This window comes from Pseudomonas sp. G.S.17, assembly GCF_038096165.1.
Classification (GTDB): Bacteria; Pseudomonadota; Gammaproteobacteria; order Pseudomonadales; family Pseudomonadaceae; genus Aquipseudomonas.
The window spans coordinates 1376363-1602849 of the sequence record NZ_CP151076.1 but is presented as its reverse complement, the minus strand read 5'-3'; the positions used below and the strand labels follow the sequence as shown (position 1 = coordinate 1602849).

The window sequence follows — 226487 nt, the reverse complement described above, 5'->3', positions numbered from 1 at the left end:
CATGGAAGGCTACGAAGTGGTCGCGACCTATCAGGATGCCGACGTCGTTGTCGTCAACACCTGTGGGTTCATCGACACCGCCAAGGCTGAGTCCCTGGAAGTGATCGGCGAAGCCCTTGCCGAAAACGGCAAAGTGATCGTGACCGGTTGCATGGGCGTCGATGAAAGTGTCATCCGCAACGTGCACCCCAGTGTTCTGGCCGTAACCGGGCCGCAGCAGTACGAGCAAGTGGTCAATGCCGTCCACGACGCCGCGCCGCCGAACCTCAATCACAACCCGCTGATCGACCTGGTGCCGCCGCAAGGCGTCAAGCTGACTCCGCGCCATTACGCCTACCTGAAGATTTCCGAAGGCTGCAACCACAGCTGCAGCTTCTGCATCATCCCGTCGATGCGCGGCAAACTGGTCAGCCGTCCGGTGGGTGATGTGCTTGATGAAGCGCAGCGTCTGGTCAAGGCTGGCGTCAAAGAGCTGCTGGTGATTTCCCAGGACACCAGCGCTTATGGCGTCGACGTCAAATACCGCACCGGTTTCTGGAACGGCGCGCCGGTCAAGACGCGCATGACTGAACTGTGCCAGGCCCTCAGTTCACTGGGCGTCTGGGTTCGCCTGCATTATGTGTACCCGTATCCGCACGTCGATGAACTGATTCCGCTGATGGCTGCCGGGAAAATCCTGCCGTATCTGGATATCCCGTTCCAGCATGCCAGCCCGAAAATCCTCAAGCTGATGAAACGCCCGGCCTTTGAAGACAAGACTCTGGCGCGCATCAAGAACTGGCGCGAACAGTGTCCGGACCTGATCATCCGTTCGACATTCATCGTCGGCTTCCCGGGTGAAACCGAAGAAGACTTCCAGTATCTGCTTGAATGGCTGACCGAAGCACAACTCGATCGCGTTGGCTGCTTCCAGTACTCCCCGGTCGAAGGCGCTCCGGCCAACCTGCTGGACGCACCGATTGTTCCGGACGAGATCAAACAGGATCGCTGGGATCGTTTCATGGCCCATCAACAAGCCATCAGCGCAGCGCGCCTGCAAATGAAGATCGGCAAGGAAATCGAAGTGCTGATCGATGAAGTCGACGAGCAAGGCGCGGTAGGCCGCTGCTTCTTCGATGCCCCGGAAATCGACGGTAATGTTTATATCGCCCTCGAAGCCGACAGCCAGGTCAAACCCGGCGACAAGATCATGTGCCGCGTGACCGACGCCGATGAATACGATCTGTGGGCGGACCTGCTCTGATCGCCTGTTCGTAGCCTGAAGTAAAATCAGCCCTGCCCTTCAAACGGCGGGGCTTTTTATAGGTCGAACAGGCTGGCGACTTTTCTTTGCTCAGCGGCCAGACGGAGCCAGGCTCATGCACTACCAGCACCACGAGATTTTCATCCCCAACAAGAACGAATATCCGAAACTGACGCAGGTTTGGGAAGACTCGGTCCGTGCCACCCACGACTTTCTTCCCGACTCGTATATCTCGATCCTCAAGAGCCTGCTGCTCTCGCGCTATCTGGACAGCGTTACGCTGTTCTGCTGTCGGGATGTACACATGAACATCACCGGTTTTGCCGGCGTCAGCAGGACCAAGCTGGAGATGCTTTTCATTGATCCCGCACATCGCGGCGAGGGCCTGGGAAAACGGCTGCTGGCCCATGCCATCGAACATTTCGGTATAGAAGAACTGGACGTCAACGAGCAGAACCCGCAGGCGCTGGGCTTCTATCTAAAGCATGGGTTCGAAGTGGTCAGCCGTACCGAGGTTGATGGACTGGGCCAGCCGTATCCGATGTTGCGCATGCGTTTGCGCAACGGGGGCAAACCGTAGGACCGGCTTTAGCCGGGAAGAGGCCGGTACATTCTCAGTAGTTGCGTCGTCAGACCTTCCGCCCTCCCGGCTAAAGCCGGTCCTACGGGTCCTGTGTGCTGGCCGACATCGCGATGTTCCCGAGACGTGGGTATGCCGCTTCGCGGGCAAGCCTCGCTCCAACAATCGAGCCGTCACCACTGATTCCAGCCCATTTGCAATGTTGCCGCGATTAACCGGGCGTGCACGGGTACAATAATCGCCTTTCTCTCAAGTAACGGCTCTTTGTCATGTCAGAACCCATCCGCCTCTCCAAACGTCTTATCGAGCTGATCGGCTGCTCCCGTCGGGAGGCTGAGCTGTATATCGAAGGCGGCTGGGTCACCGTGGATGGCGAAGTCATCGAAGAACCGCAGTTCAAGGTCGATACGCAAACCGTTGAACTCAGCCCGGCAGCCAAGGCCGATGCGCCGGAACCGGTAACGATCATCCTGCACAAACCCGCAGCGATGAGCGACGCCGATGCACTGGCGCTGATCACGCCGGGCACCCTGTCGGAAGAGCACAGCTTCGGCAAGCGTCCGCTCAAAGGGCACTTTCTGCGTCTTGAACCCATTTCGACCTTGCAGGCCAATGCCAGCGGCTTGATGGTGTTCAGCCAGGACTGGAAAATCCTGCGCAAGCTCACGGATGATCGCAGCAAGATCGAGCAGGAATACATCGTCGAAATTAGCGGCGACATGGTGGCTCACGGCTTGAACCGCCTGAATCACGGCCTGACCTACAAGGGCAAGGAATTGCCTGCGGTCAAAGCCAGCTGGCAGAACGAAAACCGCCTGCGCTTCGCCATGAAAAACCCGCAGCCGGGCATCATTGCTCAGTTGTGCGAAGCCGTTGGCGTGAAGATCGTTTCGGTGCGCCGCATCCGCATTGGCGGCGTGTCGATGGGCAAGTTGCCCGAAGGCCAGTGGCGCTACATGACCGTGAAAGAAAAGTTCTGACCCACGCACTCCTCATTCAGTGCTGCAGCGGCTCGCTTCTGTGGCGTGACACCCGCCTCACCAGGATTCGAACACACCATGATGAACAATGACGTACTGCGCAGCGTGCGCTACATGCTTGATATCAGCGACGGCAAGATCGTCGATATCGTCAAGCTGGCAGGCTTCGAAATTTCCAAGGCCGACGTGATCGCCTTCATGAAGAAAGAAGACGAAGAAGGTTATCTGGATTGCAGCGATGAAATCATGGCGCACTTCCTCGATGGCCTGGTGATCTTCAAGCGCGGCAAGGACGACAGCCGTGCGCCACAAGCGATTGAACTGCCGATCACCAACAACACGGTCCTGAAAAAACTGCGTGTGGCCTTCGAACTCAAGGAAGAAGACATGCACGCCATCCTCAAGGCCGCCGAGTTCCCGGTGTCCAAGCCGGAGCTGAGCGCCCTGTTCCGCAAGTTCGGCCACAGCAACTACCGCACCTGTGGCGACCAGTTGCTGCGCAACTTCCTCAAAGGCTTGACCTTGCGGGTTCGCGGCTGATCCAGACGGCATCCTTGATCCCAGACTTGTAGGACCGGCTTCAGCCTGGAGGGTATTCTCCCGGCTGAAGCCGGTCCTACGGATTGACATTCAATTGCGATGACTGGCCGGAACCCTCATGCCTGATTCCTACAACGTCTCCCCCATCGGCTACGTGCGCTCCTGCTTCAAGGAGAAGTTCGCCATCCCGCGTCAGCCTCAGCTCGCTCCGGCGGCTCGCGGCGTGCTGGAACTGGTGGCGCCGTTTGATCAGGGCGACGCCGTGCAGGGTCTGGAACAGGTCAGCCATGTCTGGCTATTGTTCCTGTTTCACCTGGCACTGGAAGACAAGCCGCGCCTGAAAGTGCGCCCGCCGCGTCTGGGCGGCAATCAATCCATGGGCGTGTTCGCCACTCGCGCGACTCATCGCCCCAATGGCATCGGCCAGTCAGTGGTCAAGCTGGACAAGGTTGAAGCCGGACGCCTGTGGTTGTCCGGCATCGACTTGCTGGACGGCACGCCGGTGCTGGACATCAAACCCTACGTGCCTTACGCCGACAGCGTGCCGACTGCGAGCAACACCATCGCCAGTGCCGCGCCTGAGCTGATCCCGGTTCAGTGGGCGGATGAGGCGCTGCGTCAGGCTCATGAACACGCGCTGCGTCTGGGTGAGCCATTGGTGGAGCTGATCGAGCAATGCCTGGCTCAAGACCCGAGACCGGCTTATCAAGTGCCGACGCCGGAGCGTCGCTACGGTGCGCAGCTGTGGGATCTGGATGTGCGCTGGCATTATCCGCAAGCCGGGCTGATTCGCGTGCTTGAGGTCATTCCGGCCACCAGCTGAGTCGCAGCCGCCCTACCAAACGTCGCCCACAAAAAAACCGCCTGGTCCGTGACCCCCAGGCGGTTTTTTCGTCACAAGCGCGATGTACCTTGCAGCACATCCCACGTTGTAATTCAGCTGCGCACGTCGCTTACTTCTCGACGAACGCACGCTCGATCAGGTAATCACCCGGCTCGCGCATACGCGGCGAAACGGTCAGGCCGAAGCTGTTGAGCACTTCGCTGGTTTCGTCGAGCATGCTCGGGCTACCGCACAACATCGCGCGATCATCCTGAGGATTGATCGGTGGCAGACCAATATCGCTGAACAGCTTGCCGCTGCGCATCAGATCGGTCAGACGGCCTTCGTTTTCGAAAGGCTCGCGGGTAACGGTCGGGTAGTAGATCAACTTGTCACGCAAGGCTTCACCGAAGAACTCGTTCTGCGGCAGATGCTCGGTGATGAATTCGCGGTAGGCCACTTCGTTCACATAACGAACGCCATGGCACAGGATGACCTTTTCGAAACGCTCGTAGGTTTCCGGGTCCTGGATGACGCTCATAAATGGCGCCAGGCCAGTACCGGTGCTCAGCAGATACAGATGCTTGCCCGGCTTGAGGTCGTCCAGCACCAGCGTACCCGTAGGTTTCTTGCTGATGATGATCTCGTCGCCTTCTTTCAAATGCTGCAGCTGCGACGTGAGGGGACCGTCCGGCACCTTGATGCTGAAAAACTCGAGATGCTCTTCCCAGTTCGGGCTGGCAATCGAATAAGCGCGCATGAGCGGGCGGCCATTGGGCTGCTGCAGACCGATCATGACGAACTGACCGTTCTCGAAACGCAGACCTGGGTCGCGGGTGCACTTGAAACTGAAGAGCGTGTCGTTCCAGTGATGGACGCTAAGGACACGCTCGTGGTTCATGTTGCTCATGTACGTAGGAACTCCTGAAATTTCACCCGCGCCGGGTAAGAGCGCTATTGCGCGATATTCTAGTGGCAGACACAATATCTGTTAACTGGATTATCAAGATATAGGTTATCGGTTATATAGATATGCGATTTACTCTGCGTCAACTCCAGGTCTTCGTCGCCGTCGCACAACAGGAAAGTGTTTCCCGTGCGGCCATCCTGCTGTCCCTGTCGCAATCAGCGGCGAGTACCTCCATAACCGAACTGGAACGCCAATCCAGCTGCCAGCTGTTCGACCGCGCTGGCAAACGCTTGAGCCTCAACGCCACCGGCCGCCAGTTACTGCCCCAGGCCGTGGCGCTGCTGGATCAGGCCAAGGAGATCGAGGACCTGCTCAACGGCAAATCCGGTTTCGGCTCACTGGCGGTCGGCGCGACGCTGACTATTGGTAACTATCTGGCAACCCTGCTGATCGGCAGTTTCATGCAGCGTCACCCGGAAAGTCAGGTCAAGCTGCACGTACAGAACACTGAGCATATCGTGCAACAAGTCGCTCACTACGAAATTGATCTAGGTCTGATTGAGGGCGATTGCACGCACCCGGACATCGAAGTGCAACGTTGGGTCGAAGACGAACTGGTGGTGTTCTGTGCGCCGCAGCATCCGCTGGCCAAGCGTGGCCATGCCAGTCTCGATCAGCTGACCGAGGAAGCCTGGATCTTGCGTGAGCAGGGCTCTGGCACTCGCCTGACCTTCGATCAAGCCATGCGCCATCACCGCAATGCACTCAATGTGCGACTGGAGCTGGAACACACCGAGGCGATCAAGCGTGCGGTGGAATCGGGATTGGGAATTGGCTGCATTTCCCGGCTGGCCCTGCGCGATGCTTTCCGGCGCGGCAGCCTGGTGGCCGTTGAAACGCCGGAGCTGGACCTGATCAGGCAGTTCTACTTCATCTGGCACAAGCAGAAGTATCAAACCTCCGCCATGCGCGAATTTCTCGATCTGTGCCGCTCATTCACCACGGGCATCCGCCGCAGCGATGAAATCGTCCTCCCGAGCATCTATCAGGCTGGCGCCTGAGCGCCCCGGACTGGCTAGGCTGCGCGTCAACCCAGCAGGATCAAACCCCAGACCACGGCAATCATGCCCAAGGCAATGAACTGCGCGGCGCTACCCATGTCTTTGGCATTCTTGGACAGCGGATGCAATTCCAGGGAAATCCGGTCGATCGCGGCCTCGACAGCCGAATTGAGCAATTCAACGATCAGCGCCAGAAGGCAGACAGCGATCAACAAGGCATGCTCGGCCTTACTGATGTGAAACAGGAACGACACGGGAATCAGGATCACGTTCAGCAATACCAACTGCCGAAAAGCAGCCTCGCCTTTGAAAGCGGCGGTCAGGCCGTCAAAGGAATAGCCGGTGGCATTGAAGATACGTTTGAGGCCGGTCTGGCCTTTGAAAGGAGACATAGATAGGCTGCTGCTTGAATAGAAAAGGCGAAGTTAATTCAGGACAAGTCAAAAAAGCGTGAACCCACGGCATTGCTCACGCAATCAGTTTGGCGAAATCGATTCCAGTTGTTGCAAAAGCAGCGCGGCCTGAGTGCGAGTGCGTACGCCCAGCTTGCGGAAAATCGCAGTCACATGCGCCTTGATGGTCGCTTCCGAGACGCTCAGTTCGTACGCGATCTGCTTGTTCAACAAGCCTTCGCAGACCATGGTCAGCACCCGGAACTGCTGTGGAGTCAGACTCGCAAGGCCAGCACTGGCCGCCTTTGCCTCAGCCGAAACACTCACGGGTTCGTTGACTTGCGATGGCCACCAGACGTCGCCTTCAAGAACCGTGCGTACCGCTTGCTGAATGGTTTCCAGGGAGCTGGATTTGGGGATGAAACCGCTGGCACCGAACTCCTTGGAGCGCACGACAATCGATGCTTCTTCCTGAGCGGAAACCATCACCACGGGAATCTGCGGGTACTGCCCGCGCAACAGCACCAACCCGGAAAATCCGTAGGCACCCGGCATGTTCAGATCCAGCAGAACCAGATCCCAGTCGGTCTTTTCACCCAAATGAGTTTCAAGCTGAGCAATGCTGTCGGCTTCTACCAACCGGACATCCGGGCCGAGGCCGAGGCTTAATGCCTGATGCAGCGCGCTGCGAAATAGCGGATGGTCATCGGCAATCAGGATTTCGTAGGTCATTGGGTGATCCTGTTTTTATAGGAGCAGCGATCCGATCGTTGCTCAGCAAGGCATTCGAAAATGCCAGCAAATGCTCGTTGGGCGACACAGCACATTCGACGCAAACCAACAAAAACAAGCGTCCAATCCTTTATGCGGCGCCAAGCATGCCCAGCGAAGCCGGGGTGGTCAAGCGCCATCCTTGGTGAAACGTTATTGCATATTGTGCACTTATCTTCAGCCGGTGGGCGCCGCAGATCAGCTATCTATATAAAAGCTTTCAAGTGAGTGTGGGCGGCGTCCTGCGCATCAATAGGGTTTTGAAACTTGGCCCCCAGATAATGCGCAGTGAACACGTCCAGATAAGCATCCAGAACGCCACTGGCGTGGGTATCGCCGGCCAGCTCCAGACACAGCGCCGCGACTTCAGCGGTACAGAAATGGTCGTCGCGCTTGGAGCGGCGCAGTCGGTAGCGCGACAGCAGCTCCGATTCCAGGGTCAGCACGGGAAAACGCTCCAGATAGGGGCTCTTGCGAAACATCTTGCGGGCCTCGGGCCAGGTCGCATCCAGCAAAATAAACAGCGGCCGCTTGCCGTGTTCGAGCCTGACTTCACTGACCACCCGCTCCTCAGCGACAAACTCACCGGGGAAAACGATGTACGGCTGCCACTGCGGATCGTCCAGTAATGCCAGCAGCTGCGGGTTGATCTCGACGCGCGACCAGCCAAATGCGTAGGTGTCTTTGATCACGTCGGCAATCAGCCAGCCGGTATTGGTCGGTTTCAACGGTTCAGTGTCGTACATCAACAGGCACATGCCCGACGTCGCCGGCACAGTCGGTTTCCAGGCGCACAGGCAATAATCGGAAATCACCCGACAGCCGGGGCAACGTGGGGCGCGTGATCCGCGGGCAATGAACGGCTTGGTACTCTGCGCCAGGCGTTGATCGCGCAGACGGGAAACGGCATGACTCATGGCTGAGTGCACCGATGAACAGAAGGCGTTGACACTGGGTTGCCCCGAGAAGGTAATAAGTTGCCGAAGTTTACCAGAGCCACGCGGTCTACCGCTGCGCTGTCCGGCCAGGAATCTGTTTTCGGCCTAGGAGCTGTATCGGCTAGTCCTCTATACTTCGCCCCCGCTGAAGCGTCTGCATCTGGCAGCCTGCTTAGTGAACGTACTTTTAAGTTTCCGGTCCAACGGCCAGTCACTGAATCAGGAGAGTTTAATGCTGCGCCTTATCGTTCCCACCCTTACGCTGTTGCTCGTTGCTCCGCTGTGCGCCAATGCGGCGTCCAAGCAGGAATTCGAACTGAGCAAAATGCTTGAAAAAGTCGCGAAGGAAAGCAGCGTCGGTACACCGCGGGCGATCAACGAAGACATTCTCGATCAGGGCTACACGGTTGAAGGCAACGCGCTGATCAACCACCTGAGTGTGCGCGAAGGGCAGGCACAACAGATGCGTGCCAATCCGGATGCCGTGCGCAATCAACTGGGTAACAGCGTTTGTCACAACAACGGCTATCGCCAGTTGATGACCAAAGGCGCGGTACTCAAGTATCAGTTCACCGAGTACAAGACCAATCGTCCGGTTACCACCCAGATGTTCAAGGCAACCGACTGCGCCGTGAAGAAGTAACTGATTCCTGCTAGTAACAGGCGGCGCGCAATGCTTGCTCAGCGGCGCGCCACCTGACAGAGTTCTCCCCCTGCAGACCATCGTGTTCTGTGCGCAACACATCCCCATAAATCATGATTGCGACGCAGACAATCGTTGCCAGCTTCAATGCTATAAGCACATCATCGAAAAGAGCCAGGCTTCCTGTTCGAACGATCAGCTTTGATCAGGATGATGATTCTGCGCATGGAGAAGCTTTGAATGCCTTACGTACCGAATGACCTTCTTTCAACACACTTTCAGGGCAACGGTGCCGACCTCGCCCGGCAAATTGAAGAACAGATCAAAGTCGTCGCCCCTGACAGCCCGAATCTTCCGCTTTACCGCGACATGATGTTGACCGTGCTGCGCATGGCTCAGGATGATCGCAGCCGCTGGAACGCGAAAATCACCCTGCAGACCCTGCGCGAGCTGGACAATGCCTTTCGGACCCTTGATCGATTCAAGGGGCGGCGCAAAGTGACGGTCTTCGGCTCCGCGCGAACGCCTGCCGAGCACCCGATGTACAACCTGGCCAGAGAACTTGGCCAGGTACTGGCGCAAGCCGACCTGATGGTCATCACCGGCGGTGGCGGCGGCATCATGGCGGCGGCCCATGAAGGTGCCGGTCGCGAGCACAGCCTGGGGTTCAACATCACCCTGCCCTTCGAGCAACATGCCAATCCGACGATAGAAGGCACCAGCAACCTGCTGCCGTTCCACTTCTTCTTCACCCGCAAGCTGTTTTTCGTCAAGGAAGCCGACGCGTTGGTTCTTTGCCCTGGCGGCTTCGGTACGCTGGATGAAGCACTGGAAGTCCTGACGCTGATCCAGACTGGCAAAAGTCCACTGGTGCCTATCGTGCTGCTTGATGCACCGGGCGGAGGCTTCTGGCAAGGCGCCCTGGATTTCATCAAGGCTCAACTGGAAGCCAATCATTACATCCTGCCCAACGATATGAAGCTGCTGCGACTGGTCTACAGCGCTGAAGACGCGGTCGAAGAAATCAACCAGTTCTACAACAACTTCCATTCAAGTCGCTGGTTGAAGAACAAGTTTGTCATCCGTATGCATCACTCCCTCAGCGAACCGGCGATGGAGCACATGCAGGAAGCCTTCGCCGACCTGCGCATGGCGGAAGGTTTCCACCAACACAGCTATGCAGGGGAAGAACATGACGAGGCTCAGTTCAGCCATCTGACCCGGCTTGCCTTTACCTTCACTGGCCGCAATTACGGCCGCTTGCGAGAGTTGGTCGACTATATCAACCAGCCGGAAAACTGGGTTGATACCGACAGTCACCCACGTCAGCAGCGTGCGTCGGTAAACGTTAGCTGATCAGTCGTCCCCGCCCCGGCCGCTGAGCAAGCGGCCGATCATATCCAGCGGGTAACCGCGATAACTCAGGAATCTGCCTTGTTTGGCACGTTCACGAGCATCGATCGGCAGGTGCCCGGCAAATTTGCGTTGCCAGGTTTCCTGAAGCATCTCTTGCCAATCCAAGCCGCATTCACGCAACGCCTGCTCGATATCCCCACGCTGCAAGCCGCGCTGGCCGAGTTCTTCACGAATGCGCAAAGGCCCGTAGCCCGAGCGCGCGCGATAGGAAACAAAGCTTTCAAGGTAACGGGATTCGGAGAGCAGCCCTTCTTCCGTCAGACGGTCCAGGGCCGGGTCGATCAATTCGGGAGGTGCGCCGCGCTGACGCAGTTTACGCGTCAGCTCGACACGACCGTGCTCGCGGCGCGCGAGCAGGTCCATTGCAGTTCGCCGGATGGCGGCGGGTGTATCCAGTATCGCGGACATGAACTATCAGATATCGACGTCAGCTTCAGCCATGTCAGCAGCCGGAGCGACAGCAGGACGTGAACCTTCGGCCTTGGTGTCAACGCCTGGAGTCAGCAGTTTATCGCGAATCATCTTCTCGAGTGCTGCACCGACTTCCGGGTTATCCGCCAGGTACTTGGCCGAGTTGGCTTTACCCTGACCGATCTTGCTGCCCTGATAGCTGTACCACGCGCCGGACTTCTCAACGAAGCCGTGCAGCACAGCCAGATCGATGATCTCGCCGTTCAGGTAAATACCCTTGCCGTAAAGAATCTGGAACTCGGCCTGACGGAACGGCGGAGCCACCTTGTTCTTCACAACCTTGACGCGGGTTTCGCTACCAACGACTTCGTCGCCTTCTTTTACGGCACCTGTACGACGGATATCCAGACGTACCGAAGCGTAGAACTTCAGCGCGTTACCACCCGTGGTGGTTTCCGGGCTACCGAACATCACACCGATTTTCATGCGGATCTGGTTGATGAAGATAACCAGGCAGTTGGCGTTCTTGATGTTACCGGTGATCTTGCGCAGCGCTTGAGACATCAGACGAGCCTGCAGACCCACGTGCATGTCGCCCATCTCGCCTTCGATTTCGGCCTTTGGCACCAGTGCTGCCACGGAGTCGACCACGATCACATCGATCGCATTCGAACGCACCAGCATGTCGGTGATTTCCAGGGCCTGCTCGCCGGTGTCCGGCTGGGAAACCAGCAGGTCATCGACGTTTACGCCCAGCTTGCCGGCGTATTCAGGATCGAGTGCGTGTTCCGCATCGACGAACGCGCAGGTTGCGCCCATTTTCTGGGCCTGAGCGATAACCGAAAGGGTCAGCGTGGTTTTACCGGAAGATTCCGGACCGTAGATTTCAACGATCCGGCCTTTAGGCAAGCCACCGATGCCTAGTGCGATATCCAGACCGAGCGAACCGGTAGAGATAGAAGGAATCGCCTGGCGGTCATGGTCGCCCATGCGCATTACGGCACCTTTACCGAATTGACGCTCGATCTGACCCAAGGCCGCAGCCAAGGCTTTCTTCTTGTTCTCGTCCATTGAAGTCCTCACGTAATCAAATTCAATTAGGGGCCTGACGGCCACAACACCTGTATAAGTAGACAGTATTATTCCACAGGGTTGAGCGCGCGCCTACCCCTGTGTTGGAATTTCTGTCCGGGCAAGCGCTATCAGCCCCTCTAGCGCGGCCTTTACCGTTTGTCGGCGTACATCATCGCGATTACCGTCGAACTGGCGCCGCTCGGAAATGAGCGTTCCGCCATTCCCCCAGGCCAGCCAGACCGTACCCACCGGCTTGTCGATCGAACCGCCATCAGGCCCCGCGACGCCGCTGACTGCCACGGCAAACTGCGCGCCGCTGTGGGCCTGTGCACCGCGGACCATGGCTTCGACAACTTCCCGGCTGACTGCGCCAACCGTCGAAAACAGTTCGTCCGGCACTTCGAGCTGCAAAAGCTTCTGCCGATTGGAATAAGTGACATAACCGGCCTCGAACCAGGCCGAGCTACCGGAAATCCGCGTAATGGCTTCGGCGATGCCGCCACCGGTGCAGGATTCAGCAGTGGTCACCTGTTCATCCAGCGCCTTGAGATGTTTGCCGAGGTTCGCGGCAAGCTGAGTGATCTCGTCCAACACATTTCTCCTTCATTGCTCGCGTCCAGAATGGGAACGGCTGCGCGGGCAACCGTTCCTTCATCATCCATCAAGATTCTTTCTTTTTCGGGCACGCTGGCTTTTTGATGGTTTCAACCGTGGTTTCCTTCGGTCGACGCTTGGCTTCCTCGACAGGAATGAAGCGCCCGCTACCTGAATCCCTTGCACGCTTGTTCGCCATATAAAATTCCTTTTCTATAAGAGCCGGCGCTCAATCGGCCGACGACGCAACGAAGTCTATACAGCGATTTCGTTTCTGTGATCGCCCCGAAACGCCAAGTCACTAATAAGCCGCCACGCAGCGGGCCTGCGTGGCCGAAGCACCCGTGGTAACCTTGCGCCCATCGCAAATACCCGGACTGACCGGCCCCACGTCCCCGACGGGGCTGCAGGTCATGCCCTTTAATTTGCCCCACCTTTTCTAACGAATTTGCCTAACTATCTGATGAATAAAGCAATTTCCGACTTGTCTGCACACACCCCGATGATGCAGCAATACTGGCGGCTGAAGAATCAGCATCCCGATCAGCTGATGTTCTATCGCATGGGCGACTTCTACGAAATCTTCTACGAGGATGCCAAGAAAGCGTCCAAGTTGCTGGATATTACCCTCACCGCACGCGGGCAATCGGCTGGCCAGGGCATCCCCATGTGCGGGATCCCGTACCACGCAGCCGAAGGTTATCTGGCCAAGCTGGTGAAGTTGGGCGAGTCGGTGGTGATCTGCGAGCAGATCGGCGACCCGGCAACCAGCAAAGGACCGGTCGACAGGCAAGTAGTGCGCATCATCACGCCGGGCACGGTCAGTGACGAAGCGCTGCTGGATGAGCGTCGCGACAACCTGATCGCCGCGGTGCTGGGCGATGAGCGTTTGTTTGGCCTCGCCGTGCTGGACATCACCAGTGGCAATTTCAGCGTGCTGGAAATCAAAGGCTGGGAAAACCTGCTGGCCGAGCTTGAGCGGATCAATCCGGTGGAGCTGTTGATCCCTGACGATTGGCCGCAGGGGTTGCCTGCGGAAAAACGCAAAGGCGCGCGACGTCGTGCCCCGTGGGATTTCGAACGCGATTCGGCGCTGAAAAGTTTGTGTCAGCAATTCTCCACTCAGGACCTGAAGGGCTTTGGTTGCGAGAACCTGACGCTGGCCATCGGCGCTGCCGGCTGCCTGCTGGGTTACGCCAAGGAAACCCAGCGCACGGCATTGCCGCACCTGCGTAGCCTGCGCCATGAACGGCTGGACGATACCGTGGTGCTCGACGGTGCCAGTCGGCGCAATCTTGAGCTGGACACCAATCTTGCCGGCGGTCGTGAAAACACCCTGCAATCGGTCATGGATCGCTGCCAGACCGCCATGGGCACGCGCTTGCTGACCCGTTGGCTGAACCGGCCGCTGCGTGACCTGAAGGTTCTTCAGGCGCGGCAAAGCTCGATCACCTGCCTGCTGGAGCGATACCGCTTCGAGAACTTGCAACCGCAACTCAAGGAAATCGGCGATATCGAGCGGATTCTCGCCCGTATCGGCCTGCGCAACGCCCGGCCGCGAGATCTGGCGCGTCTGCGCGATGCGCTGAGTGCGTTGCCTGAATTGCAAGTGGCGATGACGGATCTGGAAGCGCCGCACTTGCAACAGCTCGCGCAAACCGCCGGGACTTACCCGGAGCTGGCGCAACTGCTGCAGCGGGCAATCATCGACAACCCGCCAGCGGTCATTCGTGACGGCGGCGTGTTGAAGACTGGCTACGATGCTGAACTGGATGAATTGCAGTCGCTGAGTGAAAACGCCGGGCAGTTCCTGATCGATCTGGAAGCCCGGGAGAAAGCACGCACGGGTCTGGCCAACCTGAAAGTCGGCTACAACCGGATTCACGGCTATTTCATTGAGTTGCCGAGCAAGCAGGCGGAACAGGCGCCTGCGGATTACATTCGACGCCAGACCCTCAAGGGCGCCGAGCGCTTCATTACGCCAGAACTCAAGGAGTTCGAAGACAAGGCGCTGTCGGCGAAAAGCCGCGCGCTGGCCCGGGAAAAAATGCTTTATGAAGCGTTGCTGGAAGACCTGATCGGCCACCTCGCGCCGCTTCAGGACACCGCAGCGGCGCTGGCCGAGCTGGATGTCTTGAGCAACCTGGGCGAACGCGCACTGAACCTCGACCTGAACTGCCCACGGTTCGTCGAAGAGCCCTGCATGCGCATTGATCAGGGTCGCCATCCCGTCGTCGAGCAAGTCTTGTCCACGCCCTTCGTCGCCAACGACCTGGCGCTGGATGACAGCACGCGCATGCTGGTGATTACCGGTCCGAACATGGGCGGTAAATCCACCTACATGCGCCAGACAGCATTGATTGTGCTACTGGCCCACATCGGCAGCTTCGTGCCTGCGGCCAGTTGCGAGCTGTCCCTGGTGGACCGGATTTTCACCCGGATCGGTTCCAGTGATGACCTCGCTGGCGGTCGCTCGACCTTCATGGTGGAAATGAGCGAAACCGCCAACATCTTGCACAACGCTACCGACCGCAGCCTGGTGCTGATGGACGAAGTCGGTCGTGGCACGAGCACATTCGACGGTTTGTCGTTGGCCTGGGCTGCGGCAGAATGCCTCGCCCAATTGCGCGCCTACACCTTGTTCGCCACGCACTATTTCGAGCTGACAGTGCTGCCGGAAAGCGAGCCGCTGGTGGCCAACGTCCACCTCAATGCCACCGAGCATAACGAGCGGATTGTCTTCCTGCATCGGGTGCTGCCGGGGCCGGCCAGCCAGAGCTACGGCTTGGCAGTGGCCCAGCTGGCGGGGGTTCCAGCCAAGGTCATCGTGCGCGCCAAGGAACATTTGCAACGTCTGGAGACGACCAGCCTGCCCCACGAACAACCCCGCGCCAAACCTGGAAAATCCGCTGCACCGATGCAAAGCGATCTGTTCGCCAGTCTGCCGCACCCGGTACTGGATGAGCTTTCCAAGGTCAAAATCGACGATCTCACGCCGCGTCAGGCACTAGAGTTGTTGTATACCCTGCAAACACGCATCTGACGTGAACGGTTACAAGCTGGTAGAATCCCGCGCGGTTTGGGATGCTGCCAGCTTTTAGCCTGGCTTGAGCAGATAAGCCGAGCCGCGTGGAAACGTAGCGACCTGAAGTTGAACGAAGCGCGTGCAGCCAGCCTGCCAGTGAGTCGTTTGGCCAATGCATTGTTTTCACAAAGGCCGGGAAACTTCCCGAACCTGGCAACCCTGTCTGGAAGGGCTCTGCTACCGCCGCCTGAGGAGAGAATTAGAAATGACCTTCGTCGTCACCGACAACTGCATCAAGTGCAAGTACACCGACTGCGTAGAAGTGTGTCCGGTGGACTGCTTCTACGAAGGCCCGAATTTCCTGGTGATTCACCCGGATGAGTGCATCGATTGCGCACTTTGCGAGCCAGAATGCCCTGCCAACGCCATCTTCTCTGAAGACGAGGTTCCGGCCGGCATGGAGAACTTCATCGAGCTGAACGCTGAACTGGCAGATGTCTGGCCGAACATCACCGAGAAGAAAGACGGCATGCCCGATGCTGCAGAGTGGGATGGCAAACCAGGCAAGATCGCAGACCTGGAACGCTGATTTACCCAAGTACAAAAAGGCCCTGACAGGGCCTTTTTTGTTATCAGCCCGCGCACTTTCGGGCAGACGAAAAAAGGGGCGGTATGAACCGCCCCCCCTTTGTACTATTCCTTGCAATCCATTAATCATCATCCTGATGAATCGCATCCTGCGATGTCCTTTGACTGTCTTCCTTGACTGTCTGTGCCTGTCCGTTGGCACAGTTCTGATATTAGTGCTTTTTTCGTGCAGAACAACCCTCGAAAACCTTTCAAAAAATTCCACCCCTTGCGCCCGCCAAATATCAAACCCTTTAATTTCAATAAGTTACGATAAATCACTCCAGATAAAGGGGCATCTATTGCTTTATCCAACAACAATAACTTACACATCGCGTACGTAAAGGCTTACAGGGAAAGTACGCAAAAGCAGCACGTTCACGGGTGGACGGCTTAGATAATGAGAATCAAACCAGCAGGTATTTATATGTATTTACGATTAAAAAATGACAGAAAAAAAAACACCCCACAAGGAGGTGTTTTTGTTTAGCAGAAATAACAGCGTTTAATTAGCTAGCTAAGCAGAGTGTTGAGTTATTGAAACAATGACTCACTGGATAAACCATTTTTTTCAAGAATCTCCCGAAGACGCTTCAGGCCTTCAACCTGAATCTGGCGGACACGCTCGCGCGTAAGACCGATCTCCAGCCCGACATCTTCCAGCGTACTGCTCTCATGGCCGCGCAGGCCAAACCGACGGATGACGACTTCACGTTGCTTGTCGGTAAGCTCGGAAAGCCACTGATCGATGCTCTGGGAGAGATCGTCATCCTGCAACAGTTCGCACGGATCTGTCGGACGATCATCGGTCAGGGTATCAAGCAGGGTCTTGTCAGAGTCCGGCCCGAGTGACACGTCCACCGAGGAAACCCGCTCATTGAGACCCAGCATGCGCTTGACCTCGCCCACCGGCTTCTCGAGCAGGTTGGCGATTTCTTCCGGAGAGGGCTCGTGATCGAGTTTCTGGGTCAGCTCGCGAGCCGCCCGCAGGTAGACGTTGAGTTCTTTGACCACATGAATCGGCAACCGGATGGTCCGGGTCTGATTCATGATGGCGCGCTCGATGGTCTGACGAATCCACCATGTCGCGTAAGTCGAGAAACGAAAGCCTCGTTCCGGGTCGAATTTTTCGACTGCCCGGATCAAGCCCAGGTTGCCTTCCTCGATCAGGTCGAGCAATGACAGCCCGCGATTGACATAACGTCTGGCGATTTTCACCACCAGGCGCAGGTTGCTTTCGATCATGCGTTTGCGTCCCGCCGGATCACCACTTTGCGACAGACGCGCAAAATGGACTTCTTCTTCGGGGGACAACAGGGGAGAGAATCCGATTTCATTGAGGTACAGCTGGGTCGCATCGAGCGCCCGGGTGTAATCAATGTATTTGTGTTGCTTGAGCGATGTGGAGTTTCTTGCCTTGGCTCGAACCGAAGCTTTTGCAGCTTTGTGCTGCTTTTCGTCCGATTCGGATTCCAGGACGACACCGGCTTCCATAAGGAGAACCTCGTCGTCGATGTCAAACTCCGGCGCTTCTTTGCTGAGAGCCATTGTTATAGTCCTTTGGTGAGTTCGACCTCAAGCTCTAGCGACGCCTATTTCCATGGCAACGCTTGAGCCTGTCCCTCTACGTCAGGAACAGGCTGGCAACAATCAACGACGTGGCAAGAATTGCAGTGGATCTACAGGTTTTCCCTGGCGGCGAATCTCAAAATGCAGTTTCACTCGGTCGGTTCCCGTTGACCCCATTTCGGCAATTGTCTGCCCTGCCTTGACCTGCTGTCCCTCCCGAACCATCAACCTGCGGTTGTGACCGTAGGCGCTTACGTAGGTATCGCTGTGTTTGATGATGATCAATTCGCCGTAGCCCCGCAATCCACTCCCGGCGTATACAACTGAACCATCAGACGCAGCCAAAACAGGCTGTCCCAAATCACCAGCGATATCAATTCCTTTATTCAAACTACCGTTTGAAGAGAATTTCCCGATCAAAATACCACTGGAGGGCCACGTCCAGCCCGTCGGAGAAGGGCCGGCAGGCCCTGTTCTCACGTCTCCAGAAGGGGGAATAACCACCGGCACAACCGAAATCGGCTTGGAAATTACCGTGGTTTTGACCGAGCCTGAACTGCTCGTGGAGGTCGACGAACTGCTCTGCGCAACACCCGGCCGACCTGCTGTCGCGACCGCTGAGGCGCTGGAGCCAGAGCGCCCGTCAAAGCGAATCGTCTGACCCGGACGGATGGTGTAAGGCTCAGGGATCTGGTTGCGGGCGGCCAGCGCCTTGTAGTCCCAGCCATAACGGAAGGCAATGGAAAAAAGCGTGTCACCGCGCCGTACCACGTACTGCCCGGTGGTCACCGTAGGACGTTGGGGCGCGGCGTTATTGTTCCGGTCCACGACCCGAACGCCGCCCGATGGCGTACTGGAGCAGCCGACCAAAAGGACACTGAGAACGATGCCAGTCACCAGTCGCTGAAAACTTTTTGAAAACATACGCTGCCGAATGACTGTGCGACTCACCCGCCACTCCCTTTACTGGTGACTGAATTTAAGCTGCCTATTGTGCCGTAATAACGGCGGCAGCTACTGCTTAAACTTTTTGAAGCCTTTGCTGCACATCACGCCAGCTCGCCGGACCGCGCGGCTGCGACAGGTGATAGACCAACGGCGCTGATCAGAATTCAGTGGCCGGGCCAAAGGTTCTCAGGCCAACGGCCCATTGAGCAGCGGAACAAAGCGCACCGCCCCCAGAACATGCCGGGAAAAACCATTTTCTTCACGAATGATCAGCATCAACTGCTGGACTTCGCCTGAACCCACTGGAATGACCAGCCGCCCGCCCGGCGCCAGTTGATCGAGCAGCGCCTGGGGAACGTCCGTCGCCACTGCCGTGACGATGATGCCGTTATAGGGCGCGAGTGCCGGCCAGCCTTCCCAGCCATCCCCCCAGCGAAACACCACATTGCGCAGATTCAGTTCGACCAGGCGCTCTTTGGCGCGGTCCTGCAGCACCTTGATGCGTTCCACCGAGAACACGCGCTCCACCAGCTGCGCCAGTACGGCGGTCTGATAGCCCGAACCGGTGCCGATCTCCATCACCTTGTCCAGCGGACCCGCAGCGAGCAGCAGCTCGCTCATGCGCGCCACCATGTACGGCTGGGAAATGGTCTGGTTATGACCGATCGGCAATGCCGTGTCTTCATAGGCGCGATGGGCCAGGGCCTCATCGACAAACATATGCCGTGGCGTCTTGCGGATCACGTCCAGCACCTGCACGTTGGACAGACCTTCGTCATACAGACGCTGAATCAGTCGCTCGCGGGTACGCTGGGAAGTCATCCCGATTCCACGGCGTAACAGATCATCTTGTTCGCGCGACATCAGAGAAGGCCCTCCAGCCATTTGTTCAGGCTGCTGAACCCGTCCTGATAGGTACGATCGAGCTGCAACGGGGTAATCGACACATACCCCTGCATCACCGCATGAAAATCAGTCCCCGCGCCGCCATCTTCGGCGTCACCGGCCGCCGCAATCCAGTATCCCGAGCGACCACGTGGATCAACCACCTTGATCGGTGCCGCCGCACGGGCGCGATGGCCCAGGCGCGTCAGCTGGATGCCGCGGACATGCGCCAGCGGCAGATTGGGGATATTCACGTTCAGGACCGTGCGCGGTGGCAGGTCCAGTTGTTCGTGGGACTCGACCAGCAGGCGCGCGTAATGCGCTGCCGTGGCCAGGTTTTCCGGCTGCCGGGAGAGAAACGAAAAGGCAAACGACGGCCGCTGCAGAAACCGCCCTTCCAGAGCAGCCGCAACCGTGCCGGAGTACAGGACATCGTCACCGAGGTTGGCGCCCAGATTGATTCCGGACACCACCATGTCGGGCGGGGTATCCAGCAGGCCGTTGAGGCCCAGGTGAACGCAATCGGTTGGCGTGCCGTTGACGCTGATAAAGCCGTTCGACAAGGTGTGGGGATGCAAAGGACGGTCGAGCGTCAGCGAGCTGCTGGCGCCGCTTTTGTCCTGGTCGGGAGCGATTACCACGCACTCGCTGTAATCGGCCAGCGCCGCATACAGCGCCGCGAGACCGGGCGCAGTTACCCCATCATCGTTTGAAATCAGAATACGCATGAGCTGTCCGTCTGCCCTACCGGTACCAGATCGACGAGTTCGCGCACCAATACAGTGGCGAAGCATCCAGCCGGGAGGACGAATTCCAGTTGCAGAATGTCAGGCTCGGGATAATGCCACGTCAACCCGCCAATGGGCAGTCGCAGGATACGCCGTTCGTGTTCCATTCCGGCTCGAATCAACCAATCGCGCAATGCCGCTTCACGATTGGCGATGTCGTTCTCCAGCGTAGCAGTTGCGGCCGACGCCGGCGAAGGGCCTTCGCCCCATTGCGGGCCAGTCGGATGCAGATCGAGAATCGCCAGACGTGGATCGCTGCACTCGTCGATGCCGGCCGGGAAAAAACTGCGGCTGTCGGTAAAGGCCAGCAAGTCGCCAACCTGCGCCCGCTGCCAACTGCCATCGGTCACGCGCGCGGCCAACACCTGATTGAACAGGTAACTGCGTGCCGTGGAGAGCAGACGCGAGCGAACCGCGCGCTGCTCGGGCAAAGCCTGGCGCCCTGCGTAATCACGAGCTTCACCCAGGTTTCCGCCTTGATAACCGAAGCGTTGGCTGCCGAAATAATTGGGGATCCCGGCCTTGGCGATCTGCTCAAGACGCTGCTGTAACGCGTCCTTGTCGCCATTCAGTTGCGTCAGACGCAGGGTAAAACCGTTCGCCGCATGCGCGCCGCGCTGTAACTTGCGCTTGTGGCGGGTGGTTTTGAGGATCTTCAGCGTGTCGTCTTGTGCCGCTGCCAGATCAGGATCGGCCTTGCCTGGCAGCTGGATGCTGAACCACTGACGCGTCAGGGCCTGGCGGTCTTTGAGACCTGCGTAGCTCACGGTCCGGAGCGGCACGCCAGCGGCCTTGGCCAGTCGACGTGCGGCTTCTTCGGTATTGAGGCCGCGTTTCTCGACCCACAGCCAGAGGTGTTCGCCGTCGCCGGAAAGCGGGATGTCCAGCACTTCGTCGACCTGAAAATCTTCCGCCGTTGCCTTGAGCACAGCGCTGCCCAGCGACTCGCCATACGCGCGCGGGCCCAGCAGTTCCAGTTCCGTCATGCGGACAACAACAGGGCAACCGCGTGAACCGCGATGCCCTCTTCCCGACCCGTGAAGCCGAGTTTTTCGGTAGTGGTAGCCTTTACGTTCACTTGATCCAACTCAACCTGAAGATCCGCGGCAATCAGTGCGCGCATCGAATCGATATGCGGGGCCATTTTCGGCGCCTGGGCAACGATGGTGGCGTCGACATTGCCGACTTTCCAGCCCTTGCTCTGGACCAGCGACAGCACGTGGCGCAACAACGCCCGGCTGTCGGCACCCTTGAACTGTGGGTCGGTGTCAGGGAAATGCTTGCCGATGTCACCGAGCGCAGCTGCGCCCAGCAAGGCATCGCTCAGGGCATGCAACAGCACATCGCCATCGGAATGGGCCAGCAGCCCGAAACCGTGCGCAATCCGCACCCCGCCTAAGGTAATGAAATCGCCTTCAGCGAAACGGTGCACATCATAGCCATGGCCAATACGCATAAAAAAACGCCCTGAAAAAAGTCAGGGCGTGATTCTACCTACTTTGGCGAAGGTTAGCTGTTTAAGGCGTCGCCATGATGCCGCAGGTGGTCTTCGATGAAGCTGGCGATGAAGAAATAGCTGTGGTCGTAACCTGGCTGCATGCGCAGAGTCAGCGGATGACCGGCGGCTTTCGCAGCCTGCACCAGCGCTTCGGGCTTGAGTTGATTGGCCAGGAAATCATCACGGTCGCCTTGGTCCACAAGCATCGGCAACTGCTCCGACGCCTCGGCGATCAGCACGCTGGCATCCCATTCGCGCCAGCGGGCACGCTCTTCGCCCAGATAACGGGAAAACGCCTTCTGCCCCCACGGGCAATCCATCGGATTGCTGATCGGCGAAAACGCCGAGACCGACTTGTAGCGACCCGGATTACGCAAGGCGCACACCAGCGCGCCGTGGCCGCCCATGGAGTGACCGCTGATACCGCGCGCTTGCGAAGCCGGAAAATGCGCTTCGACCAGCGCGGGCAATTCTTTGACCACGTAATCATGCATCTGATAATGCCGCGCCCAAGGCTGCTGCGTGGCGTTCAGATAGAAACCGGCGCCGAGGCCGAAATCCCAGGCGCCGTCCGGATCACCCGGAACGTCCGCGCCACGGGGACTGGTGTCCGGCGCTACGATAATCAGGCCCAGCTCGGCGGCAATGCGCAGCGCGCCGGCCTTGTGCATGAAGTTCTCGTCGGTACAGGTCAGGCCCGACAACCAATACACAACCGGCAGCTTGCCGCCCTGCTCAGCCTGAGGCGGCAGGTAAACAGCGAAGACCATGTCGCAGCCAAGCACTTGGGAGTGGTGTTTATAGCGTTTATGCCAGCCACCGAAGCTTTTCTGGCAGGAAAGGTTTTCCAGGTTCAACGTCGTAACCTCCCGGCAGCTGTTTTCAGAAATGAATGACCGTACGAATGCTTTTGCCTTCGTGCATCAGGTCAAATGCCTTGTTGATATCTTCCAGGCCCATGGTGTGGGTGATGAAAGTATCCAGCGGGATTTCGCCTTTCTGAGCCTTTTCGACATAGCTCGGCAGCTCGGTACGGCCACGCACACCACCGAATGCCGAACCGCGCCAGACGCGACCGGTCACCAACTGGAATGGACGGGTGGAGATTTCCTGACCCGACGGGGCCACACCAATGATCACTGATTCGCCCCAGCCTTTGTGGCAGCATTCCAGCGCGGCACGCATCAGGTTCACGTTACCGATGCATTCGAAGCTGTAATCCACGCCGCCATCGGTCAGTTCAACGATCACGTCCTGGATTGGCTTTTCGTGATCTTTTGGATTGATGAAGTCGGTAGCACCCAACTCACGAGCCACGTCGAATTTCGACGGGTTGATGTCGATCGCGATAATGCGCGAGGCCTTGGCCATTTTCGCGCCGATGATCGCCGCCAGACCGATACCACCCAGACCGAAGATGGCAACAGTGGCACCCTCTTCCACTTTGGCGGTATTAAGCACGGCACCGATGCCGGTGGTGACACCGCAGCCCAGCAGACAGACTTTTTCCAGCGGGGCTTCTTTGGGAATCTTCGCCAGAGAAATTTCCGGCACCACGGTGTATTCGGAGAACGTCGAACAGCCCATGTAGTGATAGACCGGCTGGCCGTTGTAGCTGAACCGGGTGGTGCCATCAGGCATCAGGCCCTTGCCTTGGGTGGCGCGCACCTTCTGGCACAGGTTGGTCTTGCCGGACAGACAGAATTTGCACTCACGGCATTCAGCGGTGTAAAGCGGAATCACGTGGTCGCCCACTGCCAGGGAAGTAACGCCCTCACCAATCGCCTCGACTATCCCGCCGCCCTCATGACCCAGGATGCAGGGGAATACACCTTCGGAATCGGCGCCGGACAAGGTGTAGGCGTCGGTATGGCAAACGCCGGAGGCAACAGTGCGAATCAACACTTCACCGGCCTTTGGCGCTTCGACGTCGACCTCGACAATTTGCAGCGGTTGGTTAGGGGCAAAGGCAACAGCAGCGCGTGACTTGATCATCAATCTTCTCCAGCGAGGTAAAAACAAGCCGTTGAGTGTAAAGCAGTGCCGATTGGTTAATAATCCAGCCGAAAGCAAAACATTATTGCTGTACAGGGATAATCGATGTACGCCAACAGCTGGGAAGGTCTGGATGAGTTTGTTGCGGTGGCTGAATGCGGGCAGTTCACTGCGGCTGCGGAGCGCCTTGGGGTCTCCTCATCGCATATCAGCCGCCAGATCGCCCGCCTGGAAGAACGTCTGCAAACCCGTTTGCTGTATCGCAGCACCCGGCGGGTTGCGCTGACCGAAGCCGGAACGACATTTTTGCATCACTGTCAGCGTCTGCAGGATGGCCGCGAAGAGGCGTTGCGCGCGGTCGGCGATCTCACCAGCGAACCCAAGGGCTTGTTGCACATGACCTGCGCGGTGGCTTATGGCGAGCGCTTCATCACGCCGCTGGTGACGCGTTTCATCGATCTGTATCCGCAACTGCGGGTCGATATCGAACTGAGCAATCGCACCCTGGACATGGTTCATGAAGGCCTGGACCTGGCTATTCGGCTGGGGCGGCTGCAGGATTCCCGCTTGGTGGCCACACGCCTGGCGCCGCGCCGCATGTACCTGTGCGCGTCGCCGTCCTACCTCGAACGTTATGGTCGTCCGCATAGTTTGTCGGAACTGAGTCGGCATAATTGCCTGATCGGCAGCAGCGACACGTGGCTGCTGCAACAAAATGGACGGGAGTTTTCGCAACGGGTGCAGGGCAACTGGCGCTGCAACAGTGGCCAGGCGGTGTTGGACGCTGCGCTGCATGGCGTCGGCTTGTGCCAGCTGCCGGATTATTACGTGCTGGAGCATTTGCACAGCGGTGCGCTGATTTCCCTGCTCGAAACCCATCAACCGCCCAATACCGCCGTCTGGGCGCTGTACCCGCAGCAACGCCACCTGTCGCCGAAAGTGCGCAAGCTGGTGGATTTCCTCAAGGAGGGATTGGCGCTGCGGGATGAGTATCGGGAGTAGCAGCGGGATCAATCGTAGGACTGGCTTTAGCCGGGAGAGCGGCCTCCCGGCTAAAGCCAGTTACGGATAAGGTGTTACCGCCCGCGCCGCTGGCGCAGCCACTCCAGATCCTCGGGGCGAGTGACCTTGATGTTGTCGGCGCGGCCTTCGATGAGTCTTGGCGACTGCCCGGACCATTCGATGGCCGAAGCTTCGTCGGTGATGCTCACGTTCGAGACCAGGCCGTCGGCCAATGCCCGGTGCAGTGCGCCAAGGCGGAACATCTGCGGCGTATAGGCTTGCCAGATAAAACTGCGGTCCACGGTTTCAGTCACGCGGCCATGGCTGTCGGCGCGTTTGAGGGTGTCGCGCGCGGGCACTGCCAACAGACCGCCGACCGGATCATCAGCCAGTTCGCGCAGCAGGTTATCCAGATCCGAACGCGCCAGGTTTGGCCGTGCCGCATCGTGGACCAACACCCAATCGTCATCACCTGCGCCATGGGCATGCAGATGCAGCAAGGCGTTGAGTACTGAGTCGGCGCGCTCAGTGCCGCCGTCGACCCGCTCGATTCGCGAGTCCAGCGCACAGGGCAATGTCGGCCAGTAAGGATCATCCACAGCCAGGCTGATCACCAGACCCTTGAGTCGGGGGTGATCGAGAAAACAAAGCAGGCTGTGTTCAAGAATTGTGAGGCCGCCCAGTTGCAGGTATTGCTTGGGACGGTCCGCTGCCATACGAGCACCAACGCCCGCAGCAGGAATTACTGCCCAGAAGGCAGGAAGGGAGTCATTCATTGTGCCAACTGATAAAGCGTTTCGCCGTCCTTGACCATACCGAGTTCGTGACGGGCACGCTCTTCGACAGTCTCCATACCTTTTTTCAGCTCCAGCACTTCGGCATCCATCACGCGATTGCGCTCCAGCAAGCCTTCGTTTTCAGCATGCTGATCGGCGATTTGTTGAGTGAGGCTGGCCACCTGCGCCAGGCTCCCATTACCAACCCACAGGCGATATTGCAGGCCCGCAAGCATCAGGAGCAAGACAAGGAACAACCAGTTAGGACTGCGCATTGAATATCAGGACCCAGTAAAAAAAGACAGCAGAGCCAACAACGGAAATAAGCGACTGAGGGCATTGAGCCTGGCATCGCCAGGCTCAATCATCCCTACAAAAGCCAGGGATGTCCGCATCGGTGCTGCTCGATCATCCGGCAAAGCGGAATGTTCTTACAACACCGGCTGTCTTTTTACCATCTCAAAGTCAGCCGCGAAACTCGGCGCGACCACGATACGGGGCCTTCGCACCCAATTGCTCTTCGATACGCAGCAGTTGGTTGTACTTGGCAATACGGTCGGAACGGCTCAGCGAACCGGTCTTGATCTGGCCCGCAGACGTGCCCACGGCCAGGTCGGCAATGGTGGAGTCTTCGGTTTCGCCGGAGCGGTGCGAGATGACCGCGGTGTAACCGGCAGCCTGGGCCATCTGGATGGCTTCCAGGGTTTCGGTCAGGGTGCCGATCTGGTTGAACTTGATCAGGATCGAGTTGGCGATCTTTTTATCGATGCCTTCCTTGAGGATCTTGGTGTTGGTCACGAACAGGTCGTCGCCCACCAACTGCACTTTTTCGCCGATCTTGTCGGTCAGGATTTTCCAGCCAGCCCAATCGGACTCGTCCAGACCATCTTCGATGGAGATGATCGGGTGCTTGCTGACCAGATCCGCCAGGTAATCAGCGAAAGCGGCGGAATCGTAAACGCCCTCTTCGCCCAGGGTGTATTTGCCGTTCTCGTAGAACTCGCTCGCCGCGCAGTCCAGCGCCAGTGTCACGTCGGTGCCCAGGGTGTAACCGGCATTGGCGACGGCTTCGGCGATAGCGCTCAAGGCGTCTTCGTTGGAAGCCAGGTCAGGGGCGAAACCACCTTCATCACCGACGGCAGTGTTCAAGCCACGGGCTTTGAGTACGGCCTTGAGGTGATGGAAAATCTCGGTACCCCAGCGCAGGCCTTCAGCGAAGGTCTTGGCGCCGACCGGCTGAATCATGAATTCCTGGATATCGATGTTGTTATCAGCGTGCTCGCCACCGTTGATGATGTTCATCATTGGCACCGGCATCGAGTAAACACCCGGCGTGCCGTTGAGGTTGGCGATGTGCGCGTACAGCGGCAGATCCTGATCCTGGGCGGCAGCTTTGGCAGCGGCCAGGGAAACAGCGAGGATCGCGTTGGCGCCCAGGCTGGCTTTGTTTTCAGTACCGTCCAGAGCAATCATGGCGCGGTCCAGGGCTTGCTGATCAACAGGATCCTTGCCCAGCAACAGGTCACGGATCGGGCCATTGATGTTGGCTACGGCCTTGAGTACGCCTTTGCCCAGGTAACGGCTTTTGTCGCCATCACGCAGCTCAAGCGCCTCGCGCGAGCCGGTTGAAGCACCGGACGGTGCGCAAGCGCTACCGATGATGCCGTTGTCGAGGAGCACATCTGCTTCCACGGTGGGATTGCCACGGGAGTCGAGAACTTCACGACCTTTGATGTCGACGATTTTTGCCATTGTTGTAAACACTCCAAGATTGGACGAGAACGACGCAGCTGGAAAACATTCAGCGCGCTGAGGCTTTGATTGCAGGGCAGACCTCAGGGCGATAACCCCGATGAAACCATCGGGGAAAACGATCAAGCGGCACTTTACCGGAGGGTGTGTGCCCGGAGAAGCGGGATTTACGCGGTTTCTACGACTGGAAAGCTCTTCACCAGTTCATCCAGAGCCTTGAGCTGGGCCAGGAACGGCTCCAGCTTGTCCAGACGCAAGGCACAAGGGCCATCGCATTTGGCGTTATCCGGGTCCGGATGCGCTTCGAGAAACAGCCCGGCGAGGCTTTGACTGATGCCGGCCTTGGCCAGTTCCAATACCTGGGCACGACGACCACCCGCGGAGTCGGCGCGACCGCCCGGCATTTGCAGGGAATGGGTCACGTCGAAGAAAACCGGGTAGTCGAACTGCTTCATGATGCCGAAGCCGAGCATGTCCACCACGAGGTTGTTGTAGCCGAAACTGGAGCCACGCTCGCAGAGGATCAACTGATCATTACCGGCTTCTTCGCACTTGTTCAGGATGTGTTTCATTTCCTGAGGCGCGAGGAACTGGGCTTTCTTGATGTTGATGACCGCGCCGGTGCGGGCCATGGCCACGACCAGATCCGTCTGCCGCGAGAGAAATGCCGGCAGCTGGATGATGTCGCAGACTTCAGCCACGATTGCAGCCTGCTCAGGCTCGTGAACGTCAGTGATCAGCGGGACATTGAAGGTCTTCTTGATCTCTTCAAAAATCCGCATGCCCTCTTCCAGGCCGGGGCCACGGTAAGAGTGCATGGACGAACGGTTGGCCTTGTCGAAGCTGGCCTTGAACACGTAAGGGATGCCGAGTTTCTCGGTCACCCGCACGTATTCTTCGCAGACCTGCATGGCCATGTCCCGGGATTCGAGCACGTTCATGCCACCGAACAAGACCATTGGCTTGTCGTTGGCGATCTCTATCGAACCTGCACGGATTGTTTTCTGAGCCATGTTCTGGGTTTCCCGAATCAAGCGTTTTTCTGATGTTGAACCAGCGCCGCCTTGACGAAGCCAGTGAACAGCGGATGACCGTCGCGAGGCGTCGAGGTGAACTCAGGGTGGAACTGGCACGCCACGAACCACGGATGATCCGGCGCTTCAACCACTTCTACCAATGCGCCATCACCGGAACGACCCGAAACCTTCAGGCCCGCTTCCATCAGTTGTGGCAGCAGCTTGTTGTTCACTTCGTAGCGATGACGATGACGCTCGACGATGACATCCTTGGCATAGCAGTCATGAACCAGAGAACCTGGCTCAAGCTGGCAATCCTGCGCACCCAGACGCATGGTGCCGCCCAGATCGGAGGTCTCGGTACGCGTTTCGACGGCACCGGTCGCGTCTTCCCATTCGGTGATCAAACCCACCACGGAGTGCGCGCTGTTGCGGTCGAATTCAGTGGAGTTGGCGTCTTTCCAGCCCAGCACGTTACGTGCGAACTCGATGACCGCCACTTGCATGCCCAGGCAGATGCCCAGGTACGGCACCTTGTTTTCACGGGCGAACTGCACAGCGGTGATCTTGCCTTCCACGCCACGCAGGCCAAAACCACCCGGCACCAGAATCGCGTCGACACCTTCGAGCAGAGCGGTGCCCTGGTTCTCGATGTCTTCGGAGTCGATGTAGCGCAGATTGACCTTGGTGCGATTGGAGATGCCGGCGTGACTCATCGCTTCGATCAGCGACTTGTAGGCGTCGAGCAGTTCCATGTACTTGCCGACCATGGCGATGGTGACTTCATGCTCAGGGTTGAGCTTGGCGTCGACCACTTTTTCCCACTCGGACAGATCGGCGCCGCCGCACTGCAGACCGAAACGCTCGACGACAAAATCATCCAGGCCCTGGGAATGCAGGATGCCGGGGATCTTGTAGATGGTGTCGGCGTCTTCCAGGGCGATCACCGCACGTTCTTCAACGTTGGTGAACTGGGCAATCTTGCGCCGCGAGGAAATGTCGATCGGGTGATCGGAACGGCAGACCAGCACGTCGGGCTGCAAGCCGATGGAACGCAGCTCCTTCACCGAGTGCTGGGTTGGCTTGGTTTTGGTTTCGCCGGCAGTGGCGATGTACGGCACCAACGTCAAGTGCATCAGCATCGCGCGCTTGGCGCCGACTTCGAAACGCAATTGACGAATGGCTTCCAGAAACGGTTGCGACTCGATGTCACCCACGGTCCCGCCAATCTCGACCATCGCGACGTCGGCATCGCCAGCGCCCTTGATGATCCGGCGTTTGATTTCGTCGGTGATGTGCGGAATGACCTGAATGGTCGCGCCCAGATAATCACCACGGCGCTCTTTGCGCAGGACGTGTTCGTACACACGGCCAGTGGTGAAGTTGTTGTTCTGGGTCATGGTGGTGCGGATGAACCGCTCATAGTGGCCCAGGTCCAGGTCGGTTTCGGCGCCGTCGTGGGTGACGAACACTTCCCCGTGCTGGAATGGGCTCATGGTGCCCGGGTCCACGTTGATATAGGGGTCAAGCTTGAGCATGGTGACCTTAAGTCCCCGCGCCTCCAGGATGGCCGCCAATGAAGCCGAGGCAATGCCTTTCCCCAATGAAGAAACAACACCGCCCGTGACGAAGATGTAGCGCGTCATGAAAAACCCTAGAAGTCTGCGTTAAAGCGGTCAGAGCCGCCGGGGAAAGCGAAGGAAGGCCGAAGCCCCCGATTACCGACAAAATTCACGGTGTACTCCCGAACTGCTGCGTTGAAACGGACCGGCCTGAAGCCTGTCGATTGCGCGCCACATTTAAGAATTACCCAGCAAAAACGGGTTGGTAACCGGCAGCTACCGTCGATTAAAAAACAATCCACAGAAGCTGTATCAAGAAGGGAGCGTAGTCTACCGGAAATGGCCTTTCAGCTCAAACTTTGGTCATTCGTCGGCGCCTGCCATTGCAAACGCCAGTCGCCATGGGCATCGGCGTTGAGTTCCGGCAGGTTGGCGACGGCCAGCAACTGCCCGTTGCGGTACAGCAGCGGCAATCGGCCGCGGACAAACAGCGGAATGCCGCGCTCATTGAGCAAACGCTTGAGATCCCGATGACCGCGACCCGGCAAATGCAGGATTTCCCCGCCCTGGCGATAACGAACCTCGAACGATCCCGCCGGAATATTTCCTTCAATGCACAACTGGCCATTGCCGGGAAGGCGCAACGGCCGGGCAAGATTACCCCACGCTGAAACCGCCTTGAGCGGTTGCAGGAAATCGCCGCTAAGCCACCAGATACGGCCTTCGGCGCGATGCAATTCGCCGTCGGCCAGACGCCAGACCGGCCGCGCATCCTGCCCTGCATCGCGCAAATCTTCCCAACCGCGCCAATGGTCGCTGTCCGGCAAACGCGTCAAGGGCGCGAGCCAATGGCGCAGCGCATTACGTTGTCGCGCCGCCGACAAATCGACCAACGGTGCCAACGCCAGCGACGGGATGGCCACCCACGGCAACAGGCTGTCGGAACGCGCGGCAATAAGATCCTGTTCCGCCAGTTCGTTCAGCAACTGCTGCGCCTCATCCAGATGCGCGGCGGTGCGGGCCAGATTTGCCGCCGCTTGCGGCCAGCGTGAAGTCAGCGCAGGCATGACCTGATTGCGCAGGTAGTTGCGGGAGAATTGCACGTCGTTATTGCTGGGGTCTTCGATCCAGGCCAACTGATGCTCTCGGCCATACGCTTCAAGATCAGCACGCGAGATTCCCAGCAGTGGCCGCAACAGGCTGCCCTCGCCCAGCGCACGGCTGACAGGCATTGCCGCCAGCCCGCGCAATCCCGCGCCCCGCAGCAAGCGGAACAGCAGGGTTTCGGCCTGATCGTCCTGATGTTGCGCCGTCAGCAGCACCTCATCGGGTTTCAACGTCGCAGTGAATGCCGCATATCGGGCGTCCCGCGCTGCCTGCTCCAGGCTGGCTTCGGCCTTGACCTGCACGGCCATCACCTGCAACGACACGCCCAGCGCATCGCACACCTGCTGGCAATGTGCAGGCCAGGCATCGGCTGCAGCCTGAAGGCCGTGATGAACATGAATGGCGTTGATGGGCGGCAGCGTTTCGCGGCGGGCAAGATCAGCCAGCGCATGCAGCAGAACCGTGGAATCCAGGCCGCCGGAGAAACCGACGTGCCAGACGGGCGCGTGGCGCCAAGGGGCCAGGGCTTGGGCAAGCCTGGCGGGGAGATCGTGGGGGTGTTTGTGTGTGGTCATTGCAACAAATTTCAACTGTGGGACGGTATTCATCCGGGAAGAGGCCGATTAAGACGCTACTTCTATGGTGCCTGAAATAGCTTCTCGCGAATAAATTCGCTCCTACAGAGACACCGCGAACAGAGACACCGCGCGTCCCTGCAGGAGCGGATTTATCCGCGAAGGCTCGCGAACGAATCAGCTCCCACGGGGCATCCAGATTACAGACCGTAACTCATCAAACGCTCATAACGGCGGGCCAGCAGCGCGTCGTTGTCGAACTTCTTGAGCATCTGCAACTGATCGCTCAGTTCCTGACGAATCGACTCGGCAGCACCGGCAGGATCGCGATGGGCGCCACCCAGCGGTTCACCGATGACTTTATCAACGATGCCCAGGCCCTTGAGGCGATCAGCGGTGATGCCCATGGCTTCGGCAGCGTCCGGCGCCTTGTCAGCGGTTTTCCACAGGATCGATGCGCAACCTTCCGGGGAAATGACCGCGTAGGTCGAATACTGCAGCATGTTCAGCTGGTCGCAGACGCCAATGGCCAATGCGCCGCCGGAACCGCCTTCGCCAATAACGGTGGCGATGATCGGGGTTTTCAGACGCGCCATGACTCGCAAATTCCAGGCAATCGCTTCGCTCTGGTTGCGCTCTTCAGCGTCGATGCCAGGGTAAGCACCCGGCGTGTCGATGAAGGTCAGGATCGGCATCTTGAAGCGTTCGGCCATTTCCATCAGGCGGCAGGCTTTGCGATAGCCTTCTGGACGCGGCATGCCGAAGTTGCGGCGAACCTTTTCGCGGACTTCACGACCCTTCTGGTGGCCGATGACCATCACTGGTTGACCTTCCAGACGCGCGACGCCACCGACAATCGCGGCGTCGTCGGAAAAGTGACGGTCGCCGTGCAGTTCATCGAACTCGGTGAAAATGTGCTGAATGTAGTCCAGGGTGTACGGACGACGCGGATGACGCGCCATACGTGCGATCTGCCAGCTGGTCAGATTGCCGAAAATGCTTTCGGTCAGCGTGTTGCTCTTTTCCTGCAGACGCGAGATTTCGTCGCCGATATTCAGCGAGTTGTCATTACCCACCAAGCGCAATTCTTCGATCTTGGCTTGCAGGTCAGCGATCGGCTGTTCGAAATCAAGAAAATTCGGGTTCATAGGCATCCGTCTTGGGTCGACGGCCAAGAGGCCGGCCGGTTGATCCGTGAGCGCCATACCTTACGGGAACTGGCGCATTCAGGTCGAGATTAAAAATTCAGGGCTGAGTTCAGCGATACTGCAGGAAGACGTTCTCACGTCCGAACTGGTCACGCAGCGCTTGAATCAAGCTGTCTGCGGGATCGATTCGCCACGCTTCGCCAAACTGCAACAACGCCTTGGCATCCAGGCCGGTGTAATCCAGGGTGATTGGGCATGCGCCACGATGCTTTTTGCACAAATCGCCAAGCCAGCGCAGCCGGTCGCCCTTCAGCGCCTCGGCATGCACGGTCAGGCGCAGGCTTTCGGCAAGGTTGGTGCGCGCATCTTCGATACTCATGACGCGCTTGGCGCGCAGACGCAAACCGCCGGAGAAGTCGTCATTACTGACTTCGCCTTCGACCACCACCATTGCGTCGGTCTGCAACAGCGATTGCGCCGAGTGAAACGCTTCGGCAAACAACGAGGCTTCGATACGCCCGGAACGGTCGTCCAGGGTAATGAAACCCATCTTGTCGCCCTTTTTGTTCTTCATGACCCGCAACGCGATGATCAGGCCCGCGACGGTTTGAGTATCCCGCGCCGGCTTGAGATCGATGATCCGTTGCCGGGCAAAACGGCGAATTTCGCCTTCGTATTCGTCGATAGGGTGACCGGTCAGGTACAACCCCAACGTTTCTTTTTCGCCGCGCAGTCGATCCTTGAGCGTGCCTTCCTTGGTCTTGCGGTGGTTAGCATAGACGTCGGTGTCTTCTTCGACGAACAAACCGCCGAACAGGTCCGCGTGACCGCTGTCATGGCTGCGTGCGGTTTGCTCGGCGGCCTGAATGGCTTCGGCCAGAGCCGCGAGTAATACCGCGCGATTGCGGTCGATATTGGCTTGATAGGCTTTGGGTTCGCTTTCGAAATACGGCCCCAGGCGATCCAGCGCGCCGCTGCGGATCAAGCCGTCCAGCGTGCGTTTGTTGACGCGTTTGAGATCGACGCGGGCGCAGAAATCGAACAGGTCGGTGAAAGGACCTTCCTGACGCGCTTCGGTGATGGCTTCAACCGGGCTCTCGCCAACGCCTTTGATCGCGCCAAGGCCATACAGAATCCGGCCATCGTCGCTGACCGTGAACTTGAACTCCGAGGTGTTCACGTCCGGCGCATCGAGGCGCAGCTTCATGGTCCGCACTTCCTCGATCAAGGTCACGACCTTGTCGGTGTTGTGCATATCCGCAGAAAGCACCGCCGCCATGAACGGCGCCGGGTAGTGAGTCTTCAGCCAGGCAGTCTGGTACGACACCAGGCCATAGGCGGCCGAGTGAGACTTGTTGAAGCCGTAACCGGCGAATTTTTCCACCAGGTCGAAAATGTTACCGGCCAGGTCCGGGTCGATATTGTTGTTGGTGCAGCCATCAATAAAACCGCCGCGCTGCTTGGCCATTTCTTCGGGCTTTTTCTTGCCCATGGCCCGGCGCAGCATGTCCGCACCACCGAGGGTGTAACCGGCCATGACCTGGGCAATCTGCATCACCTGTTCCTGATACAGGATGATGCCGTAGGTCGGCGCGAGTACCGGCTTGAGGCCCTCGTACTGGTAATCGACGTGCGGGTACGAAAGCTCGGCGCGACCGTGCTTACGGTTGATGAAGTCGTCAACCATGCCTGATTGCAGCGGGCCCGGACGGAACAGGGCCACCAATGCGATCAAGTCTTCCAGGCAGTCGGGCTTGAGCTTTTTGATCAGCTCCTTCATGCCTCGGGATTCAAGCTGGAACACTGCCGTGGTTTCAGCCTTTTGCAGCAGCTGGTAGGTCGGCGCGTCATCCAGCGGGATGAAAGCGATATCCAGCGGCGGCTCATCGACCTTGGCGCGGTCGCGGTTGATCGTCTTCAGCGCCCAGTCGATGATGGTCAGGGTCCGCAGCCCGAGGAAGTCGAACTTCACCAGCCCGGCAGCCTCGACGTCGTCCTTGTCGAACTGGGTAACCAGACCGTCGCCCACTTCATCGCAATAGATCGGCGAGAAGTCAGTCAGTTTGGTCGGCGCGATAACCACGCCCCCGGCGTGCTTGCCGACGTTACGCACAATGCCTTCGAGCTTGCGCGCCATCTCCCAGATTTCAGCCGCCTCTTCATCGACCTTGAGGAAGTCACGGAGGATTTCTTCCTGCTCGTAGGCTTTTTCCAGGGTCATGCCGACTTCGAACGGGATCATCTTCGACAGGCGATCCGCCAGGCCGTAAGACTTGCCCTGCACCCGCGCCACGTCGCGGACCACAGCCTTGGCGGCCATGGAACCGAAGGTGATGATCTGACTTACCGCATTGCGCCCGTATTTCTCGGCCACGTAATCAATCACGCGGTCGCGGCCATCCATGCAGAAGTCGACGTCGAAGTCGGGCATGGAGACCCGTTCCGGGTTCAGGAAGCGTTCGAACAGCAGGTCATATTCCAGCGGATCGAGGTCGGTAATCTTCTGGACGTAGGCCACCAGCGAACCAGCACCCGATCCACGGCCGGGGCCAACCGGAACGCCGTTGCTCTTGGCCCACTGGATGAAGTCCATCACGATCAGGAAGTAACCGGGGAAACCCATCTGGATGATGATATCCAGCTCGAAATTCAGCCGATCGACATACACCTGGCGCTTGGCGTCGTAGTCTTCGGTAGTGTCCTTCGGCAGCAACACCGAGAGGCGATCTTCCAGACCGTCGAACGACACTTTGCGGAAATATTCATCGATGGTCATGCCATCGGGGATCGGGAAGTTGGGCAGAAAGTGCGTGCCCAGCTTGACCTCAATGTTGCAGCGCTTGGCGATTTCAACCGTGTTTTCCAGCGCCTCGGGCAAGTCACTGAACAGCTCGGCCATTTCCTCGGCGCTTTTCAGGTACTGCTGGTCGCTGTAATTGTGCGAGCGGCGCGGGTCGTCCAGAGCGCGACCTTCGCCGATGCACACACGGGTTTCGTGGGCCTCGAAATCTTCCTGCTTGATGAAGCGCACATCGTTGGTCGCAACCAATGGCGCGCCATGCCGATCGGCCAGGGCCACGGCAGCGTGCAAATGCTCTTCGTCGTTGGGACGGTTGGTGCGCTGCACCTCGACATAGTAACGGTCAGGAAAAACCGCCATCCATTCGCTGAGCAATTTGTCCGCTTCGTCGGGATTGTTGCCGAGCAAGGCCATGCCGATCTCGCCTTCTTTGGCGGCGGACAGCGCAATCAAGCCTTCGCTGGCCTGGGCAACCCATTCACGCTCGATGATCACCTGGCCGTTACGCTGGCCTTCGATGAATCCCCGGGAAATCAGTTCGGTCAGGTTGCGATAACCCTTGGCGTTCATCGCCAGCAGGCTGATACGGCTCAGCGCTGCGTCTTCGTCCTTGTTCGACAGCCACAGGTCCGCGCCGCAAATAGGCTTGATCCCCGCGCCCATGGAGGCTTTATAGAATTTGACCAACGAACACATGTTGTTCTGATCGGTCACCGCCACGGCGGGCATGTTCATGGCAGCCAGGGTCTTGACCAGTGGCTTGACCCGGACCAGGCCGTCGACCAGCGAATATTCGGTGTGCAGGCGTAGATGAACGAAAGAAGCCGGCATGGTGATCCTATAGCGCTAGAACAAAAAACGAAGGCCCGGATTGTACCGGGCCTTTGGCAAAACATCAGCCCACTGTCAGTCCAGCGGGAATACCGATAATGACGGCATGTTGCTCAACATCATCATCTCGCGGGCTGCATAGGCTGCACGTACCGGCGCAAAAGAACGCCGATGAATCGGTGTCGGGCCCAGTCGCGCCAAGGCTTCCAGATGGACGGGCGTCGGATAACCCTTATGCGCGCCCATGCCGTAGCCCGGATATATCAGTTCAAACGCGGCCATTTCCCGATCACGACTGACTTTGGCCAGAATCGACGCCGCGGCAATCGCCGGAACCTGGGCATCGCCCTGGATCACCGGCGCGCTGGGCACCGACAGCTGCGGGCAACGGTTGCCATCAATCAGTGCCAGCTTTGGCGTAATGATCAGACCTTCAACGGCGCGCTTCATGGCCAGCATCGTGGCATGCAGAATGTTCAGCTCGTCGATTTCCTCGACCTCAGCCCTGGCGATATACCAGCACAAGGCTTTCTCGCAAATTTCGTCGTAGAGCTTTTCGCGCTTGGCTTCGGTGAGCTTCTTCGAGTCATTCAGACCCAGAATCGGCCGACGTGGATCGAGGATCACGGCAGCGGTCACTACCGCGCCACACAGCGGGCCGCGACCCACCTCGTCGACGCCGGCAACCAGTTCTTCGACCAGATTGAAATCCAGACCCATTTGCATTGTTCGTGCACTCACAGTGAAGGCGAGCGACCGATCAGGCTCAATACCGCTTCGGCGGCCTGATTGGAGGCATCGCGACGCAAGGTCCGGTGTATTTCATCAAAGCCCGAAGTCTGTTCCTGGCCGCCTTCAAGCAGCGGCAGCAGCGTCTGCGCCAATGTTTCGGCGGTCGCCGCATCTTGCAGCAATTCCGGAACCAGCAGGCGCTGGGCCAGCAGGTTCGGCAGGGAGACGTACGGGCTTTTCACCAAACGCTTGAGTATCCAAAAGGTAATCGGTGCCATTCGATAGGCAACGACCATTGGTCGTTTGTACAACAAGGCTTCGAGGGTGGCGGTGCCGGACGCGATCAACACCGCGTCGCAGGCGGCGAGCGCCAGGTGCGAACCGCCGTCGAGAAGCGTCAGCGGCAACTCACGACCTTGCAGCAATTGTTCGATTTGCGCCCGGCGCTGCGGGCTGGCACACGGCAGTACGAAGCGCAGCCCAGGACGTTGAGCCAGCAGCAGCTGCGCAGCATCAAGAAACAGAGTGCCCAGACGGCCTACTTCGCCACCACGGCTACCCGGCATCAACGCGACAACGGGGCCATCGCCCAAGCCGAGCTCCACGCGGGCCGCAGCACGATCAGCCTCAAGCGGAATGGTGTCGGCCAAAGGATGCCCGACGAACTTGACCGGCACGCCCTTTTCTTCATAGAAACGTGCTTCGAAAGGCAGCAACGTGAGCATCAGATCGCAACCCTCACGAATCTTCAGCACCCGCTTTTGCCGCCAGGCCCAGACCGACGGGCTGACGTAATGCACGGTCTTGATGCCGGCACGGCGTAATTGAAGTTCGATGTTGAGGGTGAAATCCGGCGCATCGATGCCGATGAACAAGTCAGGCTTTTCATCGATCAGGGTCTGTACCAGCACTTTGCGTTTGGCGAGCAGTTCGCGCAAACGCCCCAGCACCTCGACCAGTCCCATGACCGACAGGCGTTCCATGGGGAAATAGGAAACCATGCCTTCGGCTTCCATCAGCGGACCGCCGACCCCAATGAATTGCGCATCAGGATGACGAGCCTTGATGGCGCGCATCAGTCCGGAACCGAGAATATCGCCGGAAGCCTCGCCAGCCACCAGCGCGATACGCAATACGCCAGTCATGGTTAGCGAGTAATGCCGCGAGTCGACGATTGAATGGACTCGAGGAACACAGCCACTTCAGGAAACAATGCGGCAGGCTCGGCGAGTTCGGCAATCGCCTGATCGACCGTCAGGCCTTGGCGATAAACCACTTTGTACGCTCGACGCAGCGCGTGGATGGCGTCTTCGGCAAAGCCGCGACGACGCATGCCTTCGAAGTTCATGCTGCGGGCCTCCGCGGGGTTGCCGAAGACCGTGACAAATGCAGGAACGTCCTTGCCAATTGCGGTGCCCATGCCTGAGAAGCTGTGGGCGCCGATGTGGCAGAACTGATGCACCAGCGTAAATCCGGACAGGATCGCCCAATCGTCAACGTGCACATGACCGGCCAACGCGGTGTTGTTGACCAGAATGCAGTTATTGCCGATGACGCTGTCATGGCCAATATGCGCGTAAGCCATGATCAGATTGTGATCACCCAGCGTGGTTTCGGCGCGATCCTGAATAGTGCCACGATGGATCGTCACACCTTCACGAATCACGTTGTGATCGCCGATCACCAGGCGCGTCTCTTCGCCTTTGTACTTGAGATCGGGTGTGTCTTCGCCTACCGAGGAAAACTGGTAGATGCGATTGTGTTTACCGATCCGCGTCGGGCCACGCAGGATCACGTGCGGCCCGATCACTGTACCCTCGCCAATTTCCACACCGGCTCCGACGATCGACCACGGGCCGACCTCTACATCGTCAGCCAGAATGGCTGTCGGATCGATGATTGCGCGAGAGTCAATCAAACTCATAGTTTACGTTCCGCACAGATGATTTCTGCGGAGCACACCGGCTTGCCGTCGACCGAGGCCTGGCATTCGAACTTCCAGATCTGACGTTTGCAACTGATGAACTTCGCTTCAAGAATCAGCTGGTCGCCCGGCAGCACTGGCTGGCGGAAACGCAGCTTGTCGGAGCCCACGAAGTAGTAAAGCGTGCCATCGGCAGGCTTCACGTCAAGCATTTTAAAACCAAGGATACCGGCTGCCTGGGCCATCGCTTCGATGATCAACACGCCCGGCATGATTGGATGCGCAGGGAAGTGACCGTTGAAGAACGGTTCATTGATGCTGACATTCTTGTAGGCACGAATGCTCTTGCTCTCAACATCCAGCTCAACTACACGGTCCACCAGCAGGAACGGGTAGCGGTGAGGCAGGTATTCGCGAATTTCGTTGATGTCCATCATTTCGTGGGGAAGCCTGTAGTAAAGATTGGGAGTGCGCGACGGGTGCGCAGCACTCCTCTGCAAATCAAGGAGGCAATTTATCGGCTGTGCACGCTTGATATGAAAAAGGTATCAGCCATCAGATGAAGCATTAACGCCTGAGGTCACGGCCTCGACCATCTTTTCCAGCTTTTGCAGCCTGCGCGCCATGTCATCGATCTTGCGAATGCGTGCTGCGCTTTTACGCCATTCAGCGGCCGGTTGCATCGCCGTACCCGAAGAATAGGCCCCTGGTTCGGTGATCGAGTGCGTCACCATGGTCATGCCGGTGATGAAAACGCCATCGCAGATTTCAATATGCCCCACCAGCCCGACACCGCCGGCAAGGGTGCAATGTTTACCAATCTTTGTGCTACCGGATATCCCCACGCAGGCGGCCATCGCGGTGTGATCGCCAATTTGCACGTTGTGGGCAATCTGGATCTGGTTGTCCAGCTTCACGCCATTGCCGATGCGGGTATCGGCCAGCGCGCCGCGGTCGATGGCGGTATTCACGCCAATTTCCACGTCGTCGCCTACCAGCACACCGCCAATCTGCGCGATTTTCTGCCAGATACCTTTGTCACTGGCGAAGCCAAACCCTTCACCGCCCAACACCGCGCCCGACTGAATCACCACGCGCTCGCCGATGCGTACATCGTGGTAAAGCGTTACCCGAGGAGCGAGCCAGCCGTCGGCACCGATTTCACAACGGGCACCGATGAAGCAGTGAGCACCGATGGTCACGCCGGCGGCAATCCGCGCACCGCTTTCAATGACGGCGAACGCGCCGACACTGGCAGCGGCATCGACGAACGCATCTGCCGCGACGATGGCCGTCGGATGCACACCGGGTGCAGCCTTGGGCTTGGGGTCGAACAGGTGAGAAATTCGTGCATAGGCCAGATAAGGGTCTGGCACCAGCAACGCATCCCCGACGAACAACTCGGCATCCGCAGGTTTAAGCAACACGGCAGACGCATGGGTATCGGCGAGAAATTTACGATATTGCGGATTTGCCAGGAAACTGACATGACCAGGGCCGGCCTCTTGTAAAGTGGCCAGCCCGGTTATCTCTTTATCCTCGGCGCCACGTAGGGTCGCGCCAAGGAACTCGGCCAATTGGCCGAGCTTGATGGATACAGTCATGACTTACTTCAGCTGATTCATGCGCTCGATGACCTGGCGAGTAACGTCGTACTGAGGCTTGACGTCAATCACAGCACCGCGCTCGAAGACCAGGTCAAATGCGCCTTTCTTGATCACTTCTTCTACAGCCTGATCCAGCTTCGGCTTGAGTTGCTTGAGCATTTCGCGGTCGGCAACGGCTTTGGCTTCGTTCAGCTCCTTGGACTGGAACTGGAAGTCACGAGCCTTCTGCTTGAATTCAAGCTCAAGACGCTCGCGCTCAGGCTGGGCCATTTTGTCGCCGCCACTTACCAGACGATCCTGGATGCCTTTGGCGCTGCTTTCCAGAGACTTCAGTTTGGTCAGTTGCGGACCGAACTTCTTCTCTGCGTCAACGGCATATCTCTTGGCCGCATCAGATTCCAGCAAAGCCATCTGATAGTTCAGGACAGCGATTTTCATTTCGGCAAACGCCGGGCTTGCAACGAGAACAGTTGCAAGCAGTACCAATTGAGTCAACTTACGCACGATCTACTCCTACGGAATTCGTTGTCATTAGCTAAGACCAGACCCTTAGAAGGTCTGACCAAGGGAGAACTGGAATACTTGAGTTTCGGTGTTGTCGTCCGGCTTCTTGATCGGCATCGCCAAGGCGAAGCTCAACGGGCCAAGCGCAGTGATCCACGTGACGCCTACACCGACGGAGCTTGCCAGACCGGAAAGGTCGACGTTATTGCACTCGACTTTCTTGTCAGTGGTGGTCCGTTTCGACGAGCCGCAATTGCTGTCGAATACGTTACCCACGTCCCAGAACAGCGAAGTACGCAGGGAACGTTGATCCTTGATGAATGGCAGAGGGAACATGACCTCTACGCCACCCTGGACCAATACGTTACCACCGAACGGCAGTGGATCCTGATCCGGGTCAGCCAGCGTACCTTTGTTACCGGTCACGTCAGCACCACGACTCGGCGTACTGCGTGGACCGAGGGTGCTGTCCTTGAAACCACGTACCGAGTTGAAGCCACCGGCATAGTAGTTCTCGTAGAACGGCAGACCGGAGGTCGAACCATAACCGTCGCCATAACCCAGCTCGGTGTGCAGACGCAGGGTGTAGTTGTCGGTGATCGGGTGGAAATACTGCGCGCGGTAATCAAGCTTGAAGAACGACAGGTCGCTGCCCGGCAAGGTGGTTTCCAGCACCAGGCTTTGCGAATGACCGCGAGTTGCCAGTACACCTTTGTTCAAGGTGGATTCGGACCAGCCGGCAGACGCCTTGAAGTTCAGGTATTTGTCGCCTTCCTGATTCACGAAATCGTAGATTTCATCAACGGTGTAAGTACCGGTCTTGATTTCATCCTGCTGAACGGTAAGGCCGAAGGTCAGACGCGAGGTCTCGTTGATCGGGTAGCCCATGCTGATGCCAGCACCCAGGCTGTCTACCGCATAGCTTGCCACGTCGACATCGAGGTCTTTGTAGTCGGTCGTGCGATAGAACGCGTTGTAACCCAGGCTCACGCCATCAGCAGTCCAGTACGGATCGACATAGCTGAAGTTGTAGCGGCTCTGGTATTCGCTGCGGGTCAGGCCGATGCTGACCTTGTTACCGGTACCGAGGAAGTTGTTCTGGCTGATCGAACCACCGAGGATCAGACCGGCGCTCTGGGCGAAACCGACGCTGGCGGTGATCGAACCGGAGGCTTGCTCTTCAACGGCGTAGTTGACGTCCACCTGATCGTCGGTACCCGGCACAGGCGGGGTTTCAACGTTCACTTCTTTAAAGAAGCCCAGGCGATCAAGACGGGTTTTCGACTGGTCGATCAGGTAGGTCGAAGCCCAGCCACCTTCCATCTGACGCATTTCGCGACGCAGCACTTCGTCCGCAGACTTGGTGTTGCCACGGAAGTTGATGCGGTTCACGTAGGCACGTTTGCCCGGATCCACCACGAAGGTGATATCAACCGTGTGGTCTTCGTCGTGCGGCGTTGGTACGCCGTTGACGTTGGCGAAGGTGTAACCCTCGTTACCCAGACGACGGGTGATCAGTTCGGAGGTGGTGGTCATGACCTTGCGGGAGAAGACCTGGCCCGGCTTGACCAGCAGCAGGGATTTGACCTGATCTTCCGGCACCTTGAGGTCGCCGCTCAGCTTGACCGACTTGACGCTGTATTTCTGGCCTTCGTTGACGTTGACCGTGATGTACACGTTCTTCTTGTCAGGCGTGATCGATACCTGGGTCGAAGCGATATCCATATTGATATAGCCGCGATCAAGGTAGTAGGAACGCAGACGTTCGAGGTCGCCGGAGAGTTTCTCACGGGCGTACTTGTCGTCGTTCTTGAAGAAGGAAAGCCAGTTGGTGGTCTTGAGCTCGAAAAGACCAATCAGGTCTTCATCAGGGAACACCGTGTTACCCACCACGTTGATGTGCTGGATAGCAGCGACGGTGCCTTCATTGATGTTGATCTTCAAGCCAACGCGGTTGCGCGGCTGAGGAACGACTTCGGTAGCCACCTCAGCGGAGTAACGACCTTGGGCAACGTACTGACGTTGCAGCTCGTTACGCACACCCTCAAGGGTTGCGCGCTGGAAGATCTCACCTTCAGCCAGACCTGACTGCTTGAGACCTTTCATCAGGTCTTCGGTAGAGATGGCCTTGTTGCCTTCGATCTCGATGCTCGCCACAGACGGGCGCTCGACGACACTGATAACCAGCACATTCCCGTCACGGCCCACCTGGATGTCCTGAAAGAACCCAGTCTTGAACAGCGCGCGAGTGGCATCGACCAGACGACCATCATCCGCTTGCTCGCCAACGTTCAGCGGCAGCGCACCAAATACACTGCCAGCGGAAACCCGCTGCAGGCCATTGACACGGATATCGGAGATGGTGAAGGACTCAGCGTGAACTTCGGCGATCATCAGTGCGGCAAGAACCGCAGTTAGCAGCAGACGTTTCATGAAGTCCTTTCTTATTCCAACTGGCAATAAACAAACTGCCGCAAAATGCGGCAGATTCGCAACTCAATGAAGCTTTACAGTCGACCCAGATCGTTGACCAGCGCGAGCAACATAACACCCACTACCAGACTTATACCGATCTGAACCCCCCAACCCTGAACCTTTTCCGAAAGGGGGCGACCACGCGCCCACTCGATCAGATAAAACAACAAATGCCCCCCGTCTAACACGGGAATAGGCAGCAAATTGAGAACACCCAGGCTAATGCTCAGATAAGCGAGGAAATTCAGGAAATCACCGATGCCCGACTGGGCCGAAGCGCCCGCCACTTTAGCAATGGTTATCGGTCCACTCAAGTTTTTTACAGATAGCTCGCCGAACAACATTTTCTTGAGGGAATCGAGGGTCAGCACACTCATGGTCCAGGTACGCTTCGCGCCCTCGCCCACAGCGGCCAACGGACCGTAACTGACTTCGCGCAACATCTCCGGTGGCCAGTCGATACCCTTGACTCCGGCACCCAGGTAACCGGCAGCGGCCTTGCCTTCGCCACGCGTGGCCAGGGTCAGCGGGACATCCATTTGCGTGCCATCACGCTCGACGCGCAGGGAAATCTTCGCGTCGGGACGTTCGCGGACCCGATCCACAACCTGCTGCCACTCGGTCAGCGGCTGACCATCCAGTGCCAGCAGCCGATCACCGGTCTTGAGACCTGCGGCCTGCGCCGGGCCTTTCGGATCCAGTTCGGCCAATACCGGCGGCAGCGCCGGACGCCATGGGCGAATCCCCAGGGATTTGATCGGATCAGGCTCGTCAGCGCCTTTGAGCCAGTTATCCAGCGCCAGCTGATGCGGCAAGTCGATGGTCGACCCCTGCTCGCGCACCTTGAGGGCAATGGTGCCGCTCTCACCCAGGCGACGCACCAGTTGCAGATTGACCGCTGACCAGCCGTTGGTGGGCTCGCCATCTACATCAACAATTTCCTGACCGGCAGTCAGCCCGGCTTTTTGCGCGATGCTGCCGGGCTCGACCGCACCGATAATCGGCCGCACCTGCTGGCTGCCCAACATTGCCAACGCCCAGAAAAACACAATGGCCAGCAGGAAATTGGCAACCGGACCGGCGATGACGATGGCGATACGCTGATAAACCGTCTTGCGGTTGAAGGATTGATCGGCAAGCTCAGGCGGGACATCGCCTTCGCGCTCGTCGAGCATCTTCACGTAACCACCCAGGGGAATCGCCGCAATCACATATTCGGTGCCCTTGCGGTCGTGCCACTTGACCAGCGGCATCCCGAAACCTACGGAGAAACGTAAAACCTTGACGCCACAACGCCGAGCCACCCAAAAGTGGCCAAATTCGTGAAAGGTCACCAGCACGCCCAGCGCAACCAGGGTGCCAACAATCATATAGAGCGCGCTCATCAATCTTCTCCAGTCACAGACTCAGCGGGCATTTTCGGTTGCCGTCGCCTGAGCCCGGGCTTTCTTTCTTGCGTGTGCTGTTATCGCTCGTTGCGGCTGAGCCATTGCTCGGCCAGAACGCGCGCTTTGGAGTCAACCTCAAATACTGCGGCCAGATCTTCGAGCGCAATAACCGGCTCAAGATTCAAAACCTCATCGATCATACTCGCGATCTCCGGATAGCGGATGCGCCGATCAAGAAATGCGGCTACCGCGACCTCGTTGGCAGCGTTGAGCATTGCCGGAGCGCTGTCGCCGGCCTCCGCCGCCTGTCGAGCCAGACGCAGGCAAGGGAAGCGATTTTCGTCCGGCGCCTGGAAATCCAGCCGCGCGATACTGAACAAGTCCAGAGGCGCGACGCCGGAGTCGATTCTTCCTGGCCACGCCAGGGCGTGGGCGATTGGCGTGCGCATGTCAGGATTGCCCAGCTGGGCGATCACCGAGCCATCGACGTAATCCACCATCGAATGAATCACGCTCTGCGGATGAATGACCACTTCGATCTGTTCAGGACGCGCATCAAACAGCCAGCACGCCTCGATCAATTCCAGACCCTTGTTCATCATGCTTGCCGAGTCTACGGAGATTTTACGCCCCATCGACCAATTCGGATGAGCGCACGCCTGCTCTGGGGAAACATCGTGCAACTCGGCCAGTGGCGTTTCGCGAAACGGGCCGCCCGAAGCTGTCAGCAGAATGCGCCGCACGCCTACCGGCCCAAGGCCACGAGCGTAATCCACCGGCAGACACTGGAAGATCGCATTGTGTTCGCTGTCGATGGGCAGCAGCACCGCGCCGCTGTGGCGCACAGCCTGCATGAACAGCGCACCGGACATCACCAGCGCTTCCTTGTTGGCCAGCAGGACTTTCTTGCCTGCCTCGACAGCCGCCAGCGTCGGCCGCAGCCCCGCCGCGCCGACAATCGCCGCCAGCACGGTATCGACCTGCGGATGCGCTGCCACTTCGCAGAGACCACGCTCGCCGACCAACACGCGAGTGTCCAGGCCAGCAGCCGCCAGATCATCCTGCAGCTTGCGAGCGATGTCCTGCGTCGGCAACACGGCAAAGCGCGGCGTATGCCGTAAGCACAACGCCAGCAATTCGCTCGTGCGACTGAAGCCGGTGAGCGCGAACACCTGATAACGATCAGGGTGCCGTGCGATGACGTCGAGGGTGCTCAGGCCGACCGATCCGGTCGCCCCAAGCACGGTAATCAGTTGCGGACCACTCACAGAACGCCCCACTCAGCAGCCCACAGCAGCGCCGCGAAAACAGGAATGGCAGCGGTCAGGCTGTCGATGCGATCAAGGACGCCGCCATGTCCGGGCAACAGATTACTGCTGTCCTTGATGCCGGATTGGCGCTTGAACATGCTTTCCGTCAAATCGCCCACCACGGAAATGAACACGACGATGGCTGCCCCAAGCAGTCCCAGCACGAACTGCGATACCGACCAGCCGCGAAACACGCCGACGATGGCGGTAATCACCAGACAGGTAAGCAAACCGCCATACACGCCTTCCCAGCTTTTGCCGGGACTGACTTTCGGCGCGAGCTTGCGCTTGCCGAACGCCTTGCCGGAAAAGTACGCGCCAATGTCAGCGCCCCAGACCAGAACCATCACCGCAAGGATCAGCCAATTGCCCAGTGGCCACTGCTTGATCAGCACCAGCCCCTGCCACGCAGGCAGCAGGATCAACAGGCCGATCGTCAGTTTGCAGGCGGCACTTGCCCAATGCGTACTGGACGCGGGATAGGTCAGCACCAGGTAAGTCGCCACTGCCCACCAGATCACAGCTGCGACCAATACCCACGGCGCAAGGCCGGGCACCAGATAGAGCACTAACAACAAGGCGGCCACGGCCACGGCATAGGCAATTCGTGCGGACTGGGCAGGGAAACCCGCCAGACGCGCCCATTCCCAGGCACCCAGCACCACCACCAGACCGATGAACAACGCGAAACCAGCGCCCTCAAGGAGGAAAAAGCCACATAGTGCAATTGGCAGCAGAATCAGTGCCGTGATGATCCGTTGTTTCAGCATTAAGCCCGGGCTCCAGCTTCTACCTGCTCGCTCGTTTTACCGAAGCGACGTTGGCGCGAAGCGAAATCGGCCAGCGCAGCGCGCATGGCATCGTGTTTGAAGTCCGGCCAGAACAGGTCGGAGAAGTACAGCTCGGCGTAAGCCAGCTGCCAAAGCAGAAAATTACTGATGCGGTGCTCGCCACCGGTGCGGATGCACAAGTCCGGCAGAGGCAGATCGCCGGTTGCCAGACAGGTTTGCAGCAACTCCGGCGTTATGTCTTCAGGTTGCAGATGCCCGGCCTGGACTTCACGGGCGAGACGCTGGGCAGCCTGGGCGATATCCCACTGACCGCCGTAGTTGGCAGCAATCTGCAGGACAAACCGATCATTGCCCGCCGTGCTCAATTCCGCTTCGCGCATGGCGGCCTGCAATTCAGGGTGGAATCGAGAGCGATCACCGATGATCCGCAAGCTGATGGCGTTGTCATTCAGACGTCGGGTCTCACGGCGCAGGGCCGTAAAAAACAGCTCCATCAGCGCGCCGACTTCTTCTGCCGGGCGCTGCCAGTTCTCACTGGAGAACGCAAAAAGGGTGAGCACTTCGACCTTGGCCTCGGCACACACCTCAATCACCGCACGAACAGCATCGACGCCTGCTTTATGACCGGCGACACCGGGCAGCAGGCGCTTCTTGGCCCAGCGATTGTTCCCATCCATGATGATCGCTACATGACGCGGCACCGATGAAGGCCCGGCCAGTTTTGTCTTTTCCATGAAAGCCCCGAACCTTATACAGCCATCAGGTCAGCTTCTTTCTGCTTCACGGCGACTTCAATTTCAGCGACGAATTTGTCGGTCAGTTTCTGAACGTCATCAGCACCGCGACGCTCTTCGTCTTCGCTGATTTCTTTTTCTTTGACCAGATCCTTGAGTTGGCTCAGGGCATCACGACGGATGTTACGCACGGCAACGCGAGCGTCTTCTGCTGCTTCGCGAGCCTGTTTGGTGAAGCCCTTGCGGGTTTCTTCAGTCAGGGCCGGCATGGAAATCAGCAGCAACTCACCCAGGTTGGTCGGGTTGAAACCCAGGCCGGAACTCTGGATCGCCTTGTCGACAGCCGCGAGCATGTTGCGCTCGAAAGCGACGACCTGCAGGGTACGCGAGTCTTTGACGGTGACATTGGCAACCTGGTTCAGCGGGGTGTCTGCGCCGTAATACGGCACCATCACACCACCCAGAATACTTGGGTGCGCCTGACCGGTACGAATCCGGCTGAACGCGTGCGCCAGGGATTCCAGGGATTTCTGCATGCGCTCTTGAGCGTCTTTCTTGATTTCGTTGATCATTGTTGGCCTTCCTCGATCAGGGTTCCCTCAGCGCCGCCATGGACGATATTCAGCAAGGCGCCGGGCTTGTTCATGTTAAAGACGCGCAATGGCATCTTGTGGTCGCGGCACAGGCAAATAGCCGTCAGATCCATCACGCCCAACTTGCGATCCAGCACTTCATCGTAAGTCAGATGATCGAACTTCTCTGCATGCGGGTCTTTGAACGGGTCTGCGGTGTAGACACCATCAACCTTGGTCGCTTTGAGCACGACGTCGGCATCGATTTCGATCGCACGCAAGCACGCGGCCGAATCGGTGGTGAAAAACGGATTGCCAGTACCGGCGGCAAAGATGACGACTTCCTTGGCATTCAGGTGACGCATGGCCTTGCGACGGTCGTAGTGGTCAGTCACGCCCACCATGGAAATCGCCGACATCACGATAGCCGAGATATTGGCGCGCTCCAGCGCATCGCGCATGGCCAAGGCATTCATCACAGTGGCCAGCATGCCCATGTGATCGCCGGTAACACGATCCATACCGGCAGCACTCAGCGCCGCACCGCGAAACAGATTGCCACCGCCAATCACCAGTCCGACCTGAACACCGATGCCGACCAGCTGGCCGACTTCCAGCGCCATTCGATCCAGAACCTTGGGATCGATGCCGAACTCTTCCGAGCCCATGAGGGCCTCGCCGCTAAGCTTGAGTAGAATGCGTTTATAGCGAGCCTGATAACCACTGCCCTGCTGAGCCATTGCGAATCTCTCCTGCGGCGTTTTTCTGAAAAAAAAATCTGTGCCGGCACTTTAAGCCTGCGCTAACTCTAGCTTGACGCTGCGACAGCGTCGGAAGAATGCAGCCTTGTAAGCCACTTCTCCAAGGAAAACAAATACCTTTTCCTTTTTGCCTTTGCCAAAGAGGCTGCGCGCGTGAGCGGGCAGCCTCTTTGGGGCGACGTTGAAAAAACGTCTTACTGCTTGGCAGCAGCCAATTGTGCAGCAACTTCGTCAGCGAAGTTATCAACTGGCTTCTCGATGCCGTCGCCTACTTTGAAGTAGGTGAAGGAAACGATTTCAGCGCCGGCTTTCTTGGCCAGTTCACCGACCTTGACTTCCGGAGTTTTGACGAAGGCTTGCTCAACAAGGCTGGCTTCGGCCAGGAACTTGGTGATACGGCCGCCAACCATTTTCTCAACGATTTCGGCTGGCTTGCCTTTGATCTTGTCTTCGTTCAGTTGCAGGAAGACGCCTTTTTCGCGCTCGATCGCTTCGGCCGAAACTTCCGAAGGCAGCAGGAACTCAGGGTTGCTTGCCGCTACGTGCATGGCGATATCTTTAGCCAGCTCGACGGTGCCGCCTTTGAGGGTCACAACTACGCCGATCTTGTTGCCGTGCAGGTAAGAACCTACAACGTCGCCTTCGATGCGGGCCAGACGACGGATGTTGACGTTTTCGCCAACCTTGCCGACCAGTACCAGACGTGCAGCTTCCTGAGCTTCGATCAACGGAGCGACGTCAGTCAGCTTGTCAGTGAAGGCTTTCTCGACGCTGGCAGCAACGAATGCCTTGAAATCGTCCTGCAGAGCCAGGAAGTCGGTCTGCGAGTTGACTTCGATGATAACGGCAGCCTTGCCGTCGTCCTTGATTGCGATAGCACCTTCAGCAGCAACGTTGCCTGCTTTTTTGGCTGCCTTGATCGCGCCGGAAGCACGCATGTCATCAATGGCTTTTTCGATGTCGCCGCCAGCCTTGGTCAAGGCCTTTTTGCAATCCATCATGCCTTCACCGGTACGCTCGCGCAGTTCTTTAACCAACGCTGCAGTAATCTCTGCCATTTCAAAATCCTCTTGGATAGGTCTTAAACCATTCCACCCGACGGATCGGGCGTACAAAATTCTTGAAAACACAGGGTGACAGCCATACATGACAACAGCGCCATGACTACGCCGACACATGGTTTTCGAGGTGGCAAAAAGGGGGCCAAGCCCCCTTTTTGCGTACTGAGTCAACGCCAGGCGTTAGTTACTCAGCCTTCAACCACTGCTGCAGCTGGAGCTTCTTCGACGAAAACGTCGGTGCCGCCAGCAACATTGTTACGACCACGGATCACAGCATCAGCCATCGAACCCATGTACAGCTGGATAGCGCGGATTGCGTCATCGTTGCCTGGGATGATGTAGTCAACGCCTTCCGGGCTGCTGTTGGTATCGACTACGCCGATAACAGGGATGCCCAGCTTGTTGGCTTCGGTGATTGCGATGCGCTCGTGATCAACGTCGATAACGAACAGTGCGTCTGGCAGACCGCCCATATCCTTGATACCACCAAGGCTACGGTCCAGCTTTTCCAGATCGCGAGTGCGCATCAGCGCCTCTTTCTTGGTCAGCTTGGCGAACGTGCCGTCTTCAGCCTGGATTTCAAGCTCACGCAGACGCTTGATCGACTGGCGGATGGTTTTGAAGTTGGTGAGCATGCCGCCCAACCAGCGGTGATCGACGTACGGCGAACCGCAACGTGCCGCTTCTTCAGCAACGATCTTGCCAGCCGAACGCTTGGTGCCGACGAACAGGATCTTGTTTTTGCCCGAAGCCAGGCGCTCAACGAAAGTCAGAGCTTCGTTGAACATTGGCAGGGTTTTTTCAAGGTTGATAATGTGGATCTTGTTACGCGCGCCGAAAATGTATTTACCCATTTTCGGGTTCCAGTAACGGGTTTGGTGACCGAAGTGCACACCGGCCTTCAGCATATCGCGCATATTGACTTGGGACATGATAGTTCCTTGATAAGTCGGGTTAGGCCTCCACGTATCCCAATGACCAACCAGCGGCTTCGAGCCGAAGGCACCCAGGTCATCGTGTCGACACGTGTGTGGGTTTGGGCTTGCGGGGCATACCCCGGAAAGCGGCGCATTTTATATCATAAAAGTTCAGATAACGAAACCCGGATCAAGCGCTTGTTCTCACACACTTTTATTAGTGGCTTCGCGCCCCTATATAAGGAAGCCATGATCACCCGGTCTTCGACGGTCTGATAGAATCGCCGCTTTCCGTATTAGCCGCACGCTTGCCGTGCCGAGAGAGTTCGTATGACAGTCACCATCAAAACCCCTGAAGACATCGAAAAGATGCGTATCGCCGGCCGCCTGGCTGCCGACGTCCTGGAAATGATCGGTGCTTACGTCAAGCCTGGCGTTACAACCGAAGAGCTGGATCGCATCTGCCATGACTTTATCGTTAACGAGCAGAAAGCCATTCCTGCGCCCCTGAACTACAAGGGCTATCCAAAATCGATCTGCACCTCGATCAACCACGTGGTCTGCCACGGCATCCCCAATGACAAGCCACTGAAGAACGGCGACGTGCTGAACATCGACGTGACGGTCATCAAGGATGGCTACCACGGCGATACCAGCAAGATGTTCCATGTTGGCAAAGTGCCAGAATGGGCCGAGCGCCTGTCAAAAATCACTCAGGAATGCCTGTATAAGGGCATCGAAATCGTGCGTCCCGGCACCCGTCTGGGTGATATCGGCGAAGTGATCCAGAAGCACGCCGAGAAGAGCGGTTTCTCTGTGGTGCGCGAATATTGCGGGCACGGCATCGGCAAGGTCTTCCATGAAGAACCTCAGGTTCTGCACTACGGCAAGGCCGGCGATGGCATGGAACTGAAGGAAGGCATGACGTTCACCATCGAGCCGATGATCAACCAGGGCCGTGCTGAAACCCGCTTGCTGGGCGATGGCTGGACTGCGATCACCAAGGACCGCAAATTGTCCGCGCAGTGGGAACACACGATTCTGGTCACCGCCGATGGCTATGAAATCTTTACCTTGCGCAGCGACGACACCATTGCCCGAACGTCAGCCTGATCCGGATCTCCGTTCTGGTCCCCAGGCTCGCCCGATATAGATAAAAGGAAAGCAGTTCCATGCCGCAGGTGGATCCCGATTTGTTCGACCGCGGCCAGTTCCAGGCCGAACTGGCCTTGAAGGCGAGCCCTATTGCGGCCTTCAAGAAAGCCATCCGCAATGCGCGGGAAGTGCTCGACGCACGCTTCAAGTCCGGCCGCGACATCCGCCGGCTGATCGAGGATCGGGCCTGGTTTGTCGATAACATCCTGCAACAGGCCTGGGATCACTTCGACTGGAGCGAAGAAGCCGACATCGCCCTGCTGGCCGTTGGCGGCTACGGGCGCGGCGAGCTGCATCCTTATTCCGACATCGACCTGCTGATTCTGCTGGACAGCGCCGATCACGAAGTCTTCCGCGAGCCCATCGAGCGTTTTCTGACGTTGCTGTGGGACATCGGCCTGGAAGTGGGTCAGAGCGTGCGTTCGGTCGACGAATGCGCCCAGGAAGGCCGCGCCGACCTGACGGTGATCACCAACCTGATGGAAAGTCGCACCATTGCCGGACCGGAGCGTCTGCGCCAGCGCATGCTGGAAGTCACCAGCCCGACGCAAATGTGGCCGAGCAAGGAGTTTTTCCTCGCCAAACGCGCCGAGCAGAAGAACCGGCATCACAAGTACAACGACACCGAATACAACCTGGAGCCCAATGTAAAAGGGGGTCCCGGCGGTCTGCGCGATATCCAGACCATCCTGTGGGTTGCCCGTCGCCAATACGGCACCCTCAATCTGCACGCACTGGCCGGCGAAGGCTTCCTGCTGGAAAGCGAGAACAACCTGCTGGCCGCCTCCCAGGAATTTCTCTGGAAGGTTCGCTACGCCCTGCACATGCTGGCCGGCCGTTCCGAAGATCGGTTGCTGTTCGACTATCAGAGCAGCATCGCCGCCCTGCTGGGTTATCAGGACAGCGACGCGAAGCTGGCCATCGAACGCTTCATGCAGAAGTACTACCGCGTGGTCATGAGCATCGCCGAGCTGAGCGATTTGATCATCCAGCATTTCGAAGAAGTGATTCTGGTCGAAGACGAAGGCGCGGTGACCCAGCCGCTCAATTCGCGCTTCCAGCTGCATGACGGCTACATCGAAGCGACCCGGCCTAATGTGTTCAAACGCACACCGTTCGCCATGATCGAAATCTTCGTGCTGATGGCCCAACATCCGGAAATCAAAGGCGTACGCGCCGATACCATCCGGCTGTTACGCGAACATCGGCACCTGATCAACGATGATTTCCGCCACGATATTCGCAACACCAGCCTGTTCATCGAGCTGTTCAAGTGCGAAATCGGCATTCATCGCAATCTGCGCCGGATGAACCGCTACGGCATTCTGGGCCTGTATTTGCCGGAGTTTGGCCATATCGTCGGGCAAATGCAGCACGACCTGTTCCACATCTACACCGTCGATGCGCACACCCTGAACCTCATCAAGCACCTGCGTAAGCTGCAATACACGCAGGTGTCCGAGAAATTCCCGCTGGCCAGCAAGATCATGGGCAAACTGCCCAAGCCGGAACTGATTTATCTCGCCGGTTTGTATCACGACATCGGCAAAGGCCGTGGCGGCGACCACTCGGAGCTGGGCGCGGTGGATGCCGAGGCATTCTGCGTGCGTCACCAGTTGCCGAGCTGGGACAGCCGGTTGATTGTCTGGCTGGTGAGCCACCACCTGGTGATGTCCACCACCGCCCAGCGCAAGGACTTGTCCGATCCGCAGGTGATCCATGATTTCGCTCAGCTCGTGGGTGACGAAGTTCATCTGGATTACCTGTACGTGCTGACCGTGGCTGACATCAACGCCACCAACCCGACACTGTGGAATTCCTGGCGGGCCAGCCTGTTGCGCCAGCTATACACCGAAACCAAGCGCGCCCTGCGTCGCGGCCTGGAAAATCCGGTAGACCGCGAAGAGCAGATCCGCCGCACACAAAGCGCCGCGCTGGATATTCTGGTGCGCAGCGGCACTGATCCGGACGACGTCGAGCAGCTTTGGGCGCAATTGGGCGATGACTATTTCCTGCGGCATACCGCCGGGGATGTGGCGTGGCACAGCGATGCGATCCTGCAACAGCCGGTCGATGGCGGCCCGTTGGTGCTGATCAAGGAAACCACCCAGCGCGAGTTCGAAGGCGGCACACAAATCTTCATCTATGCGCCCGACCAGCATGACTTCTTCGCGGTAACCGTGGCCGCGATGGACCAGCTGAACCTGAACATTCACGATGCGCGGGTCATTACCTCCAGCAGCAAGTTCACCCTCGACACCTATATCGTGCTCGACAACGATGGCGGCTCGATTGGCAACAATCCCGAGCGGATCAAACAGATTCGTGACGGCCTGACCGACGCGCTGCGCAATCCGGACGATTACCCGACGATCATCAAGCGCCGGGTGCCGCGCCAGCTCAAGCACTTTGCTTTTGCGCCGCAAGTCACTATCCACAATGACGCCCAGCGTCCGGTCACGGTCCTGGAACTCTCTGCGCCCGACCGGCCCGGCCTGCTGGCGCGCATCGGCAAGATCTTCCTGGAGTTCGATCTGTCATTGCAGAATGCCAAGATCGCCACCTTGGGCGAACGCGTGGAAGACGTGTTCTTTATCACCGATGAAAACAACCAGCCGTTATCCGATCCGCAGCTGTGCAGCCAATTGCAGGACGCAATCGTCGAGCAACTCAGTGTCGATCAGGAACCCGGCGGCGAATGGCGCATCAGCATCTGATCCGCTTTCTTCATGAATCGATTCAATGGCGCTCACCGACCCGCGCGCCCTGCTCTTGAGACCAAACCAATGAATAACGCGATGCAACTGCTGCAGCCTTACCCGTTCGAGAAGCTGCGCGCGCTGCTTGGCAGCGTGACGCCCAACCCGGAAAAGCTCCCGGTCGCGCTGTCCATCGGCGAACCCAAACATCGTTCGCCGGAATTCGTCGCCAAGGCACTGGCCGACAATCTGGACCAGATGGCGGTTTATCCGAGCACGTTGGGCATTCCGGCACTGCGCGAATCCATTGCTGGCTGGTGCGAGCGGCGTTTCGGCGTACCGGCCGGCTGGCTAGATCCGGCGCGCAACGTGCTGCCGGTCAACGGCACCCGCGAAGCGCTGTTCGCCTTCACCCAGACCGTGGTCAATCGCGGCGACGACGCGCTGGTGGTCAGCCCGAACCCGTTTTATCAGATCTACGAAGGCGCAGCATTTCTGGCCGGTGCGCAGCCGCACTACCTGCCGTGCCTGAGCGAGAACGGATTCAACCCGGATTTCGACGCAGTCTCGGCCGATGTCTGGAAACGCTGCCAGATTCTGTTCCTGTGCTCACCCGGCAACCCCACCGGCGCGCTGATTCCACTGGAAACCCTGAAAAAGCTCATCGCCCTGGCTGACGAATATGACTTCGTGATCGCCGCCGATGAATGCTATAGCGAGCTGTATTTCGACGAACAAACCCCGCCAGCCGGCTTGCTCAGCGCATGCGTGGCGTTGGGTCGTCAGGATTTCAAACGCTGCGTGGTGTTCCATAGCCTGTCCAAACGCTCGAACCTGCCGGGCCTGCGTTCCGGCTTTGTTGCCGGTGATGCGGAAATCCTCAAGGCTTTCCTGCTGTACCGCACTTACCACGGCTGCGCGATGCCGGTGCAAACGCAACTGGCAAGCATCGCCGCCTGGAATGACGAAGAACACGTGCGTGCCAATCGCGCGCTGTATCGGGAGAAATTCGACGCCGTGCTGGCAATCCTCGCGCCGGTCATGGACGTCCAGCGTCCGGACGGCGGCTTCTATCTGTGGCCGAATGTCGGCACCGATGACGCCGTATTCTGCCGCGACCTGTTCGTCGAGCAACATGTGACTGTGGTGCCGGGTTCCTATCTGTCGCGGGAAGTGGACGGTTTCAACCCAGGCGCCGGTCGCGTGCGTATGGCGCTGGTAGCGCCGCTGGCCGAGTGCATTGAAGCCGCAGAGCGGATTCGCGATTTTATTACCCGCTAAGTCAACAAGGCTTATCGATCGTCCGTAGGTCCTACAGCCGGTCCTACGGGTTGACGCGATATTTGAGATGGCGCGAAGCCGGACACGACCCACATCACACAACTGCAATATCCACTGCCTACACTGCCTACACTGCGCGCGGCCTCTTCCCGGAGGCAAATTGCAAGCGTTTCGGCGACAAGTTGCAATAAACACGTCAACCTGTCGCAGCCGAACCCGCTGGTCCATGGCATAATCCGTCACCGTTTTTTCTCGCACCGTTCCAAAGGGGCAAGCTCGTGGCTGATGAAATCAACAAGTTGCACCTTTACGGAATCAAAGCCTGGGATGCCGCACTCAATGCTAAATTTCCCATGTAAATCAAATAATTAAGCTCGAAAAGGCCGATTAAACCCCGGCCTTTTTTGTTGCTTGGCGCTCCAATAAAATCAATCGCTTACGGTTGCGTATTGGGGAGGAATCAATCCGGCTACCCATCCAACCTGCATTGCAGGCCGGGTCTCCAAAGATTGCTGGACACCCCAAACACCATTGGTGGACGGACAACATCCTCCATCGGATGAGGTATCCAACCGCCGCTGGCGGATGGGATTTCTTCGCACTCAGGCCAACGCCCGACGAACGCCGTCAGCAATAACTCCTGGCGAATAAGGATTGCCGCCGTTCTCATGCTTGATGATCCCGGTATTGCTAGCCATTAGCGTCCTATAGTTACGAAGATCGTCAAGCTAGTTCGCTAGGAGCGAAACCGCTAGGGGGGGGGGCGGAACTTGGCGCCTGATGCATGGTCGATTAGCCTGCTAGAGATCTTAGGGTTGCGGTTACCGAATTGGATTGAAATCATAAGGATTGGGCAATGTTTTTAGTAATTTTGATTATCGTAGCTTTGTTGGTATTTTTCATGCTCTACGCGCGGTCGTGGTCCGCGCGAGAGACTAAAAAATCCCATCTGGTGTTAGATGCAGCGATCAGATCCAATGATTCTGGTGAGCCGATTGAAGTTGTAAATGGCACAACTGCTGCCGCTGCTGGATTTTTCGACACATATGGGACTACGCAGAAAAAATACGTGACCATAATGAATCCGGTCGCATATGCCGGTTACGTAAATCTCAAAGGAGAGGAGGTAGTAGCAATCGCGTTTAAGCACAGTACTGGGCTGACCATCGTGACACACGATCTGCCGTATCAATTTGGTGCTGACTTAATGGGGCTCATGAACAAGATGAAATATCTTCAAGAAGTTCTCGAATCCTATAAATCCTATAAAAAGTGAAGGTCATGCTTCATCCAACTGAGCGCACTCTGGTTACCGTAGAATCCTGTTCAGTCGAAGTGTTAGGTAGCTGACGCTGATGGTCCGACCTCGCGATGACTCGTCGCTTAAAGTGCAGTGTCTTACTTCACCTCGCTGAAAAAAATATGATGCCCCAGCCGGAGCGTTTGCTTCGCGGCAATGCTCCAGGCTGGCGGCTTCGGCATCGTCGTTGCGTAGTAGTGAGTCGCCCCGCCGGTGGGGTCTGGTTGCTTGCCATCGACCACATGGTCAGCGGCGATGCGCGCCTGCGCGAACTCGCGGGACGGAATCGGCCTTGCCCCACTGAGGAACGGAAAGTTCGGGTCGTTCTTGTTCCAGCAGCTGAACTGCCAGGGCTTCAAGCAGACCCCGGTGTAGCCCTCGCCCCACCAATCAGGCTGGCCGTCGTTATGAATATCCATGTCTACGCGATTGCGGATGGTCCAGGCTACGGCGATCTGCCCGGCCAAACCTTCGCCGCGCGCCTCCGCCCAAAGTGTGCGGGCCAACACGTCTCGGTCTTTTTCTGTAACAGGCATGCGTTTCTCCAAACAAAAAGAAGCCCGCGCGCGGCGGGCCTGTGAGTGATCTGTGACGGGCGGACATTGCTTACCCTCGAATCTGGGTTACGATGCCTGTATATCCATCCAGCACAATGAGCAAATTATGACCAACGTCATCGATCTTAAGCGAGCACGCGACGACAAAAACGCTGACAAGGATCAGGAGTTCATCGACTTCATCCTCAGCCAGCCGCAGACCATGACTGCAGAGCAGTGCTCCCAAGCCAGAGGCATCCTTGGATGGTCTCAAGAGGCGCTCGCTTTTAGGTCCGGCGCGTCAGTGCTAGCCATTAGTCAATTCGAAACCGGAACGAGGCTGCTGCGAGATGTAACCAAGCAGGCAATCGTGTTCGCCCTGGAAGCTGAAGGATTGATGCTCATCCCTGGGCATCCGCCAATGCGGGGCGAAAACGTCCGAGGCATGACGCCCAATCCGCGCAATGGTAAGAATTTCCACCTGGTTGAGTAGATGCACGCAGCCGTCAGTCGCTGAGCGAAGACGCGCCCGGACTTGTCGGGGTCTTGGTATAGCTCCAGTGGCCACCAAGCCGAACACCGAGGAAGAAAATCAGTGCCCGCCAGCGAGCCGTACCGTCACCAGTGGTCAATGCGCGGTAATAGATGTCGTCGCACTCCCTGCGGCTGAGCGGCCCGAAGGTGTACAGCCAGTCATGCAGAATCGAAGCGCGCATGCCGTAGCCGACCAGCAAGCCGTAGATCGCCAGCGCAACGACCGCGATGATGATCAGCGCTGCACGAATCCACAGATACGAATCAACCAGCGTGCCGCCAGTCAGCGCCGTGACCGCACACCACCGGCAGATTTCCCGAAGGATGCGGATCGATGCAAGATCACTGACGAAAGTGATCGGCACGGTGATCAGTCCGTGCACCAGATCGTTAAATCCCATGGCCTGCCGCATCTCAACATCCCAGCGGCTGATAAAGCGGATGTCTGGCCGTACATCGAATTTGCCGACGGGTATTGTCATGCTTTTCTCCAGGCACAAAAAAACCGCTCAATGGCGGCCGGGATAGCTGAAATTTGTAGTCGATGGATATCGCTAAACCAGTGGCAATATTTCGCAATGAACCCTGCGAATCCGAGGTTGTCATTTGTGATGTAGTTAATGAAAACGTGCCAAAGGAGACCGGCATGGGTAGCACAACGGAAAATTCTTTCATCTCAGAGATTAAGTTTTTCGACCTGCTCTTAGCGCAATTCGGCGGGAGCCAAGGCGAGTTACCAAGTGCAATCGCTTACCTTACCCAAGCCTCGAATGAGGACCATCCTGCACGAAAAGCTAGCCTCATCCGAATTGCTCGCGTCAAACTCCGGCATGCAGACATAGTTGGCTCCATCTTGCTGCAGATTTCGACAAACAAGGCAGGCCCGTTATCGACGAGGATTGATCGAGATGAATTCAAAAGGTTTCTGAATATCAAGGGTATAACGATTGACGATTATGATACTGCGCCTGTATCCCTGAGAGAAGTTTCGAAGACTAAGCTTAAGCGTCCAACTGGCCCTCACTTCAGCCACAATCCGCAAAAATATCTCGCGGCTAATATCCTTACTGAAGAGCACCAGATTGTTACCTACCAACGTCTTGTCGGTCTTACCGAGGACTCTAATTTCATCTCTGCCCTGAACTATGTTAAAGCTCGCCAGATCGAACATCGAGATGAGTTTATCGAAATGCTACGGAGGCTTACGCATTAAGATTAAAGACCACGACTATGCGGGCAATTCCAGCACCGGAAGTTCCAGCAGGAACGCTTCGACTGTTGGCTGCTCACGGCCGCCGGCCAGCACGAGGGCAAGCTGCTCATAGGCGTAGGCCCAGACCTTCGAGCGCCAGGAGCGGAAGGCGATGCCGTCATTCTGGAACTTGGGCACGGCTGGCTCTTCGGCATAGCTCACAGCCGTGGCGATACTGTCGTAGCGGGCGGCAATGGCGGCGGCGTCCATCTTGGCCTGGACGGCGGTCTCGTAGAGCTTTGACACCTCCTGTGCATCCGGGATTACGGCGTGCACTTCACTCAGCTTTAGCCACCCATCACCCGACCACTGAGCAACTTGCTTGCCAGTTAACTTCATCGGCTTGATTGGTGTGCTGTTGGGTGGCAGAGGCCCAGCCTCGTCAAGAATTTCAACTTGACCTGAGAAATAACCTTTTTCGTTCCACTGATATAAAATCATGCTACCGCCTTGGCTTTAATATAGGCTTCTGCACCTGAACTGACGGGGGCTGTCGGAGTTGCAAACTGAGTTGTTCTATCAAAGAAGAACTCCAGCAGGCTACTTGCTACGTTAGTATAATCGGTGCCGTTTAAGTTTCTTGCAACCGAACATATTCTGTTCCCGTTAGACGCACTGACCTGCCAATCCGCTGATGAGTTAAGTATCCCAGCCGGGTACCATATTGCCCCATTTGCCGAACAATATGTGACACTAGTAGGGGCGCCTACCCCGCCGCCAGTAATCAAAAACGACGACTGACCTGCCACTATCTTTCCCCCTCCGAACTCGGCACCTGTGACCGTCCTGGCGATAGACCAATTAATCCCATCTTTGGAAAATAAGGTTCTATTGATGCCGGGGGCTGTAATTACGAAAATACCAAGCCCATACTCTAAGGACCATGTGGCGCTAGCCGGGAGGGTAACGGGTGTCCAAGTAATCCCGTCGGTAGATACCGCCGCCGCATTAGAGCCGGTTAGACCGTTGATACCCCCTACTGCAACAAACTTGCCGTTACCAAAAACTATATTCCCCCAGTGGGCCGCTACCGGCATTGTACCTGGTGTCCAAGTTACCGCATCGGTAGAAGTGAGAACCACCGTACCGGTACCGAATTGGTCAGTAATACCATCGACTGCACAGAGCATCACATACTTGCCATTTCCAAACGCTACATCGCTCCACTGGCGATTGGCTGGAAGGGTGACAGAGGTCCAGGTAAGGCCGTCGCTAGATACTGCGCAAGTAGTAGAACCTACCCCGCTTCCATTACGGTTGTAGGTGGCAATAAACTTATTATTGCACCAGCGCACGTAGCGCCAGTAGGCACCAATTGGCAGAGAGCCGCCCGCCGTCCAAGTCAACCCGTCTGTCGATACTGCCGTCGCCTGCCCATTCTGACCATTTGCGGTGGGGATAGAAGAACCAGTTATTGCTACAAACCTTCCAGCCCCGTATGCCATACCTGTCCAATATGTCGAACTAGGCATGGTGATAGCAGTACGCACTGCTCTGGTTAAATCAGAAATAAGCCCGACTTGCCCAAACAGTAGAGGATATGCCGACTGGGAAAATACACTACCGTCCGCTGGTAGATAACTTGCATCAGGCGTTCTGGAGGTTATCAGAAGGTCACCGATTGCCTGCCCGAGCACCGCAAGTTCGAAACCTGACTCGTCTTGTCTTACCACCAATGCTTGCCCAGCATGGCCCGCCACAGCAGGAAGGCCCGCCGCTGAACCGGCGGCTGCGGCTGACAATGCTGCAGAATTTGCAAACGCGGCGGCTGCGTCACGCGCAGCTTGGGCGGCCCCCATGGCGCCAGAGGAAGCTCCTGCCGACGCCAAAGCCGCCGCAGCGCTGGCCGCCGCCGCATCCCTGGCCGAATACGTAAGATCGACCGCTTGCCCCATCCAAACAGTGGTGGCGTTGACCTGCGTTGTCCACGGGCCGATCTTGGCCGCCCAAGCATCCGCAATGATCGGATATTGGGCCGAGGACATACCCCGGTTCGGTGCCGTTGGTAGCTGTTCAATAACTGGGCCGACAGTAGCCATCAAATAAGACTCCCAACATCAAGGGCGCATTCCGACACTGCCGGATTGCTGATAATGATTTGAAGGTCGCGGTAACGACCGAAGATGATTGTTTCTTGTCGCGCCGGATCGCCGATGAATACCGCGCCTTTCGCCCGCAGCCGGCTCAGGAATGATTTCTGGTAAGAGACGTCGTCGGTGACGATGCGAACATCGAACTGCACCCGATCCCGGAAACCGCGCTCAATCATGCTTTCGTTGCCGAAGTCGTCGATTTCGCGAGTGGAGTAATCGGTGATGCCGGTCGTGGTTCCGAAGATCGTCTCGCCCACATTGGTGAGCGGCCCCATAGATGCCATCGAACAACTGGCCACGCCGCCCACATCTGCATCAATCACGACGCGGATGCTGGCCGTCCCATAAGCCGGGAGGTCCAGAATTGCGAACGTTGTTTTCCGGCGAATGGGCTTGAACAGCCACTCCCACATGCCGTTGGCCGAGGCATCCACCAGGCTGATGGTTGTCGAGCGAACCACGCCGTCAATAGGGTCGGTGATGGTGACGGTCGCCCGATAGCCAGTCAGGCCGAACAATGCGATGGCACTGACAACCTGTCCGGGCGTTATCGTGAAATCGATCTTTGTCGGGTTGGTGGTCGTGGTCCCGATTTTGTAAACGCGCTGCTGGGCGCCAGCCTCTCCCTTCAGCACGGCCGCGCCCTTGTCGAACATCCGCATCGCATTGATCGCGCCAAGGTCGAGCCATTTCAGCGGCGTCGTCGTTTCTGCCCCAGGTATGGCCGTGTTGGCAGCCGCAAGCGACTCCCACACGTGCCGGTTCCTGATGGTTTTCACGCCCAGCGCGTAACTCCCTGCAACCCAGTCCACCGCGCCAGGCTCAGTCAGTGGGACGTTTGTCACCAGCATCGCCGGGGTGATATCCACCTGATCAATAACGTCCATTTACGACTCCAGAACTTTGATGCCAACGGTCCGGATGGCGTCGAGGTGGGTATCGGCGCGGCCCGTGTTGAGGGTGGTTTGACGCAGGTAGGCCCGTTGTTCCTTTACCTCATCGGTCAGGGCGTTCAGGGCAGCCAATATTTCCTCACGGCTGCCGCCCTCCTCATCCGAGGAAGAAGATTTCGACGTGCTGTAAGGGGTCGGGCTTTCATATCGAAGCTCAGGCGCGCCGCCGGCGGCAAAGCTCGGCAATTGCAGAGCGTTCATCTGAGCCAGGAGGCCTGGGCCATAAGCGCGAACAGCGGCGGCATTCATCACGAACTCGCCCGCCGACAGGCGAGCCAGAATGCTGTCGCTGGTTCCGGTGCCAGGTCCGGAGATCATCCCGCCGGTTGCGTAAGCCGGGATCTCGCCGTTTTTCGCGGCATCCGCTTTGATAGCCGCAGCCAGTCCGGCAGGAGTAACCGCCCCGCTGCCCAGTTGGCCAGCCCAATACGCGGCGCCAGTAGGATCGACGTCACGCCCAAGCACGCTGTTGTAGACAGAGTTCAGATCGGAAGCACTTGGCGCGCCGCCGCTGCCGGTATAGCCCGAGGCAGCGCCAGCGGCCGAAGCAGTGGCCGCCATGGCCGCAGCAATAGCAGCGCCCAACCCTGCGATGGCGTCCTTGACCGACAGCACTGACGTGTCGATCCCGTTGAGCTTGTCGACCTGCGCTTGAGCGAGATCGAGTTGCGCATCGATCCGCGCCATCTCGGCGTCATATTCAAGCTTGGCGTCAGATATTTGCGCGGTCACCGTCTTCAGGAGTTGCTGCTCGGTGGTGAGTTGCACACCATTCACAGCGCTCAGCTCCGCCACAACGTTGGCCGTTCGGCCCTGGTCCCGCGCGAAGTCGTCCATGGACGAATACAGGTTAGTGGTGTTGGCATTGACCACGTCGAGCGCATCGTCCAGCCCGGTAATTCCCGCCAGCGAACCACCCGCACGAACTGTCGCGAGGGCGCTTTGCAATGTGGCCAGCGCTTGCGCACGCATCATTTTCACAGCATCAGCTGAAGTGCCATTCAAGGACTTGAGAGCGGATTCGAGCGAGTCACTGACCGAGGTCAGATCAGAGACGCGTGACTGGGCGGTTTGCAGCATGTCATTGAGCGATGCGGCCCGCGCGTTGTAGGCAGTGGTCAGCGCGTTCTGCTCGGCGGATACGGCCCGCTGCACGGCACTCAGCGCGGAAGTGACATTGCCGGCCAAAGTATCGGCCAAGGTCTTCGTCGCCTCGGCCGCGCTTTTTGCCTTGGTTTCAAGGATGTCGTAGGCACTGGCCGCTTCGCCATTGAGGCTCATCAGCGTTTCGTATAGCGCCTTACCGGCCGCTGATGAATCTTTTTTCGCCGCTTCAACCATTTCACGGAACCCCGCCCGAGTTTCCGGAAGGGCCACGCTCACGTCTTTGAATTCCTGGGTGATGCCAGCCAGCGAGCGAGCAGCGTTCTCCGATTCGCTGTAGAACCCGCTGAAGTACGTGTCCTGCCTGGCCTCAATGATCTTGTAGGCAGCATCAGCAGCGCTACTCATGTTGAACATGGTCAGCATCATTTGACGGCCGGATTCGGTCGTCTTGTCGATGCCGGACACCATATCCCGGAAGCCATCGCGGCTATCAGGCAGAGCAATGCTGAGCGCGCCGAATGCGTTACGCACATCCGAAAGCGCATTGTTGGTCTTCTCTGTATCGGTAAAGAAGGCGTCGTAGTAAGCCGCGCCCGCCGTATTCAGAGCCTCGATGCCGCCAGCCCACAGCGACAATTGCTCAGCCATGAAGCCGCCGGAAACGCTCATGTCGTACAGTCCGACATCGAGGTGACCGAGGATGCTGTTCACGTCCTGCAGGTTTTTCACGAACGCCTGCAAGCCAACGTAGCTGTAACCGCTCAGGCCCGCGTCGGTGGCTTTGGAGATCGATACGACAGCAGCGTCACCCAGTTGGGCAAAGAAGAAGTCGAGCTGCTCCTGAATCCACTCGGGCGTTGCGTCTTTGGTGCTGATGTTGCGTGACGCCATGTTCAGGCCGTCGAGTACCGACTCGTTCAGCTTGACGCCCAGGGCAGTGAACAGGCCGCCAGCACTTAAGACAACATCGTTGTACTTTGACCCAAGCGTTCCAAGGGTTTCGTCATCAAGGTCGTCGATGAGAAAACGGGTTTTACTGCTGCCCGAGATCAATCCGCCCTTTTTCTTCTGCTTGGTATATTTCTTGGCGTCGAATTCTCCATTCTCAACGCCGAGTTGAATCCCGGTGTCTTTGGTCTGGTAGCCAGTGCCGAATAGCTTGCTACCGACAGCAGTCCATACCATCTGGTGGAATGTCGAGCCGCTAAGGATGGCTGCCCATTTACCGCCAACAACCTTACCGAGGACTTTATCAACACTCTCCAGAAAACCTGCCTGAAGGACGCCGGGCGTCATGGCGATGTTGCCCAGGGCGGTGCCGCCAGCGCTGTCGCGAACCTCGCCAGCATCCGGACGGACGCCAGCGTCGTATAGCTTGCCACTCTGATACATGCCCATGATGACGGCGAGTGGCCACATGGCTGCCGCACTGCTCAGGGCTGACGCAGCTTGTCCGCTTAAGCTGGCCGCCGTTGCTGCTGCACCCGCCTCGGCCGCCGCATAGGTGGCCGCCGTAGTGGTAGCCACGCCGGTAGTGAACTGGGCGCCAAGCGCTGTGGCGCCCTCGGCTACCGCGCCTGCAAGCGAGGCGGTTGTTATTCCCTCGGCTCCAATTATCGCCGCCGTCTGAGCGGCAGTCGCGCCAGTCACGGTTTGGATAAGGGTGTTGACGCCACCCTTCACGATTCCAGTTAATTGGCTGATCTGACCAGTGTAGTAATTGACCCCGGCCGAGGCCGCGCCACTCGCGCCGCCGCTTGCCCAGCCGGCCGCAACATCTGCCCCGGCGCCGGTAATGGCGTTCCAGACCGAATACAGGTTTTTGCCCAGGTCGGCCATTGAGCCCAGCCCGCCAGAACCGCTAGAGCCAGACGAACCGCCAACAGTCCCGAGCAATTTGCCCCAAACCGAGGACAAGCCCTGCCCGTTATCCGTGCCGGTCAGCCAGTTGCTGATCGACGCCAGCAGCGGCTTGGTGGTGAGCATGTGAGCAATTTCGCCAAGGGTCTGTTTAAAACCCTTTTCCAGCTTGTCCAGCAAATCCCCTGCACCATCGCCGATATTTGCCCAGGCATCAGCAAACACACTGTCGATGCGATCCACTGCGCCTTCGGTCATCTGGCCCCAGATCGTCGCCTTGCTCTGGTTGACCTGGTACTCGTTGCCGAGCTTGGCCAGTGCATCCTGATAAAGCGCAGCGTTCGCCGGGTAGCGAGCAATGGCGGCGTTGAGCGCATCCTGTTCGGCGGTGAAATCCTTCAGAAGTTTGGTCTGCGGGCTCAGGCGGTCGACAATCCCTTCGACCTGGCCAGTCTGTTCAAGCGCCTTGTTTGCATCCAGCTGGGCCTTGGTGGTGGCCACCAGCTGCTTGTACTCTTCGCTGCCCACCGCAATGTTCTTGCCTGCCAGCGCCACGGTCACCGATTTCTCGATGTTGTAGGCCTCAAGCGCATCCTTGCCCTGGAGCGTAGCGGTCGCCTGTTTCAGGATCCCGTCGACTTCAGCCTTCAGTTCCTTGATGTTTTTTGAAACGTCGCGGCGGTCCTCGGCATCGTGCAGCGCGTTCACCGCGGCGGTGACTTTGTCGCGAGCGCCAGCACCCGTTTTAAGCAATTCCTCTTCGATCTGCTGCTGAATGGTGATCGCACGAACGTTATCAGCGCCGGACAGATATGCAGCTGCCATTTCATTGGCAGACTTGGTCGAGATACCAGACTTGGCCAGCAGGTCGTCGAGCGCTTTGGCCTGGTTCTTCAGGGCCGTCGCCGCAGAATTTGCGGCTTTGTCCACGCGCTTGTTCGCTTCAGTGGTTGCGTCTAGCTGCGCGATGGCGGCGGTCGCACGATCAACAGGCGATGCTTTGGTCACTACCGGCGCCGCTGGCGGCGTGGGAGCGGTGCCGCCGTTGGTGAGCAAGCCATAACCAGACAGGTTCTGACGCGGCATATCAGTGCCGGTCGCAACCCGCACGGTTTGGTCAATAATCCGTTGCAGCGCCGCAACCTGCCGGGTCGCGCTGTTTTCGGTTGCCTTTGCGGCCTCGTCGAGCGATGTTTTCTGCGCGGCAGCGGTCTGTGCTGTCGCATCTTCAGCGGCGTACAAGGCGACCAGCTTGAGCTTGAGCGATGCCTGCTCGACCTTGTTACCTTCCTTGATCGCTTCCTGATATTTCTTCAGCGTGTCGGTTTGGTCGGCAATCAGTTTTGCCTGGGCGGCTTGGGCAGGCGTGGCCCCCATCTTGGCAGCGGTGTAAGCGGCTTCAGCGGCAGCGTTCGCGCCGAGCAAATCGCGGGTCTTGGTAAGCTGCTCAATGTATTTATCCCAGGCGGCTTTGCTGGCATCGCTTTGGCCTGAGGCTTGCTGCGCGACTGTAAGCCGTTCGGTGCTGGAAGTGGCGGCGACGTTGGCTGTGTTGACGGTGGCCAATATCTTCCCGAGGTCGCCAGCCTTCTTGGACGTTTCTTCGTAGGCGCTCGACGATTCAGCAAGTTTCTTGATCTTGTCGTCAGTCAGGCCGGCATCTTTCCTTGCCCACTCGGTGACGCTGTCCAGGGTGCGCTGACCCTTGCGCACCTCTTCGATCATCTCGCCGAACTTGGCTCGATACCCATTGGCGTCATAACCGATCTGCAGGAAGGCTTCAGCGCCATCTGCGGAATATTTTCTGAGCGAGGCGCCGGCCGACTCGGTGGCGGTGATTTGCTCCTCTGCCCACTTGATGGATTGGAACCGACGCTGCGACGCGCCCAATTCGTTGAACTTCTGGATCGACTGGTCAACGGTGGCGTTCTGGTCAATCAACGCATTGGTGGCTGTATCGGTGTGGCTGCTCAGCGCCAGGTAGCTGGCACCAAGCGCGGCCACAGTAAAGAGCAGCCCAACCGGACCGCCCAGCATTCCAAGCAAAGCGCCACCGGCGCGGCCAGCAGTGGAAGAAATCGCGGCGAACTCCGCTTTTGCGGCCGTGGCTGCCTGAGTTGCCGCAGTGTCCTTGGCCATCGCAGCCGATTCGACGTTGAGCGCCGTGCCCAGCTGGACCGACGAAACCTGAGCGGCACGTTTTGCCGCTGCAAGCTCCAGATCGGTCGCCGCCAGCGCTTTCGTGTACATCGCCTGTTCGGCGGTACCGACAGAAAGCGCGGCAGTGTATGCCAACTGATCGCGCTGGCCTTGAAGCAGACGCAGCTTCGCTATCGTGCCTTCTTCCGTGGCGCGTGCGACAGCAACATTACCTGCGGCCTCGGCCACGTGGGCGGCAGAAAGCGAGGCTGAGGCGGCCGTTTCTTCGATCTTGGCTGCGGCAGCGGCGCGAGTGACAGCGGTCAGCTGTACCCATGTGACGATGTTCCCGGCAGCTTTGACGCCAGCCTCGGCAAAACCAGCCGCAACCCGACCCAGCGCGGCGATCAGGACAACCCCGAGGATCTCGGCCAGTGTTCTACCGTGCTCCTCAAGGGCGGCCATTGCGGCAGGAACATTTATGGCGTTCAACGCCTTCGACACGTTGTTGATCGAGTCGGCCATCGAGGAAGTGGTGCCGCTGAACGCATCAGCCTCGCCAATGATCTTGGTGAAGGAGGTTTGAATACGGGTCAGTGCAGTCCCGACGGTGCTCTGCATTTTGCCGAACAGCGCATCGACGGCTCCCTGCTGAGCCTGCAAAGCCTTCACGACAGAGTCAGCAGTCAGCTTGCCTTCGGCGCCGAGAGCCCGGAGAGCGCCCACAGATACGCCCATGCCTTTGGCAATTGCCTGGCTGAGCGCGGGGGCCTGCTCCATTACCGAGTTCAGCTCTTCACCGCGCAACGTGCCAGAGGCAAATGCCTGGCCAAGCTGAATCAGTGCCGCGTTCGCAGACTCGGCAGAAGCGCCGCTGATCACCATCGTTTTGCTGATGGTTTCAACGATACCGGCAACGCCCTTCCCGCTCAGCTTCAGCGCGTCCTGGTTCTGGGCGATCCGCTGATACAGTTCAGCGGTGGCGCCAAGTGGCTGTCCGGACTTCTGCGCGATAGCGAATACGGCATTCTGAGCCGCTGTGAATTCCGCGCTGCTCGACGTCACCAGCTTCAGCCGGTTGGCAACGGTTGTGTAGGCTTCAGCCTGTGCCAGCAGAGCGCCGGCGCCAGCACCACCTACCGCCAATGCGAAAGCGCCCTTGAGCACGTTTGATGCGGTTTGCGCGCTCTTCCCTACGCGGTCGAAAGCCGAGTCGACTTTGCTGAGCTGGCTGTCAATCCGCCCGGTCGCCTTGGTAACCGATGCGTCGGCCTTGTCCATTTCTTGGCGAAGCTGCGCCGTCGTGGCTTCAAGCCGGATCAGCATCCCCTGGACTTCTTGACCTGACATACACGTTTCTCCAGGCGAAAAAAAACCGCCTCAATGGGCGGCTGATCACAAATTTATTCGCAGCGTCATGGAGACGCCGCGCTGTCCTGCAGGCGATTCATTGCAGCCGCCCGGAAACCCATGCGCGCCTCTTTGGCGGCCATTTCCTTGCTCGGCTTCTTCTTCGGCGGGCCATTAGGGTTGGTCATTTCGAGAAAGACCTTTTTCGCCTCCCATGCCAGGAAGATAGATGGCACCGAGGCCGTCCATGCTTCGCTGTCGGACCAGCCCAGCCAGCCGGTAGCCATGCCGTAAACCTCATCGACATAGCTCCGATTGGGGTCAGGCTTTACTTTTTTGGGGCTTTCGTCGCCGCCTCAGCAGCCGCAGCGTCAGCCGCAGCGAGGTCTTCCGCGCTCTTTGCGGCCGGGTTCAGCAGCGCCACGACGTAGTTGATCAGGGAAGGCGTCACTTCACCGATGCCGAAGTCGTAGATCTCTTCTTCCAGCGCTTCGACTTCCTTCGGCTTCAGCGTCAGGTTTGCGCCAGCGATGATGACCCGGGCGGCCGCGCCCAGTTGCAGCTTTTGCAGCTCCTGCAACGCAGGCGAAATACCGCCGAAGAAGCGTTCAAGCGCGCGAACGGCTTTCAGGTTGAAACTGAGGGTGTAGATCTCGGTGCCGACTTCAACGTCAACGGTGCCGTAGTTGGTCTTGGACATGTGGGGGTGTTCCTGGAATTAAGAAGGGAGCAAACGCTGCGCAGCCGGACGGCCGCGCAGTGAAACGATCAGCGGATCAAGGCGTGACAGGAACAGGCACTTCGTAGATCCCGGAGTTGATACCCACGGTCACGTTGCGCTTGATCACGTCTTCGGCGCCGCCCACGCCTTTGCGGGAGCTCATGACCTTGACGGCGAAGTAATCGACCAGACCATCGACGTACTCGACTTTCACCGGGTAATCGAACTGGGAGCGATCTTTCTGCGCAGCGACCAGAGCCAACTGGCCAGCGTCACCAGCGTCAAAGCCGATAGCGAGTTCAACTGAACCGGCGTCAGCCAAGCCTTTCAAGTGACGGGTGCGCGAGTCGGCCAGGGCCGAGAACGTCACGTCGCCAACTTCATCGCCGTAGTCGCCGATGTTTTCCAGTTCGCCAACTTCGACGTACGTGACGGCAGCCAGCAGCGTGATAGCGGCGGAATCCAGAGCCGGGAGTTTTGCCGAGAGACGCGGACCAATGGAAAGTCGCGTACCGGCAGCGGTATTAACAGGCATGGGTAGTCCTCCTGAGGACAGGTGATGTAGCCGCAGCGCGGCCGGAGTGGCGGAAATTAGTGTTGAGTGATGATGCGCAGCGTGACGGAGCCCATGTAGGTGATGCCGTCAGCGTCACGATTTGATTCTGTACGGATGACGCGGACCGATACCGCGTTGCCGGTGCTGAGCGGCAGTTTCACTTCGTCCAGGGTTTCAGCAATCTCAGCATTGATGCGCTTAACCTCGGCCTGGCCTTGGTGATCGCTCCAGACACTGAGGTAAAACAGCCGGCTCTCCCGCTTCTTGCCTGAGATCGGCGAGGTGTTGTCTACAGCCTCGTAATCAAGCGTCACGTAGGGATACGGAGTGCCGCTCTCTACGGCGTCGAATACAGGCACCGTCAGAGCCGCTGACAGCCGCTCAAACAAAGCCACTTGCAACGCCCAGCTTGGATTGCTCATTTGGCCTCCGCAGCCTTGCGCAAGGTCGAAGCAACCGCCTTGGTGATCAGGTCGACAATCTGCTCGCGGTTCATGTCGTACGACGGGCGAAGCCATGGATGCGCAGGCCGAGCAGCGACAGTGTTGTCGCCCCGGGTGTACTGCTTCGTGCCGTATTCAAGGAATCGGCCGTAGAAGAACTTCCGATTATCTTTCTTCCCGCGAATACCAATCTGCGCATCGAGGCCGCTTTTCGAGACAAACGCCTCGAGCTCATCCTCAATGTGCTCCGAAGAACTCGGGTCGCGTGGAATCAGGCGCTGCTGGGTGGCAAGCACAAGATTGGCAGCCTGGACCATCGCCGGGCGCAAATCGCTCTCCATCTGGTTGCCGATCCGGCGCAGCAGCCCACGCAACTTGAAGTTGCCCTGCACGCTTGAGCGCCGGGCCACGATCAGGCCTTATTCTTCGCTGGTTTCTTGTCGGCCACCGGCTCAGCCGGAACGGGCAAGACTTCTTCAGCTGCGCGGCGCGCGATCAGGTCAGCACCGGTCGCGGCGTCAACGACGAATTCATCGCCTGGCATCTGGACGCCAGTCGGACCGGACAAACGGGATAATGCTCGAATTTTCATGGTGAAAACCTCAAGGGTTTGGAACGTTGGAGCACAACAGGCGGAGCATCGAATGCTCATTGTCTGGAAGTGCGGCTTCAATCAGGTAAGTGGTGCCGTTATTGACGATCCGGAGCCCGGCCAGAAGGTCGGGCGCCGGTCGAACGCGGATCTCTGCGGTGACCAGATTTTTGATTTGCTGGGAGACAGGAGCCGTTCGGCCGGTTGGCATCGTGACCTCTGCCCAAATCTCACGTAGGCTCACCCAGCCTTGTGAATACCCGCCCCCACCATCGGGGACTTTCTGGCTTTTCTGCACAATGCACCGGTGACGCAGTGGCCCGGCCCTCATCCGAAACGCTTCCTTGTCCAGAGCAGGGCCGTAACCCCCATCGGGACTTGATTCGCGGCAGCGCCGATGACGACCTCCTCGCGGTTGGCGTACCAGTGACCGACGAGCAGAAGAATCGCCTGCTTGACGTCATCGGTGAGGGCCATCTGATCAGAAGTCACCGGCGTCTCTGCGATTCGGCGGTCGCAATGCTGCTGGACGTACTCAACAGCTGCGGACAGATAGGAGCCGATCAGCGTGTCTTCAAGAGTGCCGTCGACCCGAAGGTGAATTTTGACCAGCGCGAGATCAATCATTTACTTCACCACTTTTTTCGCCGGCTTCTTATCTTCAGGCTCGGCGTCTACTTCTTCGGCGAGGTCCATGCCGATTAAGGCCTCGGCGATGGCGTCATCCACGTCACGCTCTTCAAACTGGTTGAAGTTGCCCGCATGGAAGTGTGAAAACTGGCGTAGCGCTCGAATCTTCTTCATATGGCAACGGGGCAGTTACCCGCCCCGTCCTCGGTAGTTACGCAGCCGGGGTGAATGTGCCTTTGATGATCGCGGTCGGACGGTAGTGAGTCACCGCCAGCCGTTCTTCGCACAGGATGGTCAGCATGTTCTTCACGAAGTTGTCGCGATCCTGGTTGCTGATCTCGATGGTCGCGTCCATCCGGTCCCAGATCTGCGAAGCCAGGTCGAAACCGCCAACGGTGAAGGTGCCCTGTGCCTGGGCCTTGGTGGCCACAACCGGCAGTCCCCACAGGACTTTGGCCGCGAATGCGGCAGGACCGCCGAAGATGTAACGACCGTCGGCATCTTTCAGCAGAGAAATGGCGTGCCAGTCGCGTGGGTTCAGGATCACGCCGGACGCTTCAAACTCCGACTCGCTGGTTTGGAAAATGGCGTGGGCCAACTGATCCGCGCGAGTGTCACCGGCAGCGTTGAGGCTGGTCGCGTAGGCAGTGGCCACCATGTTCAGGCCGATCAGGTTGTCACCGGTGCCGTCACCATTGAGCAACTGGCCTTCTTCAGCCAGATCCAGGCCGAACAGCAGGCGGCCGTTCACGTAGGATTCGAGCATCGGCGCATCGTCCATGATCTGGCGCGAAGCCTGGATCCAGTGAGCAATGGTTTTGACGTTCGCGGTTTCCTTGGTGAAGGTCAGCTGCGACTCAGGCTTCAGAGCGCCTTCAGCAACCGGCGCGGCGCTGTTGGTGAACACATTTTCGCGAACGTATTCGATAGCGTTCGACGTGGTGCGGCCCTGGGCCAACAGATCACGAATAGTGAGCCGGCGCAGTCCAGGCATCAGGATGCCGGGATTCTGTCGAGCCTGAACGAGCGCCGCAGCCGAGCCAGCGCCAGAGCCTAGCGCTTTGCTGAAGCTCTTCACGTCGACTTTGCCCGACGTGGAGCCGTTCCAGCCCTTTTTCAGGTCTTCAGCGGCGCGCTCGGCAAAGGATTTCTTGTGCTCTGGATTATCCAGATTGCCCGCTGCAAGCTTGGATTCCAGGTCAAACAGGCGCGTACCGGAGGTTTTCAGCTCTTCCTGCAGCTTGATGAAGTCATCCTGCAGTTTTTTGCTGATCTCGCCAGTGCTGGAAATCTCTTTCTTCTGTTCATCGAACAGGCCCTGAATGCGGGTCTGTTGTTCTTCGATGGCTTTTTCGATCTTGGCCAATTCGGTCATGATTTGATTCCTGAAGGGGTGAAGGAGTTGATGCGCTGCAACAGCGCTGAAATTTCGCCACCTTCGGAATCGCTCCGAACTGCGGACTTGATGCGGGCGATGAACGCCAACGCTTCGGACTTGGAAAGGCCGGCTGAATCTCTCAGCCAGTGCTCCGCATCACGAATTGATTCGATTGTTTCCATGCTTTTCAGCGACGAGATGGCCGCGTCTTCATTCGAAGGCTCGGTGCAGATGCTGATCTCGCGCAGGCGCTGCATGGATTTGAAGGCCATGCCGCTCTGAATTCGGTCGAAGTCGCCAGCAGCCGCCAGAAAGCCAACGGAAAGGCCGCCGACCGTGCCGTGCTGCATGGCCGCTTTGAGCGCTTCAGACTGGGGGTTGCCGGGGGTGAGCTCGCCGCGAGCAAGTAAGCCCTTGCTGTCCTCTTCGAGGTGCAGCCACTTGCCCACTGGGATCTCGTTGCGCTGGTGGTTGAAGAACATCGCCACCGCCCGACTCTGACCGGTCAGGGCCTTGGCGAACGCACCAGGCAGGATGATGTCGCCATCGGCATCAACCTTGTTGAAGACACTTGCGTAACCCTCGAACACACCCTGCGTGCCGTTTCCCGCGAACTTGATTTCAGCCTGTTCAAAGGCGATGGTCTTTTGAATATTGGACATTTGCTGACTCCAGAAAAACTAAACCCCGCTAGGGGCGGGGTTCGTTTTGCCAAGCTGATCAAGCGGCACGTTTTGCGATTGTCGGGTGGCGACATCGCCGCCAGGCAGCGAAGGCCGGTTATCGAGACGGCGGCCTTCGTTGACGGTGAGCAGTCCGGAATCAATCTGAGACTTCAGATAGTTCGCCCGCGCGGTCGAGTCACCCCGCAACAAACCTTCGAGGTTGTGCTCGGCGTGGAGGCGGCCAACATCGGCGGGTTTAAGTAGCCAGCGCTCGATGGCGTACTCCCAGCGATTGATAAAGGGTGAAAGCGTGTACTGCAGAAACCCGAGATTCTGCTGCTCGATGCCCGAACCCCAGCTGGTGGATTTTTCGACATCGCCCACCAGGTGCGGAGGCACACCAAAGAAGCGCGCCACTTCGCTGACCTGAAACTTTCGGGCGGCCATTGTCTCGGCATCCTGAGGGGTTACGCCGATGGCCTGGGTGGTGAAGCCTGCCTCAAGAATCCACAGCCTTTTCTTAACCGGGCCGCCTGAGATTTCCTTGAAGTTGACATCGAGCTGGTCGCGCTGCGCTTCGGTAAGTGTCTTTTCGCCAGTCGAAAGGATCTGCGGAGACTTCGCGCCATTGGCGTAAAAGTCGCGCTGCTGATCTTCCATCGCAACCGCGACACCGGTTGTCTTGGCGCCGAACGCAATTGGCGACAGACCGACCAGGCCGTTAAAGCCGAAACCCTTCAGGTGGAATATGTCGCTCTGCTTGAAGTCGACGTATTCGGTGTCGCGCTTGTAGCGGTAGACGACGCGCTTATTCTCCATCCTGACGTCCATCTGAACGGTCATGAGGGGCATAAGGCTAATCACGTCGCCAACGCTGTTTCGCTCGATGAAAGCGTAAGCGTTACCGTAAAAACACAGCTGCATGGTCATCGCTTCGCGAAACTCCACCGCCGTCATGTACTGGTTCGGCATGAAACGAAGCAGGCGGGCCAGCGGATTATCCAGCCCGACCTTGTCGCGATTGCCGTCCTTCGTCTCGAACACGTCCAGCGGCAGGCCGGCGGTTACGGTTGAGATCAGGCGGACGCACGCGAACACCGTAGCGATCTGCAAAGAGCGCTCGTCAGAAACAACCGAGTCACCAACCGTGCCGGTGGCGGACATAGGTCCGGTCTGTGATCCTTTCTCAGGCGTTACAAGGCGGCCTCCCGTGAAGAAGCTGGCCATGCGCGCCCAGAAGGGGCTGCGGGTGCGCAGATCGATGCTGTAGTCGGTATCGGCCATTAGAAGCTCATTGGTCTGAAGAGGAATGCATCAAGGTCGGCGGGCGCTTCTTCTGACTCGCCACTGCTGGCAGCAGAGACGGCCATCGCCAACGCGACCATGCCGTCGATGCGGCCAGTTGCCTTGGCCTTGGTAAATTTTCGCCCGCCGGCCGGATCGGTCACCGTCACCGCGTTGGCCGAACACATCGTCAGCACCGGATGCATGGCGTGACGAAGCTTTTTCGCCAGCAGCATTGATTCGAATTCGCGCAGCGCGGGTGACATGCTTTGGAATCCCTGCCCGAACTCATGGAACCGGCTCAGTTCTTCCTCTGAAAATCCCGCCCTGATCAAGCAAGGCTTAAGAAAGCGCATGTTGTACCGGTCAAAGTTGATGACCTGAACGTCGCATCGGTCGAAGACCGTCCGGAGATACTCGGCGACAAAGTCGTACTCAATCGCACGGCCTGGGCAGGTTTCTAGAAAACCATCCCGCGCCCATTGGTCATACGGCACCCGGTCGTTTCGGGATTTTTCCGTCAAGCCCTCTTCCGGAAGCCAGAAGGTAGATTCGACATCGCCGTCTTCAGTGACCAGCTCTAGGGAGGTCAAGTCGCTGACCGCCGACAAGTCCAGACCTCCAAAAACACGACGGCCGTCAATTGAAGCCGGTTTGCCGCCGTTTTCAGCCCAGATTGTCCGGTTTACGAAGGGGCTGCGGGCCTCGACGCGCTGATTCAGAATCAGGTTTCGGTAGGCAGGCTCGCGGCTGGGCAGGCGCTTCGCGTCCGACGCCTGGCGAAACACCTCTTCCTTGTTCATGAAGTCGTCGAAGTGCGGATTTGCCGCCCGGATTGCCTCTTCGCTGAACGGGTCCAAGTCCAGCGGCGCGGTGCAAATCTCAACTTTGTTGCGCGGATCGGCACCGGACAGAGCGTCATCGATCAGCAAGCTCAGCAAATCGGCATCGGTTGGGGCCTGGGTGCTGATGATGATCGATAGCGGCTGCTCTTGTGCGGCGCTGGCAGTCTCAAGCGCTTCATACAGCTGGGAGCGTGGCCCGACGACCTGGCCCAACTCATCGTGAATCATCAGTGCCGGGCTCAAGCCAAACTTGGTGGCCGCATCGGCGCTGAGTGCCTTGTATAGCGTGCCGAGTTCGCCGCAGAGCAATTCCTTGGCTGTGTCGCGGATATTCACGTAAGTGGACAGGTCTTCGCTCATCCGAACGACCTTGGCGGCCAGTTCAAACAGGATGGCTGCTTGGTCGCGGGACTGCGCCGCGCTGTAAATCTGTGAGTTCGGACGCGCTTCAGGGCCACACAGGTGAAGCAACACGATGAACGCGCTCAATGCAGTCTTGGCGTTTTTGCGTGCCATGGACAAAATGAACGTCCGGGTCGGCGAATCATAGATCCGGACCATCCACCCTTTCTGTTTGGTGGTCAGCTTCACCTTCTTGCCGACCATCTTCCCTTCCGGGATGCAGCAGAAGCTTTCTATCCACTTGATATTCCGCTCGGCCCTGGTCAGTCGTTTTCGCCCTGCCATGGTTTACGTCCTTTCGCGGATGGCACTGCCTTGTCCGCGCGGACCAAGCTTTGCTGTGTGAGGCGCATTGATCTGAGGAGCGCATTCATCGTTCGGGTTTCCCGCTCAACCATGGCGCTCAACTTGTCATAGCGTTTGAGGCCTTCGTCTTCCAGAAGCCAGGCAGGGTCGAACGATTCAAGCTGCTGAGCCAGAATGTCTGACTGCACCTTGTGCCGGCAGTACTGGACAAGCAGCGCGGCGTTCTCCGGGCCGAACCAGTCAGCAGGCCGGGCATTCACTACGGTGACCCAAGTCACCTTTTGGGCCGGGGTCAAGCCTGCCGGTGGGACCATCCGGGAGTCGACACCACCGGGCTTGGCCACATACAAGGAGGCAACTGATTTTCTGCCTCTTTCGGCCATGGCGATTTACCAAAAAACTACGGATTAATGAAAGGAAAGGGCGGGAGACGATTTCCGGCTTGACGACTTCTGAAGTTTCCCCCTCCCCCGCCCTATTTCGGTGCATGCACCATTACAGAGCGCTTCGGATGAGAGTGTTTCGCATTCATTCGGCCGGATATCCATCAGGCCCAATCGTCTGCTTGTGCCGATATCCAAGGTCGGCTGCCGTCTTCTTCTCGTGGCATCCGTTGCCCCCATTGCAGAGCACTTGGCAGTTCGCCTCGGTGTCGTCACCATCCTTGAACAGTGGCACCTTGTGGTCGAGCTCAAAGCCCGACGGATACTCAGTGAGCCGACGGCATACTGCGCAGCATGGGTCCTTCGTCCAGACAGTCAGGCGGCGCTTCTGCAGCGCCCGACCAGTGATGCGCTTGCTGGTGTCGTAGTGGCGAGACTTGAAGGTGAATGAGCGATTGTCGGTACCCATGCTGCTTATACCGCTTCGGCAAGCTTGGGCTCGACGCGAACGTCACCCAGGACGGCGATCTGATCGATGTATTCAGTGCCTGGCAGCACCCGCAGCGGCTGGACCGCCATAACGGCGATACCAAGTTCGGTATCTGCAAAGGTGACGTCATCGAACAGGACGCCACCGACGAAGACATCGCGTAAACCTCGGCCGTCATCGCCAGTGTGGACGTGCGCCTGCTTGAAATACTCGCTTTCTGTCTTGGCGCTAGTCATTGGCAGTCACCCGCTTCAACTGCTCAGCGAGAAGCTCTTCCAAATGACCTACCAGCATCGCGCTGATGTTCAAGCAAGATGGATGGTCCGCAGCTAATCGCTCGTCTACCAAGCGAACGGTTAGCTCGATGGCCTGCTCAAGCGGGTCAAGCATGAAGTTGATGGCCTCACCCTGGATGGCGGTGGCCTTGGGTGCTTCTGCTGCGGCATCACGCAAACGGCTGCGCATGTTCGCTGCGGCTTCGTTGGTAATGCGTGCGGAATGCTCTCTCAGACTGAAGATGGTTTCGGACACTCGCGGCTTGGTACCCGGCGAGCCGAGACCACGCTCGCAGGAGAGATCGTGCGAGGCGATCTGTACGTGATGGCCGTATTCAGCGCGCAGTGCTTTGTCGATCAATTCGAGTACGTGCGACTTGCCCGAACCGACATCGCCGATAACAAGGATCTCGATAACTTTGCTCATTTGGCTCACTCCACTGTTGCGTTAGGCCAGATGCACTGAGCGAATGCCAGCGCTCCAGCGGGATCGTGATCAGCTGGCATGATCATTGGGAATGGCGGGTAGCCTGGCGTGGTGACTGACCAGGACTTCTTCATCGTGGCGGACTCAGGCTCGTCAGTTCAAACTCGAAAGGCCCGATGTACAGGCGTCTAACCCGACTTTTCACCGGTAGGCGAACGTAGTAGAGGCGCCAGTGGAAAGGCCGAAAACAGATCAGAAGTATTCCCGCTGACCGCACCCACGCGATGAACCAGCCATTCCCGTGATAGGCGTCGAGGTATCGGCCAGATGTGCTGAACCTCATTGCTCTCACCTCGCGCCACGAAACGGCGAATCTGAAATCGTGGCGCGGAGTAATTTGTGTGCCCTACTGGTTCCCTGCCGACTGATTACCCTGCGCGTCAGGTCGTTCGTTCGTCAGGTAGGCGTGCACCGACGCCTCGTTTTAGTTCTGCCTTGCGGCCTTCCAGTAGGCGGGGGCCGGGAGGATTCAAACCTCCGACATCCAGGCAGTCTTTCGGTATTTGCAACTACCTAAGTCCTGGCGCTCTACCACTGAGCTACGGCCCCATTGAAAATTGGAGCGGATAGAGAGAATCGAACCCTGATAGCCAGCTTGGAAGGCTGGCGAGCGACCTGCGCTACCCGCGAAACTACTTGCTCTGACTGCGAACGATCTGCGCATCGACCTGATCGGCGCATGTATCGAGCAGATTCACCGCCCGATCCTTCAGCGCCCAGAGATCGCCATTCAGGGCAAGGTCATCCTCGCTCTGGCTGATCCGCTCACAAGGGATTAGCTCAGGGGGTTCGAGCCTTACCGCTGTTGTCTTTACCACCAATGGCTGGGGGCTTCCCGCGCAGGCCGTCAGGCAAAGGCTGATCAGCCCACTTGCGAACAGCCGGACTCTTACGCTTGAGGTCTTCAAAATCTTTCCTTGCCTTCAGGGCTTTCTGTTCGCTGTCTTTCAGGCGCTTGCTGAGGTCGGCCTGATAGTTAGCGTTTCTCTTGGCCTCGTCGCGCAACGTGGTGATTGTTGCCAAGCTCTCGGCGTTCGCCTTGATCGCATCGTCCTTACTCTTGGTTTCAATGCTGACCCGGCCTTCTAGTGCGAGCACCCGGTATTGCTGAATGCCCACCAGCAGCACACCCACCAACGTGATAACGCAGGCCAAGGCGAAGGCTTTCAATGTGGTCATGCTGAATCCGCCTTACGTCCGAGGAACCTGATGATCAGATCCCTGATTGCCGTCACGCCGACGAAGCCAATGGTTCCGCCGGCGGCGACTGACAAGCTGGGCGGCCAAGCCATCCATTCGATGACACTACTGGCTGACAGACTCAGCGAGCCACAGATAAGCGCCTCTAGCACGATCCGCCATTTGTTCGCTTCCTTGGCTTCGTACAGAACACGCAAGAAAGTAATGGTCGCGGCCATGATTGCCCCTTGCCAGAGCGGTGTACTGAGGACGAGCCAGACCTGCACCCAGAAGTCAGGAGTTTTCTCTGGCATGGATTTCATCCGCTATCCTCCCTTTCGGGGAGCTATAAACAAAAAACCCCGGCAAATGCCGAGGCTTGGGAATGGGTGCACAACTAAACAGCGGCCATCATTGAATTTTTTCTGAGCCAGAGAATCGATTCTTTCTGAACCAATCTGCTCAACGTCAGAACAATTAAGGATCAGCTATGGCGCAGGACAATCACTACCGTATCGACTACCTGCTTCAGGGCCTGTACAGGACCTTCTACATCCGAGCTGAAACTATGAGCCATGCGGAAGCATGGTATTGGGCGACGGTCGATGCTGGGCTAGGCCAGATCCCCAAATACAGGAACGACAAGAGTCCCAAGCTGAGCAAGCCGCAAGCTGAGAGCCTTGGACTTACCAGTGTCGAGTGGAGCTTAGCGTGATTAGTTGAGGGTCTTTCCCCTCAGTCCGCCAGCGCCACTCCGGAGCAACAGAGGATAGGGGCACGCTGGCTGCCGGTGTTCTGCAGTACACGTGACTACCGGCTATACCGTGTCCAGGCCCGCCCGAAGGCCCACCCTGGCAGTGGTCTGCACACAAAAACCACCTAGACAGAATAATGCTCCCGTCAGCGGACCGCTGTCACAGCTGACTTGGAAACCTTTTCGAAACGGAAATCGCTATCGGGCATTGCGACCAGCCAATAGACTCGGCCTTCACCTAAATGGAGTTGTAAAAATGGATGCCAAACAAAAAGCTTGGGAAATCACAATGGCCTTGGTCGCTAAGGGCGACGTGAGCATCGACCTGGATAACTACTCGAAAAGTATTGAATTGATCGAAGCGATTGCCGATGGCTTCCAGGAGGCCTATGAAGATAGGTCGCAGCTAGAGAGCGTTAAGGCCATGGAGTCATTGACGCGACGGTAGAAATCAAACGCCCAGCTCATTGGCTGGGTCTTAAACAGGGCAGATGCAGATCCATGACCAGAAGATCAAAATTCGATCATGCATCTGCGTTCGGCGCCGGCCGCGTAGTCGCAACCCAAACGCCTATCTGCGCCCGCAGAGCAAGGAGCCAGGGCTTTCGCCTTGATTCGCAGAGCGAACCCTTGCTGTATCTGCCGCATGCGCAAAATCTGGGCATAAAAAAACCCGGCTCAAATATGGCCGGGTTTTCTCAGGGTACAGCTTTAACAATAATGAATCGATCTAATGGGCTCATCATGCCCGTATAACGGGGCACTTGCAACTGTTTCACCCGTCATTCGCGGCGTCTCCGCGCTCCTTGTTGATCTCCACCCAGACAGGGTCGAGAGCCTGCTGGTCGAAGCCGCCGCACGCGTCGAGCAGTCGCTCCCACACTGACGACCAATCCCTTGCCCAGTTCGCCGCGCTGAACGAAACCTCGTACTGATGAGCAAATTCAATGATTCGCCCCGGCGACCAGTGTTCTCGGCCCCCGAACGCAGTATCACGGTAGGACAGAAGCGCCGGGATTATGAGCGACTCCACCTTGCTTGACTGCTGATCCGTCATCGCTGGCAGGCGAACATGCTTGGCCAGCAGATAGCGGGAGTACTCCATGTCTGCCGCTGTCGGGTTCGGCGAATAGAGAAAGTTTCCGAAGCTCTGCAGCAACTTTGGCAGGCCAGCCACTGCCCGCTGGATGCGAGCCATCGCTGCTACCTTGGCGCCACGATTTGTAGAGTTGAACTTGTCGCCACGAGTTTCCGTCGCGTTCAGCTTCTGGCGCAAGATGTCGATGCGCGCCTCCTTGTCGTCGCCCTGAGCCGCGAACACAACCTCGATGCGCTGTCGGCGCTGCTCGGTTTGCTTTGCGGAAGACTCGGCCTGGCTCATGGAGGCGGCGGTGATCGAGAGGCTGCGCTCATGCATCGAATCATGCCACGCGACACGGGCGTCGGTAAAAATAGGCTTCATGCGGCTCTCCGTGGGTTTGGCTCATTGTTGAGGCCGAAGAGATCGCGCAGTAGGGTGTTCGCCGCCTCGCTCGTTGCGCCACCCTCCAGGAGCCATTGCCGCCCGAACTCGTGGAAACCGATTTGTGCGCGGCTCCCGTGCCAGCAGGCGACGATATCCAGAAGGTTCGCCATGGCTGTTGCGCCCCCAAGCTGAACCTTGGCCAACTCTTCGCCAGCAATGCGCAGGAAGCGCTGCTCAACTTGCATCATCGTTTTGCGCGGCAATGCCGCAGTTACAGTACTCATAGCGCGGCACTCCACACATGCAGATATTCTTTAGGGTTGGTGTCCTTGCGGGCCTGGATCGATACGGCGCGGGACCATGCTCGGTACGCATCAGCGGGCGACTTTCCAGCGCCAGCCCATGGATGACCGTCAGCAACGCACCAGTAGGTTCCGCGCTCGGCGGTGATCTTCACCTTTGGCAATGCGCCGAACTGACGGGGGCGCATCACGCCCAGCGGGGCGAGCGCCTTCCAGATGATTTTCCGCTCCGGCTCGCTGTACGAGACTCGCTTGTGACCGTCCCATTCGCCAACGCCGTATTCCTCGTTTCCACACCACAACATGAAGCCAGTAGGAACGTGTGTGAGGTGGTGCCCTGCCCGATCCATTTGCCAGTCACCCGGGAAGTCGCGCAGCGATGAGGCGATGCGCTCGGCCTCCGGATACTTGGGCGTGGGAACGACAATGGCGCCCAGCGGCAGAATGAGTTGGCTGCTCGGCTTCAGTAGGTCAGCCAGTGCCGACTGGAAAGGCTCTTCCGCCTTGATCTGCGGGCCTTTCAACCAATCAAAAAGTCTCATGATCTTTCCTCCCCTTGGAGCGGCTGGAGAACTTCAGTACCCGGCCCATCTCGACCAGCTCGTCAGATGGTGGCTTGCCGCCGAACGGGACGAACCGCACGAACTGCCCCTGGGCCTGAACCACGCACTCACCCGGCTTGCCGTGACGGCATTTGCCCACGATCAGCTGAGTCACGCCGTTCTGGCCCTGCTCGGTCTCCATGTCGCGATTCAGCAAGATCACGACATCCGCGTCCTGCTCAATTTGCCCGGAGTCACGCAGATCGCTGGGACGTGGGCGCTTGTCCGTCCTGTTGGTCGAGCCCCGGTTGAGTTGCGCCAGCACGATCACCGGCACCTGCAGTTCCTTCGCGAGGTTCTTCAAGCCCGTGGAGATTTTGCCGACTTCAAGCGTGCGGTTCTGCCCACCTTCTGAGCCGATCAGGGTGATGTAATCGATCAACAGCACGTCGAGCCCTTCCCGCTTCTGGCACTGCCGTGCGATTGACCGAATGCGAGGCAAGGTCAGCCCCGCCTGATCGTTCACGTAGAGCCTGGCTTCCGCCAGCCGCCCTACCGCGCTGGTGATCTTGGGCCAGTCGTCATCCTCGATGTTGCCCTCATCCAGACGGCCGAGGTGTACGCCGCCCATGGAGGCGATACCGCGCGTAGCCAGTTCCTGCCGCGTCATTTCCATGGAGAAGGCCAGTCCGGCACCGCCGAGTTGCGTGGTGACGTGCTGTGCGATCTGCAACCCCAAAACCGTTTTGCCCGTGCCGGTGAGGCCCGCAATGACGATCATGTTGCCGGGACGAAGACCTCGAATAATCTCGTCCAGGTCGGGAAGCCCAGTGGAAAGCCCCTTGGAAGCAGTCCCGTTATAGCGAGCGTCGATTGCCTCAACCACTTCCGGCAGGATGTCCTTGATACGGTGATAGTCCGGCTCGCCGTCTTCCAGGTCACGCAGGTCAGCCATGGCCATCTGTCCGCGAGCGATGATGTCGGCGACCGGCAGATCCTCGCTCGCCGACTCGGTGATTGCCTGGGCGGCCTCCACCACCTTGCGGCAGACGGCCCGTTCCCGGATTACCCGTGCGTAGGTGCGCCAGCTCGACGTACCTTGTGCCTTGGAGTGAATCTCTGCTGCGTGCGCCAACATGCTTTCACCGCTGGGCAGGGATGGGTGATGGATGCTCACCGTCACCACGTCAACAGGATCACCGGAGGCCTGACAGTCGAGGATTGCCTGGTACAGCGCGGCGTTCTCGATCTCGTAAAAGTCAGCGATGTTGACCTTGCTGGCGATATCGTCCAGCAGTGATGGGTCGACGAAGATCGCCCCAAGCAGGCCGTGCTCTGCGTTGATGTTGAACAGATCGCGGCTCATGCGGCACCCCGCGCCGATTCCCAGCCGAACACTTCGACCAGCCCACCGCGATCTCGCAAGCGATCAACCGATCGATCCCCGAGAGCGTCGCGCAACTGAGGGATGGCCAGGTTCGAAACCACAATCGTTGGCTTGGCCTGCTCATATCGCCCGTTGATGACCTCGAATAGCGTCTGTCGCTCGAAGTCAGTGCCGTTTTGCAGGCCCACTTCATCGATCACCAAGAGGTGCGGTGCGATCATGTCTGCGTAGACCGAGGCCTCAGTTTTACCCTGGGCGCCGAACGTGGCTTTCACAGCGCGAATGATGCCGCCGGCCGTGGTGTACAGCCCTGTCATGCCTTGGGCACCGAAGTAGCGGATCGTCTGCTGGAGAATGGCAGTAGCCAAGTGGGTTTTCCCTGTACCTGGCTTGCCCAGCAGCATTACGCAGCGGCCGACTTCGAAGTTTTCAGCGAAGGCCTCCACGAATCCCGTGGCGACGTTCCAGGCCTTAGCCTTGGCCTTGTCATTCCCGGCAACCCAGTTGTCCAGCGTGGACTGCTGGAAGCGCAGCTGGATGCCAGAGTCGAGCAGCTGCGCGTTAAGCTGACGGTTAGCATGCTCAATGGCACCACCAGCCCGGACAATCGGGTCAGCGGCGTGTCGCCGGTCAAACTGGCAGCGTGAGCAGCCGTACCAAGCCGGATCGGTGCCGAATTGCTCAACCAGTGCGTTGGGGTACTGCCCGTGCTCGACACACTGGCCGGCGCGGGTTTCGATTGTGTAGTGTGGCCGTGTGGTCATTGGGCGATCCCCGCGACTCGGTAGTTGCCGTTGGCATCAAGCTCAAGGCCGGCGGTATGGTCGATCTGGTCTAGGTTGGTGTGGCGGGATGGTTTGCCAGCGCCAGCAGGACTTAACTCATCCTCCCAGCGCCTGCCGTTGAGCCAGCTCGATGGATGGGGGATGTACTGGCCTCCACTCTTGAGCCAGTCGATGCTGGTCATCTGTTTGGCCAATGCGATCAAGATCTGCTCCTGCAGCTCAGCGCTCGGTGCTAACTTTTTCCAAGCCTGTTCTGCTGCTTGGGGTTTTTGCTTTCGTGGATAGAGCTTGTAGAACCGAGTAAACCCATCGAGCAGGCCACTTTTGGCCGTATGTTTTTTAATGCTCAATGTATTGTTGTTGTTTGTATTGTTCCCCTGCGTGTTTTCCGAAGGGGGTTCGCCGTCTTTTCCGAAGGGGTTCGCGCTGTTTTCCGAAGGGGTGTTCGGATAATCGAAGGGGTCAGCCATGCGAATGCGACGCTCGACAATCCGCTTCCCTTCCCGGATCAACTCGACCCGGATCAGTTCACGATTAGCCAGCCCACTGATTATCTCCGACACGCGAGAAATCGACAGGTCGAAGAACTCTGCGAAGTGGGCGTTGGTCGCGTAACAGCCCCGAGGCCCCGTTTCTAAACTGGATATCTCACCAAGCATCACCTTCTCAACAGGCGACAGAGTACGATCAAGCCAGCGCTCTGCGGGTATCCAGACGCCCTGGAATTTGCGAGGGATGTCACTCATTGCAAGCTCTCCCCGTTAGCCGTGAAGCGCCGCACCGGTGCCGGGACTTTGCGCTGAGCACGATCTTCACCGGGCACCGCGAAAGAGACGTCGGTAAGGATCATCAGGCGGCGCACAGCTGTGTCAACCCGACGCTTTGCCGTGTACCGATTCTTCTTGGCCAGGCGCAGTCGGTCGTAGGCATCATTGGTGAACAGGATCACTCCGTCGTAACGCGGATCGTCCCAGCGAATGCCGCGATAGTTGGGCTCTGGCTGACCATGAGCGCGGAAATAAGCTCGGTATTCGGCATTCAGTTCGTTACGGCGGCGCGTCACGGCGAGCTGCGCACGGTGATGCTCGATTGATAGATCGACGATCAGGGCTTTGAGTTGAGTTTTCGTTAGTTGCTGCTTCATGACTTGACCTTCTCGACCAGACGGAACCGGCGCGCATAATCAGGGTGGGTTGCCTGGGTCTCGCTGACCATCTGGCATTCGGATGCGAAACGCTTAAACGCTGCAGTCACATGGCTTTTCGCCCAAACGATGTACTGCGAACCCTGGGCTTCCTCGTGGCCGTTGCGCACCATGCCTGCGTGATTCGGCTGGTTGTGCCAGGTGCGCAGGACAAAGTCCGCCACTGCCCCCGACAGCCCATACCGGTCCCACCCCATTTCCTTAGCCTTAGTGAGCGAAACGCAGTTTTGCGGGCAGTGATCCCAAGTTCGCAGATCGGCCAGAACTTCCACCTTGCGCTCGACACGCACCAGGTCGATTTGCTGCTGGGCTTGTTGCCGCTCAAGACTGACAAGGATGTTCGCGCTGGCGGCGATCATCTCGGCCTGTGTCATTTGGCGAGCGCCGCCTTCCAGCTCTTGCCACCGATCTACTAGCGCGCCGGTGAACTCTGGACTGAGCTGGGCTACCACAACGAAGCTGTCGCGCTTGCCAGTCACGCCAGCAAAAAGGTACTGCTCGACCATCTGTCCAAGGTGGTTTTTAACTTCCTCCAATGGAGGAAGTTTGATAACCCCCTTTGCAGCTATACGCTCAACCGCGCGCTTCACGTTGTCATGCCGCGAACCGACCAAATCGGCGATTTCTTGTGAAGACATGACGGCATCGCCGCCAGTGAATTTGACGATGCTCATCGTGCTACTCCTGCCATGGTGACAAGGTGGTCCGGGGTCTCACCCGTAAGGGCGGCGAGACGCGCGAATACATCCTTGTGGAAAAAGGCATTACCGCAACCGCCCGCGTTAATGGCCGTAAACCCCATAAACGCACCGATGGCGCGCTGGGCCTGCATCAGCTTCTGCGATGGGTCTTCGGTAATAGCTACCCGCCTCAGCAGGTCCTCAATGACGACCATAGGATCAGCGGGCAATATCCCCGAGTTGAACGACCCGTACAGCCTTGCAGGCTCAAGACCTGGATTCTGCCTTCTGGACGGTAGCGGACGCGCGGACTTTGGAAGAGGCGGCCTGCGGGATGACTGGGGTTTGGTCGGAATGATCGTCATTTGGTGCTCCTTGGATCTGGGCCAGCCAACTGGTCCGCCAGGTCACCGCGAGCAACCCGGAAGGCTTGCTCCATATCTTCCGCGGAGCGCTCCCCTTGATAGGTGAGCTGGCCGATATGCGCTTTTTTTGAATCAGGGTATCGGCCGTTGAGTAGCTCGGCGCCGTTCTCTGCTTCCTCTGCCGTTGCGAACGGATGGATCATGCGCGAGTGAGCTACGCCATTTTTGATGACGGCAGGCGTACCAACGAACCAGTACGCCACGCGAGCTTCGGAGACGCTGCTATCGGTCAACATTGAAGATCTCCCGATGATCGATCGGCTTGGCGTTTTCGATCTCCTGATGGGTCTTCCAGTGGTTGGCCATGAAACCGTGGGAATGCAGGTGGATCTCATCCATCAGGTCACGCATACGGATGTTGATGGGCCGACTACTTCCGCCAAGGGACGGCGCTATCGCCTGGTTGTAGATCGTCCGGAGTTCGTCGAATAACTCACGGGCGTGACGCATTCCGCGCTGTTCGCTTGAGGTAAGGGTGGAGGCGCTGATCATCACGCCGGTGCGGGGGCTGTCGTCGTTGGTGAGCGTCTTCATTCCGACACCTCGCTTTCCCGCGCCACGATTTGCTGCTTCTCGTTTTGTGGCGCGGAGTCGTATTCACCGAAATATCCGAGACGCGCTAGGTACTCGTGCCCTGGTCGTTCCGCCTCGCGGACGCTGAAGATCAGGTCTTTATGCCGTTCGGAGGATTGGCTTATCTCGTCGAACTCACTGAGTTCTGCTGCTACCTTCTGTATGTAGAGGCGCCCTTCTGGATACTCGGGCCGAAACATTTCAAGTAGTTCAATGGCCAACCCCAGCCAAATAATCGGATAGCCCTGCAGCCCTATTCCGTCTTGGCGCACGTTCACCTGGTAGTAAATGAAACCCCGAAGATCGTCGTCTTGAATGGCGGGTAGTTGCGTTAGTGGTGGGGCAGTGGTATTTTTTGGCTGTGACATATCGTTCTCCTGGAACGAAGATTTACAAAACTCCCCTGGCAGGGAGTGGTTAAGAGGCCCGCTTCCATGCGGGCTTTTTGTTGTCTGGAAGAATGTCAGCCAGACAGCAAAAATAGGGATTGGCAGGCCTTCACAGTGAGACCTGCTGAGTACTGGATGGAAGCACATAGGTTTCGACCGAGTTCTCAGCCCGCGAGCAAAGGCGCATCATTTGCTCCAAGGTCGAGGCTCCAACTGCCTGACTGCAGCTGGAGCAAGTTTGGAACGGTTGAATGGCCACATGCTGGTGCTCCTCGGCTGATTGGGGCTAGGCGACGGAAAGTGTTTGGCTGGATGCAAAATTGATCTGCGCCCAAGGGAAGGATGGGCAGAGGTCGGCGCGATCAACTGCGCCTCTGGTCAATACCTCGATTTCAATGGCGCGCTTGGCAGGAACAGAGCGCTCCCCCGAACACCATTGGTTGACGGTGGGTGCCGCAACCCGCAGGCGGCGCGCCATTTCCGCTTGGCTGCCTAGCAAGCGGGATGCTTCTTTGGCTGCTTCTGCTGATGTCATGAGTTGTCTCCAAGAGATTGCGCTGCGAATATAAGTCATTAGCTTATCTAAATACAAGCTATTGCCTAACCCACTCAGCAAAAGGCTAAATTAGGCAATGCTTACAGGTCCAAAATTAGGCGCAGCCATTGAAACGGCGCGCATCAAAAAAGGTGTATCGAAGAAGAAGCTGGCAGACGACTTTGGCGTTGCCCCTCCTTCCGTACAGGGCTGGGTGAAATTTGGCAGGATCGATAAGTCTAAGTTGATGGACTTGATTGCCTATTTTTCGTGCGTAGTTACGCCTGCTCACTGGGGCCTTGATGGCTGGGCCTCTCTAAGTACTGATATGTCTATGCAGGCCGGCGACACAATTGACGTAGAAGGCCTTCCGGCCGCACTAGCTCAGAAGATCAAGAGCTATCGCCCAGTCGTTGAGGTCCCCCGTTTTGATATAGCCGCATCAATGGGCCCAGGCACGGAGCCGCCAGAAATGAACATGGTTGTTGAGCACATGCGCCTCGATGCCAACTGGGTGCGTCAGAATCTCGTCTACACGGCAGTAGATAACCTCAAGCTCATATCGGGTCGCGGCGATAGCATGGCTCCTACCATCCGCAATGGTGATGCGCTCCTTGTTGATTCTGGCGTCACGTCAGTGGAGTCGGACGCGATCTACTTCTTCTTGATGCGCGGCCAGCAGCATGTGAAGCGCATCCAGCGCAACCTAGATGGGCTGACGATCATTTCGGACAACGGGCAGTACAAGGAGATCGACGTGCCCGGCGACCGCGAAGGGGATATTCAGGTGCTTGCTCAGATCATTTACTGGTGGACCGGTCGGAGCTTCTAGTCATGACCCTCACCAAACCCAACCAAGACCTGCGCCGCGACCTTGAAGGCGCAGCTGCCGACTTCAAGTGGTCAGCCGTGGAGCTGACGCGCATCGCTGAACGCCTAAGCCTGGCCGGGAATGAGGCTGATGCTCAGGCAGTGCTGAAGATGTGCACCGTGTTTCATGCGGGAGAGGATCGGCTGACTGCGCTGGCGGATGAGGTCAGGGACGGATTGATTTGCCGGGCGAAGGCTCAGTAATGGCCGCGACTGTCCATGACTACCATCTCGCAGTCCTCAAGCGAGAGGTCCGGGTTATGGAGGTGGCCGTCATTGAAATGCAGAAACACTCCGCAACGCTTCGCGCCGAGCAGTTGGACCACATCGCGAATGAGCTTGATGTCGAGATAGCAAGGCTCTTGCTGGCTATCAAAGAGATAAAGGCTAGCGCGGGGCTTGATCCGGGCTGATCACTAGGGTGAATGCTGGCTGAGAACCACCCTGCCATATCGCCATTGGGGTGAGTGAGGTTTAGGCGGGAAGGATTGTTCGGGGAAAGGCTGAGTAGGCGCATACGCAAGAAATTATTATGCCGAGAAGTGACGTTCCGCGCAGCAGCCCGTCTAAGAGTAGTTGAACGAAGCCTCGTTCATCCCCAAAATGGATTTTCGGTTAACCCACGGACAAGGGGGCATATGAAAAGCGTAGAAGCAACAAGCCGCCTAATTGGGGTGGGCATTTACACCGCAGCCGAGGCAAGTCTGTATACCGGTATCCCGGCTAACGATATACGCCGCTGGATGTTTGGGTACAAAGCTCGTGGCGTAGAGCACCCTGGCCTTTGGAAACCCGAACTGTCGTTTCTTGAAGAGAGCTTGCTGGGGTTTCACGATCTTCTCGAAATTCGGTTTGTACACGCCTTTCGGCAGCACGGGGTTAGCCTTCAAGCGATCCGTAGTGCTTCCACGCAGGCGATGGAGCTTTTTAACCAAAAATATCCTTTCACGTGTAAGCGCTTCCAAACAGACGGTCGAGATATTTTTGCGACAGTCCTAGATGAAACTGGGGACGAAGCGCTCTTGGATTTGGTTAGGCGGCAATATGCTTTCCAGCAGGTGATCAGGCCTTCTCTTTACGAAGGGATTGACTACACCGGAAGCGGCGGCGCTGAGCGTTGGTATCCGCTTAAGCGTAGCAAGGCAGTCGTGCTAGACCCTGCTCGCAACTTTGGAAAGCCATTGCTCGCGAAGACGGGTGTGGATACCTCAGCGATTTATCAAGCCTACCAAGCTGAGGGGCGAAGCATAAAGCGCGTCGCGATGCTTTTCGAAATTCCCCCTGCGGCAGTGGATGCGGCAGTCACCTATGAGCATGGAATCGCTGCTTGAAATTTTTGATAGATAACAATCTTCCACCCTCTCTGGCTCGCGCTCTTAATGAATTATCAAAGCCCGAAGGGCATTCGGTTCTAGCGCTAAAAGATCGATTCCCTCCGGACACCAAGGACGTGGATTGGATTCTAGCGCTTAAGGCGGAAGGAGGGTGGGCGGTTATTTCTCAAGATAGGTTTTCTAAGGGCGATGCAGAGAGGCGCGTGTTCCGTGAATGCGGATTGCCGATTTTCTGCTTAACAAAGCAGTGGTCTACAGATCCGTATTGGAGCAAAGCCGTAAGGGGCCGGGGAACACGCCTTCCGAGCCCGAGCAATAAGGGCGATTGTGTCCGCGTATTTTAAGCGGACGCAATTACCCTTAATGCCAGGATCGTCATGCGCCAACGTAAGTCATACCCGAAATCCTTCAAGACCCAAGTCGTTCAAGAGTGCGAGCAGCCCGGTGTTTCCGTGGCAGCTATTGCGATGAGTCACGGGATTAATGCCAATGTCGTTCGCCGGTGGATACCGCTTTACCGTGATCGGCAGGCAGTCGCGCTGCCAGCTTTCATTCCTTTGAAAGTCGCGCCGGTTGAACCAAAACATAAGACCGAAGCGTCAGCGATCATTGCGCTGGCGCTTGGCGAGCAATCGCTCATCGTGAAATGGCCAACTTCCGACCCTGACGGATGCGCCCGCTTTGTCCGAGGGCTTGTTCTTTGATCCGCATCGATGCCATCTGGCTCGCCACCGAGCCGATGGACATGCGCGCCGGTACCGAGACGGCATTGGCCAGGGTGATCTCGGTGTTCGGTGCGGCGAAGCCGCACTGTGCTTATCTGTTCGCCAACCGCCGCGCCAATCGCATGAAAGTGCTGGTGCATGACGGCTTCGGAATATGGCTGGCGGCGCGCCGGTTGAACCAAGGCAAGTTCCACTGGCCAGGTATTCGCCAAGGCTCTGAACTGGAGTTGGCTCCCGAGCAACTTCAGGCTTTAGTACTGGGCCTGCCATGGCAACGCGTAGGCTCCGGCGGCTCGATCACACTGCTTTAACGGCTGCCATTAGCCTATCGGTCTATCGCCGCGAACTGCTTGCTCTGGCAAAATCGGCGCCATGACTTCGCTCCCCAATCTCGACCACCTTACCCCTGAACAACTGCGCGCTTTGGCGGCGCAGTTGATACAGCGTGTCGAGACGCTCGACCATCAAGTCGACACACTGGGTAAGACGGTTGAGACGATGGGCAAGAAGATCAACCGCGATCAAACGGTTATCGAGAAGCTCACCCACGAGATCGCACAACTCAAGCGTTTGAAGTTTGCCAAGCGTAGCGAGCAGATGAATCCTGAACAGGCCAGCTTGCTCGATGACCTGATCGATACCGATATCGCGGCGATTGAAGCAGAGCTTCAAGCCTTGCAAACAGTGCTGGCTCCGACCGAGAAAAAGCAAAAGCCCAAACGCACTGCTTTGCCGGCAGAGTTTCCACGCACGCTAATCCATCACGAGCCGGACAACACTCACTGCCCATGTGGCTGCGCACTCAAGCGTATCGGTGAGGACGTCAGCGAAAAGCTGGACTACACGCCCGGCGTATTTACCGTTGAACGCCATGTCCGTGGCAAATGGGTCTGTGATAACTGCGAAACGCTGATTCAGGCACCGGTTCCTGCACAGATTATTGATAAGGGCATCCCAACCGCCGGGCTGTTGGCCCACGTCATGATCGCCAAGTTTGCCGACCACCTGCCGCTTTACCGTCAGGAATCGATCTTCGGTCGTGCCGGCTTGGCGATTCCACGTTCAACTTTGGCTCAATGGGTGGGTGTGACTGGGGTGCAGCTGCAACCTCTGGTCGATGCACTGCGCGACGTAGTGCTAGGGCAACAGGTTGTTCATGCCGATGAAACACCGGTGCAAATGCTCATGCCGGGAACGAAGAAGACTCACCGCTCCTATGTTTGGGCCTACGCCACCAGCCAGTTCTGCGAAACAGCAGCTGTTGTTTATGACTTCAGCCCCAGCCGCGCTGGTGAACATGCTCGCAACTTCCTGCAAGACTGGAAGGGTAAACTGGTCTGTGATGATTTTGGCGGCTACAAGGCCAGCTTCGCACTCGGCGTGACCGAGATCGGTTGCATGGCCCATGCGCGGCGCAAGTTCTTCGAACTGCACGCGACCAACAAGAGCACGCTCGCCGAACAGGCCCTGCGCTACATCCAGTTGCTTTACGAAATCGAGAGTGAAGTGCGCGACCTGGAGCCGGATTTACGGCGCCGAATACGGCAAGAAAAAGCCGTACCGGTGATGGATAGGCTGCATGCCTGGATGATGGCCCAGCGCGATCTCGTGCCTGAAGGCTCAGCCATCAGCAGAGCACTGGATTACAGCCTGAAACGCTGGGCAGCGTTGTCGCGCTACCTCGATGACGGGGCCGTACCCATTGACAATAATTGGTGCGAGAACCAAATCCGACCGTGGGCGTTGGGTCGCAAAAACTGGCTCTTTGCAGGTTCGCTGCGCAGCGGCAAACGGGCGGCGGCGATTATGAGTTTGATCCAGTCTGCGCGGCTCAATGGCCATGATCCGTACGCATATCTGAAGGATGTCCTTACGCGCCTACCAACGCAGCGAGCGAGTGAAATTGATCAGTTGCTGCCGCATAGGTGGCAGCCGGCCTAATCACGCAAGGCGTGATGCCCGGACGCATACGCAAAGCCCAGAATCTCGTTAGGTGGTGGCCGGCCATTATTAGCCAGGCAGAGCTCATCAAAGGTGGCGCGGCCTTCAAGGTCAATTGGAAATTTCTACACCCTGGACGGTTTGAACAGATCAAAATATAGCCCGGCCCAGCGCTGGGCTTCTTGTATCTGTCGTTACGCGCTAGGATCAGAGCTCGCATCCAATCAGGTCACGCATGAATCTCAACGCGAATAAACTTGCCAAGCACATCGCCTTAGTAAGCGTGTGCGCCTGTGTAGCCTTTGCGGCCTACATCGTTGGCATGGAGCTAGGCTATCTCCGCACCAAGATCAGTAGCCAGGAAGTCGAGAGTTCGACGCCTATTACCCTTCGCTGGCCGGACGGTAATGCCAGTTTGCTGAAGCTGCAAGCACCCCCGAAGAGCGGTAAAGATCAGCATCAAAGTCATGAGTAAAGCGGATACTGGCTTTCACAAACTTTTCACATATCGACGCGTAATGTAAAAACTGCTCCTTGCGACACCTTAAGCCCGCTACCCCCCATCGCGGGCTTTTCTTTGCCTCCAATTCAATAGATGGATATTGCCCAGCGCCGGGCTTTTCGTATCCCCTCTTCAGGACGCTTTCACTAGCGCCCTATGATTTTTACTCACTCCGTTGAGTTCCAGGCCCACGAACCCCCTTCGCGGGCCTTTTTTTGGCTGAGATTCGGCAAACAGCCTCGCCTGCTACGCTTTCCTCTCCTATGGAGGAAACGCTATGTCTCTGCCAAACGATCCGACCCCAGCCCTGCTCCACCGCCTGAACGAGAACATCAACGCCCTCGGAGCTGCTATCGAAGAGATAAGCATCTGGATCGAACAGCGCGGCTCTACAGACGTATCTACGCGTATTGAGCAGCAGCTAGACACCCTGCACAGCAATGCCGACTTCATCGCTGAGGCAATGGCTGACCTGATCGTGAGGTGGAAGCCGGAAAGCGAGATGGATGCTGATTAAGCTGACGCAAGAGCCCGCCACTGAGCGGTTTTTTTTGACGCAGCAAAATAATTAGGCATCAGCTATTTACAGAGATAAGTCAATGACTTATTGTTTACTCATCGCAGCGAAAATCGCGGCGCTACTAACCATCCAGTAAGGAGCTTCACCATGACCATCACCGCTATCAGCAAAGGCACATGGACTGGCTTTCTTGGCCGGGGCCTGGCCCTTCGAGAGATGGAGGCGACACTGCTCGCCGCTGGTGGGATGACCATGAAGCAAATTGCCCGCGAGATGGGTGTGACGCCAAAGGCTGTCGAAAAGGGCCTCGAAAATGCGCGTTTCAAGATGGACTGCCGCACGCTGCGCGATCTGGTTGTGGCTTCCTTGACGCAAGGTTTGATCGCGCTGTCGACTCCAGCCCAAGCCCCGCAGAACCAAGAAGACGGCGATAAGAACCAAAGCGTGTTCCTCGCTTAACCGCATGAGCAGCGGTGTGCCCATCCGAGCAGTTGGGTAGCCCAGTGTTCAGGCTCGATCTGACGCAATAACCAAATCAATTTTTTGCGAATGCCAAAAACGCGGCCGGGTACCGGCTTGCCTGAAATAAGGAGCAACCCATGCAGACATCACAACGAATCACGGTCGTGCTGAAGCCTCGCGAAGGCGAAGAGATAGGCGCCGTAGCCACGTTTCTGAGCCTTGGCTCCACGGTAATGATCGGTCGCGGCGGTGCCGTTGTTGCTTCACTCAGCGCCGGCGACAAGATCAGCCACGCCGAGATCCTCGAAAATCAGATCGTGTTGGCTGAATCGGCAATGCGCCGCGGCGTCGTGATGCAGGACCAGGATCATTTGCCCGCCCTGCGCCGGGTAATCGGGAGCATTCCAAGCTTGTACCTGGCAGTGTCCGACGAGATCAAGCAAAAGGCACTGGACGACGGTGACGACGAAGATGAGGCGGAAGAGAAAGCGGGCCAAGCGCTGCGCACGCTCATCATCTTCAAGCAAAAGCTGGAAAGCATGCTGGAGCCGGATCTGCTTACTACCCAGGTGACGGGTAGTTTAATTACGGAAAATCCCGTAGTAGCAGAAACACCGTACGCCCAGGTCAGGGTCACGAACATTGACGCCTGGCTGACCACTGTCAAGAACTCAGCCCGTTATGAGTGGCTGCGGGACAAAGACCGGGTTGAAGACATGGACACCGACCTTTGCGCGGCTCGCAACGAGCAGTGTTACTTCGATACCGAGCTGGACACCGAAATCGACAACGGAATGCGTTTGGCTCGCCTGCTGGAGAAGCACGGGGAGCCGGTATGAAGCGCCCTTTCTGCGGACCAAGCGCCCAGCGACTGCTTGCCCTTTTCAGCGCCCTGCAGCGACGGGACACCACCTTCGGCGAGATCTACGCCATGTCGGCCGAATGCGGCATTGATGGTCGCCGGGTCCTCGCTGACCACTTCGGGGGCCGGTCATGAGCAATAACCACAAGCTCAAAATTCTGTGTCAGCGCCTGACGGAGCAGCAATTCGGCTCGATCAACGACGCGGAGCTGGCCCTGGAGAAGTTCGAGAAGCTGACGACGCCCGCGATGGTACTGAGCCTGATCGAAGAAAACGACGCGATGAAGTATCAATCCCTCGAAGACCGACGGGTGATCGAGGCGCTTCGCAGCGACGAGGCCGGATTCCAGCGCGGCGCTAAAGCCGAGGCCGATGCGGGCGACGAGGCGCGGGCAGAAGTTCGCAAGCTGATAGCTGAAAAACGGGACCTGCTTAAGCTGGTCTGCGCACCAGCGGAAGAAGTTCGGCAGGAAAATCGGTGGCTGAAGCAGGTAATCGAAAGCTACGCGCTGCAAATGGCGCCGCTTGAACCAATCCCTGACGAACCCGGCTATTCCCGACGCTTGCCTGGGTATGACCTGCCGTCACTCAGGCGTAATTCGGCGCGGTATCGCTGGCTGAAGCAATGCGACGTTCATCAAGGTAACCGTCTGGTCATCCAGGCCCCGAACGAAATTTGGGACCAGATCATTGACGCAGCCATCGCCGAGGAGACCGACCATGCAGATGAAGAATGAACACTTCGAAGTGCTGGTCACCAAGGTCTGCCAGGTGCTATCGCCGAGCACACGCTTGATCGTGATGCGGCGCATCCTCCGTGAAGTGTTGGCCCAGGACGACCGCGAGAAAACCGTTCTTCGGATGGCCATCCGCGCAATGAAACGCCGACTTCCATTTACTCAGCCGCGCCTGACCGAGCTCGAAGGTCTGCTGAAGGACTGTCGAGACGCCAACAGGGATGTTCTGAAGGATTACGGCGAACTTCTGCGCGACTACCACCACACGCTGGAGGCCTCGATGACCTTCGATGAGTTGTGCGACGTCATGTGCGTGAATCCTGTGCACCGTGCCGAAGTGGCAGAGGTTGAGAAAGGCTTGTTTGCGATCACCTGGATCGGCGGGCAGTTCGAAGACAGTTCGACTCACTACGGCAAGGACGGCATTAGTGGTGCTGGGCCAGTGACCAGGGCGATTGGCGCGGCAATGCATGACTTCATGATCCGCAACATGGACAAGATGCCCGATCCGTTCGCACCTGGCGGGCCTTTTCATGGCGTACCGACCTATCACCAGCAGCCAGACGGCACTATGGCGCGCAAAGGCCCCTCACTAGTGGTGCACAACGCCGAGGGAAGTAGTCGCGTGGTTGAGCGGAAGGTTGAGGTGGGGAAGTGAGGATCCAGCGAAATAGCTGGACTGCGGACGAAGACGCCATCCTCCGCACCAACTACCCACAAAAAGGTCACGACGAGCTTTCGAATCTACTTCCCGGTCGCTCGTACTCCTCAATCACAGGCAGGGCCTACCTGCTCGACGTAAAAAAGAGCAGGGAATACATGCGCGACCTTGGCGCAGCGAACATGCAAAAAGGCGCAGAGCGTTTGGGCAGTGAGTTGTGGGAGAAGCCGCTGGGGTCGCTCCGTCATGAAGAAACGCGGGTGCTGATCAAGCTTGGCCAGCCTGATATCTGGAAGGGTCTGCACGTCCATGCTTGGGAGCTGGCCAATGGCGCAGTCCCCGAAGGCCAGATCGTGGTGGCGAAGGATGGCAATCGCAAGAACGTGAGCCTGGACAATCTGTGCCTGCGCACCTTCAGCGAACACTGTGTCCGGACGTGCCCAAATTACCGGGATCTCCCCGAAGAGATCGTAGACATCCTGCACCTGCAGAACGAAATCAAAAAAGAGATCAAGAGGAAGACATCATGAAAAACAAGCTCAGTGACCTGCGCGACCACCTCTTTGCACAGCTTGAAGCCGTGCGCGAAGCCTCCGATGAGAACCTGGCCAAAGAGGTATCTCGCGCCCAGTCCGTCTCCGATATAAGCCGCGTGCTGATCGAAAGCGCAAAGGTTGAGATCGATTACTTCCGCCACATCGGCGGCGAGAACAGCGCCAGCTCCTTCATTGAATCGAAACCGGCGCTGCCACCACCGAACAGATCGTAGCGCGCCACGAAACGCGCATAACGAAATCGTGGCGCGGACTGACGCAGCGGTCGCAACAAGGTCTCGGGTTTGGCCTTGTGGTAATTCAGGAAAATTTTCCTTAGTTGGCAGATTCGAAGATCAATCAAAACCTGACGAGTCAGGGAGGCGGTACAGATGCCAAAGATGACGCTTGAGGAGTGGGCAGCGGAGCAGTTCAAGACGCCTCCCACTCTGAACACCCTCCGCACATGGGCTCGAACCGGACGTATCAGCCCCGCCCCCGTAAAGCACGGCAGCCGCTACTATGTAGAGCAGAGCGCCTGCTACAAAGAGCCAGCGCCAGCGGAAAGAATCCCGCTTGGCTCAAGCTTGATAAGTCGAATAGCGAGAGCACGCCATGGTTCCCAGGCCGCGTAATACCGGGTCGAAAGACCTGCCACCCAACCTGTACCGCAAGACTGATAGTCGAAACGGTCAGACCTATTACACCTATCGCGATCCCGTAAGCGGGCGGATGTTCGGCCTTGGCAAGGATAAGGAGGCGGCTATCCAAGAAGCGATTGCCGCCAACTTCGCACAGATACTCAAGCCAACGTTGTTTGACCGCGTAAGCCAGCAACCAGCAGCACCTGCAGTTAAGTCACGCCTGTTTTCTGAATGGCTCGAAGAGTACCGCACCATATATAAGGAGCGAGGATTATCAGCATCAAGTAACAAAAACGTCGGGATGCGCATCAAAAGACTGGATGCTGAGTTCGGACATAAAGATATCCGTGATGTCACGACAATGGATGTAGCCAAGTATTTAACGGACATGGCGAAGGAAGGTAAAGCGCAAATGTCGCGGGCCATGCGTTCGCTGTTGCGCGACACATTCATGGAAGCGATGGCGGCAGGCTGGACGGACGTCAACCCGGTGGAAGTGACCAAGGCGGCCAGGGTGGTGATCAAACGGGAGCGTCTGACCCTTGAACTATGGAAAGCGATTCACGCCCAAGCCAAACATGCCTGGCTGAAGCGGGCGATGGAGCTGGCCGTTCTGACTGGTCAACGTCGGGATGATCTCGCCTCGATGCTGTTCAAGGATGAGCGTGATGGTTATCTGCACGTCATCCAGTCAAAGACGGGGGCCAGACTTCGGATTAGTACGAAGTTGCGGCTTGAGTCCCTCGACTTAGATCTGGGCAGTGTAATAAAGCTGTGTCGTGACCGTGTTCTGTCACAACACCTGATCCATCATAGCCGGACAATTAGCCGGGCCAAGGCAGGAATGCCGGTAATGCTCGATACGTTGACCAAGTTGTTTTCCGAGGCTAGGGATAGAGCGGCAGCGGAGATGGGTATCGATCTTGGAAAGACGCCGCCAACGTTCCACGAAATGCGCTCGCTGGCTGCCAGGCTGCACGCCGCAGAAGGCCGTGACCCGCAGATGCTGCTCGGGCACAGGTCCGCGAAGATGACAGATCTCTACCGTGACAGCCGAGGCGCTGAATGGATCGACGTGGCATAATATCGGGCTGAGTTTTGGGGATATATTGGGGATTTTTGGAGAGGTTCTTTAGGTGTATAGAAATCAATGACTTACACTCTCTACGGCATCAAAGCCTGCGACACCATGAAGAAGGCGCGCACCTGGCTCGATGAGAAGGCCGTGAGCTACGATTTTCATGACTATAAAACTGTCGGCATCGACCGTGAGCACCTGACGCAGTGGTGCAATGAACACGGCTGGCAGGTTGTGCTGAACAGAGCAGGGACAACGTTTCGCAAGCTCGACGACGGACAGAAGACCGATCTCGATCAGGCCAAGGCGATAGAACTGATGCTGGCGCAACCCTCGATGATCAAGCGCCCGGTGCTTGATCTCGGCGACAAAACCCTGATTGGCTTTAAACCCGACTTGTATGCAGCGGCCATCCGATAAGCCAGAGCGCTATCGATGGTCCTTTAATCAGTAAGAGGTATTCGCATGTCCACTACCCTGTTCAGCCTGGCCTTTGGCGTCGGCACTCAAAATCGTCAAGGCACGTGGCTGGAAGTCTTTTACGCCCAGCCGTTGATCAATCCGTCCGCTGAGCTGATCGCAGCCGTGTCCCCGGTTCTGGGTTATACCGGCGGCAACCAGGCAATCACTTTCAACACCGACATGGCCCTGAAGCTGGCCGACGCGCTGAAATCTGTCGACAGCATTCAGGCAGCGTTGCTGACCCGTCTGGCAGAAAGCCACAATCCACTGGTGGCGACCCTGCTGGCCGAAGACGCGGCACTGACTTCGACGCCTGAGGCGTACCTCAAGCTGCACCTGCTGTCCCATCGTCTGGCCAAGCCGCACGGCTTGAACCTGGGCGGAATCTTCCCGCTGCTGCCAAACGTGGCCTGGACCAGCCAGGGCGCTGTCGACCTGGGCGAACTCGCCGAGCGGCAACTGGAAGCGCGCCTCAAGGGCGAGCTGCTGGAAGTGTTCTCGGTGGACAAGTTCCCGAAAATGACTGACTACGTGGTGCCGAGCGGCGTGCGTATCGCTGACAGCGCTCGCGTACGTCTGGGCGCCTACATCGGCGAGGGCACCACCGTGATGCACGAAGGTTTCGTCAACTTCAACGGCGGTACCGAAGGCCCGGGCATGATCGAAGGCCGCGTTTCGGCGGGCGTTTTCGTCGGCAAGGGTTCGGACCTGGGCGGCGGTTGCTCGACCATGGGCACCTTGTCCGGCGGCGGCAACATCGTGATCAAGGTTGGCGAAGGCTGCCTGATCGGCGCCAACGCCGGGATCGGCATTCCGTTGGGCGATCGCAACACTGTTGAGTCCGGTCTGTACGTCACCGCTGGCACCAAAGTGGCCCTGCTGGACGACAAGAACCAGTTGGTCAAAGTGGTCAAGGCGCGTGATCTTGCCGGTCAACCGGACCTGCTGTTCCGCCGCAACTCGCAAACCGGCGCTGTGGAATGCAAAACCCACAAGTCGGCCATCGAGCTGAACGAAACGCTGCACGCTCACAACTGATCGATGCCGCGTCCGGGTTCGCGCCTGCCTTAACGGCAGGCCGAACCCGATTCACCGAGCTAAAACGATGCCCCTCTCGTCTCCCTGGCGCGCTGACTTCCCAGCCATCGCCGCCCTGCAACGGCAAGGCCAGACCTATCTGGACAACGCCGCCACCACGCAAAAACCCCAGGCACTGCTGGATGCCCTGAATCATTACTACGCCAATGGCGCGGCCAATGTGCATCGTGCCCAGCATTTACCGGGAGCGCTTGCCACCCAGGCATTCGAAGATAGCCGTGGCAAAGTCGCCACGTGGCTCAATGCCAGTGAATCCGGGCAGATCGTCTTCACCCATGGTGCAACCTCGGCGCTCAATCTGCTGGCTTACGGCCTGGAGCATGAGTTCGCAGCGGGTGATGAAATCGCCATCAGCGCTCTGGAGCATCACGCCAACCTGTTGCCCTGGCAGCAATTGGCCCAACGCCGGGATCTGAAACTGGTGGTCCTGCCGCTGGCAGCCGATGGCCTGATTGATCTGGACGCTGCCGCTCGGCTGATCGGCCCGCGCACCCGACTGCTGGCCGTCAGCCAGTTGTCCAACGTGCTCGGCGCCTGGCAGCCGCTGCCTCAACTATTGGCGCTGGCCAAGGCCAACCATGCGCTGACCGTGGTGGATGGCGCTCAGGGTGTGGTGCATGGTCGGCATGACGTGCAGGCGCTGGGCTGCGATTTCTACGTGTTTTCCAGCCACAAACTGTATGGCCCGGAAGGCCTCGGCGTGTTGTACGGCCGCCATGACGCCTTGTCTCGCCTCAATCACTGGCAGTTTGGCGGGGAGATGGTCCTGACAACGGACTATCACCACGCGAAATTCCGCCCTGCCCCGCTGGGTTTCGAGGCTGGCACGCCGCCGATTGCAAGCGTGATTGGTCTGGGCGCGACGCTGGATTACCTGCAAAGCCTCGATCACGCCGCAGTGGTCGAGCACGAAGCCCGACTGCACGCGCTGTTGCTGGAAGGCTTGCAACAACGGCCCGGCATTCGGGTGCTGGGCGCCCCGCAACTGGCGTTGGTCAGCTTCGTCGTCGAAGGCGTGCACAACGCTGATCTGGCGCATTTACTCACCGAACAGGGCGTCGCCGTACGCGCTGGTCATCATTGCGCCATGCCGCTGTTGAAGAGCTTGGGTTTGCCCGGCGCAATCCGGGTTTCTCTGGCGCTGTACAACGATTCAGAAGACCTGGAGCGTTTTTTCAGGGCGCTGGATCAGGCTTTGGAGCTGCTGCAATGAAGCTGCCCGCCGACGCGCAAACTGCACTGGAAACCTTTAACCAGCTTCAGGGTTGGGAGCAACGTGCGCGTCTGCTCATGCAGTGGGGCGAACGCCTGCCCGCGCTGAGCGATGACGAGAAAAGCGACGAGCATCTGGTGCACGGCTGCGAAAGCAAGGTCTGGCTGGTGGGGGATTTCAGCGCAGGCCGTTGGCAGTTTCGGGCCAGCAGCGATGCGCGAGTGATTCGCGGTCTGGTCGCGGTGTTGCTGGCGCGGGTCAATGGCCTGTCGGCAGAGGAATTACAGCAGGTTGATCTGCCGGACTGGTTCAACCTGCTCGGCCTGAGCCGTCAGCTGTCGCCTTCGCGCAGTAACGGACTGAACGCTGTCTTACAAAAAATGCATCAAATTGCAGCCGTGGCGGGCTGAGGTGGCGGCACCGAAACCGGTTTAGCACGTTCTGAAGGACGCCGCGTCCCGGCAACAATCTTGTCCACGGCTTTGGTCGTCGCAACCATGCCGAAGGTCGCCGTCACCATCATCACTGCGCCAAAACCACCGGCACAATCGAGTTTCACGCCGTCGCCGACAAAGCTTTTCTGCAGGCAAATGCTGCCGTCAGGCTTGGGATAGCGCAGCTGTTCCGAGGAAAACACGCACGGCACGCTGTAGTGACGGGTCACGGTGCGGGAAAAGCCATAGTCGCGGCGCAAGGTCGAACGGACCTTGGAAGCCAGCGGATCGTTGAAAGTACGGTTCAGATCGCAGACCTGAATCTGCGTCGGATCAATCTGCCCGCCGGCGCCACCGGTGGTGATGATCTGAATCTTGCGGCGCTTGCACCAGGCGATCAGCGCGGCCTTGGCGTTAACGCTGTCGATGCAATCCAGCACGCAATCCAGATCGGACGTGATGTATTCGGCCATGGTGTCGCGGGTTACGAAATCCGCCACCGCATGCACGATGCAGTCCGGGTTGATGGCGCGCAACCGTTCGGCCATCACTTCAACCTTGGGCCGGCCGACGGTGCTGTCCAGCGCGTGCAGTTGACGGTTGCTGTTGCTGACGCAGACGTCGTCCATGTCGAACAGGGAAATCTCGCCAACGCCACAGCGCGCCATGGCTTCAGCCGCCCAGGAGCCGACTCCGCCGATGCCGACCACCGCCACATGAGCCGCGCGCAGCCGTTCCAGGCCCTCGATGCCATACAAACGGGCGACGCCTGCAAACCGTGGATCTTCTGTGCTCATGACCAATATCCCGAAAACCGGCGCGCATTATAGGGCGTTGCGGCGGTGAGGGCATCCATGTGGCGAGTGATTGGTCAGAAAATGTACGCACTCCATGGCCAAACGCAAATTCTGTAGGAGCCAACTTGTTGGCGAAGCGATCTGACAGGCCTCTTCGCGAGCAAGCTCGCTCCCACACAAGTTCGCGCCAACGGGCGGTGTACGATGGTTAATTTTCCTACAACAATCTCAGAAAAGAACTTCAACACGCGTAAGCTGCCAAAGTACCTGACAGCAGGCATTCGCCGGCGATTCCCCGTTCCACCCTTTGGAACCAGAAGCATCTATGTCATCGCGTAAATTTGGGCTCAATCTTGTTGTAGTCGTGGCGATTGCCGCGTTGTTTACCGGCTTCTGGGCGTTGATCAATCGCCCGGTCACGGCCCCGGACTGGCCTGAGCAAATCTCGGGGTTCTCCTATTCGCCCTTCCGTCCGGGACAAAACCCACAAAAGGACGTGTACCCGTCCGACGATGAAATGCGTCAGGACCTGGAGTTGATGAGCAAGCAAACCGACAGTATTCGTACTTATTCGGTGGACGGCTCGCTGGGCGATATCCCCAAACTGGCGGAAGAATTTGGTTTGCGGGTGACGCTGGGCATCTGGATCAGTCCGGACGCCGAACGTAACGAGCGGGAAATCACCCGCGCCATCGAGCTGGCCAATACCTCGCGCAGCGTCGTTCGTGTGGTGGTCGGCAACGAAGCATTGTTCCGCGAAGAGATTACCGTCGGTGAACTGAGCGCCTTGCTGGATCGGGTGCGCGCCGCAGTCAAAGTGCCAGTGACCACTTCCGAGCAGTGGCACATCTGGGAGAAATACCCGGAACTGGGCAAACACGTGGATCTGGTGGCCGCGCACATTCTGCCGTACTGGGAATTCATCCCCATGAGCGAGTCCGGCCAGTTTGTCCTCGACCGCGCCCGGGAACTGAAAAAGATGTTCCCCAAGAAACCGCTGTTGCTTTCGGAGGTCGGCTGGCCGAGCAACGGGCGGATGCGTGGCGGTGCTGACGCAACCCAGGCCGACCAGGCGATTTACCTGCGCACGCTGGTCAACAAGCTCAACCGGCAAGGCTACAACTACTTTGTGATCGAAGCCTTCGATCAGCCGTGGAAAGCCAGCGATGAAGGGTCGGTGGGCGCGTATTGGGGCGTGTACAACGCCAATCGCCAGCAGAAATTCAACTTTGAAGGCCCGGTGGTGGCCATTCCGCAATGGCGTGTGCTGGCCATCGGTTCAGTGGTGCTGGCGATGTTGTCACTGGCGTTGCTGTTGATCGACGGCTCGGCCCTGCGCCAGCGCGGCCGCACCTTTCTGACCTTCGTTGCATTTCTGTGTGGCTCAGTGCTGGTATGGATCGGCTACGACTACAGCCAGCAATACAGCACCTGGTTCAGTTTGCTGGTCGGATTCCTCCTGGCGTTGGGTGCGCTGGGCGTATTTATCGTGCTGCTGACCGAGGCTCATGAACTGGCCGAAGCAGTCTGGACTCATAAGCGGCGGCGCGAATTCCTGCCAGTCGAAACGGATAATGCCTACCGCCCGAAGGTGTCGATTCACGTGCCTTGCTACAATGAGCCGCCGGAAATGGTCAAACAGACCCTGAACGCGCTGGCGGCCCTGGATTATCCGGATTTCGAAGTCCTGCTGATCGATAACAACACCAAGGACCCGGCGGTCTGGGAGCCGGTCAAAGCCCATTGCGAAATGCTGGGTTCGCGCTTCAAGTTCTTCCACGTCGCCCCACTCGCCGGTTTCAAGGGCGGCGCGCTGAATTACCTGATTCCGCACACCGCGCCGGATGCCGAAGTGATTGCCGTGATCGACTCGGATTACTGCGTCGACCGCAACTGGCTCAAACACATGGTGCCGCACTTCGCCGACCCGAAAATCGCCGTGGTGCAGTCGCCCCAGGACTATCGCGACCAGCACGAAAGTACCTTCAAGAAGCTGTGCTATTCCGAGTACAAGGGTTTCTTCCATATCGGCATGGTCACCCGCAACGACCGCGACGCGATCATCCAGCACGGCACCATGACCATGACCCGGCGCTCAGTGCTCGAAGAACTGGGCTGGGCCGACTGGTGCATCTGCGACGACGCTGAGCTGGGCCTGCGGGTTTTCGAAAAGGGCTATTCCGCAGCGTACGCGCACAACAGTTTCGGCAAGGGCTTGATGCCCGATACCTTCATCGACTTCAAGAAGCAGCGTTTCCGTTGGGCGTACGGCGCGATCCAGATCATCAAGCGCCATGCGTCGAGCCTGCTGCGCGGCAAGGACACCGAACTGACGCGCGGCCAGCGCTACCACTTTCTCGCGGGCTGGCTGCCGTGGGTCGCCGATGGCATGAACATCTTCTTCACTGTCGGCGCACTGCTCTGGTCGTCGGCGATGATCATCGTGCCCAAACGCGTCGACCCGCCGTTGCTGATCTTCGCCATCCCGCCGCTCGCGCTGTTCGTGTTCAAGGTCGGCAAGATCATCTTCCTCTATCGTCGCGCCGTGGGCGTCAACCTCAAGGATGCGTTCTACGCCGCGCTGGCCGGGCTTGCGTTGTCGCATACCATCGCCAAAGCCGTGTTGTATGGCTTCTTCACGACGAGCATTCCGTTCTTCCGGACCCCGAAAAACGCCGCCAGCCATGGTCTGCTGGTGGCGATTTCCGAAGCGAGGGAAGAACTGTTCATCATGCTGCTGTTGTGGGGCGCGGCGACCGGGATTTGTCTGGTGCAAGGCTTGCCGAGCGCCGACATGCGCTTCTGGGTCATCATGCTCGTGGTGCAATCGCTGCCATATCTGGCGGCGTTGATCATGGCTTTCCTGTCGTCGCTGCCCAAACCGGTGGTGATTACGGAGCCGGCTACGGTTTGACATAAATCTCGGCAAGACTAAACGGCGGCCTTCGGTCGTCGTTTTTGCTTTAAGATACGCGCCTTTTCGCGCTTACAGACATACCACCGGAGTCCTGTACATGACGGCCCCAGCCGAACTTTCGCCCACTCTTCAACTCGCCTGCGACCTGATCCGTCGTCCTTCGGTGACACCTATCGATGCCGACTGTCAGGCAGTGATGATGCAACGCCTGGGCGATGCCGGCTTCAAGCTGGAGCCGATGCGTATCGAGGATGTGGATAACTTCTGGGCCAGCCATGGCAGCAGTGAAGGTCCGGTCCTGTGTTTCGCCGGGCATACCGACGTAGTGCCTACCGGACCGGTGAACGCCTGGCAGAATGACCCGTTCGACGCCTTGATAGATGCTGACGGCATGCTCTGCGGCCGTGGCGCGGCGGACATGAAAGGCAGCCTCGCGGCGATGCTGGTGGCGGCCGAACGGTTTGTCGGTGATCACCCGAACCACAAAGGCTCGATTGCCTTTCTGATTACCAGCGACGAAGAAGGCCCGGCGCATCACGGCACCAAAGCCGTGGTGGAAATCCTCAAGGCGCGCAACGAGCGCATGGACTGGTGCATTGTCGGCGAACCGTCGAGTACCACGCTGGTCGGCGACGTCGTGAAGAACGGTCGGCGCGGCTCTCTCGGCGCAACCCTGACCGTGCGCGGCAAACAAGGTCACGTGGCCTATCCGCATCTGGCGCGCAATCCGATTCACCTGGCCGCTGCGGCGCTGGCCGAACTGGCCGCCGAGCATTGGGACGAAGGCAATGCATTCTTCCCGCCAACGAGTTTCCAGATCTCCAACCTGAATTCCGGCACCGGCGCGACCAACGTGATCCCCGGTGAGTTGGTGGCGATCTTCAACTTCCGTTTCTCCACCGAATCCACGGTCGAAGGCTTGAAGCAGCGGGTCGCGACCATCCTCGACAAGCATGAGCTGGACTGGCACGTGGACTGGGCGCTGTCCGGTCTGCCATTCCTGACCGAGCCGGGTGATTTGCTGGACGCGGTGTCCGACAGCATTCGCGCGGTTACCGGTCGCGAGACCAAGGCGTCCACCAGCGGCGGGACTTCCGATGGTCGCTTCATTGCCACCATGGGCACCCAGGTTGTCGAGCTGGGACCGGTCAACGCGACCATTCACCAGGTCAACGAACGCGTGCTGGCCAGCGATCTCGACGTGCTGACTGAAATCTACTATCAGACCCTGGTCAAACTGCTCGCATGATGCTTACCTGCCCGATCTGCTCGGCGCCGCTCAGCGCGGTGGACAAAGGCGTGGCGTGCCCGGCGAATCATCGCTTCGACCGCGCGCGCCAGGGTTATCTGAACCTGTTGCCGGTGCAGCACAAGAACAGCCGCGATCCTGGCGACAACCAGGCCATGGTCGAGGCGCGGCGGGACTTTCTCAACGCCGGGCATTACGCGCCGGTGGCGAAACGCCTGGCAGAACTGGCCGTCGAACGTGCCCCGGCGCGCTGGCTGGACATCGGTTGTGGCGAGGGTTATTACACCGCGCAAATCGCCGCCGCCCTGCCGCAAGCCGACGGTTATGCGCTGGATATTTCCCGGGAAGCGGTCAAACGCGCCTGCCGTCGCAATCCGCAGCTGACCTGGTTGATTGCCAGCATGGCGCGCGTGCCGCTGCCGGACGCCAGCTGTCAGTTCCTTGCCAGCGTGTTCAGCCCGCTGGACTGGAACGAAGCCAAGCGCTTGCTGACGCCGGGCGGCGGGCTGATGCGCGTCGGTCCGACCAGCGAGCATCTGATGGAGCTGCGCGAGCGCCTGTACGACGAAGTTCGCGACTATGCTGACGACAAGCATCTGGCCCTGGTGCCTGAAGGCATGCTGCTGGATCACAGCGAAACCCTGCGCTTCAAACTGAGCCTGATCGACGGTCAGGCTCGCGCCAACCTGCTGGCCATGACGCCCCACGGCTGGCGCGCCAGCGCGGAACGTCGGGCCAATGTCATCGAGCAGGTTGAGCCGTTCGAAGTCACGGTTTCCATGCGCTACGATTATTTCGTGCGCCAATAACTATCTGAATGAAGGTGTCTTGCATTGGCGAGGCACTCGACTGAATCCGCGAATGGATTTTTTCAATTTCTTACGAGGCATCCATGCGCCAACCCGATATCGAGATTTACCTGAAAGACGCTGACGTCGACTACAAGGCCATCGCCACCTGGCTCAGCGCAGCCATCGGCCCGTGCACGGACTGGGTACAGAAAGGCCAGACCTGGAAATGCACGGCCGGCAACGTGCCCGTGACCTGGCTGCCCAAGGCGGTCGGCAAGTGGAACAGCCTGTATCTGGAAAGCGGCGATACGCCGTGGGAAGACGACATCGCCTGCGGCCGCGCTGCGTTTGCCGCCCTGAACGTCGAAGTACGCTGCGCACCCGGCACCTGGGTCGAAGAAGAAAGCGACGAAACCGCCGACCGCTGGATTCGCATCAGCGCAGATGGCGAGGAAGAGATTACCTGGCATACGGCGTGAGCTGCTAAATACCGCGTTGGAGCGAGGCTTGCCCGCGATGGATTCTTTCGGCCGACTGCTTTATTGCCTGACCTGACGCCTTCGCGAGCAAGCTCGGCTCCCACAGGGATCTGAAATACACCCCCGTTGGAGCGAGGCTTGCCCGCGAATCAGGCGCCTCGGTGGACCAGACCCACCGCGTTATCGTTCTTCGCGGGCAAGCCTCGCTCCAACGGTGGTTGCGCCTTTTGCCCATCCCCGCCAGATACGGCAAACTGGCGCCCTCGTGGGCTCCGCCCCTTTTTAGCAGAAGCCGTATGACCCGCTCTCCGTTCCGCCGTCTTGTGTTCGGCACACTGCGCCGATTGTTGTATCTCTGGGTGCGCTCCGAGACCATTAATCAATCGTCTTTCACCCTCAATCTCGACCGCAGTCGACCGGTGTTCTACGCCTTGCAATCGCCTTCACTGAGCGATCTGGCGGTGATCGATACCGAGTGCCGCAAGGCGGGATTGCCTCGGCCAGTATTGTCGGTCTCGGTGGGCGAGCTGATCGAGCCGGCAGCCTTCTTCTACCTGACGCCGGGGCCGGACTGGCTGGGCCGTCAGGACAAGAGCGGTGCGCCGCCGACGCTGGAACGTTTGATCAGCGCCGTGAGCCAGAACGCCACCGAGGATGCGCAGATCATTCCGGTCAGCGTGTTCTGGGGTCAGTCGCCGGATCGCGAGTCGAGCCCGTGGAAATTATTATTTGCCGACAGCTGGGCGGTGACCGGACGGCTAAGGCGGCTGGTCAGCATCCTGATTCTGGGGCGCAAGACCCGGGTGCAGTTTTCCGCACCGATCCATCTGCGCGACCTGATCAACGAGAACAAGGGCCACGAGCTGACCCTGCGCATGACCCAGCGTCTGCTGCGCACGCATTTCCGCAACCTGAAGACCGCCGTGATCGGCCCGGATGTCTCGCACCGGCGCAATCTGGTCAAGGGACTGCTGGACGAGCCGCTGGTCAAGCAGGCGATCCTGGATGAAGCCGAACGCGAGAAAATCCCCGTCGACAAGGCTCGCGAGCAAGCTCTGCGCTACGGCAACGAAATCGCTTCGGACTACACCTATTCGGCCATTCGTTTTCTCGAAGTGGTGCTGAGCTGGTTCTGGAACAAGATCTACGATGGCGTCAAGGTCAGTCATATCGAAGGCGTGCAGAACGTGGCGCAGGGCAATGAGATCATTTATGTGCCCTGCCACCGCAGCCATATCGATTACCTGCTGCTCTCGTATCTGCTGTTCCGCAACGGCCTGACGCCACCGCATGTCGCTGCCGGGATCAACCTGAACATGCCGGTGATCGGCAGCCTGCTGCGCCGGGGCGGAGCGTTTTTCATGCGCCGCACGTTCAAGGGCAATCCGCTGTACACCTCGGTGTTCAACGAATACATGCATACCCTGTTCACCAAAGGTTTCCCGGTCGAATACTTCGTCGAGGGCGGCCGTTCGCGCACCGGGCGCATGTTGCAACCCAAGACCGGCATGCTGGCGATCACCTTGCGCAGCTTTTTGCGCAACTCGCGGATGCCCATCGTGTTCGTGCCGGTGTATATCGGTTACGAGCGGGTTCTCGAAGGTCGCACGTATCTGGGCGAACTGCGTGGCGCGACCAAGAAGAAGGAGTCGATTTTCGACATTTTCAAGGTGATTGGCGCGCTCAAGCAGCGCTTCGGCCAGGTATCGGTCAACTTCGGCGAGCCGATCAAGCTCGCGGAATTTCTCGACTCGGAGCAAGCGGACTGGCGCACGCAGGAGCTGGGGCCGCAGTTTCGCCCGGCATGGCTCAACGAAACCACCAATCGCCTGGGCGAACGCGTTGCCCGGCATCTGAACGAAGCCGCCGCCATCAACCCGGTAAATCTGGTGGCGCTGGCGCTGCTTTCGACGCAACGACTGGCGCTGGATGATCAGGCCATGGCCCGCGTGCTCGACCTTTATCTGACATTGCTACGCCGAGTGCCGTATTCGCCGCACACCACGTTGCCCGAAGGTGACGGCCGAGCATTGATCGAACACGTGAAAGGCATGGAGCTGCTCTCGGAGCAAAAGGACGCGCTGGGCAAGATTCTGTATCTGGATGAACAGAACGCCGTCCTGATGACCTATTACCGCAACAACGTGCTGCATATTTTCGCCCTGCCGTCATTGCTGGCCAGCTTCTTCCAGAGCTCGTCGCGCATGACCCGCGAATTGCTGCTGCGCTACACCCGTGCGCTCTATCCGTACCTGCAATCCGAGCTGTTCATCCGCTGGTCGCTGGAAGAGCTGGATGCGGTGGTCGATCAATGGCTGGAAGCGTTTGTCGAACAGGGTCTGCTCCGTTTCGAAAATGATGTGTACCTGCGCCCTGCACCGAGTTCCCGCGAGTTCGTATTGTTGACCCTGCTGTCGCGGGCGATTGCCCAGACCTTGCAGCGCTTCTACATGGCCACCTCGCTGTTGCTCAACAGCGGCCAGAACACCCTGAGCGCCGAAGAACTGGAAGACCTGTGTACGGTGATGGCGCAACGGTTGTCGATCCTGCATGGCCTGAATGCGCCGGAGTTTTTCGACAAGAGCCTGTTCCGCCACTTCATTCAAACCCTGCTGGACCTGGGCGTCCTGCGCAAGGATGCCAACGGCAAGCTCAGTTATCACCCGTTGCTGGGGGAACTGGCTGAAGGCGCGGCGAAGCGGGTGCTGCCTGCAGAGATTCGGCTGTCAATTCGCCAGGTCGCCTTGCATCGCAACGAAGATGTAACCGAAGCTGACCCGGTTGAGGAAATCCGCTAAATTTCGCAATTTGGTGCCGGGTTTAAACCGGCACCAACCGATAGGGAGATCCCGATGAAAAATCTTGCACTCATCCTCATGACTGCGATGCTCGGTGCTTGCAGCACCTTTCAGTCCAACAGTCAGGCCAGCCTCGATGGCGAAGTCTTCTATCTGCAGCGCATGGCCCTGCCGCCTTCGGCAACCTTGAGCGTCACCTTGCAGGACGTCTCGCTGGTTGACGCCCCTGCCGTGGTGCTGGCGCGTCAGAGCGGACCGATAAAAGGCCAGGTGCCGCTGCCTTTTCATCTGCAATACGACAGCAAGCAGATTCAACCCGGCCATCGTTATGCCGTCAGCGCGCGCATTGAGTCAGATGGCCAATTGCTGTTTATCAGCACCGATCACTACAGCGTCAAGCTGGACGGCAGCGATCAACAGCCGCTGCGCATCCGCCTGAATCCGCCACGCTGAGTTCCTGATACCCTCACTCCCCAGCGCCGATGCCTGTTCGGCGCGGCTACCAAGATTCCCCTTGAAAAGGATGCTGCCATGCTTCGCTCCCCGTCTACCTTTGCCAGCCTGTGCGCAGGCTTGCTGCTGTCGGCCAACGTATTTGCCGCATCCTTGAACGATCTGTCCCAGGCGGATGCAACCGGCGGCCTCAAGGACGCGCTGACCCAGGGCGCGCAGATAGCGGTCAAGCAACTGGGCAAGCCCGGCGGCTTCAGCAACAACCAGGACGTACGCATTGAACTGCCGGGCAGTCTGGGCAAGGTTGCGAAGAAAATGAAACAGTTCGGCATGGGCGCGCAGGTCGACCAGCTGGAAACCAGCATGAACCAGGCCGCTGAAGCCGCCATGCCGCAAGCGCAGACGTTGCTGGTGGATGCCGTGAAAAAGATGACCGTGGCTGACGCCAAGGGCATTCTCAGCGGTGGCAAGGATTCCGCCACGCAGTACCTGAACAGCACCAGTCGCGAACAGATCCGCGCCAAGTTCCTGCCTATCGTCAAGCAAGCCACGGACAAGGTTGGCCTGGCGCAGAAGTACAACTCGTTCGCCGGTCAGGCCGCGACGTTGGGTGTTCTGGATGCGAAAAGCTCGAACATCGAGGGCTACGTGACGGAACAGGCGCTGAACGGTTTGTTCGAAATGATCGCCAAACAGGAAGAAACCATCCGCGCCAACCCGGCCGCAGCGGCGACGAGTCTGGCGAAGAAGGTGTTTGGGTCGTTGTAAGGTTCGATGGGAATTGTGGGAGCGAGCTTGCTCGCGAAGGCAATATCAAGCCGCGACATATGCGCTGGCTATAAATACGTCTTCGCGAGCAAGCTCGCTCCCACGCAGTCTGCACAGGTGGAACACGGTCCTACACAGTCTGCAGTGGGTTTGATCAATCGATCTTCTTCACCCGAAACCACGCTGCATACAGCGCAGGCAAAAACAGTAACGTCAGCGCGGTCGCAACGATCAGGCCGCCCATGATCGCTACCGCCATCGGGCCGAAGAACACACTGCGTGACAGCGGAATCATCGCCAGCACCGCCGCCAGCGCGGTCAGCACGATAGGTCGGAAACGCCGCACCGTGGCCTCGATAATCGCCTGCCACTGATCCAGTCCGCCGGCAATATCCTGTTCGATCTGATCGACCAGAATCACCGAGTTGCGCATGATCATCCCCGACAAGGCGATGGTGCCGAGCATGGCCACGAAACCGAATGGCTGATTGAACACCAGCAGGAACAGCGTCACGCCAATCAGCCCCAACGGCGCAGTCAGAAATACCATGAACATCCGCGAAAAGCTGCGCAGCTGGATCATCAGCAAGGTCAGCACCACCACGATGAACAGCGGTACGCCAGCCTTGACCGAATTCTGGCCCCGCGCCGAATCCTCGACCGTACCGCCCACTTCCAGCAGATAGCCATCCGGCAATTCATCGCGCACGCCTTGCAAGGTCGGCATGATTTGCTGGACCAGCGTCGCCGGTTGCTCCTTGCCGTAGATATCGGCGCGCACCGTGACATTGGGCAGTCGGTTGCGGTGCCAGATAATGCCTTCTTCAAAGCCGTATTCCAGGGTCGCCACTTGCGACAAGGCGACACTGGCGCCGTTGTCGGTGGGCACCGCCAGACTCGCCAGCGCGCCCAGTTGCTGACGTTCATTGGCGGTGCCGCGCAGGAGAATTTCGATCAGTTCATCGTCCTCGCGGTACTGGCTCACGCTGGAACCGGTGAGCGAGCTTTGCAGGAATTTCGACAGGCTGGCCGTTGTGACGCCGAGCGCCCGGGCGCGGTCCTGATCGACATTCAGATACACCACTTTGCTGGGTTCTTCCCAGTCCAGATGCACATTGGCCACATGAGGATTGTCACGAACCTTGGCCGCCACTTTGCGCGCCAGAGCCCGGACCTCGTCAATGTGCTCGCCGCTGACCCGGAACTGCACCGGATAACCCACGGGCGGGCCGTTTTCCAGGCGCGTGACCCGTGACCGCAAGGTCGGGAATTGTTCGTTGAGGTTGGTGATCAGCCAAGTGCGCAGGGTTTCCCGGTCCTCGATGGATTTGGCCAGCACCACGAACTGGGCGAAACTCGCCGCAGGCAGTTGCTGATCCAGCGGCAGATAGAAACGCGGTGAACCGGTGCCCACGTAGGAAACGTAATTGTCGATGCCGTCGTGATCCTTGAGCATCTGTTCCAGCCGCTTGACCTGATCGGCGGTGTTGCTCAACGAAGCACCTTCGGTGAGTTTCAGATCGATCATCAGCTCCAGTCGACCCGAAGCCGGAAAGAACTGCTGGGGCACGTACTTGAACATCACCACTGACAGCACGAAAAGTCCTACCGTCAAAACGATCACTGTCTTGCGACGACGAACGCACCAGCCGACAAGACCCCGCACGCGCTTATAGAACGGCGTCGCATAGGGATCAAAAACGCCCGCGCCGTGTTTCTCGGCATGGATTTTCGCCAGATCCGGCAGCAACCGTTCGCCCAGATACGGCACAAACACCACCGCCGCGACCCATGACGCGAGCAAGGCAATGGTGACCACCTGGAAGATCGAGCGGGTGTATTCGCCGGTGCTCGACTGCGCCGTGGCAATCGGCAAAAAGCCCGCTGCGGTAATCAGCGTCCCGGTGAGCATCGGGAACGCGGTGCTGGTCCAGGCGAAACTCGCTGCGCGCATCCGGTCGTAGCCCTGCTCCATCTTGATTGCCATCATTTCCACAGCAATGATCGCGTCATCCACCAGCAAGCCCAGCGCCAGCACCAGCGCGCCGAGGGAAATCTTGTGCAGGCCGATTCCCAGGTAATACATGCAGGCGAAGGTCATCGCAAGGACCAGCGGAATCGCCAGCGCCACGACCATGCCCGTGCGCATGCCAAGGGAAAAGAAACTCACCAGCAACACGATGCCCAAGGCTTCAGCCAGCACCCGGACGAACTCGCCGACGCCGGTCTTCACGGCGGCAGGCTGATCGGAGACCTTGCGCAGCTCCATGCCGGCCGGAAGGTTTTTCTGGATGCGGGAAAACTCGCCTTCCAGGGCCTTGCCCAGCACCAGAATGTCGCCGCCTTCCTTCATCGCCACCGCCAGACCCAGCGCATCCTCACCCATGAAGCGCATGCGCGGCGCGGGCGGGTCGTTGAAGCCGCGATGCACTTCGGCCAGATCACTGATGCGCAGCGTACGATCGCCGACGCGGATCGGAAACTCGCGAATTTCTTCGACGGTCTGGAAGCGTCCGCTGACCCGCAACTGCACCCGCTCGGTGGGCGTTTCAAAAAAACTGGTGGCCGCAACTGCGTTCTGCGCTTCAAGCGCTTGCTGTACAGCCGCCAGTGGCAAGCCAAGGGTGGCGAGCTTGACGTTGGACAGCTCGATCCAGATCTTCTCGTCCTGCAAGCCGATCAGCTCGACCTTGCCCACATCCTTGACCCGCTGCAATTGCAGCTGGATGCGGTCGGCGTAGTCCTTGAGCACGGCGTAGTCAAAGCCGTTGCCGGTCAGCGCATAGATATTGCCGAACGTGGTGCCGAATTCGTCGTTGAAGAACGGCCCCTGAATCCCCGGCGGCAGGTTCTGGCGGATGTCGCTGATTTTCTTGCGGATCTGATAGAACAGTTCGGGCAGCGCGGCGGAAAACATCGAATCGCGGGTCACGAAGGTCACCGTCGATTCACCGGGTCGCGAGAACGAAACGATGCGCTCGTACTCCCCGGTTTCCATGAGTTTCTTCTCGATGCGATCAGTGACTTGCAGCGCCACTTCTTCCGCGCTGGCGCCCGGCCACATCGTACGAATCACCATGGCTTTGAAAGTGAACGGCGGATCTTCGCTCTGCCCAAGCTTGGTGTAGGAAAGAGCACCGACGACAGCCAGAACGATCATCAGGTACAGGACGATTTGCCGATTGCGCAGCGCCCATTCGGAAAGATTGAAGTGCATCCGGGCTTACTCCTTCGCCGCCAGTTTGACCGCGCGGTTCTCGCGATCCACCGGGCGTACCTGCTCACCCTCATGCAGCACATGCACACCGGCGGCCACGATCCAGTCGCTGGCCGCCAGCCCGTCGAGCACCGGCACCGATTCCTGTCCATAAGGCCCAAGCCTGACCGTCACGCGCTTCAGCGTATTGCCAGCTTCGACACGCCAGACGTAATGCACGCCATTCTCGGACGTCACCGCCGACAGCGGCACTGCCAACGGCACGACCTGTTCGGCCTGGATGAACACCTGAGCGCTCTGCCCCAGCTCGGCGGGGATCTTGCCGCCAGCAAAGGCAATGCGCGCAGCGAAGGTGCGCGAGCGCGGATCGGCGGCCGGTGACAGCTCGCGGATCCGGCCCGGGAAACGCTGTTCGCGCTGGGTCCACAATTCCACCGCCACCGGCTGGCCGACCTTGAAGCGCGAGAAGTTCTGTTCCGGCAGGCTGATCAGCACTTCACGCTCGCCATCCGCCGCCAGGGTAAATACCGTTTGCCCCGCTGCGACGACCTGGCCGACTTCCACCAGCCGCTTGGCAACCACGCCATCCTGCGGAGCGCGCAGCACGGCATAGCTGGTCTGGTTGTCAGCAACGGTCAGCTCGGCTCTGATCTGCTTGAGCCGCGCTTCGCCGGAGCGGTAGAGGTTTTCTGCGTTATCGAATTGCGAACGGCTGACCATCTGCCGCTCCATCAGCGTCTTGTAGCGATCGCGTTCGGAGCGCACCAGCTGCAAGTTGGCCTCGGCTGCCGCCACCTGGGCGCGGGTGGCTTCCTGTTGCAGACGAACATCCTGTGCATCCAGTTCGGCCAGGGGTTGATTGGCCTTGACCCGCTGCCCCTCTTCAACCCAGCGCTTGCTGACTTTGCCAGCGATGCGAAATGCCAGGTCCGGCTCGAAGCGCGCCCGCACTTCACCGGGGTAGCTGTCCATGGACTGGGATGACGGCAAGGGCTGCACCACCATCGCCGGACGCACGAAAACCGGCGCCGCGACCTCCTGACCGCAAGCGGCCAGCAACGAAATCAGGGTGACGGGCAGCACGACAGAGCGAGCATTGCGTAACATGGTGACAACACCTTCGCAATTGAGACTTGGAATAATTGTACTGGCGAGTATATTAAAAATTATCAAACTCACCAGTACATTATTAAAACGAATATGCCTGAAACCTCATTACCACCCTCCGGCCCCGGCCGCCCCAAGGATCTGGCAAAACGCCAGGCCATTCTCGACGCTGCGAAAAACCTGTTCGTGCGCAACGGTTACGCCAGCACCAGCATGGATGCGGTCGCCGCAGAAGCGGGCGTTTCCAAGCTCACGGTCTACAGCCATTTCACGGATAAAGAGACATTGTTCTCCTCGGCGGTGGTGGCCCGCTGCGAAGAACAGATGCCTGAATTGTTTTTTGATCTGCACAGCGAATTGCCGGTCGAGACGCTGCTGATCAACATTGCCCGCAGCTTCAACAGACTGATCAACAGCCCGGAATCCATCGAGCTGCATCGCTTGATGGTGACCTTGGGCACTCAGGATCCGACGCTGTCGCAGATTTTCTTCGAGGCCGGACCGCAGCGGATTCTTCAGGAAATGGAGCGTTTCCTCGCGCGCCTGGAAAAAACCGGAGAGCTGCGCTTCGACTCGGCAAGGACCGCAGCCGAACATTTCCTGAGCCTGATCAAGGGCACCTGCAACTTCCGCTTGCTGGTGGGCTGCGGCGAGCTGCCGGACGACGCCAGCGCCGAAAGGCATGTGCGGGATGTAGTGGGATTGTTTATGCGGGCTTACCGGATTTAGCTGCTGTAGGAGCCGAGGCGTAGCCCCTACAGATGACGGCGTTTTTGTGGGAGCGTTCGGAGGTTACGACGGCCGCGAAGCGGTGTGTCAGGCAGATCGATATCGCTGCCTCGCGCTGCTCGTGAGCTGCTTCGCGAGCAAGCTCGCTCCCACAGGTTCGCTGCTGCGTCAGATCAGCCGGACTTCAACGCCTTCTTCGGATAAATGTCATAACGACTGGATTTGCCATCCAGCGCGTAACTCGGTTTCGGGCCGTCGATGCACGGCGCTTTGCGCGGGCGTTTGACCACCACGCGGTGCGTCGCCAATACCAGTGCGGCTTCGAGGAGTGCCGGCGCGTCCATGTCGTCGCCCACCAGCGGCCGGAACAAGCGCATTTCCTTCTTTACCAGCGCGGTCTTTTCCCTGTGCGGGAACATCGGATCGAGGTAGATCACCTGTGGCGGTTCGCCTTCCCAGCTGCGAATCAGCTCGATGGAATTGCCGGTCAGCAAGCGCATCTGGCCAATGATCGAGCCTACTTCGCGATCCTGCCGACCGCGCAGCAAACCGTCCTCAAGCAACGCAGCGATGATCGGCTGACGTTCGATCAGGCTCATTTCGCAACCCAGGCTGGCGAGGACGAAGGCGTCTTTGCCCAGCCCGGCCGTGGCGTCCAGCACCCGTGGACGCACACCGGGCTGGATGCCCACCGCCTTGGCGATCATCTGTCCGCTGCCGCCACCGAACAGACGGCGATGGGCAACAGCGCCTTCAACAAAGTCCACGCGTACCGGGCCCGGCGCGTCGTCGCTCAGTTGCTGCAACTGCAAACCGTCCTCGGTGACTTGCAAAGCGAAATCAGCTTCGGCGTCCTGTAACGGCAAACCCAGGCGCTGGGCCCATTGCTCTGCCTGCTCCTGCCCATTGCTTGCCAGGGCTTCGACCCGGATGCGGCTGCCCGCTGGTTGCTCACTCATTGTGTCCACACGCTCAAAAATTGTTAATGATCGACAAAAACGGCCGATAACCAAGTATCAGGCATTTTGCCAGACCCAAGACGTGTACTGATCGCTATGTCAGAGATTCAGCAAACATCCATAGGCTACTTATCCCACGCGGGTGATTTCAGCCTGCGTAATTCCCGAGCATTGGGTAGCGTTACCCAGCTCTGGTCGGATGCATTTGCCCGTGCGATGGCTGAACAGATTGGCGACAGCACCGAGGTCTCGGCAGAATCCGCCGCCGTTGTTACTGATATCGCCACCGGCGAACCGATTGCCGGGGCTCGTACTCTTGGCAAGATCGTCGAACAGCGCGCCTGCCCGGTTGCCGATGTACAGCGCAAGCCGCCTGAGCCGTTGTTCCTGCCAATTGCCGAGTTCGAACTGGACTTGCTGCCGCCACCGAACGAACCGTTCAGCCTTGGCGAAATGATTGCCCAGCAGCGCCATCTTGAGTTCGATAGCACCTGGGTGCGCCCGACCGTGCTCAATCCATACGACGACAGCGTCATTCCGGGCCCTGGTCCAGAGCCGCGCCCACTGCATCTGCCGATTGCCGAATTCGAATGGGAATTGGCCGACAAGCCTGCGCTGCCGCTGGACGACGCCACCGTCGTAGCGCAACAGCGCCAGTTTGACTACGAAAATGGCTGGGCACGCCCAATCGTCCTGCAAAACCTGCGCATGGCTGCTTAACGACAAACACTCCAGCGGCCCATATCCAGGTGGAAATGGTTGCGATGGGCAGCGTTATAATCCGGCCCCAACACCGTATTGAAGCTCCTGCAGGCGCCATCACGCACCTGACGCAAAAACCGGCCTTTGTCCCCGGTATCCTTCCAGTCCCCAAGCACACTGATCCGCTGACCGTCCTCCAGGCGAAAGCCGGCAATATCCAGAGCATTGGCCGTCGCGTGCTGGCTCAGACGACCTTCGCTGCGGCTGTACACATTGCGACAGGCGAAGCTGCCCAGATGATCGATGCGCGTCACCTTCTGACCGAATACCGCTTGGGCGGCGGGCTGCAAGGTGTGGACGTCGAACAGCGCATAAGCCACCGCCAACCGGCAACTGGCGAGAAAGCTGCTGCTCAAGGCCACATCCCCGCCCTGCATGCGCAGGACGTTTTGCAGCGGACAGGTTGCAGACGGATCGCTGTCGGCCTGATGACTGAAACGCAGCGACGAACTGCCGAGCGCTTGATCGCACAGCTGCGGATCGTTTTGCAGGCGCGACAGCTTGTACGGCGTCAGGAAGTTCGGCTCGGCCTTGATGTCCAGCGGCGCCCAGGGATTCCAGATGTCCGGCACCTCGATCCAGCCCCGCCACAGCGCCGCAACGGCAGCGCCACACAGCAGCACAAAGACCAGAAATACCGTCGAACCACGCATCCTCAGCGTTTGAACAATGCGTTGAGTTGATCGAACGGCAGCGCCTGCTCAGCATAGGTGAAGGTGCCTTGGCCGCGGATTTCTTCGGCGGCGCGATACAGCCCGCCGAACGCCGCACGGGCCAGGGATGAACCGACACTGATGCGCCGCACCCCGCACTCGCTGAGTTGCTGGACACTGAGGTTCACGCCATTCAAGCCCATCAACACGTTCACCGGGCGCGGCGCCACAGCCTGCACCACCGCGATGACTTGCTCACGGGTGCGCAGGCCCGGCGCGTACAGCACGTCGGCCCCGGCATCGGCGTAGGCTTCAAGCCGCCGCAATGTGTCAGCGAAATCCATCCGGCCATTGAGAAGATTTTCCGCACGGGCCGTGAGCAGGAACGGAAACGGCAAGCTGCGGGCCGCTGCGACGGCGGCTCTGACCCGTTCGACAGCCAGGTCAAACGCATAAATCGGCTCGTCAGGGTGGCCGCTGGCGTCTTCGATCGAGCCACCGACAATGCCGGTTTGCGCCGCTTTCAGCAGGGTTTCGGCACAGCCTTCGGGGCTGTCGGCAAAACAGTTTTCCAGGTCGGCGGCAACCGGCAGATCGGTCGCGGCAACGATGGCGCGGATATTTTCCAAGGCCTCATCGCGGCTGATCGCGCCTTCGGCATCGGCGCGGCCCAAGGCAAAGGCCAGGCCCGCGCTGGTGGTCGCCAGGCATTCGAAGCCCATGGATGCCAGCAACTTCGCGGAACCTGCGTCCCACGGATTAGGGATCACAAAAGCGCTGTCGCGCTCGTGCAAGGCTTGGAAGGTCTGGGCGCGTAGCAATTGACGGGCATCCATGGGCGAGTCCTGCTCAGGTCATTGGTGTGGGCTGCTATAAGCCCACAACTTCAGACCTCAGAGCAAGCCCAGTTGCTCCACCGGAGGTGCGCGATCCAGTTCCGGCAAGCTCGGCAAGCCTGGCAGGCGGATCATCAACAGTTGATGAAAGCGCTGGGCCAGCAGCGGCGCCTGGATATTGTCCGGGGTGTGCAGGAATACGTAAGGCGTGCGCCCTTCTTCAATCCAGCCCGCGACTTTTTCGACCCACTGCTGCAGAAACGAGTCGTTCGCCTCCAGCAAAGGATGACCAATGAAGCGCACCTGAGGAAATTGGGTCAGCGCTGCCGGTCGAGGTGGCACTTTGGGCTTTTTCGACTGCGCATGCAGAACCGCAGGGTCCGTGGACACGCAGCTGAACAGCGGCCGCGAGTCCAGGCAAATGCGCTCCACGCCGCGATCCAGCAGCAGACGATTGAGCATCCGCTCGTCTTCGCCCTTGTCGAAAAAAGCGTGGTTGCGCACTTCCACGGCGAGCGGGCATTGCAGCTCATCAATGAACGTGGCCAGTTCACCCAGCCGCAGCGGAGTGAAACTTGCCGCGAGCTGCAGCCAGAGCGGCGCAACGCGCTGGCCCAGCGGCGCCATCAGCCGGATGAAATCCTCTGCGGCGTGCAATTGCAGGCGCAAATCGCCGTTATGGCTGATGTCGCCGGGGAATTTGGCGGTGAAGCGAAAGTACTCCGGCAAGACTTCGGCCCAGCGCTGAACGGTTTCAGGCTTGGGGCGCGCATAGAACGTGGTGTTGCCTTCGACGGCGTTGAAAACCTGCGAGTACAGGCCGAGCATTTCATTGGGGCGGGCATCTGCGGGATACAGGAAATCGCGCCAGGCGTTTTCACTCCAGGACGGGCAACCCAGGAAATACGGCAGGCGGTGGTCTTTCAAACGAGCGGCGTTCAAACGTGCAGATCGAGGCCCGAGACTTCAAGATCCCAATCGACAAAACTCGCAGTGGTCAGATAACTGGCCAGGGCATTGGCAACGCGGCTGCTCATGGAGCGCGGGAAAATGATGTCTTGCTGACGGGCGGGGACGTTGGCGGTGGAGCTGGCTTGTGCGCCGGCGCCTGGTCTTGCAGCGTTTTGCGCAGGCTTTTGCGGAACCTCAATGTCGTCGTCCACTTCTTCGAAGGTACCCTCCACAGTCGCAGGGGCTTTTTGCGGCCTGCGCTTGATGGGGGTGGAGCGATGTGAGGGTCCGTCTATGCGCATGTGTGCGTACTCGGCATCTTATAGTGGCAATTTAACGTCACGGACAGGCACTTAGCAAATGTCCGAACGATAACTAGACCACACATTTCCCAAAAGGTTGACGCTGGCAGGCTGTTTGAGGAGTTTAGGCGATGAAAGGTGTAAGTAACGCCGATTTGGAGCGAACTTGTTCGCGAAGTCTTTCCAGACACCAACGACGTAGCGCCTAGACCGGCGTCTTCGGGGACAAGTCCCCTCCTGCCGGGTTGTGTTGATTCGGTAGGACCGGACTTGTCCGGGAAGGCGTCGGGTCTGCCGAGGAAGATCTTCAGTGTTTGCACCGACTTCTTCGGGGACAAGTCCCCTCCTACCGGGTTGTGTTGATTCGGTAGGACCGGACTTGTCCGGGAAGGCGTCGGGTCTGCCGAGGAAGATCTTCAGCGTTTGCACCGACTTCTTCGGGGACAAGTCCCCTCCTACCGGGTTGTGTTGATTCGGTAGGACCGGACTTGTCCGGGAAGGCGTCGGGTCTGCCGAGGAAGATCTTCAGCGTTTGCACCGGCCTCAAATGTGTCGACCGGAATTCAGATTCGCGAGCAAGCTCGCTCCCACAATGCCTGTCACCGCGCCTTGGGCGTTGCTACTTTGTCGCGCAGGTAAACCGGCTGGGCGTCGTCGGCGATGATGGCTTCGCCTCGGTTCCAGGCAAAGGTCGCCAGCGTCAGCAGATCCTGGGCATGGGGCAGCATGGTCGCGTCGTGGCCGATCAACTGCACAGGAATGCGTTCCGCGTACCCCCAACCGGTGCCCGAGCCGAACCAGTCGCCGCTGACATCGGCGGGCAATACCGCCAGCTCCGGCGGCAATACTGCTTCAGCGCCGAGCAAGCGCATTTCGCCCGCCACCTCGTGATAGCAGCCCCAATACACTTCATCCATGCGCGCGTCGATTGCCGATGCGACCTGATGGGCGCCATGTTCGCGCAATGCCCGCTGCGCCAGCACCGCCAGATTGGAAACCGGCAGCACCGGTCGCTCCAGGGCAAACGCCAGGCCCTGGACTACGCCGATGGCGATCCGCACGCCGGTAAAAGCCCCCGGTCCACGACCAAACGCGATGGCGTCCAGCGCAGACAGGCCGATGCCCGCTTCTGCCAGCAAAGTCTTGATCATCGGCAACAGACGCTGGGCATGCAGGCGCGGGATCACCTCGTAGTGGCTCAGCACTTTGCCGTCATGCAGCAAAGCGACCGAGCAGGCTTCAGTGGCGGTGTCCAGGGCCAGCAAGGTGGTCATCGGTGTATCCGTCGTAGGGAAAAAAGTGGCGCATTATAAACGACAAACGGCCCGCAAGCGGGCCGTTGTTGACTGAAGGACTCGATCAGCTCAGCGCTGCGAGCACCTTGGCAGTGATCTCTTCTACAGAACCGACACCGGCGATATGGCTGCACTTGGGCTTGCCATTCCTGGTTTCGAGGTTGCTGTAGAAATCCACCAACGGTTTGGTCTGCGAGTGGTAGACGGCCAGACGATGGCGCACCGTTTCTTCAACATCATCCTTGCGTTGCAGCAAGGGTTCGCCCGTTACGTCGTCGATGCCTTCGACTTTCGGCGGATTGAAGATCGTGTGGTAAATACGACCCGAACCTTCGTGAACGCGGCGACCGGACATGCGCTTGACGATTTCTTCGTCATCGACAGCGATTTCCAGCACGTGATCGATTTCCAGACCGGCAGCCAGCAAGGCTTCAGCCTGCGGAATGGTGCGCGGGAATCCGTCGAACAGGACGCCTTTGGCGCAATCGGGTTCGGACAGACGATCCTTGATCAGGCCGATGATCAGGTCATCGGAAACCAGACCGCCACTGTCCATCACGCTTTTGGCCTTCAAGCCCAGCTCAGTGCCAGCCTTGACCGCTGCGCGCAACATGTCGCCTGTCGAAATTTGCGGGATGCCGAATTTCTCGGTGATGAATTTTGCCTGAGTACCTTTACCGGCCCCGGGAGCTCCCAGCAGAATTACGCGCATCGATGTGCTCCTCAAATTTTTTATATGGAATCGTCGGATTCGCCACTACAGGACCAATCTCTAAATAATGTTTAAAGCCGAAGAGTGGCCAAAGGCTGATCAAGATACACAGCAGACACAGGCGGCACAAGCCGCCGAAAGTCGCAGTAACCCTAGTCCTGATGGCGGTTGTAAACGGCTGCACCGGCGAGTGCAGCGGCGTGCAACTGCTGCCGCGCAGCGCTTTGGCGACGCGGGCTGCGCAGGCAATCGCCGCCAACCCGGTCGACAACCAACATCACCCGGTATTACGCAAACCCGCCGCGATACCCGCTACAGACACCAGCAGCGCCTGCTCTAGTGGACTGTCCAGACTTGCCTCGCGGCTACGGGATCGGGCGAGCAGTTCCGCTTGCAGCAAGTGCAACGGGTCCAGATAGGTATTGCGCAGGCTGATGAATTCCAGGGTCGCCGGGCTATGTGCCAGCAGTTGCGACTGGCCGGTCAGACCAAGCACCACCGCGCAGGCCTGCGACAATAGGTCGCGTAAATGCGTACCTAAATGTTGCAGCTCGGGCGCCACCAGACGCTCGTCGTATAACCGGGCGATGTCGCTGTCGGCTTTAGCCAGCACCATTTCCAGCATGTCGATGCGGGTCCGGAAGAATGGCCATTGCTCGCGCATTTGCGCCAGAACGTCACCTTCGCCACGCTCCAGCGCCTTGCTCAGCGCCGATTCCCAGCCCAGCCAGGCCGGCAGCATCAGGCGCGTCTGGGTCCAGGCGAAAATCCACGGGATCGCCCGCAAGCTTTCCACGCCACCCGCGCGACGCTTGGCGGGACGACTGCCCAGCGGCAAGCGACCCAGTTCCTGTTCCGGAGTGGCCTGGCTGAAATACTCGACGAACTCGGGATTTTCCCGCACCACGGCGCGGTAGGCTTTCACGCCATCGGCCGCCAGGTGATCCATCATCTTGCGCCACGCGGGTTCCGGCGGCGGTGGCGGTTGCAAGGTGGCTTCCAGCACGGCGGCCAGGTACAGGTTGAGGTTCTGCTCGGCGATCCCCGGCAGGCCGAATTTAAAGCGAATCATCTCGCCTTGCTCGGTGGTGCGGAAGCGACCGGCGACCGAGCCCGGTGGCTGGGACAGAATCGCCGCGTGTGCCGGACCACCGCCGCGTCCGACCGTGCCGCCACGGCCATGGAACAGCAGCAATTCGACTTGTTGCTCGCGGCAGATATCCACCAGCTTTTCCTGCGCCCGATACTGCGCCCAGGCCGATGCGGTGGTGCCGGCGTCCTTGGCGGAGTCGGAATAGCCGATCATCACTTCCTGCGGCCCATGCAGCCGCGCGCGATAGCCCGGCAGGCTGAGCAATTGCTCAATCACCGGCCCTGCGTTATCCAGATCCGCAAGGGTTTCGAACAGCGGCACCACGCGCATCGGCCGTTGCAGCCCGGCTTCCTTGAGCAGCAACTGCACAGCGAGCACGTCCGACGCGGCGCCAGCCATGGAAATCACGTACGAGCCGAGCGATGCCGCAGGCGCCGCCGCCACTTCGCGGCAGGTGGCGAGGACTTCGGCGGTGTCTGCAGCAGGCTTGAAATGGCTGGGCAACAATGGCCGACGGTTATTCAGCTCGCGCAGCAGGAAATCGACGCGCGCGGATTCATCCCACTGTTCATAGCGGCCCAGACCGAGATAATCGGTGATCTCGGTCATGGCGGCGCTGTGTCGGCTGGAGTCCTGACGCACGTCCAGCCGCACCAGGAACAAACCGAAGGTGACGGCGCGGCGCAGGCAATCGAGCAATGGGCCGTCAGCGATCACGCCCATGCCGCATTCGTGCAGCGATTGAAAACACAGCAGCAACGGGTCGAGCAGATCACGGTTGTCGCTCAGCACGCTATCCGGCATCGGCTGGGTAACGGTCAGCGATGCGTGCGCCCAATTGCGCGTCGCACGCAGACGTTCACGCAGTTGTTTGAGCACCGCACGATAAGGTTCGGCATTGTCTCCGGCATGGGCTTGCAGCGCAGCGCTGGCCTGCTGCATGGAAAGCTCCGCCGCCAGTTGATCGACGTCGCGCAGGTACAGATCCGCCGCCATCCAACGCGCCAGCAGCAGCACTTCGCGGGTTACGGCCGCCGTGACATTGGGGTTGCCGTCGCGGTCGCCGCCCATCCACGACGCGAAGCGGATCGGCGCAGCTTCCAGCGGCAGATGCAGGCCGGTTGCGGCGTGCAACGCATGGTCGGCCTTGCGCATATAATCCGGCACGGCTTGCCACAACGAATGCTCGATGACCGCAAAGCCCCACTTGGCTTCGTCCACCGGAGTTGGCCGGGTGCGCCGAATCTCTTCGGTGTGCCAGGCTTCGGCGATCAAGCGTTGCAGGCGCGAGGTGATCTGCTCGCGCTCGTCGCTACTGAGGTCGCGCTGATCCAGCGCCGCCAGTTGCGCGGCGATAGCGTCGTACTTCTGGATCAGTGTGCGCCGCGCAACTTCGGTCGGGTGCGCAGTGAGGACCAGTTCGATTTCCAGCTTGCCCAGTTGCCGCGCCAATGCTTCCGGCGAATGCCCCGTGCCCTTCAAACGGTCGAGCAACTCGGGCAGGACCCGGGATTCAAAGGGTTGCGGCTGGGCATCGTCGCGACGGCGAATCAGCTGATATTGCTCGGCGATGTTGGCCAGGTTGAGGAACTGATTGAAGGCCCGCGCGACTGGCAGCAGCTCATCTTCCTCCAGCGCATTTACGCTGGAACTCAGTTGCTCGGCACCCGCTGCGGAGCCCCGTCGGCCAGCCTTGGCGCCTTTGCGAATGCGTTCGATCGTATCGAGAAACTCCGCGCCACGTTGCTCGCGGATGGTGTTGCCCAACAGCTCACCCAACAGGTGAACGTCCTCACGCAAACGTGCATCGATATCAGCCATCGTTCCCTCTCCCAGCGTTTTTATAGGGGCGCTGTCCAGTTCGTTACCTTCACCACCGAACCAGCGTGCAGAAATCTGATCTACCAACAGTGCACCAAAACCCTGCGGTTCGACAAACCCCTGGCATCCGACGACCGTTTACCAGGACTCAAGCTAATCTCAGTAATGGGCTGTTTTGATTGGCTCGTTATTCGATCAGGCCCGCCAGCGTGGGCCAATAAAGGGGTATCTATGAAAATCCGTGAGCTCGCCAACCACTGGGAACAGAATGCCAAAGGCCGCCTGACCAAGACCAGCTATGCGATTCACCTGGATGTGGAATCCGCCGCACGGTTGGCAGCGTTGACCGAAATGTATCCCAAACGCCATCCCGAAGAGCTTCTGGGTGAGTTGATCGGCGCGGCGCTGGAAGAGCTGGAAACCAGCTTCCCTTACGTCAAGGGTCAGCATGTGGTGGCGACCGATGAAGAAGGCGATCCGCTGTATGAAGATGTTGGCCCCACGCCGCGTTTCCTCGACTTGTCGCGACGCCATCTGCACGCACTTTCCGAACAGCAGGACGCTGAGCAATCCTGATTTCGCCGGTAATTTCCTCTGTGACTGACCTGTTTAGGGCTCTGCAATGCAGCCTATGGCGGCGTTGCCGGGTGCCTGACAAACGACGTCAGTTTTCAGACGCCGCTCAAAAAAACCTGAACTATTCAAAAACTGCACAGGTCCGAGCCCATAGCCATTACAGAAAAGCCTACGGATAGCAGATGGCGCTGCCGCTGCTACCTCGCTCGCTTCAGCCCTGAGCATGACTGTCATGGAAACCAAAGTTTTCAGGAGATAAACAATGGAATCGCACACCATGAACACCCTTACTGCCAAGTCCAAGTTCAAAGGTTTGAAACTGGCCGCCCTGGCCATCGGTGCCAGCTTCGTGCTGGCCGGTTGCGCAGGCAATCCGCCGAGCGAGCAGTACGCAGTCACTCAATCGGCGGTAAACAGTGCAGTCAGCGCTGGCGGTACCGAGTACGCAGCGGTAGAGATGAAGTCCGCTCAAGACAAGCTCAAGCAAGCAGAGCTCGCCATGCAAGAGCAGAAGTACGACGAAGCACGTCGTCTGGCTGAGCAGGCCGAATGGGATGCACGCGTAGCCGAGCGCAAGGCTCAGGCCGCCAAGGCTGAAAAAGCCGTGCAGGATGCCCGTCAGGGCGTCAACGAACTACGTGAAGAAGGCATGCGCCAGGTGCAACCGGCACCGGCGCAATAACACCTGCTTTTCATGCATTTCGAATTCGATTTAAAGGACGAGACTACTATGCGCAAACAATTGATGATCCCTGCCCTGCTGGCCATGAGCGTCGCTCTTGCTGCTTGCTCCACGCCGCCCAACCCTAATCTGGAATCGGCGCGTACCAATTTCTCCGCGCTGCAAAGCAACCCGAAAGCCACCCAGGTCGCCGCCCTTGAAACCAAGGATGCCAGCGACTGGCTGAACAAGGCCGACGCTGCGTATCGCGCAAAGGAAAACGAGAAGAAAGTCGATCAGCTGGCTTACCTGACCAACCAGCGTGTCGAGCTCGCCAAGCAGACCATCAACCTGCGTACCGCTGAAGAAAACCTCAAAGGCGCAGCTGCGGCCCGTGCCCAGGCTCGACTGGATGCCCGTGACGCGCAGATCAAGGCGCTGCAGAGCAGCCTGAACGCCAAGCAGACCGAGCGCGGTACGCTGGTGACCTTCGGCGACGTGCTGTTCGACCTGAACAAGGCTGAGCTGAAATCCAGCGGCCTGACCAACGTCAGCCAGCTGGCCAAGTTCCTGCAGGACAACCCGGATCGTAAAGTGATTGTCGAAGGCTACACCGACAGCTCGGGTTCGGCTTCGTACAACCAGTCGCTGTCCGAGCGCCGCGCTGGCTCCGTGCGTAATGCTCTGGTGCAGATGGGCGTTGATCCAGCGCGCATCGTTGCTCAGGGTTACGGCAAGGAATACCCGGTTGCCGACAACACCAGCAACTCGGGCCGTGCCCAGAACCGTCGTGTGGAAGTGACCATTTCCAACGACAACCAGCCGGTAGCACCGCGTTCGTCGATGCACTAAACCGCTGAAGCAACACCGAAAAAGCCCGGCCTGTGTTCACAGGCCGGGCTTTTTGTTGTTCGCTCGCCCGTAGGAGAAGGTGCTGCGAACCCCGGCCTCGTTGGAGCGAGGCTTGCCCGCGAATCAGACGCTTCGGTGGCCCAGACTGACCGCGTTATCGTTCTACGCGGGCTAGCCTCGCTCTAATGGCTAGTGGCTGTTCAAGGCTGCAACTGCTGCGGCGTTTCCTCGCCGGCGCAACGTACGGCCTGTTTCTTGTCGTTGATCAGCACGCCTGACAGCCCTTTTTGCGAAGTATCGAACAGCACCAGCACGCCATCGATGCACTGCGCCACTTCGGTGGCCGGGGTGACGGATATCTTGTAATCCTCACCCGGCACGGTCTTGAGCATCGTGAACTGGTTGAGCAGCAAGGCATCTTCAGGCTTGGCGAAATGCAGATAGCCGTAGTACCAGAGGGTGCCGACCGTCCCCAGGATGCAGCAGATTCCGGTGATGATCAGCGGGATGGCGTTACGTTCTTCGTTCATTGCTTTTTCTCGGACTCATCAGTTTTCGGATTCGATGTGGCAGCGGGATAGTTCGGCACTTCGGCCAGGCGCCGCAGGCCGTTGAAGTGCAGCGGGTCGTCCAAATAGCGCAGCATGACCGCGCGCCAGGTTGGATCGGAGAAAGTCTGCACATGCCCGCCACGGGTCAGTTGCAGCACACGCGGCGGTGGCGCGGCCTGATACAGGCTGATGCCGTTGGCCAGCGGCACAAGGGTGTCGTCCATGCTCTGGAAAATCAGCATCGGGGTGCCGACCAGTTGTGGCAGGCCATTGATGGCGCTGTCAGCATCGGGAATCAGCCATGAAAGTGGGGTTTGCAGCGGCCAGGTCAACCAAGAGGTGCCCAAGGTGTAGCGCGCGACCTGCCGGTAACTCGCGGGTGTGCCATCCAGCACCAGCGCCTTGAGTCTGGCGCGTTGCGCGGGGTGTTCGGCCATATAATGCACGCCCAGCGCGCCGCCGATGCTCTGCCCAAGCACCACCAATGGCTTGCCTTGCACTTCGGGGGCCTGGTCAAGCCAGGCGAACGCGGCGTCAATATCTTGGTAAATCGCTGGCAGGCTCGGTTGCCCTTCAGACAGCCCGTAACCGCGATAATCCAGCAACAATACTTGGTAACCCTGCTCCGGCAACCACCAACTGCCGCCCAGATGCCAGGCCAGATTCCCACCGTTGCCGTGCAGATGCAGCACCGTGCCTTTGACCGGGACGCCTTCCTTGGCTGGCAGCCACCAGGCGTGCAAGCGCGTGCCATCGGCGGCGGTCAGGGTGACGTCGCGAAATTGCAGATGGGCCTTTTCCGGAGTGAACGGCAGACCGGGTTCCGGGTAGAAGAGCATGGAACTGCAGCCGGAAAGGGTGAACAGCAGCGCAAGGGTGGTCAGCAGCTTCAAGCGGGATTCCTTACAAAATGGGCGCTCGTGGGAGCGACCGGGGTGGCGATCCACCTTGCTCGCGAAAGGGCCAGTACATTCAGCAGATTTTTCCCGCTTGAAAAAATGTCTTCGCGAGCAAGCTCGCTCCCACAGACTCCCCTACAAAATATTCGAATAATCCGCTTCGATCCGGTCCAGGCTCAGGTGGTTGAGGAAGTTCGAGAAACACATCCAGGCTGACAAGGCGTTCATGTCGCGAAACTGTTCCGGCAGGTATTTCGGCGGGACCACCAGCCCTTCATCGACCAACTGCCGCAAGGTGCGCATGTCTTCCAGAGTGGTTTTGCCGCAGAACAGCAGCGGCACTTGTTCCAGCTTGCCTTTGCGGACCGCCAGCTGAATATAGTTGTAAACCATGATGAAGCCCTTGAGGTAGGACAAGTCTTTGGTAAATGGCAGACCATTGGGCACCGATCCCCGGAAAACCCGACTGGCGTTGCCATAGCTTTCCGACATGCCGAAGCCCTGCTCGCGGTAGAACTCGAAAACCTGCAGAAAGTCGGCGCCCTCCTCGGCCATATGAATCGCCCGGGTGCGGTTGGTCAGCTTGCGCAGGCGACTCGGATAGGACGCAAAGGCGATGACTTCCATGAGGATTGCCAGGCCTTCCTGAGTCACGGTCGACGACGGCGGACCCTTGGACAGAAAGGTGCAGATCGGCTGGTTCTGGCCGTTTAGGGTGGTGCCGACATGCACCAGACCTTCGTGAACTTCCAGGGCGCGCACGTCACGTTCGTTGAACATCGCGTCGGTGCGGATCTTAATGTAGTCGGCACCTGCGGCAGCGTCGGCGACGATGCCATCGGACTCGAACACCCGGATGGTTTCCTCGGCTTCGCCAAAGACCTTGTTCAGGCGGCTTTGCAGCATCGCCACGGCGTCCTTGGCGGTGAGGGTCTTGGCTTCATCCTTGAGGTCGCCACGACCGGCGATGTTGTTCAGGTAATCCGACAGCATCAGGCCCAGATCGGACAGCGTCGGGTCACCGGCATGAAACGCGTCCGAGGCCGCGCCATAGAGTTCCTGGGAGATCAAGCCGAAGTCCGGCGTGCCCCGCGCTTCGAGCATGCGGATCACCATGCGGTATTCCTTGCACATGCGCCGCATGATCTGCCCCACCGGGTTGAACTGACCCAGTTGCCGGGTGAGGTCGCGCTCGATGTTCTGGAACTCCAGCTTGACGGCGCCGGAGTCAAAACCCAGAGGTCGATTTTCGTAGTAGGCGCGATCCACGGCAGGCATGGCCTTGCCCTTGGCGGCGAGGAAATCCTTGCGCACGGTATCGTCCCATTTCACCGCATCCAGAACACGGATCGGCGTTTGCGCCAAAACGATCCGATCCGACAACGTACGAATAGTCTGCTGGTACTCGTCCACCCCATGCTCCTTCGTTGGTCAGGCCTTGGTTGGTTGGGCCTTCGTTGGTGAGCGTGTAGCCCTACTTGGGTAGGCGCTGGTACCGCGCCACCTCAAGGAAAACATCTGAATTGGCCGGATCGTCAAGGTAGCCGAACACGGTTTCAAGCGGGCTGGTGATCAATACACCGTCGCCTTTCTCGGTTTCCATCGTCTGCCCGTCGAGCAGCTTTTGCTCGGTCCACTGCCTGATGTGATCCAGATCCAGGTTGTAGACCACCAGTTCATCGTTTTCCGTCAATTCAAACCCGGCAATCACGAAATTAGAGCCGTATTTCTCCGGCAGACCCGCCGACAGGTACCAGCGACTGCCGTGTCGCGCCACGGTAAAAGCGTATTCATCGCGGTTCTTGCGGTCACCTTTACGATAGCTGGTTGCCTTGTATTGATTGTTGCCGGCGCGTTTGATCTCCAGCTCAAGGGGTTCGCCCCAGGCGTTCTTGCTGGTCCAGGTCCCGAGCGACTGCGCTGGCGCAGCGTCATGGGCGGGGATTGGGTCCTTGAAGGTCACCAGACAGCCGCTGAGCAGCAGGAACGACAAAACTATGACCAGACGCCAGGCTTTCATGGGGGGCTCCCGAAAGGGCATGTCACTCGCCAGCAGGGTTCGCTGTGCCCAGCACCAGATGCATCTGGCGAGTAAGAATACCGAGGTTTTCCTTGTCCGCGTCGGGCTGCGGGCCGTGCAATAGAGCCTGATATTCCATCCGGCACATTACCCCCGTCAACACTTGAGCGTCCTGAAGTGGCTGCGCCGAGCCCATGACCTGCAAAAACTGACAGGTGCCTTGCAGCAGAATTTCCTGATGCGCGCTGACCAGACGGGCCAGACGCGGGTTGATCAAGGCTTCGTGGTGGAAGGCATGTTCGGCAATCAGAAAGTCGCGCCGCGTCAGCAATTGATGACGAATGTACTCCATGGCCATGCCGGCGATTTCATCGGCCAGATGTGAACGCGCGCCAGCTGAGCCATCGTTGCGGGCAAGCATGTCGCGCAGTACGACTTCGGTGTTTTCCCAGAGCCTGGCCATATACGCGGCGCTGCGCTCGACGTATTGCGAGAAGGCATCGGTGAGCAGGTCATCGATGTCCTTGAAATAGTAGGTGGTTGCCGAGAGCGGCACGCTGGCCTCGGCGGCAACGGCCCGATGCCGCACTCCACGCACGCCATCGCGCACCACAATCCGCATGGCTGCGTCGAGAATCTGCTGTCGACGCTGCTCGCTGCCCTCCCGGCTCGCTTTGCGGCCGCGATACTCGACACTTTTCGCCACGGCGGTGGCGGCTCCTGCAGCTCCATTTTGCGCGATAGAACGGGTCACGACGGGGTTCCTTTGATCAATATATCCGCGGCCAGACGCAGACTCTGCTGGAGCGGTCAGCGTTCCGACTTGCCTGCGAATCGGCCCTAGGAGCGACTTTAGTCGCGAGAGCGAGAGCGAGAGCGCCAATTGCCCTCCCGGCTAAAGCCGGTCCTACAGCAAGCCTCGCCCCAACATCCGCACCACCAGCAAGACATAAAAAAGCCGCCCATCAAAGGCGGCTGGTTTTCACGTCACTTACGCTTGCGGGCGCATGTGCGGGAAGAGGATCACGTCGCGGATCGACGGGGCGTTGGTGAGCAGCATCACCAGGCGGTCGATGCCGATACCTTCACCGGCGGTTGGCGGCATGCCGTATTCCAGGGCGCGAACGAAGTCAGCGTCGTAATGCATGGCTTCGTCGTCACCGGCGTCCTTGTCGGCCACCTGAGCCATGAAGCGCTCGGCCTGGTCTTCCGCGTCGTTCAACTCGGAATAGGCGTTGGCGATTTCACGGCCACCGATGAACAATTCGAAGCGGTCAGTGACATTCGGGTTGTCGTCGTTGCGGCGCGCCAGCGGCGACACTTCGAACGGGTATTGGGTAATGAAGTGCGGCTGTTCAAGCTTGTGCTCGACCAGCTCTTCGAAAATCATCACCTGCAATTTACCCAGGCCTTCGAAACCCAGCACCTTGGCGCCGGCTTTCTTGGCGATGGCCCGCGCCTTGTCGATGTCTTCGAGATCGGCAGCGGTCAGTTCCGGGTTGTATTTCAGGATCGAATCGAACACCGACAAGCGCACGAACGGTTCGCCGAAATGGAACACCTTGTCGCCGTAAGGCACGTCGGTGCTGCCCAGGACCAACTGCGCCAGTTCGCGGAACAGTTCCTCGGTGAGGTCCATGTTGTCTTCGTAGTCTGCGTACGCCTGATAGAACTCAAGCATCGTGAACTCTGGGTTGTGACGGGTCGAGACGCCTTCGTTACGGAAGTTGCGGTTGATCTCGAAGACCTTCTCGAAGCCACCGACAACCAGACGTTTGAGGTACAGCTCGGGCGCAATGCGCAGGAACATGTCCATGTCCAACGCGTTGTGGTGAGTCTCGAACGGCTTGGCGGCTGCGCCACCTGGAATGGTCTGCAACATCGGTGTTTCGACTTCGAGAAAGTCGCGCTTCATCAGGAAGCTGCGGATGTGCGCGATGACTTGCGAACGCACGCGGAAGGTCTGACGCACGTCGTCATTGACGATCAGGTCGACATAACGCTGGCGATAGCGGGTTTCGGTGTCGGTCAGGCCGTGGTGCTTGTCCGGCAGCGGACGCAGCGACTTGGTCAGCAGGCGCACGTTGGTCATTTCGACATACAGGTCGCCCTTGCCGGAACGCGCCAGGGTGCCTTCGGCGGCAATGATGTCGCCCAAGTCCCAGGTCTTGACGGCGGCCAGGGTTTCTTCCGAAAGCGTCTTGCGGTTGACGTAAACCTGGATGCGCCCGGACATGTCCTGGATCACCATGAACGAACCGCGGTTGAGCATGAGACGACCGGCAACCTTGACCGGGATCGCCGCTTCAGCCAGTTCTTCCTTGGTCTTGTCGACGTATTGCTTCTGCAGGTCTTCACAGTAGCTGTCACGGCGGAAGTCGTTCGGGAAGGCCTGACCCTTGGCGCGCTCGGCAGCAAGCTTTTCCTTGCGCAGGGCGATCAGGGTGTTTTCTTCCTGTTGCAGGGCTTGCGGGTCGAGTTGTTGGTCGCTCATGTCTTTAGATATTCCATCACAGGTTCGTTGTCCCCCGCCTGCGGCAGGGGATCGCGGGCAAGCCACGCGCCGGAAAACCGGGGGTGGCTGCGCGTATTTACAGCCCTTGTTTGAGGCTTGCGATCAGGTATTCGTCGATGTCGCCGTCGAGCACCTTGTCGCAGTCGCTGCGTTCGATGTTGGTACGCAGATCCTTGATCCGCGAGGCATCGAGCACGTACGAGCGGATCTGGTGACCCCAGCCAATGTCGGACTTGGTGTCTTCCACGGCCTGGGAAGCGGCATTGCGCTTCTGGATTTCCTGTTCGTACAGACGCGCGCGCAACATCTTCATCGCGGTGTCTTTGTTGGCGTGCTGGGAACGTTCGTTCTGGCAGCAGACCACGGTGTTGGTCGGAACGTGGGTGATACGTACCGCCGAGTCGGTGGTGTTTACGTGCTGACCACCGGCACCCGAGGAGCGGTAGGTGTCAATGCGCAGGTCCGACGGATTGATGTCGATTTCGATGTTGTCATCGATTTCCGGCGAAACGAACACGGCCGAGAACGAGGTATGGCGACGGTTGCCGGAGTCGAACGGGCTTTTGCGCACCAGACGATGCACACCGATCTCGGTCTTCAGCCAGCCGAAGGCGTACTCGCCCTTGATGTGGACCGTGGCGCCCTTGATACCGGCGACTTCACCGGCCGACAGCTCCATGATGATCGCTTCGAAGCCGCGCTTGTCAGCCCAGCGCAGGTACATGCGCAGCAGGATGTTGGCCCAGTCCTGCGCTTCGGTGCCGCCGGAACCGGCCTGGATGTCCAGGTAAGCGTTGTTCGCGTCCATGTCACCGCTGAACATGCGGCGGAATTCCAGCTTCTCCAGCGACTCGCGCAGACGCTCGACTTCAGCGGCAACGTCATCGACGGCGGCCTGGTCTTCTTCTTCGGCGGACATCAGCAGCAGGTCTTTGGCATCGACCAGCCCGGTGGACATTTCGTCCAGGGTGTCGACGATCTGCGAGAGCAAGGCGCGCTCGCGGCCCAGGCTCTGGGCGTATTCGGGTTTGTTCCAGACGTTAGGATCTTCGAGCTCGCGGTTTACTTCGGTCAGACGATCATGTTTGTGATCGTAGTCAAAGATACCCCCGAATGGTTTCGGAGCGCTCGGACAGGTCCTTGATGCTGTTTAGGATCGGGTTGATTTCCATGGTAGGCAGCACTCGCAGGCGAAATTTTCAAAGCCGGCGAGTATACACCGCTGCGTGCCGGGAGGGCAGTCCGTTGGGCAGAGCCAGCCATTAAAGAGCCGATAGATATCCGTGCAGACTGTGTGGGAGCGAGCTTGCTCGCGAAGAGGCAAGTAGATCCAAAGCATTTTCAGCGTCTGGCCCATCGTCTTCGCGAGCAAGCTCGGCTCCCACAGGTACACACCGTTTACCCCACCGAAACCTGATTGCGCCCGTTGTGCTTGGCGGCATACAGGCCTTGGTCGGCGTCCTGAATCAATTGCCGGCTGTTGCTGCCCACCGGCGGGATCATGGTCGCCACGCCAATGCTGACGGTCAGGCTCGAACCCGGCGCCGGGGCGATGTGCGGGATATTCATGCCGGCCACGGTCATGCGCAACTTTTCAGCCAGCAGGCGCGCGCCGCCGGGCGAGGTGTTGGGCAGCACCAGGGCAAATTCTTCACCACCGTAACGCGCCGGCAGGTCCGACGGGCGTGCGCAGCTGGCGCGAATCGCCTTGGCGACCTGACGCAGCGCTTCGTCGCCTTCCAGGTGCCCGAAGTTATCGTTGAAGGCCTTGAAGAAGTCCACATCGATCATCATCAGCGACAACTGCGACTGTTCACGGATCGCGCGACGCCATTCCAGCTCCAGGTATTCATCGAAATGACGACGATTGGACAACCCGGTCAAGCCGTCGGAGTTCATCAGGCGCTGCAGCACCAGATTGGTGTCGAGCAGCTGTTGCTGGCTGACGCGCAAGGCGCGGTAGGCCTCGTCACGTTGCAGCAGCGTCATGTAGGACCGCGAGTGATAGCGGATGCGCGCCACCAGTTCGATGTTGTCCGGCAGCTTGACCAGATAATCGTTGGCACCGGCGGCGAACGCGGCACTCTTGATCAGCGGGTCTTCCTTGGTGGACAGCACAATGATCGGGATGTCCTTGGTCAGCGGATTGTTACGGTATTCGCGCACCAGCGTCAGGCCATCCAGCCCCGGCATCACCAGGTCCTGGAGAATCACCGTCGGCTTGATCAGCACAGCCTGGGCGATGGCCTGGTGAGGGTCGGCGCAAAAATGAAAATCGATGTTTTCTTCATTGGCCAGCCCGCGACGGACCGCTTCGCCGATCATGGCCTGATCGTCGACCAGCAATACCATTGCAGCGTTTTCATCGGAGGACTTGAAATTGTCCATCTGCAGGTCATTCATTTGGGAACTCCTGAGCACCAGGTGGCAATGGACTCAACGGGGGCGTCATTGGGTAAACACCTCTCTCAAGCGAGGCGCAATGGTGTCCAGCGGTCGGATCTCGTCAGCGGCATCGATAGCGGCGGCAGCCTTGGGCATGCCATAAACCGCACAGGACTGCTGATCCTGCGCGATGGTCAGATAACCTTGCTGGCGCATTAACTTGAGTCCCTGAGCGCCGTCGCGTCCCATTCCAGTCAATAAAACGCCCACGGCGTCACCGTTCCAGTAGCGGGCCACACTCTCGAAAATACGTCGATCGAGGGCCGGTAGATTTCGTTAACCGGCTCGGCGGTATAGGCCAGCGTGCCGTTCTTCAACATGCGGATATGGTGATTGGTGCCTGCCAGTAGAACCGTGCCGCTGCACGGTGGTTCGCCGTCCCTGGCCAGGCGCACCGGCAAACCGGACGCGCTGCTCAACCATTCGGCCATGCCTGCGGCAAACACCTGATCGACGTGTTGCACCAGCACGATGGCCGCCGGGAAGTTCACCGGAAGCCCCTTCAAGAGAATTTCCAGGGCTGCCGGACCGCCCGCCGAAGAGCCGATGGCAACCAGGCCGCGACGTTGCACGGCCGTGCGGATCGGGGTCGCGGCGGCGGGTTCGCGCGTACCGCGCTGACCGATCAACCAGCCAATATTGAGAATCTTGCGCAGCAAGGGCGCGGCGGCTTCCTTGGGGTTGCTGCCACCGATGGCGGGCGTGTCCACCACGTCCAGCGCGCCGTAACCCATGGCCTCGAATACGCGATGCACGTTCTGCTCACGGTCCACAGTGACCACGACGATGGCGCAGGGTGTCGCCGCCATGATCTGCCGCGTTGCCTCCACGCCATCCATCACCGGCATGATCAGGTCCATCAGGATCAGGTCAGGCGTCAGCTCGGCACAACGCCGCACCGCTTCGGCGCCGTCGGACGCCACCCAGACCACTTGATGCGCAGGCTCAAAGGCCAGCGCGCGACGCAACGCCTCGATAGCCAGCGGCATGTCGTTGACGATTGCAATTTTCATCCGTGAGCATCCCCGATCAATTCGGCAACGGCATCGAGCAGCGCGTCGTCATGAAAACTGGCCTTGGCCAGGTAATAATCCGCACCGGCATCCAGACCACGGCGCCGATCTTCCTCACGATCCTTGTACGAAACCACCATCACCGGCAGCGACTGCAGACGCGAGTCCCGGCGTAACAGCGTGACCAGTTCGATGCCATCCATGCGCGGCATGTCGATGTCAGTAATCAACAAGTCAAAATTTTCGGCACGCAAGGCATTCCAGCCATCCATACCGTCCACGGCAACCGTTACTTCATAGCCGCGATTGACCAGCAACTTGCGCTCCAGCTCGCGCACCGTCAGCGAGTCATCCACCACCAGCACGCGCTTGCGAGTGACCGCGTCGACCTGGTGATTGCGTTGATCGATACGCTCCAGACGCCCGGTATTCAGCAGTTTTTCCACCGAACGCAGCATGTCTTCAACATCGATGATCAGCACCGCCGAACCATCGTCCAGCAATGCACCGGCCGAGATGTCCTGGACTTTGCCCAGACGCGGATCCAGGGGCAAGACCACCAGCGTGCGCTCGCCGATGAAGCGCTCCACCGCCACGCCATACACGGCGTCACGTTCGCGGATCACCACGACTTTGAGCACGCCATCGGTGTTTTGCCCGGACGGTCGTTGCAGCAACTGGCTGGCGGCAACCAGCCCCACATGCCGCCCCTCGTGCCAGAAATGCTGGCGGCCTTCGAGCTGGATGATGTCGTCAGACGCTACGTCGCTCATGCGTTCGATGTGCGCCAGCGGAAAGGCGTAGGCTTCACCGCCCACTTCCACGACCAGACTGCGCACCACCGAAAGGGTCAGCGGCATTTCCAGCAGAAAACGACTGCCCTGCCCCGCGACCTGTTCGAGCCCGACGCCACCGTGCAACTGGCGCACCATGTCCTGCACCGCATCGAGTCCGACGCCGCGCCCGGAAATTTCCGTGACCTTGTCGCGCATGCTGAAACCCGGCAGGAACAGGAAGCTCAACAACTCTTCCTCGCTCAACAGCGCGGCAGTTTCGGCGGGTGACAACTGGCGCTTGACGATATTGCTGCGCAGCTTCTCCAGATCGACGCCGTTGCCGTCGTCACTCAGTTCAACCAGCAATTGACCGGCCTGATGCGAGGCCTTGAGCCGGATCAGACCCTCGGCAGGCTTACCCGCCGCGATACGTTCTTCCGGCAGCTCAATGCCATGGTCCACAGCATTGCGCAGCAGATGGGTCAGCGGTGCTTCAAGTTTTTCCAGCACATCGCGGTCAACCTGGGTTTTCTCGCCTTCGATTTCCAGGCGCACCTGCTTGCCCAGTTCGCGGCCCAGATCGCGGACCATCCGCGCCTGACCACTTAACACGTCGGCAAACGGCCGCATGCGACAGGCCAGCGCCATGTCATACAGCTGCTGGGAACGCTGCGCCGCCAGCCAGCCGAACTCATCCAGCTCGGCAGTCTGATGGATCAGCATCTGTTGCGCCTCGGCCAACAACCGACGCGCTTCGTGCAGGGCTTTCTGGGCCTCTGGCGCCATACCGGTTTCGCCGAAGCCGGCTTCAAGGTCATCCAGTGCGCGCTGACTGTTGCCTTGCAGACGCTTGAGGCGCTGCATATTGGTCAGAAACGGCTTGAGGCGTTGGGTCTCGACCAGGGATTTACTGGACATGTCCAGCAAGCCATTTAAACGCTCGGCGGTAACCCGCAACACCCGCTCGCCACCTTCAGTGGCCCGTCGGTTGCGGCGCGGCGAGGCGGCGGGGCCGGGTTGAGGCTCGGCCGTTGCTGTGTCGGCGGCAGGCTGCACAGCGCTGTCGGCGCTCGCCTGGATCGCGACACCGGACAGCGCCAGGTCAGCCAATAACAGGGCGTTGGCCAGCAGTGCCGAGTCGGCCGCAGACTCGGTCGCAGCAGGCAGCAACGTCGCGCCGCGCAACATGCCCGCGCCCTGTTTGAGCAAGGTGTTCATCCGCGCCACATAGGCATCGATGTCGGCTTGTCCGACATTGCTCGCGCCGGGCGTGGCGATACGCATCAGCAAGTCGGTGCCCTGCAACAAGGCGTCGATATGCTCGGGCTGCAAGTGCAGGCGACCTTCCTGGGCGCTGACCAGACAGTCCTCCATGACGTGAGAAACACTGACGCCGAACTCAACCCCGACGATGCGTGCCGCGCCCTTGAGCGAGTGGGCGGCGCGCATGCAGGATTCCAGGTACTCGGCCTGGGTCGGGTTGCGTTCAAGGGCCAGCAGGCCAGCGTTCAGGACCTGGGTCTGGGCTTCGGCTTCCAGAGTAAACAGCTCGAACAGCGAAGCGTCGCGCATTTGATCCGGGGTCATGTCAGGCTCCGATTGATCGCCGAGATCAATTGCTCTTCATCCAGCAAGCGCAGGCTGTAATTCTTCCACTGCAGCACACCCCGGGTGAATCGCGCGTTGGCGTGAGCGCCGGAGGCGGACGCCGAATCCAGCAGGGTTTCGTCCATGGCATGAATGCCATCGACTTCATCCACCGGCACCACCACCGAACCGCCCTGGGCCGCGACGATCAGCATGCGCGGCATGACCCGTAACGAGTGCGCGAGGGCTGGCGCGGGATCCAGGCCCAGCAATTCCACCAGTGACAGGCAGGCAACCAGCGCGCCGCGTACATTGGCCACGCCGAGCAACGCCCGGGAGCGCTGATGGGGTAACGAGTGAATCGCCTGCAATGGCGAAACTTCCACCAGGCAACGGGTGGGCAAGGCCAGCCATTCTTCGCCCAGGCGAAACACCAGGATCGACTGGGTCTTGATGTCGATGTGCATCTCGCTGGCCAGCGAGTAATCATGGTCGTCGCGGGTCAGGGCATAGCGATCGAGCAGACGCGTGGCTGCTGCGGAGTAAACCGGGCAGTTGCGGCAGTGAATGTGCTCGATCAGCAACGGGCAGGAGCGGTCGCCGTGGATGCCAATGCGGTTCCAGCAATCATCGATGGCCTGAGCGTCTTCGTGCGTAAAACTCGCATAGCCGTAACTGCCGCTCATTGCGTGCTTCCTTGTTTATTCACGCCACGGGCGGCGCGCTCCTGCAAGCGACGCGCACCGCTGCTGTCGCCTTGAGCCTCCAGCAACGCGGCCAGTTGCGCCAGTGTTTCGGCGTGCTGGGGCTGCAAATAAAGGGCCTTGCGGTAAAAACCTTGCGCCAGCGCGGCATTGCCCTCGACTTCGCTGAGCAACCCGAGCCAATAGAAAATCTGTGCGACCGGTTCGTGGTGTTGCAGGAAACGCTCGCACGCCGCCCGCGCTTCAGGGCTCTTGCCTTCATTGGCGAGGCTGGCGATGGTTGCCAGCAAGGTCGCAACGTCGTCCGTGGCCCCGCTTGCCGCTTTCGAGGCAACAGGCGCTGGGCGCAGCGTTGGCGCGGTCGCTCGCGGGTAGGCACGGGCTGGCATCCGCACCGGCGGCGCGACTGCCGTGCCCGGCATGCTGCGGGCAAGGTTTGCCAGCGGCAGTGGCACCTGACTCGTGCTGGTTTGCGGAGGTGGCTCGACGTAGTGACTGAATGCAAACGTCTGCGGGACGCCGATGGAGCGCATGCCCATGCGCGTCAACAGGCTGCCCTCGGCAGGTCCGATGAACAACACGCCGTCGTTGCGGGTCAGGCGTTTGAGTACTTCAAATACTTGCTTTTGGGTCGGCTGGTCAAAATAGATCAGCAGATTGCGACAGAACACAAAATCGTAAGCGGTCTGGGTCAACAGGCCCGGATCCAGCAGATTGCCAGCACGGAAACGAACACGATCACGCACCCGCTCATCGACCAGGAAGCCCTCTTCAACGGTACTGAAATAGCGCTCGCGAAAGGCGGTATCGGCCCCGCGAAAAGAATTCTTGCCGTACACCCCACACTCGGCGCGGGCGATGGAGATCGGGCTGATGTCCATGGCGTCAATCTGGAATTGCTGCGTGCCGATATGCGCATCGAACAAGGCCATGGCGATGGAATAAGGTTCTTCACCCGTCGAACAAGGCAAGCTGAGGATGCGTACCGGACGCACACCCTGCAGTACCGCCAGCCTTTCGCCAACCAGTTTTCCCAGGGTGACGAAGGATTCCGGATAACGGAAAAACCAGGTTTCCGGGACAATCACCGCTTCGATCAAAGCCTGCTGTTCGCTGGCCGAACCGTGCAACAGCGCCCAATAACTGTCGTAGTTCGTCGACGCGGAGGCCGTGCAGCGTTGGCGCAGCGCACGTTCGATAATCGCTTCGCCCACGGACGCGACGTCCAGACCGATGCGATCCTTGAGGAAGGCAAAAAACCGCGCCGGATCGCTCATTACTGCTCCTCACCCGCATCAGTTGGCAGCGGATACAACAGCGCCCGCACCGCATCACTAAGCAGATCCTGCACACCAATCCATTGCAACAGGCCCGACTCGTCTTCGCGAACCGGCCCCAGATAGCGTGCTTCAGGATTGTCCAGCCCATACGCCTTGAACTCGCCGGGCGCGCAACGCAACGTGTCGGTGGCCTGTTCCAGAATCAAACCAAGCAGTTGCGCCGGGCGCTGGGCATCGACGCGATATTTCACCAACACCAGCCGGGTGCTGGTGCGTACTCGCGCGGGCTGGCCGAAAGTCAGCGCACTCAGGTCGACGACCGGAATCATCGTGCCACGGTGGGCGAACACCCCGGCCACCCAATGCGGCGCATGGGCAATCGGCTTGAGTTGCAGGCGCGGCAATATTTCAGCGATTTCCAGCGCGTCCAGTGCGTAACGTTCCTCGCCGATGCGAAACAACAAAAACAACTTGTTGTTGCACGTCGAGTGGCTGCCGCGCTTGACTGGATGAACACTCATGGTCCGGGCTCAGACCTTGAAACGCGAGACGCCGCTGCGCAGCCCCACCGCGACCTGGCTCAGCTCGTCGATGGCGAAGCTGGCCTGGCGCAGGGATTCCACAGTCTGGCTGCTGGCATCGCCCAACTGCACCAGCGCCTGATTGATCTGTTCAGCACCCGTGGCCTGCGCCTGCATGCCTTCGTTGACCATCAACACCCGAGGCGCAAGCGCCTGCACCTGATGGATGATCTGCGACAACTGCTCGCCTACCTGAGTGACTTCGAACATGCCCCGGCGTACTTCCTCGGAGAATTTGTCCATGCCCATCACCCCGGCCGACACTGCCGACTGGATTTCCCGGACCATCTGCTCGATGTCATATGTGGCGACGGCCGTCTGATCGGCAAGACGCCGCACCTCGGTGGCGACAACCGCAAATCCGCGACCGTATTCACCGGCTTTTTCAGCCTCGATGGCGGCGTTGAGGGACAACAGGTTGGTCTGGTCGGCCACTTTTACGATAGTGACGACCACCTGATTAATGTTGCCGGCCTTTTCATTGAGAATGGCCAGTTTGGCGTTGACCAGATCCGCAGCGCCCATCACCGAATGCATCGTGTCTTCCATGCGCGCCAAGCCCTGCTGGCCCGAACCGGCGAGAATCGAGGCCTGATCCGCAGCCGTGGTCACCTCGATCATGGTGCGCACCAGATCCCGGGAGGTCGCCGCGATTTCGCGGCTGGTCGCACCAATTTCGGTGGTGGTCGCGGCAGTTTCGGTGGCTGTCGCCTGCTGCTGCTTGGAGGTGGCGGCAATTTCGGTGACGGACGTGGTGACCTGCACCGAGGAACGCTGGGCCTGGGAAACCAGCCCGGTCAATTCGGTCATCATGTCGTTGAAACCGGTTTCCACGGCGCCGAATTCATCTTTACGATCCAGGTTGAGCCGCTTGCTCAAGTCGCCGGTGCGCATGATTTCGAGAATCTGCACGATGCGCTGCATGGGCGACATGATTGAGCGCATCAGGAACAGGCCACACAGACCGGCAACAATGATCGCTACCAGTAGCGATATAGCCATGCTGATTTTCGCGGCCCTGACCGCCGAGTCGATGCGGTCCGTGGCATCGTCGGCGACTTTCTTGTTGACGACGATGATGCCATTCAACTGTTTACGGCCCAGGGACCATACCGGCCGAATATCGTCGTAGAAGGTTGCGCGTGCGGTGGCATAGTCGCCATGCTGATAGGCCTCGTGGACCTGCGCCATAAGGCGGTTGTACGTTGCGCGGCTTTTCTCGAAGTCGGTGAAGTTGGCCTGGTCGGCGTCGTCGAAAATGGTCCGTTTGTAGTTGTCGACCTGTTCCTGCAGACGAGCCTCGAATTCATAAAACTGGTCTTTTTCCGCTGCTGTCAGCTCGCGCCCCTTGCCTTCACCGATCAGCTCAAGGGTGCGAATGTAACTTTCGCCCCATGCACTGCGCAGCAGCGTACTGAAGTACACACCGGGAAGTGCATCGACGCGAACCTGTTCTTCACTGGACTCAATCGTCTGCAGACGCGAGTAAGACACGACGACCATCAGCAGCATGATGGCGATGATTACAGCAAAACTCGCCAGAATCCGTTGGCGTAAGGTCCAGTTCTTCACAGTCAGCCCTCAAGAGTTCAACATCGGTGTGATCACCGAGTTCAAGAAGCGGACCGGCAGACGGCCCAAAGCGGCGTGATTATAGCCCAGCGCCTTACCCAGTAAGGGGATGTTTCACAGATAGTTAAAGCGTTATTCCGCCGAATTATCGGAAATTTCCTACGCTATCAAGCCACACAAACGAATTGACTGGATTATTCATTACTTCGCAAACGAGTGATTCCCCCAAAAAAAAGGCCCTTCCCACTGTCGAGAGGAGCCTTCGGGTCAGCGGGTTATTGGAAACAACGCGCCAGGCGGATAACCGCGTTTATTGCACCTCGCGCACCTGCGCTTCCAGTTCAGCCTTGAGACCCGGCTCGAGCTTCAATTGCCGCGCCAGCTCATCGAGATAGGCGCGTTCCATGAAGTGCTCTTGATCCACGAGCATGACGCTGGCGATGTACATCTCTGCGGCCATTTCCGGTGTCGCGGCGGCGCGGGCGACTTCTGCAGGGTCCAGAGGCTTGTTCAACTCGGCTTGCAGCCAGTGTTGCAGCTCCTGATCGTTGGTCAGCTTGGTGAATTCGCCCTCAATCAGCGCGCGCTCACGCTCATCGACATGACCATCGGATTTGGCAGCTGCGACCAGCGCGCGCAAGATCGCCTGGCTGTGCTCCTCGACCTGCGCGGGTGGCAGGCGATCAATGGTTTGCGGTTCATTCTGGGGCGCGGAACCCTGGCTGGCCTGCCAATTCCCATAAGCTTTGTAGGCGAGAACCCCGAGCGCCGCCAGACCGCCGTAGGTCAGCACTTTGCCGCCCATCTTGCGGCCGCCTTTATTGCCCAGCAGCATGCCGAGAGCACCCGCCGCCAGCGCGCCACCTCCGGCACCCGACAACAGGCCGCCCAGGCCGCCCTTGCCCGCGCCACCCAACAGATCGCCGAGGCCGCCGGACGAGGATTTTCCAGCCGTTCGCGAGCCGCCCGCCTTGTCTTGCAGCATCTGCTGGCCGGACTTCAGAAGTTGGTCGAGTAAGCCACGTGTGTTCATGGAAAGCCTCCGTTGACAGTGTCAGGCAGTTCAGTGGCAGGCAGATTAAATCGAAGTGTGTCGACACGGGCTTCAGGTGTGCTTCTGGATGTTGCAAGGCAACCGGGGCTCCGGCACATTGTTAGCATTCCAATAAAGTCGCGTCACCGTCGTCGTACCACCGCTGTTGATAACTGCCCCGAACATAACTATAGAAGAGGGATCCTTATGTCAGCACACAAAACCGCACTCCTGAGCGCACTCGTCACCGGCCTGATCGCCAGCGCCAGCGTGCAGGCCGCCGAAACGCTCAAAGCCGTCGGCGACGGCGAAGGTCAACTGGATATCGTGGCCTGGCCGGGCTATATCGAGCGGGGCGAAAGCGACAAAGCGTACGACTGGGTGACGGGCTTCGAGCAGCAGACCGGCTGCAAGGTCAACGTCAAGACCGCCGCGACTTCCGACGAAATGGTCAGCCTGATGACCAAAGGCGGCTACGACCTGGTGACCGCTTCGGGCGACGCATCGTTGCGACTGATCGCCGGCAAGCGCGTCCAGCCGATCAATACTGCGCTGATCCCCAACTGGAAAAACCTCGACCCGCGCCTCAAGGGCGGCCCATGGTACGTGGTGGACCAGCAGACCTACGGCACGCCCTATCAATGGGGCCCGAACGTCCTGATGTACAACATCAAGGTATTCCCGGTGCCACCGATAAGCTGGAGCGTGGTGTTCGAGGCGCAGGATCTTCCCGACGGCAAACCCAACAAAGGCCGTGTCCAGGCTTACGACGGCCCGATCTATATCGCCGATGCGGCGCTGTACCTCAAATCCGCCAAGCCGGAACTGGGCATCGTCGATCCCTACCAGCTGACCGAAACCCAATACGCCGCCGTGCTGGATCTGCTGCGCAAACAGCAACCGTTGATCCACCGCTACTGGCATGACGCGACGGTGCAGATGAGCGACGTGAAGAACGAAGGCGTCGCGGCTTCCAGCTCGTGGGGCTACATGGTCAATGGCCTGCAGGCCGACAAACAGCCCGTTGCCTCGACCATTCCCAAGGAAGGCGTCACCGGCTGGGCTGACACGACCATGCTGCACGCCGACGCCAAACATCCCAATTGCGCCTACAAATGGATGGACTGGTCGCTGCAACCGAAAGTCCAGGGCGACGTCGCGGCCTGGTTCGGCTCGCTGCCAGCGGTACCGGAAGCGTGCAAGGCCAGTGAACTGCTTGGCCAGGTTGGCTGCAAGACCAATGGCTTTGATGAATTCGAGCACATTGCCTTCTGGAAAACCCCGCAGGCCGAAGGCGGGAAGTTCGTGCCTTACAGCCGCTGGACCCAGGACTACATTGCGATTATGGGTGGGCGCTGATAATCCGTATCCCGTTGGAACAAGCGGGCGGCGTTCCGACCTGCCCGCAAATCGCCGCAGGAGCGACCGTAGGAGCGACTTTAGTCGCGAGCCGCTCAATTCAATTCCCCTCCCGGCTAAAGCCGGTCCTACAAACGGGGCCATGTAGCGGTCTAGCGGAGCAACCACAATGCCCTTAGCAGTCCAGTTCACCAACGTCTCCCGGCAGTTTGGCGAGGTGAAGGCCGTTGACCGGGTTTCCATCGAGATCGAGGATGGCGAGTTTTTCTCGATGCTCGGGCCGTCAGGTTCAGGCAAAACCACTTGCCTGCGCCTGATCGCCGGATTCGAACAGCCCAGCGCGGGCTCGATCCGCATTCATGGCGAAGAAGCCGCTGGCCTGCCGCCCTACCAACGCGACGTGAACACAGTGTTTCAGGATTACGCGCTGTTCCCGCACATGAACGTGCGGGATAACGTTGCCTACGGATTGAAGGTCAAGGGTGTCGGCAAGGCCGAACGTTACGCCCGCGCCGACGAAGCCCTGGCGATGGTCGCCCTTGACGGTTATGGCCAGCGCAAACCGGTGCAGCTGTCCGGCGGTCAGCGCCAGCGGGTTGCCTTGGCCAGGGCGTTGGTCAATCGTCCTCGGGTGCTGTTGCTCGACGAACCGTTGGGCGCGCTGGACCTCAAGTTGCGCGAGCAAATGCAGGGCGAACTGAAGAAACTACAACGCCAGTTGGGCATCACCTTCATCTTCGTCACCCATGACCAGACTGAAGCGCTGTCCATGTCCGACCGGGTCGCGGTTTTCAATAAAGGCCGCATTGAGCAGGTCGACACGCCGCGCAATCTGTACATGAAACCCACCACGATCTTTGTCGCCGAGTTCGTTGGCACCTCGAATGTCGTGCGTGGCGAACTGGCCCGCCAGCTGAGCGGCAATGCACAGCCTTTTTCCATTCGCCCGGAACATATCCGCTTCGCCGCTGGGCCATTGGCCAGCGATGAGATGGAAGTCAGCGGCGTACTGCATGACATTCAGTATCAAGGCAGCTCGACCCGTTACGAATTGGCGCTGGAAAGCGGCCAGCTATTGAGCATCAGCCAGGCCAATACCCGATGGCTGGACGATACCGGACAGCACACGCCCGGCCAGCGTATGGCGGTGCGTTGGGCGAAAGCAGCCATGGTTGCCTTGCAGGATGCGCCCGCCAGCGATGCAGCAGTGGCACGGTCATGAACCAGGTCGCGTCGGAGCCGAGCCGTTCACTGCTGCGACGCTTTTGCAATCTGTTGTACACACGCCCGAATCTGTATCTGGCGCTGTTGCTGATCCCGCCGCTGATCTGGTTCGGCGCGGTGTATTTCGGCTCGCTGCTCAGCCTGATCTGGCAGGGTTTCTATACGTTCGACGACTTCACCATGGCGGTCACTCCGCAGCTGACCCTGGCCAACTTCACTGCGCTGTTCCAACCAGCAAACTTCGACGTCATCAAGCGCACGCTGGCCATGGCGATCGCGGTTTCCATCGCCAGTGGCGTGATCGCTTTCCCGATTGCTTACTACATGGCGCGCTACACCACTGGCAACATCAAAGCGTTCTTTTACATCGCCGTGATGCTGCCGATGTGGGCCAGTTATATCGTCAAGGCCTACGCCTGGACGTTGCTGCTGGCCAAAGGCGGTGTCGCGCAGTGGTTCGTCCAGCATCTGGGACTGGAGCCGCTGTTGCAGTTCATTCTCGGCATTCCGGGGGTTGGCGGCAGCACATTGTCGACGTCGTATCTGGGGCGCTTCCTGGTGTTCGTTTATATCTGGCTGCCGTTCATGATTTTGCCCATTCAGGCCTCGCTGGAACGCTTGCCGCCGTCCCTGCTGCAAGCGTCGGCGGACCTCGGCGCCAGGCCGCGCCAGACCTTTATGCAGGTGATTCTGCCGCTGTCGATTCCCGGGATCGCCGCCGGCTCGATCTTCACCTTTTCCCTGACGCTGGGCGATTTCATCGTGCCGCAGCTGATCGGCCCGCCGGGGTATTTCATCGGCAGCATGGTCTACGCCCAGCAAGGCGCGATTGGCAATATGCCCATGGCGGCCGCGTTTACTCTGGTGCCGATTGTGCTGATCGCGATTTACCTGTCCATCGTCAAGCGTCTGGGGGCTTTCGATGCGCTCTAAACCTGCGCCACAAACAGACCGGCCTTCCCTCGGCTTGCGCATCGCTGCCTGGGGCGGGCTGGTGTTTCTGCATTTCCCGATCCTGATCATCTTCATGTACGCCTTCAACACCCAGGACGCGGCCTTCAGCTTTCCGCCGCAGGGTTTCACCTTGAAGTGGTTCAGCGTCGCGTTCGCGAGGCCTGACGTACTGGAGGCGATCAAGCTGTCTCTGGAGATCGCCTGCGTGGCAACGCTGATCGCCATGGTCCTCGGCACCCTGGCGTCGGCTGCGCTGTATCGGCGGGATTTTTTCGGCAAGGACGCGATTTCCCTGATGCTGATCCTGCCCATCGCCCTGCCCGGCATCATTACCGGGCTGGCGCTGCTGGCAGCGTTCAAGACCCTCGGCATTGAGCCGGGCATGTTCACGATCATTGTCGGCCACGCCACATTTTGCGTGGTCATCGTCTATAACAATGTCATCGCCCGCTTGCGTCGCACGTCCCACAGCCTCATCGAAGCGTCGATGGATTTGGGCGCCGACGGCTGGCAAACCTTTCGCTACATCATTCTGCCCAATCTTGGCTCGGCGCTGCTGGCCGGGGGCATGCTGGCGTTTGCCTTGTCGTTCGACGAAATCATCGTCACCACGTTTACGGCGGGTCATGAACGCACGCTGCCGATCTGGCTGCTCAACCAGCTCAGCCGCCCTCGGGACGTGCCGGTCACCAATGTGGTGGCGATGCTGGTCATGCTGGTGACCATGTTGCCGATTCTCGGCGCGTATTACCTGACGCGTGGTGGCGAAAGCGTGGCCGGCAGCGGCGGTAAATAAACCTGAAGGCTTCATCGAGGAGAAAACCATGCAAACCAGACTGCTGATCAACGGCCAGCTCGTGGCGGGTGAAGGCCCGAGCCAGGCAGTGTTCAACCCGGCATTGGGCCGAGTGTTGGTGGAACTCAAGGAGGCGAGCGAGGCGCAGGTGGATGCCGCCGTGCGCGCCGCCGATGTCGCCTTCGAAAGCTGGTCGCAAACCCCGCCCAAGGACCGCGCCCTGTTGCTGTTGAAACTGGCCGATGCCATCGAAGCCAATGGCGAAGAATTGGCCAGGCTTGAGTCCGACAATTGCGGCAAACCCTATAGCGCGGCCTTGAACGACGAGATCCCGGCGATTGCCGATGTGTTCCGCTTCTTCGCCGGCGCCAGTCGCTGCATGGGCGGCTCGGCAGCCGGCGAATACCTGCCGGGGCACACCTCGATGATCCGCCGCGATCCGATTGGCGTGATCGCCTCGATTGCGCCGTGGAATTACCCGCTGATGATGGTCGCCTGGAAAATCGCCCCGGCGCTGGCCGCAGGCAACACGGTGGTGCTCAAGCCGTCCGAACAGACGCCGCTGACCGCCTTGCGGCTGGTGGAGCTGGCGATGGATATTTTCCCCGCTGGCGTGCTGAACCTGGTGTTCGGGCGCGGCTCGACCGTTGGCAATGCGCTGATCACCCACGCCAAAGTGCGCATGGTGTCACTGACCGGCTCGATTGCCACCGGCTCGCACATCATTTCCAGCACCGCTGGCACGGTCAAACGCATGCACATGGAGCTGGGCGGCAAGGCGCCGGTGATCATTTTCGATGATGCCGACATCGACGCCGCCGTCGAAGGGATTCGCACCTTCGGCTTTTATAACGCCGGTCAGGACTGCACCGCCGCCTGCCGGATCTACGCGCAGCAAGGCATCTACGATAAGTTCGTCGAGAAGTTGGGAGAAGCGGTCAGCAGCATCAAATACGGCCTGCAAAATGATCCGCAAACCGAACTCGGCCCGCTGATCAGCGCCCAGCATCGCGACCGCGTCGCCGGTTTCGTCGAGCGCTCCCTCGCCCAGTCCCACACACGACTGATTACCGGCGGCAAAGCCGTGGAAGGCAATGGCTTCTTCTTCGAACCCACTGTCATCGCCGACGCCCAGCAGGACGACGAAATCGTCCGCCGTGAAGTGTTCGGCCCGGTGGTCTCGGTGACCAAATTCGAGGACGAAGCTCAAGTGCTGGCCTGGGCCAACGAATCCGACTACGGCCTGGCTTCGTCCGTCTGGACCCAGGACATCGGCCGCGCCCATCGCCTGGCCGCGCGCCTGCAATACGGCTGCACCTGGGTCAACACCCACTTCATGCTGGTCAGCGAAATGCCCCACGGCGGACAAAAACTGTCCGGCTACGGCAAGGACCTGTCGATGTATGGGTTGGAGGACTACACCACGGTGCGGCATGTGATGTTCAAACATTGAGGGGAGATGGCGCGCAGGCTTGATCGCGTTTGCCGGGGCCTCGCTCCAACAGAATCGGGATAAATCCGGTTAACTAAACACCACAGCCCCCTTGTGGGAGCGGACTTGTCCGCGAAGCAATGTCTCAGGCGCTGAATCTCCAGCGGATGTACCGACCCTTCGCGAACAAGTTCGCTCCCACACAGTCTGCACAGGGACCGTGCTATCAATCGCGCAAATCAGACTCGTGAATCGGCTGATCGCGAGGAGTCGCAATTAAAAAGGCTGCTATAACTTCCAATAAACATTAAAACTCAATGTGAAAAAAATGATGAAAATTCAATAAGCTAAGCAACGTATTAAATGATCGCCATTGGCCACTGTCATTTATGACAGTACCCAATACCAGAACTCCAGAACAGACTATGACTGTTGACCTATCAGGCTCGTTATCGACAGAACCGAGCCCATTGACCAGGTCCCGATCATGTTTTAAATGGAGATTCACCGTATGGATAACTCAACAACCTCAATACGCCGCTCGACTGGCGAACTGGATCCAACTTTCGCAGACAACGGGATTTTTACTTTTACCGAAGCTATTTATGGGTTTCTACTTGTCGGCATAGGTAAAACCGTGACTGCCCAAGATGGGAAGATCCTCGTCCCGGCCGCCAAAAAAGCTGAGCTTCCAATACTTGAAAGTTATTTGTTGGCGCAGCTAAATGCAGATGGTACTCCGGATCGAAGTTTTGGCACGAATGGATCGGTGAGTGGACATTTCGTCGAAGGGAAAGCGTCGTACGGAGCATCAACTGCGATTACGCGAGAAGGAAAAATCATCCTGTCCGGATGCTTCTTACCGGAAGTAGCCACACCCCCTCAACCTGCACTTGCGCAATTTCTAGATACCGGTGAGCTGGACAAAAGCTTCGGCGAGAATGGCATAGTTCGTTTCGACGCTCTTCTCCCTCCGCCCGTTACCGACAATGGCAATGACCCTGAGCCTGAGCCTGAGCCGCCTAAAGGTGGCCCACCCGATACAGCGGCCCACGAAAATAGTTTTTCAATAACACCGTTACCCGATGGAAAACTGGTTTTCTCTGGCCGTGTAAATGGCCGGAATACTTTTATGAGTTTCCTGGGGCGTTTGAACCCGGACGGCTCATTGGATCACTCATTTGCATCCAAAGGGTACGTGGTGATTGTCGGAAACCCCAACACGGTGGATAGCCACGTGTTACAACCGGACGGAAAAATATTAATCAGCGGCCAAATCGAGAAAGAGGCACACACAACAATCTACGTCCGCCGTTATTTGGAGGATGGTACGCTGGACCCAACCTTCACTTTCAGCGAGCAGCCTTTAAAACCAGGCATCCTGGAAGGGGGCCATATTATGGCCATCGCCCTTCACGCGGATGGCAGGATTATCCTTGGGGCTAACAAACGTTATTACTCCGGAACCCCGTGGAACGGGGTGCTTATGTGTTTAACATCGAGCGGGGCTTGGGATTCAGGGTTTAACGGAGGTCAACCCCTTGAAATGGCATTGGGTACCACCGGCTTCAGATGCGTTTTGAAAGACATCCTTGTTGACGGTGACGGTGTCATATTACTGGGCGAGATGGGAGACATCGCAGTGGCTCGGTACTTTCTGGACGGGACACCTGATGCTGGTTTTGGTGACCGGCAAGGCTGGTGGGAATACCCAGGTATCGAAAGTTATTACCTCGTACGGCAAGACGATGGGAAAATTTTGGCAACTTCCATGTTCTCAGACTTCCAAAAGACCGTGGCACGCTTTTTGGGCGAGTATACGTAACACTTAAACTGGTAGCTTGTTGGAAATCGGTCGCAAGTAGCACGTGCAACTTGCGATCGATAGTTAACCCGAGTCCAACTTAATCGCGCAAATCAGACTCATGAATCGGCTGATCGCGATGGGTCGCGCGTTGGTATTGTGACGGCCAGGTTGCCAGGCGGCCGCCCAAGTCGTCATCGGCGTGCAGCGGCCAGTATGGGTCGCGCAGCAGTTCGCGGGCCAGCAGGATGATATCGGCCTGACCGGTGCGCAGGATGTGCTCGGCCTGGGCCGGTTCGGTGATCATGCCCACGGTGCCGGTGGCCATCCCTGATTCCTTACGCACGCGCTCGGCGAAGCGGGTCTGGTAGCCAGGGCCGACCGGAATCTCGGCGTTGGCAGAAGTGCCCCCCGAAGAAACGTCAATCAGGTCGACGCCCAGGTCCTTGAGGCGACGTGCGAGTTCAACGGTCTCATCCGGATTCCAGCCGTCTTCCACCCAATCGGTAGCCGACACGCGAACGAATAATGGCAGCTCTTCGGGCCAGACAGCGCGTATCGCTGCGGTCACTTCCAGGGTCAGGCGAATGCGATTTTCGAAGGAACCACCGTATTGATCCTTACGCTGATTGCTCAGCGGCGAAAGGAACTGGTGCAGCAGATAACCGTGGGCAGCATGCACTTCCACGACCTTGAAACCGGCGGTCAGCGCACGCTTGGCTGCATCGACAAACGCCTGGATTACTTCCTGGATTTGCGTTTCGCTGAGCTGCACCGGTGCAGTGTGTTTCGGATCGAAGGCAATCGGCGACGGACCCCAAGGTGTCCAGCCGCCCTCTTCGGCCTTGATGCTGCCGGATTTTCCCAGCCATGGTCGCCAGGTGCTGGCTTTGCGCCCGGCGTGAGCCAGCTGAATACCGGCGACTGCGCCTTGCGCGGTGATGAAGCGGGTGATGCGTTGCAGCGGTTCGATCTGCTCGTCGTTCCACAGCCCGAGGTCTTCGGGGGTAATTCTGCCGTCTTTGGTGACCGCCGTGGCTTCGGTGAAAATCAGCCCGGCGCCGCCGACTGCGCGGCTGCCGAGATGCACCAGGTGCCAGTCGTTGGCCAGACCATCCACCGATGAGTACTGGCACATCGGCGATACGGCAATGCGATTGAGCAGGGTCAGCTGGCGCAAGGTGTAGGGTTCTAGCAACAGGCTCATGGGGACCTCTCAGGCTGAATAATGTCGTTTTGGCTGGCAGTAAAACCGTACCAAGAGAGTAGTCGACAATCCTTTGCAACCGAGGGTTCCTGCCGATCGCTAGCGCGGGGCGATGTGGGCCACCATCAGTTGCACGGTTTCATTGCCGCGAAACTCGTTCAGGTCCAGCTTGTAAGCCAGCTCGACCCAGCGGATGTTCGGGTTAGGCCAAATGTCACGATCCACGCCGAACGCGATGGCATCGAGCTTGACCGTGCCGCACTCGCTTTTGAGCACCATCTTCAGATGCCGCTCACCCACGACTCGCTGCTCCACCAGTTGGAACACGCCATGAAACAGCGGCTCGGGGAAGTGCTGCCCCCAAGGACCGGCATTGCGCAGGGCACGGGCCAGCTCCAGGTGAAATTCCTCGACCGCCAGGGCTCCGTCGGACAGCAAGCGCCCGGTTAGATCGTCTTCATTGAGCTGCCGCCGCACCTCGACATCAAACGCCTCGGCGAACGCGGGGAAGTTGGCTTCAGGCAAGGACAGGCCCGCCGCCATGGCATGCCCGCCGAACTTGCTGATCAGCTCGGGATGCCGCGCCGCGACCGCATCCAGCGCATCACGAATGTGAAAACCCGGTACCGAGCGCGCCGAACCTTTGAGCACGCCATCACCCGCGCTGGCAAAGGCAATGGTCGGCCGGTGATAACGTTCTTTGAGGCGCGAAGCAAGAATGCCGATCACGCCCTGATGCCAGTCCGGTTCGAACAGACACAGACCGAACGGCATGGATTCCAGCGGCAGATCCTTGAGCTGGGCCAACGCTTCGCGCTGCATGCCTTGCTCGATGGATTTGCGATCCTGGTTCAGCTCATCCAGCTGGCCAGCCATTTCCCGCGCCAGGGTTTCGTCTTCGCAGAGCAGGCATTCGATGCCCAGACTCATGTCATCCAGACGCCCCGCCGCATTGAGGCGCGGGCCGATGATGAAGCCAAGGTCCGTGGAAGTGATGCGCGACGCTTCGCGGCGGGCGACTTCGAGAATGGCTTTGAGTCCGGGACGTGCACGCCCGGCGCGGATACGCATCAGGCCCTGATGGACGAGGATGCGATTATTGGCATCCAGCGGCACCACGTCGGCAACGCTGCCCAATGCGACCAGATCGAGCAATTCGCCCAGATTCGGTTGGGTACGTTGATTGGCCTCGAACCAGCCGTTCTCCCGCAGCCGCGCGCGCAAGGCCATCAACACATAGAAAATCACCCCGACACCGGCCAGTGCCTTGCTCGGAAAGGTACAGCCTGGCTGGTTGGGATTGACGATGGCGTCAGCGGCGGGCAGCTCATGGCCGGGCAAGTGGTGATCGGTGATCAACACCTGCAAACCGGCGGCCTTGGCAGCTGCCACGCCCTCGACGCTGGAAATGCCGTTATCCACGGTCATCAGCAATTGCGGCTGACGCTGCAAGGCGACGGCGACGATTTCCGGGGTCAGGCCGTAGCCATATTCAAAACGGTTGGGAACCAGATAATCCACATGAGCCGCGCCCAGCAGCCGCAAACCCAGCACGCCGACGGTACTCGCCGTGGCGCCGTCTGCGTCGAAGTCGCCGACGATCAGAATACGCTGGCGTTCGTTGAGCGCCGTGACCAGCAGGTCCACCGCCGCATCGATGCCCTTGAGCTGCTGATACGGGATCAGCCGCGCCAGACTCTTGTCGAGTTCGGCCTCCGACAACACGCCCCGCGAGGCATACAGCCGGGTAAGCAATGGCGGCAAATCGCCGAGAAAAGGCAGGGTTTCCGGCAACAGACGAGGTTCGATACGCATGCGGTTTTCGCTGGTTCTCTGTGGTTATCGATTTAAAGCGTAGAACCCGTCAATCAGCCGCGCTCGCCCGTGAGCCACTGCAACTGGACTTCGTGCTGACCACGGTCGTCGGTCACGAAAATCGTACCTTCGCTGATCATGACGTCCCACTTGATGACGCGAGGCATGTCCTTGGCCAGGACTTCCAGAATCTCTTGCGGCACTGAAGCGATATTGACGTTCTTCAGGTTCTTGACCGCCGGGATGACCTTGCCTTCCCAGACTCGCAAGCTGCCGTAAGCCAGCAGACTGGTGCGTTCAGTACGACGCGAACACCAGGTCAGGCGATCGGCGTCAGGCTGCCCGACTTCAATCCAGTGCAACACGCGGTCGTCCAGGCTTTTTTCCCAGAGTGCGGGCTCGTCGACTTCCGACAGCCCACGACCGAACGACAGATGCTCGTTGTACCAGAAGGCATAAGCCAGCAGACGCACGGTCATGCGCTCTTCGGTTTCCGAAGGGTGACGGGCAATGGTCTGTTTGACACTCTCGTAAACCCCACGATCCAGGTCGGTGAGGTTCAGTTCGAATTTGTAGGTCGTGGACGGCTGGGCCATGAACGGGCTTCTAGATGCGGGGAAAGGCGGCAAGTCTACCCGATGCAGCCCCATTGAACGACCAAAGCCGGCCGACCAACTGACGGCAAGTCGCGCTGAACCTTTGTGGTGGACCTGTAAGACAGCGAATCACTGGAAATCCAGGCCACTGTCATGCACATTGGTTCAATTGGCCCTCATTGGTTTCAACGCTTTGATATTCAATCAAAAAAAGCGATATCCTCGGCGCCACTGCCGGTATTGTTGCTGAATATGTCTGTTTCAAACGCCGATCACACCACGGTCTTTTTTACCGTCCTATACTCAGCCACTTCTCGGGGAAGACATTCGCGAATGCCTTATTGCAGCGCACTGCCCGCCAGGTCCTGCATGGCTTCTTTACTGGCCTTGCTGACGCTGTGTGCCTTGCCCTCCAGCAGTCAGGGGAAAGAAACGTTGATCTGGCTGTTGCGCGACATGCCGCCAGTGACCATCTTCTCCGGACCGCAACAGGGTCAGGGCGCTATCGACAGGCTGATGCCGCTGCTGATCGCCCGAATGCCGGAATACGAGCATCTGCTGATGCGCGTGAATCGCGCCAGAGGCATGCAGATGCTGCTCGACAAGTCGTCGTTTACCTGTGATCCGATGCTGCTCTGGACCGCCGAGCGGGCGAAAAACCTGCTGTTTTCGATCCCCACCTACGCAGTGCGCAGCAATGGCCTGGTGGTGCGTCAGGACGACATGGACAGCTTCAAGCCGTTCATGTCCGAGAACCAGATCGATCTGGCGGCGTTGCTCAATAGCAGCACGATCAAGCTCGGCGTGGTTGCCGAACGGAGCTACGGACCGGTCATCGACCGGATCCTGCGTGATACTCCAGCCAATGAACTCAATCTGCATTACGGCAACGACGCCATCGGCAGCCTGCTGCAAATGGAACGCCTGGGTCGCTTGCAAGCCTTGATCAGCTATTGGCCCGAAGCGCTTTATCAGGCCCGCCAGCAAGGCATTGTCGAGGAGGAGCTGACATTCCTGCCGGTCAAGGGCACGCCCAAATATCAATTCACCCATGTCGGCTGCTCGAACTCCCCCCGAGGCCAGCAGGCCATGGAGATCATCAATCGGGAGATGCGGGTGCTGCGCAAGACCAGCCTGATCGGGCTGTACGCGCAATGGCTGCCTAACGGCCAGCGTGAAGAGTATCTGCAGGATGCCAAGGCATTCTTTGAGGATGAACTGCGGTAACTACCGGCGGGCGGCAAGAATGTGCGGCCCTGAAAAAAAGAAACCCCGAGCAGCGGGGAGACTACTCGGGGTAAACCGTGGTCCATCGGGACCAGTACGGCAGGCATCAATCACCGGAGCACAATGTTTGAACCTGCCGTAATTAATCAGAGCGTACGGCCACCATAAGGTTCCCGAACAGGTTAAACAAAAACCGGAGACGAGATAAACGGGCGACTCAACGCTGCATGACGCATTGCGGCGATCACAGAAGGCTCTATTCGCCCCTCGGCAACCATCAGATCACGGCGCAAACCGTCGACCACGTCCGTCAGCTGGCGTTTGTCACCCAGTTGCGCTGCGCTGAAAACGCGCTTGATCACCACCGATCCAGTGGCATCCTTGAGCGAGACCAAACGCTCACCCTGAGGTCCGGCCGGCCCAAGGTGGGCTTGGTAAGGGGCCAGAGCCTGACTTAGCAGCAAGCTGATATTTTCCATCTAGATCACCACTCAACAGTTTGAATTCAAAGGTGCTTATCAATGACCATCGGCGTCATCAGAAAGTTCTTATTGCTTGACCAGAGGGTGCAACTCACCGAGCACTTGAGCATGCCAGCTGAATGTGACAGAGAAAAAACCGCTCCGCAGGCGCGAATTTATTCACGGGGGGCTGGTACAGCCGGTAGAGGGTCAGCGGGAAAAAGTTTGCTGCCGCAACAGCGTGAGGCCGCCGCAAACAAACTGTAGGAAATTTCGCGGAGAATCACGACCTGTTCCTACGCAGACTTCTCCCGCCATGAAGCCGCAGCGTGTCGGTTCCTGATATCTAATCGAACCAAGGACCGCGCAACCCGCCGCCGCTCAAGGGGATGTGCCCCGATACGCCATCAATTGGAATGAACATTGTGAGCGCTCACGCCGAGAAATCCTTGCGCATCATCCTGGCCGACGACCATCCCATCTTTCTCATCGGTTTGCGGGTGGTGCTGGAGCAGAACAACTGCGCGAAAGTCATCGCCCAGGCCAGTAATCCGGATGAGCTGCTGGAGATCCTTCGGCGGGTTGAAGCTGATGTGCTGGTGACGGACTTCATGATGCCCGACGAGCATCACAACGACGGCCTGCGGCTGTTGCAGAAAATCCGCCGGGACTTTCCGGCGCTACCCATCGTCGTGGTCACCATGCTCAACAACGCCGCGTTGTTTCGAGCGATTCTCGATCTGAAAGTCCAGGGGCTGCTGAGCAAGGCCAGTGTCGCCGGCGAACTGCCTGCCGCCATCGCCAACGTGCGCCGCAAACATCTGTATATCGCCGACTCCGTGCGCCAGATCATGCTGGAAGGCGCCGACCATGACCTGAACGGGACCGCAAGACCTCTGTCACCGCGCGAACTGGAAGTCATAAGACTGCTCGCAGCGGGAGTGACCATCGGCGGGATCGCTCTGCAACTGAATCGCAGCAAGCAAACCGTAAGTGCACAAAAAATCAACGCGATGCGCAAACTGGGTTTGGCAAATGAGGCCGCGCTGTTCATTTACCTGCAGGAGAATGGTCTCGGCTGAGCGCATTTTGCGGCCAGATCTGACTGGCTTCCAGGCCCCTGCGCTCGGTAATCCAGGGCAGCACATCGTGCACCAGCAACGGCCGGGAGATGAAATAGCCTTGCAGGGATGCACCGCCCAGCGCCATCACCGAATAGAAGTCATCCATTGACTCAACCCCCTCGAACACCACTTCCAGTGACATCCTCCGGGCGATCAGCAATGCGCCAGCGACCACGGCACTCTTGCGCGAGTCGTCTGCCATGTCGCGCACAAATTCAGCGGGCAGCTTGAGCTCGGTGAAAGGCAGTTGCAGCAGCCGTTCAAGGTTCGACGCGCCGGTACCAAAATCATCGATGGACAGCTTGCAGCCATGCATCCGCAAACGCAGCAGGCCTTCCACTTGCCAGGTTGCAGGCTCGGGAGCGGCCTGCTCAACGATTTCCAGGGTCAGGATATGAGCGGGTAATCCGAAGTGCATCAGCCGGGCGAGCACCTGTTCAGCAAAATCGGGCAGTTCAAGCATTTGCGGCGTGATATTGACCGCCACCGGCAACGCCTCGCCCTGCTCGCACAATGTATCCGCCGACAGCTTCAGCGCCAAACCAAACACCCGCCAGGTCAACGGCACCATCAACGCCGCGCTTTCCAGGGCGGGCATGAAGCGGTCGGGGGTCAACAACCCGTATTCCGGATGCCGCCAGCGCACCAGTGCTTCCACGCCGAGCACTTTGCCGGACAGGCTGACCTTGGGCTGATAACAGGCGACCCATTGCTCGGACAACACCGCCAAATCGATTGGCCCGTGCTGTGCCGCCGAGTACAACTCCTCGAAGCTCAGGGCGGGGCGGGGCGTTGGCAACGGTTCATCGCAAGCATCCGGCAGCGCATCGTAGGCCTCCAGCAGCTCGCCGATAGCAACTGTCGACGCCGGTTTTTGCAGGCAGCCCAGCACCGCGATGCCCTGCTGACGAGCCAGCTGCGCAACGCTTTCCTGAACGCTGGGCTCGGTGCTGCTGAGGATGATCACGGCACGCGCCTGACCGCTCAGGGCCAGATGACGAATCAACTCCAGACCATCAGGCCCTTCCATCATCAGATCGCAGATTGCAATGTCTACCCCGCCGCGCTTGTTCAACGACTGCCGCGCCTGAGCAACACTGGGAGCGGTGAGCACATCGAAAATCTGATTGGCGTTGAGCATTTGATGCAACGCCATCAGCTGGAAAGGGTTGTCTTCGAGTATCAATACGGTAAGTGAACGCACGATTGGTTTCCTGACTCCAGGCCGCCTGGCCGAATGCCCTGTACTTTAACCAGCCGCTTCTCTGCGCCCTATAGGACATGTCCTAAATGGGGGACTGATCCAGCTGCAAAATGATGTCGGCTCTTAAGCGAAGCATAGACCGCTGCAGAATTGGCCAGTGCTCAATCAGGGCGGCCTCCGACTCATCGCGTGCCTGTTCGTCAACGGCAGCGCAGGCTCTGGCCAGCTCGACAGCATCAACCAGACAGGCAGCGCCCTTCAAACGGTGCGTGATGGCGCTCAAGGCCTTCCAGTCGTGCCGTTCAACAGCCTGCTGAATCAAACCCTGCTCCTGATCCAGGTTTCTGCAGAGTTCGGCAAGCATGCGTTGCATTTGCTCATGGTTGGCCTGGGTCAGGCGTCTTAACGCGTCCATATCGAAGCTCAGTGGCGGCGCATGGGCCGCGAGGAGCCGAGCCAGTTGCTCAAGCGAAACCGGTTTCACGATGACCGTATCCATACCTGCGGCAATGCAACGCTGCTCTTCTCCCAGCAAGGCGTTGGCGGTACAGCCGATGATCGGGTTACGCCGACGTTGCTCCCGGCTTTCCAACAACCGAATCGCCTCGGCCAGCTGATAACCGGTCATTCCGGGCATGTTGCAATCGGTGAGCAGCAGATCGAACGCCTCCTCACGCCACAGTTTCAGCGCTGGCCCACCCCCTTCAACCGCCACGACCTGATGACCGAGAAATTCCAGTTGTTGAGTCAATACCAGACGATTCGCGGAAAGATCGTCGACGACCAACAGACGCAGACAGCGTACCGTCGGCGTCTGAGTCGGCGTTGAGATCGGAGTGGCGGGCACTTGCGCACCACACTTGACCGGGACGTCTACGTTAATTTCAGTGCCGCCTTGTCCCTGCTCGCTGGACAGACTGATCTTGCCGCCCATCAACTCGACCAGTTGCTTACAGATACTCAGTCCCAACCCTGTTCCGCCATAAGTGCCGGCGATCTCTTCGCTGCCCTGGACGAATGGCTGGAACAACTCCCTTTGCTGCTCGGGGCTGATTCCGACACCGGAGTCACGAACGCTGATGTGCAATTGCACCGAATCAGCGTCATGGGGTGTGGCGTCGATGCCCAGAACCACGGAGCCCTGATCGGTAAATTTCAAGGCGTTAGCCAGCAGATTGTGCAGAACCTGACGCAGACGCAGCGGGTCCAGCTGATAGAAGCCCTGGGCTCTTTCGGCGAAATCCAGGGACAGGTCCAGGCCTTTTTCGGCGGCCTGAGCCGCGAACAGCTGAAGGATGTCCGCAATGAATGGCTGCAAAGCCACCACGGCCAGGTTCAACTGCAGACTTCCCGCTTCGATTTTTGCCAGATCGAGGCTTTCGCCGATCAATTCGACCAACTCCGTTGCCGACCGAAAGGCGGTTTCCAGACCTTGAGATGGCGCCTGGCCGAGACGCAGCGCTTTTTCCCGTTCCAGCTCCAGCAAGCCGATGATCGCCCCCATCGGCGTACGGATTTCGTGACTCATGCTGGCCAGAAACGCACTCTTGGCCTCGCTGGCCCGATCGGCCTGCTGCCGGGCTTCCTGCAACCGGGATTCCAGCAGTTTGCGGTCACTGATATCGATCCACCCACCCAGCAGACCTTGCAGCTGACCGTCGGCACGGAAAAACGGCACGGTCCATTGCCGGGCGTCAATCCGTCTGTCGACCAGCTGCATGCTGCGGTCCACGAACACCGGTTTACGAGTTTCCAGCAATGTCAGGTAATCAGCATGCAGTTGCTGCGCGCTTTCTTGGGGAATCACGTCGACATCAATTAGACGCCGCCCATTCATCTGCTCGAAACTGACCCCGAAACTTGCTTCGTAGCTGCTGTTGCAGGAAACCAGACGGCCCATGAGATCACGTACGTAAATCGGGTTGGGTATGCCGTTGAGCAGCGCATGTTTGAACGCGAGTTGATCGTTGAGCGCTTCTTCGGCTTTCTCACGCTGGCGAATCTGAATCTTCAGGCGGCTGCTCCAGATCAGCGAAACCATGCCGATGAGCAATGCCAGCACCAGCACCCAGTAAACCCAGGCCGGAATCCGGTTCCAGAGAGAAGGCTGCGGGACCACCGCACCGAGCCATTTCATGCGAATAGCGCGCATTTCCGGTACTGGAAACTCCTCAAGGGCCTTGTTCAGAATGCTCAGCAATTCGGGCTGGGCCTTGATCACCGAAAAACGATCCGGCGACCAGCGGCCATCGACGCTGCGCCCGACCTTGAGTGTGTCAGGCAGATTCAGATGAGCGCCCGCTTCATTCTGCAGAGTGGCATCGGCCTGACCGTTGGCGACCTGCTGACGCGCCTCTTCGTAATTCGCCACCTGGCGCAACTTGACGTCGGGATACTCGCGCCGGATGACTTCTTCCAGCGCATGCCGGGCGGGCAATGCCAGCGCGCGCCCGGTCAGATCCTTCAGGGAAACAGGCGACTCGCTGTCTGCGCGCACCACGAACACCCAACTGTTGCCACCAAAGGCGTAGGTGAAATCGAGGATTTTCCTGCGCTCGTTGTTCTCCGCCAGGGTGGTATTCATATCGGCGTGAGCGCTTTGCAGCAGGTTCAAGGTCGCCCGGGTTGAAGCGACTTCCGTATGAACGAATTGCAGGCCGGTCAGACGCGAGATTCTCGCCAGGATATCGATATTCAAACCCACCCACTGGCCGTTCGCGTCTTTGTAGATATAGGGCGGGTGCTGACTGGTGGCCACCGTGACATTGGGGTGTTTGACGATCCATTTTCTTTCGGCATTGCTCAGCGTTATACGCTGGCCATTCACATCAGACCCCAGGCCCAACGTCCAGCGTCCGAGAATTTCCCGGTTAAGCGCCGCACCGAGGCTGGCCAGCGCTTCGTTGATCAGCGATAACAGCCGCTTCTGGTCATCACGAACCGCAAACGCGAAGCCCATCGGCGGCAGCGTGCTTTCGAACTTGATCTGGAAATCCAGATACGGATGCAAGGCAATGTAGGAACGCGCGATCACTTCGTTGCCAATGAAGGCATCGGCTTCACCGTGACTCAAGGCTTCCAGGGCACTGAACAGGTTCGGAGCAAGAATGATCTCGCTGTCAGGATAGGTCGTATGCACGACATGGTCATCGGCATAGCCGTCCAGCAATACGATCTTTTTTCCGGCCAGATTGGCCGGCAGTGCCGTGTCGGAGCCCCGCCCAATGACAAACGAACGGTCCGGCATATAGTCGCTTGAATAGGCCAGCCCGCTCAGTCCGCGCTCGTAGCCGTTGGCGCTGGTCAGGACATCAATCGTCCCGTTGCGTAATGCGACAACCGCTTCGTGCCTTTTCGCAAAACCCACGACCTCAATCGTCGTACCCAGCTTGCTGCCAATCAGGCTCAGGTAATCGGCGCTGATTCCCTGGTAGCGGTTGTGGTCGCTGGTGATGTCGATGGGTTCATAGTCAGCAATGGAAATACCGACGCGCAATTTTTTGCGCTGCTGCAGCCATTGGCGATCCGCAATACCGAGCGCCAAGGGTTCGAGCACCACGAAAGGCGCCACAAGATTGAACGGCAGGCTTTGGGCGGCGAACGCCCTTTGACTGAGCAGCAGCAATATCGACAAGAGAACCGCGTGAAATACGCGCCTGTTCGCTGCATGGCCGGGTGCCTTTAAAGCACGCGCACTGTTTGCTTCTTTCACTAAAACTGACTCATCCGCAAGGTTCTTAACCCTCAAAGTTTGGCATGCGGAAATGAGAAGGCCCGCCGGGTGGCGGGCCTTAAGTTGTTACACAACGATACCGTTACAACGGTTTGCCGCGATTGCCATGCTGGCTGACGAAGGCCTGTATGGCTTTGAGGTCATTTGGCAAGACGGTGCAGCGTTCGTCGCGCTCGAATAAATCAGACAAATGTGCAGGTAGTTCAAGCGCTTTTCCTACGCCCGCCTTCTCCACTGCCTCGGGAAATTTGACCGGATGAGCCGTGCCGAGGATCACCATCGGGGTATCCAGGCTGCGACGACAGGCGCGTGCCGCCTTGACGCCGATGGCGGTGTGCGGGTCCAGCACCTCACCCGTTTGCGCAAACACCTCGGCGATGGTTTCGCAGGTCTGCTCGTCGCTGACGGCCAGGGAGTCGAACAGCTTGCGGGTTTCAGTCCAGCGTTCGTCTTCAACGCTGAAACCGCCACCTTGCTTGAACGTATCCATCAGACCGGCAATGGCCGCGCCATTGCGACCGTGCATGTCGAACAGCAAACGCTCGAAGTTCGACGAGACCATGATGTCCATCGAAGGCGACAACGTGGCGTGCAGGGTTTCCTTGACGTACTGATTGCCGCTCATGAAGCGGTGCAGGATGTCGTTGCGGTTGGTGGCGACGATCAGCTGATTGATCGGCAGCCCCATGTTGCGGGCCAGGTAACCGGCAAAGATGTCGCCGAAGTTGCCGGTCGGCACCGAGAACGACACCGAACGCGCCGGGCCACCCAACTGCAGGGCCGCGTGGAAGTAGTAGACGATCTGGGCCATGATCCGCGCCCAGTTGATCGAGTTGACCGCGACCAGACGCGTGCCCTTGAGGAAAGCCTGATCAGCGAAGCTGTTCTTGACCATTTCCTGGCAGTCGTCGAAGTTGCCTTCGACGGCGATGTTATGGATGTTGTCGCCGAAGATGGTGGTCATCTGCCGACGCTGAACGTCCGAAACCCGGTTGTTGGGGTGCAGGATGAAGATGTCGACGTTGTCGCAACGACGACAGCCTTCAATCGCTGCCGAACCGGTATCGCCCGACGTGGCGCCCAGAATCACGACGCGCTCGCCACGCTTGGCCAGCACATAGTCGAGCAGACGACCCAGCAGCTGCAGAGCGAAGTCCTTGAACGCCAGGGTCGGGCCGTGAAACAGCTCCAGCACCCATTCGTTGCCGTTCAACTGACGCAGCGGCGCCACCGAACTGTGGGCAAACACGCCGTAGGTTTCTTCGAGGATCTTCTTGAAATCCGCATCCGGGATGCTGCCGGTCACGAAGGGGCGCATCACGCGGAAAGCCAGTTCGTGATAAGGCAGGCCAGCCCAGGAAGCGATTTCTTCCTGAGTGAAACGCGGCAGGTTTTCCGGCACATACAGGCCGCCATCGCTGGCCAGGCCAGTGAGCAGCACGTCTTCGAAATTCAGGGCCGGCGCTTGGCCGCGGGTACTGATATAGCGCATAAGTCAAACCTTCGGTTTGAGCTGCAAGCCTCAAGCTACGAGCCTCAAAGTAAAAGCGATCGGCTTCTAGCTTGGAGCTTGGGGCTTGCGGCTTGCAGCTCTCAATTAATTGAGATGTTCTACGCGGATCCGGACCACCGGCCCCACCACATCCTGCAACGCTTCCAGTGCCTGGATCGCGTCATTCATGCGCTGCTCAATCACACGATGGGTCAACAGAATCATCGGTACCAGGCCGTCATGCTCTTCGACTTCCTTCTGCATGATGGATTCGATGTTGATGCCGCGCTCCGACAGAATACTCGCCACTTGCGCCAGCACGCCTGGATGGTCCTTGGCCTGGATTCGCAGGTAGTACGCGCTTTCGCAGGCTTCGATTGGCAGGATCGGATGCGCGGAAAGCGAGTCCGGCTGGAAGGCCAGGTGCGGCACGCGATTCTCCGGATCGGAAGTCATGGCGCGCACGACGTCCACCAGATCAGCGATCACCGACGAAGCCGTAGGCTCCATGCCGGCACCGGCGCCGTAGAACAGCGTCGAACCCGCAGCGTCGCCATTGACCATCACCGCGTTCATCACGCCGTTGACGTTGGCGATCAGTCGATCAGCCGGGATCAGCGTCGGGTGGACACGCAACTCGATGCCGGCGGCAGTGCTGCGCGCAACGCCCAGGTGCTTGATGCGATAGCCAAGTGCTTCGGCGTAATTCACGTCGGCGGTGGTCAGCTTGGTGATGCCTTCGGTGTAAGCCTTATCGAACTGCAGCGGGATACCGAACGCAATGGAAGCCAGGATGGTCAGCTTGTGCGCGGCATCGATGCCTTCGACGTCGAAGGTCGGATCGGCTTCGGCATAACCCAGCGCCTGAGCTTCGGCCAGGACGTCCGGGAACGTACGACCTTTTTCACGCATTTCAGTGAGGATGAAGTTGCCCGTGCCGTTGATGATCCCGGCCACCCAATTGATACGGTTTGCCGACAGACCTTCACGGATTGCCTTGATCACCGGAATACCGCCCGCCACTGCCGCTTCGAACGCGACGATGACGCCCTTCTCGCGCGCCTTGGCGAAAATCTCGTTACCGTGCACGGCAATCAGCGCCTTGTTGGCAGTGACGACGTGCTTGCCATTTTCAATGGCTTTGAGGACCAGATCCCGGGCTATGGTATAGCCGCCGATCAGCTCGATGACGATATCGATTTCAGGGTTGGTTGCCACCGCGAATACATCGCTGGTGGTCGAGGTACCGGTAATCTGGCAGTTGGGGTTCGGCGTACGCATGGCAATTTGTGCCACTTCGATTCCACGCCCGGCGCGGCGGGCAATCTCCTCGGCGTTACGCTGAAGTACGTTGAAGGTACCGCCACCGACAGTACCTAGCCCACAGATGCCTACTTTGACCGGTTTCACTATGAACTCCCCGTAAAACGGCCAACTCGAGGCTGGCCGTGGAAAACAGCCGCACGTCACCATGCGGCTCTCAATTTAACGGGACGACACTGACAGCTGTCGCCCCACGGTCTTCAAGGAAACCTTGATGACGCTGGATTATTCGGCGCCGAGCGCCAGTTTGGCCACTTGCGCCGCAGGCTGGTAGCCCGGGATCAGTTGACCGTCAGCCAGGACGATGGCCGGTGTGCCGTTGACACCGATCGACTGGCCCATTTCGAATTGCTTGGTCACAGGGTTGGCGCATTTAGGCGCCTGGATGTTCTTGCCATCGACCATACGGTCCATGGCGCCCTTGCGATCCTTGGAGCACCAGACTGCCTGCAGTTGCTCATCGCCGGGCGAACCCAGGCCCTGACGCGGGAAAGCAACATAGCGGACTTCGATACCCATTTTGTTCAGCTGCGGCACTTCGGCATGCAGCTTGTGGCAATAGGGGCACGTGGTGTCAGTAAATACGGTGATGTGCGATTTGGTTTCGCCAATGGCCGGGTAGACCACCATTTCAGCGGTCGGAATGCCGTTGATGGTTTTGGAAATCGCCAGGCGCTCGGTTTTCTCGGTCAGGTTGACCGGTTTGCCGTCCTGGATCTGGAACAGGTAACCCTGCATGACGAACTGTCCGTCGCCGCTGGCATACAGCACGCGTCCGCCCTTGAGCTTGACTTCGTAAAGGCCGTTCAGCGGGCTGGCCGCAATGCTTTCGACCGGCAATTCCAGCTTGAGTGAATCCAGCGTCTTGCGGATGGCTTGTTCGGCGGGTGCATCAGCCTGAGCGAACAGGCTGAAGGTACTGGCCAGCGCAATGACTGCGGCGGCGAAAATCTGGGTCACGCGCATGAAAACTCCTCGGGCGGTGGGCAAATGGGCGGCGCTGAAAACAGCGGGTGCCAGCATCCATTTGCGAAACCGGCAAAGACTATCACATAAGCCCTGCAACACCGACCCGGACCGATGCCGGATATCGGGCAATTCCTGCCATTGATACCTTTAGCCGCGCGGGTGATGCTTGGCGTGCATGTCCTGCAAGCGGGCACGGGCGACATGGGTGTAAATCTGCGTGGTCGACAGATCGCTGTGGCCCAACAGCATCTGCACCACGCGCAGGTCTGCGCCATGGTTGAGTAAATGGGTCGCGAACGCATGGCGCAAGGTATGTGGCGACAGTGACTTGCCGATACCAGCCACCGCAGCCTGATGCTTGATGCGATGCCAGAACGTCTGACGCGTCATCTGTTCGCCTCGCAAACTGGGGAACAACACATCGCTGGGACGCCCGCCCAGCAGCTCATCGCGAGCACCGCGCATGTAGCGTTCGATCCAGACGATAGCCTCTTCACCCATGGGCACCAGCCGTTCCTTGCTGCCTTTGCCCATGACCCGCAACACGCCTTGGCGCAGGTTGACCTGCTCCAGCGTGAGGCTGATCAATTCGGTGACCCGCAGACCGCAGGCGTACAGGACTTCAAGCATCGCGCGATCCCGCTGGCCAATGGCCTCGCTCAGATCAGGCGCCGCCAACAAGGCTTCGACATCGGCTTCGGACAGCGACTTGGGCAAGGGCCTGCCCAGCTGCGGCATGTCGATTTGCAATGTCGGATCAATCTGGATCAGTTTCTCGCGCAGCAAATAGCGATAGAAACCGCGTACACCGGACAGAAAGCGTGCCGTCGAACGCGGTTTGTACGCCTGATCCACGCGCCAGGCCAGATGATCCAGAATAGCTTCGCGCCCGACGCTGATCAGGCCCACGCCCCGCTCTTCAAGCCAGCCATTGAACAAGGCCAGATCGCTGCGATAAGCATCGCGGGTATTGTCCGAAAGCCCCTTCTCCAGCCACAGGGCGTCGAGAAAACGGTCAATCAGCGGATGGTCGATTGCAGACATAGGTGATGGGCACTTGTGCTGTTTCGCGAAAGACCGCTATTGAACACGGACAATAAAATCCCGGACACAAAAAAGCAGCCCGAAGGCTGCTTTTTTTTGCATCGGATTGCTGGACTTAAGCCAGTTTTTCCTTGATGCGAGCTGCTTTACCGGACAGGTCACGCAGGTAGTACAGTTTGGCTTTGCGAACGTCACCGCGACGTTTCACAGCCATGCTGTCGATTTGCGGGCTGTAAGTCTGGAAAGTACGCTCAACGCCAACACCGTTGGAGATTTTACGAACAGTGAAAGCACTGTTCACGCCACGGTTACGCTTGGCAATTACTACGCCCTCGAACGCTTGCAGACGCGCACGGTCGCCTTCCTTCACTTTCACCTGAACGACAACAGTGTCGCCCGGGGCAAAGGTAGGGATCTCTTTCGTCATCTGCTCTGCTTCGAGTGCAAGAATGATTTTGTTAGTCATGCTGTGCTCCTAAGGTGATCCATCTGGATCGACCATCGATACGTTAACTATCGTCCCGCTCACGGATGTATTCCGCCAGCAGCTTCTTCTCTTCTCCAGAAAGCGAGCGGCTTTCCAGAAGATCGGCGCGTCGTTCATAGGTCCGCCCAAGGGACTGCTGTAAACGCCAACGCCGGATATGTGCGTGATTGCCACTAAGCAACACGTCGGGAACACGCTGATCCACATACACCTCCGGTCGGGTGTAATGCGGGCAATCCAGCAGACCATCCGTGAAGGAGTCTTCCTCCGCGGAGTCCGCATGCCCTAAAGCTCCAGGCAGCAGCCGCGTAACCGCGTCGATCAGCACCATTGCCGGCAGCTCGCCGCCAGACAGTACATAGTCACCAATCGACCACTCTTCATCGACATGAGCTTCAATGAAACGCTCGTCAATGCCTTCATAACGACCGGCGATGAGGATAATCGCTTCCTCCTGTGCCAGTTCGCGTACAGCAGACTGATTCAGTTGGCGGCCTTGTGGCGACAGGTAAATTACCTTCGCCGCTTCCCCTGCCGCTTGCCTGGCCTGAACCAGAGCATCTTCAAGGGGCTTGATCTTCATCACCATGCCCGGACCACCGCCAAATGGGCGATCATCCACAGTGTGATGTCGATCCGTGGTGTAGTCCCGCGGATTCCAACAAGTGAGCTGCAACAGCCCTTGTTTCACCGCTCGGCTGGTTATGCCGTATTCGCTGATGGCGGAAAACATCTCGGGGAACAGACTGATCACTTCTATGCGCAGGCTAGCCATGGCGCTTAGAAGTCCGCATCCCAATCCACCTTCATCTCGCCGGCACTCAGGTCGATTGCCAACACACATTGCTCCGTATAGGGCAACAGGCGTTCGCGATCATCCAGGCTGCCTGCGCAGGGTTTGACCACCATTACATCGTTCGAGCCGGTTTCCAGAAGATGATCGATTTTCCCGAACAATTGCCCAAGAGTGTCGATAACCTTCAAACCTTCCAGCTGGTACCAGTAGTACTCGCCGTCGGTCAGATCAGGGAACAGGTTGCGTGGCACACAGATTTCGTAACCGGATAGAAGACGGGCTTCTTCACGATCATCGAGACCTTTGAGCTTTGCGACCAGGAACTTGTTTTGCAAGCGTCCGCTGACCAGCTCTACCTGTTTAACGCTGCCTTCGCGCCGAAGCGTCCAGGTTTTGTAATCCAACAGGTTTCCAATCGGATCAGTAAAGGAAAAGACCTTCACTTCGCCGCGAACGCCATGAATAGAGTAAATCTTGCCAATGACGATCAAATCGTCGGCAACAGCTGGCGTCGCGTTCATATTGCTCAGGCCGCGACCTGAGTCTTGGCTCGTTCTTTCAACAGCTGAGCAACGCGCTCGGATGTTTGTGCACCCACGCTCATCCAGTAAGCCAGACGCTCGTCGTTCACGGACAAACGAACTTCCTGACCACGGGCAACCGGGTTGAAGAAGCCAATTTGCTCTTTGTGTGAACCGTCGCGCGCATTGCGGCTATCGGTAACAGTGAGGTGGTAAAACGGGCGCTTTTTGGAGCCGCCAAGGGCAAGACGGATGGTTAGCATTGAACATCGTTCCTGTAGTCGGTGCTGCAAATCTAAGATGCACAGCGGGCATAGGTGCCCGAAAGGCCGCATATTCTAAGGAATATCCGGACTTTTGCAAATGTCTTTTTCCGGCGCCTATCGGCATGCCATCAAGATTTGCTATGGAGCCGTCGATTTCGACGGCGGATAGACACCCGCCAGACGGGTGTTTTGCCGGAGGTTGCCCCCCGGCGAGCTGCGCGCAAACGAACTTGCGCGCGACGTAATCACATCTTCGGCATGCCGCCGCCGGGCAACATTCCGCCCATGCCGCGCATCATTTTCGCCATTCCGCCTTTCGCGGAGAATTTCTTCATCATCTTCTGCATCTGCTTGTGCTGCTTGATCAGACGCCCGATGTCCTGAACCTGCGTGCCCGAACCCATGGCGATGCGACGCTTGCGCGAACCGCTGATCAGCTCCGGGTCGCGACGTTCGGCCGGGGTCATCGAATTGATGATGGCTTCCATCTGCTTGAACTGTTTCTCTGCCGCGCCCTGGGCATTGCCCATCTGCGAGAGATTCACACCGCCGATACTCGGCAGTTTGTCCATGAGGCCGCCGAGGCCGCCCATGTTCTTCATTTGTTGCAGCTGATCGCGGAAGTCTTCGAGATCGAAGCCCTTGCCCTTCTTCAGCTTCTTCGCGAGCTTGTCGGCCTTGTCCTTATCGAGGGTCTGTTCGGCCTGCTCGATGAGACTGAGCACGTCGCCCATGCCCAGGATTCGCGAAGCGATACGGTCGGGGTGGAACGGCTCGAGCGCGTCGCTCTTCTCGCCCATACCGATGAACTTGATTGGCTTGCCGGTAATCGCCCGGACCGAAAGCGCAGCACCACCACGTGCGTCGCCATCGACCTTGGTCAGGATGACGCCGGTCAGCGGCAAGGCATCGCCAAACGCCTTGGCGGTATTGGCGGCGTCCTGGCCGGTCATGGCATCGACCACGAACAGGGTTTCAGCCGGCTTGACCGCAGCGTGCAACGCCTGGATCTCGCCCATCATCTCGACATCGATGTGCAGACGACCGGCGGTATCGACGATCACGACATCAATGAACTTGAGCTTGGCTTCCTTGATGGCCGCCAGCGCGATCTCGACCGGTTTCTGGCTGATATCGGACGGGAAGAACGTTACGCCGATGTCATTGGCCAGGGTTTCCAGCTGTTTGATGGCCGCAGGACGATACACGTCCACCGAGACCACCATGACGGTTTTCTTCTTGCGCTCCTTGAGGAACTTGGCCAGTTTGCCTGCAGTGGTGGTTTTACCCGCACCCTGCAAACCAGCCATCAGAATTACCGCCGGAGGCGTGACGGCCAGGCTCAGCTCTTCGTTGGCCGCCCCCATCATGTCTTCCAGCTCGGCCTGGACGATCTTCACGAACGCCTGGCCCGGCGTCAGGCTGCGCGACACTTCAGTGCCGACAGCGCGCTCCTTGACCTTGTTGACGAAGTCTTTGACTACCGGCAAGGCAACGTCAGCTTCAAGCAAAGCCATCCGCACTTCGCGCAAGGTATCTTTGATGTTGTCCTCGGTCAGCTTGGCCTTGCCAGTTACATGGCGCAGCGTCTGCGAGAGACGGTCGGTAAGGTTTTCAAACATGCGCGATCCTTTCAGGCTCTCGTCGAACCCCGGTTGATGCGGCCCGGCCCGTATTAAAAATGGCGCTCGGCGAGCCTGCGGCTTGAGCAGGTCGCGGATTATAGCGAAGACTCCGCTCGGAGTCTGCCTCTGTGGTCTTTCGTGAAATGCGGGTTGTATGCGAAACTCAGCGCCTTTCGGGCCCGCCCATCAGGATTTATGTTCCCCTTGCCACCCAGCCTGCTACCCAGTCTCGCCGCCGCCTGCCTTTATGCCGCTGCGACCATCTATCAGGGCCTTCGCCTGAGCCAGGGCACCAAGGCCGACAAACGGCTGCTTTGCCTGCTCGGCACGCTTGCCGTCGTCGCGCATGCCACCGGGCTTTTCTCGCAATTGGTGCGTCCTATCGGGCTTGGCCTGGACTTCTTCAGCGCCGCCAGCCTGATTGCCGTGGCGGTGATTGCCCTGACGCTGCTCGCCACCGTGCGGATTCCGGTGGAAAACCTGCTGGTGCTGCTGTTCCCGCTGGGGCTGGCAACCGTACTGCTGGCGCAGTTCGCGCCGACCGGCACCGTGCAGCCGATTGACGAGGAGCCGGGGATTCTCAGCCATATCCTGCTGTCGATCCTGGCCTACGGCATGTTCACCATCGCGATGTTCCAGGCGCTGCTGTTGCTGGTGCAGGACCATCAACTCAAGCACAAACATCCGTCCGGGCTGATCAAGAACTTTCCGCCGCTGCAAACCATGGAAAGCCTGTTATTCGGCTTTCTATGGGCCGGCTGGTCGCTGCTGTCGCTCTCGCTGATCTCCGGCTGGTTGTTCGTCGAAAACCTGTTCGCCCAGCATCTGGTGCACAAAACCCTGCTGGCGTGTCTGGCCTGGATAGTCTTCAGTGTGTTGCTGTGGGGTCGAAATCGTCTGGGCTGGCGCGGACACAAGGCCATCCGCTGGACCCTGGGCGGCTTTTGCCTGCTGATGCTGGCGTATTTCGGCAGCAAGCTGGTCCGTGAATTCATTCTGCACATCTGACGGGCGTTGATCATGGATAACTTGCCCATCGGCCCAATGCTTGGTGTTGTTGCGCTGCTGATCCTCTGGTCGGCCTTGTTCACGGCCGTCGAAGCCGCGCACCACCGCGTCAAGGCCCTGCGAATCGGCACTCGCCCAACCGACCCGGCCAAGCCGCGACTGGAATTCCAGCTCGGCAGCCTGATCCTGACCAATACACTGGTCAAAACCCTTATCGTGGTGATCGCAACGCTGCTGTCGATGCGGTACTGGCTTGATAACGGCCCGACGGTTGCCTGGCTTGTCACCACCGGCCTGATCCTGGTCTTTGCCGAATACGCACCGCGCCGTCTGGCTGTCCGGCATCCATTGGCGATCATCAAGCTGGCCAACGGCATGTTGAGCATTCCGATGAAGATCATGTGGCCGCTGGCCTGGCTATTGAGCACCCTCGCCACCCTGCTGGTGCTGCCTTTCAACGCCCGCAACAAACCTGCCCAGCGACGTGAAGATGATCAGGATTCCTTGTCGGACCCCAATCAGGAAGGGGTTCACGAGCACGAACCTGGCGGTTCACCGGTATTGTCCGGGATTCATGCGCTGGACAGCATCACCGTCAACGACATTCTGGTACCGCGCAACGATGTCGACGGGGTCAATCTGGATGAGCCCATCGAAAACATCATCGAACGCCTGATTATTTCCCGGCATACCCGCCTGCCGGTGTATCACAACGACATCAATCAGGTTCAGGGCGTCCTCAATACGCGCCAGATCAGCCATCTGCTGCCCAAGGCCGAGCTGACCAAGGAACAATTGCTGGCGGCCTGCTATGAGCCGTACTTCGTGCCGGAAAGCACGCCGCTGCAACTGCAACTGCTGAATTTTCATAAACAGCAGCGGCGCCTGGGCGTGGTGGTCGACGAATACGGCGAAGTGCTGGGCATCGTCAGCCTGGAAGACATTCTCGAAGAAATCGTCGGCGAATTCGAAAACGAACAGACTCTCGACAACCCGCACATTCATCCTCAGGCAGATGGCCGTCTGGTGGTTGATGGCGCAGCGTCGATCCGCGATCTGAACAAGAGCTTGGGCTGGCATCTGCCGTCCGATGGCCCGAAAACCTTGAATGGCCTGGTGACCGAGGCTCTGGAAACCATTCCGGAAAGCTCGGTCTGCCTGAAAATCGGGCCGTATCGCCTGGAAATCCTGCAAACCGAAGACAATCGCGTGACTCGCGTGCTGATGTGGCAGAACTCGGCAACCCGCGCCGTCAATTAAAGCGCAGCTGCGTGCAAAACCTCCTTGTTCTGCCCGCAGCGGCCTTTCTATAATCGAGCCGCTTACCCAGCCCCGCCGATCCGCGTGCTACCCGCACTCAGCCTGATCGGCCAGTCACTCAGCCTGAAATGTTTCGCGCACTTCCCTGGCATCCGCCCTACCCTTCGGCATTGCCACGCCTCTTGTCCACATCCGGGCTAACCTGATCAGCGCTGTCCCCACAATAATTAATGTTTGCCGCCGTGCATCGCCCAGCCAAGGCGATTGTCGACAGGCAAGATGACTGTCAGGGATTCCCGCATGACCACAACTTCCGCCCTCGGCGAAAATCACGCTGCTCCGGCTCGTCCGGCCAACTCCGCGACACGGGTCGCCACGGCCAGCTTCATCGGTACGGCAATCGAGTTCTACGACTTTTATGTCTACGCCACCGCCGCCGCTTTGGTGATCGGGCCGGTGTTCTTTCCGCAGACTTCCGGCACCGCACAGATGCTGTCGGCGTTTCTGACCTTCGGCATCGCCTTTCTCGCACGTCCACTGGGCTCAGCGCTGTTCGGCCACTTCGGTGACCGCATTGGCCGCAAGTCGACGCTGGTCGCCTCGCTATTGTTGATGGGGGTCTGCACCACGCTGATCGGCGTGCTGCCCGGTTACGCGACTATCGGGGCCTGGGCGCCGATCCTGCTGTGCGTCCTGCGTTTCGGGCAAGGCTTGGGCCTTGGCGGCGAATGGGGTGGTGCGGCGTTGCTGGCCACTGAAAACGCCCCGCCGGGCAAGCGCGCCTGGTTCGGCATGTTCCCGCAGCTGGGCCCTTCGATTGGTTTCCTCGCCGCCAACGGGTTGTTTCTGACGCTGGCGATAACCCTGGACGACGAACAGTTTCGCTCCTGGGGCTGGCGGATTCCGTTCCTGCTGAGCGCGGTGTTGGTGATGGTTGGCCTGTACGTGCGACTCAAGCTGGAAGAAACGCCGATCTTCGCCAACGCCATTGCTCGCCACGAACGGGTCAAGATGCCAATCGCCGAGCTGTTCAGCCAATACTGGGCGCCGATGCTGCTGGGTGCGGCGTCCATGGTGGTCTGCTACGCGCTGTTTTACATCTCGACCGTGTTCTCGCTGAGCTACGGCGTCTCGACCCTGGGCTACAGTCGCGAGACCTTCCTCGGTTTGCTGTGCTTCGCCGTACTGTTCATGGCTGCGGCCACGCCTTTGGCTGCCTGGGCCAGCGACCGCTTCGGCCGGCGTCCGGTGCTGATCATTGGCGGGGTTCTGGCGATTCTGTCCGGCTTCACCATGGAGCCTTTGCTGACCCACGGCACGACCTGGGCAGTGGCCTTGTTCCTGTGTATCGAACTGTTCCTGATGGGCATTACCTTCGCTCCGATGGGCGCCATGCTGCCGGAACTGTTTCCTACACGCGTGCGTTACACCGGCGCGTCTGCAGCCTACAACCTGGGCGGTATTGTCGGTGCTTCGGTGGCGCCGTTCTTTGCTCAGAAACTGGTAGCAATGGGCGGCTTGAGCTGGGTTGGCGGGTACGTATCAGCAGCGGCATTAATCAGTCTGATCGCCGTGCTGTGCCTGAAGGAAACGCGTCACGCCGACCTGGACAAGATCGCCTGACGCCACCGATGGGAAGTCGACAGATGATTTGCAGGCAGTCCTGCCGGTCATTTGTCGGCCAGACCCAAAAAACCCCGTATTCATTGGTTATTCCCACAGGCACAGTCATTTCGACGGCTATTCTCAAGGTTCCGGGGAACCGCTCTGAAGACGCCAGAAATGAATAACACGCTAGCCATCATGCAACCTTATTTCTTCCCCTATCTGGGGTACTTTCAACTCATCGCGGCGGCGGAGCGCGGAGTGATCTTCGACACCGCGCAGTACTGCCGCAAGACCTGGATGAATCGCAACCGGATTCTTGATGCAAAAGGTGGCTGGCAATATATCAACGTGCCGGTGAGCACCACACTGGGCACGTCGATCCAGGCCACCACGGTGATTGATCACTCGGCCGCATTACAACGCATTCTCGGCCAGCTGGAGCACTATCGCGGCAAGGCGCCTTTCTATCAAAAAGTGCGCGACCTGATCAGAAACACATTTGCCTCGGTCAAGGACAATGGCGTCGGCGAACTGAACACGCAGTCGCTCAAAACCACCTGCGATTACCTCGACCTGCCTTTCAGCTGGAAGCCGCATTCGGCCATGGATCTGCAATTGCCACCCATTCAGCATCCAGGCCAATGGGCATTGGAAATCAGCAGCGCACTGGAGGCGAGCCGGTACATCAACGCGCCGGGTGGACGGGCGATATTCGTTGCCAGTGAGTGGCAGCAACGGGGGATAGAGTTGCGCTTTCTGGATGTGTCGACGTTTGTCTACGACACCGCGCCGTACGAATTCATCGGCAATCTATCGATTCTCGACGTACTGATGTGGAACCCGCCGGGCAACGTCGCTGCTTATATTCACGAAAACACGCGAATAGCCAGTTAACGATCCGGGCGACCACTGTTTGATACGCACGCCACAGTTGCCATAAGGGAACTGTGGCGGTGCGTGCTGGCCATCTTACAACTGAACGTTACAACTGAACCTTAACCGCCCGCGAAGCACGCGTCGCCTTGGCACGGGCGGCTTCGATGAATTCATCGCGAGCCAGAGCCACACCCATGCGGCGCTGGCCATCGACTTCCGGCTTGCCGAACAGACGCAGCGCCGTATCTGGTTCACTCAGGGCCTGGCCCAGGTTGGCGAACGCCGTCTGGGTGGATTTGCCCTCAACCAGAATCACTGCTGAAGCCGATGGCCCGAACTGACGAATCAACGGGATTGGCAGGCCAAGAATGGCGCGAGCGTGCAGCGCGAATTGCGACAGATCCTGCGAAATCAGGGTTACCAGGCCAGTGTCGTGTGGACGCGGCGAGACTTCGCTGAACCAGACCTGATCACCTTTGATGAACAGCTCGACGCCAAACAGCCCGCGACCGCCCAAGGCTTCGGTCACGGCCTTGGCAACGCGCTCGGATTCCGCCAGCGCTATCGGGCTCATGACCTGTGGCTGCCAGGATTCCTGATAGTCGCCTTTCTCCTGACGATGGCCAACCGGCGCGCAGAACGTCGTACCGCCCACGTGACGCACGGTCAGCAGGGTGATTTCGTAATCGAAATCGATGAAGCCTTCGATAATCACCCGACCTTTGCCGGCGCGACCGCCCTCCTGGGCGTAATCCCAGGCTTTCTGCACGTCGTCGGTGGTCTTGAGCAGGCTCTGGCCTTTGCCCGAAGAACTCATCACCGGCTTGACGACACAGGGGAAACCCAGGTCTTCCACGGCCTTGCGATAGTCTTCGAAGGTGTCGGCGAAGTGATAGGGCGAAGTCGGCAGGTCCAGCTCTTCAGCGGCCAGACGACGAATGCCTTCGCGGTTCATGGTCAGCTGCGCGGCGCGTGCGGTCGGAATCACGGTGAAGCCTTCGGACTCCAGTTCCACCAGCGTCGCGGTGGCGATGGCCTCGATTTCCGGCACGATAAAATGTGGCTTCTCGGCTTCGATGACTGCACGCAGCGCGGCACCGTCGAGCATGTTGATCACATGGCTGCGATGGGCGACCTGCATGGCGGGCGCGTTGGCATAGCGGTCAACTGCGATCACTTCGACGCCAAGGCGTTGCAATTCGATCACTACTTCCTTGCCCAGTTCGCCGCAACCGCAGAGCAAAACGCGGGTCGCGGTAGGCGACAGTGGAGTTCCGATTTGAGTCATCTCAGGTCCTCGTGGAGCAGATATCGAGGGCAGCCCGCCAGAATGCAGGACGCCACGGTGGAGAAAGGCGCGCAATTTACCACGAAGCCCAGGGAATTGGACCTCAGCCCGGACAAGCGTTCTTGCGCGCGCGCCAGACCATGATCAACCACACCGCCGTGACACCGGCGAACTTGGAGGCCAGCGCAGTCACGATGACAGGTGTGGTCATGGCGTCGATCATGCCGAAGAAGATAAAGGTGTCCAGCGGGATGCTCAGCGCCGAGCTCAGCCAGAGCCGGTCATGCAGCGGCCGTTTGGTGATACTGAAGACCAGCCAGTCAATGCATTCGGACACTGCGAACGCCGTGGCGCTGGCCAGCGCAATGGTGGGATCAGAGGTCACGTAGGACAACACCAACGCCGCCAGCATGGCAAAGATCGCGCCATGGCCGAAGCGGGTCTGCACCATGTCGCGCAGCACAAACACCAATCCACCCCACGCCGACCAGATGACGTCCAGATGCGGCGCGGTAGAGAACGCAAAGTTGATCAGCACGACACTGCCGATGTAGGTGATCAGGAAGAACATGGGCGAGGCTTATATGGCGGGAAGATGCGCTGATAGTACCAGCCGCGAGAATCTGTAGGAGCCAACTTGTTGGCGAGGCGTAATGTCGGACAGACCGCTTCGCGAGCAAGCTCGCTCCCACCAAGAAAGATAGACGCTGGCCCTGTGGGAGCGAGCTTGCTCGCGAAAATGTTTCACGGTTTCAGGAAGGTGACGGCACCGACCAAACCAACCCACTCGCCTCCGCCCGCTCATGGCACAACACCAGCACCGCACGGCGCTGCTCGTTGTCCAGGGCGTGCCAGTCGGTGATTTCCTTGACGGTGCGCTGGCAACCCAGGCAGACATCATCGTCGTCCAGCGCGCAAATGCTCACGCAAGGGGACGGGACGCGGCGTTCGGTTTGCATGCTCAGTCGTCCTGCGGCTGCAGGTCCCGAGCGTAGCGTCGGGCGTTGCTGACGTAATGCGCAGCGCTGGCTTCAAGCATCTTTTTCTGGACGTCGGTGAGTTCGCGCACCACCTTGCCGGGCGAACCCATTACCAGGGAACCGTCGGGGATGACCTTGCCTTCGCCTATCAGGGAATTGGCGCCGATCAGGCAGTATTTGCCGATTTTCGCGCCGTTGAGGATCACCGAATTGATGCCGATCAGGCTGTAGTCCCCCACGCTGCAACCGTGCAGCATGACGTTATGGCCAATGGTCACGCCTTTGCCGATTTCCAGCGGTGAACCCATGTCGGTGTGCATGACCGTTCCGTCCTGCACGTTGCTGTTCTCGCCAATATGAATCAGCTCGTTGTCACCACGCAGCACAGCGTTGAACCAGACACTGGCGCCCGCCTCAAGCTTGACCTTGCCGATCAGCACGGCATTGGGTGCGACCCAGCTGTTCGGATCGGTTTCGACACGGGCGTCGCCCAGACGGTATTTCATGCATCGTTCCTCAAGGCGCTGCGGCCAATGGTCAAGCTCAGGTCACGGAATGTTCGGGTGGCTGATGCAGGCTGATTTTGCTGTCATACAGCACATTGATCAGCTCGACGATCATGATCGCGGTCAGGCCCCAGATTTTATACTCGCCGTAACGATAGCTTGGCACGTACCAGCTGCGCCCCTGGTAATCGATGCGGTGCGTATGTTCCCGGGTGTCCTGCCGAAAAAACTCCAGCGGCACGCTGAACACAGCAGCAATCTCTGCGTCATTGGGGCGGTATTCAACGAAATCGGGGATCAGTCCTACATAGGGCGTGACCTTGATGCCGTGCTTGGAGATCAACGGGCTGAGCGGACCGATGACTTCCACCAGACCGGGCGGCAAGCCTATTTCCTCCTCGGCCTCGCGCAAGGCAGTGAACACCAGATCCACGTCCTCAGGATCCCGCCGCCCGCCGGGGAAAGCCACTTCGCCACCATGGGTCGACAGACCGCTGGCACGCAGGGTCAGGATCAACTCGGGTTCGTCACTGCGAGTAATGGGCAATAACACCGCAGCCTCGGGGAAACGTCGATCCGTCTCAAGAGTGCTCGGCGTATGACTGCTTACACGGCGAAATAGCTCGTCCAGCATGGGAAATCTCGATCTGTTGCCTACCCGGCATCATGCACCAAAGCGGCGAACTGCCCAAGCCCTTGTAGGACAACTTGAGCCAATCCAAAGCGCTTCTTGCCGAGCAGGCGCGTCGCACGCCAAGATAGCGGCTGAATTCAGCAATCGAATGACTCCATGAAATTCTGCAGCCAGTGCGGTAACCCGGTCATACAACGTATTCCCGAAGGCGATAGCCGCCCGCGCTACGTGTGTGAACACTGCCACACCATTCATTATCAGAACCCGAATATCGTGGCGGGTTGCCTGCCCCTGTGGGACGACAAAGTCTTGCTGTGTCGGCGCGCCATCGAACCGCGCCTGGGTTTCTGGACCCTGCCCGCCGGCTTCATGGAGAACGGCGAAACCATCGAGCAAGCCGCGCGCCGCGAGACGGATGAAGAAGCCTGCGCGACCCTGGGCGATCTGCATCTGTACATGTTGGTGGATGTGCCGCATATCAATCAGGTCCACGTGTTCTATCGTGCGCAGATGGCGTCCCCGACATTCGCCGCTGGCATCGAGAGCCTGGAAGTGGCCTTGTTCGACGAAGCCGATATCCCATGGTCAGAGCTGGCTTTCATGACGGTCAGACGTACTCTAGAATGCTTCTTCGCCGACCGGCGCCAGCAGATTTACCCTGTGCGAACCGACGCGTTGCCGCCGTCGCGGCCTATACAGGACACTTAACATCATCGGCGCAGCCTGGCGCCGCTTCAGGGAAATCGTTTCGATGCGTTGGTTGCTTGCTGTCTTGTGCTTGTCATTCGTTCCGCTGTCCCAGGCTGCGTTCACGCAAACCATCGTGCCCAAGGGCAGCGAGCAGAAAATCGTCGGCAACAAAGTGATCAACACCGAGAACATCGCCGATCGCAAGATCGAAAAGGTTCTGGTGCTCAAATCGGCGCGTCAGTTGCAGCTAATCAGTGCCGGCGAAGCGCTCAAGACTTATCGCATTTCCCTGGGCAAGCAACCCAAGGGCACCAAGTTGCAGGAAGGCGATCAACGCACGCCGGAAGGTTTCTACTGGCTCGACTGGCGCAAGAACAGCACCAACTACAACCTGTCGATGCACATTTCCTACCCGAACATCACCGACTCGGCTCGCTCGCGTCGCGAAGGGGTCAACCCCGGCAGCATGATCATGATCCACGGCACGCCTGTGGATGAAGAATATCCGGAATGGTATTTCCATACCCTGGACTGGACCAACGGCTGCATTGCCATGAAAAACAATGACATGCGCGAAGTGTGGGATCTGGTGAAGGACGGCACGATGATCGAGATCAGGCCGTAAGGCGGTTGCCCGCACACATCAACCTACGAGAACCTGCTGTAGGAAATTCACCCGCAAAGAGGCCGCTAGACTCCAAGCCGTAGGAGCGGACTCATCCGCGAGAAGTGGCACATCTGATGTAGTTCTTGCGCCACAAATACCGCCCTCCCGGATAAATCCGGTCCTACGGCATGGCGCCGACTCGTAGGAGATCCCCCGTCGTCCAGACGCCGCGCTGTCGCGCAGCAAACGGGGGATGCGTCTAGCGTTGAAGGTGCGCGCGGGACAGAGACCGTAGCCCGCACTGGTGTGACAGCACCCGAGTAGGAGAGTGGTCCGCACGGTATCGGCGTGGAGTCATTGTCGGCACAGCTTGCTGTGACCACGTATGAGAGAGTGAATCTTTTCGCCACCGTGTACCCCGCGCGCCCCTTAATCCTGCGAGGAATTCTCATGGCGCGCAAGAACCAGCAGAAACGTTTACGAATTGTTCACGATGACTGTGCGGGCATCGATATTGGCAGTCGTGAGCATTGGGTTGGCGTCGACCCTGATCGATGCGATAACCCGGTGCGCAGTTTTTCCACCTTTACCGACGACTTGCTCGGTTTGGCCGACTGGCTCGAATCGCTAAGTATCAGCGTGGTCGCGATGGAGGCGACCGGGGTTTACTGGATTCCCCTGTTCGAAATTCTGGATGCCCGCGGATTCGACGTCTATCTGGTCAACTCCCGGGCCACACGCCAGATATCGGGCCGTAAATCTGACGTGCTGGATTGCCAGTGGATTTGGCAGCTCATGAGCTATGGCCTTCTGCGGGGGGCCTTCCGACCTTCGGACGCCATCTGCTCCATGCGTTCGATAGTGCGCCAGCGCGCCAATAAAGTTCGCGATCAGGCTCAAACGCTCAACCGTATGCAGAAGGCGTTGAGCCAGATGAATATCCAGCTCGCCAATGTGATCAGCAATATCGCGGGTGTGACGGGAATGAAAATCCTGCGCGCCATTATCGAGGGTGAGCGTAATCCACAAAAGCTGGCCGCTTTTCGAGATCGGCGCATCAAGGCTGATCACGAAACCATTGAGCGCAGTTTACGAGGCAACTGGCGCCTGGAACACCTGCATGCCCTGGCTCAGGAAGTGGCTTGCTACGACTTTCTTGAAGGGCAGATCGCTGAGTGCGACCAAGCGATCAGACAGGTGCTTGAACAATTGCCGACACTCAACGACAAGCCTCAGCCCTCGACCAAGGCGCTGCGCAGTCCGCATCGTTCTTCATCGGAGCAAGCCGGTTTGCATCAGGCTCTCTGGAAAATCATGGGAGTTGATCTGACGGCTATTCCGACCCTCGGCGTAGATACGGCCTTGGTGCTCGCCAGTGAGATCGGCCCTGACTTGTCACGTTTTCCGACATCGGGACACTTTTGTTCCTGGCTGGGTCTTGCGCCCCCGACCCGAATATCAGGCGGTAGACAGCTGCCCGGCAGTGGTCCCAAAGTCCTGAATCGAGCAGCCCAGGCGTTGAAGCAAGCCGCCTCCAATGCGCGCAATGACAAAAGCTTCATCGGTGCCAGCCATCGTTCGCGTTTGGCAAGGATGGACACCAGCTGTGCGATCAAGGCAACCGCCCACCAACTTGCCCGCTTGATCTACGCAATGCTGACCAAAGGCCAGCCTTACGTTGAACAAGGAATGGAGGCTTACGAAGCCAAGACCCAAGACAGGCAGATGCGGGCCTTGCTGCGCAAGGCCCGCAAGTTGGGATTGGAACTGGTGAAAGCTGCGTGATTTTTCTTAGTCAAAACAGTGGGTTATTTTATGTTTGATGAGAGCGGATTCATCCGCGAGAAGTGGTACATCTGATGTATTTCTTGCACCACACATACCGCCCTCCCGGATAAATCCGGTCCTACGGCATAGCGCCGACTCGTAGGAGCGGATTCATCCGCGAGAAGTGGTACATCTGATGTATTTCTTGCACCACACATACCGCCCTCCCGGATAAATCCGGTCCTACAAGGCGGTAGTCTCAGTGTTCAGAACGCCTCCAGCCGCCAAACCTCGTAGGCTGGCGTTTCGTAGGGATGGCTCTGCTTGAGAGCCACCACCACCTGCTGAATCAGCTCGTCAGCCACGACCAGCTCGACCTTCCATTCCTCCACGCTTTCGACCACGCCGCTCTGCCCGATAAATGGCTTGCTGCCATCCAACGGGCGGAACTGACCCTGGCCCAGCGTTTGCCATGCGCAGCTGTCGTACGCCCCGATTCGCCCTCCTCCAGCGGCGAATACGGCTTGTTTGACAGCCTCTACATGGCTCGGCGGAACAAAAAAGGCAAGTTTGAACACAGCCTTAGTTCACCCAGACCCGCGCATTGCGGAACATACGCATCCACGCACCGTCTTCGTTCCAGTCTTCCGGACGCCACGAGTTCTGTGCGGCACGGAATACCCGCTCAGGGTGCGGCATCATGATGGTGACGCGACCGTCGCGGCTGGTGAGACCACCGATCCCGCGCGGCGAGCCGTTCGGGTTGGCCGGGTAGGCTTCGGTCACCTTGCCGTGGTTGTCGACGAAACGCAGGGCCACGGTGCCGGATACATCAGCGGCGATCAGCGCTTCGTCGCTGGCGAACTCAGCGTGACCTTCACCGTGGGCAATGGCGATCGGCATGCGCGAACCGGCCATGCCTTGCAGGAAGATCGACGCCGACTCCTGAATCTGCACCATTGCCACTCGCGCTTCGAACTGCTCGGAGCGGTTGCGCACGAAATGCGGCCAGAACTCGGTGCCCGGAATCAGTTCGTGCAGGTTGGACAACATCTGGCAACCGTTACACACGCCCAGCGTGAAGCTGTCCTGACGTTCGAAGAAGCCCTGGAAAGCATCACGGGCACGGGCGTTGAACAACGCCGACTTGGCCCAGCCTTCACCGGCACCCAGCACGTCACCGTACGAGAAGCCGCCGCAGGCAACCATGCCCTTGAAGTCATTGAGATCAACGCGACCGGCGAGAATATCGCTCATGTGCACGTCAATGGCGTTGAACCCGGCACGGTCGAACGCTGCCGCCATTTCCACCTGACCGTTGACGCCCTGCTCACGCAGCACCGCCACTTGCGGGCGAACACCCGTCTTGATGTACGGCGCGGCGATGTCGTCGTTGACGTCGAAGCCCAGCTTGACGCTCAGGCCCGGATTATCTTCTTCCAGCAGCGCATCGAACTCTTGGTCGGCGCATTCGGCGTTATCACGCAGACGCTGGATCTGGTAACTGGTTTCAGCCCATTGACGTTGCAGCAAGCGACGTTGGCCGCCGAACACCGGCTCGCCGTTGAAGCTGATGGCGACTTCGTCGTTGTTGATTGGCTGACCGATCACCGCAACGCAATCTTCAAGACCAGCAGCACTGAACTGGGCAAGCACGTCCGGCGTGGCGTCCTGACGAACCTGGATGACCGCACCCAGCTCCTCGTTGAACAGGATTGCTGGCAGCTCGCTGGCGGATTCAGCCAGGCCGTCCAGGTACAGGTTCAAGCCGCAATGACCGGCGAAGGCCATTTCCAGAGCAGTAACCAGCAAACCACCATCGGAACGGTCGTGGTAAGCCAGCAAGTGACCGTCAGCATTCAGACCCTGGATGACCGCGAAGAACGCCTTGAGGTCTTCGGAGTCATCAACGTCCGGTGCGATACGGCCGAGCTTGCCATGTGTTTGAGCCAGGATCGAAGCGCCCATGCGGTTCTGGCCACGGCCCAGATCGATCAGGATCAGGTCGGTAATGCCCTTGTCCATGCGCAGCTCTGGCGTCAGGGTCTGGCGGATATCCAGCACTGGCGCGAAGCCGGTAACGATCAACGACATTGGCGAAGTGACCGTCTTCTCGGCGCCTTCATCGCTCCAGCGGGTTTTCATGGACATCGAGTCCTTGCCCACTGGAATGGTGATGCCCAGCGCCGGACACAGCTCCATGCCGACCGCCTTGACGGTGTCGTACAGGCGCGCGTCTTCACCCGGGTGACCGGCAGCGGACATCCAGTTGGCGGACAATTTGATGTCGGAGATTTTGCCGATGCGCGAGGCCGCGATGTTGGTCAGCGTCTCGCCAATCGCCATACGCCCGGACGCCGGAGCGTCGAGCAGTGCCAGCGGAGTACGCTCGCCCATGGCCATGGCTTCGCCGGTATTGACGTCGAAGCTGGTAGCGGTCACGGCGCAGTCGGCAACCGGAACCTGCCACGGACCGACCATCTGATCGCGAGCGACCAGACCGGTGATGCTGCGGTCACCAATGGTGATCAGGAAGCTTTTGCTGGCAACGGCCGGGTGATGCAGAACGCGCTGCACGCTTTCTTCGATATCGAGGGTGCTCGGATCGAAGTCATCGCCCAGCTCCGCTTCGCGGTCAGCCGAACGGTGCATGCGTGGCGCCTTGCCCAGCAGCACTTCCAGCGGCATGTCCACCGGGCTGTTGCCGAAATGGCTGTCGGTCACGGTCAGTTGCGGCTCTTCAGTGGCCTCACCAACGACGGCGAACGGGCAGCGTTCACGCTCGCAAATGGCCTTGAAGCGCTCGAAGTCTTCCGCGCCCACCGCCATCACGTAGCGTTCCTGGGATTCGTTGCTCCAGATTTCCAGCGGGGCCATGCCCGGCTCGTCATTGGGTACGTTGCGCAGTTCGAAGCGACCGCCTCGACCGCCATCGTTCACCAGTTCAGGGAAGGCGTTGGACAAACCACCCGCGCCGACGTCGTGAATGAAGCTGATCGGGTTCTTGTCGCCCAGCTGCCAGCAACGGTCGATGACTTCCTGGCAACGACGCTCCATCTCGGGGTTTTCACGCTGCACCGAAGCGAAATCCAGATCCGCAGAGCTGGTGCCGGTGGCCATCGATGATGCTGCACCGCCACCCAGGCCGATCAACATCGCCGGGCCGCCCAGCACGATCAGCTTGGAGCCGACAGTGATCTCGGCTTTCTGTACGTGTTCGGCACGGATGTTACCCATGCCGCCAGCCAGCATGATCGGCTTGTGATAACCGCGAACTTCATCGCCATGCGGCGTGGTGATGGATTGTTCGAAGGTACGGAAATAGCCGGTCAGCGCCGGACGACCGAATTCATTGTTGAACGCCGCGCCACCCAGCGGGCCTTCGAGCATGATGTCCAGCGCGGTTACGATGCGCTCGGGCTTGCCGTACGGCACTTCCCAAGGTTGTTCGAAACCGGGGATCTGCAGGTTGGAAACGGTGAAACCGGTTAGGCCAGCCTTGGGCTTGGCACCGCGTCCGGTTGCGCCTTCGTCGCGAATCTCGCCGCCGGAACCGGTAGATGCACCAGGGAACGGGGCAATCGCCGTCGGGTGGTTGTGGGTCTCGACCTTCATCAGGATATGCACCGGCTCCTGCACCGCGCCGTACTGGCGGGTTTCCGGATCCGGGAAGAAACGGCCGGCAACGCTGCCAACGATGACCGAGGCGTTGTCTTTATAAGCCGACAGCACGCCTTCGCTGTGCATGACGTAGGTGTTCTTGATCATGCCGAACAGGCTTTTTTCCTGACTCTCGCCATCAATGTCCCAGCTGGCATTGAAGATCTTGTGGCGGCAGTGTTCGGAGTTCGCCTGAGCGAACATCATCAGCTCGATGTCGTGCGGGTTGCGCCCCAGACCGGCAAAGCTGGTGACCAGATAATCGATTTCGTCTTCCGCCAGCGCCAGGCCCAACTCGACGTTGGCCTTCTCCAGCGCAGCACGGCCACCGCCCAGTACATCGATGGCGATCAGCGGCTTGGGTTGGGCGTGGGTGAACAGCCCTTCGGCTTCCTGCAACGAGCCCAGCACCATTTGCGTCATGCGATCGTGCAGGCAGCCGGCGATGACTTGCGCCTCGGCTTCACTGAACTGGCCTTCTACATAGAAGGTGATGCCGCGTTCCAGACGCTGGATTTTCGCCAGACCGCAGTTACGGGCAATATCGCTGGCCTTGCTCGACCAGGGTGAAATGGTGCCGAAACGAGGCAATACCAGGAACAACCGGCCGCCTGGCTCTTGAACCGGCACGCTTGGGCCGTATTTCAAGATGCGAACGAGAACTTCCTGTTCCTCGCCAGTCAGATCGCCAGCAATCTCGGCGAAGTGGGCAAATTCAGCATACAAGCCACTGACAGCCGAAACTTTTTGTTTCAGTTGCTCAAGTAATTTGCTGTGGCGAAAGGCAGAAAGGGCAGGAGCACCGCGCAGGGTCAACATCTTCGGGACAGCCTCGGGAAGGGGTGTGCTTTGAGGCCGTGCATTCTAGCCTAAACCGGCCCTTTCGGCACCCGAAACGGCCAACTTGCAGCTGCCCGAACGTCGGCACGCATGCCGAGTGCAAGAAAACGCCAGCTCTATCAGACGCCGCCTTCGCTGTCGAGATATGGCGACAGGTGTCCTTTGCGTATACTGCACCGATGTTTCCCCAATCAGATTTCCGCCCTCGTTGTGCCAAATGGCTCATCGCAACCGGACTCTTCCTGATGCTCAGCGCCTGTGTGGATAAACCCACCACATTGGAGCGAGTAAAGGAGGATGGCGTTCTGCGCGTTATCACCCGCAACAGCCCGGCGACTTATTTTCAGGATCGCAACGGTGAAACCGGTTTCGAGTACGAATTAGTCAAGCGTTTCGCCGAAGATCTGGGGGTTGAGCTCAAAATCGAAACCTCTGACAACCTAGACGAGTTGTTTGACCAGATGCAGAAACCCGGCGGCCCAGTGCTCGCGGCAGCCGGTTTGATCGACACCGAGCAGCGTAAAAAGCAGGTGCGTTTTTCCCATCCGTACCTGGATGTCACCCCACAAGTCATCTACCGCAATGGCCAGTCGCGCCCCACCGATGCCGGTGATCTGGTGGGCAAACGCATCACCGTGCTCAAAGGCAGCAGCCACGCCGAGCAACTTGCCGCGCTGAAACTGAAAAATCCCGCCATAGAATATGAAGAATCCGACGCCGTTGAAGTCGTCGATCTGTTGCGCATGGTCGATGAAGGCCAGATTGACCTGACGCTGGTGGATTCCAACGAGCTGGCGATGAATCAGGTGTATTTCCCCAATGTGCGGGTCGCGTTCGATCTGGGCGAGGGTCGGCAACAACGCTGGGCCGTGGCGCTCGGCGAAGACAATAGCCTGATCAACGAGATCAATTCGTTCCTCGATAAAGTGCAGAAGAACGGCATGCTGCAACGCCTCAAGGACCGCTATTACGGTCATGTGGACGTTCTCGGTTACGTCGGCGCCTATACCTTCGCCCAGCATTTGCAGGAACGCTTGCCCAAATACGAGAAGCATTTCCAGACTTTCGCCAAGAAAGAACAGGTGGACTGGCGACTGCTGGCTGCGATTGGCTATCAGGAATCCATGTGGCAGCCCAGCGTCACCTCCAAGACTGGCGTGCGCGGGCTGATGATGCTGACGCAAAACACGGCACAAGCCATGGGCGTGTCCAATCGACTGGACGCCAAACAAAGCATTCAAGGCGGGGCGAAGTACTTTGCCTACGTGAAAGATCAGCTAGATGACAAGATAAAAGAGCCCGATCGCACATGGTTTGCTCTCGCTTCCTACAACATTGGTGGCGGTCACTTGGACGATGCGCGCAAATTGGCGGAAAACGAGGGCCTGAATCCCAATAAATGGCTCGACGTTAAAAAAATGTTGCCCCGCCTGTCTCAAAAGAAGTGGTACAGCAAAACCCGTTACGGCTACGCCCGAGGCGGCGAACCGGTCAGTTTTGTCGCCAACATTCGCCGCTATTACGACATCCTGACCTGGGTAAACCAGCCGCAACTGGAGGGCAGCCAGGTCGCGGAGAGCAATCTGCATGTGCCAGGCGTAAACAAGGTCAAACCGCCGGAAGATAACCCGCCGCTTTGATACTTCGGTCTAGCAGGACAAGGCTTGGTGGGAGCGAGCTTGCTCGCGAAGCTCTGTTACAGGCGCTAAATCTCTGTTGGATGTACCGATCCTTCGCGAGCAAGCTCCCACAGAATCAGTGATCAGCCCTTCGCTCGCCGCATCCTGAAAAACTCGCTGAGCATCGTCCCGCACTCCTCGCCCAACACGCCGCCTTCGAACAAAACGCGATGGTTGAGAAAGCCCTGACTGAAAAACTGCCCCTGGCTTTGCACGATACCGGCCTTGGGTTCGAGCGCTCCATACACCACCCGAGCGACACGCGAATGGACGATGAGCCCGGCGCACATGCTGCACGGTTCAAGGGTTACGTACAGTGTGCTGCCGGGTAAACGGTAATTGCTCACTGCTTGCGCGGCGGCGCGGATGGCGACCATTTCGGCATGGGCACTTGGGTCGCTGCCGCTGATCGGGCAGTTGAAGCCACGCCCAATGATTACCCCATCCTGAACCAGCACCGCGCCGACCGGCACCTCGCCGAGCAATGCGCCTTCGGCTGCCAATGCCAGCGCTTCGCGCATGAAGTCCTGATCGCGGCTGCGATCAATGATTTGCGGTTGCCGCATTACGAAACCTCGATTGCTGCCATCAGCCCGGTTTCCATGTGATCGATCACATGGCAGTGGAACATCCACACCCCAGGATTATCCGCCACCAGCGCAACTCGCGCGCGCTCGTTCCTGCCCAGCAAAAACGTGTCGGTGAAATACGGGATGATTTCTCGGCGATTGGAGCCGATCACCTTGAAGCTCATGCCATGCAAATGGATTGGATGTTGGTACTGGGTCATGTTTTTGAGTTCGAAAATGTAACTCTTGCCCAGCACCAGTTTGGCAATCGGCCGATCGGCACAGGTCTTGTCCGTGATGTCCCAGGCCTGCCCGTTGATCTGCCACAGGCTGGGTGGTTTGCCGTTGTCGACATTGACCGAGACCGAGCCAACCCACTCGAAGTTGAAATTGAGCTTCTCGGCGTTTTCCAGATCCGGTTCGGCAACCGGGTTGGCGGGCAGCGCCGGCGGCCATTGCGTTGGCGCGTCGTTATTGGCAACCGAGCGAAATGTCCCCAGCCGCACCGGGCCATTGCGCAACGAAAGTTCTTCGCCTGCCGGCGGCGCCTTGATGGCCAGGCAAATGCGCATGCCCGGCCCCAGCCAGTAATCCTTGCCCAACGGTCGCGGGCTGATCGGGTTGCCGTCCAGCGCATAGATCTGCGCTTCGACGCCTGGAATGTTCAGGCGATAGGTCACGGTGTTGTCGACATTGAGCAGACGCACGCGGACAATTTGCCCGGCAGGCAGATCAATCACCGCCTGCGGCACACCGTTGAGCGTCGAGAGCCGACCGGCCGTGCCTTCGCGGGCGGCTTCGCGAGTGACACTGAATTCGGTGAACGCGCCGACTTCGTCCACGTGCCAGCTTTTCAGACTGATCGTGCGCTCGTGCAGGAACCCGGTCGGTTCGCGCTCTTCGATGATCAACGGGCCAACCAATCCGCGCCCCAGCTCTTCGCTGCTGCTGACGTGCGGGTGATACCAGTAACTGCCGGCATCGGGCACACGGAATTTGTAGTCGAAATACTCACCCGGCTTCACCGGCAACTGAGAAACGTAGGGTACGCCGTCCATTTCCAGCGGCAGGCGAATGCCGTGCCAGTGAATGGTGGTCTCGACCGGCAGTTGATTGATGAAGCGCAAACGCAACCATTCACCCTGCCGCACCCGCAGCTCGGTACCCGGCGCCGAGCCGCCAAACGCCCAGGCCGGGGTCTGATGCCCTGCAACCAGCTCCACATCCAGCGGCGCGGCAATCAATTCGAAATCATGCCCTTCACCCGGCCCGCGACGGCCCAGCCAATACCGCGACGCGCCACCCGCGCCCAAACCGACCACGGCAAGACCGGCCAGACCTGCGAGTATTTGTCGACGGCTGAAGGACATAGACACAGGAACCTCTAGAAAAATACGGGCGAGCGCACCTGAGAGTCGATGCGAAGGGCGAATACGATACACCTGCATTTGGCAAAAAATAAGCGCGTGAACGTCGCAGTAACTATTTAGTGCTATTCAGGCGGCCACTCGCGACACGCTGGGGGAAATTCCACTTCAGAAGAAATCTCCGATGCCTGAAACCAACCCCACGCCAAACCTCGAAATCGACCAGCTGAAAACCTTGGGCATTAGCCTTGTCGAGGCTTGTCCGGATATGCGGGAGATGGCACGCGATATTGCCAAATCCATCCTGAAAAACCGCACCGGAACCGATATCGAGCCTGACACTGTCTATTGGCATCGCTTCACCACGGCGATGAGCAGCCCGCTCACGTTCAATGGCTGGCAGCACGTGGGCAGCCCGATTGAATCCATGACCCTGCCCCAACTGGTCTTGCATCGATTCAATGCTCACGACCAGGACAATGCCGACAACCTGCAAGTGATGGGCGGCTTTTATACCCAAGGCCCTGAAGCCGGCGCTTACAACACCAGCAATGAAGTCAAAATGCTTCCCGTCGACGTCATGAATGATTTCTGGAACATCGACTTCTGTACCGCGTACCGGGAACGACTCGATGCATTCTGGCAGAGCAGTGCCGATGAGTTCAGAACCCTCGCCAAAGCCAACTTTCTCGCCAAGGCACTGGAGGAACGCGAAAGCGAACATCTGGCCATGACGGATTTGCTGACCCTCCTCAGCGCGGTGGCGTCCAACGTCCATGCGCCTTTCCAGCTGTCGATGCTCACCGACGTGACAAGTGTGCCAACCGGGTTGCGCGTCACCACTTTTGACATCGGTGGGCATCAAGCCAGCGACATCCTGCGCGTGGTGACCTCCACCGGCAGGCAGATCATTTATATCCCTGGCGAAACCTTCGCTTTTCAGGCCTTCGATACGCAGGAGCAGCTTCGGCAATGGCTGGTCGACACCACCACCAAAAGCGCCGACAGAGCCCGATTCCTGGCCCATTTCCCGTTGGCAATGCGCCATGAGAACGATCCCGACGCGGGCCTTGATCATTTGATGGATCTGCTGCCTTCCCATGCCGACATTTCCGCGAGCGGCCTGCTCAATCAGCTTGATCAAGACCTCGGCATCGATGCATTTACCTGGTTGCGCGATGCCGCACGTGATCGCATGAACGCCGATGCCGACTTTTCCCTGCGCTCCAATGGCGATCTGCGCGAGCAGATGTGGATTGGTTACCTCAACGCCTTCTCCCATGTGTTCGGCCCGCTGGCCGCGCTGGACTGGCCCATTGCCCTTGCAGTAGTCGGCGCCGGTTTGGCAGACATGGGTTTGAACGTCGATCAGGCCGTCAACGGCCACACCACGGCCGAGCGCAAGGCGGGCGTCATCGGTGCAATCCTCAGCGCCGTGGACAGCCTGCTCAATTGCCTGTTTCTGCTGGATGCGGGTATTTCACATATGAATGAAGGGCAAACCGAGTACCTGGCCAATTTCAGCGAAGACAGCCCTCCGCCACAGACTCCGGACGTTATGGAAAAAGCGGTGGAAGCCCCCACTGACATCGTCCCGACTGAAACAGCGGCAGACAACCAGGACCTGCTCGCCAGATTCAGGACTAATCATCTGCTTGCCGGCTTCACGCCATCGACGCAAGCCGGCCGCATGCATGGCATTTATCAACTGGCCAACGGGGAGACTTACATCGCAATCGAGCACGGTTATTATCAGGTGCGCTACGTCAATGAAGTGAATAGCTGGGTGATTATCGACCCGCAAAACCCCTTCTCCTTCTACGACAACCTCCCGGTCCGACTCAATGCGTACGGCGACTGGGAAGTGGTCAATCGCAATGGACTTCGCGGTGGCGGCCCTGCGGCGTCGCGGATACCGCGCATTCCCCGTCCGTCCCCACCGGCCTCGGTGATCAGCACTTACGAGGTGCCAGAGTCGATGAGGGCGGAGGTCATCAAAGGTGCCAACGGCAGCGATCGGGCGGTATTGCGAGGCGACATGATGCCTTTGACGCATAACTGGAGAGATCCCTATCAACAATTCAGAGCCATCAGGGAACGCTTGCGCACTGACGCCTGCGAGTTTTATGAAAACCTGAAATTACCAGCCCGGCCACAGATGCCGGAACTGGAAGCCCAGGCATCCCCCAAGTCCGCCCTCGGCAAGTTTTTCCGCAGCAACGACGGCCTGGTCATCGGCGAGAGCCATTCAGGAATCGGCAGCAAGCGCTTCCTCATCGAAAACATGAAGCTGCTGAAAAAACTCAAGGTTCGCACGCTGTATATGGAACATTTGCTCACTGATTTTCATCAGGCTGATCTGGATGAGTTCGCCCGCTCAGGACGCATGGGCACGAAACTGGAGCAGTATTTGCGAAACATGGACATTGGCCACAACACTGACCCATCGGGCCAATACACGTTTTTGCAAGTGATCAAAGCCGCCAATGAAAACCGGATACGCGTCCAGGCCATTGATTGCATGGCCAGCTATCGGCTGGATGGCATGCAGGATCCGACTAACGTTGCTCGACAGAAAATGATGAACTTCTTCACCCACTCGATCATTAGAGCTGACGCGGTAAATCGGGGAGCGAACGGCAAGTGGATCGCCATGGTAGGTAACTCCCATGCCAACACGTTCCATGGAGTCGGCGGGATCAGCGAACTCGAAGGCGCCATAGGATTGCGGGTCGAGGACGTTGCGCCAGGAGAGCCGGAGGGTTTTACGATTGACCCGGGACGGACCATGCCCGGCGACATAGGCGAGCCTGACAGCTTCGTGAAAAGCGATTTCAGGCTGCGAGTTGTCATATCCAGAACCTTCAGCAGAATGTCGAGCGACCGGCTAGTGGTCCAGCCTGGCATGTTCGTCATTGATGAAAGCTCGGGTGAGCCGATGCTGGTGCATCGCAGCAAGGACAACTCGGTGGTGCGAACCCGCATCAAAAATCGCTTCGGCAAGGTGTTCATAGATCGCCCGCAGTGGCCGGCCATCAGCAGGCGCAACTTCAACAACATCGGTGAACTGGTGGCTGCGCTTGAGTTGATGGGCATGAAAAACGTCAACTGAGCGACGGGACAAAGCGCATAAAAAAGGCCGGGCAACCTTGAGGGTCATCCCGGCCTTTTAGACAGGCCGTCTCTCACCCTACGACCTTAACGCCGCGCGGCGTGAAGAACGCCAGCGTTGCAGCGACGATAAACAGCGCAGGCACATCGCCAAACAAATGGCCGAACTGGTGCCCTCCATCCATTCCGACGCCGAAGGACTGCACGGCCATGATCGCGCCATGCACGACGCTCGACCACACCGTGAACCAGATCAGGCTCAGATTTTTCAGCGGATCGCGCGACGCCATCAGCAGGAACACGCCAAGCGTCGCGTAGATGCCGACAATCATCAGCGGGTAATCGGAATGTCCGCTGTGCCACGTCCAGCCGGACGGCCACAGGATCATCAGCGGCCAGATCGCAAATACGGCGATCAGACCGACAGCAATCAAAACGATGCGCAAGGCGGCAAGTCGTTGGGTGTCGTCCATGGCAGGCTCCTTATCGCGGCGTGTATATCGCCGTAACTTGACGCAAATGAGTATAGAACCCTGCGCGACCGTACGCCCCGTCAAGCGATACCGTCAGTCGCCCTGGCGGTATCGTCTGCGGCTACCCATGAACTCCCTGCGCGGTCAGTTTGCGGCGGCGTCTTTTTTTCGAACGCCAATGGTTTTGCGTTCACCGGTTGCGGAGACTTCATACACGTTCATGACCCACGTGTCGGCGATCACGGTTTCAACCAGGTAATTCTTCTTGGCTTGCGGCGTGAATTGCTGCGCAACAGGCTGCTCCTTGTCGAACGGCGTAGGCATGGGAATACCGTTGAAGGTGAACGGTTTGACCTTGACCACCCCTTCCACGAACACCGTTTTGTCAGCCTCGACCAGCTTACTGATGCTGTCGGTACCACCGGCAATTTTCTTCAGATAAGCCGGTATGCGCTTGAAGTAAGCAGAGTCATAAACCCGATCACCTGCGCTCTCAAATCCAGCATTGGCATAGCCGTACGTGTAACTGACAGGATGATCACCCTCGCCGCCTATGGTACGGAAAGTCACGCTGGCTTGATGGTCATTCATGGCCAGTGGAACTACCGGTTCTGAAGTAAGATCACCCGCCTGGCGACTGCTGCAGCCGGTCATGACAAGAGCGAAAGTGATTGCTAATGGAAACGCCAAAGAAGTTTTCATTCGATCCCTGAACAGCCTGAAAGAAGGCCTGTATAGAGCCATTTGCAGAGCGAAAGTTCCCTGTACGCTGTCGGTGCAGCTGTGGAATTGACCCAACTGCTGCGATGCAGAAAACTGCCAGAGTTTGCCAGCCCCAAAAAGCCAAAAGCCCGCAATTACGCGGGCTCCAGGGCATCTCTTGCTAGTGGGTGCCGGACAATGCCGGACGCCCGATCATTCCCACTCTATTATCAATAATCAACTAATCTCTATAAAAATCAGTGAGTAACCGTGATCGCTACTCCCTATACCACGAAAAATACCAAGCTAGTAAAGCCGGATTTTACAGATTCTGCTTTGACCACTTCACACATCGAAAGCCTCGGCGCCCACCAAAAACCCCAATCTTAATAATTCATTTTTCAATCGAGACAATATAGAAGCCCACTACCAAATGGGCTTTTTTACTGCGAAGAGGGGGGTATTTACAATCAGTTGTCAACAGACGAAAAGCGACCCATGAATATCACCACGCAAAAAAAACAGTACTCACGAGGCCCAGCCAGCCTCCCTCATAGCAATGGCAGCCGGTAGCTGATGCTCCGGGACGGGCGGGCATTAATCTGAATGGCCATCAGTTACAACTTCACCAGCAGTTCAACTGCATATGACGAATCGGCCTGGAAAACTTTGCTATTACCTAATCATGACTGCGGCTAATCGAGCCAGTGAATTTGACCGGCCTTCCTGATGCTAAACCTGATTTTGAGAAGCGATGAAACAGGAGTAAAGAACATCAGCGAAATCATGCTCATTGATATCGCCGATAACCAAATCCCTAACGGCATCCGCTATCAAATCATTATCTAGGGTAATTTCATAATCATTAAGCGAAAGGTACTCCAAGCCGACTGCAAGCCCGGTGCGCTTGTTAGCATCAGGCAGTGCGTGGCCTTGCGCGATACTGGCAGTGTACTTGGCGGCAATTTCAAATACATCGTCAAGGCCATTATAGGCAATCGCGTTGTCGATTCGAGCCAGCGCGCCTTGTAAAAGCGGGATATTTACCGGCCCCTTCATGCCGGGCTCGGTAGTCAAGATCTGAGTGTTTATCTCGATAACACGTTCAAATGGAAAGAAGATCAATTCCATTACATGTCAGCCAACTTCTGAAAGGTCTTCTTGTGAGTCCTGAGAACGAGCTTGGTTTCTGAATAAACGATCTGCTTACCCGACTCGCCACCCAAATCCAGCTTCTTGATGGCTTTAACTTTAGGCCGCTCTACTATGGATACGCCATAAGTGTTCAGCTTGTGGTTCATGACTTGAGTACCCCAAACGGTTTGATCAATTTCTGCTCACACGGTAGCACACTGAGAGGCAAGATACACCGAGCCGTCGACTGCGTCGTACGCCGCTTGCTGGTTGGCATCAGTGCCACGCCAGCGCATGGCTTAGCATCAGTCATTACTGACAGAAAAGCGTCTGCAGCGGTAGTGCGTCGATACGTTCAATCACGTTGGCCTCAGGCAAATGTCGTAACGGCTCCAAAATCACATTCGTATAAAGAACGATCATTCAAAGGTCGCTGTCCGGGCGGGCGTCTTGTCGTGCGAACTCTCAAAGGCCGCGAACCCTTAATCCGTAAGGCTGGCCTTGCGGCTCATCTCGGCAGCAGCGAGCCCAGCTTGACCCAGCCTGGCGGCCTCACCGTAGACATCCAAAATGTCTCGCATCCCGGCCTTGAGGTTGTGATCGTATTGAGCAGCCTTTAAACAGGTGTGCCAGTTTCGGTGGGTGACAAATGCAAAAAGCCCGCAACTCAGCGGGCATTTTTGTTAGTCAACACAGGCCCCTTAGGGGGCGTAGGCTCACTCCCACTCAATAGTCGCTGGCGGCTTGCTCGACACGTCGTAGGTGACGCGGGAGATGCCTTCGATTTCATTGATGATGCGTCCGGAAACGGTTTCCAGCAGCTCGTAAGGCAGGTGCGCCCAACGTGCGGTCATGAAGTCGATGGTTTCCACGGCGCGCAGGGCAACGACCCATGCGTAACGACGGCCATCGCCGACCACGCCGACTGATTTGACCGGCTGGAACACCACGAACGCCTGGCTGACTTTGTGATACCAGTCGGCCTTGCGCAGTTCTTCGATAAAGATGTGATCCGCGCGACGCAGCAGGTCGGCGTACTCTTTCTTCACTTCACCGAGGATCCGCACGCCCAGGCCCGGGCCCGGGAATGGGTGACGGTAAACCATGTCGTACGGCAGGCCCAGTTCCAGACCAAGACGACGCACTTCGTCCTTGAACAGTTCGCGCAGCGGTTCGACCAGCTTGAGGTTCATTTCGTCCGGCAAGCCACCCACGTTGTGGTGAGACTTGATCACATGAGCCTTGCCGCTTTTCGCGCCAGCCGACTCGATGACGTCCGGGTAAATCGTGCCCTGGGCCAGGTACTTGATGTTGTCCAGCTTGCAGGACTCGGCGTCGAACACGTCGATGAAGGTGCGGCCGATGATCTTGCGCTTCTTCTCCGGGTCGCTTTCGCCCGCCAGATTGTTCAGGAACTGGTCCTGGGCATTGGCGCGGATCACTTTGACGCCCATGTTCTCGGCGAACATGGCCATCACTTGCTCGCCTTCGTGCAAGCGCAACAGACCGTTGTCGACGAACACGCAGGTCAGCTGATCGCCAATGGCCTTGTGCAGCAGCGCGGCAACCACGGACGAATCGACACCGCCGGACAGACCCAGCAGCACGTTGTCGGTGCCGACCTGGGCACGGACTTGCGCGATGGCGTCTTCAGCGATGTGCGACGGCGTCCACAAGGCTTCGCAGCCGCAGATATCGAGGATGAAGCGCGACAGGATGCGGCCACCCTGTTTGGTATGGGTCACTTCCGGGTGGAACTGCACGCCGTAGTAGCCACGCGTGTCGTCGGCCATACCGGCAATCGGGCAGCTCGGGGTGCTGGCCAGGATGTGGAAACCTGCAGGAATCTCGGTGACTTTATCACCGTGGCTCATCCACACATCCAGACCGAAGACGCCATCGGCATCGACATGATCTTCAATGCCGTCCAGCACGCGACTCTTGCCGACGATGTCGACGCGGGCGTAACCGAACTCACGCATGTCCGAACCCTGGACGCGACCGCCCAGTTGTTCGGCCATGGTTTGCATGCCGTAGCAGATACCGAAAACCGGTACGTTCAGGTCGAACACTGCTTGCGGCGCACGGGGACTGTTGGCTTCGTGTACGGACTCAGGGCCGCCGGCGAGGATGATCCCGCGTGGGTTGAATGCGCGAATCGCTTCGTCGTCCATGTCGAACGGATGCAGTTCGCAATACACGCCGATCTCACGCACGCGGCGGGCGATCAGCTGGGTGTACTGGGAACCGAAGTCGAGGATCAGGATGCGGTGGGCGTGAATGTCGAGGGCCATGACTCATTCTCGTCAAAAAACAGAAACGACACGGGGCTGCGTAACAGCCCCGGCTATAAAACTCGTTGGGTTGCATCGCGGCGAGCCACGATGCAATCCGGATCAACCAACGCGATAGTTCGGCGCTTCCTTGGTGATCTGCACGTCATGGACGTGGGATTCAGCCATGCCGGCACCAGTGATACGCACGAATTCAGGCTTGGTACGCATCTCTTCGATATCGGCGCTGCCGGTGTAACCCATGGAGGAACGCAGGCCGCCCATCAACTGATGGATGATCGCCGACAGCGAGCCTTTATAGGCAACGCGGCCTTCGATGCCTTCCGGCACCAGCTTCTCGGCGCCTTCCGACGAATCCTGGAAGTAGCGATCCGAAGAGCCTTGGGCCTGGGACATAGCACCCAGCGAACCCATGCCGCGATAAGCCTTGTAAGAGCGGCCCTGGAACAGTTCGATTTCGCCCGGAGCTTCTTCAGTACCGGCAAACATCGAACCCATCATCACGCAACTTGCGCCGGCCACGATGGCCTTGGACAGGTCACCCGAGAAACGGATGCCGCCGTCGGCGATCAACGGCACACCGGTGCCTTCAAGGGCAGCGGCAACGTTGGCGATGGCGCTGATTTGCGGAACGCCGACACCGGCAACGATACGCGTGGTGCAGATCGAGCCCGGACCGATACCGACCTTGACCGCATCGGCGCCAGCCGCAACCAATGCCTTGGCGGCAGCGCCAGTGGCGATGTTGCCGCCGACGACCTGCACGTCAGGGAAGTTCTCTTTAACCCAGCGAACGCGATCGATCACACCTTTGGAGTGACCGTGGGCAGTGTCGACCACCACCACATCAACGCCGGCAGCCACCAGCGCAGCAACACGCTCGCCAGTATCCTTGCCGGTGCCGACCGCAGCGCCGACACGCAGACGACCCTGGTCGTCCTTGCTGGCCAGCGGATAAGCCTTGGCTTTTTCGATGTCCTTGACGGTCATCATGCCTTTGAGCGCGAACTTGGCGTCGACGATCAGGACTTTTTCCAGACGGTGCTTGTGCAGCAATTCGCGTACTTCGTACTTGTCGGCGCCTTCACGCACGGTGACCAGACGTTCTTTAGGCGTCATCACTTCGCGAACAGGGACATCCAGACGGTTTTCGAAGCGTACGTCGCGAGAAGTCACGATGCCGACCAAGTCGCCATTGTGCAGGACAGGTACACCAGAGATGTTGTGCAGGCGGGTCAGTTCGAACAGGTCACGAACCGTGGCATCGGCTTCGATGGTGATCGGGTCCTTGACCACGCCGGCTTCGAACTTCTTGACCTTGCGCACTTCGGCAGCTTGCTGCTCGATGGTCATGTTCTTGTGGATCACACCGATACCGCCTTCCTGAGCCATGGCAATTGCCAGACGGGCCTCAGTCACGGTGTCCATTGCGGCGGAAACCAGAGGGATATTCAGTTCGATGCCACGGGTCAAACGGGTTTTCAGACTAACTTCGTTGGGAAGCACCTCGGAATAACCGGGCACAAGGAGGATGTCGTCGAAAGTAAGTGCTTCTTGGCTGATACGCAGCATCGCGGGGGCTCCCGAGCGGGAAATTGGAAGCGCGCCATTATACCCAGACAGCCCCGTCGGCTCAATGTAAACCTCAGGCTATTATCAAGGGCATTTATAGCCGGACTTTGACGAAAGACAGCGGACGATCCAGACGTTCGGCGAAGTCATCCAGAAAGCTCTGTTTGAACGACGCATCGAGCCAGTTGTTGAAGATGAAGCCCAGGTTGGAAAAACCGCAGGCTTGCAGGAACAGGAAGCCATTGATGTCGTCTTCGTGCCCGCATTCGGGGCAGATGAAGTTGTCGGTATGGCCGGGCATCCATTCTTCCAGGCTGTCGAACAACGCTTCGCCGATTTCCTTGCGACACTCCGGGCAACCGGCCTCTTCGGCGAAGTCATTGAGCGGGGTGAAGATGCAGCGTTTGGTGACGATCTCCAGGCCGTTGACGGGTTGACCGAACGGCAGCGCTTCGGGGTTTTCCACCACCGCGCGGGCACCGGGCGCAATGGCGTAGGCCATTTTATTGAAGGTCCGACCGCAGGTGGTCAGTTCGGCCTCGACCACATTGAGCTTGACCAGCCAGCGCAGAATCAACCGCGCCCTGGCTTCACGTCCGGGAAAACCGGAAATTTGCGGGACAAGAATGCTTTGGCTGTTCATGGCGAGGTTTCACAAGCGGCTTATCGAGTGCGGCAGCTTAATCCCCCGTCGCCTCAGGTCAAGTGCAGCGGTCAGCCAGCCATATACCGCCCGATCAACGCGACGCCACTGACCAGCACCAACCAGGTCACCAGCCGCACGAAAGTCTCGCGGGACAGTTTCATGGTCAGCGCCCGGCCGATCCACGAACCCACGGCCATCGCGGGCAACAGGCACACCGCCAGGACCAGCAGCGGAATCTGCGCGTAGACACCGGCAATCAGAAACAGGCTCAAACGCACGATGGTGCTACAGCTGATCAGCGCGCTCTGGGTTGCCCGCACCTGCGCCTTGTCGGTCAGCCGACTGTTGAGGTAGATCGCGTAAAGAAAGCCGCCGCTGCCAAACAAAGCGCCGAACAACCCGCCGACGGTGCCCATGGGAATCGCCCAGCCCGCCGCCAATTGTGTTGGCCGCACTTTCACCGCCAGGCTGTACAGCGCGTAGGCGGTGATGAACAGCCCCATTAAAAGCAGCAGCACATCGGATTTGAGGTTGAGCAGAAACAGCACGCCCAACGTGCAGCCCACCGCCATGCAAGGCAGCAGGCGTACCAGTTCGGACTTGACCACCGACTGCCGGGAAGGCAGCAGATTGCCGAACGCGGCGATGAAATCCAGCATCACCAGCAACGGAATGATGCGCGACAACGGCATGAAATTGATCAGAATCGGCCCGGCCACCAGCGCCGTTCCGAAACCGGCAATGCCGAACACTATATAAGCAGCAAGCACGCCCAGCTCGATCAGCAGCCAGTCGAAAGGCGTCAAGCCCAGCTGCATGAATGTGGCGATGATGTCGATATTGCCCACCAGACTTCCTCCCTGAAAAACACCTGGCAAGCTGCAACAAACTGCCTGCTTCTATAGATCCCTGGCACTGCGCTACCACGCCCGCAGGACCGGCTTTAGCCGGGAGAGCATCGTATCTGATTCAGGGAATGCATGGGATATACCGCCTCGCTCCCGGCTAAAGCCGGTCCTACAGAATAGTCGTATCTCCACAGTGCGCAGGGCGGGCATTGCCATTATGATGCCCACCATGATCAAAGACCCCTTCGCAAGACTCGGCCTCGACCGGGAAGTCCTTACTGTCAGCCAGCTCAACGGCCGCGCGCGGGTGTTGCTGGAGGATGTATTCAGCAATATCTGGGTCGAGGGCGAGATCTCCAATCTGTCGCGCCCGGCCTCCGGCCACGTCTACTTCACCCTGAAGGATTCCGGCGCGCAGGTACGTTGTGCGCTGTTCCGGCAGAGTGCGGCGCGGGTTCGCCAGGCGCTCAAGGACGGTTTGCAGGTCAAGGTGCGCGGCAAGGTCTCGCTGTTCGAGGGGCGTGGCGACTATCAGCTGATCCTCGATACCGTGGAGCCTGCCGGTGATGGCGCGCTGCGCCTGGCGTTCGATGCCCTGAAAGAAAAGCTCAGCGCTGAAGGCCTGTTCAGTGCCGAACGCAAGGTCGCACTTCCGCTGCATCCGCAACGCATTGGCATTATCAGCTCGCCCACCGGCGCGGTGATTCGCGACATCATCAGCGTGTTCCACCGCCGCGCGCCGCAAGTGCAATTGACCCTGATTCCCACGGCCGTGCAAGGCCGCGACGCCATCGCGCAGATCGTCCGCGCGCTGAAACTGGCCGACGCCCGAGGTTTCGACGCGCTGATCCTGGCCCGTGGCGGCGGCTCGCTGGAAGACCTGTGGTGCTTCAACGAAGAAGCGGTGGCCCGCGCCATCGATGCCTGCGTGACGCCGATTGTCAGCGCGGTCGGGCATGAGACCGATGTTTCCATCAGTGACTTCGTGGCTGACGTTCGCGCGCCGACGCCGTCTGCCGCCGCCGAACTGCTGGCCCCGGACTCAAGCGACCTGCATCGCCGCGTGGACAATCTGCACCGCCGGCTGGTCAGTCGCATGCAGGACAAGCTCATGCGCGAGCGTTTGCGCCTGGAAGGTATTTCCCGCCGCCTGCGCCATCCCGGAGAACGCCTGCGCCAGCAAGCGCAACGCCTGGATGATCTGGACATGCGTATGCGCCGCGCTTTCGAGCAGCAAATGCACAAGCGTCAGGTGCGCATCGCTCATCTGGAAAGCCGCCTTGCCGCCCAGCATCCGGGGCGCGCCCTCGCCTTCCTGCGTCAGCGCCTGGACGGGCTGGCCGCACGTTTGCCCAAAGCCATGCGCGACACGCTCAAGACCCGCCATCTTCAACTGCAAAGCCAGGTGCAAACCCTGCACGTGGTCAGCCCGCTGGCGACGCTGGGTCGCGGCTACAGCATTCTGCTCGACGAGCGCGGCCACGCGATTCGCAATGCCGCGCAGACCCAAACCGGCCAGCGCTTGACGGCACGCCTGGGTGAAGGCGAATTGCAAGTCAGGGTCGAAGACAATCACCTGACGCCCGTCACCCTTTCTCTTCTGGATTGATTATTGATGCTGCGATTTCTAGCTCCGCTGCTTACTGTTTTTCTGTGCCTGCCCGCCCAGGCCGACAGTTACATCACGCGCTTACTGAACAAGCCAGTGCCCGGCGGCGTTGCCGTGGTCGATCTGGGCACCGGCGCGCAGGCGCCGAAAGCCACCTATCAAGGCAAGCCGGTGCTGGTGGTCCGGGAGCAGGACAGTCGCTGGCTGGCGATTGTCGGCGTGCCATTGACCGTCAAGCCGGGCTCACAGCAGTTGGCAATCAGGGAGGCCAGCGGCGTCCGCAATCTGGCGTTCAGTGTCGGCAGCAAGAAATACCCGGAACAGCACATCACGCTGCAGAACAAGCGTCAGGTGAATCCCGATCCTGCCGACCTGAAACGCATCGAAGGCGAATTGGCAGAACAGATCACCGCCTACCGCTCCTTCACACCCACCACTCCAAGCAATCTGCTGCTGGACAAGCCGGTCAACGGTCCGCTGTCGAGCAAGTTTGGCGTGCGGCGCTTCTTCAACGGCGAAGAACGCAACCCTCACGCAGGCCTGGACTTTGCTGTTCCCGCTGGCACGCCGATCAAATCTCCGGCGGCGGGTAAAGTGATTCTGACCGGCAACTACTTCTTCAACGGCAACACCGTGTTCGTCGACCACGGCCAGGGTTTCATCAGCATGTTCTGCCACATGTCGAAGATCGATGTAAAAGTCGGCGACGCGGTAGCACGCGGCGGCGTGGTGGGCAAAGTCGGTGCTACCGGCCGCGCGACGGGGCCGCACATGCACTGGAACGTCAGCCTGAACGATGCACGGGTTGATCCGGCGATATTTATCGGGGCGTTTCAGCCTTGACTGCGGTCCTGCGGGAGATTCCATATTGGGCGACACCCCCAATGTGGGAGCTTACGAGCAGCGCGAGGCAGCAATAGCAATCTGCCTGACACACCGCATCGCGGCCGTCGTAACCTCCGAACGCTCCCACAGGATCGGCACATGCACACCGCCTGATGCCCTCTTCCCGAATAAATCCTGCCGCACCGCCTCTCCAATTGCGCCCAGCTTTATGACTCAGCAATAAAAACCTTTAAAACATCAATTACGCGCTACTTAAGCACAGACTTTCATCGAAAACGCGACTTTCTCTCAATTTTTTCCAACTGCTTGCCAACTTTCACCTCAATGGTTACGGTTGACGTCATGAATACCTCCCAAACCCTCATTCTGTTGCGGCAACATTGCTGTCTCAGCCTGGTCAGTGCGCGACTGCCAAGCTAGATTGCGGTGCCTCGCCCCTGTCTTTTCGAATTATCGGTTGGCCGCCTTTACCCGGCCCCGCAAGAACCCAAGGATTTCCCCATGACCATGCTCAAAGACCCGTCCAAGAAGTACCGCGCGTTCCCGACTATTGATTTGCCGGATCGCACCTGGCCTTCAAAAACCATTACCGAAGTGCCGATCTGGTGCAGCTCCGACCTTCGTGATGGCAACCAGTCGTTGATCGAGCCAATGGACGCGGTCAAGAAGCTGCGCTTCTGGAAGACGCTGGTCAGCGTCGGCGTCAAGGAAATCGAAGCTTCGTTCCCGGCAGCATCGCAGACTGACTTCGACTTCGTTCGCACCCTGATCGAAGACGACCACATTCCGGATGACACCACGATCCAGGTGTTGACCCAGGGCCGTGAAGACCTGATCGCCCGCACCTTTGAATCCCTGCGCGGCGCGAAGAAAGCCATCGTTCACTTGTACAACGCCACCAGCCCATCCTTCCGCCGCATCGTCTTCAATCAGGACAAGGCCGGCGTCAAAGAGATCGCGGTCAGTGCGGCCAAGCTGTTCGTCAAATACGCTGCCGAACAACCGGACACGCAGTGGACTTTCGAATATTCGCCAGAGACCTTCAGCGCTACCGAACTGGAGTTTGCCAAGGAAGTCTGCGACGCGGTCATCGAAGTCTGGAACGCGACGCCTGAGAACAAAGTCATCCTCAACCTGCCAGCCACGGTTGAAGTGGCGACGCCCAATATCTATGCCGACCAGATTGAATGGTTCTGCCGCAATATCAGCCGCCGTGACAGCGTGATCATCAGCCTGCACACCCACAATGATCGTGGCACTGGCGTTGCGGCCACCGAGCTGGGCCTGATGGCTGGCGCGGATCGTGTTGAAGGTTGCTTGTTCGGTAACGGCGAACGTACCGGCAACGTGGATCTGGTGACCGTGGCGTTGAACATGTACACCCAGGGCCTCAATCCGCAGCTGGACTTCTCCGACATCGACGGCGTGCGCAAAGTCGTTGAAGAGTGCAACCAGATTCCGGTTCACCCGCGTCACCCGTACGTGGGCGATCTGGTCCACACCGCGTTCTCCGGCTCGCACCAGGACGCCATTCGCAAGGGTTTCACCCAGCAGAAACCGGACGAATTGTGGGAAGTGCCTTACCTGCCAATCGACCCGGCAGATATCGGGCGCAGCTACGAGGCGGTGATTCGCGTCAACAGCCAGTCCGGCAAAGGCGGCATCACCTACTTGCTGGAACAGGAATACGGCATCTCGTTGCCGCGCCGCATGCAGATCGAATTCAGCCAGGTCGTGCAGGGCGAAACTGATCGCCTGGGCCTGGAAATGTCGGCGCAGCAGATTTACGCGCTGTTCAAACGCGAATACCTGCAAGCCAACAAGCCTTACGCGCTGATCAGTCATCGCCTGCAGGAAGAGAACAACACCAGCGCCGTGGATGCAGAAGTCAGCGTCAACGACGAAACCCAACGCTGGAAAGGCAAAGGCAACGGCGCGCTGGAAGCGCTGGTTTCAAGCCTGCCGGTGGGCGTGGAAATCATGGACTACAACGAGCACGCCATCGGCGCAGGCACCACGGCCAAAGCCGCTGCCTACATCGAACTGCGTGTGAACGGTGAACGAGCGATCCACGGCGTGGGCATCGATGAAAACATCACCACCGCCAGCTTCCGCGCCCTGTTCAGCGCACTGAACCGTTCGTTGAGCCAGGCAGAAGCTGCAAAGGCTGCCTGAAACGCCTGAGCGCAACGAAAAAGCCCGAAGCATTTGCTTCGGGCTTTTCGTTTGAGGCTGTTTTTGCGGATCAGTGAATATCTGTTTCCGACGGCAGACCGCCTTACGCCGTGGTGTTAACGCCACCTGTTAGCTGGATCAACGCGGCCTGCTGGGATTGCAACAACGCAGTGGTGCTGGCTATCTGAGTCTGAATCGCCATCACTCGCTGAGCTTTCTCTGCATCAGAACCGTGACCGTTCTGTGCAGCAGCCAACTGCTGCTGTTCTTTCTGCAGCTGCTTTTCAGTCTCTTTGATCTGTTCTTTGAGCTGGTCGATGCTTTGTTGAGTGGCATCGGAAGTCGAACTACCAGCGGCACCGCCAGCGCCCGTTGCATTAACAGCGACGGTTGTGCGCTTGCTGCTGTCATCGGCCGCCGCGACCGCATCAGTCGAGGCGGCAGTGGTTGCGGCATCGTCTTTCTTGACGGTGACGCTGAACGCCGCTGCGTATGAGCTGAGTGATGACGTGCTGATCGTGGTCATGCCGTACTCCCGAAAAGAAACATTCAGTAATGGATAGACGGCGTATCGGCAAACTCAGACACAACTGAACACAATTAATGTATCTCGAATGTATCGGCATCGAGATCGGCAGGAAACCTTGTGCGATAAGCCGCAAGTTCCGCCGCATTCAACGACACCTCAAACACGCCCTCGGCTTCACCCGCGCTGAACAGGCTTTCACCCTGGAAATCCAGGACCTGGCTGTCGCCGGTGTAAGCAAAGCCTTTGCCGTCGGTACCGGTGCGGTTCACCGCAGCGACGTAGCAAAGATTCTCAATGGCCCGCGCGGGCAGCAGACGATTCCATTGAAGACGCCGTGCGCCCGGCCAGTTAGCGGTGTACAGCAGCAGATCGGTGTTCTGCGCATCGCGGCTCCACACCGGGAATCGCAGGTCGTAGCAAATCAGCGGGCGAATCCGCCAGCCCTTGAGTTCGAACTGCACCTGCTGGTCACCCGGACTGTAGTGCTCATGCTCGCCAGCCATGCGGAACAGGTGGCGTTTGTCGTAATGCAGCAATTCCCCATCCGGGCGCGCCCACAGCAACCTGTTGCGATGGCTGCCGTCAGCCGCCTTGACGATGATGCTGCCAGTGACCACCGCTTGCAGGCGCTTGGCCTGGGCGAGCATCCACTTGGCGGTGGGCCCGAATTCCGGTTCCGCCAGGGTTTCCGACGCCATGGAAAACCCCGTGGTGAACATTTCGGGCAGGATCACCAGATCAGCACCGCTGAGCGGGTCCAGCAGCATGGCGAAATGCTCGTGATTGGCCAGGCGGTCATGCCAGGCCAGAGAGGTCTGGACCAACGCCAGATTCAGGTTCGGCAACTGGCTTAGATCGCGCATAACTTCTCCGCTGCCAGACGCAACGTTTCTTCACGCTTGGCAAAGCACAGGCGAATGATCCGCTGGCCTTCAGGCGGGCTTTGATAGAACACGGAAATTGGAATGCTCGCGACGCCGTGCTCGCGGGTCATCCACAGCGACATGTCCACGTCGTTGAGGTCCGGCCGGATTTGCGAATAGTCCACCAACTGGAAATAGGTGCCGCCGACTGGCGTGAAGCTGAAGCGCGACGTCTTCAGTCGGTCGCAGAAGAAGTCCCGCTTGGCCTGATAGAACGCCGGAAGTTCTTCGACGTGTTCGGGATGCTCCGCCATGAAATCGGCCAACGCGTACTGCAACGGCGTGACACCGCAGAAACTCACGTACTGGTGGATCTTGCGCAGCTCGGCAGTCAATGCCGGAGGCGCAACCACATAGCCGGTTTTCCAGCCAGTGACGTGATACGTCTTGCCGAACGAGCTGACCACGAAGGCGCGCTGATACAGTTCTTCATGCGCCAACACGCTGGCGTGCTGAACACCGTCGAACACCAGATGCTCATAGACCTCGTCGCTGAGCAGATAGATGTCGCGATCGGCAATCAGCGCGGCCAGACGATCCAGATCGGCGCGGGTGATCAAGGCGCCGCTGGGATTATGCGGGCTGTTGATCACGATCATGCGGGTACGCGGGCTGAGCGCATCGCTGAGTTTCTGCCAGTCGATGGCAAAGTCACCCAGCGTCAACTGCACATGCACACAACGCCCGCCCGCCAACTCCACAGACGGTTCATAGCTGTCGTAGCACGGGTCAAAAATAATGACTTCATCGCCGGGCTGAACCACGGTCTGGATCGCGCAGAAAATCGCCTGGGTAGCGCCCGGCGTAATGGTGATTTCTGTTTCCGGGTCGGCCTGACGGCCGTAGTTGCGCGCTATCTTGGCTGCAACCTGCTGGCGCAACGCGGGCAAACCGGTCATTGGCGCGTATTGGTTATGACCTTCGGCAACATGACGGCTCAACGCATCGCGCAGCGCTTGCGGGCCATCGAAATCCGGAAAACCCTGGGAAAGATTGATCGCGCCGGTCTCGGCTGCGAGCTGGGACATGACGGTGAAAATGGTGGTGCCGACGTTGGGCAGCTTGCTCGTAATCATGGTGCCTTCTCAACTGAACGCCCGGCTCCACGGTGGCACGGGTCATGCAGAATAGCCCATAGAGCGCGCATAAAAAAAGGCGCGATTAGCGCCTTTTCGGAGAAAGCCTGTTACAGAATCAGCGCTTGTCGCGACGCTTCTTGTCGGCTTTCTTGTGGTGCGACATCATTCGACGCTTCTTGTTGACCTGACGGTCAGTCAGCGTGTTCTTGTTGCCTTCGTACGGGTTCTCGCCGCCTTTGAACTCGATACGGATCGGCGTACCGACCAGTTTCAGCACGCGGCGGTAAGTGTTTTCCAGGTAACGGACGTAAGACTTGGGTACTTTTTCGACCTGGTTACCGTGGATCACGATCAACGGCGGGTTGGCGCCACCCAAGTGCGCATAACGCAGCTTGATACGACGACTGCCCACCATCGGCGGCGCATGCTCGCTGACCGCGTCTTCAAGGATCTGGGTCAGGCGGCTGGTCGGCCAACGGGTAACGGCGGACTTGAACGAGTTCTGCACCGACTGATACAGGTTACCCACACCCGTGCCATGCAAGGCCGAGATGAAGTGGATATCGGCGAAGTCGACGAAGAACAACCGGCGTTCAAGCTCGGTCTTCACGAAGTCGCGTTCGCTCGGCACCATGCCATCCCACTTGTTCAGGGCGATGACCAGCGCACGACCGGACTCCAGGGCGAAGCCCAGCAGGTTGAGGTCGTGATCGACCACACCTTCACGGGCGTCCATCACGAAGATCACCACGTTGGCGTCTTTGATGGCCTGCAGGGTTTTCACCACCGAGAACTTTTCAACTTCCTCGTGGATCTTGCCGCGCTTGCGCACACCGGCGGTGTCGATCAGCGTGTACTTTTCGTCGTTGCGGGTGAACGGGATATAAATGCTGTCGCGGGTGGTGCCGGGCTCGTCGTACACGATAACCCGGTCTTCACCCAGCATGCGGTTGACCAGCGTCGACTTGCCAACGTTGGGACGACCGATGATGGCGATCTTGATGCCGTCTTTTTCGCTTGGGCCCGGGATGCGCTTGGCTTCCTGGCCTTCGGCGACAACTTCAGCTTCGCCTTCCTCTTCCTCTTCCCCTTCGTCTTTCGGGAATTGGCTGAGGGCGATTTCCAGCATCTGGCTGATGCCACGACCGTGTGCACCCGCGACCGGGATGGCGTCGCCCATGCCCAGAGGGGCAAATTCGGCGCGGGCCATTTCCGGATCGATGTTGTCGACCTTGTTGGCGACCACGTAGGAACGCTTGCCACGCTTGCGCAAGTGCTCGCCGATCATCTGGTCCGCAGCGGTGAAACCGGCACGGGAGTCAACCAGGAACAGCACGACATCAGCTTCTTCGATGGCCAGCAGCGATTGCTCGGCCATTTTTTCATCCATGCCATGCTCGTCGCCGGAAATACCGCCGGTATCGATCAGGATGTAGGAGCGCCCTTGCCACTTGGCCTCACCGTATTGGCGATCACGGGTCAGACCGGACAGATCGCCGACGATAGCGTCGCGGGTCCTGGTCAGGCGGTTGAACAAGGTGGACTTGCCGACGTTCGGTCGACCCACCAGGGCGATTACGGGAACCATGCGGCTCTCCACTTCGTTATTTCAGAAAATACAAAAGCCGCTGCAGGGCAGCGGCCGGAGTTCGGAGCAGCACCTTGCGGCGCTGCAAACCCTGCCGGAGCGGGGTTGCGAGAGGTCCAGGACCTCAAGCATAGACAGTCTTTACTTGATGGTCAGGGCTTCCAGCTTGCCACTGTTGCCAAACACATAAATCATGTCGCCAACTACCAGCGGACGGGCACGCAGGCCGTCGCTGTCAATGCGCTCACGCCCCACGAAGCGACCATCTACCTGGCTCAACAGGTGCAGATAGCCTTCCATGTCGCCGACCGCAACGTAACTGGAATAAACTTCCGGCGCGCCGAGTTGGCGGCGAGCCAGGGCATCGTTGCTCCACAGTGCTGTAGAAGAACGCTCATCGATACCTTCGACGGTGCCGTTGGCCAGGCTGACGTAGACGCTGCCAAAACCCTGGGCGACACCGGCGTAGCTGGATGCATCACGCTGCCAGAGTACCCGACCGCTTTCCAGTTCCAGACCGGCAACCCGGCCCTGGTAGCTGGCAACGTACAAGGTGCCACCGGAAAGCAGCAGCCCGCCGTCGATATCGACAACGCGTTCCAGCTCCGAGCGACCTTGCGGGATAGCAACGCGCTGCTCCCAGGCCGGCACGCCGCTGGCTGTGTCCAGCGCAACGATTTTACCGGTCGACAGGCCAGCCACCGCAAGGTGATTGGTCACGATCGGCGCGCCAGTACCGCGCAGCGTCAATACTGCAGGCGTGCTTTCGTAGATCCAGCGCTGGGTGCCGGTGGCGGCATCGAAGCCGATCACGCGGTCATCCTGGGTCTGGACAACCACCACGTCACCGTTGGTGGCAGGCGGAGCCAGCACTTCACTGGTCACGCGAGCGCGCCATTTTTCTTCGCCGGTGGCTTCGTCAAGGACGACGATTTCGCCCTTGAGCGTACCCACCATCAGCATGCCGTAGCCGACACCGACGGCGCCGGAAACCGGCAGTTCGAGGTCTTTCTTCCAGACCACATCGCCGTTCAGACGATCCAGCGCCATGATCACGCCAGTCACGTCCGAGGCGAAGATGCGGTCGCCGTCGATAGCCGGAACCAGCATGTTGTAGGTTTTGCCCTGACCGTCACCGATCGAACGGCTCCACTGCTTGTGCAGGACCACTTCGTCTTTGAAGTCGGTCAGCTCGGCCGGTGGCAATTCTTTCTTGCTGTTGCTGCTGCAACCCGCGGCCAAAATGGCCAGAGCCAGCAATGCTGCATGTTTCCAACGCATCACGTCACGCATCCCCTTTGGCCAAGTCGTCGAGCTTCATTTGTAGGCCACCTACGGCTGCTTCTTCAGACAGCGCGGATTTGGCTTTTTGGTATGCAGCATGCGCAGCGTCAGTGCGACCCAGCTGTACCAGCAGGTCACCCTTGAGTTCTTCACGACTGGCCAGGAACGCCTTGTCGGCATCGCCTTCCAGCAGTTTCAGGGCATCTTCGGTCTTGTTCTGTGCCGCCAAGACGCGAGCCAGACGCTGACGGGCGATTTCGCCCAGCGTGTCGCTGGCCGGCTTGTCGGTGACCAGTTTCAGCTCGGCGACTGCGTCATCCAGCTTGGCATTGTCCACCGCCACCTTGGCGACGAAAAGACTGCCGTACTGTGCGTAAGCCGTGCCACCGAACTCGCTTTTCAGCTTGTTGGCGATATCGGCGACACGTGCGATGTCGGCCTGGCCGCTGGGCGTCAGCGCGGTTTCCAGCAATTGCTGGTACAACGCGGAGGCACCTTGCGACTGATTGCTCTCGTATCTGCTCCACGCCTGCCAGCCAAGGACAATGACCAACGCCAGCAAACCGCCAGTCAACAGGGGTTTGCCGTTACGCTGCCACCAGTCCTTCATCACCGCCAGCTCTTCATCTTCGGTACGCGACACCCCAATACTCCTATTCGCTAAATCGGCTGTTAATCAGCTTCAACCCTGCACAACGCAGGAGGCCAGGTGCTCGGACAGAGCATCCCAGGCAATATTTTGTTGTTCGCCCTGACCACGCAGGGGTTTGACACCGATTACCTGCTGCGCCAGTTCCTCCTCACCGAGGATCAGGGCAAACAGTGCGCCGCTCTTGTCGGCTTTCTTGAACTGGCTCTTGAAGCTACCGGCACCGGCATTGACCTGCAAACGCAAGGTTGGCAGCTGGTCACGGACCCGTTCGGTCAGGGCCAACGCAGCCAGCTCGGCAGCTTCGCCGAACGCGCACAGATAAACATCCACCTGGCGGGAAATTTCTTCCGGGATCTGCTCCAGGGTTTCCAGCAACAGCACCAGACGCTCAATACCCATGGCGAAACCGACGCCCGGCGTTGGCTTGCCGCCCATTTGCTCAACCAGACCGTCGTAACGACCACCGGCGCATACCGTGCCCTGGGAACCGAGTTTGTCGGTGACCCACTCGAAAACGGTCTTGCTGTAATAGTCCAGCCCGCGCACCAGCTTCGGGTTGATCACGTAAGGAATACCGACCGCATCCAGACGCGCCTTGAGGCCTTCGAAATGGATGCGCGACTCATCGTCCAGGTAATCCGCCAGTTTCGGCGCATCGACCAGCACGGCCTGGGTTTCCGGATTCTTGGTATCGAGCACACGCAACGGATTGGTTTTCAGGCGACGCTGGCTGTCTTCATCCAGCTCGCTCAGACGCGACGAGAGGAATTCCACCAGTGCATCGCGATAACGCGCACGCGCTTCGCTGGTGCCCAGGCTGTTCAGCTCAAGTTTCACCGCGTCGCGAATGCCGAGCTCCTTCCACAGGCGCCAGGTCATGACGATCAGCTCTGCGTCGATGTCCGGGCCGTCCAGGTTGAAGACTTCCAGGCCAATCTGGTGAAACTGGCGATAGCGGCCTTTCTGCGGGCGTTCGTGGCGGAACATCGGCCCGATGTACCAGAGTTTCTGCACCTGGCCACCGCCAGTGATGCCGTGTTCAAGCACCGCACGCACGCACGCGGCGGTACCTTCAGGACGCAAGGTCAGCGAATCGCCATTGCGGTCTTCGAAGGTGTACATCTCCTTTTCAACGATGTCAGTGACTTCGCCGATGGAGCGTTTGAACAGATCGGTGAACTCCACGATGGGCATGCGAATCTGCCGGTAACCGTAGTTATCCAGCAAACGCGAGACGGTACCTTCGAAATGACGCCACAACGGGGTCTGCTCGGGCAGGATATCGTTCATGCCACGAATGGCTTGCAGAGACTTACTCACAAAAAATCCTTAACAATTCTTGGGTTAGCCGCGCGCGATGAGCGCTGCGTCGGCTGCGACCTTTTCGGCCGCTTTCTGGCGAATCAAGCGTTCCAGCTCATCCACCAGATTGTCATTGGTCAGCTTCTGCGCCGGCTTGCCATCGATGTAGATCAGGTTCGGCGTACCGCCAGTCAGCCCGATATGCGCTTCCTTGGCTTCACCCGGACCGTTGACCACACAACCAATAACGGCAACGTCCAGCGGCACCAGCAAATCTTCGAGACGCCCTTCCAGTTCATTCATGGTCTTGACCACATCGAAGTTCTGCCGCGAGCAGCTGGGGCAGGCGATGAAGTTGATGCCACGGGAACGAAGGTGCAACGATTTGAGGATGTCGTAGCCGACTTTCACCTCTTCGACCGGGTCAGCGGCCAGCGAGATGCGGATAGTATCGCCAATCCCGTCGGCCAGCAGCATACCGAGGCCAACGGCGGATTTCACTGTGCCTGAACGCAGGCCACCGGCTTCGGTGATACCCAGGTGCAACGGCTGGACGATTTCCTTGGCCAGCAGGCGATAGGCCTCGACGGCCATGAACACGTCGGAGGCTTTCACGCTGACCTTGAAGTCCGGGAAATTCAGGCGTTCAAGGTGTTCGACGTGCCGCAAAGCGGACTCCACCAGCGCGGCAGGCGTTGGTTCGCCGTATTTTTTCTGCAGGTCTTTTTCCAGGGAACCGGCGTTCACGCCGATCCGGATCGGGATGCCGCGATCACGGGCCGCATCCACCACCGCGCGAACCCGGTCTTCACGACCGATGTTGCCCGGATTGATCCGCAGGCAATCGACACCCAGTTCGGCAACGCGCAAGGCGATTCGATAATCGAAGTGGATATCGGCAACCAGCGGCACCTTGACCAGCTGTTTGATACGACCGAACGCTTCAGCGGCGTCCATATCGGGCACCGAAATGCGCACGATATCCACACCCGCAGCTTCAAGGCGATTGATTTGCGCGACCGTGGCCGCGACATCATTGGTGTCGCTGTTGGTCATGCTCTGCACGGCAATTGGCGCATCGCCACCGACCGGAACCGAGCCGACCCAGATTTTACGGGATACGCGACGCTTGATCGGAGATTCGCCGTGCATGAATTATTGCCCTACCTTCAGACGAGCGGTTTTGCCGTTGGTGAACGACGACAAATCGACCGGCTGGCCATTGTAGTTGACCGAAACACCGGGTGGATGCCCTAGCAGCAGCGTCAAAGGCGGCTTGCCGTTGACGTTGAGGCTGTCGCCCTTGCGTTTCATGCCACTGAAAAGAACCTTGCCGCCCGCTTCGGTCACCTGAGTCCAGCAATCAGCCGTAAATTGCATAGCCACTTGACCAGCACCAGCGGGGATTTCCGGCGCTGCTTCCGTGACGTCTGGCGTAGTTGCCGGCGTGCCTGGAACGGCTGGCGTACCACGCGCCGGAACGGACGGCGTAGTCGGCGTATGCAGTGGAACGTTTGCCGAGGTGGAAGGCGCAGCAGGGGCCGGGGCCGATGAAGGCGCTTCCGTCGCAGGCGTACCGGTATTCAACGGCAATGACGACTGATTGCTGCCCAATGATTCGGTCACGGCCTGATCTTCAGGCTCGTCCAGCGGATGAATCTGCGTGGTGCCGTCTGCGCTTTCGACTTCCACATGTTCAGGCGTCAAGCTGACCGGATCCTTGCCACGCTGGGAAGCCTGATCCTGCCACCAAAGGAAACCGCCACCCACCAGCACCACCAGCAACAGCAGGCTGACGATGCGCAAAATATTGTGTGAGAGCCGAACCGGCTCTTCGATGCGGCCCAGCGCATGAACAGCTGAGCCCTTGCCGTCGGTGCCGGTGTACTGATCGAACTGGTTGACCAGCGCGGTCTGATCCAGCTCCAGCAACTTGGCGTAGGCGCGCACATAACCGCGGGCAAACGTGTGCCCGGGCAGCTTATCGAAGTCGCCAGCCTCAAGGTTGCTCAGAGACGTTACGGTGAGGTTCATCCTCAAGGCGACATCTGGCAGCGACCAGTTCTTATTCTCACGGGCCTGACGCAGTGTTTCACCAGGGTTAACGCGAGTGGCTGCTACAACTTCGGGATGCACCGCTTTCATCATTGCTCCGACAGGTATTGCTGATATTCCGGCGTACCGGGATAGAGTCTTTTGAGTTGCAACCCGAAACTGGCTGCCTTGTTGCGATCGTCATAGACTTTTGCCAATCGCGTACCGAGCAATAGACTACGTGCATTTTGCTCGCTCAGTTGGCTAAAACGGTCGTAATAGTCGCGCGAGGGCACATAATGCCTGTCTTCGTACGACAACTCAGCCATTTCCAGCAATGATCGTGGCAGTTGGCGGTCCAGGCGCAAGGCCTTGGTGAAATAATTCAGCGCCGCTTCACGGTCGCCCAGCTTTACCGCCGTCAGGCCCAGGCTTTCAAATACTCGGGAGCGTTCCGGGTAAAGCGAATCCGAAGCCGCTTCTTCAAAGCGTGCGTAGGCCTCTTTGTAACGGCCCTGTTCGTAGAGAAAACTGCCGTAGTTGTTGAGGATCCGGGCATCGCCCTTGCGCGAAGACAAGGCCTTGCGAAAGTGCTGATCCGCCAGTTCCGTTTCCATTTCAACCTGGAAAACCAGGGCCAGCGCGGCATTGGCGTCGGCATCGGAACTGTCCAGGTCCAGCGCTTTTTTCAACGGCACCTTGGCCCGCTCGGTCTGGCCTTGCTGCAAATAACCCAGACCCAATTGCACGTACGCCTGACGAGCCGCATCGCGGCCCTTGCCAGTGCTCATCGGGTCGATATTGCCCGATGACACGCAGCCCGCCAGCATCGTCATGAAACAGAGCAGCAGCGCGGCACGCACGGACATTGAGATTCTCTCGGTCAAGATTGCGATCAGGTTCGAGTCGCGGCGCTTTGGGCCACATCGGCCTCGGCACTCAACTCACGCACAGCGATGTAACGCTCGCTGCGACGAGTCCGATCCATGACCTGGCCGACCAACTGACCACAGGCCGCATCGATATCTTCGCCACGGGTGGTACGCACAGTGACGTTGTAACCCGCCTGATGCAACTGATCCTGGAAACGACGGATCGCGTTGTTGCTCGGACGCTCGTAACCCGAATGCGGAAACGGGTTGAACGGGATCAGGTTGATCTTGCAAGGTGTGTCCTTGAGCAGCTCGATCATCTCGACCGCATGCTCGACCTTGTCGTTGATGTCCTTGAGCATGGTGTACTCGATGGTCAGCACGCGCTTCTCACCCAGGGTCTTCATGTAGCGCTGGCAGGATTCGAGGAGCATTTTCAGCGGGTATTTCTTGTTGATCGGCACCAACTGGTTGCGCAGCGCGTCATTGGGCGCGTGCAGCGACAAGGCCAGGGAGACGTCGATGTGCTTGGCCAGCTCGTCGATCATCGGTACCACGCCGGAGGTAGACAGCGTGACCCGGCGCTTGGAAATGCCATAGCCCAGGTCATCCATCATCAGATGCATGGCGGCAATGACATTATCGAAGTTCAGCAGCGGCTCACCCATGCCCATCATCACCACGTTGGTGATGGCACGGTCGACGGTAGCCGGGACGCTGCCAAAGGATTTGTTGGCAATCCACACCTGACCGATGACTTCGGCGGCGGTGAGGTTGCTGTTGAAGCCTTGTTTGCCGGTAGAGCAGAAACTGCAATCCAGCGCACAACCCGCCTGGGACGAAACACACAAGGTGCCGCGTTTGCCCTGGGGGATGTAGACCGTTTCGACGCAGCTGCCGGACTCGACACGTACCACCCATTTACGGGTGCCATCGGTGGAGATGTCCTCGCTGACGACTTCAGGGCCACGAACTTCGGCACAGGCCTTGAGCTTTTCGCGCAGGGCCTTGCTGACGTTCGTCATGGCGTCGAAATCATCGACGCCAAAGTGGTGAATCCACTTCATGACCTGACCGGCACGGAAGCGCTTCTCCCCGATCGAATCGAAGAATTTTTCCATTTCCAGTTGAGTCAGACCCAACAGGTTTGTCTTGCCAGTCGATGCAATCATGAATTCACCCTTCACTCGTTAGTCAAAAGGACTTAGCGAGTGGTTACTTCGGTAGCTGCGAAGAAGTACGAGATTTCGCGAGCAGCGGCTGCTTCGGAATCGGAACCGTGAACAGCGTTGGCGTCGATGGAATCAGCGAAATCAGCGCGGATAGTACCGGCAGCAGCTTCTTTAGGGTTGGTAGCGCCCATCAGCTCGCGGTTTTTAGCGATGGCTTCTTCGCCTTCCAGTACCTGAACAACAACAGGACCGGAGATCATGAACGCAACCAGATCGCCGAAGAAACCGCGAGCGCTGTGCTCAGCGTAGAAACCTTCAGCTTCGGCTTTGGACAGTTGCTTCAGTTTCGAAGCAACAACGCGCAGGCCTGCTTTTTCAAAGCGAGTGGTGATTTCGCCGATTACGTTTTTAGCAACGGCGTCAGGCTTGATGATCGAGAAAGTACGTTGAACAGCCATGGTGAAACTCCAGAAACAATGATTAAAGCGAAAAATTAAACCCGCGAATTATACGCGGGTTCCGGGGGATTGCCTAACTGCGTGAATGACAGAGCTTAGTCAGCTTCTTCGATCCAGGCAGCCTGAATGGCTTCAAGGACCTTCTCGCCACCACGCGTCGGATCATCGCTGAACTCAGGCAGGGCTATAACCCAGCGCTGCAGCTCAACAAAATTGACATAGCGCGGATCGACATCCGGCTTGCTTTCCGCGAGCTGGATGGCGATATCCAGCACATCAACCCATTTAAGACTCATGACAGCTCCTTGTCAGTGCGGCGCTTCGGCTGCATGGTTAAGCGAATATTTCGGGATCTCGACCGTCAGGTCTTCAGTGCCGACGATGGCCTGGCAGGAAAGACGCGATTGTGGCTCAAGGCCCCAGGCTTTATCGAGCATATCTTCCTCCAGCTCGTCAGCCTCTTCCAGCGAGTTGAAACCCTCGCGGATGACGCAGTGACAAGTGGTGCAGGCGCAGACGCCACCGCAGGCACTTTCGATCTCGATGTGGTGCTCATGAGCCAGTTCGAGAATGGAGGTGCCGGGTGCCGCCTCAACAACCAGACCTTCCGGGCACAGTACTGCGTGAGGCAGAAAAATGATCTGCGGCATCAGTTATTCCTCGATTTCATTCAGATTGCGCCCCGACAGCGCGGCCTTGACGGTCAAGTCCATGCGTCGGGCTGCAAATGCATCGGTCACTTGCGACAGACGCTTGGTCTGCTGCTCAATGGCGGGGCCATCGGTGCCTTGCATCAATTCACGTAGTTCCTGCAGTTGCAGGTCGATGACCATGCGCTCTTCGGCGTCCAGCAAGCGTTCGCCATCCACGTCCAGTGCTGCCTCGACGGCCTCGACCAGACGCTGGGCGTCGACCTGCTGTTCGCGCAGCACCCGGGCGACCTTGTCGTCACTGGCGTGCTGGAACGATTCCTTGAGCATCCGGGCAATTTCGCCATCGGTCAGGCCATAGGAGGGCTTGACCTGGATACTCGATTCGACACCCGAGCCCAGTTCACGCGCAGCCACGCTGAGCAGACCATCAGCATCGACCTGGAAGGTGACACGGATTTTCGCCGCACCGGCAACCATCGCCGGAATGCCGCGCAGCTCGAAGCGCGCCAGGGAACGACAGTCGCTGATCAGTTCACGCTCGCCTTGCAGCACGTGAATCATCATCGCCGACTGGCCGTCCTTGTAGGTCGTGAAGTCCTGCGCACGCGCTACCGGAATGGTCGTGTTGCGCGGAATCACTTTTTCCATCAGCCCGCCCATGGTTTCCAACCCCAACGAGAGCGGAATCACATCGAGCAGCAGCAATTCTTCGCCGTCGCGCTTGTTGCCAGCCAGGGTATCGGCCTGGATCGCCGCGCCGATGGCGACCACTTGATCCGGATCGATTTCGGTCAATGGCTGGCGACCGAACAACTCGGCCACCGCCTGACGAACACGAGGAACGCGGGTCGAACCGCCCACCATGACCACCGCTTCGACTTCGTCCAGCTCGATATTGGCATCACGCACTGCGCGGCGGCAGGCTTTGAGGCTGCGGGCCAGCATCGGCTCGATCAGCGCATCGAAGGCCTCGCGAGTCAGCACGCCGCTCCAGTCGCCGTAGGCAACATCAGCACTGGCGACATCAGTGAGCGCTTCTTTTGCAGCGCAGGCCGCTTGCAACAGGCTGCGCTGGGTAGACGGATCGAGATCCGCCGACAGGCCTGCTTCAGCGACGATCCAGCTGGCGATTGCGTGATCGAAGTCATCGCCACCCAGCGCGGTGTCGCCGCCGGTGGCCAGCACTTCGAAGACGCCGCCCGTCAGACGAAGAATCGAAATATCAAAGGTGCCACCGCCCAGGTCGTAGATGGCAACCACGCCTTCAGCGTTTTGATCCAGGCCATAAGCCACGGCTGCGGCGGTCGGCTCATTGAGCAGACGCAACACATTGAGGCCGGCAAGTTTGGCGGCGTCTTTGGTGGCCTGACGCTGAGCGTCGTCAAAATAAGCCGGAACAGTGATCACCGCGCCTACCAGTTCGCCACCCAATGCCAGCTCAGCCCGCTCACGCAACACCTTGAGGATGTCAGCGGAGACTTCGACCGGGCTTTTCGGGCCTTGAATGGTTTCGATGAACGGCATGTGCGACTCGCCGCCGACGAAGCGGTAAGGCAATTGCTCGCCCAGCTGCTTGACGTCCGCCAGACCGCGCCCCATCAGGCGCTTGACCGAAAGCACGGTATTGAACGGGTCGGCAGCGGCGGCGGCTTTGGCAGCCTGACCGACTTCGACGCGGTCGGCGTGATAGCGCACGGCGGACGGCAGAATGACCTGCCCTTGCGCGTCAGCCAGCGGTTCGGAGAGACCGCTGCGCAATGCAGCGACCAGCGAATTGGTGGTGCCCAGGTCGATACCCACAGCCAGCCGACGCTGGTGCGGTTGAGGACTTTGGCCGGGTTCGGCGATCTGCAGTAAGGCCATGCTTTATCTGAATAATCACAGGCGTGCGGCCAGGAGCAGCACGGGGTTAATCGTCGAGGCGCTCTTCAAGCTGGCGCACTTCGTAAGAGAGCTTGTCGAGGAACTGCATGCGCCGCATCAGCCGTTCGGCCTCATCGCGTTGCGCAGCGTCGTCCCAACAAGCAGCGAAGCTTTCGTTCAGTTCTTCCTGCGCAACCTTGAGGCGTCGCTTGAAGACGGCAACTCCCGCCAGATCCGCTTCGTCCTGCAGATCCTCAAGCTCTTCGCGCCATTGCATCTGCTGCAGAAGAAACTCGGGATCGTGCACGGTCACTTCCAGCGGAACCTCATCGCCACGCATCGCCAACAGATAACGCGCCCGTTTCGGGGCGTTCTTGAGCGTCTGATAGGCTTCGTTGAGGCTGGCGGAATGTTCCAGCGCAAGACGCTGCTCACGCTCGGAAGCGTCAGCAAAGCGATCTGGATGCACGGCCCTGGCCAGCTCGCGATAGCGCGTGGCCAGTTGATCGAGATCAAGGCGAAAGCTCGGCTTGAGCTCAAACAAGGCGTAATGACAAGGAGTACCCACGATAAGCCTCAGATGTTGAAGCTTTCGCCGCAGCCACATTCACCGCGCGAGTTGGGGTTGTTGAACTTGAAGCCTTCGTTCAACCCTTCCTTGACGAAATCGAGCTCGGTGCCATCAAGGTAGACCAGGCTTTTCGGATCGATGATCACCTTGACGCCGTGCAATTCGTACACGGTATCTTCAGTGTTCGCCTCGTCGACGAACTCGAGCACATAGGCGAGACCGGAACAACCTGTGGTGCGAACACCCAGACGAACGCCATCACCTTTGCCGCGCCCGTCGAGGGAGCGTCGTACGTGTTTAGCGGCAGCTTCTGTCATGCTGATAGACATCGGAGCTCCTTATTGCAACGCAGTTACTTAACGCAAGCTTCTTTAGAAAAAGACTGCTGCTTACAGCAGGCCTTTCTTCTGCCGGTAATCGCGAACAGCGGCCTTGATGGCGTCTTCGGCGAGCACGGAGCAGTGGATTTTCACCGGCGGCAAGGCCAGTTCTTCAGCCAGCTGAGTGTTCTTGATGGTCTCTGCTTCATCCAGAGTCTTGCCCTTCATCCACTCGGTTGCCAGGGAGCTGGAAGCAATTGCCGAACCGCAGCCGTAGGTCTTGAACTTGGCGTCTTCAATGATGCCTTGATCGTTGACCTTGATTTGCAAGCGCATTACGTCGCCGCAAGCCGGAGCGCCGACCATGCCGGTGCCAACATCAGGATCTTCCGCGTTCATCTTGCCGACGTTGCGCGGGTTCTCGTAGTGGTCGATGACCTTTTCGCTGTAAGCCATGGTGCTATTCCTCTCATCAGGGAGTCGCTCTGCATGCCATGTGCACGGTTAGTTGCGCACGGCTCGCTTGGGAGGCGACTTTAAATTAATGCGCCGCCCACTCGATCTTGGAGATGTCGACACCGTCTTTGTACATGTCCCAGAGCGGCGAAAGTGCACGCAGCTTGGTGACCGCTTCGCAGACTTTCTGCGCCGCATAATCGATTTCTTCTTCGGTGGTGAAACGGCCGAAGGTAAAGCGTATCGAGCTATGAGCCAGTTCGTCATTACGACCAAGGGCGCGCAGCACGTACGACGGCTCAAGCGACGCCGAGGTACAGGCCGAACCGGACGAAACCGCCAGATCCTTGAGCGCCATGATCAGCGACTCGCCTTCGACGTAGTTGAAGCTCAGGTTCAGGTTGTGCGGTACACGGGAGATCATGCTGCCGTTGATGTACAGCTCTTCCAGATTTTCAACCTGCTTGTAGAAACGCTCGCTCAAGGCTTTGACATGGGCGTATTCGGCAGCCATGTCTTGCTTGGCAACGTGGAACGCTTCACCCATGCCAACGATCTGGTGGGTTGCCAGCGTGCCGGAACGCATGCCGCGCTCGTGACCGCCGCCATGCATGGCCGCTTCCAGGCGAACGCGCGGTTTGCGGCTCACGTAGAGGGCGCCGATGCCTTTAGGGCCGTAAGTCTTGTGCGCCGAGAAGGACATCAGATCGACCTTGAGGCTGGCCAGGTCGATTTCGATTTTGCCGGTGGACTGCGCCGCATCAACGTGGAACAGCACGCCGCGCGAACGGGTCAGTTCGCCAATCGCCGCGATGTCGTTGATGGTGCCGATTTCGTTGTTCACGTGCATGATCGAAACCAGAATGGTGTCGTCGCGCAGAGCCGCTTCAACCATTGCCGGAGTCACCAGGCCATCTTCGCCGGGCTCGATGTAGGTGACTTCAAAACCTTCACGCTCAAGTTGACGCGTCGTATCAAGCACAGCCTTGTGCTCGATCTTGTTGGTGATGATGTGCTTGCCCTTGCTGGCGTAGAAATGCGCCACGCCCTTGATTGCCAGGTTGTCGGACTCGGTCGCACCGGAAGTCCAGACGATTTCGCGTGGATCGGCGTTAACCAGATCAGCGACCTGACGACGCGCATTCTCCACCGCTTCTTCAGCTTTCCAGCCAAACACGTGGGAACGCGAAGCCGGGTTGCCGAAGTTTCCTTCGACGGTCAGGCATTCGATCATTTTCTGCGCGACTCGCGGATCGACCGGGGTCGTCGCGGAGTAATCAAGGTAAATCGGCAATTTCATTGAAGCTCTCCTATCAGGCAGGCGCACCGCTCATTCATCTGCGTTCATTCGACGGCGGACGTTTCAATCTTATCCAGGTAATGCGTCTTGGTATGGGAACGACGCAGATCCTGGCGCTGGGCGACTTCTTGCACCTCACGGCGAGTAACAAGGTCGGCCAGGCTGATACCGCTTAGAAATTCGTGAATCTGCTGGCTGAGATCACACCACAAGTGGTGGGTCAGACAGGTATCACCGGCATGGCAATCGCCCAGCCCCTGGCAACGTGTTGCATCAACAGACTCGTTGACGGCATCGATCACCTGAGAGACCTGGATGCTTTGCATGCTGCGGGATAGCTGATAACCACCGCCCGGCCCCCGCACGCTCGACACCAGACTGCTGCGACGCAGCTTGGCGAA

The 226487-nt window shown here is 58.6% G+C and carries 227 protein-coding genes, 1 tRNA gene and 3 pseudogenes (2 of these 231 running past the window's edge); 73 read left to right on the top strand and 158 right to left on the bottom strand.

The genetic code is table 11. The features are described 5' to 3' along the window. From rimO to tsaA, 5 genes are all read left to right on the top strand, one after another. On the top strand, positions 1-1243 hold the 3' portion of the coding sequence (rimO, locus tag AABC73_RS07360; protein WP_341523044.1) for a 30S ribosomal protein S12 methylthiotransferase RimO. 101 nt of this gene lie to the left of the window's left edge; the window shows 1243 of its 1344 coding nt (coding positions 102-1344); the start codon falls outside the window, past its left edge; the stop codon is at positions 1241-1243. A gap of 115 nt (positions 1244-1358) precedes the next feature. Continuing rightward, on the top strand, positions 1359-1823 hold the full coding sequence (locus tag AABC73_RS07355; RefSeq protein WP_341523043.1) for a GNAT family N-acetyltransferase: 465 nt from the start codon (positions 1359-1361) through the stop codon (positions 1821-1823). Between the two features lie 269 nt (positions 1824-2092). Continuing rightward, complete coding sequence (locus AABC73_RS07350) at positions 2093-2803, top strand: rRNA pseudouridine synthase (RefSeq protein WP_341523042.1); 711 nt, start codon at positions 2093-2095, stop codon at positions 2801-2803. A gap of 78 nt (positions 2804-2881) precedes the next feature. Further along, positions 2882-3343, top strand: coding sequence for a DUF1456 family protein (locus AABC73_RS07345; RefSeq protein WP_341523041.1), 462 nt, complete (start codon positions 2882-2884; stop codon positions 3341-3343). A 118-nt stretch (positions 3344-3461) separates the two neighbouring features. Next, positions 3462-4166, top strand: coding sequence for a tRNA (N6-threonylcarbamoyladenosine(37)-N6)-methyltransferase TrmO (tsaA, locus tag AABC73_RS07340; protein ID WP_341523040.1), 705 nt, complete (start codon positions 3462-3464; stop codon positions 4164-4166). A 130-nt stretch (positions 4167-4296) separates the two neighbouring features. Here tsaA and fpr read toward each other — a convergent pair whose 3' ends face one another. Next, entirely contained in the window at positions 4297-5076 is a 780-nt protein-coding gene (gene fpr, locus AABC73_RS07335; RefSeq protein WP_002554680.1) for a ferredoxin-NADP reductase, read from the bottom strand. A gap of 122 nt (positions 5077-5198) precedes the next feature. Here fpr and AABC73_RS07330 point away from each other — a divergent pair, with 122 nt between their 5' ends. Beyond that, positions 5199-6137, top strand: coding sequence for a LysR family transcriptional regulator (locus AABC73_RS07330; protein ID WP_331151269.1), 939 nt, complete (start codon positions 5199-5201; stop codon positions 6135-6137). Between the two features lie 26 nt (positions 6138-6163). Here AABC73_RS07330 and AABC73_RS07325 read toward each other — a convergent pair whose 3' ends face one another. From AABC73_RS07325 to AABC73_RS07315, 3 genes are all read right to left on the bottom strand, one after another. Then, positions 6164-6529: a diacylglycerol kinase gene (locus tag AABC73_RS07325; RefSeq protein WP_341523039.1), complete on the bottom strand. Its 366-nt coding sequence runs from the start codon at positions 6527-6529 to the stop codon at positions 6164-6166. Positions 6530-6613: 84 nt separating this feature from the next. Then, positions 6614-7261 carry a response regulator transcription factor ErdR gene (gene erdR, locus AABC73_RS07320; protein ID WP_341523038.1) on the bottom strand — a complete coding sequence of 216 codons (648 nt, stop codon included), beginning with the start codon at positions 7259-7261 and terminating at the stop codon, positions 6614-6616. A gap of 245 nt (positions 7262-7506) precedes the next feature. Continuing rightward, entirely contained in the window at positions 7507-8217 is a 711-nt protein-coding gene (locus AABC73_RS07315) for a tRNA-uridine aminocarboxypropyltransferase (RefSeq protein ID WP_341523037.1), read from the bottom strand. A 253-nt stretch (positions 8218-8470) separates the two neighbouring features. On the opposite strand from AABC73_RS07315, the gene AABC73_RS07310 reads away from it, so the two are divergent. After that, on the top strand, positions 8471-8881 hold the full coding sequence (locus tag AABC73_RS07310) for a quorum-sensing-regulated virulence factor family protein (protein ID WP_065834833.1): 411 nt from the start codon (positions 8471-8473) through the stop codon (positions 8879-8881). A gap of 240 nt (positions 8882-9121) precedes the next feature. Beyond that, on the top strand, positions 9122-10237 hold the full coding sequence (locus AABC73_RS07305) for a TIGR00730 family Rossman fold protein (RefSeq protein ID WP_341523036.1): 1116 nt from the start codon (positions 9122-9124) through the stop codon (positions 10235-10237). Here the strand turns inward: AABC73_RS07305 and recX are convergent, their stop codons facing one another. From recX to AABC73_RS07285, 4 genes are all read right to left on the bottom strand, one after another. Further along, entirely contained in the window at positions 10238-10705 is a 468-nt protein-coding gene (gene recX / locus AABC73_RS07300) for a recombination regulator RecX (RefSeq protein ID WP_341523035.1), read from the bottom strand. Between the two features lie 6 nt (positions 10706-10711). Then, positions 10712-11779 carry a recombinase RecA gene (recA, locus tag AABC73_RS07295; protein WP_020289447.1) on the bottom strand — a complete coding sequence of 356 codons (1068 nt, stop codon included), beginning with the start codon at positions 11777-11779 and terminating at the stop codon, positions 10712-10714. A 93-nt stretch (positions 11780-11872) separates the two neighbouring features. Beyond that, on the bottom strand, positions 11873-12373 hold the full coding sequence (locus AABC73_RS07290) for a CinA family protein (RefSeq protein ID WP_341523034.1): 501 nt from the start codon (positions 12371-12373) through the stop codon (positions 11873-11875). A gap of 70 nt (positions 12374-12443) precedes the next feature. Continuing rightward, a complete protein-coding gene (locus AABC73_RS07285; RefSeq protein ID WP_341523033.1) occupies positions 12444-12575 on the bottom strand; it encodes a hypothetical protein in 132 nt (43 codons plus the stop codon). Positions 12576-12851: 276 nt separating this feature from the next. Here AABC73_RS07285 and mutS point away from each other — a divergent pair, with 276 nt between their 5' ends. Beyond that, positions 12852-15419: a DNA mismatch repair protein MutS gene (gene mutS, locus AABC73_RS07280; RefSeq protein WP_341524187.1), complete on the top strand. Its 2568-nt coding sequence runs from the start codon at positions 12852-12854 to the stop codon at positions 15417-15419. A gap of 247 nt (positions 15420-15666) precedes the next feature. Continuing rightward, complete coding sequence (gene fdxA, locus AABC73_RS07275; RefSeq protein ID WP_341523032.1) at positions 15667-15990, top strand: ferredoxin FdxA; 324 nt, start codon at positions 15667-15669, stop codon at positions 15988-15990. Positions 15991-16562: 572 nt separating this feature from the next. On the opposite strand, the gene rpoS is transcribed toward fdxA, so the two are convergent. From rpoS to AABC73_RS07235, 8 genes are all read right to left on the bottom strand, one after another. Next, positions 16563-17576 carry an RNA polymerase sigma factor RpoS gene (rpoS, locus tag AABC73_RS07270; protein WP_065834828.1) on the bottom strand — a complete coding sequence of 338 codons (1014 nt, stop codon included), beginning with the start codon at positions 17574-17576 and terminating at the stop codon, positions 16563-16565. 102 nt (positions 17577-17678) lie between these two features. Then, positions 17679-18548 carry a peptidoglycan DD-metalloendopeptidase family protein gene (locus tag AABC73_RS07265; RefSeq protein WP_341523031.1) on the bottom strand — a complete coding sequence of 290 codons (870 nt, stop codon included), beginning with the start codon at positions 18546-18548 and terminating at the stop codon, positions 17679-17681. A gap of 183 nt (positions 18549-18731) precedes the next feature. After that, complete coding sequence (locus tag AABC73_RS07260) at positions 18732-19367, bottom strand: protein-L-isoaspartate(D-aspartate) O-methyltransferase (RefSeq protein ID WP_170826365.1); 636 nt, start codon at positions 19365-19367, stop codon at positions 18732-18734. 41 nt (positions 19368-19408) lie between these two features. Then, positions 19409-20158, bottom strand: a complete 750-nt coding sequence (gene surE / locus AABC73_RS07255; RefSeq protein WP_331150776.1) for a 5'/3'-nucleotidase SurE — start codon at positions 20156-20158, stop codon at positions 19409-19411. Then, positions 20146-21204: a tRNA pseudouridine(13) synthase TruD gene (gene truD, locus AABC73_RS07250; protein WP_341523030.1), complete on the bottom strand. Its 1059-nt coding sequence runs from the start codon at positions 21202-21204 to the stop codon at positions 20146-20148. Before truD ends, surE begins: the two co-directional genes overlap by 13 nt. Next, positions 21201-21674: a 2-C-methyl-D-erythritol 2,4-cyclodiphosphate synthase gene (gene ispF / locus AABC73_RS07245; RefSeq protein WP_020289457.1), complete on the bottom strand. Its 474-nt coding sequence runs from the start codon at positions 21672-21674 to the stop codon at positions 21201-21203. The genes truD and ispF overlap by 4 nt, the downstream gene beginning before the upstream one ends. A 53-nt stretch (positions 21675-21727) precedes the next feature. After that, positions 21728-22573, bottom strand: coding sequence for an S-formylglutathione hydrolase (fghA, locus tag AABC73_RS07240; RefSeq protein ID WP_341523029.1), 846 nt, complete (start codon positions 22571-22573; stop codon positions 21728-21730). A 25-nt stretch (positions 22574-22598) separates the two neighbouring features. Next, positions 22599-23711: an S-(hydroxymethyl)glutathione dehydrogenase/class III alcohol dehydrogenase gene (locus AABC73_RS07235; protein ID WP_341523028.1), complete on the bottom strand. Its 1113-nt coding sequence runs from the start codon at positions 23709-23711 to the stop codon at positions 22599-22601. Between the two features lie 105 nt (positions 23712-23816). On the opposite strand from AABC73_RS07235, the gene AABC73_RS07230 reads away from it, so the two are divergent. Then, positions 23817-24713, top strand: coding sequence for a LysR substrate-binding domain-containing protein (locus AABC73_RS07230; protein ID WP_341523027.1), 897 nt, complete (start codon positions 23817-23819; stop codon positions 24711-24713). Between the two features lie 74 nt (positions 24714-24787). On the opposite strand, the gene ispD is transcribed toward AABC73_RS07230, so the two are convergent. The 23 genes from ispD to rpsB all read right to left on the bottom strand — a co-directional run bounded on the left by ispD (position 24788) and on the right by rpsB (position 51071). Further along, entirely contained in the window at positions 24788-25489 is a 702-nt protein-coding gene (gene ispD, locus AABC73_RS07225; RefSeq protein WP_341523026.1) for a 2-C-methyl-D-erythritol 4-phosphate cytidylyltransferase, read from the bottom strand. Then, on the bottom strand, positions 25486-25764 hold the full coding sequence (gene ftsB, locus AABC73_RS07220; RefSeq protein WP_341523025.1) for a cell division protein FtsB: 279 nt from the start codon (positions 25762-25764) through the stop codon (positions 25486-25488). The genes ispD and ftsB overlap by 4 nt, the downstream gene beginning before the upstream one ends. A gap of 190 nt (positions 25765-25954) precedes the next feature. Next, on the bottom strand, positions 25955-27241 hold the full coding sequence (eno, locus tag AABC73_RS07215) for a phosphopyruvate hydratase (RefSeq protein ID WP_065834819.1): 1287 nt from the start codon (positions 27239-27241) through the stop codon (positions 25955-25957). Positions 27242-27408: 167 nt separating this feature from the next. Continuing rightward, positions 27409-28254 carry a 3-deoxy-8-phosphooctulonate synthase gene (kdsA, locus tag AABC73_RS07210; RefSeq protein ID WP_341523024.1) on the bottom strand — a complete coding sequence of 282 codons (846 nt, stop codon included), beginning with the start codon at positions 28252-28254 and terminating at the stop codon, positions 27409-27411. Positions 28255-28271: 17 nt separating this feature from the next. Further along, positions 28272-29903, bottom strand: a complete 1632-nt coding sequence (locus AABC73_RS07205) for a CTP synthase (RefSeq protein WP_020289465.1) — start codon at positions 29901-29903, stop codon at positions 28272-28274. A 263-nt stretch (positions 29904-30166) separates the two neighbouring features. Beyond that, positions 30167-31501, bottom strand: coding sequence for a tRNA lysidine(34) synthetase TilS (tilS, locus tag AABC73_RS07200; protein ID WP_341523023.1), 1335 nt, complete (start codon positions 31499-31501; stop codon positions 30167-30169). A gap of 200 nt (positions 31502-31701) precedes the next feature. After that, positions 31702-32649 carry an acetyl-CoA carboxylase carboxyltransferase subunit alpha gene (locus AABC73_RS07195; protein ID WP_020289467.1) on the bottom strand — a complete coding sequence of 316 codons (948 nt, stop codon included), beginning with the start codon at positions 32647-32649 and terminating at the stop codon, positions 31702-31704. A 109-nt stretch (positions 32650-32758) separates the two neighbouring features. Further along, positions 32759-36280, bottom strand: coding sequence for a DNA polymerase III subunit alpha (dnaE, locus tag AABC73_RS07190; RefSeq protein ID WP_341523022.1), 3522 nt, complete (start codon positions 36278-36280; stop codon positions 32759-32761). 75 nt (positions 36281-36355) lie between these two features. Next, complete coding sequence (gene rnhB / locus AABC73_RS07185; RefSeq protein WP_341524186.1) at positions 36356-37006, bottom strand: ribonuclease HII; 651 nt, start codon at positions 37004-37006, stop codon at positions 36356-36358. A gap of 11 nt (positions 37007-37017) precedes the next feature. Then, entirely contained in the window at positions 37018-38157 is a 1140-nt protein-coding gene (gene lpxB / locus AABC73_RS07180) for a lipid-A-disaccharide synthase (RefSeq protein WP_341523021.1), read from the bottom strand. Positions 38158-38159: 2 nt separating this feature from the next. Further along, complete coding sequence (gene lpxA, locus AABC73_RS07175) at positions 38160-38936, bottom strand: acyl-ACP--UDP-N-acetylglucosamine O-acyltransferase (RefSeq protein WP_331152162.1); 777 nt, start codon at positions 38934-38936, stop codon at positions 38160-38162. Next, positions 38933-39373 (bottom strand): 3-hydroxyacyl-ACP dehydratase FabZ, encoded by a 441-nt coding sequence (fabZ, locus tag AABC73_RS07170; RefSeq protein WP_020289472.1) that lies wholly within the window; start codon positions 39371-39373, stop codon positions 38933-38935. The genes lpxA and fabZ overlap by 4 nt, the downstream gene beginning before the upstream one ends. A gap of 111 nt (positions 39374-39484) precedes the next feature. Next, positions 39485-40540, bottom strand: a complete 1056-nt coding sequence (gene lpxD / locus AABC73_RS07165) for a UDP-3-O-(3-hydroxymyristoyl)glucosamine N-acyltransferase (RefSeq protein WP_341523020.1) — start codon at positions 40538-40540, stop codon at positions 39485-39487. A gap of 3 nt (positions 40541-40543) precedes the next feature. Beyond that, positions 40544-41047, bottom strand: coding sequence for an OmpH family outer membrane protein (locus AABC73_RS07160; RefSeq protein ID WP_341523019.1), 504 nt, complete (start codon positions 41045-41047; stop codon positions 40544-40546). Between the two features lie 45 nt (positions 41048-41092). Then, positions 41093-43480 (bottom strand): outer membrane protein assembly factor BamA, encoded by a 2388-nt coding sequence (gene bamA, locus AABC73_RS07155; RefSeq protein ID WP_341523018.1) that lies wholly within the window; start codon positions 43478-43480, stop codon positions 41093-41095. A 74-nt stretch (positions 43481-43554) separates the two neighbouring features. Continuing rightward, a complete protein-coding gene (gene rseP, locus AABC73_RS07150; RefSeq protein ID WP_341523017.1) occupies positions 43555-44907 on the bottom strand; it encodes a sigma E protease regulator RseP in 1353 nt (450 codons plus the stop codon). A gap of 80 nt (positions 44908-44987) precedes the next feature. Next, positions 44988-46178, bottom strand: coding sequence for a 1-deoxy-D-xylulose-5-phosphate reductoisomerase (gene ispC, locus AABC73_RS07145; RefSeq protein WP_341523016.1), 1191 nt, complete (start codon positions 46176-46178; stop codon positions 44988-44990). Further along, entirely contained in the window at positions 46175-46990 is an 816-nt protein-coding gene (locus AABC73_RS07140) for a phosphatidate cytidylyltransferase (RefSeq protein ID WP_341523015.1), read from the bottom strand. The genes ispC and AABC73_RS07140 overlap by 4 nt, the downstream gene beginning before the upstream one ends. Next, positions 46990-47745 (bottom strand): polyprenyl diphosphate synthase, encoded by a 756-nt coding sequence (gene uppS, locus AABC73_RS07135; protein ID WP_065834806.1) that lies wholly within the window; start codon positions 47743-47745, stop codon positions 46990-46992. The genes AABC73_RS07140 and uppS overlap by 1 nt, the downstream gene beginning before the upstream one ends. Positions 47746-47759: 14 nt before the next feature. Then, the gene (frr, locus tag AABC73_RS07130) at positions 47760-48317 is read right to left on the bottom strand and encodes a ribosome recycling factor (protein ID WP_065834805.1); all 558 of its coding nucleotides are present in this window, start codon (positions 48315-48317) and stop codon (positions 47760-47762) included. Then, complete coding sequence (pyrH, locus tag AABC73_RS07125; RefSeq protein WP_003172271.1) at positions 48314-49057, bottom strand: UMP kinase; 744 nt, start codon at positions 49055-49057, stop codon at positions 48314-48316. Before pyrH ends, frr begins: the two co-directional genes overlap by 4 nt. 215 nt (positions 49058-49272) lie before the next feature. Beyond that, complete coding sequence (tsf, locus tag AABC73_RS07120) at positions 49273-50136, bottom strand: translation elongation factor Ts (RefSeq protein WP_341523014.1); 864 nt, start codon at positions 50134-50136, stop codon at positions 49273-49275. A 191-nt stretch (positions 50137-50327) separates the two neighbouring features. Next, positions 50328-51071, bottom strand: coding sequence for a 30S ribosomal protein S2 (gene rpsB / locus AABC73_RS07115; RefSeq protein ID WP_020289482.1), 744 nt, complete (start codon positions 51069-51071; stop codon positions 50328-50330). Positions 51072-51386: 315 nt separating this feature from the next. Here rpsB and map point away from each other — a divergent pair, with 315 nt between their 5' ends. The 3 genes from map to dapC all read left to right on the top strand — a co-directional run bounded on the left by map (position 51387) and on the right by dapC (position 56191). Beyond that, positions 51387-52169, top strand: coding sequence for a type I methionyl aminopeptidase (gene map, locus AABC73_RS07110; RefSeq protein WP_065834803.1), 783 nt, complete (start codon positions 51387-51389; stop codon positions 52167-52169). A gap of 59 nt (positions 52170-52228) precedes the next feature. After that, positions 52229-54928 (top strand): [protein-PII] uridylyltransferase, encoded by a 2700-nt coding sequence (locus AABC73_RS07105; protein ID WP_341523013.1) that lies wholly within the window; start codon positions 52229-52231, stop codon positions 54926-54928. 69 nt (positions 54929-54997) lie between these two features. Next, positions 54998-56191, top strand: a complete 1194-nt coding sequence (dapC, locus tag AABC73_RS07100) for a succinyldiaminopimelate transaminase (RefSeq protein ID WP_341523012.1) — start codon at positions 54998-55000, stop codon at positions 56189-56191. A gap of 602 nt (positions 56192-56793) precedes the next feature. On the opposite strand, the pseudogene AABC73_RS07095 reads toward dapC, so the two are convergent. Continuing rightward, a pseudogene (locus AABC73_RS07095) lies at positions 56794-56874 on the bottom strand (structural protein P5); the annotation flags it as partial. A 173-nt stretch (positions 56875-57047) separates the two neighbouring features. Between AABC73_RS07095 and AABC73_RS07090 the strand changes: the two are divergent. Next, positions 57048-57467, top strand: coding sequence for a hypothetical protein (locus AABC73_RS07090; protein ID WP_341523011.1), 420 nt, complete (start codon positions 57048-57050; stop codon positions 57465-57467). A gap of 122 nt (positions 57468-57589) precedes the next feature. On the opposite strand, the gene AABC73_RS07085 is transcribed toward AABC73_RS07090, so the two are convergent. Beyond that, complete coding sequence (locus AABC73_RS07085) at positions 57590-58027, bottom strand: cell wall hydrolase (RefSeq protein ID WP_341523010.1); 438 nt, start codon at positions 58025-58027, stop codon at positions 57590-57592. Between the two features lie 127 nt (positions 58028-58154). Here AABC73_RS07085 and AABC73_RS07080 point away from each other — a divergent pair, with 127 nt between their 5' ends. After that, the gene (locus AABC73_RS07080; RefSeq protein WP_341523009.1) at positions 58155-58520 is read left to right on the top strand and encodes a helix-turn-helix transcriptional regulator; all 366 of its coding nucleotides are present in this window, start codon (positions 58155-58157) and stop codon (positions 58518-58520) included. Positions 58521-58533: 13 nt separating this feature from the next. Here AABC73_RS07080 and AABC73_RS07075 read toward each other — a convergent pair whose 3' ends face one another. After that, positions 58534-59043 carry a DUF1353 domain-containing protein gene (locus AABC73_RS07075; RefSeq protein ID WP_341523008.1) on the bottom strand — a complete coding sequence of 170 codons (510 nt, stop codon included), beginning with the start codon at positions 59041-59043 and terminating at the stop codon, positions 58534-58536. 62 nt (positions 59044-59105) lie between these two features. Here AABC73_RS07075 and AABC73_RS07070 point away from each other — a divergent pair, with 62 nt between their 5' ends. Further along, a complete protein-coding gene (locus AABC73_RS07070; RefSeq protein WP_341523007.1) occupies positions 59106-59774 on the top strand; it encodes a hypothetical protein in 669 nt (222 codons plus the stop codon). Between the two features lie 15 nt (positions 59775-59789). Here AABC73_RS07070 and AABC73_RS07065 read toward each other — a convergent pair whose 3' ends face one another. The 25 genes from AABC73_RS07065 to AABC73_RS06945 all read right to left on the bottom strand — a co-directional run bounded on the left by AABC73_RS07065 (position 59790) and on the right by AABC73_RS06945 (position 80274). Further along, a complete protein-coding gene (locus AABC73_RS07065) occupies positions 59790-60254 on the bottom strand; it encodes a hypothetical protein (protein ID WP_341523006.1) in 465 nt (154 codons plus the stop codon). After that, a complete protein-coding gene (locus tag AABC73_RS07060; RefSeq protein WP_341523005.1) occupies positions 60251-61852 on the bottom strand; it encodes a hypothetical protein in 1602 nt (533 codons plus the stop codon). The genes AABC73_RS07065 and AABC73_RS07060 overlap by 4 nt, the downstream gene beginning before the upstream one ends. Next, the gene (locus AABC73_RS07055; RefSeq protein ID WP_341523004.1) at positions 61852-62793 is read right to left on the bottom strand and encodes a hypothetical protein; all 942 of its coding nucleotides are present in this window, start codon (positions 62791-62793) and stop codon (positions 61852-61854) included. Before AABC73_RS07055 ends, AABC73_RS07060 begins: the two co-directional genes overlap by 1 nt. Beyond that, the gene (locus AABC73_RS07050) at positions 62794-69315 is read right to left on the bottom strand and encodes a tape measure protein (protein WP_341523003.1); all 6522 of its coding nucleotides are present in this window, start codon (positions 69313-69315) and stop codon (positions 62794-62796) included. 65 nt (positions 69316-69380) lie between these two features. After that, complete coding sequence (locus AABC73_RS07045; protein WP_341523002.1) at positions 69381-69602, bottom strand: hypothetical protein; 222 nt, start codon at positions 69600-69602, stop codon at positions 69381-69383. 41 nt (positions 69603-69643) lie between these two features. Then, positions 69644-70015, bottom strand: a complete 372-nt coding sequence (locus AABC73_RS07040; protein WP_341522212.1) for a hypothetical protein — start codon at positions 70013-70015, stop codon at positions 69644-69646. Between the two features lie 76 nt (positions 70016-70091). After that, a complete protein-coding gene (locus AABC73_RS07035; protein ID WP_341523001.1) occupies positions 70092-70571 on the bottom strand; it encodes a phage tail tube protein in 480 nt (159 codons plus the stop codon). 56 nt (positions 70572-70627) lie between these two features. Continuing rightward, on the bottom strand, positions 70628-71014 hold the full coding sequence (locus AABC73_RS07030; protein ID WP_341523000.1) for a DUF3168 domain-containing protein: 387 nt from the start codon (positions 71012-71014) through the stop codon (positions 70628-70630). Continuing rightward, on the bottom strand, positions 71011-71445 hold the full coding sequence (locus AABC73_RS07025; RefSeq protein ID WP_341522999.1) for an HK97-gp10 family putative phage morphogenesis protein: 435 nt from the start codon (positions 71443-71445) through the stop codon (positions 71011-71013). The genes AABC73_RS07030 and AABC73_RS07025 overlap by 4 nt, the downstream gene beginning before the upstream one ends. Before the next feature lie 2 nt (positions 71446-71447). Beyond that, on the bottom strand, positions 71448-71627 hold the full coding sequence (locus AABC73_RS07020) for a hypothetical protein (protein ID WP_341522998.1): 180 nt from the start codon (positions 71625-71627) through the stop codon (positions 71448-71450). A gap of 10 nt (positions 71628-71637) precedes the next feature. Continuing rightward, entirely contained in the window at positions 71638-71958 is a 321-nt protein-coding gene (locus tag AABC73_RS07015) for a head-tail adaptor protein (protein ID WP_341522997.1), read from the bottom strand. After that, positions 71955-72254 carry a head-tail connector protein gene (locus AABC73_RS07010; RefSeq protein ID WP_341522996.1) on the bottom strand — a complete coding sequence of 100 codons (300 nt, stop codon included), beginning with the start codon at positions 72252-72254 and terminating at the stop codon, positions 71955-71957. The genes AABC73_RS07015 and AABC73_RS07010 overlap by 4 nt, the downstream gene beginning before the upstream one ends. Next, positions 72255-72431 carry a hypothetical protein gene (locus AABC73_RS07005; protein WP_159434371.1) on the bottom strand — a complete coding sequence of 59 codons (177 nt, stop codon included), beginning with the start codon at positions 72429-72431 and terminating at the stop codon, positions 72255-72257. Between the two features lie 37 nt (positions 72432-72468). Then, the gene (locus AABC73_RS07000) at positions 72469-73632 is read right to left on the bottom strand and encodes a phage major capsid protein (RefSeq protein WP_341522995.1); all 1164 of its coding nucleotides are present in this window, start codon (positions 73630-73632) and stop codon (positions 72469-72471) included. Then, the gene (locus AABC73_RS06995; RefSeq protein WP_341522994.1) at positions 73629-74297 is read right to left on the bottom strand and encodes an HK97 family phage prohead protease; all 669 of its coding nucleotides are present in this window, start codon (positions 74295-74297) and stop codon (positions 73629-73631) included. Before AABC73_RS06995 ends, AABC73_RS07000 begins: the two co-directional genes overlap by 4 nt. A gap of 18 nt (positions 74298-74315) precedes the next feature. Then, positions 74316-75584 carry a phage portal protein gene (locus tag AABC73_RS06990; RefSeq protein ID WP_341522993.1) on the bottom strand — a complete coding sequence of 423 codons (1269 nt, stop codon included), beginning with the start codon at positions 75582-75584 and terminating at the stop codon, positions 74316-74318. Next, positions 75584-77116 carry a terminase TerL endonuclease subunit gene (locus AABC73_RS06985; protein ID WP_341522992.1) on the bottom strand — a complete coding sequence of 511 codons (1533 nt, stop codon included), beginning with the start codon at positions 77114-77116 and terminating at the stop codon, positions 75584-75586. The genes AABC73_RS06990 and AABC73_RS06985 overlap by 1 nt, the downstream gene beginning before the upstream one ends. Then, positions 77095-77520 carry a hypothetical protein gene (locus AABC73_RS06980; RefSeq protein WP_341522991.1) on the bottom strand — a complete coding sequence of 142 codons (426 nt, stop codon included), beginning with the start codon at positions 77518-77520 and terminating at the stop codon, positions 77095-77097. Before AABC73_RS06980 ends, AABC73_RS06985 begins: the two co-directional genes overlap by 22 nt. A 145-nt stretch (positions 77521-77665) precedes the next feature. After that, positions 77666-77989, bottom strand: a complete 324-nt coding sequence (locus AABC73_RS06975; protein WP_341522990.1) for an HNH endonuclease — start codon at positions 77987-77989, stop codon at positions 77666-77668. Positions 77990-77994: 5 nt separating this feature from the next. Continuing rightward, the gene (locus AABC73_RS06970) at positions 77995-78246 is read right to left on the bottom strand and encodes a hypothetical protein (protein WP_341522989.1); all 252 of its coding nucleotides are present in this window, start codon (positions 78244-78246) and stop codon (positions 77995-77997) included. Further along, positions 78239-78712 carry a hypothetical protein gene (locus tag AABC73_RS06965; protein ID WP_341522988.1) on the bottom strand — a complete coding sequence of 158 codons (474 nt, stop codon included), beginning with the start codon at positions 78710-78712 and terminating at the stop codon, positions 78239-78241. Before AABC73_RS06965 ends, AABC73_RS06970 begins: the two co-directional genes overlap by 8 nt. A gap of 514 nt (positions 78713-79226) precedes the next feature. Continuing rightward, positions 79227-79321, bottom strand: a tRNA-OTHER gene (locus tag AABC73_RS06960). An 83-nt stretch (positions 79322-79404) separates the two neighbouring features. After that, positions 79405-79590: a hypothetical protein gene (locus AABC73_RS06955; RefSeq protein ID WP_341522987.1), complete on the bottom strand. Its 186-nt coding sequence runs from the start codon at positions 79588-79590 to the stop codon at positions 79405-79407. Further along, positions 79553-79942: a hypothetical protein gene (locus tag AABC73_RS06950; protein ID WP_341524185.1), complete on the bottom strand. Its 390-nt coding sequence runs from the start codon at positions 79940-79942 to the stop codon at positions 79553-79555. The genes AABC73_RS06955 and AABC73_RS06950 overlap by 38 nt, the downstream gene beginning before the upstream one ends. A gap of 5 nt (positions 79943-79947) precedes the next feature. Beyond that, complete coding sequence (locus AABC73_RS06945; RefSeq protein WP_341522986.1) at positions 79948-80274, bottom strand: phage holin, lambda family; 327 nt, start codon at positions 80272-80274, stop codon at positions 79948-79950. Positions 80275-80441: 167 nt separating this feature from the next. Here AABC73_RS06945 and AABC73_RS06940 point away from each other — a divergent pair, with 167 nt between their 5' ends. Together AABC73_RS06940 and AABC73_RS06935 are read left to right on the top strand one after the other, a co-directional pair. Continuing rightward, the gene (locus AABC73_RS06940; protein ID WP_341522985.1) at positions 80442-80666 is read left to right on the top strand and encodes a DUF6555 family protein; all 225 of its coding nucleotides are present in this window, start codon (positions 80442-80444) and stop codon (positions 80664-80666) included. Positions 80667-80961: 295 nt separating this feature from the next. After that, positions 80962-81153 (top strand): hypothetical protein, encoded by a 192-nt coding sequence (locus AABC73_RS06935; RefSeq protein WP_341522984.1) that lies wholly within the window; start codon positions 80962-80964, stop codon positions 81151-81153. A gap of 327 nt (positions 81154-81480) precedes the next feature. Here the strand turns inward: AABC73_RS06935 and AABC73_RS06930 are convergent, their stop codons facing one another. From AABC73_RS06930 to AABC73_RS06870, 13 genes are all read right to left on the bottom strand, one after another. Beyond that, positions 81481-82167 carry a hypothetical protein gene (locus AABC73_RS06930; RefSeq protein ID WP_341522983.1) on the bottom strand — a complete coding sequence of 229 codons (687 nt, stop codon included), beginning with the start codon at positions 82165-82167 and terminating at the stop codon, positions 81481-81483. Then, complete coding sequence (locus AABC73_RS06925) at positions 82164-82454, bottom strand: hypothetical protein (protein ID WP_341522982.1); 291 nt, start codon at positions 82452-82454, stop codon at positions 82164-82166. Before AABC73_RS06925 ends, AABC73_RS06930 begins: the two co-directional genes overlap by 4 nt. Beyond that, the gene (locus AABC73_RS06920; protein WP_341522981.1) at positions 82451-83014 is read right to left on the bottom strand and encodes a hypothetical protein; all 564 of its coding nucleotides are present in this window, start codon (positions 83012-83014) and stop codon (positions 82451-82453) included. The genes AABC73_RS06925 and AABC73_RS06920 overlap by 4 nt, the downstream gene beginning before the upstream one ends. Then, positions 83001-84380 (bottom strand): DnaB-like helicase C-terminal domain-containing protein, encoded by a 1380-nt coding sequence (locus AABC73_RS06915; RefSeq protein ID WP_341522980.1) that lies wholly within the window; start codon positions 84378-84380, stop codon positions 83001-83003. The genes AABC73_RS06920 and AABC73_RS06915 overlap by 14 nt, the downstream gene beginning before the upstream one ends. Beyond that, positions 84377-85165 (bottom strand): ATP-binding protein, encoded by a 789-nt coding sequence (locus AABC73_RS06910; protein ID WP_341522979.1) that lies wholly within the window; start codon positions 85163-85165, stop codon positions 84377-84379. Before AABC73_RS06910 ends, AABC73_RS06915 begins: the two co-directional genes overlap by 4 nt. Beyond that, positions 85162-85932, bottom strand: coding sequence for a hypothetical protein (locus AABC73_RS06905; RefSeq protein WP_341522978.1), 771 nt, complete (start codon positions 85930-85932; stop codon positions 85162-85164). Before AABC73_RS06905 ends, AABC73_RS06910 begins: the two co-directional genes overlap by 4 nt. After that, complete coding sequence (locus AABC73_RS06900; protein ID WP_341522977.1) at positions 85929-86330, bottom strand: hypothetical protein; 402 nt, start codon at positions 86328-86330, stop codon at positions 85929-85931. The genes AABC73_RS06905 and AABC73_RS06900 overlap by 4 nt, the downstream gene beginning before the upstream one ends. Next, positions 86327-87064, bottom strand: coding sequence for a hypothetical protein (locus AABC73_RS06895; RefSeq protein ID WP_341522976.1), 738 nt, complete (start codon positions 87062-87064; stop codon positions 86327-86329). Before AABC73_RS06895 ends, AABC73_RS06900 begins: the two co-directional genes overlap by 4 nt. Next, positions 87061-87435 carry a hypothetical protein gene (locus AABC73_RS06890; RefSeq protein WP_341522975.1) on the bottom strand — a complete coding sequence of 125 codons (375 nt, stop codon included), beginning with the start codon at positions 87433-87435 and terminating at the stop codon, positions 87061-87063. Before AABC73_RS06890 ends, AABC73_RS06895 begins: the two co-directional genes overlap by 4 nt. Continuing rightward, positions 87432-87731: a hypothetical protein gene (locus tag AABC73_RS06885; protein ID WP_341522974.1), complete on the bottom strand. Its 300-nt coding sequence runs from the start codon at positions 87729-87731 to the stop codon at positions 87432-87434. The genes AABC73_RS06890 and AABC73_RS06885 overlap by 4 nt, the downstream gene beginning before the upstream one ends. After that, positions 87718-88029, bottom strand: a complete 312-nt coding sequence (locus tag AABC73_RS06880) for a hypothetical protein (RefSeq protein ID WP_341522973.1) — start codon at positions 88027-88029, stop codon at positions 87718-87720. The genes AABC73_RS06885 and AABC73_RS06880 overlap by 14 nt, the downstream gene beginning before the upstream one ends. Next, positions 88026-88436 carry a hypothetical protein gene (locus AABC73_RS06875; RefSeq protein WP_341522972.1) on the bottom strand — a complete coding sequence of 137 codons (411 nt, stop codon included), beginning with the start codon at positions 88434-88436 and terminating at the stop codon, positions 88026-88028. Before AABC73_RS06875 ends, AABC73_RS06880 begins: the two co-directional genes overlap by 4 nt. 307 nt (positions 88437-88743) lie before the next feature. Further along, on the bottom strand, positions 88744-88992 hold the full coding sequence (locus AABC73_RS06870) for a Cro/CI family transcriptional regulator (protein WP_341522971.1): 249 nt from the start codon (positions 88990-88992) through the stop codon (positions 88744-88746). A gap of 97 nt (positions 88993-89089) precedes the next feature. Here AABC73_RS06870 and AABC73_RS06865 point away from each other — a divergent pair, with 97 nt between their 5' ends. The 22 genes and pseudogenes from AABC73_RS06865 to AABC73_RS06760 all read left to right on the top strand — a co-directional run bounded on the left by AABC73_RS06865 (position 89090) and on the right by AABC73_RS06760 (position 103044). Then, positions 89090-89824, top strand: coding sequence for a S24 family peptidase (locus tag AABC73_RS06865; RefSeq protein WP_341522970.1), 735 nt, complete (start codon positions 89090-89092; stop codon positions 89822-89824). A gap of 2 nt (positions 89825-89826) precedes the next feature. Continuing rightward, on the top strand, positions 89827-90066 hold the full coding sequence (locus AABC73_RS06860) for a hypothetical protein (RefSeq protein ID WP_341522969.1): 240 nt from the start codon (positions 89827-89829) through the stop codon (positions 90064-90066). Next, on the top strand, positions 90066-90275 hold the full coding sequence (locus tag AABC73_RS06855; RefSeq protein ID WP_341522968.1) for a hypothetical protein: 210 nt from the start codon (positions 90066-90068) through the stop codon (positions 90273-90275). Before AABC73_RS06860 ends, AABC73_RS06855 begins: the two co-directional genes overlap by 1 nt. 225 nt (positions 90276-90500) lie before the next feature. Beyond that, positions 90501-91193, top strand: coding sequence for a DUF433 domain-containing protein (locus AABC73_RS06850; RefSeq protein ID WP_341522967.1), 693 nt, complete (start codon positions 90501-90503; stop codon positions 91191-91193). Further along, positions 91190-91474 (top strand): annotated as a pseudogene (locus AABC73_RS06845) (hypothetical protein); the annotation flags it as partial. The gene AABC73_RS06850 and the pseudogene AABC73_RS06845, both read left to right, overlap by 4 nt. Before the next feature lie 99 nt (positions 91475-91573). Continuing rightward, positions 91574-91900, top strand: coding sequence for a transposase (locus tag AABC73_RS06840; RefSeq protein WP_341521453.1), 327 nt, complete (start codon positions 91574-91576; stop codon positions 91898-91900). Next, positions 91897-92232 (top strand): IS66 family insertion sequence element accessory protein TnpB, encoded by a 336-nt coding sequence (gene tnpB, locus AABC73_RS06835; protein ID WP_230000024.1) that lies wholly within the window; start codon positions 91897-91899, stop codon positions 92230-92232. The genes AABC73_RS06840 and tnpB overlap by 4 nt, the downstream gene beginning before the upstream one ends. A gap of 61 nt (positions 92233-92293) precedes the next feature. After that, entirely contained in the window at positions 92294-93862 is a 1569-nt protein-coding gene (locus tag AABC73_RS06830) for an IS66 family transposase (protein ID WP_341521454.1), read from the top strand. A 235-nt stretch (positions 93863-94097) separates the two neighbouring features. Continuing rightward, on the top strand, positions 94098-94337 hold the full coding sequence (locus AABC73_RS06825) for a hypothetical protein (RefSeq protein ID WP_341522966.1): 240 nt from the start codon (positions 94098-94100) through the stop codon (positions 94335-94337). A 304-nt stretch (positions 94338-94641) separates the two neighbouring features. Next, the gene (locus AABC73_RS06820; RefSeq protein WP_341522965.1) at positions 94642-94881 is read left to right on the top strand and encodes a hypothetical protein; all 240 of its coding nucleotides are present in this window, start codon (positions 94642-94644) and stop codon (positions 94879-94881) included. Positions 94882-95031: 150 nt separating this feature from the next. Continuing rightward, positions 95032-95343, top strand: coding sequence for a helix-turn-helix transcriptional regulator (locus AABC73_RS06815; RefSeq protein WP_341522964.1), 312 nt, complete (start codon positions 95032-95034; stop codon positions 95341-95343). A gap of 140 nt (positions 95344-95483) precedes the next feature. Next, on the top strand, positions 95484-96185 hold the full coding sequence (locus AABC73_RS06810) for a hypothetical protein (RefSeq protein WP_341522963.1): 702 nt from the start codon (positions 95484-95486) through the stop codon (positions 96183-96185). Between the two features lie 154 nt (positions 96186-96339). Then, positions 96340-96945 (top strand): hypothetical protein, encoded by a 606-nt coding sequence (locus AABC73_RS06805; RefSeq protein WP_341522962.1) that lies wholly within the window; start codon positions 96340-96342, stop codon positions 96943-96945. Beyond that, positions 96929-97603 carry a hypothetical protein gene (locus AABC73_RS06800; RefSeq protein WP_341522961.1) on the top strand — a complete coding sequence of 225 codons (675 nt, stop codon included), beginning with the start codon at positions 96929-96931 and terminating at the stop codon, positions 97601-97603. Before AABC73_RS06805 ends, AABC73_RS06800 begins: the two co-directional genes overlap by 17 nt. A 161-nt stretch (positions 97604-97764) precedes the next feature. Beyond that, positions 97765-98136, top strand: a complete 372-nt coding sequence (locus AABC73_RS06795; protein WP_341522960.1) for an HNH endonuclease signature motif containing protein — start codon at positions 97765-97767, stop codon at positions 98134-98136. Next, entirely contained in the window at positions 98133-98375 is a 243-nt protein-coding gene (locus AABC73_RS06790) for a hypothetical protein (RefSeq protein ID WP_341522959.1), read from the top strand. Before AABC73_RS06795 ends, AABC73_RS06790 begins: the two co-directional genes overlap by 4 nt. 156 nt (positions 98376-98531) lie before the next feature. After that, positions 98532-98774, top strand: coding sequence for an excisionase (locus AABC73_RS06785; RefSeq protein ID WP_341522958.1), 243 nt, complete (start codon positions 98532-98534; stop codon positions 98772-98774). Then, on the top strand, positions 98755-99867 hold the full coding sequence (locus AABC73_RS06780; RefSeq protein ID WP_341522957.1) for a phage integrase Arm DNA-binding domain-containing protein: 1113 nt from the start codon (positions 98755-98757) through the stop codon (positions 99865-99867). Before AABC73_RS06785 ends, AABC73_RS06780 begins: the two co-directional genes overlap by 20 nt. A gap of 66 nt (positions 99868-99933) precedes the next feature. Next, positions 99934-100281: an ArsC family reductase gene (locus AABC73_RS06775; protein ID WP_341522956.1), complete on the top strand. Its 348-nt coding sequence runs from the start codon at positions 99934-99936 to the stop codon at positions 100279-100281. 45 nt (positions 100282-100326) lie between these two features. Continuing rightward, positions 100327-101361 carry a 2,3,4,5-tetrahydropyridine-2,6-dicarboxylate N-succinyltransferase gene (gene dapD / locus AABC73_RS06770; RefSeq protein ID WP_331148979.1) on the top strand — a complete coding sequence of 345 codons (1035 nt, stop codon included), beginning with the start codon at positions 100327-100329 and terminating at the stop codon, positions 101359-101361. Between the two features lie 67 nt (positions 101362-101428). Beyond that, the gene (locus AABC73_RS06765) at positions 101429-102634 is read left to right on the top strand and encodes a cysteine desulfurase (protein WP_341522955.1); all 1206 of its coding nucleotides are present in this window, start codon (positions 101429-101431) and stop codon (positions 102632-102634) included. Next, on the top strand, positions 102631-103044 hold the full coding sequence (locus tag AABC73_RS06760; protein ID WP_341522954.1) for a SufE family protein: 414 nt from the start codon (positions 102631-102633) through the stop codon (positions 103042-103044). The genes AABC73_RS06765 and AABC73_RS06760 overlap by 4 nt, the downstream gene beginning before the upstream one ends. On the opposite strand, the gene tcdA is transcribed toward AABC73_RS06760, so the two are convergent. After that, entirely contained in the window at positions 103020-103865 is an 846-nt protein-coding gene (gene tcdA, locus AABC73_RS06755) for a tRNA cyclic N6-threonylcarbamoyladenosine(37) synthase TcdA (protein WP_341522953.1), read from the bottom strand. The two genes, AABC73_RS06760 and tcdA, sit on opposite strands and share 25 nt — an antisense overlap. A 325-nt stretch (positions 103866-104190) precedes the next feature. Between tcdA and AABC73_RS06750 the strand changes: the two genes are divergently transcribed. The 7 genes from AABC73_RS06750 (at position 104191) to AABC73_RS06720 (ending at position 113320) form a co-directional block, all read left to right on the top strand. Continuing rightward, complete coding sequence (locus AABC73_RS06750; RefSeq protein WP_341522952.1) at positions 104191-106779, top strand: glycosyltransferase; 2589 nt, start codon at positions 104191-104193, stop codon at positions 106777-106779. A gap of 100 nt (positions 106780-106879) precedes the next feature. Next, positions 106880-108031, top strand: coding sequence for a succinyl-diaminopimelate desuccinylase (gene dapE, locus AABC73_RS06745; RefSeq protein ID WP_341522951.1), 1152 nt, complete (start codon positions 106880-106882; stop codon positions 108029-108031). After that, positions 108031-108840 (top strand): putative RNA methyltransferase, encoded by an 810-nt coding sequence (locus AABC73_RS06740; protein ID WP_341524184.1) that lies wholly within the window; start codon positions 108031-108033, stop codon positions 108838-108840. Before dapE ends, AABC73_RS06740 begins: the two co-directional genes overlap by 1 nt. Before the next feature lie 83 nt (positions 108841-108923). Next, positions 108924-109301, top strand: a complete 378-nt coding sequence (locus tag AABC73_RS06735; protein ID WP_341522950.1) for a hypothetical protein — start codon at positions 108924-108926, stop codon at positions 109299-109301. 296 nt (positions 109302-109597) lie between these two features. Continuing rightward, on the top strand, positions 109598-112099 hold the full coding sequence (gene plsB / locus AABC73_RS06730) for a glycerol-3-phosphate 1-O-acyltransferase PlsB (protein ID WP_341522949.1): 2502 nt from the start codon (positions 109598-109600) through the stop codon (positions 112097-112099). A gap of 54 nt (positions 112100-112153) precedes the next feature. Continuing rightward, positions 112154-112552 carry a YbaY family lipoprotein gene (locus tag AABC73_RS06725; protein ID WP_341522948.1) on the top strand — a complete coding sequence of 133 codons (399 nt, stop codon included), beginning with the start codon at positions 112154-112156 and terminating at the stop codon, positions 112550-112552. Positions 112553-112630: 78 nt separating this feature from the next. Further along, complete coding sequence (locus AABC73_RS06720) at positions 112631-113320, top strand: DUF4197 domain-containing protein (protein WP_341522947.1); 690 nt, start codon at positions 112631-112633, stop codon at positions 113318-113320. Between the two features lie 154 nt (positions 113321-113474). Here AABC73_RS06720 and AABC73_RS06715 read toward each other — a convergent pair whose 3' ends face one another. Next, on the bottom strand, positions 113475-116537 hold the full coding sequence (locus AABC73_RS06715; protein ID WP_341522946.1) for an efflux RND transporter permease subunit: 3063 nt from the start codon (positions 116535-116537) through the stop codon (positions 113475-113477). Between the two features lie 6 nt (positions 116538-116543). Further along, complete coding sequence (locus AABC73_RS06710; RefSeq protein ID WP_341522945.1) at positions 116544-117644, bottom strand: efflux RND transporter periplasmic adaptor subunit; 1101 nt, start codon at positions 117642-117644, stop codon at positions 116544-116546. 93 nt (positions 117645-117737) lie between these two features. Between AABC73_RS06710 and AABC73_RS06705 the strand changes: the two genes are divergently transcribed. Beyond that, the gene (locus AABC73_RS06705; protein WP_341522944.1) at positions 117738-118373 is read left to right on the top strand and encodes a TetR/AcrR family transcriptional regulator; all 636 of its coding nucleotides are present in this window, start codon (positions 117738-117740) and stop codon (positions 118371-118373) included. A gap of 173 nt (positions 118374-118546) precedes the next feature. Here the strand turns inward: AABC73_RS06705 and AABC73_RS06700 are convergent, their stop codons facing one another. Further along, the gene (locus tag AABC73_RS06700) at positions 118547-119332 is read right to left on the bottom strand and encodes a class I SAM-dependent methyltransferase (protein ID WP_341522943.1); all 786 of its coding nucleotides are present in this window, start codon (positions 119330-119332) and stop codon (positions 118547-118549) included. Positions 119333-119428: 96 nt separating this feature from the next. Here AABC73_RS06700 and AABC73_RS06695 point away from each other — a divergent pair, with 96 nt between their 5' ends. Then, entirely contained in the window at positions 119429-120052 is a 624-nt protein-coding gene (locus AABC73_RS06695) for an energy transducer TonB (RefSeq protein ID WP_341522942.1), read from the top strand. Here AABC73_RS06695 and AABC73_RS06690 read toward each other — a convergent pair. From AABC73_RS06690 to ppc, 7 genes are all read right to left on the bottom strand, one after another. Continuing rightward, positions 120049-120747, bottom strand: a complete 699-nt coding sequence (locus AABC73_RS06690) for an extensin family protein (protein WP_341522941.1) — start codon at positions 120745-120747, stop codon at positions 120049-120051. The genes AABC73_RS06695 and AABC73_RS06690 overlap by 4 nt on opposite strands. Positions 120748-120749: 2 nt before the next feature. After that, positions 120750-121583: an isocitrate lyase/phosphoenolpyruvate mutase family protein gene (locus AABC73_RS06685; RefSeq protein WP_341522940.1), complete on the bottom strand. Its 834-nt coding sequence runs from the start codon at positions 121581-121583 to the stop codon at positions 120750-120752. Positions 121584-121640: 57 nt separating this feature from the next. Beyond that, the gene (locus AABC73_RS06680; protein WP_341524183.1) at positions 121641-122510 is read right to left on the bottom strand and encodes a DUF72 domain-containing protein; all 870 of its coding nucleotides are present in this window, start codon (positions 122508-122510) and stop codon (positions 121641-121643) included. Between the two features lie 11 nt (positions 122511-122521). Continuing rightward, positions 122522-122836, bottom strand: a complete 315-nt coding sequence (locus AABC73_RS06675) for a hypothetical protein (RefSeq protein ID WP_341522939.1) — start codon at positions 122834-122836, stop codon at positions 122522-122524. Between the two features lie 599 nt (positions 122837-123435). Continuing rightward, positions 123436-124110, bottom strand: coding sequence for a tRNA (adenosine(37)-N6)-threonylcarbamoyltransferase complex dimerization subunit type 1 TsaB (gene tsaB / locus AABC73_RS06670; protein ID WP_341522938.1), 675 nt, complete (start codon positions 124108-124110; stop codon positions 123436-123438). An 85-nt stretch (positions 124111-124195) separates the two neighbouring features. Next, positions 124196-124843: an adenylate kinase gene (gene adk, locus AABC73_RS06665; protein ID WP_341522937.1), complete on the bottom strand. Its 648-nt coding sequence runs from the start codon at positions 124841-124843 to the stop codon at positions 124196-124198. A 277-nt stretch (positions 124844-125120) separates the two neighbouring features. Beyond that, a complete protein-coding gene (ppc, locus tag AABC73_RS06660; RefSeq protein WP_341522936.1) occupies positions 125121-127757 on the bottom strand; it encodes a phosphoenolpyruvate carboxylase in 2637 nt (878 codons plus the stop codon). A gap of 231 nt (positions 127758-127988) precedes the next feature. Between ppc and AABC73_RS06655 the strand changes: the two genes are divergently transcribed. From AABC73_RS06655 to AABC73_RS06645, 3 genes are all read left to right on the top strand, one after another. Next, positions 127989-128333, top strand: coding sequence for a pilin assembly protein (locus tag AABC73_RS06655; RefSeq protein ID WP_065834779.1), 345 nt, complete (start codon positions 127989-127991; stop codon positions 128331-128333). A 262-nt stretch (positions 128334-128595) separates the two neighbouring features. Continuing rightward, positions 128596-129015 carry a DUF4398 domain-containing protein gene (locus AABC73_RS06650; protein ID WP_065834778.1) on the top strand — a complete coding sequence of 140 codons (420 nt, stop codon included), beginning with the start codon at positions 128596-128598 and terminating at the stop codon, positions 129013-129015. A gap of 48 nt (positions 129016-129063) precedes the next feature. Beyond that, entirely contained in the window at positions 129064-129846 is a 783-nt protein-coding gene (locus AABC73_RS06645) for an OmpA family protein (RefSeq protein WP_065834777.1), read from the top strand. A 200-nt stretch (positions 129847-130046) separates the two neighbouring features. On the opposite strand, the gene AABC73_RS06640 is transcribed toward AABC73_RS06645, so the two are convergent. From AABC73_RS06640 to AABC73_RS06570, 15 genes and pseudogenes are all read right to left on the bottom strand, one after another. Then, on the bottom strand, positions 130047-130376 hold the full coding sequence (locus tag AABC73_RS06640) for a hypothetical protein (RefSeq protein WP_331151976.1): 330 nt from the start codon (positions 130374-130376) through the stop codon (positions 130047-130049). After that, the gene (locus AABC73_RS06635; RefSeq protein ID WP_341522935.1) at positions 130373-131290 is read right to left on the bottom strand and encodes an alpha/beta hydrolase; all 918 of its coding nucleotides are present in this window, start codon (positions 131288-131290) and stop codon (positions 130373-130375) included. Before AABC73_RS06635 ends, AABC73_RS06640 begins: the two co-directional genes overlap by 4 nt. Positions 131291-131431: 141 nt before the next feature. Further along, entirely contained in the window at positions 131432-132709 is a 1278-nt protein-coding gene (locus AABC73_RS06630; RefSeq protein ID WP_341522934.1) for a flavohemoglobin expression-modulating QEGLA motif protein, read from the bottom strand. Between the two features lie 61 nt (positions 132710-132770). After that, positions 132771-133316 carry a hypothetical protein gene (locus AABC73_RS06625; protein ID WP_341522933.1) on the bottom strand — a complete coding sequence of 182 codons (546 nt, stop codon included), beginning with the start codon at positions 133314-133316 and terminating at the stop codon, positions 132771-132773. A 22-nt stretch (positions 133317-133338) separates the two neighbouring features. Beyond that, positions 133339-134070 carry a TetR family transcriptional regulator gene (locus tag AABC73_RS06620; RefSeq protein WP_341522932.1) on the bottom strand — a complete coding sequence of 244 codons (732 nt, stop codon included), beginning with the start codon at positions 134068-134070 and terminating at the stop codon, positions 133339-133341. A gap of 237 nt (positions 134071-134307) precedes the next feature. Next, positions 134308-135810, bottom strand: coding sequence for a lysine--tRNA ligase (gene lysS, locus AABC73_RS06615; RefSeq protein WP_065834771.1), 1503 nt, complete (start codon positions 135808-135810; stop codon positions 134308-134310). Between the two features lie 97 nt (positions 135811-135907). Continuing rightward, positions 135908-137003 (bottom strand): peptide chain release factor 2 gene (gene prfB, locus AABC73_RS06610; RefSeq protein ID WP_139110540.1). Its coding sequence is split into 2 segments (ribosomal slippage): positions 135908-136930 and positions 136932-137003, totalling 1095 coding nucleotides; the frame shifts between segments, so codons are not numbered across the junction. Positions 137004-137229: 226 nt separating this feature from the next. Beyond that, complete coding sequence (locus tag AABC73_RS06605) at positions 137230-138234, bottom strand: PleD family two-component system response regulator (protein ID WP_341522931.1); 1005 nt, start codon at positions 138232-138234, stop codon at positions 137230-137232. A gap of 45 nt (positions 138235-138279) precedes the next feature. Further along, positions 138280-139289: pseudogene (locus AABC73_RS06600) on the bottom strand (chemotaxis response regulator protein-glutamate methylesterase). After that, positions 139286-141652 (bottom strand): hybrid sensor histidine kinase/response regulator, encoded by a 2367-nt coding sequence (locus AABC73_RS06595; RefSeq protein ID WP_341522930.1) that lies wholly within the window; start codon positions 141650-141652, stop codon positions 139286-139288. The pseudogene AABC73_RS06600 and the gene AABC73_RS06595 overlap by 4 nt, the downstream one beginning before the upstream one ends. Continuing rightward, positions 141649-142338 (bottom strand): chemotaxis protein CheW, encoded by a 690-nt coding sequence (locus AABC73_RS06590; protein ID WP_341522929.1) that lies wholly within the window; start codon positions 142336-142338, stop codon positions 141649-141651. The genes AABC73_RS06595 and AABC73_RS06590 overlap by 4 nt, the downstream gene beginning before the upstream one ends. Continuing rightward, entirely contained in the window at positions 142335-143633 is a 1299-nt protein-coding gene (locus AABC73_RS06585; RefSeq protein ID WP_341522928.1) for a protein-glutamate O-methyltransferase CheR, read from the bottom strand. The genes AABC73_RS06590 and AABC73_RS06585 overlap by 4 nt, the downstream gene beginning before the upstream one ends. After that, positions 143633-144157 carry a chemotaxis protein CheW gene (locus AABC73_RS06580; protein WP_341522927.1) on the bottom strand — a complete coding sequence of 175 codons (525 nt, stop codon included), beginning with the start codon at positions 144155-144157 and terminating at the stop codon, positions 143633-143635. Before AABC73_RS06580 ends, AABC73_RS06585 begins: the two co-directional genes overlap by 1 nt. Before the next feature lie 9 nt (positions 144158-144166). Beyond that, complete coding sequence (locus tag AABC73_RS06575; protein ID WP_341522926.1) at positions 144167-145789, bottom strand: methyl-accepting chemotaxis protein; 1623 nt, start codon at positions 145787-145789, stop codon at positions 144167-144169. Between the two features lie 310 nt (positions 145790-146099). Beyond that, positions 146100-146822 (bottom strand): tellurite resistance TerB family protein, encoded by a 723-nt coding sequence (locus AABC73_RS06570; RefSeq protein ID WP_341522925.1) that lies wholly within the window; start codon positions 146820-146822, stop codon positions 146100-146102. Positions 146823-147029: 207 nt separating this feature from the next. On the opposite strand from AABC73_RS06570, the gene ydcS reads away from it, so the two are divergent. From ydcS to AABC73_RS06540, 6 genes are all read left to right on the top strand, one after another. Beyond that, positions 147030-148181: a putative ABC transporter substrate-binding protein YdcS gene (gene ydcS / locus AABC73_RS06565; protein WP_341522924.1), complete on the top strand. Its 1152-nt coding sequence runs from the start codon at positions 147030-147032 to the stop codon at positions 148179-148181. A 169-nt stretch (positions 148182-148350) separates the two neighbouring features. After that, positions 148351-149403, top strand: coding sequence for an ABC transporter ATP-binding protein (locus AABC73_RS06560; protein WP_341522923.1), 1053 nt, complete (start codon positions 148351-148353; stop codon positions 149401-149403). Further along, positions 149400-150338, top strand: a complete 939-nt coding sequence (locus AABC73_RS06555) for an ABC transporter permease (protein WP_341522922.1) — start codon at positions 149400-149402, stop codon at positions 150336-150338. Before AABC73_RS06560 ends, AABC73_RS06555 begins: the two co-directional genes overlap by 4 nt. Next, the gene (locus AABC73_RS06550; protein ID WP_341522921.1) at positions 150328-151155 is read left to right on the top strand and encodes an ABC transporter permease; all 828 of its coding nucleotides are present in this window, start codon (positions 150328-150330) and stop codon (positions 151153-151155) included. The genes AABC73_RS06555 and AABC73_RS06550 overlap by 11 nt, the downstream gene beginning before the upstream one ends. 28 nt (positions 151156-151183) lie before the next feature. Then, positions 151184-152608: a gamma-aminobutyraldehyde dehydrogenase gene (locus AABC73_RS06545; protein ID WP_341522920.1), complete on the top strand. Its 1425-nt coding sequence runs from the start codon at positions 151184-151186 to the stop codon at positions 152606-152608. Between the two features lie 490 nt (positions 152609-153098). Next, complete coding sequence (locus AABC73_RS06540) at positions 153099-154412, top strand: hypothetical protein (protein WP_341522919.1); 1314 nt, start codon at positions 153099-153101, stop codon at positions 154410-154412. A gap of 79 nt (positions 154413-154491) precedes the next feature. On the opposite strand, the gene AABC73_RS06535 is transcribed toward AABC73_RS06540, so the two are convergent. From AABC73_RS06535 to AABC73_RS06525, 3 genes are all read right to left on the bottom strand, one after another. Next, positions 154492-155598: an NADH:flavin oxidoreductase/NADH oxidase gene (locus AABC73_RS06535; protein ID WP_341522918.1), complete on the bottom strand. Its 1107-nt coding sequence runs from the start codon at positions 155596-155598 to the stop codon at positions 154492-154494. A gap of 99 nt (positions 155599-155697) precedes the next feature. Beyond that, the gene (gene recJ / locus AABC73_RS06530; protein WP_341522917.1) at positions 155698-157413 is read right to left on the bottom strand and encodes a single-stranded-DNA-specific exonuclease RecJ; all 1716 of its coding nucleotides are present in this window, start codon (positions 157411-157413) and stop codon (positions 155698-155700) included. Positions 157414-157466: 53 nt separating this feature from the next. Beyond that, complete coding sequence (locus tag AABC73_RS06525) at positions 157467-158009, bottom strand: YaeQ family protein (protein WP_065834754.1); 543 nt, start codon at positions 158007-158009, stop codon at positions 157467-157469. Between the two features lie 381 nt (positions 158010-158390). Here AABC73_RS06525 and AABC73_RS06520 point away from each other — a divergent pair, with 381 nt between their 5' ends. Continuing rightward, positions 158391-159236 carry a TIGR02285 family protein gene (locus AABC73_RS06520; protein WP_341524182.1) on the top strand — a complete coding sequence of 282 codons (846 nt, stop codon included), beginning with the start codon at positions 158391-158393 and terminating at the stop codon, positions 159234-159236. Between the two features lie 182 nt (positions 159237-159418). Here AABC73_RS06520 and AABC73_RS06515 read toward each other — a convergent pair whose 3' ends face one another. Further along, a complete protein-coding gene (locus tag AABC73_RS06515; RefSeq protein WP_341522916.1) occupies positions 159419-159715 on the bottom strand; it encodes a DUF3509 domain-containing protein in 297 nt (98 codons plus the stop codon). A 407-nt stretch (positions 159716-160122) separates the two neighbouring features. On the opposite strand from AABC73_RS06515, the gene AABC73_RS06510 reads away from it, so the two are divergent. Further along, a complete protein-coding gene (locus tag AABC73_RS06510) occupies positions 160123-160779 on the top strand; it encodes a response regulator (RefSeq protein ID WP_341522915.1) in 657 nt (218 codons plus the stop codon). Here AABC73_RS06510 and AABC73_RS06505 read toward each other — a convergent pair. The 11 genes from AABC73_RS06505 to ffh all read right to left on the bottom strand — a co-directional run bounded on the left by AABC73_RS06505 (position 160748) and on the right by ffh (position 174278). Then, entirely contained in the window at positions 160748-162025 is a 1278-nt protein-coding gene (locus AABC73_RS06505) for an EAL domain-containing response regulator (RefSeq protein ID WP_341522914.1), read from the bottom strand. The genes AABC73_RS06510 and AABC73_RS06505 overlap by 32 nt on opposite strands. Before the next feature lie 82 nt (positions 162026-162107). Then, the gene (locus AABC73_RS06500; RefSeq protein ID WP_341522913.1) at positions 162108-165659 is read right to left on the bottom strand and encodes a transporter substrate-binding domain-containing protein; all 3552 of its coding nucleotides are present in this window, start codon (positions 165657-165659) and stop codon (positions 162108-162110) included. Between the two features lie 181 nt (positions 165660-165840). Further along, a complete protein-coding gene (gene thrC, locus AABC73_RS06495; RefSeq protein WP_065834750.1) occupies positions 165841-167250 on the bottom strand; it encodes a threonine synthase in 1410 nt (469 codons plus the stop codon). A gap of 105 nt (positions 167251-167355) precedes the next feature. Further along, complete coding sequence (locus AABC73_RS06490; protein ID WP_020289541.1) at positions 167356-168660, bottom strand: homoserine dehydrogenase; 1305 nt, start codon at positions 168658-168660, stop codon at positions 167356-167358. A 138-nt stretch (positions 168661-168798) separates the two neighbouring features. After that, the gene (locus tag AABC73_RS06485; protein ID WP_331150882.1) at positions 168799-169539 is read right to left on the bottom strand and encodes a thioredoxin fold domain-containing protein; all 741 of its coding nucleotides are present in this window, start codon (positions 169537-169539) and stop codon (positions 168799-168801) included. A gap of 150 nt (positions 169540-169689) precedes the next feature. Then, entirely contained in the window at positions 169690-170586 is an 897-nt protein-coding gene (gene xerD, locus AABC73_RS06480) for a site-specific tyrosine recombinase XerD (RefSeq protein WP_341522912.1), read from the bottom strand. A 115-nt stretch (positions 170587-170701) separates the two neighbouring features. Next, the gene (gene rplS, locus AABC73_RS06475; protein ID WP_341522911.1) at positions 170702-171052 is read right to left on the bottom strand and encodes a 50S ribosomal protein L19; all 351 of its coding nucleotides are present in this window, start codon (positions 171050-171052) and stop codon (positions 170702-170704) included. A gap of 43 nt (positions 171053-171095) precedes the next feature. Further along, entirely contained in the window at positions 171096-171848 is a 753-nt protein-coding gene (gene trmD / locus AABC73_RS06470; RefSeq protein WP_341522910.1) for a tRNA (guanosine(37)-N1)-methyltransferase TrmD, read from the bottom strand. 5 nt (positions 171849-171853) lie between these two features. Next, positions 171854-172390, bottom strand: a complete 537-nt coding sequence (gene rimM, locus AABC73_RS06465; protein WP_341522909.1) for a ribosome maturation factor RimM — start codon at positions 172388-172390, stop codon at positions 171854-171856. 5 nt (positions 172391-172395) lie between these two features. Beyond that, positions 172396-172653, bottom strand: a complete 258-nt coding sequence (rpsP, locus tag AABC73_RS06460; RefSeq protein WP_020289547.1) for a 30S ribosomal protein S16 — start codon at positions 172651-172653, stop codon at positions 172396-172398. A gap of 248 nt (positions 172654-172901) precedes the next feature. After that, a complete protein-coding gene (gene ffh, locus AABC73_RS06455) occupies positions 172902-174278 on the bottom strand; it encodes a signal recognition particle protein (RefSeq protein WP_331151103.1) in 1377 nt (458 codons plus the stop codon). A 198-nt stretch (positions 174279-174476) separates the two neighbouring features. Between ffh and ccsA the strand changes: the two genes are divergently transcribed. From ccsA to AABC73_RS06435, 4 genes are all read left to right on the top strand, one after another. Further along, positions 174477-175289, top strand: coding sequence for a cytochrome c biogenesis protein CcsA (gene ccsA, locus AABC73_RS06450; RefSeq protein WP_341522908.1), 813 nt, complete (start codon positions 174477-174479; stop codon positions 175287-175289). Between the two features lie 12 nt (positions 175290-175301). Beyond that, on the top strand, positions 175302-176549 hold the full coding sequence (locus AABC73_RS06445) for a CNNM domain-containing protein (protein WP_341522907.1): 1248 nt from the start codon (positions 175302-175304) through the stop codon (positions 176547-176549). 300 nt (positions 176550-176849) lie between these two features. After that, positions 176850-178172 (top strand): MFS transporter, encoded by a 1323-nt coding sequence (locus AABC73_RS06440; RefSeq protein WP_341522906.1) that lies wholly within the window; start codon positions 176850-176852, stop codon positions 178170-178172. Between the two features lie 159 nt (positions 178173-178331). After that, complete coding sequence (locus AABC73_RS06435; RefSeq protein WP_341522905.1) at positions 178332-179051, top strand: WbqC family protein; 720 nt, start codon at positions 178332-178334, stop codon at positions 179049-179051. An 88-nt stretch (positions 179052-179139) separates the two neighbouring features. Here the strand turns inward: AABC73_RS06435 and purT are convergent, their stop codons facing one another. From purT to AABC73_RS06410, 5 genes are all read right to left on the bottom strand, one after another. After that, the gene (purT, locus tag AABC73_RS06430) at positions 179140-180321 is read right to left on the bottom strand and encodes a formate-dependent phosphoribosylglycinamide formyltransferase (RefSeq protein ID WP_341522904.1); all 1182 of its coding nucleotides are present in this window, start codon (positions 180319-180321) and stop codon (positions 179140-179142) included. A 103-nt stretch (positions 180322-180424) separates the two neighbouring features. Next, positions 180425-180892, bottom strand: coding sequence for a preQ0 transporter (locus tag AABC73_RS06425; RefSeq protein ID WP_341522903.1), 468 nt, complete (start codon positions 180890-180892; stop codon positions 180425-180427). Positions 180893-181073: 181 nt separating this feature from the next. Beyond that, a complete protein-coding gene (locus AABC73_RS06420) occupies positions 181074-181280 on the bottom strand; it encodes a DUF1289 domain-containing protein (protein WP_331153081.1) in 207 nt (68 codons plus the stop codon). A 2-nt stretch (positions 181281-181282) separates the two neighbouring features. Further along, positions 181283-181807, bottom strand: a complete 525-nt coding sequence (locus AABC73_RS06415; RefSeq protein ID WP_341522902.1) for a gamma carbonic anhydrase family protein — start codon at positions 181805-181807, stop codon at positions 181283-181285. 37 nt (positions 181808-181844) lie between these two features. Next, positions 181845-182441 carry a CoA pyrophosphatase gene (locus tag AABC73_RS06410; RefSeq protein WP_341522901.1) on the bottom strand — a complete coding sequence of 199 codons (597 nt, stop codon included), beginning with the start codon at positions 182439-182441 and terminating at the stop codon, positions 181845-181847. A 156-nt stretch (positions 182442-182597) separates the two neighbouring features. Here AABC73_RS06410 and AABC73_RS06405 point away from each other — a divergent pair, with 156 nt between their 5' ends. The 3 genes from AABC73_RS06405 to AABC73_RS06395 all read left to right on the top strand — a co-directional run bounded on the left by AABC73_RS06405 (position 182598) and on the right by AABC73_RS06395 (position 185523). After that, the gene (locus tag AABC73_RS06405) at positions 182598-183149 is read left to right on the top strand and encodes an NUDIX hydrolase (RefSeq protein ID WP_341522900.1); all 552 of its coding nucleotides are present in this window, start codon (positions 182598-182600) and stop codon (positions 183147-183149) included. Positions 183150-183192: 43 nt separating this feature from the next. Continuing rightward, the gene (locus AABC73_RS06400) at positions 183193-183756 is read left to right on the top strand and encodes a L,D-transpeptidase family protein (RefSeq protein ID WP_341522899.1); all 564 of its coding nucleotides are present in this window, start codon (positions 183193-183195) and stop codon (positions 183754-183756) included. A 432-nt stretch (positions 183757-184188) separates the two neighbouring features. Further along, complete coding sequence (locus AABC73_RS06395; protein WP_341520479.1) at positions 184189-185523, top strand: IS110 family transposase; 1335 nt, start codon at positions 184189-184191, stop codon at positions 185521-185523. A 248-nt stretch (positions 185524-185771) separates the two neighbouring features. On the opposite strand, the gene AABC73_RS06390 is transcribed toward AABC73_RS06395, so the two are convergent. Together AABC73_RS06390 and purL are read right to left on the bottom strand one after the other, a co-directional pair. Then, positions 185772-186083: a YqfO family protein gene (locus tag AABC73_RS06390; protein ID WP_341522898.1), complete on the bottom strand. Its 312-nt coding sequence runs from the start codon at positions 186081-186083 to the stop codon at positions 185772-185774. A gap of 4 nt (positions 186084-186087) precedes the next feature. Continuing rightward, the gene (gene purL / locus AABC73_RS06385; protein WP_341522897.1) at positions 186088-189984 is read right to left on the bottom strand and encodes a phosphoribosylformylglycinamidine synthase; all 3897 of its coding nucleotides are present in this window, start codon (positions 189982-189984) and stop codon (positions 186088-186090) included. 200 nt (positions 189985-190184) lie between these two features. On the opposite strand from purL, the gene mltF reads away from it, so the two are divergent. Next, positions 190185-191645 carry a membrane-bound lytic murein transglycosylase MltF gene (gene mltF, locus AABC73_RS06380; RefSeq protein ID WP_341522896.1) on the top strand — a complete coding sequence of 487 codons (1461 nt, stop codon included), beginning with the start codon at positions 190185-190187 and terminating at the stop codon, positions 191643-191645. A gap of 122 nt (positions 191646-191767) precedes the next feature. Here mltF and tadA read toward each other — a convergent pair whose 3' ends face one another. Beyond that, positions 191768-192250: a tRNA adenosine(34) deaminase TadA gene (tadA, locus tag AABC73_RS06375; RefSeq protein WP_065835131.1), complete on the bottom strand. Its 483-nt coding sequence runs from the start codon at positions 192248-192250 to the stop codon at positions 191768-191770. Continuing rightward, a complete protein-coding gene (locus AABC73_RS06370) occupies positions 192250-193623 on the bottom strand; it encodes a multicopper oxidase family protein (RefSeq protein ID WP_341522895.1) in 1374 nt (457 codons plus the stop codon). Before AABC73_RS06370 ends, tadA begins: the two co-directional genes overlap by 1 nt. 181 nt (positions 193624-193804) lie before the next feature. Between AABC73_RS06370 and AABC73_RS06365 the strand changes: the two genes are divergently transcribed. Further along, on the top strand, positions 193805-196732 hold the full coding sequence (locus AABC73_RS06365; RefSeq protein WP_341522894.1) for a membrane-targeted effector domain-containing toxin: 2928 nt from the start codon (positions 193805-193807) through the stop codon (positions 196730-196732). Between the two features lie 73 nt (positions 196733-196805). Here the strand turns inward: AABC73_RS06365 and AABC73_RS06360 are convergent, their stop codons facing one another. The 8 genes from AABC73_RS06360 to AABC73_RS06325 form a co-directional block, all read right to left on the bottom strand. After that, positions 196806-197204: a DUF6632 domain-containing protein gene (locus AABC73_RS06360; protein WP_341522893.1), complete on the bottom strand. Its 399-nt coding sequence runs from the start codon at positions 197202-197204 to the stop codon at positions 196806-196808. 144 nt (positions 197205-197348) lie between these two features. Continuing rightward, the gene (locus tag AABC73_RS06355; RefSeq protein WP_341522892.1) at positions 197349-197906 is read right to left on the bottom strand and encodes a hypothetical protein; all 558 of its coding nucleotides are present in this window, start codon (positions 197904-197906) and stop codon (positions 197349-197351) included. A gap of 732 nt (positions 197907-198638) precedes the next feature. Beyond that, positions 198639-199037, bottom strand: a complete 399-nt coding sequence (locus tag AABC73_RS06350) for a type II toxin-antitoxin system death-on-curing family toxin (RefSeq protein ID WP_341522891.1) — start codon at positions 199035-199037, stop codon at positions 198639-198641. Further along, positions 199037-199207, bottom strand: a complete 171-nt coding sequence (locus AABC73_RS06345) for an acetyltransferase (protein ID WP_272632379.1) — start codon at positions 199205-199207, stop codon at positions 199037-199039. The genes AABC73_RS06350 and AABC73_RS06345 overlap by 1 nt, the downstream gene beginning before the upstream one ends. 549 nt (positions 199208-199756) lie before the next feature. Further along, positions 199757-201334: a glutamine-hydrolyzing GMP synthase gene (guaA, locus tag AABC73_RS06340; RefSeq protein WP_020292216.1), complete on the bottom strand. Its 1578-nt coding sequence runs from the start codon at positions 201332-201334 to the stop codon at positions 199757-199759. Positions 201335-201436: 102 nt separating this feature from the next. Next, positions 201437-202906, bottom strand: coding sequence for an IMP dehydrogenase (gene guaB, locus AABC73_RS06335; protein WP_341522890.1), 1470 nt, complete (start codon positions 202904-202906; stop codon positions 201437-201439). A 94-nt stretch (positions 202907-203000) separates the two neighbouring features. Further along, on the bottom strand, positions 203001-203549 hold the full coding sequence (locus tag AABC73_RS06330; RefSeq protein WP_341522889.1) for a sugar ABC transporter ATPase: 549 nt from the start codon (positions 203547-203549) through the stop codon (positions 203001-203003). Between the two features lie 71 nt (positions 203550-203620). Continuing rightward, positions 203621-204400, bottom strand: coding sequence for a sulfite exporter TauE/SafE family protein (locus tag AABC73_RS06325; protein WP_341522888.1), 780 nt, complete (start codon positions 204398-204400; stop codon positions 203621-203623). Positions 204401-204629: 229 nt separating this feature from the next. On the opposite strand from AABC73_RS06325, the gene xseA reads away from it, so the two are divergent. The 3 genes from xseA to leuA all read left to right on the top strand — a co-directional run bounded on the left by xseA (position 204630) and on the right by leuA (position 209030). After that, a complete protein-coding gene (gene xseA / locus AABC73_RS06320) occupies positions 204630-206009 on the top strand; it encodes an exodeoxyribonuclease VII large subunit (protein ID WP_341522887.1) in 1380 nt (459 codons plus the stop codon). Positions 206010-206015: 6 nt separating this feature from the next. Beyond that, positions 206016-206852, top strand: a complete 837-nt coding sequence (locus tag AABC73_RS06315; protein WP_341522886.1) for a peptidoglycan DD-metalloendopeptidase family protein — start codon at positions 206016-206018, stop codon at positions 206850-206852. A gap of 504 nt (positions 206853-207356) precedes the next feature. Beyond that, the gene (leuA, locus tag AABC73_RS06310; RefSeq protein ID WP_341522885.1) at positions 207357-209030 is read left to right on the top strand and encodes a 2-isopropylmalate synthase; all 1674 of its coding nucleotides are present in this window, start codon (positions 207357-207359) and stop codon (positions 209028-209030) included. Positions 209031-209133: 103 nt separating this feature from the next. Here the strand turns inward: leuA and AABC73_RS06305 are convergent, their stop codons facing one another. From AABC73_RS06305 to iscR, 20 genes are all read right to left on the bottom strand, one after another. Then, positions 209134-209556: a hypothetical protein gene (locus AABC73_RS06305; protein WP_341522884.1), complete on the bottom strand. Its 423-nt coding sequence runs from the start codon at positions 209554-209556 to the stop codon at positions 209134-209136. 74 nt (positions 209557-209630) lie between these two features. Continuing rightward, complete coding sequence (locus AABC73_RS06300) at positions 209631-210422, bottom strand: amidohydrolase (protein WP_341522883.1); 792 nt, start codon at positions 210420-210422, stop codon at positions 209631-209633. Then, positions 210410-211558, bottom strand: coding sequence for a pyridoxal phosphate-dependent aminotransferase (locus tag AABC73_RS06295; RefSeq protein WP_341522882.1), 1149 nt, complete (start codon positions 211556-211558; stop codon positions 210410-210412). Before AABC73_RS06295 ends, AABC73_RS06300 begins: the two co-directional genes overlap by 13 nt. A gap of 118 nt (positions 211559-211676) precedes the next feature. Next, complete coding sequence (der, locus tag AABC73_RS06290; RefSeq protein ID WP_065835143.1) at positions 211677-213149, bottom strand: ribosome biogenesis GTPase Der; 1473 nt, start codon at positions 213147-213149, stop codon at positions 211677-211679. A 141-nt stretch (positions 213150-213290) separates the two neighbouring features. Next, positions 213291-214442, bottom strand: coding sequence for an outer membrane protein assembly factor BamB (gene bamB / locus AABC73_RS06285; protein WP_341522881.1), 1152 nt, complete (start codon positions 214440-214442; stop codon positions 213291-213293). Then, complete coding sequence (locus AABC73_RS06280) at positions 214435-215076, bottom strand: tetratricopeptide repeat protein (RefSeq protein WP_341522880.1); 642 nt, start codon at positions 215074-215076, stop codon at positions 214435-214437. The genes bamB and AABC73_RS06280 overlap by 8 nt, the downstream gene beginning before the upstream one ends. Before the next feature lie 39 nt (positions 215077-215115). Continuing rightward, positions 215116-216405 (bottom strand): histidine--tRNA ligase, encoded by a 1290-nt coding sequence (hisS, locus tag AABC73_RS06275; protein WP_065835145.1) that lies wholly within the window; start codon positions 216403-216405, stop codon positions 215116-215118. Positions 216406-216429: 24 nt separating this feature from the next. After that, positions 216430-217539: a flavodoxin-dependent (E)-4-hydroxy-3-methylbut-2-enyl-diphosphate synthase gene (ispG, locus tag AABC73_RS06270; protein WP_341522879.1), complete on the bottom strand. Its 1110-nt coding sequence runs from the start codon at positions 217537-217539 to the stop codon at positions 216430-216432. 3 nt (positions 217540-217542) lie between these two features. Continuing rightward, complete coding sequence (locus AABC73_RS06265; RefSeq protein WP_341522878.1) at positions 217543-218532, bottom strand: RodZ family helix-turn-helix domain-containing protein; 990 nt, start codon at positions 218530-218532, stop codon at positions 217543-217545. Next, positions 218532-219290, bottom strand: coding sequence for a type IV pilus biogenesis/stability protein PilW (pilW, locus tag AABC73_RS06260; protein WP_341522877.1), 759 nt, complete (start codon positions 219288-219290; stop codon positions 218532-218534). The genes AABC73_RS06265 and pilW overlap by 1 nt, the downstream gene beginning before the upstream one ends. A gap of 26 nt (positions 219291-219316) precedes the next feature. Continuing rightward, on the bottom strand, positions 219317-220465 hold the full coding sequence (gene rlmN / locus AABC73_RS06255) for a 23S rRNA (adenine(2503)-C(2))-methyltransferase RlmN (protein ID WP_331151648.1): 1149 nt from the start codon (positions 220463-220465) through the stop codon (positions 219317-219319). 32 nt (positions 220466-220497) lie between these two features. Continuing rightward, entirely contained in the window at positions 220498-220923 is a 426-nt protein-coding gene (gene ndk / locus AABC73_RS06250) for a nucleoside-diphosphate kinase (RefSeq protein WP_331151647.1), read from the bottom strand. 95 nt (positions 220924-221018) lie between these two features. Next, positions 221019-221219, bottom strand: coding sequence for a Fe-S cluster assembly protein IscX (iscX, locus tag AABC73_RS06245; protein WP_341522876.1), 201 nt, complete (start codon positions 221217-221219; stop codon positions 221019-221021). Between the two features lie 12 nt (positions 221220-221231). Further along, complete coding sequence (gene fdx / locus AABC73_RS06240) at positions 221232-221573, bottom strand: ISC system 2Fe-2S type ferredoxin (protein ID WP_065835151.1); 342 nt, start codon at positions 221571-221573, stop codon at positions 221232-221234. A gap of 3 nt (positions 221574-221576) precedes the next feature. Continuing rightward, entirely contained in the window at positions 221577-223439 is a 1863-nt protein-coding gene (hscA, locus tag AABC73_RS06235; protein WP_331151645.1) for a Fe-S protein assembly chaperone HscA, read from the bottom strand. 46 nt (positions 223440-223485) lie between these two features. Beyond that, entirely contained in the window at positions 223486-224007 is a 522-nt protein-coding gene (gene hscB, locus AABC73_RS06230) for a co-chaperone HscB (protein ID WP_020292194.1), read from the bottom strand. 8 nt (positions 224008-224015) lie between these two features. After that, positions 224016-224339 carry an iron-sulfur cluster assembly protein IscA gene (gene iscA / locus AABC73_RS06225; RefSeq protein ID WP_341522875.1) on the bottom strand — a complete coding sequence of 108 codons (324 nt, stop codon included), beginning with the start codon at positions 224337-224339 and terminating at the stop codon, positions 224016-224018. A gap of 60 nt (positions 224340-224399) precedes the next feature. Further along, positions 224400-224786 (bottom strand): Fe-S cluster assembly scaffold IscU, encoded by a 387-nt coding sequence (iscU, locus tag AABC73_RS06220; RefSeq protein WP_020292192.1) that lies wholly within the window; start codon positions 224784-224786, stop codon positions 224400-224402. Positions 224787-224871: 85 nt separating this feature from the next. Beyond that, entirely contained in the window at positions 224872-226086 is a 1215-nt protein-coding gene (locus tag AABC73_RS06215; RefSeq protein ID WP_341522874.1) for an IscS subfamily cysteine desulfurase, read from the bottom strand. Between the two features lie 44 nt (positions 226087-226130). Further along, positions 226131-226487, bottom strand: partial view of a Fe-S cluster assembly transcriptional regulator IscR gene (iscR, locus tag AABC73_RS06210; RefSeq protein WP_341522873.1) — the 3' portion only. It continues 135 nt past the right edge of the window; only the last 357 of its 492 coding nucleotides appear in the window; the start codon falls outside the window, past its right edge; its stop codon occupies positions 226131-226133.

Bases quoted from the DNA above. Each gene is read 5' to 3' on its own strand.
- AABC73_RS07355 (WP_341523043.1), top strand. From the start codon at position 1,359: ATGCACTACCAGCACCACGAGATTTTCATCCCCAACAAGAACGAATAT.
- AABC73_RS07350 (WP_341523042.1), top strand. From the start codon at position 2,093: ATGTCAGAACCCATCCGCCTCTCCAAACGTCTTATCGAGCTGATCGGC.
- AABC73_RS07345 (WP_341523041.1), top strand. From the start codon at position 2,882: ATGATGAACAATGACGTACTGCGCAGCGTGCGCTACATGCTTGATATC.
- tsaA (WP_341523040.1), top strand. From the start codon at position 3,462: ATGCCTGATTCCTACAACGTCTCCCCCATCGGCTACGTGCGCTCCTGC.
- fpr (WP_002554680.1), bottom strand. From the start codon at position 5,076: ATGAGCAACATGAACCACGAGCGTGTCCTTAGCGTCCATCACTGGAAC.
- AABC73_RS07330 (WP_331151269.1), top strand. From the start codon at position 5,199: ATGCGATTTACTCTGCGTCAACTCCAGGTCTTCGTCGCCGTCGCACAA.
- AABC73_RS07325 (WP_341523039.1), bottom strand. From the start codon at position 6,529: ATGTCTCCTTTCAAAGGCCAGACCGGCCTCAAACGTATCTTCAATGCC.
- erdR (WP_341523038.1), bottom strand. From the start codon at position 7,261: ATGACCTACGAAATCCTGATTGCCGATGACCATCCGCTATTTCGCAGC.
- AABC73_RS07315 (WP_341523037.1), bottom strand. From the start codon at position 8,217: ATGAGTCATGCCGTTTCCCGTCTGCGCGATCAACGCCTGGCGCAGAGT.
- AABC73_RS07310 (WP_065834833.1), top strand. From the start codon at position 8,471: ATGCTGCGCCTTATCGTTCCCACCCTTACGCTGTTGCTCGTTGCTCCG.
- AABC73_RS07305 (WP_341523036.1), top strand. From the start codon at position 9,122: ATGCCTTACGTACCGAATGACCTTCTTTCAACACACTTTCAGGGCAAC.
- recX (WP_341523035.1), bottom strand. From the start codon at position 10,705: ATGTCCGCGATACTGGATACACCCGCCGCCATCCGGCGAACTGCAATG.
- recA (WP_020289447.1), bottom strand. From the start codon at position 11,779: ATGGACGAGAACAAGAAGAAAGCCTTGGCTGCGGCCTTGGGTCAGATC.
- AABC73_RS07285 (WP_341523033.1), bottom strand. From the start codon at position 12,575: ATGGCGAACAAGCGTGCAAGGGATTCAGGTAGCGGGCGCTTCATTCCT.
- fdxA (WP_341523032.1), top strand. From the start codon at position 15,667: ATGACCTTCGTCGTCACCGACAACTGCATCAAGTGCAAGTACACCGAC.
- rpoS (WP_065834828.1), bottom strand. From the start codon at position 17,576: ATGGCTCTCAGCAAAGAAGCGCCGGAGTTTGACATCGACGACGAGGTT.
- AABC73_RS07260 (WP_170826365.1), bottom strand. From the start codon at position 19,367: ATGACTTCCCAGCGTACCCGCGAGCGACTGATTCAGCGTCTGTATGAC.
- surE (WP_331150776.1), bottom strand. From the start codon at position 20,158: ATGCGTATTCTGATTTCAAACGATGATGGGGTAACTGCGCCCGGTCTC.
- truD (WP_341523030.1), bottom strand. From the start codon at position 21,204: ATGACGGAACTGGAACTGCTGGGCCCGCGCGCGTATGGCGAGTCGCTG.
- ispF (WP_020289457.1), bottom strand. From the start codon at position 21,674: ATGCGTATTGGCCATGGCTATGATGTGCACCGTTTCGCTGAAGGCGAT.
- AABC73_RS07235 (WP_341523028.1), bottom strand. From the start codon at position 23,711: ATGATCAAGTCACGCGCTGCTGTTGCCTTTGCCCCTAACCAACCGCTG.
- AABC73_RS07230 (WP_341523027.1), top strand. From the start codon at position 23,817: ATGTACGCCAACAGCTGGGAAGGTCTGGATGAGTTTGTTGCGGTGGCT.
- ispD (WP_341523026.1), bottom strand. From the start codon at position 25,489: ATGAATGACTCCCTTCCTGCCTTCTGGGCAGTAATTCCTGCTGCGGGC.
- ftsB (WP_341523025.1), bottom strand. From the start codon at position 25,764: ATGCGCAGTCCTAACTGGTTGTTCCTTGTCTTGCTCCTGATGCTTGCG.
- eno (WP_065834819.1), bottom strand. From the start codon at position 27,241: ATGGCAAAAATCGTCGACATCAAAGGTCGTGAAGTTCTCGACTCCCGT.
- kdsA (WP_341523024.1), bottom strand. From the start codon at position 28,254: ATGGCTCAGAAAACAATCCGTGCAGGTTCGATAGAGATCGCCAACGAC.
- AABC73_RS07205 (WP_020289465.1), bottom strand. From the start codon at position 29,903: ATGACGCGCTACATCTTCGTCACGGGCGGTGTTGTTTCTTCATTGGGG.
- tilS (WP_341523023.1), bottom strand. From the start codon at position 31,501: ATGACCACACACAAACACCCCCACGATCTCCCCGCCAGGCTTGCCCAA.
- AABC73_RS07195 (WP_020289467.1), bottom strand. From the start codon at position 32,649: ATGAACCCGAATTTTCTTGATTTCGAACAGCCGATCGCTGACCTGCAA.
- dnaE (WP_341523022.1), bottom strand. From the start codon at position 36,280: ATGCCGGCTTCTTTCGTTCATCTACGCCTGCACACCGAATATTCGCTG.
- rnhB (WP_341524186.1), bottom strand. From the start codon at position 37,006: ATGCAAATGGGTCTGGATTTCAATCTGGTCGAAGAACTGGTTGCCGGC.
- lpxB (WP_341523021.1), bottom strand. From the start codon at position 38,157: ATGACTGGCGTATTGCGTATCGCGCTGGTGGCTGGCGAGGCTTCCGGC.
- lpxA (WP_331152162.1), bottom strand. From the start codon at position 38,936: ATGAGTTTGATTGACTCTCGCGCAATCATCGATCCGACAGCCATTCTG.
- fabZ (WP_020289472.1), bottom strand. From the start codon at position 39,373: ATGATGGACATCAACGAAATTCGCGAATACCTGCCTCACCGCTACCCG.
- lpxD (WP_341523020.1), bottom strand. From the start codon at position 40,540: ATGACTGTATCCATCAAGCTCGGCCAATTGGCCGAGTTCCTTGGCGCG.
- bamA (WP_341523018.1), bottom strand. From the start codon at position 43,480: ATGAAACGTCTGCTGCTAACTGCGGTTCTTGCCGCACTGATGATCGCC.
- rseP (WP_341523017.1), bottom strand. From the start codon at position 44,907: ATGAGCGCGCTCTATATGATTGTTGGCACCCTGGTTGCGCTGGGCGTG.
- AABC73_RS07140 (WP_341523015.1), bottom strand. From the start codon at position 46,990: ATGCTGAAACAACGGATCATCACGGCACTGATTCTGCTGCCAATTGCA.
- uppS (WP_065834806.1), bottom strand. From the start codon at position 47,745: ATGGAAAAGACAAAACTGGCCGGGCCTTCATCGGTGCCGCGTCATGTA.
- frr (WP_065834805.1), bottom strand. From the start codon at position 48,317: ATGATCAACGAAATCAAGAAAGACGCTCAAGAGCGCATGCAGAAATCC.
- pyrH (WP_003172271.1), bottom strand. From the start codon at position 49,057: ATGGCTCAGCAGGGCAGTGGTTATCAGGCTCGCTATAAACGCATTCTA.
- tsf (WP_341523014.1), bottom strand. From the start codon at position 50,136: ATGGCAGAGATTACTGCAGCGTTGGTTAAAGAACTGCGCGAGCGTACC.
- rpsB (WP_020289482.1), bottom strand. From the start codon at position 51,071: ATGTCCCAAGTCAATATGCGCGATATGCTGAAGGCCGGTGTGCACTTC.
- map (WP_065834803.1), top strand. From the start codon at position 51,387: ATGACAGTCACCATCAAAACCCCTGAAGACATCGAAAAGATGCGTATC.
- AABC73_RS07105 (WP_341523013.1), top strand. From the start codon at position 52,229: ATGCCGCAGGTGGATCCCGATTTGTTCGACCGCGGCCAGTTCCAGGCC.
- dapC (WP_341523012.1), top strand. From the start codon at position 54,998: ATGAATAACGCGATGCAACTGCTGCAGCCTTACCCGTTCGAGAAGCTG.
- AABC73_RS07090 (WP_341523011.1), top strand. From the start codon at position 57,048: ATGTTTTTAGTAATTTTGATTATCGTAGCTTTGTTGGTATTTTTCATG.
- AABC73_RS07085 (WP_341523010.1), bottom strand. From the start codon at position 58,027: ATGCCTGTTACAGAAAAAGACCGAGACGTGTTGGCCCGCACACTTTGG.
- AABC73_RS07080 (WP_341523009.1), top strand. From the start codon at position 58,155: ATGACCAACGTCATCGATCTTAAGCGAGCACGCGACGACAAAAACGCT.
- AABC73_RS07075 (WP_341523008.1), bottom strand. From the start codon at position 59,043: ATGACAATACCCGTCGGCAAATTCGATGTACGGCCAGACATCCGCTTT.
- AABC73_RS07070 (WP_341523007.1), top strand. From the start codon at position 59,106: ATGGATATCGCTAAACCAGTGGCAATATTTCGCAATGAACCCTGCGAA.
- AABC73_RS07065 (WP_341523006.1), bottom strand. From the start codon at position 60,254: ATGATTTTATATCAGTGGAACGAAAAAGGTTATTTCTCAGGTCAAGTT.
- AABC73_RS07060 (WP_341523005.1), bottom strand. From the start codon at position 61,852: ATGGCTACTGTCGGCCCAGTTATTGAACAGCTACCAACGGCACCGAAC.
- AABC73_RS07055 (WP_341523004.1), bottom strand. From the start codon at position 62,793: ATGGACGTTATTGATCAGGTGGATATCACCCCGGCGATGCTGGTGACA.
- AABC73_RS07050 (WP_341523003.1), bottom strand. From the start codon at position 69,315: ATGTCAGGTCAAGAAGTCCAGGGGATGCTGATCCGGCTTGAAGCCACG.
- AABC73_RS07045 (WP_341523002.1), bottom strand. From the start codon at position 69,602: ATGGCTACCGGCTGGCTGGGCTGGTCCGACAGCGAAGCATGGACGGCC.
- AABC73_RS07040 (WP_341522212.1), bottom strand. From the start codon at position 70,015: ATGTCCAAGACCAACTACGGCACCGTTGACGTTGAAGTCGGCACCGAG.
- AABC73_RS07035 (WP_341523001.1), bottom strand. From the start codon at position 70,571: ATGCCTGTTAATACCGCTGCCGGTACGCGACTTTCCATTGGTCCGCGT.
- AABC73_RS07030 (WP_341523000.1), bottom strand. From the start codon at position 71,014: ATGAGCAATCCAAGCTGGGCGTTGCAAGTGGCTTTGTTTGAGCGGCTG.
- AABC73_RS07020 (WP_341522998.1), bottom strand. From the start codon at position 71,627: ATGAAAATTCGAGCATTATCCCGTTTGTCCGGTCCGACTGGCGTCCAG.
- AABC73_RS07015 (WP_341522997.1), bottom strand. From the start codon at position 71,958: ATGAGGGCCGGGCCACTGCGTCACCGGTGCATTGTGCAGAAAAGCCAG.
- AABC73_RS07010 (WP_341522996.1), bottom strand. From the start codon at position 72,254: ATGATTGATCTCGCGCTGGTCAAAATTCACCTTCGGGTCGACGGCACT.
- AABC73_RS07005 (WP_159434371.1), bottom strand. From the start codon at position 72,431: ATGAAGAAGATTCGAGCGCTACGCCAGTTTTCACACTTCCATGCGGGC.
- AABC73_RS07000 (WP_341522995.1), bottom strand. From the start codon at position 73,632: ATGACCGAATTGGCCAAGATCGAAAAAGCCATCGAAGAACAACAGACC.
- AABC73_RS06995 (WP_341522994.1), bottom strand. From the start codon at position 74,297: ATGTCCAATATTCAAAAGACCATCGCCTTTGAACAGGCTGAAATCAAG.
- AABC73_RS06990 (WP_341522993.1), bottom strand. From the start codon at position 75,584: ATGGCCGATACCGACTACAGCATCGATCTGCGCACCCGCAGCCCCTTC.
- AABC73_RS06985 (WP_341522992.1), bottom strand. From the start codon at position 77,116: ATGGCAGGGCGAAAACGACTGACCAGGGCCGAGCGGAATATCAAGTGG.
- AABC73_RS06980 (WP_341522991.1), bottom strand. From the start codon at position 77,520: ATGGCCGAAAGAGGCAGAAAATCAGTTGCCTCCTTGTATGTGGCCAAG.
- AABC73_RS06975 (WP_341522990.1), bottom strand. From the start codon at position 77,989: ATGGGTACCGACAATCGCTCATTCACCTTCAAGTCTCGCCACTACGAC.
- AABC73_RS06970 (WP_341522989.1), bottom strand. From the start codon at position 78,246: ATGACTAGCGCCAAGACAGAAAGCGAGTATTTCAAGCAGGCGCACGTC.
- AABC73_RS06965 (WP_341522988.1), bottom strand. From the start codon at position 78,712: ATGAGCAAAGTTATCGAGATCCTTGTTATCGGCGATGTCGGTTCGGGC.
- AABC73_RS06945 (WP_341522986.1), bottom strand. From the start codon at position 80,274: ATGAAATCCATGCCAGAGAAAACTCCTGACTTCTGGGTGCAGGTCTGG.
- AABC73_RS06940 (WP_341522985.1), top strand. From the start codon at position 80,442: ATGGCGCAGGACAATCACTACCGTATCGACTACCTGCTTCAGGGCCTG.
- AABC73_RS06935 (WP_341522984.1), top strand. From the start codon at position 80,962: ATGGATGCCAAACAAAAAGCTTGGGAAATCACAATGGCCTTGGTCGCT.
- AABC73_RS06930 (WP_341522983.1), bottom strand. From the start codon at position 82,167: ATGAAGCCTATTTTTACCGACGCCCGTGTCGCGTGGCATGATTCGATG.
- AABC73_RS06925 (WP_341522982.1), bottom strand. From the start codon at position 82,454: ATGAGTACTGTAACTGCGGCATTGCCGCGCAAAACGATGATGCAAGTT.
- AABC73_RS06920 (WP_341522981.1), bottom strand. From the start codon at position 83,014: ATGAGACTTTTTGATTGGTTGAAAGGCCCGCAGATCAAGGCGGAAGAG.
- AABC73_RS06915 (WP_341522980.1), bottom strand. From the start codon at position 84,380: ATGAGCCGCGATCTGTTCAACATCAACGCAGAGCACGGCCTGCTTGGG.
- AABC73_RS06910 (WP_341522979.1), bottom strand. From the start codon at position 85,165: ATGACCACACGGCCACACTACACAATCGAAACCCGCGCCGGCCAGTGT.
- AABC73_RS06905 (WP_341522978.1), bottom strand. From the start codon at position 85,932: ATGAGTGACATCCCTCGCAAATTCCAGGGCGTCTGGATACCCGCAGAG.
- AABC73_RS06900 (WP_341522977.1), bottom strand. From the start codon at position 86,330: ATGAAGCAGCAACTAACGAAAACTCAACTCAAAGCCCTGATCGTCGAT.
- AABC73_RS06895 (WP_341522976.1), bottom strand. From the start codon at position 87,064: ATGAGCATCGTCAAATTCACTGGCGGCGATGCCGTCATGTCTTCACAA.
- AABC73_RS06890 (WP_341522975.1), bottom strand. From the start codon at position 87,435: ATGACGATCATTCCGACCAAACCCCAGTCATCCCGCAGGCCGCCTCTT.
- AABC73_RS06885 (WP_341522974.1), bottom strand. From the start codon at position 87,731: ATGTTGACCGATAGCAGCGTCTCCGAAGCTCGCGTGGCGTACTGGTTC.
- AABC73_RS06880 (WP_341522973.1), bottom strand. From the start codon at position 88,029: ATGAAGACGCTCACCAACGACGACAGCCCCCGCACCGGCGTGATGATC.
- AABC73_RS06875 (WP_341522972.1), bottom strand. From the start codon at position 88,436: ATGTCACAGCCAAAAAATACCACTGCCCCACCACTAACGCAACTACCC.
- AABC73_RS06870 (WP_341522971.1), bottom strand. From the start codon at position 88,992: ATGACATCAGCAGAAGCAGCCAAAGAAGCATCCCGCTTGCTAGGCAGC.
- AABC73_RS06865 (WP_341522970.1), top strand. From the start codon at position 89,090: ATGCTTACAGGTCCAAAATTAGGCGCAGCCATTGAAACGGCGCGCATC.
- AABC73_RS06860 (WP_341522969.1), top strand. From the start codon at position 89,827: ATGACCCTCACCAAACCCAACCAAGACCTGCGCCGCGACCTTGAAGGC.
- AABC73_RS06855 (WP_341522968.1), top strand. From the start codon at position 90,066: ATGGCCGCGACTGTCCATGACTACCATCTCGCAGTCCTCAAGCGAGAG.
- AABC73_RS06850 (WP_341522967.1), top strand. From the start codon at position 90,501: ATGAAAAGCGTAGAAGCAACAAGCCGCCTAATTGGGGTGGGCATTTAC.
- AABC73_RS06840 (WP_341521453.1), top strand. From the start codon at position 91,574: ATGCGCCAACGTAAGTCATACCCGAAATCCTTCAAGACCCAAGTCGTT.
- AABC73_RS06830 (WP_341521454.1), top strand. From the start codon at position 92,294: ATGACTTCGCTCCCCAATCTCGACCACCTTACCCCTGAACAACTGCGC.
- AABC73_RS06825 (WP_341522966.1), top strand. From the start codon at position 94,098: ATGAATCTCAACGCGAATAAACTTGCCAAGCACATCGCCTTAGTAAGC.
- AABC73_RS06820 (WP_341522965.1), top strand. From the start codon at position 94,642: ATGTCTCTGCCAAACGATCCGACCCCAGCCCTGCTCCACCGCCTGAAC.
- AABC73_RS06815 (WP_341522964.1), top strand. From the start codon at position 95,032: ATGACCATCACCGCTATCAGCAAAGGCACATGGACTGGCTTTCTTGGC.
- AABC73_RS06810 (WP_341522963.1), top strand. From the start codon at position 95,484: ATGCAGACATCACAACGAATCACGGTCGTGCTGAAGCCTCGCGAAGGC.
- AABC73_RS06805 (WP_341522962.1), top strand. From the start codon at position 96,340: ATGAGCAATAACCACAAGCTCAAAATTCTGTGTCAGCGCCTGACGGAG.
- AABC73_RS06800 (WP_341522961.1), top strand. From the start codon at position 96,929: ATGCAGATGAAGAATGAACACTTCGAAGTGCTGGTCACCAAGGTCTGC.
- AABC73_RS06795 (WP_341522960.1), top strand. From the start codon at position 97,765: ATGCGCGACCTTGGCGCAGCGAACATGCAAAAAGGCGCAGAGCGTTTG.
- AABC73_RS06790 (WP_341522959.1), top strand. From the start codon at position 98,133: ATGAAAAACAAGCTCAGTGACCTGCGCGACCACCTCTTTGCACAGCTT.
- AABC73_RS06785 (WP_341522958.1), top strand. From the start codon at position 98,532: ATGCCAAAGATGACGCTTGAGGAGTGGGCAGCGGAGCAGTTCAAGACG.
- AABC73_RS06780 (WP_341522957.1), top strand. From the start codon at position 98,755: ATGGTTCCCAGGCCGCGTAATACCGGGTCGAAAGACCTGCCACCCAAC.
- AABC73_RS06775 (WP_341522956.1), top strand. From the start codon at position 99,934: ATGACTTACACTCTCTACGGCATCAAAGCCTGCGACACCATGAAGAAG.
- dapD (WP_331148979.1), top strand. From the start codon at position 100,327: ATGTCCACTACCCTGTTCAGCCTGGCCTTTGGCGTCGGCACTCAAAAT.
- AABC73_RS06765 (WP_341522955.1), top strand. From the start codon at position 101,429: ATGCCCCTCTCGTCTCCCTGGCGCGCTGACTTCCCAGCCATCGCCGCC.
- AABC73_RS06760 (WP_341522954.1), top strand. From the start codon at position 102,631: ATGAAGCTGCCCGCCGACGCGCAAACTGCACTGGAAACCTTTAACCAG.
- tcdA (WP_341522953.1), bottom strand. From the start codon at position 103,865: ATGAGCACAGAAGATCCACGGTTTGCAGGCGTCGCCCGTTTGTATGGC.
- AABC73_RS06750 (WP_341522952.1), top strand. From the start codon at position 104,191: ATGTCATCGCGTAAATTTGGGCTCAATCTTGTTGTAGTCGTGGCGATT.
- dapE (WP_341522951.1), top strand. From the start codon at position 106,880: ATGACGGCCCCAGCCGAACTTTCGCCCACTCTTCAACTCGCCTGCGAC.
- AABC73_RS06740 (WP_341524184.1), top strand. From the start codon at position 108,031: ATGCTTACCTGCCCGATCTGCTCGGCGCCGCTCAGCGCGGTGGACAAA.
- AABC73_RS06735 (WP_341522950.1), top strand. From the start codon at position 108,924: ATGCGCCAACCCGATATCGAGATTTACCTGAAAGACGCTGACGTCGAC.
- plsB (WP_341522949.1), top strand. From the start codon at position 109,598: ATGACCCGCTCTCCGTTCCGCCGTCTTGTGTTCGGCACACTGCGCCGA.
- AABC73_RS06725 (WP_341522948.1), top strand. From the start codon at position 112,154: ATGAAAAATCTTGCACTCATCCTCATGACTGCGATGCTCGGTGCTTGC.
- AABC73_RS06720 (WP_341522947.1), top strand. From the start codon at position 112,631: ATGCTTCGCTCCCCGTCTACCTTTGCCAGCCTGTGCGCAGGCTTGCTG.
- AABC73_RS06715 (WP_341522946.1), bottom strand. From the start codon at position 116,537: ATGCACTTCAATCTTTCCGAATGGGCGCTGCGCAATCGGCAAATCGTC.
- AABC73_RS06710 (WP_341522945.1), bottom strand. From the start codon at position 117,644: ATGTTACGCAATGCTCGCTCTGTCGTGCTGCCCGTCACCCTGATTTCG.
- AABC73_RS06705 (WP_341522944.1), top strand. From the start codon at position 117,738: ATGCCTGAAACCTCATTACCACCCTCCGGCCCCGGCCGCCCCAAGGAT.
- AABC73_RS06700 (WP_341522943.1), bottom strand. From the start codon at position 119,332: ATGAGTGAGCAACCAGCGGGCAGCCGCATCCGGGTCGAAGCCCTGGCA.
- AABC73_RS06695 (WP_341522942.1), top strand. From the start codon at position 119,429: ATGTCAGAGATTCAGCAAACATCCATAGGCTACTTATCCCACGCGGGT.
- AABC73_RS06690 (WP_341522941.1), bottom strand. From the start codon at position 120,747: ATGCGTGGTTCGACGGTATTTCTGGTCTTTGTGCTGCTGTGTGGCGCT.
- AABC73_RS06685 (WP_341522940.1), bottom strand. From the start codon at position 121,583: ATGGATGCCCGTCAATTGCTACGCGCCCAGACCTTCCAAGCCTTGCAC.
- AABC73_RS06675 (WP_341522939.1), bottom strand. From the start codon at position 122,836: ATGCGCATAGACGGACCCTCACATCGCTCCACCCCCATCAAGCGCAGG.
- tsaB (WP_341522938.1), bottom strand. From the start codon at position 124,110: ATGACCACCTTGCTGGCCCTGGACACCGCCACTGAAGCCTGCTCGGTC.
- adk (WP_341522937.1), bottom strand. From the start codon at position 124,843: ATGCGCGTAATTCTGCTGGGAGCTCCCGGGGCCGGTAAAGGTACTCAG.
- ppc (WP_341522936.1), bottom strand. From the start codon at position 127,757: ATGGCTGATATCGATGCACGTTTGCGTGAGGACGTTCACCTGTTGGGT.
- AABC73_RS06655 (WP_065834779.1), top strand. From the start codon at position 127,989: ATGAAAATCCGTGAGCTCGCCAACCACTGGGAACAGAATGCCAAAGGC.
- AABC73_RS06650 (WP_065834778.1), top strand. From the start codon at position 128,596: ATGGAATCGCACACCATGAACACCCTTACTGCCAAGTCCAAGTTCAAA.
- AABC73_RS06645 (WP_065834777.1), top strand. From the start codon at position 129,064: ATGCGCAAACAATTGATGATCCCTGCCCTGCTGGCCATGAGCGTCGCT.
- AABC73_RS06640 (WP_331151976.1), bottom strand. From the start codon at position 130,376: ATGAACGAAGAACGTAACGCCATCCCGCTGATCATCACCGGAATCTGC.
- AABC73_RS06625 (WP_341522933.1), bottom strand. From the start codon at position 133,316: ATGAAAGCCTGGCGTCTGGTCATAGTTTTGTCGTTCCTGCTGCTCAGC.
- lysS (WP_065834771.1), bottom strand. From the start codon at position 135,810: ATGAGCGACCAACAACTCGACCCGCAAGCCCTGCAACAGGAAGAAAAC.
- AABC73_RS06605 (WP_341522931.1), bottom strand. From the start codon at position 138,234: ATGAATGACCTGCAGATGGACAATTTCAAGTCCTCCGATGAAAACGCT.
- AABC73_RS06595 (WP_341522930.1), bottom strand. From the start codon at position 141,652: ATGACCCCGGATCAAATGCGCGACGCTTCGCTGTTCGAGCTGTTTACT.
- AABC73_RS06590 (WP_341522929.1), bottom strand. From the start codon at position 142,338: ATGAGCGGCAGTTACGGCTATGCGAGTTTTACGCACGAAGACGCTCAG.
- AABC73_RS06585 (WP_341522928.1), bottom strand. From the start codon at position 143,633: ATGAGCGATCCGGCGCGGTTTTTTGCCTTCCTCAAGGATCGCATCGGT.
- AABC73_RS06580 (WP_341522927.1), bottom strand. From the start codon at position 144,157: ATGAGTGTTCATCCAGTCAAGCGCGGCAGCCACTCGACGTGCAACAAC.
- AABC73_RS06570 (WP_341522925.1), bottom strand. From the start codon at position 146,822: ATGAACACACGTGGCTTACTCGACCAACTTCTGAAGTCCGGCCAGCAG.
- ydcS (WP_341522924.1), top strand. From the start codon at position 147,030: ATGTCAGCACACAAAACCGCACTCCTGAGCGCACTCGTCACCGGCCTG.
- AABC73_RS06560 (WP_341522923.1), top strand. From the start codon at position 148,351: ATGCCCTTAGCAGTCCAGTTCACCAACGTCTCCCGGCAGTTTGGCGAG.
- AABC73_RS06555 (WP_341522922.1), top strand. From the start codon at position 149,400: ATGAACCAGGTCGCGTCGGAGCCGAGCCGTTCACTGCTGCGACGCTTT.
- AABC73_RS06550 (WP_341522921.1), top strand. From the start codon at position 150,328: ATGCGCTCTAAACCTGCGCCACAAACAGACCGGCCTTCCCTCGGCTTG.
- AABC73_RS06545 (WP_341522920.1), top strand. From the start codon at position 151,184: ATGCAAACCAGACTGCTGATCAACGGCCAGCTCGTGGCGGGTGAAGGC.
- AABC73_RS06540 (WP_341522919.1), top strand. From the start codon at position 153,099: ATGGATAACTCAACAACCTCAATACGCCGCTCGACTGGCGAACTGGAT.
- AABC73_RS06535 (WP_341522918.1), bottom strand. From the start codon at position 155,598: ATGAGCCTGTTGCTAGAACCCTACACCTTGCGCCAGCTGACCCTGCTC.
- recJ (WP_341522917.1), bottom strand. From the start codon at position 157,413: ATGCGTATCGAACCTCGTCTGTTGCCGGAAACCCTGCCTTTTCTCGGC.
- AABC73_RS06525 (WP_065834754.1), bottom strand. From the start codon at position 158,009: ATGGCCCAGCCGTCCACGACCTACAAATTCGAACTGAACCTCACCGAC.
- AABC73_RS06515 (WP_341522916.1), bottom strand. From the start codon at position 159,715: ATGGAAAATATCAGCTTGCTGCTAAGTCAGGCTCTGGCCCCTTACCAA.
- thrC (WP_065834750.1), bottom strand. From the start codon at position 167,250: ATGCGCTATATCAGTACCCGCGGCCAAGCGCCGGCCCTGAATTTCGAA.
- AABC73_RS06485 (WP_331150882.1), bottom strand. From the start codon at position 169,539: ATGCGCGTGACCCAGATTTTCGCCGCCGCAGTCATTGCGCTGGCCAGT.
- xerD (WP_341522912.1), bottom strand. From the start codon at position 170,586: ATGTCTGCAATCGACCATCCGCTGATTGACCGTTTTCTCGACGCCCTG.
- rplS (WP_341522911.1), bottom strand. From the start codon at position 171,052: ATGACTAACAAAATCATTCTTGCACTCGAAGCAGAGCAGATGACGAAA.
- trmD (WP_341522910.1), bottom strand. From the start codon at position 171,848: ATGGCTAGCCTGCGCATAGAAGTGATCAGTCTGTTCCCCGAGATGTTT.
- rimM (WP_341522909.1), bottom strand. From the start codon at position 172,390: ATGAACGCGACGCCAGCTGTTGCCGACGATTTGATCGTCATTGGCAAG.
- rpsP (WP_020289547.1), bottom strand. From the start codon at position 172,653: ATGCTAACCATCCGTCTTGCCCTTGGCGGCTCCAAAAAGCGCCCGTTT.
- ffh (WP_331151103.1), bottom strand. From the start codon at position 174,278: ATGTTTGAAAACCTTACCGACCGTCTCTCGCAGACGCTGCGCCATGTA.
- ccsA (WP_341522908.1), top strand. From the start codon at position 174,477: ATGTTCCCCTTGCCACCCAGCCTGCTACCCAGTCTCGCCGCCGCCTGC.
- AABC73_RS06445 (WP_341522907.1), top strand. From the start codon at position 175,302: ATGGATAACTTGCCCATCGGCCCAATGCTTGGTGTTGTTGCGCTGCTG.
- AABC73_RS06440 (WP_341522906.1), top strand. From the start codon at position 176,850: ATGACCACAACTTCCGCCCTCGGCGAAAATCACGCTGCTCCGGCTCGT.
- AABC73_RS06435 (WP_341522905.1), top strand. From the start codon at position 178,332: ATGAATAACACGCTAGCCATCATGCAACCTTATTTCTTCCCCTATCTG.
- purT (WP_341522904.1), bottom strand. From the start codon at position 180,321: ATGACTCAAATCGGAACTCCACTGTCGCCTACCGCGACCCGCGTTTTG.
- AABC73_RS06425 (WP_341522903.1), bottom strand. From the start codon at position 180,892: ATGTTCTTCCTGATCACCTACATCGGCAGTGTCGTGCTGATCAACTTT.
- AABC73_RS06420 (WP_331153081.1), bottom strand. From the start codon at position 181,280: ATGCAAACCGAACGCCGCGTCCCGTCCCCTTGCGTGAGCATTTGCGCG.
- AABC73_RS06415 (WP_341522902.1), bottom strand. From the start codon at position 181,807: ATGAAATACCGTCTGGGCGACGCCCGTGTCGAAACCGATCCGAACAGC.
- AABC73_RS06410 (WP_341522901.1), bottom strand. From the start codon at position 182,441: ATGCTGGACGAGCTATTTCGCCGTGTAAGCAGTCATACGCCGAGCACT.
- AABC73_RS06405 (WP_341522900.1), top strand. From the start codon at position 182,598: ATGAAATTCTGCAGCCAGTGCGGTAACCCGGTCATACAACGTATTCCC.
- AABC73_RS06400 (WP_341522899.1), top strand. From the start codon at position 183,193: ATGCGTTGGTTGCTTGCTGTCTTGTGCTTGTCATTCGTTCCGCTGTCC.
- AABC73_RS06395 (WP_341520479.1), top strand. From the start codon at position 184,189: ATGGCGCGCAAGAACCAGCAGAAACGTTTACGAATTGTTCACGATGAC.
- purL (WP_341522897.1), bottom strand. From the start codon at position 189,984: ATGTTGACCCTGCGCGGTGCTCCTGCCCTTTCTGCCTTTCGCCACAGC.
- mltF (WP_341522896.1), top strand. From the start codon at position 190,185: ATGTTTCCCCAATCAGATTTCCGCCCTCGTTGTGCCAAATGGCTCATC.
- tadA (WP_065835131.1), bottom strand. From the start codon at position 192,250: ATGCGGCAACCGCAAATCATTGATCGCAGCCGCGATCAGGACTTCATG.
- AABC73_RS06370 (WP_341522895.1), bottom strand. From the start codon at position 193,623: ATGTCCTTCAGCCGTCGACAAATACTCGCAGGTCTGGCCGGTCTTGCC.
- AABC73_RS06365 (WP_341522894.1), top strand. From the start codon at position 193,805: ATGCCTGAAACCAACCCCACGCCAAACCTCGAAATCGACCAGCTGAAA.
- AABC73_RS06360 (WP_341522893.1), bottom strand. From the start codon at position 197,204: ATGGACGACACCCAACGACTTGCCGCCTTGCGCATCGTTTTGATTGCT.
- AABC73_RS06355 (WP_341522892.1), bottom strand. From the start codon at position 197,906: ATGAAAACTTCTTTGGCGTTTCCATTAGCAATCACTTTCGCTCTTGTC.
- AABC73_RS06350 (WP_341522891.1), bottom strand. From the start codon at position 199,037: ATGGAATTGATCTTCTTTCCATTTGAACGTGTTATCGAGATAAACACT.
- AABC73_RS06345 (WP_272632379.1), bottom strand. From the start codon at position 199,207: ATGAACCACAAGCTGAACACTTATGGCGTATCCATAGTAGAGCGGCCT.
- guaA (WP_020292216.1), bottom strand. From the start codon at position 201,334: ATGGCCCTCGACATTCACGCCCACCGCATCCTGATCCTCGACTTCGGT.
- guaB (WP_341522890.1), bottom strand. From the start codon at position 202,906: ATGCTGCGTATCAGCCAAGAAGCACTTACTTTCGACGACATCCTCCTT.
- AABC73_RS06330 (WP_341522889.1), bottom strand. From the start codon at position 203,549: ATGAACAGCCAAAGCATTCTTGTCCCGCAAATTTCCGGTTTTCCCGGA.
- xseA (WP_341522887.1), top strand. From the start codon at position 204,630: ATGATCAAAGACCCCTTCGCAAGACTCGGCCTCGACCGGGAAGTCCTT.
- AABC73_RS06315 (WP_341522886.1), top strand. From the start codon at position 206,016: ATGCTGCGATTTCTAGCTCCGCTGCTTACTGTTTTTCTGTGCCTGCCC.
- leuA (WP_341522885.1), top strand. From the start codon at position 207,357: ATGACCATGCTCAAAGACCCGTCCAAGAAGTACCGCGCGTTCCCGACT.
- AABC73_RS06305 (WP_341522884.1), bottom strand. From the start codon at position 209,556: ATGACCACGATCAGCACGTCATCACTCAGCTCATACGCAGCGGCGTTC.
- AABC73_RS06300 (WP_341522883.1), bottom strand. From the start codon at position 210,422: ATGCGCGATCTAAGCCAGTTGCCGAACCTGAATCTGGCGTTGGTCCAG.
- AABC73_RS06295 (WP_341522882.1), bottom strand. From the start codon at position 211,558: ATGATTACGAGCAAGCTGCCCAACGTCGGCACCACCATTTTCACCGTC.
- der (WP_065835143.1), bottom strand. From the start codon at position 213,149: ATGGTTCCCGTAATCGCCCTGGTGGGTCGACCGAACGTCGGCAAGTCC.
- bamB (WP_341522881.1), bottom strand. From the start codon at position 214,442: ATGCGTGACGTGATGCGTTGGAAACATGCAGCATTGCTGGCTCTGGCC.
- ispG (WP_341522879.1), bottom strand. From the start codon at position 217,539: ATGCACGGCGAATCTCCGATCAAGCGTCGCGTATCCCGTAAAATCTGG.
- AABC73_RS06265 (WP_341522878.1), bottom strand. From the start codon at position 218,532: ATGAAAGCGGTGCATCCCGAAGTTGTAGCAGCCACTCGCGTTAACCCT.
- pilW (WP_341522877.1), bottom strand. From the start codon at position 219,290: ATGTCCGTGCGTGCCGCGCTGCTGCTCTGTTTCATGACGATGCTGGCG.
- rlmN (WP_331151648.1), bottom strand. From the start codon at position 220,465: ATGATTGCATCGACTGGCAAGACAAACCTGTTGGGTCTGACTCAACTG.
- ndk (WP_331151647.1), bottom strand. From the start codon at position 220,923: ATGGCTGTTCAACGTACTTTCTCGATCATCAAGCCTGACGCCGTTGCT.
- iscX (WP_341522876.1), bottom strand. From the start codon at position 221,219: ATGAGTCTTAAATGGGTTGATGTGCTGGATATCGCCATCCAGCTCGCG.
- fdx (WP_065835151.1), bottom strand. From the start codon at position 221,573: ATGCCGCAGATCATTTTTCTGCCTCACGCAGTACTGTGCCCGGAAGGT.
- hscA (WP_331151645.1), bottom strand. From the start codon at position 223,439: ATGGCCTTACTGCAGATCGCCGAACCCGGCCAAAGTCCTCAACCGCAC.
- iscA (WP_341522875.1), bottom strand. From the start codon at position 224,339: ATGTCTATCAGCATGACAGAAGCTGCCGCTAAACACGTACGACGCTCC.
- iscU (WP_020292192.1), bottom strand. From the start codon at position 224,786: ATGGCTTACAGCGAAAAGGTCATCGACCACTACGAGAACCCGCGCAAC.
- AABC73_RS06215 (WP_341522874.1), bottom strand. From the start codon at position 226,086: ATGAAATTGCCGATTTACCTTGATTACTCCGCGACGACCCCGGTCGAT.